The sequence below is a fragment of the Mechercharimyces sp. CAU 1602 genome (genome assembly GCF_024753565.1).
GTDB lineage: Bacteria > Bacillota > Bacilli > Thermoactinomycetales > JANTPT01 > Mechercharimyces.
In genome coordinates, this window is the sequence record NZ_JANTPT010000003.1 from 1 (window position 1) to 230,686 (window position 230,686).

Sequence of the window (230,686 nt, forward strand, 5' to 3'; positions counted from 1 at the left end):
CTGGTGGCTATAGCGGAGGGGAACCACTCGTTCCCATACCGAACACGATCGTTAAGCCCTCCCGCGCCGATGGTACTTGGGACGCAGGTCCCTGGAAGAGTAGGTCGTCGCCAGGCTACATAAACAAACAAAGCCCTCACTTTAATCGAAGTGAGGGCTTTGTTTGTTTGTCTGCTTCTGATTTACTAAATAAAATAAACATAGCAGAGCGCGGATGAGCGCTAAACTAGGGATGAAAAACCATAACAGGAACTGAATGAGTGAATCAGTGCTTTGCAAGAAAGTCACCACCATCTGAAAAAGATTGAGATAGAAAAGAAATATGAGGATCGTTTTTTGATCTGGGGAAAGCCGATGTAATTATTGCATATAAATTATTAACCACCCTTTATGAAAAAACACCGAATATGAACAATTTATTGGCTTCTGTGATATACTGGCGCATAGAGTGAGTGATAACGGTTTGACATATTGCTTGTTTTAAGGTATGCCCCCCTTGACTAGCGGAGATAATGATTATAAAAAGGTGAAAAGGGCGGATTTCGATTGAGCCATTTAGGAGAAACCTCATATTGCATTATCTGTGACCAACGGCGGGATGACGGCTTACTAGTATTGGATGAATTTATTTGTGAAGCGTGTGAACGAGAACTTGTGCAAACAGCAGTGACAGATCAGAAGTATTCGTATTATGTCCAACAGCTGAAAAAAATATGGTTAAAAGATGCATAAGGGATCAAATTGATCCCTTTTTCTTTGCCTTTTAAAAGAGAAGTGAAGATATGAAGGGGATGGGGATAGATGGAGCAGAAGAGAGCACCATTATTTACAGCGTTATGTACTCATGCAGAACGCGCTGAAAAGGGGAATTTTCACGTACCAGGTCATAAGGAGGGACAAGCATATGACCTGGAGGGGGAAAAGTACTTTGCCCCGCTCTTAGCTTTGGATATGACTGAACTTCCGCATTTGGATGACTTACACCATCCTGCGGGTGTGATTGCGGAATCACAGCAGTTAGCAGCATCTGCTTTTGGAGCGAAGCATACTTTCTTTTTGGTAGGAGGGAGTACGGCAGGGAACTTGGCAGCAATTTTGTGTACAATGCAGCGAGGGGATCAATTACTTGTTCCTCGTAATGCGCACCAATCCGTTTTTCATGCGTGTATACTGGCAGGGGTGCGTCCTATTTATATAGGGGCAGAAATTGATGAGGGAACAGGACTTTGTGCGCCAATAGAGGTAGAGCAGTTAGAGGTAGTGTACACAGAATATCCTGACGTCAAAGGATTACTCCTTACTTCTCCTCATTACAATGGAATGTATGAAAAGGTAGAGGAAGTGGCGATTTGGTGTCGACAGAAGCAGCTGTTGTTGCTGGTGGATGAGGCTCATGGTGCACACTTTCCTTTCCATAAAGAATTGCCTCTGTCTGCTGTACAGTGCGGAGCCGATGTAGTGGTACAGTCGACACACAAGATGCTACCCGCTATGACGATGAGCTCTATGTTACATCTGGGTTCAAATCGAGTTTCTCCACAGGAGATACAACGATGGCTACGCATTATACAATCAAGCAGTCCCTCATATCCTTTGATGGCGTCATTGGATTTGGCTCGTCGTTGGATGGTAGAAAGGGGGGAGACGGAGTTAGAGCGTGTGATAGGCTTATTGACGCAGCTGCGTACAAAGCTTAGTAAGCTCTCCTATTTGAGAGAGACGAGTAAGCCATATCCGCGTGATCCCTTTAAATTATTATTAGAAACAACTACAGGTGTAACAGGTTACGCCTTAGCACAGCTTTTGGAAGAAAGAGGTTGCTACTGTGAGCTGGCGGATCCTATGCGTGTTCTTATCGTTTGTTCAGCGGCTACATTGGCAGAAGAGTTGGATCTATTATGGAAATCGTTATTAGAGATAGATTCGATAGTGCAAAAAAATAGTATGAAACGGCAACAGAGGAAGTGCCCTACACTGAAGAATACAGCCGCTCTCCCATTAGATCAACTTACAAAAGCTCCTACAGAAAAAATAGCGTTAATAAAAGCCAGCGGTAGAGTTGCAGCTGAGACTGTGATTCCTTATCCTCCGGGGATTCCCGTGCTGTTGCCGGGAGAGGAGATATCAGTAGAAATGGTAGATTATCTGGTGGATATCTTGCAAGCAGGGGGGCAAGTGCGGGGACTTACCTCCGTTTCTACTCCTTTGATTGACGTGGTAAAATAAGAGCAGATGATCAGGAAAGTAAGTGGTGATTTTCAGGGGGACAGATTCGTGTCGGGATTATTTATAACATTAGAAGGTCCGGAAGGAGCAGGGAAATCAACACAGATTTCGCGCTTATATGAACGTATTTGCAAACAGGGATGGACCTGTACAGTGACGAGAGAGCCTGGAGGAACCGCATTGGGCGACCGCATTCGAAGGTTATTACTTGATCCGGAGTCAGGGGAAATGGCGGCTCGCACAGAAATATTGTTGTATGCGGCCTCACGTGCACAGTTGGTAGAACAGGTGATTCAACCTGCCTTAGAGCGCGGTGAAATCGTTTTATGTGATCGTTACCTCGATTCAAGCATCGCGTACCAGGGGTATGGATTACAATGTAATTTGAGTGAAGTGCGTACAGTAAACATGATGGCTACTGGGGGATTACTTCCTCAGCGTACCTATTTATTAGATGTGACAGCAGAAGAGAGTGAAGAACGTCTGGTGCAAAGAGGAAATGCGAGCGATCGAATCGAACAAAGAGAGAAGGCGTTTCATGAGCGTGTACGCCACGGGTTTTTATATATGGCACAACATGAACCCAAACGTTATCAAATTTTATCTGGGAAACTGCCAGTAGAAGACGTAACTAACTCGATTTGGACTGATTTAGTAAGGCTTCACCAGCAATTAGAAGCAGAGGAGGGTGACAGATGAAACTAATTATTGCAATCGTACAAGATAAAGATAGTCAGCGACTATTAAAAGAACTGATTAAAGAAAACATCCGTGTCACCAAGCTAGCTACTTCAGGTGGTTTCTTACGAGAAGGCAATACGACTTTTATGATCGGGATTGAAGAGGAGAAAGTGGGGTCGGTGCTGGCGCTGATTGAAAAAAACTGTCAGGCTCGTCAGCAGATGATGTCTCCCGTCTCTCCATTTAGTACAAATGCAGAAGGGTACGTCCCTTTTCCAGTTGAGGTGGAAGTGGGAGGAGCAACCGTTTTTGTCCTTCCTATTGAGCAGTTTAAGCAGTTTTAATGGTAAGTGAGGATTAGATGATGTCATTTGATAATATAAAGGGTCAAGATCAGGTAGTGAAACAATTGCAATATGGGTTAAAAAACAAGCGTATATCACATGCCTACTGTTTTTCAGGACCAGAAGGAGCAGAGAAGGAGTTAGTAGCATGGAATTTTGCTAAAGCTCTTAACTGCGAAGAAGAAGAGATAGATGCCTGTGACCAGTGTCGAACATGCCGTCAAATTGAGCATAGAAATCATCCAGATGTTCGGGAGCTAGAGCCAGATGGCACCACTATTAAAATAGGGCAGGTGCGGCAGTTAAAGCAGGAATTCTCACGAAGAGCGACGGAAGGATTTACTCGCATCTTGATCATTAGACACGCGGAAACGATGACTTTGCAGGCAGCAAATAGCTTATTAAAATTTTTAGAAGAACCGATCACGCCGATGGTGGCGATCCTTATCACTGATCATCTTCACGGAATGCTACCTACCATTTACTCACGGTGCCAACCGGTGCGCTTTGTTACGGTTCATCCGCTTCAGCGCAAGAAGCAGCTACTAAAATTAGGTGTTACAGAGCAAAAATGTTTGATTTTGGCGCAGATGGATGTACAAATAGAGACGGCTCTTCAACTTAGTCAGCTGGAATCGTTTGATCTTTTTTGTGAGCTGGTGATACAATGGAGTGAGAAAGTATTTGCTGGTAAGAATGAAGCACTCATAGAGATTACGACAAAGCTTCTCTCCGCAATGACCGATGAGAAAGAAACCTTGTGGATGCTCGATATCCTATTTTTGTGGTTTAGAGAAATTCTAAATCAACAGTTGGGACGCACGGAGCACCTTGTGTTTTTCTCATGGGAAGAAGAACGGAGGCGTCAAGCAAAATACTGGACACCGCATAAAGTGGCACAAGCTATGGAGAATATCCTGTTGGCCCGGCAGCAATTGATGGGACCCGTACCATCCCAGTCGATTTTGGAGTACATGGTGCTGGCTATGCAGGAGGGATCATTAGATGTTAGAAGTCGTAGGCGTCCGCTTTCGCGAAGCAGGAAAGATCTACTATTTTGATCCCGGAGAGCATCTTCTTTCTAAAGGCGATCATGTGATTGTAGAAACGGTGCGTGGGATCGAATACGGTGAAGTGGTTTTAGGTAAACAATATATGCACGAAGACGAAGTCGTTTTGCCTTTAAGAAAAATCATACGCAAAGCGAACACACATGATTATCAGCAAATGGAAAGCAATGAGGGTGCCGCTATTAAGGCACTATCCATTTGTAAAGAGAAAGTGGATGAGCATCACTTGGATATGAAGCTGGTTGATGCAGAATATACATTTGATCGCAATAAAGTTATTTTCTACTTTACTGCTGATGGGCGTGTTGATTTTCGTCAGCTCGTGCGAGACTTGGCTACTATCTTCCGAACGCGGATTGAATTAAGGCAGATTGGTGTGCGTGATGAAGCAAAGATGTTAGGTGGAATCGGTCCTTGTGGTCGTGTCCTCTGCTGTTCATCTTTTTTAGGTGATTTTGAGCCTGTATCGATTAAAATGGCAAAAGATCAAAATTTATCTCTCAACCCCACAAAGATATCAGGGTTATGCGGTCGCCTGATGTGTTGCCTCAAGTTTGAAAATGAGGCTTATGTGGAAGCGAAGAAAAAGCTCCCCGATATTGGTGAGAAAGTGTCTACACCGAACGGGGAGGGGAAAGTAGTCGTGCTCAATCTATTAGAACGAAGAGTTCAAGTGGAATTAGCGGAATCAGGGCAGACAGTCGAACACTCAGCAGATGAAGTGCAATTATAGTTCATCATGAGGTCGGCGTCTCCTTGACTTCATTGCTGCTGTAGGGGTTGCTCACAGGAGATTAATGAGTTTCCGTTATTATATATGTAGGTGATCGAGGTGGGGGCGTGGATAAGAAAGAGCTATTTACGCGAGTAACCCAAATTGAGGATCAGCTTGGGGGACTTTATAGTCAACTAGGCAGTTTGAAAGAACAGATTGTCCAATTGCTTGAAGAGAATACACGCTTGCAAATGGAGAATCAACATCTTCGTGATCAGCTGAAAGAGGAGCATCCGGGGATCGACTCCAGTGAGGTTTTATTAGAAGAAAAGACTGGAGAAGGATATGACAACTTAGCAAAGCTATACAATGAAGGCTTTCATATCTGTAATGTACATTATGGCAATATGAGAGCGGAAGAGGATTGTCTTTTTTGTCTAGCATTTTTAAACAAATAGCCGGGAAACCGGCTATTTCTCATGAGGTGACATATGAGTGATCATGAGGATTACGTAGTATACATGGTGCAATGTGGAGATGGCAGTTTATATACAGGTATTACGAAACAATTGGAAAAAAGGTTAGCAGAACATCGCGCGGGTAAAGGGGCAAAATATACTCGTGGTAGAAATCCACTGACTGTTCGTTATGTGGAGATGGGGCTAACTCATTCGAAAGCATTGAGGCGGGAGCAAGTGATTAAGCGGCTGCGGCGAACAGAGAAATTGAAGTTGATCGCAGCGTATGAAGGAACGGTGTTAGGAGAATGAAGCTTCAAAAGAATAGTGAGTATAACCGTGGTGTGCTTTACATAGTAGGAACACCGATTGGAAACCTTGACGATATGACGGAAAGGGCACGTAAGACCCTTGCAGAGGTAGACTGTATTGCAGCAGAAGATACGAGGCATACACGAAAACTGCTAACGCACTTTTCTTTTTCTACTCCATTGATCAGTTACCATGAGCATAGTAGGGTAGAGCGAGAGCTAGAGATTCTTGAACGACTCCACCGAGGGGAGTCGGTGGCGATTGTAAGCGATGCTGGGATGCCAGCCATCTCCGATCCAGGTGCGGAGTTAGTGAAAAGAGCAATAGCAGAAGGGATCGCTGTAGTGCCAATCCCAGGTGCGAATGCAGCTTTGGCGGCATTAGTTGGCTCGGGATTATCACCCCAACCTTTTCTGTTTCTGGGTTTTTTACCGCGTAAGTCTCAGGAACGAAAACGCGAGCTTCAGAAGTGGCGACAGGTGGAAGCGACGTTGGTAATGTATGAATCGCCACATCGGGTGAAAGCGATGTTACAAGATACTAAGAGCACATTGGGAGATCGTCAGATAGTGCTAGCACGTGAATTGACAAAAAAGCATGAGGAGTGGTTGCGTGGGTCAGTAAGTGAGTCGCTCACGTGGTTACAGGAACATGAGGCGCGCGGTGAATATACGATTGTTGTGGAAGGATTAAGGGAAGAAGCAAGGGGAGAAGAAGAGAGAGATAAGAAGTGGTGGAGACAATTAACAGTAGAAGAGCATGTGAATTGGTTCATTCGTCGTGGTAGGAATAGTAAGGAAGCGATTAAGGCGGTTGCTAAAGAAAGAGACCTGAGTAAACGTGAGGTATACCAGGTGTATCATGTGGAGGAAGAAGAGTAAAATAAAAGCGCACCTGGTTGAGGGGGTGCGCTTAAGAAGTAAATGAAGCTCCAATCAGAGCGGTTGGAGTGATATATGTTTTCGTAAAAGAAAGAGTATATAAAAAGTTATCCGTTCGTTACACTCTCGTCTTTGATCAGATTGTACATTTCTTCGACAGCTTGTTTGCTAACTACTTTGTTTTTGTAACGGATGGTTTCATCTACTTCGCCAGAGAAGATACAGGCTGGCTCATACTTTTTCAGTACGATACGCTCTCCGTCAACGTAAATTTCAAGGGCGTCTTTTTCACCAATTCCGAGAGTGCGGCGCAATTCGATTGGAATAACCACACGGCCGAGCTCGTCCACTTTTCTAACAATACCGGTTGATTTAAGCATAATGTCAATCTCCTCTCGATTGTGTATATCTCTATGTTTTGGTCTCGATTCGCTGTATTCTACCGTCAAAATTCGACAGGAACAGCGTTAAATTAATCATACCAGCGTTTACCATAATCGTCAATATGTTTAGAGGTAACTTTTCTAGTAATTTTTATCCTAGAGTCGTTAATGGAGGATTAGGCTTTATATACTAGCAGTAGAAAATAGTAGGAAAAGGAGGGGTTAGTACGATGTTTCCCGTTTCTGAGAACTTAAAACATCGATTACGTGAAGTTAACCTGGAGTTGAGGCATATATTCGATGAACCTGAGGCTGAGTCAAGTTTGATACGAGGAAAGCTAGCTGCTTTAGGCTCGTTTTTTACCGTGCGCAAGTGGAGTGATGCTGAGTTAACCGCATGGTTGGATGGGACAAGCATTATGGGTGTGGACGGATCAGTCAACTCGACTACAGGACCTCACCCACACAACCTCTCCTTGTTCCAAGCATTGGCAAAAGGAACAACGGGAGAAGAGGAATGGGGTGCAGATGTGTATACCCCGCTGTTGGCAGCGGAGGAGGAGCAAGAAGAAGGGGGGATGTTGGCGCGTGAGGCCAGGAAACGGGGAGCACAACTATCAGGATTAGAATTGGATGTAGCCAAAAAGGCGATGATTACTTATCGCCCTAAAGTGATGATGATGGATGGCTCGTTGCTTCACTTTCAAATGGATGACTGGCATAAGTGGCAAGAAGTGCGAAAGGTTGCTCTGGAACAGGGTGTTTTGCTAATCGGTGTTTCAGAAGAGATCGGAACGCGAGGAATAGCACAGAAGCTTTATCCCAAACATCCAGGACGGTCAGATCGAGAATTTTTATATGGTAGATTAATGATGGGAGAGGGTTTTGAAAGCAAACATTATACTTCTATGGGTGAAGGAATGTGGAAAGTGGCCTTCCGATCATCCTTGAGTCCTCAGCCGATTGGAGTGGATGGACTGATAGAGCAGCAGGCACAACAACAGGAGTTGATGGATTTACTCTACACATTAACCCCGGAACAGGGGAGAGGGATTCCGCTATGGCTAGATATTGTAGATAGTGAAGTAAGGGTGACCAATCAACTACTACACGCCATGATTGAGCAGTATATTGACCCTGCTCTGCGCCATCGTCTGTTTTTGTCTAAACGCGCTGATCGAGTGATCTAAACTGAAGCTTTCATATAGAAGTATAAGGTAGAGGGGGTAGCATCATGCAAGTAGTGGGCGTGACAACGCAACAAGAAGTATATATTGTTTCCCGAGATCGTAAGTTTCGTATTAATGAGATCCTTGTCCTCCAGGATGATGTACTAGGCAATCCACAGGGGGAAGTGGTTGAGACGATGTCTTATAATCGGTTCATTCCGATGGGGCTAGATCGTTCTATGGTTGATGCTCAAGTGATACAGTCACTCGAACAGATTGGATATGATATTGGATCAGATGAGATTAATATGGCAAAGATGCGTCTGTTTGTGGAGGCACCACATCCAGTACGTACTGGATGCCAAGTGCGTGCTCCCCACTTTGATGAGGTTCGTCACCTCCTGGTTAAAGTGGAACCGCAAGCAGGTGGGGTGCTAGGTGAGATTCAAAGCACGGGTACATTGGCTGCTACGCTGGACTCATCTTTGCGAGATCATGTGTATCTGTTAGAGGAAAGTGGGATGAGAAAACAAGCGGGGGTACCTTTTATCCTAGATATTAGGGCAATGCAGCAATATCCTCATATCGGTATCTTTGGAGGGTCGGGCTCTGGTAAATCATTTGGGCTCAGGGTGATGTTAGAAGAGATGATGAAGTTGACGATTCCCACTCTTGTCTTTGATCCTCATTTTGAAATGTCGTTTGCACAAGTGAGTGAAGCATTAAAAGAGAAAGCGCCATCTTTTGCTGGGAAGTGGACGGCCGTAGAGGTGGGAAAGCATGTGGGGATTGATTTCTCAGCCCTGACTACACGTGATGTGACGGATCTATTAGGAGCGGCAGGAGGCCATTTGACCGAGTCCATGGTTAACGTGGCCCAGACACTTCATCGTCGCCGTGACTCTTTTCATTCTTTCCACGATCGCCTCCAAAACGTAGCGCAAGCGTTGGAAGAAGGGAAGGGACTGGATAAAAGGTTGAAAGCGGATGATATTACGCCAGCTGGAGTGGAGCAAGTAAAGGAATTGAAGGAACTGTTTAATCGCTATAACAGCCTTCCCCCCTCGTCAGTAAAAGGGGTACTATGGCGCTTGAAGCGTCTGGATAAAGCGGGTCTCTTCCAACAGGATATTCGTGTGATTGAGCAAGCATTAACTCAAGGGAAGTTAGTCGTTGTGCAGGGAGCGACTTGGATTATTCAAGTTTTCTCCACTTATGTGATGGGAACACTATACCGTAAGCGTCGTGAATATCAAGATGCGCGTCTTAATGGGGATGAAGGTTCATTTTTCCCACCCTTTCTCACGGTAACCGATGAAGCACACAACTTTGCACCCAAGGGATTTGATTCACCTGCTAAATCGATTATGAAAGAGATCGCACAAGAGGGAAGGAAATACGGCGTTTTTCTTGTATTGGCAACACAGCGGCCCACGTTATTGGATGAGACGATTACAGCACAGCTTAATACGAAGTTTGTTTTTCGTACCGTGCGGGGCACTGATATCGCTACACTGAGAGAAGAAACAGACTTAACTCCCGAAGAGGGGAAGCGTCTTCCTTACTTACGTTCGGGTGATGCGTTTGTCTCTTCAGCGATCTTTGGGCGTACCCTATTTATTCGTATCCGGGCTGCTTTTTCTGATAGCCCTCATCAGAGCAATCCGTTTGATGAGTTGTTCGCTCTCAAAGAGAAGGAAGATGAGAGTGTCCTGGATGCGATAGCACAGAAGTTGCCTATTTTTGATACGGACTTACTGGCTGTATCACAACATGTTAATCGAGAGTGTGGCTTGTCTTGGGAAGTATCACGCTTAAAAGATGAGCTAGAAAAGATGGTGAACAATGGGCGGTTAACGAAGATTTCATCACCATTAGCGACTCGCTATGATCGCAAAGAGTAAGATGGGGGAACTTTCCCCTTTTTACTTGTGGTTTCTTGTACGAGTTGGGTATAATGATAGACAAACCGAAAAGTTTCTAAGGATAGTTTCCTGGGAAATAATCTATTTGATTGCTGACGGGGAAGAGTAGCGATATGTCTTGCTATGAGCAGAGAGCCGGGTTTGGGTGCGAACCGGTATAGGGACATATGGTGAATATGGCCCCTGAGATTTATCTTGAAGCCTTATGAGTTAGGGTGAGTAAAGATAAACGCTACCTAGCGTTATCAGGTCAGTGTGGACACTGGTGGAGGACACCTCTGTGAAGAGGGATGTCGAAATTGGGTGGTACCGCGAGTCAACCTCTCGCCCCATTGGCAAGGGGTTTTTTTGATTTTCGAAAGGAGAGAAACGAAAAATGAATGAAAAGAAAAGCTTCTATATTACAACTCCGATCTATTATCCGAGCGATAATTTGCATATCGGCCATGCCTATACAACGGTGGCGGGTGATGCGATGGCACGCTATAAAAGGTTGCGTGGATATGATGTGATGTATTTAACCGGGACGGATGAGCACGGACAAAAGATTGAGCGGCGGGCGAGGGAAAAGGGACTGGCCCCTCAACAGTTTGTTGATGAGATTGTAGCGGGGATCAGATCCCTATGGGAGAAACTTGATATCTCATACGATGATTTTATCCGTACAACGCAAGATCGACATCGGGTGGTTGTACAAAAAATATTTCAGAAACTATTAGATCAAGGAGATATCTACCTCAGCGAATATGAGGGACTGTATTGCACGCCGTGCGAATCATTTTGGACTGAACGACAGCTAGTAGACGGAAACTGTCCTGATTGTGGGCGTGAAGTTGAAAAAGTGCGGGAGCAAAGTTACTTTTTCCGCATGAACAAGTATGTGGATCGCTTACTGGCACACTATAAACAGCATCCTGATTTTATTCAGCCCGAATCACGCAAGAATGAAATGATCCGCAACTTTATTGAGCCTGGACTAGAGGATCTATGTATATCTCGCACGACGTTTGAGTGGGGGATTCCCGTGCCAAATGATCCAAAGCATGTGATGTATGTGTGGATTGATGCGTTGACTAACTATATTTCAGCGATTGGTTATTCAGCTGAGGATGTGGAGAAGAAGGAGAAATTTCAGAAGTATTGGCCTGCTAATGTTCATCTGGTAGGAAAAGAGATTGTCCGCTTCCATACGATCTATTGGCCCATCATGTTGATGGCACTTGATCTGCCACTACCGCAGAAGATCTTTGCCCATGGTTTTCTTCAACTAAAGGGTGGGAAAATGTCTAAATCGAAAGGGAATGTGGTCGATCCAGTACCATTGATTGATCATTTTGGCCTGGATGCGCTACGGTACTACTTACTGCGGGAGATTCCTTTTGGTTCGGATGGAACGTTTACCCCAGAAGCGTTTGTAGAACGGGTAAATGCTGATTTGGCTAATGATCTGGGCAACTTATTACATCGAACCCTGACAATGGTGCAAAAATATAATGATGGAGTGGTTCCTGCCTATTTACCACAAGCGACGGAGCATGACAAAGAACTTGAGGAGTTGGCGCAAGCGACGGTAGCCAAAGTGGAAACAGCTTTAGAGGAAATGAAGTTTTCTGTAGCTCTTACATCTATATGGGAAATGGTACGTGGTACAAACCGTTATATCGAGAAAACAATGCCGTGGGTGTTGGCAAAAGATGAAGACAAGAAAGAAGTGCTCGGCTCTGTTCTGTATCACTTATTAGAAAACTTACGTATTGCAAGTGTGCTAATTCAACCATTCCTTACCCGCACTCCAGCAAAAATATGGGAACAATTAGGACTAGCCAGCGGAACAACTGCGACGAGTTGGATAAGCTTAGGGTCATATGGTGGACTGCCTGCAGGGACGAAAACAAATAAAGGAGAGCCCATTTTTCCGCGATTGGATGTAGAAGACGAAGTGAAGTGGATTGCAGAACAGATGGGACAAAAAGAAGTGGATTCACCAGGAAACAAACAGGAACAACAGCAAAAGCAGCAGCAGGTATCAACAAATGAAGAAGGGGTAGGATATATTACCTTTGACCAGTTTAGCCAAGTGGAGATGCGTGTAGCAGAAGTAATGGAGGCTGAACCAGTTAAAGGGGCAGATCGCTTGTTAGTGCTGAAGTTGGATCTAGGAACAGATGAGAGACAAGTGGTTTCCGGAATAGCCGAGTATTATACACCGACTGAACTGATCGGGCAGAAGGTGTTATGTGTAACCAATTTGAAACCTGTCAAACTTCGCGGTGTTCGCTCCGAAGGAATGGTATTGGCGGCTAAGGCGGATGGCAAGTTGAAGTTGGCGACTGTCAGCGGAGAGATTCCGAGCGGTACCGTTGTAAAGTAATGTAGAGAGAGAAGTCAAAATGAAGGGAGGAAACGGGCGATGTTATTTGATAGTCATGCCCATCTGAATGATGAGAAGTTTGCTGAGGATCGTGAGGAAACGATCAGACGCGCTCATGAAGAGAAGGGGGTTGCGCGCATCGTCAATGTGGGTTTTAATCGTGAAACAATTCCGCCCACCCTCGAGTTGGCAGAAACATATGAGTTTATTTATGCAGCAGTTGGTTGGCATCCTGTGGATGCAGCCAACTGTACTGACGAAGATTTGCGCTGGATCGCTTCCTTGGCAGATCATCCTAAGGTGGTCGCCATAGGGGAGATGGGATTGGACTACTATTGGGATACTGTTCCACGGGCTGTACAAGAGGAACTATTTCGAAAACAGATCCGTTTAGCAAAGGAAGTAGATCTGCCGATTATTATTCATGATCGCGATGCGCATGAAGATGTGGTGCGCATCTTGCGTGAGGAAAAAGCAGATGAGGTAGGAGGGGTGATGCACTGTTTTGGTGGTGATCAAACGATCGCTAAACAATGCCTCGAACTTAACTTTTATATTGGGTTAGGGGGACCTGTTACTTTTAAAAACGCTACCCTCCCGAAAGAGATTGCAGCTATGGTTCCACTCGACCGCCTGGTGGTGGAGACGGATTGCCCTTACCTTGCTCCCCATCCTTTTCGCGGAAAGCGAAACGAATCTGCTTATGTTGGATTAGTCGCGGAAGCCATTGCCGAAATTCGTGGACTGAGTGTAGAACAACTTCAGCAAGCGACGTACGAGAATGCTTGCCGTCTATTTCGGCTCTCGTAAGAGAAGCTGATCGTAAACAAAGTGGGGACGATGATGGATCAAATGATGAAGGTTGAAGAAGTAATTGTGGTAGAAGGGATGAATGACCGCGTCGCTATCGAGCGAGCTGTTTGTGCGGATACCATTGAAACGAGGGGTTCGGCGCTAGGTGAGGAAGTGATTGCCCGAGTGAAGAAGGCACAGAAGACGCGAGGTGTGATTCTTTTTACCGATCCTGATGGGGCCGGGGAACGAATTCGCCGTATCCTGGCCGATAAAGTTCCTGGGTGTAAGCATGCATTTTTACCAAGGAATCAGGCGCGTGGAAAAGGAAAGATTGGGGTGGAGCACGCCAGCCCTACGGCGATACGTGCGGCGTTACAGGATGTGAGGTCAGAGCTGGATACCACTTTGCCCAATTCGGATATTACTTGGGCTGAGTTTATCGATGCTGGAATGGTGGGTGGAGCGGAAGCGCGGCAATTGAGAGAGAAGATGGGACAGTTATTAGGAATCGGATATGGCAATGCCAAACAGTTTTATCGGCGATTGCATTTATTTCGTATACAGAGGGATGAGTGGGCGCAAGCCCTACATCAAGTGAGGGAAGGTTGAATAGAATGGAAGAAAGAACGGTCACAAGGCGCACGCGCGAACTATTAAAAAAGCACAATCTCCGTTTAAAGAGAAGTTTAGGACAAAATTTCATCACAGAAGATTGGGTGCTCGATCGGATTGTGGAGGCGGCTTCTCTTGATCGTCAGACAGGTGTACTTGAAATAGGACCTGGTATCGGAGCTTTGACAGAACGCATTGCAGAAGAGGCGGGTTGGGTAACAGCGATTGAAACGGATTCCCGTCTAATTCCGGTATTAGAGGATCAATTCGCTACCACAGGGCATGTTCATATTGTCGAGGGGGATGCCTTGCAACTCGATTTGCAATCGATCGTAAAGGAACATATGGCTTCAGCAGAGCGCTATTGTGTAGTTGCCAATCTTCCCTACTACATTACCTCCCCTTTGATTATGCGCCTGCTGGAGGGAGGACTTCCACTAGAGCGGATTGTAATTATGATTCAAAAAGAGGTAGCAGAACGAATAATGGCAGATCCAGGTGGGAAGGATTATGGTATGTTATCCATTGCTGTCCAATATTATGCTATCCCGCATTGGGTGACCAAAGTACCGAATCACGTGTTTGTACCGCGGCCGGATGTGGATTCTGCTGTTATTCAGTTGGAAGTTAGAGGGAAACCAGCAGTGGACGTGATAGACGAATCTTTATTCTTCCAGGTGGTACGAGCTGCCTTTGCTAAACGTCGTAAGACATTGTTAAATAGCATTTCTACTTCTCTTCCGAAAAAAATGTCGAAAGAGGATGTAAGGTCTGCGCTTGAGCAGGCAGGAATAGAACCTAACCGTCGTGGAGAAACATGCTCATTAGCTGAGTTTGCGCGCTTGACGGACGCTCTTGCTGATTTTGGCATGTAGATATCTTTTTCTTTTTGTCGAAGGGATCGTTACATGTGATGTCGAATCTATGTAAAGTTAGATGAGGCTTCGTTGCTTCGCAGGTGTATGATTTGCATGAAAGGTAGGAACCATTCCATTGGAGGGAAGCAAATGGAATTTGTGCACCCCCGTAAGGGAAAATTCGCATTGGACGAGTTGGTAGAGGATATTGGCGCTTTTCTAGCAAGTGATCAAGCGGCAGAGTATAAAGTTGTTATCGGAACAGACTCGCAAACCAATCAACAAGGAACCACCTTTGTCACAGCCATTATCATTCACCGCGTGGGCAAGGGCGCCTCATTTTACTATAGACGTTTTCGCAACCAACCTGTGAGGGATTTGCGTTATCGGATATATCGTGAGACAGAGCTTAGCTTAGAGTGTTTAGAGCAATTAAAAGAAAAAGGGTTACTTCAGCTTTCGATGGATTGGCCTGTAGAAATTCATTTGGATGTGGGTCAGCGTGGTCCGACGAGAAAGTTGATCCAAGATGTCGTAGGATGGGTGACAGCGGTAGGGTATACAGCAAAAATTAAGCCAGAAGCATACGCTGCTAGCGCTGTTGCGGATAGATTTACCAAATAAGTAATAAACATAGGCAAGCATCAGGTTTGCTCGACAAATTTAGTAAAACCGTTGACAAGATCTTTGTCCCCTTGTTATAATCTTGGTTTGTTTGACAAATGACTACCTACATGGTACAATTGTTACGATATGAGTGAGGTGGTCGATCAATGGGCAAAAATGCGCTATCCGAGATCAAACATACCTTGGATCATTACATCGGCAAGAAGATCCACCTGAAAGCAAATAGTGGTCGCAGAAAGACCATTGAACGGACGGGAATCCTAGAGGAAACCTATCCTTCTGTTTTCATCGTTAAACTAGATGAGGCTCAGCATGCTTTTGAGCGCGTGTCTTATAGTTATGCAGACATTTTAACAGAGTCCGTTGAACTGACCGTTTTACAAGCGGAAGAGAGACTGCCTGTTAAATATATAAAGACGACCCAATAAGAACACTTTATAGTGTTCTTTTTTTTGTTCTAACACATACTAAGGGTAGTTCCGCAGATCAAGGAGGAGATGGTTCTTTGGCACGAAGTAGAGGAGTTATGTCCGAGGCTTTGAAGGTAGAATTAGCCAAAGAATTGGGGTTTTATGATGTCGTCCAACAAGAGGGTTGGGGCGGGATTAAAGCACGTGATGCCGGCAATATGGTAAAGCGAGCGATCCAGCTAGCTGAGGAACGGTTGCAGCATTCACAGCACTAACCATTAATCTGCGGAGCGAGGACTTAGAAGGGAACCCCTTCTAAGTCCTTCTTACTTAAGTTTTTATTTGTAGTAGAACATGATACAATAGAAGGGCTAGTTTTAATGAAATTATGACGGATGGGGGGGATCCTTGAGATGGAGATATCGGTTAAAGCTCCGGCTAAAATAAATCTAACGTTAGATGTGTTACATAAACGGGATGATGGTTACCATGAGTTGGAAATGGTTATGACATCAATCGACTTAGCTGATCGGATTGATTTAGTATCCACATCCCAGCCCTCTGTTCGCCTCCGTAGTACTTCAGGATTTGTGCCGCAAGATGAACGTAATTTAGCTTATCGTGCAGCAGCCCTCCTAAAAGAAAATTACGATGTGAAGCCAGGTGTATTTATTACTATTCATAAGCATATCCCCGTTGCTGCAGGTTTAGCGGGTGGGAGTAGCGATGCCGCAGCTACGTTGATCGGATTAAATAAGTTGTGGAATTTAGGACTTACTTTAGATGAATTGGTTGAATTAGGTGCTCAGATTGGGTCAGACGTCCCTTACTGTGTTCATGCTGGAACAGCGCTCGTGCGTGGTCGTGGAGAACGTTTAATGCCGATTTCCTCACCACCTGCTTGCTGGGTTGTTTTAGCAAAACCAGAACATGGAGTATCTACTGCAGAAGTATTCCAAAAGTTTGAGCAGGTTTCTCCCGATAATAGTCCTGATACAAAAGCGATGGTAGCGGCGTTGGAGCAGGGAGACTTTTCTGGAATCTGCGCTTCATTGGGTAATGTGTTAGAAGATGTCACGTTAAAGTCATACCCGACTGTAGGGCGCATCAAGGATAAGATGAAAGAATTTGGTGCAGAAGGAGTACTCATGTCTGGGAGCGGACCAACCGTTTTTGGGTTGGTACGACAAGAGGCGAGAGCTCGCAGGATCGTCAATGGATTGCGTGGATTTTGTCGTCATGTCTATATGGTGCGGATGCTGGGTCAGCTTGATCAAAACCGAACAAAGTGATATATTTTTGACATTACATTCGGATTTTGGAGGTCAAGTGAAAAATGAAGTGGAAGCGGAGCGCAAGGCTGGTCGATATGACCTATCAATTGATTCAGCGTCCGCATTCCCTCATTCCGTTAGGAGAGTTTGCGCAAACGTATCAAGCTGCTAAATCATCCATTAGTGAAGATTTAGCGATTATTCAAGAGACGTTTCGAACAGAAGGAATGGGAGAATTGCAGACAGTTGCTGGGGCGACAGGAGGAGTACGCTTTATTCCCCGTATGAAGCGGGAGCAAGCAGAAAAGTGGATACAGAGTATGTGTCAGCGTTTAGCCGATCCAGAGCGTCTCTTACCTGGAGGTTATTTGTATTTGTCTGATTTTTTGGGTGACCCGACTGCTTTATCTCAGTTAGGCTGGATTTGGGCGACTGTATTTGCAGATCGTCAAGCCGATGTTGTGGTAACAGTAGAGACGAAGGGAATTCCACTAGCGCATGCAGTCGCCTCCAATCTAGGGATACCAGTGGTTGTAGTGCGAAAGGGCCACCGTGTAACAGAAGGATCGGTTGTGACCATCAATACAATCTCAGGTTCACGCAAAGATATTCGTACTCTGTCCTTATCTCGCCGTAGCTTGGCGGAAGGTGCACGTGTCATCGTGATTGATGACTTTATGAAAGCAGGCGGGACCTTTCGGGGCTTGATCGACCTGATGAAAGAATTCCGTGCCGAAGTCGTAGGTACAGGTGTGATGGTAGAGTCCGAAGTAGAGGGGCGCTTAGTAAGTGGGATAGCTTCACTGATGAAAATAACGACGATTGACGAACAAGCAGGTGATGTTGAGGTGGCAACAGGCACCATTCTTGATGATGAAGGCGGGTGGATGGAGTGAAAGTGGTTAAAACGACCGCAGCCCCACAGGCGATTGGACCTTACTCACAGGCAGTCGTTAGTGGTGGTCACGTTTATACTTCGGGACAAATCCCTCTTACTGCAGATGGAGAGCTTATCCAAGGGGATGTAACAGCTCAAACGGAGCAAGTGCTAAGTAATGTGCGTGCAGTATTAGAAGCGGCAGGTACAGACATGAATCATGTGGTGAAGGTAACGATCTTCCTGTCCGATATGAACCATTTTCAGCAAGTGAATGAGGTGTATGCGGCACACTTTGATCGTCATCAGCCCGCACGTTCGTGTGTCGAAGTGAGCCGCTTACCAAAAGATGTGCAAATAGAAGTAGAAGCGATAGCTGTAATACCAACTTTATAGAGAAAAATCTTGGAATTAAATTGAAGGATTCTTACCCAACCTTGTGGAATAGATAGATGGAATGCACTAGGGAATGGGTGGTGAATGAGGTTGGATATAACGGAAGTTCGTCTACGCCGGGTGAATCAAGCAGGAAGGATGCGTGCGATCGCCTCCATTACAATCGACCAAGAATTTGTTATTCATGATATTCGTGTGATTTATGGTAACAATGGTCTGTTTGTGGCGATGCCGAGTAAGAAGACGCCTACAGGAGAATTTCGCGATATCGCCCATCCGATTTCCCCGAAGATGCGGGAGAAAATTGAAGACGCAGTTTTGGGCGCATTCCTTCAAGCGGATGAGAAAAATATGGGTAGGCAAGTGTTTGAAGGTCAATTACCGTTAGATGCCTAAATACATAGGAGAGAAGCTTCCTGCAAAAGTGGGGAGCTTTTTTTAAGGGGGATGATCGAAGAAGTGCTCGACAACTGCGTTAGAATCAGTTGAATTATAGGCTTTTTTAAGATATAGTTTGATTGGAGTTTGATTGGAGAAAACGGGGGTGCGTCCTTCCATGGACCAACTACAAGCAGTTGTTTTAGCGGCTGGTCAGGGAACGCGAATGAAGTCAAACAAACATAAGGTACTGCATAAAGTGTGTGGTAAACCGATGATTGATTACATTGTAGATTCCTTGCAAGAGTTAGGGATTAAACAGCCGATTATAGTAACAGGATACCAATCAGAAGCATTAGAGGAGCACCTAGGTGAGCGTGCTTTATTTGTGCGTCAAGAAGAACAGTTGGGGACTGCTCATGCTGTCATGCAAGCAAAAGAATTATTGGCAGAAAAACAAGGAACGACACTGGTGATGCATGGTGACCACCCGCTTTTTACCACAGAGACATTAGAGCGATTGATCCATCATCATCGTGAGCAAGAAGCGGCGGCAACTATCTTGACAGCAACTCTTCCTGATCCAACAGGATATGGCCGTGTGATTCGTGGAGAGGATCAGCTGGTAGATGGGGTTGTTGAACAGAAGGACGCGAGTGAAGAAGAGCGTGCGATCTGTGAAGTGAACACAGGAACATACTGTTTTGATAATGAGAAGTTATTAACATCGCTCTCACAGGTTTCGAATGATAATGCACAGGGTGAATATTACCTTCCTGATGTGATTACCATATTGAGAAGCGGAGAAGAGAGAGTAGAAGCTACCCTCATGGATGATGTAAATGAAGCGCATGGTGTAAATCACCGTGTACAATTAGCGGAGGCAGAAAAGATTATGCGTCGTCGCATCCTTCACCAACACATGGTTAACGGGGTAACCATTATTGACCCGGACAACACCTATGTTGAAGCGGGAGTGACGATTGGAAGTGACACGGTGATCCATCCCGGCACACATTTGCGGGGAGCAACTAAGATCGGTAGTGACTGCACGATCGGACCACAGGCAGATTTGACGAATGTGGTTATTGCGGACTCAGTAACCGTTCAGTATTCCGTGGTACTAGATAGTCAGCTCGGTGAGGGAGTAAACGTGGGTCCGTACGCACGTATTCGACCAGGCTCCAAGCTAGAAAAGCAGGCAAAAGTGGGCTGTTTTATCGATATGAAGAATGCGCATATTGGTGAAGGAACGAAAGTGCCTCATCACGCGTACATCGGAGATGCGAAACTAGGGAAAAAAGTAAACATCGGCTGTGGTACGATTACAGTAAATTACGATGGCAGAAAAAAGCAGCAGACAGTGATTGCAGATGGAGCATTCGTGGGTTGTAACGTAAACTTGATTGCACCTGTAAGTGTGGGTGAGGGTGCTTACGTCGCCGCGGGCTCATCAATCAATCAGGATGTGCCAGCAGATGGGTTTGCTATTGCAAGGCAACGGCAAACCGTTAAGCCACAGTATGTAAAACGTATGAAAGATAAACTTTAAAGAATAGTCGATGGAGGGCATAATAGCGATGACTAAATTGCGCCAATCGCGTTTGCAAATTTTTACTGGAAACGCTAATCCTCAGTTAGCGAAGGAGATTGCCGATCATATTGGAATCCCTTTGGGCAGAGCTCATGTAGGTCGCTTTAGTGATGGGGAGATTACAGTTCGGCTAGACGAAAGCGTTCGAGGTTCCGATGTATACGTGGTTCAACCCACTTGCTACCCTGTAAATGATAACCTGATGGAATTGTTGGTTATGGTAGACGCATTAAAGAGGGCATCTGCGCGTACGATCAATGTCGTTATTCCTTACTATGGTTATGCACGACAAGATCGTAAGACACGAGCACGAGATCCGATTACATCCAAACTGGTGGCCAACCTGATTGAAAAAGCAGGTGCTGACCGTGTGATTACGATGGATTTACACGCGACGCAGTTGCAAGGATTTTTTGATATTCCCGTTGATCATCTCCTCGGTGTACCCATCCTAGGGGACTATTTCTGTGGTAAAAACTTAGACGATGTGGTCGTCGTATCCCCAGATCATGGTGGTGTGATCCGAGCGCGTAAGTTAGCAGAACGCTTAGAATCTCCTATTGCTATCATTGATAAACGTCGTCCGGAACCCAACGTTGCTGAAGTGATGAATATTGTAGGGAAAGTAAAAGGAAAAACGGCGATTATTATAGATGACATCATTGATACTGCGGGTACTATTGCGCTTGCCGCTGCAGCACTAAAGGAGCAGGGAGCAAAAGCGGTATACGCGTGCTGTACTCACCCTGTCTTTTCTGGACCGGCATTAGAGCGTATTTATCATGCTGATATCGAGGAGATGATCGTCACCAACACGATTCCGCTATCAGAAGAGAAGAAGTTGAATAAGGTGAAGGTACTATCTGTTGCTTCGTTGATGGGTGAAGCTATCATCCGTGTGCATGAAGAAATGTCTGTCAGTAAATTGTTCGACTAAGGATAGCCCTCTCTCTTGTTTGAGTACCCTATCTTCGGGGTATATTGATAACAGACACGGTACTTAACCGAAGGAGAGGATGTATGATGACGACCAAGATCACTGCGGAAAAACGAGAGGGGAAGCCCCGTTCTATCATTACTCGTTTGCGTCGAAGTGGTAGAGTCCCAGGAATATTGTATGGGGTAGGTACGGATAATCAACTTCTTCATGTCGATGAGGGGGAGATGAAGCGTCTTTTGCATAACGAGGGACTTTCATCTGTTGTGAGCTTACAGTTAGGGCAGCAACCGTTTAACGTGATGATTCGCGAACTGCAACGCGATCATGTGAAAGGGCATTTTGTTCATGTAGACTTTGAAGCAATCTCCATGAACGAGGTGCTGGAGGTAGACGTCCCACTCGAATTGACGGGAACACCGATAGGGGAGAAAGAGAACGGAGTTTTGGAACAACCTCTTCGTACGATTTCTATCCGATGTCTACCAAGCGATATCCCCGATTCATTATCCGTCGATGTACAAGCACTTGATGTAGGCGATTCCCTGGCCGTAAAGGATATTGCGATCCAAAGCGGAATTGAAGTCTTGACGGATGAAAATGAAGTCGTTGCTACGGTGACCACACCACAGCATAACGTTGCAGCAGAAGAAAATGATGAAGACGAAGGAGTGGCAGCAGCCACTGAAGAAGAGAGTGAGGAGCAAGAGTAATTTTTGCTCTAAGATATAGTAAATAGTGTTGGCGCAACCACTTGTGGTTGCGCCACTTGAACGTTAGGGGAGAAAAGTATTGAAACTGATTGTAGGACTAGGTAATCCGGGGCCGCGCTACGACTTAACGCGGCATAATGTTGGGTTTTGGGTGATTGAAGAGTTAAGTCGGCGTTGGGCCATTCCAGTGACTCAATCTAAGTGGAAAGGGATGAAGGGAGAGGGGCGCATCGCGAATGAGAAAGTGGTGTTGCTTATGCCGATGACATATATGAATCTTTCGGGGGAATCCGTGAGAGAGGCTTTGGACTGGCTCAAAGCGGACATAGATGACTTACTGGTCATCTATGATGATCTGGACTTGTCTCCGGGATCACTTCGGTTGCGTATGAAAGGAAGTGCTGGAGGGCATAACGGAATGAAATCGATCATCCAGCATTTAGGAACAGACGAATTTAAGCGTATGAAGGTAGGAATTGGTCGTCCAGCAAAGCGGATTCCTGTTTCCGATTATGTGCTTTCACCTTTTTCTAAAGAAGAGAGTCCACTGATAGATGAGGCAGTGGGGGCAGCGGGGGATGCAGTTAAAACCTGGATGGAGGATTCATTTCTCGTAGCGATGAATCAATATAATAAGCGGATTGTGGCTGAGGGGAAGCAGGGCGAATAACACCATGTATAGCTATGCTACACTTGCGTCGATACTATAGGGGAATATTCTTGTGGTTGGGGGCGTATGCATGGCTATACATTATACTTGTCGTTATTGTCGGATCGAATTGGGTCAGATTGAAGAACACATGGACGATATACGACTGGGTTTCCATCAGTTGACCCCAGATCAGCTCAGAGATATAATTACCTATGATCTTTCCGGGCAGACTGAAGTTCGTGTGGTATGTGAAACATGCCAAGAAATGTTAGAACTTCATCCAGAGTTGTCTCTCCTACCCAACCCCCTGCAATAGGGAGTGTGTTGTTTGTAGGAGGGCTATTTTGCGCTATTGCGGATTGTTTTCCAAGCCATGGCTGAAGGTTTCGCTACGGCTTTTTACCCATTGTAAAAGTTTTCATATAGTTTTGTCGATGAGAGGGGGAAATAAAGAAATTGGAATCACTTATTCAAATGTTTAGCCAGGATGCCGACTTTCAGTCGACGCTGGCAGGTCATAAAGCGGGTATGCCAGAACAGCTTGTTGCTGGTTTGAGTGGCGCCAGCCGTAGTTTGTATATTGCGACACTCTTTCGGGAGCTAAAACAGCCCATGGTCGTGATAACCCACAATCTAAATCAAGCTCAAAAAGCGGCTGAGGATATAGGGGAGTGGCTCCCTGCTGAACAGGTACTTCTCTATCCAGCTAATGAAGTGGTGACAACGGAGATTGCTCTTTCCAACCATGAGACCTACGCGGAACGAGTAAATGTGTTGTCAAAACTAGCACAAGGATTTACAGGTGTGTTGATTGTTCCGTTTGCAGGGATGCGTAAATTGCTCCCCCCTAAAGAAACCGTGAGAAAAGGTCATATTTATTTGCGGGTGGCAGAAGAAAGTCCGATTGAGCCACTTATCCACCGATTAGTAGAAACAGGTTATGAACGAGTAGATATGGTAGAAAGAAGAGGAGAATTTAGTGTACGGGGTGGAATCATGGATTTGTATCCCGTTACCTCTGAGCATCCTATACGCATCGAATGGTTTGATGATGAAGTAGATTCAATCCGGTCATTCTCAGTGACCGATCAACGTTCGCAAAAGAAGCATCAAGCTGTAACCATCCCGCCTGCGAAAGAACTATTTGCTGCACCAGCCACCCTTAAACAAGCAGGGGCACAGGTGAGGAAGCTGTTAGCTGAGCGCCTAAACGAGACGAAAAATACGGAATTAAAGGCGAAGCTGGATGAAAAAGTGGGCTGGGAGATCGAGCAGTTCAGCTCTGCATCTACATTTACAGGGATGTATAAGTATATTTCTCTATTATATCCCCAGTATGAAACGCTAGTAGATTATATGCCGGCAGATGCGCTATGTATCATGGATGAGCCAGCAAGAATTATGGAAGCAGCAAAGCAGATGGAACGGGAAGAAGGAGAATGGCAGACTGCGTTATTGCAACAAGGGGAGTTTTTACCGCAGTTGAAAATTTCCCTCACCTATGAGGAATGCATGGGAATTTCTAATCCGCGACTTTATCTCTCGCTCTTTATGCGCCAGGTTCCAGGTACTCAGCCGCAAAACATAGTACAATTTATCAGCCGCAGCATGCAGCAGTTTCACAGTCAAATGCACGTGTTAAAGACAGAGTGGGAACGCTGGGAGAAATCTAATTACCGTGTTATATTTACGGCTAGCAGTCAAGAGCGTGCGGAACGCTTGGAACGCATTCTACTCGACTATGGAATGGAAGTAGCGCGTGATCCACATGAGCGGATTCCGCGTGTAGGAAAGCCGGTTATATTTGTTGGAGCCATTCAAAACGGATTTGAACTGTCAGGAACACGGTTAGTTGTGGTGACAGAGGGCGAGGTTTTTACGCAGCAGCAAAGACGAAGACGGATGCCGAGCAAAGTAGATCATGCTGAAAAGATAAAAGATTATCAAGATCTGAAACCGGGCGATTATGTGGTTCATGTTAACCATGGGATCGGGCGGTATATTGGCATTGAGACGCTAGAGGTAGGTGGATTGCACAAGGATTACCTCTTAGTGCAATATGCGGGTAATGATAAGTTATATGTACCTATCGATCAGATAGATCAAGTGCAAAAATATATTGGTGGCGAAGAGCGTAAGCCGAAAGTATATAGTTTAGGCGGTAGTGAATGGAGCAAGGTAAAAAATAAAGTGCGATCCTCTGTCGAGGATATTGCCGCTGACCTGATTCAGCTGTATGCGAAGCGAAAGCAGGCGAAAGGATACTCATTCAGTCCTGATACCCCTTACCAGCGTGAATTTGAAGCGATGTTCCCGTATGAAGAGACACCGGATCAGTTGCGCTCAATTGAAGAGATTAAGAAAAATATGGAGAGCGAGCAACCGATGGATCGCTTATTGTGTGGGGATGTAGGGTACGGAAAGACTGAGGTGGCCATTCGGGCTGCGTTTAAAGCGACGATGGAAGGTAAGCAAGTGGCTGTATTGGTGCCGACGACGATCTTGGCACAGCAGCATTACGAAACGTTTTGTGAACGCTTTTCCGATTACCCTGTGCAGATTCGTGTGTTGAGCCGCTTTCGTGGTCGCAAGGAACAGAAAGAGACGATTCAAGGCGTTGGGCAGGGTACGGTAGATATTGTGATAGGAACACATCGCATCTTATCCAAGGACGTAAGTTATAAGGATTTGGGTTTACTTATTATTGATGAAGAACAACGCTTTGGTGTAAAGCATAAAGAGAAGATTAAAGAGATGAAACATAATGTAGATGTGCTTACGCTTACAGCCACCCCGATCCCCCGTACGCTTCATATGAGCATGGTAGGGGTTAGAGACTTATCTGTTATTGAAACCCCACCAGAAAACCGTTTCCCTGTGCAAACTTATGTACTAGAATACTCAGGAGCATTGGTGCGGGAAGTGGTGGAACGAGAGATTGCTCGTGGTGGACAAGTGTACTTCCTTTATAATCAAGTACAAAATATTGATCTGATGGCAGAACAAATTCAAATGTTAGTTCCTGAAGCACGTGTATCTGTTGCCCATGGACAAATGAAAGAGACGGAATTAGAGCGAGTAATGCTCGACTTCCTAGATGGTGAAACGGATGTGCTGGTAAGCACCACTATTATTGAAACAGGGGTCGATATTCCTAATGTGAATACCCTTATTATTTATGATGCTGATAAAATGGGCTTGTCACAGCTGTATCAGCTAAGAGGGCGTGTGGGGCGTTCAAATCGAATTGCGTACGCTTACTTCACGTACCAACGGGATAAAGTGTTGTCTGAGGTGGCGGAAAAAAGATTGCAAGCAATCCGGGAATTTACAGAACTAGGTTCAGGGTTTAAAATAGCAATGAGGGACTTGTCCATTCGAGGGGCAGGGAATTTATTAGGGGCCGAACAGCATGGCCATATAGCTAGCGTTGGTTTTGAACTATATAGTCAAATGTTAAAAGAGGCGATTCAAGAAAAAGAAGGAAAAGAAGAAGTAGAAGAGACGATGGAGCCAGAGATTGAATTAAAGGCAGATGCTTATATTCCCTCTGAATATATTGAGGATGGAAAGCAGAAGATCGAGATCTATAAAAAGATTCGTGCTGTACAATCTCTAGCTGAAGCGAGTGATTTAGAAGAAGAGATTGAAGATCGCTTTGGTGATATACCTAATTCTGTACGAACCTTACTGTTGATTGCACGTCTGCGAGCGTATTGTATTGGATACAAAGTTGAAAGTATGATACAAAAGGAACATGAGATTGTGATGAAGCTACATCCAAGTCAGAATCAAACGATCGATGGACAAAAACTCTTTCAGCTAGCACAGGAGTTTCCGGGTCGGGTTCGCTTATCTTCTGGGGAACGAATCGGGATCATATTCCGTGTTCGTGGCCTCACTCACGAGAAGGCATTGGAAATAGTAGAGCAATTTCTGATAAAATATGAGTTCGTTCTAATGAAGGGAGCTTTTCAGAATGCAGCCAATTAAAAAATTTATGATGCTCATGCTTGTTTCCGTCCTCTCTCTATCACTCTTTCTAGCAGGGTGTTCTAAAGAGGATAAAGAAGCGGACAAAGGGGTTACCAGTGAAACAACTTGGCCGTTAAAGACGACTAGCGATAAAGTGATTGCTACGTATGACGGTGGAGAAGTGACACAAGGGGAATTTAATCTTTATCTTAATATGCAGAACTTCTTCCGTCCGGGACAGATTGAGATGATGATTAAGTCACAACCGCAACTGCAGGAAGAGTTATTGAAGCAGTATGCAGTAGAGAAAAAATTGACTAGTGATGCAGAAGAAAGCAAGGACTTAGATAAAACCGTAAAAGAACAGATGACTGAAATAGAGAAGCAAATAAAAGCAGCACCGCCAGCTGAGGGTGAAAAAGAAGGCGAAGTGACGCTGGAGAAGAAATTAGAAGATGCTGGTATAGAAAAGAAGCAACTAGAGTCGTTCTTAAAGCAAAGCAAGCAAGTGGTTAACCAGTTGGAGAAAGAGGCAAAAGGAGAAGAGCGGGAAATGATCAAGCTGCAACATATCTTGATCTCTACCCAGCAGCCGATCCCAGATGAGAAAGATAAAGAAAAAGAGCCGAAACCTCGTTCTGATAAAGAAGCGAAAGCAATCGCCGCTGACATTAAGAAACAATTAGATGAAGGGGCCGACTTTGCGAAATTGGCTAAAGAAAAATCAGACGATCCAGGGTCAGCAGCTCAAGGTGGCGAGCTTTCAGGAACAGCGGATAGCTGGGTTCCTCAGTTCTCAGAAGCAGCACAAAAACAAGAACTGAACAAAGTAGGAGAGTTGGTTAAGACCGACTATGGTTACCACATTATTAAAGTGTTGGAGCGGAATAAAAGGGCTTACTCTGAATTAGATCAAGCTGCGCAAGATTCCATTTTGCAGGAGACGTTCGGTAAACATATGGAAAAGATGAAGTTGAAAGATCTTAAGTTACCTGATTTTGAAAAAGAAGCAGAGAAGAATAAGTCAACTGAGGGTGAATCGAAAGAAGAGCAGCCAGAGAAAGAAAAAGAGGAGAAGTAGGATCGAAGAGCGGGGCAGATGCCTCGCTCTTTTTATGGTTGTTCTTTTTGTTATAAAATGGTAAATAGATGCCAACGCATAATATACTGGTAGTGGATGAATACTATGGTCGTATTTCAAAACGGCGTATAGCCTAGGTCTGATAAACGATATTCGATATAGAAAGTGAGGCATCATGATTGATGAAAGCGACTGGTATCGTGCGCCGGATCGATGATTTGGGACGAGTAGTAATCCCGAAAGAGATTCGGCGAACGCTTCGTATTCGGGAAGGTGACCCGCTGGAGATTTTTGTAGATCGCGATGGGGAAGTAATTTTGAAGAAGTATTCTCCGATCGGGGAGCTGGGAGATTTTGCGCAGGAGTATGCAGAATCGATTTATGAAAGCTTACAACATTTTGTTCTCATATGTGATCGTGATCATGTCATTGCCGTGGCGGGTATTTCGAAAAAAGAGTACCTGGATAAACCAGTAGGTGAACTGACGGAAGATTGTATGGAGCAAAGAAAGAAAGTGGTTGAAAATTCTCCTGCGGAAGGAAAAATCATTCGCGATCTTGAAGAATCTTATCAATCTTATGTGATCGTCCCTATTGTATCCGGGGGAGATCCGATCGGGGCAGTCGTCATCCTCTCAAAAGAAGGGGACAAACAGATGGGCGAGTTGGAAGAGAAGGTAGGAATGACGGCGGCTGCTTTTCTGGGGAAACAGATGGAGCAATAATATCACCTGTACATGGAAAGCAGGCTCAGCACAGCCTGCTTTTTTATTTTTGTCTACCCAGTATAGATGGATGTATCGCAGGAGCGTTTACTTTCTTCTCGTCGTCTGTGTATAATGGGATTTATTGCTGTAAGAAGAGGAGAAACGAAAGATGGGGAGAACAGAAACCTCCTTCGTTAAGGGGGCTTTTATTTTAGCGATTGCCGCCTTTATCAGTAAATTATTAGGTGCGTTATATCGAATTCCATATCAAAATTTAACAGGGGATACAGGTATGTTTGTCTATCAACAGGTGTATCCCTTGTATAGCATATTATTTATTTTTGCTACCGCCGGATTCCCGGTGGCAATTTCAAAAATGGTTTCAGAAAAGTTCGCATGGGGGCAAGAGGAAGAGGCATATGCTATTTATCGTCTTTCGCTTGTACTTCTTGCTATCTTCGGGGTAATCACCTTTCTGCTGCTCTACGCAGGCGCCCCGTATATTTCCACTTGGATGGGGAGCAAAGAGATGCTTACGCTGCCGATTCGCGCGGCTGCATGGGCATTATTAGTGTTACCCGTGTTAGCAGCAATGCGTGGCTACTCTCAAGGGCAAGAAAATATGACTCCAACCGCGGTTTCACAGGTGATAGAACAACTTGTGAGGGTGATGGTTATCTTACTGCTCTCGTGGTGGATGATGGACAATGGTTACGGAGTCGTGTATGCAGGGGCAGGAGCATTATTTGCTCCTTTCATCGGTGCATCTTGTGCTCTGTTGCTTTTGGGATGGATGCGAACCCGAACGGGAGAGCGTCTTCGTTTACAGGGATGGAAACATCAACTTCGTATCAATGGATCGTTTTCACGACGTCGTGTCGCTCGTGAATTGGTGCAGCTATCGCTCCCTATCTGTCTTGGATCGCTGGCACTTCCTTTGTATGGTGTCATTGATTCCTTTACTGTTGCCAATTTCTTAATATATAGTGGGTGGGAACCGGCGCAAGCGATAGCAGTAAAAGGGGTTTTTGATCGCGGGCAACCATTGATTCAATTTGGTTCATTTTTTGCGGGGGCACTGGCGCTATCAGTTGTTCCAGCCGTTGCAAAAGCACGTGCGGAAGGCGAAGGGAAACGAGCAGAGGGTGCAGGCAGAACAGCGATGCGTCTTACGATGATGCTAGGATTACCGGCGGCAGTAGGGTTGTCACTGGTGGCACAACCGGTGAATGTGATGTTGTATGAAAATAGAGAAGGATCTTTGGCATTGGGCATTCTTTCTTTCTCCATTATACTGGCCGCCTTAACGATGGTTTCGACGGCCATCCTTCAGGGTTACGGTGAGGTAAGGCGTCCCGCGTGGTATCTGTTAGTGGGAGTAGGGTCTAAAGTGATCCTAAACTTTTTCCTTGTACCGTTATGGGGAATTGAGGGAGCAGCGGTTGCAACCATATTAGGATATGGAGTGACAACAGTACTAAACCTACGATGGTTAGGGAGAGCGGTACAAGCCCCTGTATTTGATTGGGGAGAAAAGAAGAAAGGGATATTGCTTGCACTGTCAGCTATGATTGTTGTGGTGGGGGTAGTCGTTCTAGGAGGGGATATGCTGGTAGCAGATGCATCCAATCGACTGGGGATGTCATTAATTTCACTGGTGGCTGTGTTCTCTGGTGCTCTTATCTACCCATTCGTGTTGTTCCGTTGTAAGGCGATTACACGAGCTGATTTGCTACGGCTATCGGCTGGGAAACAAGAACGCCTCCTTCCACGTCTGGAAAAGTGGGGTCTTATAGAGAAAGAAAATGAAAAGAACAGTGATGGTTCATTATAGGATGAAGAGGGAGGGAATAGCATGATCGCTAAAGTTACGATAGTAGGTCTTGGCTCTGGAGATGAACATGATTTGAGTTTAGCCATGTTTCGGCGGTTGCAACAAGCAGATACCGTTTACGTACGAACGGCGGATCACCCTATTACAGCATGGTTACAAATGGAAGGTATCTCGATGCAAGCGCTGGATGAAGTTTATGAGAAGCATGATGATTTCGCTTCGGTTTATCAGGAGATTGCGGATCTCTTGATGAAGAAAGCGAATGATGAGAAGGCAGAGGTGATATACGCTGTGCCGGGTCATCCTATGGTAGCGGAGCAGAGTGTACAACTTTTGCTGCAACAAGGAGATCAGCATGGAGTTCAAGTAGAAGTGGTTGGGGGTCATAGCTTCCTTGATGCTGCCTTTGCTCGTCTACAGTTTGATCCGATCGAAGGATTTCAGATGTTGGATGCGTCCCACCTGGAGAGTGAACGGATTGATCCTGCTTTGCATCAAATCTTTTGTCAAGTGTACGATGGGCTGACAGCTTCGGAAGTGAAGCTATCGTTAATGGAACATATGCCAGATGATACAGTGGTTCAAGTGGCATCTAGTTTAGGGATAGAGGGTGAGGAAAGGATTTTAACGGTCCCCTTGTATGAATTAGATCGTATTGATTCATGGGATAATCGCACGATTATTTATGTAGCTCCGCAGCGAAATGAACAGGTATTATATCGTAGGTTTGACTTTTTAACGGCTGTGATTGCACACTTGCGAGGACCAGATGGGTGTCCATGGGATCAAGAGCAGACACACGAAAGTTTACGCCCGTACTTATTGGAGGAAGCATACGAATTCCTCGAAGCCATTGCAGAGGATGATCCAGAGCAGATGGCAGATGAGTTAGGGGATGTTTTGTTACAAGTGCTGCTACACGCTCAGATCGGTGCAGAGGAAGGCACGTTTGATATCGGTGATGTGATAGAATGCTTATCAGCCAAAATGATTCGTCGCCATCCCCATGTGTTTGCGGAAGGTGAAGCTAAAAATGCCGACGAGGTACTGTACAATTGGGAGCAGTTGAAGCAAGCGGAGAAAGAAGGGGTTGAAAAGAAAGAATCCTCACTTCTAGATGGGATTCCGAAAACATTCCCAGCGATTCAGCGTGCACTAAAACTACATAAACGAATGGCAAAAGTAGGGTTTGATTGGGATAGCGCGGATGAGATCCGACCGAAGCTGCTGGAGGAATTGGACGAGCTATATGAAGCTGAGGGGGAAGAGGAGCAGGAGAAAGAGATGGGCGATCTCTTGTTTGTCGTTCTAGCCATCGCACATCATTTAGGTGTAGATGCGGAACAAGCCTTATTATCCACTTGTCGTAAGGTAACTTATCGCTTTGCTCATATTGAACAGCAAGCAAAAGAGGAAGATATTGATTTGTCAGATGCTTCCATAGCACAGATGGATCAATGGTGGGATGAAGCGAAAGCACAGGAGTAACGGGTAGGGGCAGGGATTTCTCGTTCTATCTCGAAACTTATAGACAATCGCTCTACTAGACGTAGGTTTTGTATAAAGTTAGCTTAAACAGAAAAGAAAAGGTGAAGTGAAGATGCGGTTAGACAAGTATTTAAAGGTTTCTCGCCTCATTAAAAGGCGGACGCTAGCAAAAGAAGTGTGTGACAAAGGTCGAGTCGAAGTGAATGGAAAGCAGGCTAAGGCTGGTGTTGATGTGCGGATTGGCGATGAAATCCGCATCCGTTTTGGACACAAACGGATTACGATCCGCGTTGAATCCTTGCAGGAAAAGGTAAGGAAAGAGGAATCCCCTACCTTATATACGCTCTTACACGAAGAAAATATCGCTTCGTCATAGAATGTACGCTTGATCAGTTCTATCTCCATCCCCTTGTCCATATGATAAGAGCAAAAGGAGGGACAAGGGATGGAAGAAGAAATCTATGTGAGTAGTAGTAGCCGACACGAGATTGCGATGGTAAACAGAAACACCTTGGAAGTTACGGGTGTGACCAGTGTAGAGAGCTTTGATAGTGAGGAGTTTCTCCTAAATACAGAGTATGGCTATCTAGGGATTCGTGGCGACGAGCTGCATATTAAAAATCTAGATTTAGCCGAGGGAAGTGTATCGATTGAGGGGAACTTCTACGAAATGAGCTACCTTGATGATGGAATGGCACGCTCAGAGAAAGTGAAAGGTATGTTTGGAAGGTTATTCCGGTGACACTATCCACACAGTGGATCACGCTCTTATGCATGATCGGTTCGGGTTGGATGATGGGTGTGATCTGGGATGGATATCGGGTATTAATCCACCGCTTCTCGTTACGAGGATGGACGATCACGGTCGTGGATATTATGTATTGGCTCGTCTGTGTATCCCTTGTTTTTAGTCTCCTCTTTTATAGTAATTGGGGGCAGTTGCGCGTCTATGTGTTTGTGGCTGTGATCGGAGGGTATACAATCTATCAATACTGGTTTAGCGCGACTGCGTTTCATGTGATGAAGCGAACCTTTGCCATGATCGAGCTGATTTTTTATCAGTTTGTGCGTATGCTGGTCATGGTGATCGGTGGCCCGATATATTGGCTGTGGGTATTGGTTGTTTCTCTGTTGTCCTGGTTATGGCGCCTGGCTCGCTCCATTGCGACTATTGTGTGGCGCTTGTTGTCACCGTTACTCAGGTGGATGGCGAGTCCACTCGCTCCACTTATCCGCTGGTTGAATAGGATGGCGCGTCTAGCGTGGGGGAGGGTGAAGAGGATGAGAGACTGGTTATTTTCAAAAAGGTAAAGGGTGATGGTATTGAAACGTTCACAACATCCAGATGAACCCCATATCGTCTCGTTCGAGACACGTCGCTCTTCGGAAGAGCCTGCTGCGAAAAAGCCGCAGGCCAAGAAGCGTGTGCTAGCCCCGGGGGTTAAACGTCGCCGCCGTCTCTGGTTAGCTATCATGGTGGTTTTTATTCTGTGGAGCGGTGGAGAAATCATCTATCAATCGTTTAAAGTACAGGCAAAAGAGCAAGAGTATGCAAAGGTGGAAGAAGAGTTTGCCCAGTTGAAAGCGGAACGAAAAAAGTTAGAAAAAGAAGTGGAACGCTTACAGACGGATGAGTATATGATGTATCTCGCACGAAAGTTTGGTTACAAACTGCCAGGGGAAGAAACATATGCGGAACCAGAACGGTAAGGACGAGTAAACCGACTGTTTGGTTATAGGACAAGCAGCCGGTTTTATTTGTGTGTATGTGAGGATATAATGATAGAAAAAAACTCGCGTTTTTCCTTGACTTGTTCTCTACATTCTGTGTATAATAGTCCTTGTGACACAGACGGCGCGGGGTGGAGCAGTTGGTAGCTCGTTGGGCTCATAACCCAAAGGTCGCAGGTTCAAGTCCTGCCCCCGCAACCAAAACCGAGTAAGAGGATCACTTCTTACTATTCTTATGGCGGCGTAGCTCAACTGGTTAGAGCGTACGGTTCATACCCGTGAGGCTAGGGGTTCGAGTCCCTTCGCCGCTACCATAGGAAGCAAGGGGAAGGCGTGGGGCAACCTTCGTACTGCGAGGGTATTTGCTAGCGCCTTCTTTTTCATATTCATGACGAGGGGTAGGAGGTATTGTGGATGTTACGATTAAAAAGATTAAGTTTACAACTATTAATAAAACATACACAGAAGAAGTACGGGATTGGCGTGGCCGACACTGCTTCGCAACGCAATATCCTAATCCGGATGGTAAACGGATCTTCCTCACCTATTACTTTGTAAAAAAAGGATATACGATTTCAAAAGTGTTTGATCGCACTGGTAAATTTCTGTATTTTTATTGCGATGTCATGGATATGAGACAAACAAGTCGTTTACGCTATGTGATGGTGGATTTGTTATTAGACCTCATCATATATCCGGATGGGCGTTATCATGTGATCGATATCGATGAGTTTGCTGTTTCAATCGAGAAGGGGCAATTGAAAAAAAGGCAGCAGGTACACGCATTAAAGACATTACATAAGATGATTCAGTTACATATGAAGCGCGCACTTATACCAGTAGATTTACATAAAATCCAAATGCATCCACTAGGTCCGTCGCCATCAGAGTGATATACAGCATGGGATTCCTAATGTTACTGTCGACTCGTGCATAGGTGAAGAAGGGCCTATGCCGTGTATAACCCTAGTGTTCTTCTGAATATCGCCCCGTTCCGTAGGGAATCGGGTCTTTTTTTGTGTGTGGATAAAAAGAAATATGAGAGGAAAGTATGGGAGATCTTCGAAACTTTTGTCGTTTTCTTCCCCTTTCTATAGCGCCTCGACAAGGTCATACAGGGAAGCCGCTCATATGTGTACGAACTTAGGGGAGCGCATGTTTGTACTTGGGATAAAGACAAAGAAGCAAATACGCGTAACAACAAGGAGAAACGACGCTTTATAAATTGTCGGAAGATTTTTTTAATAACACAGGCATTACGACAAACTTATCTATATGCCCCCGTTATAATGAGTGGCACACCGAAAAAAAACGGGGGTGCCGAAAAATTATGATGAGTATGACTCAATGGCTAGAGAGAATCGGTTTTAGTTCTAACGGTGAAGTTGTGATGGCGAGTAAGTGGAGACGGGGAAGTGGACTTTGGATGCGGCAATGGATGTACTCATGGAATGTACCGATGTTGCTGATGGGCTTCTTGTTGGGAAGAGCGATGATTATGGATGTGGTTTCTCCTTTTGCCGTCGCTTTTGTGGCAGTACTCTTTCACGTAGGGACACGCTTTTGGCCGTTGGCTATGCTCGCCTGTATGGGAGGGGCGCTTACTTACTCAATAGAGCATGCGGGTTGGATGACAGGATTACTTCTTACTCTGGTAGGGGTACAAAAGGGGTTGATGCTGATAGGGCGGGGACGCATCAATGACTTGCCACTGGTGGTCATTGTTGCAACAAGTGCGGCTCATGTATTGATGCTTTCGCTAGAAGGTTGGACAAGCTATAGTGCGCTGCTGGCCATGGCGGATGTGCTTCTAAGTGTGATTCTCACCTTAATTTTTTTGCAATCATTACCCTTCTTTACAGCGCGTAGGAGACAGATGAAACTACGCAATGAAGAGATGATCAGCTTAGTGATTCTTGTTAGCTCTGTACTGACAGGGGCGATGGCATGGGAATGGCAAGGGATATCTGTGGCCCATATTTTAGCACAGTACATGATCTTGATATTGGCACTTGTGGGAGGTGCGATGGTTGGGGCGGCAGTAGGGGTGGTTGCGGGAACGATATTGTGTTTATCCCAACCACAAGCTGTATATCAGATTAGTCTCTTAGCGTTTGCGGGAATGCTAGCAGGTTTATTTAAAGAAGGGAAGAGGTGGGGGGTGGCCCTCGGATTTATATTAGGTAGTTCTATGCTTGCTCTGTACGGGACTGGAGCGACGGAGGTGTGGCTCTCTTTACTTGAGACCGGGGTGGCTGTCTCGCTCTTTTTGCTGACACCTACATCTGTACTACAGAGATTGCGGAAGATGGTTCCTGGTACAGAAGAGTATCAGCAGACTCAGCAAGATTATGCGCGGCGCTTGCGGGATGTCACCTCTGCCAAGATTGAACAGTTAACTGAGCTATTTCAAGAATTAGCAGATCGGTTTCGAGAGGATGGAGGGGAATTTCGAAAACAGGATGAGGCATACATGAATCGTTTTATCTCAGCTACAGTGGATCAAACATGTCGCACCTGTCACAAGTTTGAGCAGTGTTGGGAGAAACAATTTATGAAAAGTTATCAAGGGATGTCAGATCTGATGGCGATGGTGGAAGTGGGAGGGGATCAACGCATAAAGGTTCCATGGTTTTGGGCAGAGCACTGCGTTAAAGCGCAAAAGGTGGTGGATTCAGTGCAGGAGCGCTACAACCTGTATGAACGGGACATGCAGTGGTGGGAGCGATTGAAGGAATCCAACCGCTTGGTCTCCGATCAGTTGAGCGGGGTAGCGGAAGTGATGAAAGACTTCTCATGTGAAATCAAACAGGAGACACAAGTGCTGACCGCGCAAGAAGGTCATATACATCAAGCGTTAGAAGAGTTAGGTTTATCTATTCAACAAGTGGAAGTATTAAGCTTAGAGGAGGGGAAAGTGGAGATTGAGGTGATTTTGCCACATGGAGATGCTTTGGATGAGTGTCGTAAGTTGGTAGCACCGTTGTTGACTGAAATTGTGGGCGAGCCGATTGCTGTTCATCGCAAAGTGGTACAGGGGCGTTCTGCAGGGGCGGTTATTACATTGGGATCAGCACAACGCTATGAAGTGAAAACGGGGGTGGCAGGAGCAGCCAAAGGAGGGCAATTTCTTTCTGGGGACAGTTATTGCTACCTCAACTTAGGAACAGGGAAGTATGCGGTGGCGGTGAGTGATGGGATGGGAAACGGTCATCGGGCTCAACAAGAGAGTAACGCAGCTCTTCAGTTGTTACGCCGTCTTTTGACCGCAGGGATGAATGAACAAAAAGCAGTGAAGACAGTAAATTCCATGCTTAATTTACGCTCTCTCGATGAGGTGTATGCAACGGTTGATTTAGCAGTAGTCGATCTTAATACTGCAGATGCACGTTTTTTAAAGAGTGGGGGTACTCCTGGATTTATTAAACGCGGTCGTGAGGTCCATAAGGTGGAGGCGGAGAATTTGCCAGTAGGGATTATCCAGGATATCGAAGTAGATCCAGTGCAAGCGGAGCTGGAGCCGGGTGATTTAATCATTATGATGACGGATGGCATCTACGATGCACCGCATCATGCAGCTAATAAAGAAGCATTTATGAAAAGGTTGATTGCGGAAATTGAAACGAAGGATCCACAAGGGTTTGCTGACTGTTTGTTGGAAAAAGTGATTCGTTATCACAAAGGGGAGATTGAAGACGATATGACAGTGATCGTCGCTCGCGTCCAGCGCCATACCCCAGAGTGGACAACCATTCGTTTGCCGGGGGTGGGACCAGTTGAACGGCCACAAGCAGGTTGAACAAATAAGTGGGGGATGTAGTATCGAGAAAGGAGTGGAGCGAAAGAGAAAGCTGTTACATCTTTATGACCGATGTGTGCAAAGTTGATTTTTCAAAGAAAAGTAAGATACAATGTGGAAAATCTATCGGCTACCTGAGGGGTTCTCCCCTCAGGTTTCGTACTAGAGAGAAGGGAGTTGGGGGAAGATGGTAAGAGATGTGGTTGCACAGCAGATTGAAGTTCACGACTGGATTGATGAAGGCGAACTCATCTTGGTCGCTGTGTCGGGTGGGGCCGATTCGATGGCGTTGCTACACATCCTTCATACCCTTTCCCCACGTTTTTCCTGCAGGTTATTAGCGGTACATATTGATCACCAATTGCGTGGAAGTGAAAGTGATGAGGATGCAAACTATGTATTAGAACAGTGTAAGCGCTGGGGGATTGACTGCCACACGGAGAAAATTTCTGTAAGGGATGTGTTAGCGACAGAGAAAGGGAACCTGCAAGATACTGCACGTCAACTTCGCTATGAAGCATTCGTCAAGATTGCCAAACAGACTGGGGCAACGAAGCTGGCTGTTGCTCATCACGCCGATGATCAAGTAGAGACGATCATTATGCGGCTGTTGCGAGGGACGGGTGTAGCAGGGCTACAAGGTATTCCAGTGACTCGATCATTACCTCCGGTCACGGTGATACGGCCATTATTAGGGGTGGAGCGCTCACACATCGAGCAATATTGTGAGCAAGAGGGAATAATGCCCCGTCAGGATTCTAGCAATCAATCGCTAAAATATACACGCAACCGAATCCGGCAACAAGTGGTGCCATTGCTGCAACAGATGGAACCTCGTGTAAAAGAGCATCTGATCTCGTTAGCAGAAATGGTATCTAAGGAGGAGGAAGCGTGGAGATTATATGTGGAGCAAGCAAAAAAAGACGTTGTTGTAACGGAAGAAGCAGGACGGGTGGTTCTTGCGTGTGAACAACTGCTCTTGTTGCCACTCGCTTTACAACGAAGGTTGATTAAACTAATATTAAAATGTCTATCCTCTTCTACAGAGCAGGAAGAGACATTTACAGCAATTACACAAACCCTGTACCTAGCTCAACATGCAGAGCCATCTGTTTCAGTAGATCTCGCTGGTGGGGTGGTTGCTCGTCGTCAATATCAGCTTCTGGTGATTGAGATGAAAAAGCAAGCACCACAAAGAGAGTCAGTAGAAAGTGTAGTACGTATTCCTATTCCAGGTACGATCAAGCTCCCTACTTTTGCAGGCGAACTGACAGTGATTATTACAGAAAAGAAGATAGAATCACTACAAAACACTAGCTCTTACTATGCTGTTTTTGATCGCGCTTATTTGCGGGAGCCCGTCGTGGTAAGAAGCCGACGGACAGGTGATCGGATGCGTCCGTGGGGAGTAAACGGCACAAAGAAAGTAAAAGATATGTTGATTGATGCCAAGATCCCGGTAACGATACGTGATCGCGTACCTATCGTCTGCCATGGGGAAACAATTATCTGGATTCCAGGGGTACGTCGCTCCGATTGGGCGCCCGTTACGACGCTCAGCGATGAGTTAGTAATGCTCATATGGGAAGAAGAAGCACATGTTTAATTTTTGTGTGGAGAAGGAAAGAGATTACATACACTCAGGAGGTTCTTATGCACGACAACATTAAGGAAGTGTTATTTAGCGAGCAAGATATCGCCCGTGCGGTGCAACAGCTCGGTGAGCAGCTCACTGCTGATTATAAAGGTTTAAATCCACTGTGTATCTGCGTTTTGAAAGGTGCCGCTCCCTTCATGGCGGACTTGGTGCGCGCGATGGATATTGAACTGGAAATGGATTTCATGGATGTATCCAGCTACGGTGCATCTACCAAATCATCCGGTGTGGTCAAAATCATTAAAGATCTTGACGCGAGTGTAGAGGGGCGTCATGTTCTCGTAATGGAAGATATTATTGACACAGGACTTACTTTAAGTCACCTCATCGATCTTCTGCATCATCGCAACGCGGAAACGATTAAAGTGGTTACCTTGCTCGATAAACCGACACATCGTTCGGTCAATTTAAAACCAGATTATTACGGCTTTGATTGTCCGGATGAGTTTGTTGTGGGATATGGGCTAGACTATAGTGAACATTATCGTAATTTACCTTATATCGGTGTGTTAAAAGAGGAAGTATATCAAGCGTGATGCAAGTTGTGAGCTTGTAAGCCACTATGGTACAATTAATAATAGGGTAATCTGAGAGGAGGTCAAGGATGAAAGGCATCTTTCGGAACGTCGCTTTTTTTATAATAATCATCCTTGTCGCCGTTGCAGTCATCAGTATGGTGTCTGGAAATGGAACGGAGACAGAAAACATTGGGTATACGGAGTACCAGGATAAATTAAACGCTAATCAGGTGGAAAGTGTAACCGTTCGTCCTGAAAGCGGAACATACTACATCGAGGGAAAATATACGGGGAAAGAGGAGAAATCCTTTATTACAACAGCCCCTATGCTTGATGAAGTCATTCTTCAACTAAGTGATAAGAACGTTAAAATCAATATGGAAGAAGAACAAGGTGACTCCTTATGGTTCGCCTTTTTAACCTCGATACTGCCAATCGCTTTGATCGTTCTCTTCTTTTTCTTCATGATGAATCAGGCGCAGGGTGGCGGCAACCGAGTAATGAACTTCGGGAAAAGTAAAGCTAAACTGTATAACGATGAGAAGAAAAAAGTAACGTTTAGCGATGTCGCCGGAGCTGATGAAGAGAAGGCGGAACTCGTCGAAGTAGTTGATTTCCTTAAGGACCCACGTAAGTTTGCCACTGTGGGTGCACGAATTCCGAAAGGTGTATTGCTCTCTGGACCTCCCGGAACGGGGAAAACATTGCTTGCTCGTGCAGTAGCAGGTGAAGCAGGGGTACCTTTCTTCAGCATTTCTGGTTCGGATTTTGTGGAAATGTTTGTAGGTGTCGGAGCTTCTCGTGTGCGTGACTTGTTTGAGACCGCAAAGAAAAATGCACCCTGTATCATCTTTATTGATGAAATTGATGCAGTCGGTCGGCAACGTGGTGCAGGTCTGGGTGGCGGACATGATGAACGTGAACAAACTCTTAACCAATTACTCGTAGAGATGGATGGTTTTGGTGCCAACGAAGGAATTATTATGATGGCGGCAACGAACCGGCCAGATATCTTAGATCCTGCACTTCTACGTCCGGGTCGTTTTGATCGCCAAATTATCGTAAACCGTCCAGATGTAAAAGGACGTGAAGCGGTATTGCGCGTACATGCACGCAACAAACCGTTGGAAGAGGATATGAGACTAGATATTATCGCTCAGCGGACAACAGGCTTTACAGGTGCAGATTTGGAAAACTTGTTGAACGAAGCGGCACTATTAGCAGCAAGGCGCAATAAGAAGATGATTTCCATGGCTGAAGTGGATGAAGCGATTGATCGAGTGATTGCTGGTCCAGAAAAGAAAAGCCGCGTTATCAGTGAGAAGGAAAAGAAAACTGTCGCATATCACGAAGGTGGACATGCGGTGGTGGGGTACTTCTTAGAACATGCGGATACAGTACATAAGGTAACGGTCGTACCGCGCGGACAAGCGGGTGGATATGTCGTTATGCTTCCGAAAGAAGATCGCTTCCTCATGACGAAAAACGAATTGTTGGATCGTGTGACAGGGCTACTCGGTGGTCGAGTAGCGGAGGAGATTATTTTTGGGGAAATTAGTACCGGTGCGCACAATGATTTTGAGAAGGCAACCCAGATCATTCGTAGTATGATTACTGAGTATGGGATGAGTGAACGTTTAGGACCGATGCAGTTTGGTCGCTCACAAGGCGGGCAAGTATTCCTCGGTCGTGATATTGGGAACGAGCCTAATTACAGTGATGCGATTGCATACGAGATTGATCAAGAGATGCAAGATATGATGCGTCAATGCTATGATCGCGCGAAAAACTTGCTTATTGAAAAGCGGGAGCTCTTAGATCTACTAGGACAAACCTTGCTCGTAAAAGAAACCTTGGATGCAGAAGAGATCGAACAGTTGATGGAGAAGGGCAAATTAGGGGATCCAGAACTGGACGAAAAAATCCGCGTCAATATTCAAGGTAACAAGAATGACGAGCGTAATGAAGAGATTGATGTGACCAAGAAGTCTGATGACGAAGAAGTATAAGCGCACAGGCAAAGTTCACGAGTAACCTAGCAGAGCAAAAAGAAGGGGTTGTTCTCAAAAGCCTTGCACACAAAGGCGGAGAGCAACCCCCTTCTTATGTGATGATGGGAAGGGTGGTGAGTCTATGCTGTTATTGATGGATGTGGGCAATACCCATATTGTTATCGGTGTAGTGGAAGGCGAGGAAATGATTTACCAGTGGCGTATCCATACCGATCGTGATAAAACAGAAGATGAATATGGTATGTTAATTCATAATCTTTTCTATCAACAAGGATTGTCAGCAGCCCATTTTGGGGGCGTCGTACTTTCGTCTGTGGTTCCACCGTTGACACATGTTCTGACGATGATGGCTGAAAAGTATGTTGGAATGACTCCCCTAGTGGTTGGCCCCGGAGTGAAGACGGGACTAAATATCCAATATGAGAATCCACGTGAAGTAGGGGCGGATCGGATTGCGAACGCCGTAGCAGCCATTGAACTATACGGTGCTCCTGTTATTGTGGTTGACTTTGGTACAGCAACTACCTTTTGTTTTATTGACGAGCGTGGACATTACATTGGGGGAGCGATTACACCGGGGGTAAATATTTCGACCGAGGCCCTATATCGTTCAGCAGCACAGTTGACGCGTGTTCAAATTGTAAAACCGGAAAGCGTAGTGGGTCGGAATACGATTAAGGCGGTACAAGCGGGGATTTTTTATGGATATGTGGGTGTGGTAGATGGTGTGGTCTCACGTATGAAGAAAGAGCTAACTGTAAAACCTACAGTGGTTGCTACGGGTGGGTTAGCGGAACTGATTTGCGATGAGACCAAAACCATTGATGTGATCCATTCCAGCCTGACGTTAGTTGGATTGCGTTTAATTTATGAACGAAATAGAGAAGGAATGGTATATCATAAAGACAAGTAGAGCAAGGGTATTGAAGATGTATAGCGGGCTACAGAGGAAAGTGGGGGAAAAAAGTGTCGAGTAATCCTAATTTGTATCAACAACGAGGGGGAGAAGCGTTTGTTGGTCCACTCGTGAAGGAGTTTCACGAACGTTTGTTGCAAGATCCGAAAGTGAAATACTTATATCAAGGCATTGATATGGATATGTTAGCAAAAAGACAAGCTCTTTTTATCGGTTTTGTTTTAGGTGGACCGCCACCGCAGGGGGGCTTTAAAGAGGATTATGGCCCGCTCAATGCAGGTGATGAGCAGTTCGAAATTACAATCCGGCATCTGACCCGAGTATTACGTGATCACGATGTGGATCTCGATCATCGGGTGAAGGTGGAAGCATTTTTGCGTTCAGTAAAGCCATTTATCGTTCGCAACTAACAGTGAGAACTAGAGGAAACCCCCGTCTTGTGGGGGTTTTCATTTACGATGAGAGGTGTCTATATGGAGGATTACGGCATAAGAGTGACAGCAGCGGATGGGCAGATTCGTGGCTTTGCGGTGCAAGTGACCGGGATATTAAATGAATTACACCGTCGTCATCATACGTATCCAATTGCTAGTGCTGCGCTTGGTCGCACGCTATCAGTAGGGGCGATGATGGGAATGATGTTAAAAGATGAGCGGCATCAGCTTACGATACAGATTCAAGGAGACGGTCCATTAGGTCCTGTCGTGGTCGATGCAGATGCAAGTGGTCATGTACGTGGCTATGTACAAAATTCGGACGTGGAACTTCCCCCTAATGCAGCGGGGAAACTAAATGTAGGTGCAGGTATTGGTCAAGGAATGATTCATGTGATAAAGGATCTTGGATTAAAAGATCCTTATCGTGGTAGCAGCCCTATCCAGAGTGGAGAGATTGGGGACGATTTCTCTTACTACTTCACCATGTCAGAACAGATCCCCTCTGCAGTCGGAGTAGGTGTGTTGGTTGATACGGACGCAAGTATCCGTACGGCTGGTGGGTTTCTCATTCAAGTAATGCCAGGTGCAGATGAGCAAATGGTGGAACAAGTGGAGCAGCAAATTCATACGATGCCAGCAGTAACAAAAGCGATGGATGAAGGCGCGACTCCTGAAGATCTCCTGCAAATGTTATTGGGCGACTCGATGAAGGTGTTGGATAAAACTCCCCTTCATTTTCACTGCAAGTGTTCGTACGAGCGTATTCGAACGATGCTACAAAAACTTGGCGCAGAAGAGATTAGAGCAATTATTGAGGAACAGGGAAGTGCGGAAGTGATTTGTCATTTTTGTAATGAGCCGTATCAGCTAAGTAAGGAAGAGCTTGAATCGTTGTTACCTGAATAAGGAAAAAATTAATTGACATCGTCTAACTCAACTGGTATGATGATTGCAATTAAATGTCGAGTTAACAGCTAGGAATAGGAGGCTATAACTATGCGTGTGGGCCAAGATATTTTGCAACTCATCGGACATACCCCGATTGTTCGTCTGAATCGCATCGTGGGGAAAGCAGATGCTGATATCTATCTAAAACTGGAAGCGTTTAATCCAGGTGGATCAGTCAAAGATCGGATTGCTCTGTCTATGATAGAAGTAGCGGAGAAGGAAGGGAAAATTAATCCTGGAGACACCATCCTGGAGCCGACCAGTGGAAATACCGGTGTTGGGTTAGCGATGGTGGCGGCGGCGAAAGGATATCGCGCACTGTTGGTGATGCCAGATACGATGAGTGTGGAACGACGCAATCTCTTACGTGCGTATGGTGCAGAACTTGTTCTCACCCCAGGAGCGGAAGGGATGAAAGGAGCGATTGCGAAAGCGACTCAGATCGCAGACGCAAACCCCACATATTTTGTGCCGCAACAATTTGAAAATGCAGCCAATGTAAAAATTCATCGGGAGACAACGGCAGTGGAAATACTGCAGCAGATGGAAGGTTCTCTCGATGCATTTGTAGCAGGGATCGGAACAGGCGGTACGATCACTGGTGTAGGCGAAGTGCTAAAAGAGAAACTGCCTACAGTGCAACTGATCGCCGTCGAGCCGCAAGATTCCCCTGTCTTGTCTGGGGGAGAGCCAGGTCCCCATAAAATTCAAGGAATCGGAGCTGGCTTTGTACCTGGTATTCTTAAAACTGATTTATATGATGAAGTGATGACCGTCTCCAATGAAGAGGCGATTCAATATGGTCGCCGCCTGGCACGGGAAGAAGGCATTTTATGTGGGATTTCAACGGGAGCAGCCGTTGCGGTCGCCATGCGGATGGCTCGCCGCTTAGGCACGGGCAAGAAAGTGTTGGCAGTAGCTCCAAGCACAGGAGAACGGTATCTATCGACAGTGTTGTATCAATTTGAAGAAGAGTAAGTTACAACATAGGCTCAACCCTCTATCTCATGAATGTGGATAGAGGGTTTCGTTTATATAGTTAGACGAGAGCAGGAGTGCTCAGGTTAGATAGAGAATGATGGAGCATATACTAAAAATATAGGAGTGATCGCAATGGAAAAAGCAACGTTTGGCGCAGGCTGTTTTTGGGGCGTAGAAGAGCTGTTCCGACAGTTGCCTGGTGTTAAAGATACAGCTGTTGGCTATATGGGCGGAGAGAAAGATAACCCTACCTATGAAGAGGTGTGTAGTGATCGTACGGGTCATGCCGAAGTTGTGCAGATTAGTTTTGATCCGAATGAAGTAAAGTATAGTGAGTTGTTACATGTGTTTTGGGAAAACCATAACCCAACTACGAAGAATAGGCAGGGACCTGATATAGGAAGTCAGTATCGCTCCGCTGTTTTTACGCATAGCCCACACCAAGAAGAAGTGGCGCGGCAAGTAAAAGAGGAACTGCAGAAGTCGGGCAAGTATAAAAGTCCGATCGTAACAGAGATTACACCAGCAGCTCCTTTTTATCGTGCCGAAGAGTATCATCAGCGATACTTACACAAACGGGGGATGGGATCGTGCCATTTGTGAGGCACGCTTTATATTCTTGCCAGCAATCCTATCCTTTTCACCTCAACGGATATAGTGTACACTGATGGATAAATAAGAAGCAGGGCAAAGTAGGGTGAATATGATGATATTGATGATAGATAACTACGATTCTTTTACCTATAATCTAGTGCAATACTTGGGCGAAATGGGACAAGACTTACGTGTTGTGCGCAACGACGCTATCACAATCGCAGAAATTAAGGCGAACCCACCGGCGGCTATTGTTCTTTCCCCTGGCCCTGGTAATCCAGATGAAGCGGGAATCTGTTTGTCCGTGGTGAAAGAATTGGCAGGGGAGATTCCAATTTTAGGGGTGTGTCTAGGGCATCAAACCATTGCACAAGCATACGGTGGACATGTTGTGCGATCAGAAAGATTGATGCACGGCAAAACTTCACTTGTTCATCACGATAACAAAACGATGTATGAGGGAATTGCACAGCCCTTTGTCGCTACGCGCTACCATTCCCTCATAGTGGAGAAAGAGAGCCTCCCTGAGGAATTTGAGATTAGCGCTTTTACAGAGGAAGGCGAGATTATGGGGATTCGTCATCGAAATTTGCCCATCGAAGGGGTTCAATTTCATCCAGAATCCATATTAAGCGAAGCTGGTAAACAGTTACTGTCTCAATTCCTACGTTATTACGTGGTCCAGGATGGAACGCCTCTTTCTAGTGGAGTAACGGTTTAAAGTGGAGTGGATCTGGTTAAATGGTGAGATGGTTCCAGCGCAAGAAGCGACGGTTTCGGTGATGGACCATGGTTTCCTCTATGGAGTGGGTCTGTTCGAAACCCTACGGCTGTATGAGGGATATCCTTTTTTGTGGCGAGACCATCTTGAACGCCTGCAAGTAGGACTAAGACGCCTTCGGATCACCTCACCATATCAGGAAGAAGAATGGCGGCAGATTATAGCGAAAGTGTCGCAACAGAATAAACAAGCAGATGGTGTGATTCGTATTAGTGTGACAGGTGGAGCGGAGGGCGTTGGTCTCTCCGTCTCTTCTTATGCTACTCCGACGACAGTCGTCTTTATGCGCCCCTTACCTCAAACGGATGCGTCGTTGTATAAAGAGGGAAAGTGGTTACAGCCACTCTCTCTTCCCCGACAAGTACCGGCTGGCACAGAAAGTTTAAAGTCGCACAACTACCTTAATAGTGTTTTAGCACGGCAGGAGGTTCATGATTTTCCACAGGTGGAAGGGTTGATGTTAACCAAGGAAGGTTGGTTGGCAGAAGGAATTGTAAGCAATCTCTTTTTTGTAAAAGATGAAACGGTGTACACACCTACTACTGATCTGGGGATTCTTCCGGGTGTAACCCGCCACTTTGTGCTTACGCTAGCACAAAAGATTGGCTATAGCGTAGAAGAAGGCGCATATGGCTTGTCAAACCTGGCAGATGCAGATGAAATCTTCATTACCAATTCAGTTGTGGAGATCGTTCCGATTGCGGGAGTAGAGGGGATTGGGGAATTTCCAGTAGGTCCTGTCACCATGAAACTGCGCCAGCACTATCAACAGTGGACGATGCGATTACAAAGTACCCACTGCTTGTAAAAAAGGGTTAAGCATGGAGGAGGTTTTTACATGTCATTATCCGCTCAGGAAACGAGAAGATCAGGTAAGCGCCCACTTATGGCGGGCAGTTACTCACTTCCTATTCATGAGCGCACGGTCGTGATGGGCATACTAAATGTTACACCCGATTCCTTTTCCGATGGAGGGCGTTACGATCGCATGGAGCAAGCGTTGCGTCATGCACATCAGCTCGTGGCAGAAGGGGCAGATCTGCTCGACATCGGTGGGGAGTCGACTCGTCCGGATGCTACTCCCGTAGAGATGAATGAAGAGTTGGAACGGGTAATTCCAATTGTAGAACGATTAGCGCAGGAAGTAGATGTCCCACTTTCAGTGGATACGTATAAAGCGGAAGTGGCACGCCAAGCATTACAAGCAGGCGCACATCTGATTAACGATGTATGGGGATGTAAAAAGGATGAGCAGATGGCGGCGGTAATTGCGGAAGCAGGTGTGCCTGTGATCTTGATGCATAATCGTACGACGAGCAGGTATGAGGATTTGATCGCGGATCTATGTGCTGATCTACAGGAGAGTGTGCGAATCGCGGAAGCGGCAGGAATTGCGCAAGATAAGATCATACTCGATCCGGGTATTGGTTTTGCTAAAAGTGTAGAGGAAAATTTACATGTTATGCGAGATCTAGAGAAGATCGTCGCGCTGGGTTACCCCGTCTTGTTAGGAACATCCCGTAAGTCGATGATTGGACACACGCTACACCTTCCTGTGGAAGAACGAGTGGAGGGCACCGCCGCCACTGTTGCGTGGGGGATAAGCAAAGGCTGTTCACTAGTGCGTGTTCATGATGTGAAAGAGATGGTCCGGGTTACCAGGATGATTGATGCGATTCAAGCTGTAGCACAAGTATAGAAGGGATGGGATGTAATGGACACCATCTTTTTCGAGAAGATGGCTTTTTATGGCTACCACGGTGTATTTGCAGAAGAAAACAAATTGGGACAACGTTTTCTGGTTGATTTGGAGCTAGGGATTGACTTGAGAGCAGCGGCGGAAGCAGATGATTTGAAGCAGACAATTGACTATGCCAAAGTGTATTCAGTGGTAAAAGAAGAAGTGGAAGAAAATCCTGTCGACCTGGTAGAAACAGTAGCAGAACGGATTGCCAGTCAGTTATTTGCCGCTTTTCCGATTGAAGAAGTGAGTGTCCGTCTAACCAAACCAGATCCCCCCATCCCGGGTCACTATCAAGCGGTTGGTGTTCAGATCTACCGCCGACGGTCGGAAAGACCAGACCGGTGATGTAAGGGTAAAAAAGAGATGAGGTGGGCATGGATGAAGGAGAAGAAGAGGCTCGCCTATCTCGGATTAGGTTCCAACCTGGGAGAGCGAGAACATTATTTGCGAGAAGCGATTATACGTCTGATCCAGCCGCCACAAAATAGGTTGGAGGCGGTTTCGTCGCTTTATGAAACGGCCCCGGTCGGCTATGTGGATCAGCCTCATTTTTTAAACATGGTGATTGCCATGCGAACGTCACTATCCCCACAAGATCTACTGCGCGAGGCGTTAGCGATCGAGCAACAGCTGGAACGTGTGCGTGAAGTGCGGTGGGGACCGCGCACGATTGATATTGACTTGCTTTTGTACGGTGAGCAGAAGATCGTGACCGAGGAGTTGAGTATCCCTCACCCACGCATGCATGAACGCGCCTTCGTGTTGCTACCACTAGTAGAGATCGCCCCTCATGTTCCGATCGTTGGTAGCGGGAAGACGGCGAGTCAATGGATGGCGGACACGGTGGATGGAAAAGCAAATGAAGTTAAGAAAATAGCACGTACGCTTCCTCTGATTCCTGGGGGAAAGCAGAATGAAGATCATCATACACCTGTTTGATAACGTAAAAATATAGTACTTGAGAAGGGAGGAACAGGGGATGAAAATTGGACCGGTTACCTTAAAGAATAATGTCGTGCTCGCCCCGATGGCAGGGGTGTGTAACCCCGCCTTTCGTCTGATTGCCAAAGAGTTTGGTACAGGACTTGTCTGTGCGGAAATGGTAAGCGATAAAGCGATTTTAGCGGGTAATGAGCGTACGAAAAGCATGTTGTTTGTAGATGAACGGGAGAAACCGCTCAGCTTACAAATTTTTGGTGGCGATAAAGAAACCCTGGTAGAAGCAGCAAAAGTGGTAGATGAACAGACCAACGCAGATATTATTGATATTAATATGGGGTGCCCCGTTCCTAAGATTACGAAGTGTGATGCGGGTGCACGCTGGCTACTTGATCCTGGTAAGATTGAAGAGATGGTATCCGCTGTGGTTGAAGCGGTCGAAAAGCCAGTCACAGTAAAGATGCGCATCGGCTGGGATGATGAGAATATCTTAGCGGTCGAAAATGCACAGGCGATCGAGCGTGCTGGCGGACAAGCGGTAGCGGTGCATGGACGAACCCGCCAACAACTATATACGGGAAAAGCGGACTGGAACCATATTCGCGATGTGAAAGAAGCCGTTTCGATCCCCGTGATCGGTAATGGTGACGTCGCCACACCGGAAGATGCACGACGCATGTTGGAGCAAACGGGTTGTGACGGCGTTATGATTGGACGGGCAGCATTGGGTAATCCCTTTATGTTGTATCGTACGGTTCACTACTTGACGACGGGGGAGCTGCTACCAGAACCAACCCCGCAAGAAAAAATTGATGTTGCATTGGTGCATATGGATCGGTTGATTGCCCTGCGTGGCGAAGAAGTTGCGGTACGTGAGATGCGTAAGCATGCGACATGGTATCTAAAAGGGATGCGAGGGTCGGCTCGCATCAAGGATGTTGTTACATCTCAAGAGACGCGCGAGGGAATGGCACAAGTGATGATTCAGTTTGTTAAAGATCTAGAAGAGAAGCAACGGGAGCGCGAAGCGGCAAAAATGGTGTAATTGATCGGATAAATCTTGCGATCGGATTTGCCCATCCGCTATATTCTACTATACAATAAGAGGCAGGAGAGAAGACGGGATGGGAACTCCCGTCTTTTTTGTAAAGGAGTGAACCAAGTTGTCACAAGAGATGGAGAGCAATGGGTTGTTACGTATTCGACGTGAAAAATTGGAGAGTTTGACGGAACTGGGCGTGAAGCCCTTCGGGGAGAAGTTTGAACGAACGGCGACAGCAGCTGATGTCGTACAAGCTTATGATGGTTATAGCAAAGAAGAGCTAGAGGAAAAAGAAGCAACAGTGACGATCGCAGGACGTCTGATGGCAAAACGGGGACAGGGGAAAGCATCGTTTGCACATTTGCAAGATGTAAGTGGTCGCATGCAAATCTATGTGCGACGGGATCGTGTCGGGGAAACCCAATACGATGTATTTAAAACAGCCGATATTGGTGATTGGATCGGGGTTTCCGGCGTGATCTTTAAGACGAAGGTAGGAGAGATCAGCGTTAAGGCGGATGAAGTGGTGTTCCTCAGTAAATCGCTGCGTCCACTGCCAGAGAAATATCATGGACTTAAAGATGTGGAGATGCGTTATCGCCAACGCTACCTCGATCTTATGATGAATCCAGAAGTAAAAGATACGTTTGTCGCTCGTAGCCATATTATTCGGGCGCTGCGTCGTTACTTAGATGGTGCGGGATACTTAGAAGTAGAAACTCCTACTTTACACAATATTGCCGGCGGCGCATCGGCTCGTCCTTTTATTACGCACCATAACGCACTCGATATCGAACTATATATGCGCATTGCGATTGAGTTGCACTTGAAGCGCTTGATTGTAGGTGGAATGGAGAAGGTATATGAAGTGGGTCGTGTCTATCGTAACGAAGGGATCTCGACTCGACATAATCCTGAGTTTACCATGATGGAATTGTATGCTGCGTATGCCGACTTCCATGATATGATGGATTTGACTGAGGAAATGGTGCGCCATATTGCACACGAGGTATTGGGGACGACCACCCTCACTTACGGTGAATACAGCATCGACTTAGGCACACCGTGGGCACGTCGTTCGATGGTAGAGCTGATCAAAGAAGAGACGGGCGTTGACTTTAAACAAGAGATGAGCGACGAACAGGCACATCGCTTAGCGAAAGAACATGGCGTAGGTGTAAAGGAGACGATGACGTTTGGTCATATCGTCAATGAATTCTTTGAACAGAAGGTAGAGGAGAAACTGATTCAACCTACCTTTGTCTACGGTCATCCGCTGGAAATCTCACCTTTGGCACGTAAACACGAGGAAGATCCACGCTTTACCGATCGCTTTGAACTCTTCATCGTGGGCCGTGAGCATGCCAATGCCTTCACTGAACTAAATGATCCGATCGACCAGCGGCAACGTTTTGAAGCACAAATGGCAGAAAAAGCACAGGGTAACGATGAAGCTCATCCGATGGATGAAGATTTCCTCGAAGCGATGGAGTACGGCATGCCGCCAACTGGGGGTCTCGGAATCGGGATCGACCGTCTCGTCATGCTCCTTACCAACAGCGCTTCCATCCGTGATGTTCTTCTCTTCCCTACTATGCGACAAGAAACCGGGAATAATGAGGCGTAAACAGTAATAGAGTAAGATAAGGAATAGCGAAGAAGCATCCCCTGTAACAAACCCAGGGGATGCTTTTTTCTTGTTTATAGCTCATCTGTATTGATGCGCTTATTTCCGTTCTTGAATCACTTCATGTAAGCGGTTGGGATAGTTGGTAAACATCCCTGTTGCCCCCCAATCTAGCATTTTACGCATATCCTTCTTCTTATTGACGGTATAAGGATGAACCAGCAGGTCATGGTCACGTGCCGACTGGATATACTTTTGGTCGACGAGGTCGTGATTCATACCGATTCCGATCGCATATCTCTTAATCTCCTGCAGTTCCGCTGCTGTAATGGTAGCAGGTTCTGTATACCATAGGAGTTGTACTAAGGAAACATCAGGGTTTAAGCGATGCACTTTTTGGAGGCTCTCTTGACTAAATGACTGAATCAATACCTGATTTTCCCGTGCTTTTTTTCCGATCAGTCCATGCTGCTCTAGTGTTTCTAGCAGTTTTTCTTCCATACCGGGATATACTTCGGGGGACTTTGTTTCAATATAGTAGTTGGCGCGCTTCCCGAATCGGGTAAGCACTTCGTCCAAGGTAGGGACGGTTAAGCCTTTAAATAGAGGGAATGCTTTTTGGGGATATTCTTCGTTAAACCAAGAGCCAGCATCCAACTCTTTAATCTCAGCTAACGTATAATCTTTGACGAGGCCACTTCCATTAGTGGTGCGATCCAATGTTTCATCGTGAAAGGCGATCAACTCTCCATCTTTGGTCATCTGCAAGTCGATTTCGATATAATCCCCTTGCATCCATTGCCCCAAAGAATAAGAGAGCATCGTATGTTCAGGCGCAAAGCCGGATGCTCCGCGATGGGCGACATTCAAAATATTCTCCTGCTTCTTTGACAAGGACGAATCACTACCTGCCTGTGCTGCGACAGCATTGAAGGGGAAGAGTAGCGTGATGGCGAGGGTGGCAAGTAAAATTATTTTACTTAATCTCTTCATTTCTATCATTCCTATCACTCCTTCGATTATTCCGAGCCCAGTATAACAGACTGATATAAAGAATCAACTTTCTTATTGTTGAGATTGGGAGTACTTTTCTTACAAGGGAATCTTCGCTTTATAGCGAATAGAAGATATAATGTAGACAAAAATGGATGACGCCGTCGATAATTGAAGGAAAAGAAGTGGTTGTGTGCAGTTTCCTGTGATGATCGAGATGGGGTTTTTTACGCTTCATCCGCATATGTTATTTGAATTTCTCGCTTACTTTATCGGATTCCGCTTCTATATGTGGCAACGAAAAGGAAAGAAATCCTCCCTTTCTTATGTGCAAACCATGTGGGTGGTAGTAGGAGCCGCTGTGGGAGCTGCCGCTGGAGCAAAGGTGCTCTACTGGTTAGAAGACCCGATTAAAACCTGGCATTCGTGGAACGATCTATATTATTTGATGCAGGGAAAAACGATTGTCGGAGGGCTCTTAGGTGGATTGATCGGTGTGGAGTGGATGAAAAAACGTATGGGTGTCAGGCAATCAACGGGCGATGATATGGTATTTCCACTTATTGTGGGAATGGTGCTGGGGCGGATCGGTTGCTTTCTGACGGGATTGACCGACCATACCTCAGGCACAGCCACGGCGATGTGGTGGGGGATCGACTTTGGGGATGGTATGGCGCGGCATCCGACGCAACTGTATGAAATTCTCTTCTTGTGTACATTGGCAGGGGGATTGTTCTTCTTGCAGCAAAAGAGTACCCCTCATCTGCCATCAGGTGCCCTGTTTCAACTTTTTATGACAAGCTATTTGTTATTTCGCCTCGGAGTGGATCTGTTAAAACCCACCCCAGCCCTGCTATGGGGATGGAGCAGCATTCAAGTGGCATGTATGTTAGGACTACTCTACTATCTACGGTTATTGTGGCGCTGGCTCCCTATGGAAAAGAAGATAGGAATCTATTCTGAAAAGGACGGATGACATGTCTAAAACGACAAAGAATCGACCATATCTCTTTTATGAACTGACGACGAGTATTTGTTCTACCTGTCTACGGAAAGTAGAAGCGAAAATCGTTTTTCAAGATGAGAAAGTGTATATGCTAAAGCGTTGTCTGCAGCATGGACCTGAAAAAGTGCTACTGGCTAACGATGTGGAATACTTTAAACAATGCCGAGCATATATCAAACCAGGGGAGATGCCTGCACGTTGGAATACACCTATTCGCTATGGATGCCCGTATGATTGTGGATTGTGCCCTGACCATGAACAACATAGCTGCTTAACGTTACTGGAAATTACCGATTCATGCAACTTGGCTTGTCCTATCTGTTATGCCGATTCTTCGCCGCAACGACAAGATTTTCGCTCGTTAGAGCAGATCGAGTTGATGTTAGATGCAATCGTTGCGAACGAGATCGAGCCGGATATTGTGCAGATCAGTGGAGGGGAACCTACCATTCATCCGCATTTTTTTGATATTTTAGAAATGGTAAAATCTCGTCCGATTAAGCACATCATGATTAATACCAATGGCATCAAGATCGCTTCTGATCCCACCTTTGTCGAGCGGCTGGCCACCTATATGCCAGGCTTAGAAATCTACCTCCAATTTGATAGCTTTGAAGAGGATCCACTGCGGCAATTGCGAGGAGTAGATCTACGCAAAGTGCGTGAGAAAGCGATTGCTCGACTAAACGAACATAATATTTCCACAACGCTGGTGGTGACATTAAAGAAAGGTGTAAACGATCATGAAGTAGGGAGAATTATCGACTACGGCATCAAACAACGCGCCGTTCGCGGGGTAACCTTCCAACCTATTCAAGCGGCAGGACGCTTACAAGACTTCGACCCCGCGATCAATCGCCTTACCTTAAGCGAAGTGCGGCAGATGATCCTGGAGCAAGCGGATGTGTTCCGCCCAGAAGATATGATTCCAGTTCCTTGCCACCCCGATTGTCTCGCCATGGGCTATGCGCTCAAGACGGAAGAGGGAGCGATTCCACTGACAGGCATGATAGATCCGGAGGTGCTCTTACAGGGAAAACGGAGTACGATCAACTTTGAGCAGGAAGAAGAAGTGAAGGGAAAAGTATTTGATCTCTTTTCTACTCATCACTCGCCTACTTCCTCTGCCAACTCTCTGAAGGAATTACTCTGTTGCTTGCCCGCAGTTTCCACACCCGCAGAAATCACATATGATCACGTTTTTCGCGTTATCATTATGCAGTTCCTCGATGTCCATAATTTCGATGTACGCTCTGTCAAAAAGTCATGCGTCCATATCGCTCATCCAGATGGGCGCATTATTCCCTTCGATACGTATAATCTCTTTTATCGCGATGACCGAGAACAGATTTTAGAAGAGATTCGTGCTGAGATAGGAGGAGTAAAAAGTGGTAGATGAAAAGAAGCAAGAAGAGGGGAAAGGTACAAAGGCAGATGTCTGGATCGGAGTAGGTATCTGCATCGGGATTTCCCTCGTGCTAAGTATTATCCCAATATTGATCGTCTTCATAGGTGTGGCCCAACTGATTGGCGTTATCCCCGCCTTTATGATTGCCAGACATAAGGGCCGACCTGGCATCGCACAGGGAGTACTTATCACGGCAGTCGCCATATTTCTCTTAAATACCGCCTGCTGGGGAATGTTATTTGGTGGGGTCATGCTAAACTCACCTTAAGAGTGATCAGTATGAAGGGAACCGAGACGAGGTGATAGGGTCGTCGTAGTTGTAGCACATACTTCTACGATCCCATCATCTCGTCTCTTTAATTGTGGAATGATAGCACGAGATCTATCCTTATAATATGTAGATTAAAATGGTAGAAACGAGATTTTTACGCTACTTTGTTGTAATATTTAGTAGAGCATTCTGGTAGATATCTCTAGTTTACTGGGACAACTCATTAAAAGAGAGGAGATAGAGATGAATTCGTATCGCAACCCGAAGGATATCGTTCAGCCTGACTGGAATCCCTATGATCAAGAAAATAAGGAGTTGCGGAGTTGGCTTGTTACCATGGACGCTGCTTTGGAGAGGCTGTTTTCAACGGAGCTACATGAGTGGAAGGAGAAGCTGGATTTTTCAGCAGATACTATTTTGATCATCAAGGATTGGTTGGATCATAATTTTGTATCCTACGAACAACTTAGTAATGAATTATTGGATGGATTGGCACGTTATGTGGGGGAAGTGATGCGGAGGCCACACTTAGGACACTGGTATGTGGATATTGGGGAAAATAGCGTGTATTATGGATTGCCTTGTATTCAACCCGGATTGAATTGTCCTCATACTTGGGTTACAGCTAGCTTTATTAAAGATCGTGAAAGGTTATATAAGACAATGTTACGTCGACCTGCAAGACTGGGAAAACTAGAAACCTCTTTCTATCAGTTCGCTACTAACGAAGAAGAATTACAAGCATGGATGTCAGATATGGAGAAGGTGCTAGATAATTTCTTCTCTCAAGTTCCGTCTACACTCGTACAAAAGTTAGACTTTACCCCATCATCGTTGCCGGTATTAGAGGAATGGATGTTGGCACGCTATCCTGATGCGGAAGCGACACGGGCCGACTATGAGTTGATGGATGGCTTAGAGCGGTACCTGGGAGAGACATTTCGGCGTGAATTGGGAGGAGAGTGGCTCTATTGTGATGAAGCCGATCATCCATTCGCTGGCTTTGTCGTCCTAGATCACTTTTACCTGCAATCAGATCCGCTATTTGCTACGGATCTGATCATCAACCCCCTAACAAGGCGTACAGGAACGTATCTTAAAGACGTACTTACGATTCGTAAGAATCGGATGGGGTAGGAGATAACCGATGATGGGGCATCTTGAGAGGAGAACTGGTCGTTGCCTTATAAATAAGTATGATTCATATGTTTCTATGCAAATTGGTATCGATCTCTATAAGAAGCACAAAGGAGATTTGACGAAATTAACAGTGGAAGAGTTGGAAGCCGTAATTATTGAGAATCGTGATAAACTAGGATTTATAGATGGTATTAATGGAAAGCAAAGGATGATTTACTGTGAATAAACGACCCATCGGTGTTACGATCATTTCTCTATTTCTTATTACTGTAGGGGGATTCTTTACACTACTTCAGTTCCTTACCTCATTTCGGCGCTTAGGTAGCCAAGAAATAATATGTACACCCCTTACAGGATGTCACCAGTTAATAGAAATTAATATCCTTTATCTCACTTTTGTCATTGTGCTGACAGGAATACTACCTGTCGTTGCAGGAGTTGGTATGTTGATAGGTGAAAAGTGGGGATGGAAGCTAGCGACGGTGTATTTGGTGTACAACATATTCTATGAAATTTTCGATTTTCTTGTAATCGCTCTTATTCGTGGAGAAAGTTTGTTTGCAAGTACATTTCTGATGATTATTACGATATTGTACTTACTCTTTATGGTCGTTTTAACTAGGACAAGTGCGTACGATTACTTTCAAATCGAGAAGAGGAGGAAGATAGCGCTTTATTTTAAAAGAGTCGCAATTGCTGTAGCTATTATGCTAGCCTATGAGCTGGTCTTGTTTTTATCGTTTCATTCACCGGGTTGAGCGAAGGAAATAAGATGGATCTATAATTTTTTCGAGAATGATTAGGAGTGATCGTATGAAAAAGGTAATCATTAGCATTATATTGGGGTTCGTGATAATATCAGGCTGTTCACCAGAACAAGCCAAAAGTACCAATAGTGGTAAAGTAGAGGAGGATAAGAGTAATTTAATAGAAAAAGACCGCTCCGTAGAAAAAATGATAGAAGAAGGCCCAGGGACATTTGCAGGTAATAGCTATGACGAGGAAAAAATAAAAGCAGAATTAGACAAAATACAAAATGGTGATAACAAAGAAGAGATTTATACCAAGCTAATTCAATTGTTAGCTGAAGACTATAGCCCTTTGTTTAAAGAGTTAAAAGAATTTAATACTGATTTCGAGTTTCAAAATACAGAAGTACCAGATGGTGTAGAATCACCGGCATCAACAGAAAAAATAATGAATGCAGTGATTTTATTAGATGCAAGTGGGAGTATGGAAGGTAAGATAGATGGTGAGTCAAAGATGAGTTTAGCTAAAGAAGCTGTGAAAAACTTTGCACAATCATTACCTGAAGGATCTAATCTTGAATTGCGGGTATATGGACATAAAGGTAGTAACAGTAATAGTGATAAATCTATATCTTGCTCTAGCACTGAAGTCGTGTATCCTTTAGAAAAGTATGATCAAGCTGTATTTGGGAGAGCTCTTAATAGGTTTAAACCGACAGGATGGACACCGATTGCAGCAGCTATTGAAGGAGCTAAGGAGGATTTAAAGTCTCATACAGGGGAAAATGTAAAGAACATTGGACTTGAGTCAATAAGTGAGACAGTAAAAAGTTAAGTCTAAGCTGACAGAGATTGATTAAGTTGATCCTCAACAGTTTGAGGAGTGAGATAATCTAGTCCACTATGAACTCGGTTTCGGTTATACCAGCCCTCAATGAATTGAAAGATTGCCACTTTTGCCTCATCAAAGTCTCGATAGCACCTATGATGAACCTCTTCTTTTTTTAAGATAGCATGGAAAGATTCGATACAGGCATTGTCATAGGGACATCCATTTGCACTGAAGGATTGCTGGATGTCTTTTTGTTGAAGGAATTGGGTAAGTTCCTCACTCGTATATTGGGAACCTAAGTCCGAATGTAAGATAAGTCCCGGAGCAGTTGGTTGCGATAGACAAGCATTTTTGATGGCTTTCATGACCACCTCGGTGGTCATCCGACGAGAAAAAGAATAACCAACAATTTTCTTCGAATGGAGATCCATAACTGAGGCTAAATAGCACCAACCATCTTGAGAGGTGTGAACATAGGTCAGATCCGATACCCACTTCTGATTTAATCCCATTGTGGTGAAATCCCTCTTTAAGAGGTTCGTGCGTTCTTGGATGGATGTTTTCTTGGAATAGGGTCGGAATTTCTTATGGGTGATCGAGAAGATGCCCATTTTACGCATCAAGCGCTGCACCCTCTTTAGGCTCAACGACAGCCCTTGATTAAACAGCATCCGATGAATCTTAGGTGCTCCATAGCGTTGTTTGCTTTTTCGGTAAATCTCAAGGATCATTCGCTTCAATTTCTGGTTCTCTCGGTCACGAGAAGATGGTTTTTGATTCAACGATCGGTAGTACGTACTTCTTGGCACATCGAGAGTCTCACACACCATTTGCACGGGATGTTGCTTCTTGATCTCTTGAATCGCAGTTAAAACCTCTTTGTCGGCTACTTTTTTGCGAATATGGCCATAGCCTTTTTTAGGATTTCGTTTTCTTCCTTTAGCTTCAACATCTCTTTCTTCATCTGCTGATAGTCCGCAGGGGTCATTTTCTCCTCTCCGGTTCCTTCGATGGGAGTGAAGGCTTTGATCCATTTGTAAATTGTTACTTCCGATAGGCCATATTCGCTACTTAATTTTCGAACCGATTGGCCCGATTGATAGAGCTCGACCACCATTTCTTTGAACTCCCAATTGTATTTCCCATTCGTTTTTCGTTCCATCCGGACACATCCCCCTTATTTATCTTCATTGTAGGGACTTAACCTTTTTGTGTCCACAAAACTATACTAACTCCATAGGGATTGAACGGTACTGATGACTAAACCCTTGAGGTTGAAATCTTCGAAGACAAATGATTTATATTCTGTCTTCTATTCCTCTTTAATCACTTCCTAGAAAAGTGGAATGAAGCCAATAGGAAAAAGAAAAGGGACTCTCTTATCAAGCTTGTTCACGTCAACTAACACAATTGAAAAAAAGTTGGTGTGGATAAAGGAAGTCAATTCTACCTCCCTTCAACAATCCCTAAAACATAGCGGATGATTTTTCCCTATTTCAAAAAAACAGATATACTGTATTTTACAAAGTAGACGGAACAAGGTTCAATCTTACGCGAGTCAATGCGAACAAAACAAGGACGTACATCTTTTGAAGTCGCTTTACAGGATCAAACTGTCCAATCTAGGTTAGATGAAGTTTGCTAAGTCCTCTCTCTGAATATATCGAAAGAAGGATCAAGAGTTTTTGTCGTTAGGACGACGGTTTAGATCTTGTAAGTAGATGGGAGTTCCAAAGAATCTCCTCCTCTTAGCGTAGCGTAGGTGGAGGAGATTCAAACGGAATGAAACTTACCTATATGCAAAGTGCGATTCCGTGTAAAAATAGGTATGAAAATGCATTTTAGATTGCCCATATAATTGAAAATTCGTGTGTAAAAATAGGTGGATCAAAAATAGAGTTATTTTTACACGGAATCAGTATGTATTTTTACACAAAAGAAAAGAAAAAATTCTTTTGTATCAGTTGAATCACACAAAATTATTAGGTAGAAAAAATATGAAAGGTTTAGAAGTGACTACCTAGAGAGTAGCGGTAGGTAGCCACTTCTAAACAGCCAGTTCTCAACAATACTCGATTTTACCTGGGAGCTATTAAAAAGATGCTGTGTATATGTTTCTGATTTGGAGAAATATCTGGTCGAAACCATTTTTCATTACCCTCTTAATAAACAAAGTGGAAACGAAAAAGAAACTAAAATAGGTTCATCATTGTAGTTTGATCTTTAATATAGGGCCTTATTTGAATACGTAAAATAATTTCCATCTGATTGAAAAGTATGCTTATACTTGACAAAAACTCGTGCCCTGACAGAATTAGCGACAAAATGAAGGAGGAGAAACGCTCCACTAATTACCTAGTTTTTTGACTCCCTCTTAGTATGAGGTATCCTCTTTCTAAAAATAATTTCTATTTATATCCATTATTATTGACAATACTACCTGGAGCATATATTATCTGGAGGATGTAGTGTATTCGAAAATGTTTATGTATTACTAAATGTAGGATGGAGCCATAAACAAGCGTTTTGTTCCTGGTGAGAGGAGATGAGGCGTTTGTTTATTTTCATATTAAACTGGAAAATCTGTTGACAGTATAGGTTAATCAGAAGAAGGGGTGTTTTGAGTGACAAAACGGATTAAAGTAAGGCTGAAAAATGGTGAAAAAAAGTCTTATCTTGTGGGTGTAACTGCTTTAGAGATTGCACAGTCAATTTCCAGAAGCTTAGCAAAGGAAGCTGTTGTAGCGAAAGTTGATAATAAAATTATTGATCTGTCTCGTAAATTAAATCAGGATGTTGATCTTGAGATTTTAACACTACGTGATCCAGAAGGTTTGGATGTTATGAGACATTCTGCTGCACATGTGATGGCTCATGCTGTATTTAGGTTATATCCAAATGTGAAGTTAGCCATAGGTCCAACAACGGAGAATGGTTTTTACTATGACTTCGCTGATCAAACCCTTACCCCAGAAGACTTCCCCAAAATTGAATTAGAAATGAAAAAAATAATTAAGGAAAACCTTGCGATAGAAAGGGAAGTTATATCTCGTGATAGGGCAATAGAATTATTTCGCGAACGAGAAGATCGTTTTAAGGTTGAAATAATTAAAGATATCCCTAAAGACGAATATGTTACTATTTATCGTCAAGGAGAGTTTGTAGATTTGTGCCGAGGCCCTCATCTTACTTCAACTGGGAAAGTGAAAATTTTTAAATTGATGACCGTTTCAGGGGCCTATTGGAAAGGAGATTCCAATAGAGAATCATTGACTCGTATCTATGCAGCTGCTTTTAGGAAGAAAGAAGAGTTACATGACTATATCCACCAACTTGAAGAAGCAAAACAGCGAGACCATCGGAAGCTAGGAAAGGAATTAGAAATTTTTGCATTGTCTAGTGAAGTAGGACAAGGATTACCCATTTGGCTACCTAAAGGAGCAAAAATTCGTCGTATTATTGAGCGGTATATTGTTGATTTGGAAGAGAGCCTAGGTTATGAACATGTCTATACTCCACACTTGGCAAATGTTGAGTTATATAAGACATCTGGGCACTGGGATCACTATCAAGATGATATGTATCCATCGATGAAAGTTGATCAAGAGGAGCTAGTGCTACGTCCTATGAACTGTCCTCATCATATGCAAGTATATAAGTCCCGTATGCGAAGTTATCGAGACTTGCCACTTAGAATTGCAGAGTTAGGGATGATGCATCGCTATGAGATGTCAGGTGCTCTCGCAGGTCTTCAACGCGTTCGAGTTATGACTTTAAATGATGCTCATATTTTCTGTCGTCCCGAACAGATTAAAGAAGAATTCTCCCGAGTCGTACGATTAATCGAAAAGGTTTACACAGATTTTGGTATTAATGACTATTATCATCGACTATCCTATCGTGATCCGAAGGATAAAGACAAATACATTCAAAATGATGAAATGTGGGAATTAGCTCAAGGTATGCTAAAGGAAACAATGGATGAATTAGGTCTAACTTATGTAGAAGCACCGGGGGAAGCCGCCTTTTATGGTCCGAAACTAGATGTACAAGTTAGAACTGCGTTAGGAAAAGACGAGACTCTTTCTACAGTCCAACTTGACTTTCAGCTTCCTATACGTTTTGATCTAAATTATATTGGAGAGGATAGTAAAGGACATAGACCTGTAGTAATTCACCGTGGGGTTTTAAGCACTATGGAGCGTTTTGTTTCGTTCCTAATAGAGCAGTATAAAGGCGCATTTCCAGTTTGGTTGGCACCCATTCAGGTTCGAATATTAACTGTCAATAAGATTTTTGATGAATATGCGGAAGAAATTTCTGAGAATTTAAGTGAAGCTGGTATTCGAGTTGAAATGGATTCAAGTGATGAGAAATTAGGTTATAAAATAAGGAAGTCTCAGACCGAAAAAATTCCCTATACTATAGTTCTTGGTGAGAAAGAAAGGGAGAGTCGCACTTTAAGTGTTAGGAAGTATGGAGAAGATGAGATTAGTGAAATGTTACTGGAAACTTTCTTAATGAATTTACTTGAAGAAGATAAATTGAGGAAGATATGATAGGTGTAAAATCTGAGTGTTAGTCTAAAAAGTGGACACAAAGAATTGAGAATGCCACAATAAAAGCAAATCAATTCGAGGTGTTCGAAATGAAAAGATATGATCGGGAATTTAAAAAGCAGACGGTCGAGATGATTCAAGAAGAAGGGAAGTCGGTCGCACAAGTCGCTCGTGAGTTAGGTATTTCGAATATAACCTTGTATTATTGGGTCCGGCAATACAAGCAAGATCGGAAAGAAGCGTTCCCGGGAAGCGGGAATCTGAAGCCCTCTGATCGTGAATATCAGGAGTTACAGAAGCGCATTCGTGATCTGGAGGAGGAGAATGCCATCTTAAAAAAGGCTACGCACTTCTTCACAAAAGACCGGAAGTGATCTACTCCTTCATCGATCAAAACCGCTCTTACTTCCGGGTGGAGAAGATGTGTCAGGTGATGCAAGTATCTAAGAGCGGTTATTATGAGTGGAGGAATCGCCCCATGAGTCGGCAGAAACAGCGGAGAAAACAGATTGTAGAACGTGTAGGGCATCTCTTCCTCGCCTCCCGTCGTCTTTATGGGAGTCCGAAGATCACGAAGATGTTGGGAAAAGAAGGCCTTCGTGTCTCACAGAAAACCGTTGCTAGAGTCATGAAGGAAAAGGGCTATTTCTCACGAACCGTCAAGAAATACAAAGCCACGACGCAATCCAAACATGACTATCCTGTTCATAAGAACATTCTTAACCAATCCTTCATCGCCCAGCGTCCCGATGAAGTGTGGATGGCGGACATGACTTTTGTTCCGACACAAGAGGGATGGCTCTATCTCGCCAGTATTATGGATCTTTACACGCGAAAAATTGTGGGTTGGTATGCGGATCGTCGGATGACCAAAGAACTCGTCTTGAAAGCCTTAGATCGCGCTTATGACCAGCAAAGACCGAAGGAATCCGTTCTCCATCACTCTGATCGCGGAAGCCAGTACGCTTCTCATGAATACCAAGATCGACTCCAGCAATACGCAATGCAAGGAAGCATGAGCCGAAAGGGGAACTGCTACGACAACGCTTGCATTGATCCTTCCATAGCATCATCAAACGAGAGCTCGTTTATCTCTCTCGCTTCGAGACCCGAAAACAGGCTCAACAAAGCATCTTTGAATACATCGAATGTTTCTATAACAAGAAAAGAGTTCACTCATCGCTTGACTATTGTGGAGTTAGTATAGTTTTGTGGACACAAAAAGGTTAAGTCCCTAAAATGAAGATAAATAAGGGGGATGTGTCCGGATGGAACAAAAAACGAATGGGAAATACAATCGGGAGTTCAAAGAAATGGTGGTCGAGCTTTACCAATCGGGCCAATCGGTTCGAAAATGAAGTAGCGAATATGGCCTATTGGAAGTGACGACTTATAAATGGATCAAAGCCTTCACTCCCATCGCCGTACTACCGATCGTTGAATCAAAAACCATCTTCTCGTGACCGGGAGAACCAGAAATTGAAGTGAATGATCCTTGAGATTTACCTAAAAAGCAAACAGCGCTATGGGGCACCCAAAATCCATTGGATGCTGTATCATCAAGGGCTGTCGTTGAGCCTAAAGCGAGTGCAGCGCTTGATGCGTAAAATGGGCATCTTCACGATCACCCATAAGAAATTTCGACCCTATTCGAAGAAGACATCCATCCAAGAACGCAAGAACCTCTTAAAGAGGGGCTTCACCACAACGGGATTGAATCAGAAGTGGGTAACGGATCTGACCCAATTCCTTCAACAAAAGGGCACCCAGCAATCCTTCAGTGCAAAAGGATATCCCTATGACAATGCCTGTATCGAGTCTTTCCATGCCATTTTAAAAAAAGAAGAAGTTCATCATAGGTGCTATCAAGACTTTGGTGAGGCAAAAATGGCAATCTTTCAATTCATTGAGGGCTGGTATAACCGAAACCGAGTTCATAGTGGACTCGGTTTTCTCACCCCTCAACAGTTTGAGGATCAACTTTTATCAATCTCTGTCAGCTTAGACTTAACTTTTACTGTCTCACTTATTGACTCAAGTCGCCTTGCGGTTGGCGTACTTACTGAAACGAAAGTAATAATCATATCCTCGGAGTGTATCAAGATCGAATATTGGATCAGCTGAAATCAAAGTCTCCAGCCCCATTGGACAAGTTTGAACATTATGTTATCATGTAATGTGGAAAATTTGTTTGAGTCGTGGGGGTAACCGTCTTCACTAAGAAAGTGGTCGCCTGTTGGAGAGCAATGGGCAGGTCACTTTTCATTTTTGAGCGCAGTATGGATAATTCACAGTCAATTGTGGTATTATGTTTATAGAATGCAAAGTAGCAGGTGCGGTCAACACCTGCCACTCTACGGAGAAATTACATGGACACAGAACGGCGTTAAGCCGAACCCATCAGGGTAAGCCTTGAAAAAAGTAGTTCACCCCTTAGGTTTTGCGGACCAGTGGGCGAGCTACTTTTTTAGTATGTTGAAAACGAACTCTGCTACTTTTAATAGCAATGTAATCAACACTACCACAAAAGTCAGGATAGTCAGAACTTCGGTTCCTGTCATAGGCATCACCATCCCTCCGATGGGGGGATTTTCAGCCTACGCCGCCCGTGGTCAATATGTCCAATTCTCATAATCTATTATATCACAATTTTCCTTCATGATAGAGGACGAATATCAAGAGACGAGAGAGCGTATGCTAGTAGTAGACTCACGTTAGAAAAGAGCCGTGAGGGGTCCCATATCTCCCCTACGGCTCTTTTCTAGTTCAGCGAGTCTTTTAGCTGTTTCCCTGGTTTAAACGCAGGCACCTTGCTTGCCTTAATTTCGATCTCTTCCCCTGTTTGTGGGTTGCGCCCTTTTCTTGCCGAACGCTCCCGCACTTCAAAGTTTCCGAAGCCGATTAGTTGCACTATATCCCCTTCACGAAGCGCATCTGTGATAGAGTCAAGCACAGCATCAACCGCATCCGTGGCATCCTTCTTGGTTATGTCAGCTTTCTCCGCTACTTTTCCTATGAATTCCGCTTTGTTCATGGTATCACTCCTTTTTCATAGCATAGCAGAGCAAAACCGTGGTATCTAGGGTTTTTTCAAGGAATGGTACTGGATTTCACTTTCATCAATCTACGGCTTTGGAAGGGTTCTTTTTGGTGATTAGAGAAATCAGTTAGCAACTGTGGGGCTGGTGAGAGAGTTTACGGTAGGGGAGCGACGGATCAAACATGAGAAAAATAAATTTGGGAAGGATGAAAGCGGTAGTTATGTCATCGCTTATGATGGCATTACCTCTGTTCATCATCTACACGCTTTATAAGCATCCCACGACGGGCTACAACATTGCACGTTTTGAGGCGGAGAGTGAGGGTGTTTCACTCCAACTGGCTGGGTATTACTTAGGAGCGTTTGCATCGACATTCACTGTCGTAATGATTTTTTGGTTTTGTCGAAACAAACTCCGAGGGGTTCATCAAAATTGATTAGTGCATGAGGAACGTTGAGAAATCAGCGTTCTTTTTTGTTGGCTTATACAAGGGAAGATAGAAGGCATCCCACCTAAGACGAGAAAGGACGGGTGGCGGATCACGGATGAGGCTCTTCAAGCGTTCATATATGGTCATGCACCTGCCGTAAGGGACCTTATGGATAAGAATGAAAATGCAATCCAACTTGCAAATGAGCTTCGAGAGCGAGTGGAGCAGTTGGAGGTGGAGAGGTGGAGAATGAACGGCTTCGAGGCAACACAACGGAAGTAGTCAATGAAAGAGCAATCATCCAGCAGGCAAAGGAAGAGGCACGCAAGGAATATTGGCTAAAGAAGGTCTGGACGTGCCGTGATGGGCATGTAGATCTAGGGAAGGGACATATCCGTGAAGCCTGCAAGCATCGGCAACTGGAGAAGCACGTTGTTGATCGGCTGATATGGTTCATATTTGAGAAGTGGAAGCCTGTTACGCTCCAGCAGGGGAAGTTGCGGTTCTATTACATGGACGGCTACGTCTACTTCTACGACAATGATTACAGGCTACCCTTTGAGGGGATCGTTCCAGAGAAGGGCGAGGTGGCTTTGGGGCTGGTGGACTATATACTAGAGAGAAAGAAAATATGGGATGAGTGATGCAACATATGTTGTATATAACCTAAACAAAAACCAGACAAAGAAAGTCACCTCTCTTCGTCTGACTAAGCCCTGACCCGTGTTATTGTATGTGCGAGGTGGTTCAAAGCGGATTGTACGGTCGCCATATGGGTGCCAGTGAAGCAGTCACTTCGGTTCTCCCGTATTATTGTTCTTTTGTTTACTCGAATATGTTCCAGTCAAAGCGACGCCTATACCAATAGGTAAGCCTATTGCCCAATTATCCAAGCTGACACTCAATGAAATTGCCAAAGATATGCCTATTATCCACCACAAATAGTGAGTGTCTTTCTTTTTTTCATCCAAAAACAATACCCCCTTGTTCATTCGGCTAAAGTCTTGGGTTCCTTAAATTGTTGAGTGTTGTCTTTTTTCTTTTAACTCTTGCTTCTCCTCCCATTGCTTTACGCTCAAATTCTCTGCTCGATGCAGACGGTTGTCATTAATCATCATATTGAGGTGGAACCGTGTCAACTCTTCCAATCCTTTTTCCTTTCGCATCCTCTTCAGTATCAGTGTACGAGGCATCCCAGACTTGAACAGGGACCTCAACAGAAGGACTTGTTTTGCTTTCAACTTTGGTGTCGGGTCGTTCCAGCGAAGCATGTAAATCACTCCTTTCACCTAAGACAGCTTCAACACAGGTTGTGGGAGGTTACGAGTCTTCTCTTGTGGCTTTAGTTCCAGTCTGGGTGAAGGGTAAATTTTGTGCGCAGATCTAATCACTCTGGATTTTCCGTTTCGACTAACGTAAAAGCTCCCGACCCCCGGTAGCCAATACTTTCTGGTTACCTTCCCAGAACTCAAGATCACGCCATGCCTTCGTAATCCTTTGATGAACCACTCTTCAATGGTCTCTTCCCCCAGCCCCACAGGACTCTTCTCTTCCAGCTCTCGAAGCACCTTTGGACTAATCTCAATTGGGGCCGCTAAAAAGTCAGGTTGCCCACGAAAACAATCGATACAAACCAGATGATGAGCATTTGTTTCTGATGAAGGGTAGCCCTTTCTTTTGAATGTACGGTTATATTCCCGATGCATGGCACGCTTGCAAACCTCACACCGACCATCCTCCAACTCCCACACTTTGAGTTGAACTTTCTTCAATTCAGCTAGATACTCCTCCTTTGGCAGTCTCTTTTGAGGTGAATTGCTATTTTCTTTTGCTGTTGCTTCAGTTCTTTGGAAGTAGACTTGCTCTTCATCGATGGTTTCCTCTTAATGGGTGGTTTTCTTTTGTTGCGGGTGGGCACAGGCTTGGTTCCATATCGAACAGGGATGGACTCCTTCCCTAGCTCCTTAGACGCTAAGTAGCGTGTGTAGCTATCCACTAACATAAGAGTCTCAGGATGGACGACAACTGGAGAATCCTCGGTTCCGCTTTGTTGACGTTGGATGGCTAACTCTATCTTCTCTTTCCTCGGTGGACGCTGTTCAAACACTTCTGGAATTTTGATGTCGTAGATCTTCAGGATGGTTGCCACAGCCATGAATGGGTCACCCTTTCTACTAACCTCATATTTAGTATATATCCTAGTCCAATTGGAAAGAAACCTTCTTTTCCACTAACTGGAGAGGCAGCGCCGACTCCAATTTTTCTAGCTCAATTAGGAGAATCATGTAGAATTTCTCCCTCTCATATCCCCTTATAAGCAGTTTGATGGTAAAGTTAATCTCTTTCCTTTCAATATAGATTAGAATGGATTAGAGGGGCTATTACCTCCGTCATAGGGGCTATATCTATTCTCGTCATGCAGAATCTCTATCCTCTCTACAGTGAAAAAAATCCATATATTGAACCTAGTAGACAGGATTCATAGATATGCGATACCATGATAGAAAGAAATGAAAAATATAGAAACGGAAGGACGACAAAAAAGACCGTTACGAGTTTGGCGACAAGGAACGGTCTTTCGGCTCAATTATATTTAATTGAAACGGATAAACAATGTTAAACTCGCGCTCCTCTTTTGATAATATCCAAACACTTTCAAGGATAGCCATCTGCGAAATCTCTGATGTTTATAGTATAGATTCATATAAGAACCCCAATCCCAGATTGCTTTAAGTCAGCCTCCAACTCGTCAATTTGCCGACAAATGTCATGGTGCCAGTCAATATCGTTTGTTTGGTACGCTTGATAAGAAAGCTCATAGAGCGAATTGGCTTTGCGATACAATTCCTCTCTGTATTTCTTAGTTCACGTACCTCCTCTTGACTAAGAGGGCGATCCGAACCCGTTTCTAGTATCAATGCAATTTTTTGCGGAAGGGTCATGCCTTTTACCTCCCTCATTTTCCACCCGGTACCGAATTGATACCGGGTGTGGTAGAATTAAGACTCGATAAGTTTTTCTAAGTGCGGTGTAACGGGTTGCCTCCGGTGAACGGATATTTCTACGACTCAAAGAAAATGGTACTCCGATCACTCAAGTCCTAATAGCAGAAAAGTTAGAAGTGAGCAAGCAACAAGTCAGCCTGTGGGTAACCGGGAAATCCTATCCTCGATGTGAGAAATTGTTCGAACTAGCCCATCTTCTTCAATGTAAGGTAGACGATCTGTACGAATTTACCGAAGAAAAATAGCCTGTCACCACTCATACAGGCTAGAAGCGATTTTAACGCATTTAATGATTTTTCATAGGCAAATACATTAGGACCAGCAACAAAAGCCCTCTTGTCGGAAATTAGAAGGGCTTTTTTATATTGTGCCAGTTGTAAAACACACTTTCCTGAGCCGACTGGATCAGACGAAAATTACAGTGGAAAAACAGTAGTACGCATGCCCAAAAGCTTGCACAAACGCTTAGCTATAGTCTATATAAACTAATCAAATAGCCTGGCAGCAATGCCAGGCTATTCTTTCAAGGCAGTATCAAAAACCTTCCTTTGTGAGATTCCAACACTTGGGGAAAAGGGTTATTTTCTTTTTTTGATGCTTTATTATTCATCTCTTTTACTATCCCACGAATTTCATCCAATTTCTTGTCTTCATTTCTCGTTAAACTAATAGAGGTATTTTTATCAGTTTGATCGTTTAATTCGGTTTTCTTCATTCCAACGGTAGTGGAGACGATACGTACTTCCTTCATTTACTTCAACTTGAGTAAAGTATAGTTCGTAATCACCCGTTAGATATAGAAGGTCTGAACCAGGAGAAAAGGGATCGGATATCTCTTGATCGGGCTTACCGAGAATAGAGATAATCTCTTTCTTTGATTGGTTGAGAGCAACCTCGATCGTCGTTACTTCTTTGCTACCTACTTGGTGATAGAAACGGATTGCTTCATTTTGATAAGAAAAGTAGTCAGCTCCATTGCGGTTGGATTCCAAAGTAGGTTTCCCCCACTTGCTAATGATTTCTGCTTTTTGAGTTCCAAGAGCAAAGGGAATATAAGTAAGCTTTCCATTGGCTCCTATGGCGAGAGTCTCCTCATCCAAGACGAATTTTCCTTCTTGAAAAGGCTCTTTTTCAATTTCTTTTTTCTCCCCTTTTTCTTTTCCTGCCTGTGTTGATTCATCGCTTTGGTTAGTCGTTTTGTTTACTGATGTTTCCTGTGAAGTAGTGGTATCGGTACTACAGCCACTATTCATAAGAAGGATGGCAAGTCCAAAACATATCGAAGTTAGAGCATAGATCCTTTTTCTAAGCAACGGTATGGTAGCTCCTTTCTCTTTCTTTTTATATGGTTGATAGTTACAGTGAAATAGGGTAAGTTAAATTACAGCATAGCATAAGATGGTAATTAAAACCATGGAAAGTATTTTAATGAACCCTGAAATATTTAGTAGAATGCTATTTTAAATTAGTATAATCATTCAAGAGGTTCTATTAAGTATCTAGAATAGGGGACATAAAAAACTTAACAAATAGCGAAAACTTTTTTTTGCATTTTGCCAATTTCCCCTTGCCATTCCTTCTTGTTGGGAATATAATAGCTACTGAAAGTAAGTCTTTCCAACTTTCCCAGTGCGAGTGGTGATTCGAATAGTAGAACATACAATTTATCTTTTTCTTATCGCAATTTTGATCGCAGCAACTATTACAGATATAAGAGAGCGGATTATCTATGATCGTTTTATTCTCATAGGCTTGGCCTTTACCTTGCTCTTTCGTAGCTTTTATCGAAGTGAGCCGTGGTGGGAGTATATCGGTACAGGTGTAGGGGTGTTTCTCGTACTGTTTACGATTGCCGTAATCACAAACGAAAATTCGATTGGCGGCGGTGATGTCAAACTTTTCGCAGTAATTGGGCTGGGGTTGGGCTGGGAGCTATTTTTAGCGGTATTTTTTCTCTCTCATCTTCTTGCTGGGTTATGGTTACTTGGAGTGAAGATGATTCGCTGGCACGAGGTGAATAGGAAGACGACTCTTCCGTTTGCGCCTTTTATCTTGATCGGGATGATTGCTGTTTATCTGGTTTCAGTAAATTATGGATGATGCATTAAGAAATAGCATTAGCTCGCTTTATAAAAATTGGTTGTTGAAACGATGAAGAAATATTTGATACAAAAATCCTATTATATAAGCAGGTGTTAGATATCAATGCAAGATGCTAAGAGAAGAGCCATCATTTTTTTAGTTGTTGCACTATTACTAGCGGCGTTAGCTGGGTATCTATTCTTACAAAAAGTGAGTGCGGTGGATGCGCGTATAGGTAACATGGTTGAAGTATACATAGCTAACAAAGAGATTCCATCACGCCAACCACTGAAGAAAGAATATTTCGATACAGTATCCATTCCTGAGCAGTACTTGCAAGAAGGTGCGATTACAGCAGGGGAGATTGATGCCATCGCACTTGGTAACAATAGTGTTCCGTTAGAGTACCTCGTCTCTGTAGTACCGTTGTCAGAAGGTCAGCCGTTGACGAAAAATATCTTGAAAATGCAGTCCCTTCTTACCACCGATGACAAGCGGATGGTTACATTAGGGCAATCAGATCGGGTTCAATTTGATGGTCAGTTTGAGGCTAATGATCGAATTGACCTTATAGTATCTGATAAAGGTGGAAATGATACCGTTACCAAAGTTTTTATGAAAAATGTACCTATCGTGGGTGTCTCTAAAGATGAAAATGGGGTTGTAAATGCAATCGGATTGGAAATGACGCTAAAAGAAGCTGAGCTTTTTATTCATAAACAAAATTTTGCTATCAATATTCGGGTACTAAAAGCACCTAACGAGGAGAACAAGTCTAAAGGAAAGCAAGGAGCGGCGGAAGAAAAGAAGCCTACAGTAGAACAAAAGGTAGATCCCCCAGCACAGTCGGACCCTACTAAGCAAAATGGGACGGATGAAGGGATGGTTACGGGTGAGCAAGAGGAGAACGAGCATGAGTAGTTTCCTAGGTTTAGAAGGGGAAGACTGTAAACTCTCGCTATCGTATACCAAAGTATTTGCCTAAAAACTGGAGGTCATCGTGCAATGAATGTCCCTTATAAACTATTAATTGTTAGCGACGATTCTTTTCAAGCGGAGGATTTACAAGCAAAGGTGAATACCATAATTCCGCAAAATCAGGTGTTGGAATCGAAAGAGGTGCGGCGAGAAATTGCGCGCATCAAGCCAGATATTGTATTACTTCATGAATCGAAAGAATCAAGTCAGGTGCAAATGCTTCCTTATATAGCAAAAGAGGCGGCAGATGCATTGGTCATCTTTATTACTGAGCGTCGCGATCCTGTTCGTACACGGGACGTAAATCGGTCGGGTGCATTTGACATTCTGTTTATCCCTGAAGAGATCCATGCACTTGAAGATGTATTAAGTAGAGCGGTTAAAGCACTGCAAGTAAAGCGTGCAGAGAATGAATCAGCTGCCAGCTTTTCATGGGCAAAGGGTCAAGTGGTGGCCATGTATAGTGGCAAAGGTGGGAGTGGTCGTAGTTTAATAGCCTCGACGCTCGCGCAAACCATTGGCCTCGATACAAGTTCCAGCGTCCTACTCGTAGATCTAAACCTGCAATATGGTGGGGTAGAAACACTACTCAAGACTGATAATCAACGGACGCTATATGATCTTACCCCAGTACTTAATGAGCTTAACGATAACCATATTCGTAGTGTTACCATGGTGGAGAAGTTTTCGCAAATCGAAGTTCTTCCTAGTCCGGTGGATGCCGAATTAGCAGAACAAATTACAGAAGAGCATGTAGAGCGCCTGTTGCGTACAGCACGTCTTTACTATGACTATATCATTGTCGATCTACCAACAGAGATGAACCCACTTACGTATAGTGTGTTGGAGGAAGCGGATCATATTGGATATGTGATGGTGCCTGATGTGTTGGCGATGAGGGTGTTTGCCAGTGTGCTCGATCTATTTGCCAAGCTAGGCGTTGATCCATTGGGACGATTAGGTATTATCCTCAATCGTACGAATCGGGATACTGAGCTAACAGAAAAGGATTTGAGTCGTCATTTTCAATATCCTGTAATTGGTGAGCTTAGGGAGGATCACAAGAAAGTACAACAGCTAGTTAATCAGGGAAGTCCGATGCGTACCACTCGTCGTGAACGTGGACTCCCAGGGTTTGCTCGCGATATTCAGAAGCTTGCCAAGTGGCTGTTGACCAATCAATCGAGCGAATCGGCTTAAGGAGGAAACAAGCATGTCCTTATTCACACAAGGAAAAGAGAATAGTAGACTGCCGCATCGCAGTAAGCAAGATATGCGTGCTCCCTCCGTAAACGATAATCGCGTAGATGAATTGGCTCATCACTTTAAGGCGCGGTTACTGCGAGAGACAGATCTTGAAAAGCTGACCAGTATGGCTTCTTCGGAACTGCGAGTCACCCTCGACCGCTTGATTGGTCGCTATCTTGCAGATGAACAGGTGGTAATTACTCGTCAAGATCGGGACCGCCTCATTTCTCGCATCATCGATGAATCAGTAGGGTTTGGACCTCTAGAGCCCCTGCTGGAAGACGATACGATCACTGAGATCATGGTGAACGGACCAAGAGAGGTCTATTATGAGAAAGCAGGACGACTACATAAGACGGACATCGAATTTCGCGACGAGGAAGCCCTTCGCCATGTGATTGACCGGATTGTTGCCCCGATTGGTAGACGGATTGATGTGAGTTCACCGATGGTGGATGCCCGTCTCCCTGATGGAAGTCGTGTGAACGCAGTGATTCCACCCATCAGTCTAAAAGGCTCGCTTATGTCGATTCGTAAGTTTCGCAAAGAACCGATCAGCTTAGCTGACCTTGTCGGTTTTAATAGCTTAACGGACGGAATGGGAAAGTTTCTTACCAGTCTTGTACGTGCGAAGCTTAATATTATTATCTCAGGCGGGACAGGTAGTGGTAAAACAACTCTTCTCAACGCACTGGCGTGCTTCATTCCTGAGAATGAGCGGATTGTTACGATTGAGGATATGGCAGAGCTACGTATCCCTCACCCTCATGTGGCAGGGATGGAGGGGCGGCCTTCTAACGTAGAAGGAAAAGGTGAAGTAAGCATTCGTCAGCTGGTGAGAAACTCACTCCGGATGCGTCCAGATCGCATAATTGTAGGTGAGGTGCGTGGTTCTGAAGCCTTTGATATGTTGCAGGCGATGAATACGGGTCACGAAGGTTCACTTACCACCGTGCACGCCAATACTCCATCAGATGCGATGAGTCGTTTGGAAGGGATGGTCATGATGTCAGGCATGGATCTCCCGTCAGAGATCATTCGCCAATACATCGTCGGTGCCGTTGATTACATCGTGCAAATCACCCGTCTTCCCGATGGTCAGCGCAAAATGCTCAATATCTCAGAGATGCGCTCTAAACCGGATGGCTCTGTACAGATGGTGGACATCTACCGCTACGTACAAACAAATGTAAACGCAGATGGGCGTGTGCAAGGTTACTTTACCCCAACCGGAAACCTCCCTGAATGCTTGGGTCGAATGCAAGCATATGGTGTGCCGATGAAGCAAGCAGAATTCCGCCCAGTAGAAGGAGGGAGAGCTTAATGGACACAGGACTATTAGTCGCCCTCTTCGGTGGCGGTGCCGTCTTTTGCTGGCTCTTGGCGATGTATCATGTGTTGAAGATGCGGAGGGCGAAAGGAAGGACGAGTGAACGTGTGGAAAAATGGTTCACTTCCGACTCTACCGCCCGCTGGTCCGACTCCCTCGCCGATCGCCTCGACGAAATGAAATGGGCAAAGAAGCTAGAACCAAAACTAAAACGAGCAAGCATAAAGCTGAGGCCGTCGGAGTATGGGGCGATAATGATTGTTGGGTGGTTTGCGATCCTCTTATTTTTTTATTACTTAATGAGCTTTCCATTTTGGGTTAGCTTTTTGTTAGCAGATATTCTTCTCCCACTGGGATCAACTTTACTCTTGAGCTCTCGGAAACATATCTATGTTCACCAAATTAACAAACAGCTTTCGGAAGTATGTAGGTTGCTAAGTAGTGCAGCTAGAGCAGGTCTTTCGATTCCACAAGGACTTGAATTGGTTGTTAAAGAAATGCCTTCTCCGATTAAGGATGAACTTGGGATTGTAGTTCGAGAATTAAAGCTAGGAAAGGACACGGAAATGGCATTAAAGGATATGTTAGTCCGTGTGAAAAGTAAAGATGTACAGGTGTTTGTAAATGCACTCATCATTCAACGTAGAGCGGGTGGAGACCTGGCAAGCGTATTGGCGGAAATGGCAAACACAATGGAAGAACGGAAGATCATTCACAAGACGATTGACTCAACGATTGCACAAGCAAGATATTCAGCTTATTTATTGCCGATTATTTCGATCTTTATCGTTGTGATGATGAGCAAGATGATTGACAACTTCTATGATTTCTTTACATCCATGTTTGGAATTATTGTTGTAAGTATTTTTGTTGTGATGCAGGTTCTTGGTTTTATCATTGTGAAGAAGATTGCAGATATTAGAGTATAGGGGGGAGATCATGGCAATTTTCTTATCAGTTATTGGTGCATGGTTTTGCCTCTTATTCGGGGCTATATCTTATTTTTCGTTTCAAAAAGAACAGGTTTCGGTTAGATCCAACTTAGATGTCCTTATCCCCCCCTGGAAGTATCTTAAGCAAAAATCCAGTCAGGTTCATCCTGTACATCGATGGATGGACGGACTATCCGATACGGGGAAGAAAATTGAGATATTGAGTGATCCTATAGAATTAGAGGACATTTTGATTAAAGCGGGCTTTCCATATCAGATGACGATTGATCGCATTCAAGGGGCAAAGGTGCTCTTTATGTTAGGTGGTCTAGCTTGTGGTTTTGTTGCTTATGTCATAGGTCTTCCTTTCGCTACCTTATCTCTTATATTCTTGCCATTCATCGGTTATTTACTACCTATATACGGAATTAAATTACTGGCTAAGAGACGTCAAGATCAAATACGTTATGATCTACCAGATTTTCTAGATATGATGAGTATTACTTTGCAAGCAGGAATGGGTTTGGATGAAGCTCTTGCCTATTATTCTGAAACGAATAAAGGTCCACTAAGTGAGGAGTTTGCCCGTCTAAATCAAGAAATTTTGTTTGGGGTTCAAAGAGAAACCGCATATCGTGCTTTTTTACGCAGAACTACCTCTTCGGAACTAGAAGCATTAATTCAATCATTAATTCAAGCACATAATTTAGGTACCCCTATCGCAGCAACATTTGCTCAACAAGCACAAGAAATGAGGCGTATGCGTGCGGAACAAGCAAAAGAAGCAGCAGGCAAAGCATCTCCTAAGATTTCCTTGGTAAGTACTCTGCTTATAGCACCATCTATTATGCTCTTAATGGTCGGGGCTATTGTATATGGATACTTTATTGCAGGAGATATATTTGGATGAAGCCAAATTAGGGGGTGGTTAAAACAGCATAAATTGATAGATAGAACTTGTACTAAGGAATAGAATTTCAACTTACAACTAAAATTTAAGGAGGAAGTAAAGTGAACAAGTGGACGGAGATACAGCTAGGCTTGGCGATGGTACGTGAGTATTTGCCAACACTAAGAAAGACAGCATCGAGCAAGAAAGGATCACCTACGCTAGAGTATGTTGTAATCATCGCAGTGGGAGCAACATTTGCCGGAATTTTGTTAAATGTATTTAAAACTGATGAGGGAAACTCAATTGCTAATGAATTAACAACCAAAGTTAAAAATATGATTACAAATTCAGGTGATTTAGTAGGTGGTGGTTCCGATGCCGATGCAGAAGCTAAGAAGGAATGTGAGAAGCAAGGTGGTACTTGGAAAGATGGTGAGTGTCAAGGGTAAAGGAAATTAAAACAAATAATTAAAGGTGTAGCTTACTGCCGTGTGAGCTACACCTTGATAGGGAAGGTGATCTTATGTTGACGAGATATGGAATCAGGCTTTTTACGTTATTCCTGTCTGCTTGTCTGCTTGTGTCGTGCTCTAATTCTACCCCCACCCCTCCTGTTTCTGATAAAAAAGAAGAGGAGAAAGGACAAGTAGAAAAAGTGGAAGTAAAAGACTTTGAACCTGCCAAGGAAGTAGAGGGAATGCTAACTGAAGGACCAGGAAAGTACGCAGGAGAACGTTATGATAAGAAGAGAATAAAGGAAGAATTAATGCAGTTTTCAAAAGGCCTAACCGGTCAGGAAGCATACAAAAAATTATTGCAGTTATTAGCCGAAGACTATGCACCAATCGATAAGAAATATAAAAATTTTGATTATACATTCTATAATCCGAATGCGGACGATACACCTAATGGGACAGATGATAAAGGCTCCGATAATAAGAGTGACAAGTCTGCTCAAGTGAGTATTTTAATCGATGCAAGTGGAAGCATGGCGGGAAAAGTGAATGGACAAACCAAAATGAAGTTGGCGAAAGAGGCAGCAGAGCGATTTGCTTCTTCACTTCCGCAGAATGTGAAAGTTTCTGTCGTAACTTATGGGCATAAAGGGAGCAATCGTGAACAGGACAAGAAAGTATCATGTAATAGTACAGAAGAGATCTATCCTTTGTCCGAGTATAATGAAGCGAAATTTAATAAAGCATTGAACAATATTAACCCCACAGGTTGGACGCCTATTGCATCTGCAATCGAAAAAACCCATCAATCACTTCAACAAAATACAAGTGCAGATACTGAAAACGTCGTATTTATTATAAGCGATGGAATAGAGACATGTGATGGAAATCCTGTAGATGCGGCAAAGAGCCTTCATCAGTCCAATATTCAAGCTGTTGTCAATATCGTAGGATTTGATGTTAATAATGAGGCTCAGCAAGAATTGAAGAAGATAGCAGATATCGGCGGAGGGGAGTATGAAACTGTTAAGAGTGCGAAAGACCTTAACTCATACTTTAATAAGAAGAATATGGAGTTGATTTCAGCATGGTCTAAGTGGGGGGGGGATAGTAAAATAGAAATTTCAAGGATGTATAATGATAAATTTAATGAACTAGGTAAAATAAGTAAAGAATTCAATGGAACAATAGATTTAGAATATGCAAGGTTGCAAGATGCCTTTACACAATTACAAAAAGAAGAAATACTAAACAGTGGAGCAATAAATGATTTGAATCGCATTCTCTTAGATCGTAAAAATAAATTAGATAGATATTATTTAGATAAACACCGAGGTCTAAATATTATTATAAGTACGAATTATCATTCTATTAAAAGTAAGATAGAAAAAATAAGACAAGAAAATATAAAAAAAAATAAGTAGGCTTGTAGGTGGCGTTTTAGAGAGAAGAATACAAGCAATAGGGTAATAATTTTAATTGAATGGTTTCTATATGCATGTATTTATGGGCTTTTAATAATATGCATTTGATACCTAGGGGTGGAAGTAATTATGAATAAAATGAAGCAACGATTTTTTGCAAAAGTGATTTTACTATTTTACAGCTTCATGTACGTATTCTCGTTCATGAGTATAGCGTATGCTGGGAATAACGCAGTAACTGTTCCTGATATTGAAACAAATGTGGAAATCCAGTTCCCTAGTGTGGAGACCCGGGTTTATATACAAGATCCGGAAGTAAAAACGGAGTCAAACACAGATACGAAGAAAGTAGATAGTAGCGGGGGATTTACTTCATCCGGATGGTATAAAAGTGTTAAATATGTAGTGAGTGATTTTGCTGTTGCTAAAGTACAGATCATTATAGGAACTCTTACCGATAGTTTAAGCCCTAAAGATACACTAATGTACTCCAAGAGTTCTCTCCCTCGGACAACCATAGGATTATTTGCATCAGATAATAGTTGGTTAAAATTAGGTGTTGATTTCTGGTCTTCTGCGGAGCATGGAGTCCAGGGTTGGGGTATGGTTCAGGAGTATAAAGTTGCGAGGCAGTCTATTTTACAAGCAGGTGGATCTAGTCAAGGATCACAGTTTGCTCAAGCAGGTAGTAATTTATCAAGAGCAGGCACTTATGCGGCTAGGTTAGGGAAAGCGTGTGCATATACTGGCTTGGTCTTTTCCGGGATAGAGTTGATTGATAAAACCCATGGTGCAGTCACTACTACAGGTCAGGAAAGAAAAGATAATATTGCCGGAATGGTGGGAGCGGTGGGTTCAGGCTTGATGTCTGGAGCTGCTTTAGCTGGACCCACTCCATTGGGGATAGGTTTATTTGCAGCTGGAGCGCTCATGTGGGCAGGAAGTGCTGCCTATGCTAACAGGAAAAAAATTGTGGCAGCGGGACGTGCAATTTGGAACGGAGGGAAAAAAGCAGGAAAGGCTATTGGAAATGGAGCAAAAAAGGCAGGACAGGCAATTGGGAAAGCAACCGTTGCTACGGTGAATACAACTGCAAAAGTAGCAAAAAAAGGTTGGGGAAAGGTTAAGTCTTTATTTGGATAGGACTCTATCGAAATTTATGGTTCTAGGGTGTTATTGCTTTAACAATATAGTGCGTAATGGATGAAGTTAATTTTTGATTATAAGAGTGTGTATTTATAACCCCTAAAATATTTAATATGAGGTGAACTTATGAATAGAATCTTTCTAGAGTATAAATTGACATCCCCTTTTCCTGATCCACCAGAGCGAATTGAGAAGGCTCTGCTTCCATATCTTAAGTCAAACGAATCCTACAATATATTTCCTACTAGATCAGAGATAGATGGTAAAATATATTATTGCGTTGGGATAATGAAAGGAAAGAAGGATTTAAGAAAACCAGCTTCTGGATATGTGATTGTTCGAGATGATTCAGATCATGCAGTGGTTCCGATGAGAGAGGAAAGTATAAAACCTCTCTACATTCATAAGGACACGGACTCTATATTTCGTACTCTTTATTCCACAGGTTATCGCTGGTCAAAGCGCTCAATACGGATTTGTAAATGGTTGGTTTTCACATTAAACATTGCTGATCGTGCATTGGAAAAACCGCTTCCTCCTGGAGTAGAAGAATCTTATCAACGGTTTCTTAGTATCGCTTCAGTCATTCGTGATAGGCAGCAAACCATTGTAGAGAGTATAGATGAAGCACAATTACTATTTGCAGAGATGACAACACACCATGTTATTAATGAACATCTTTATGATAGGGTCTGGGGGTGCTTTTTACGAACAATGAATGCAGTGTATGACCAACATGATATACAGATACAAACTTTAGAAGATCGCAAAATGTTTTTGCGTCATTTATTTAAAGCAATTCGGCCATGGCGCTTTCGTTTGATTTATGCCTACATAAGTTTGTTGAAACATCACATTTCTCTATTGGCTTCAGATAGTAATAAGAGGGATCATAGAGAAGTAGGGGAGTTTTTATCACAAGATATTCCTAGACTTGAAAACTCAGATACCATGGAAGCTTTGCTTAGAAATCCAAGGATATAGTATGATGTGGGATTTTTTAAACTAGGTTGATTATAATGAGGTGAAAGTCGTGTCTATATTACAAAGCTCTCTTCATTTACTTAGGCAACAAGCTATGCGGATTATAATTCTTGCCATAACAATAGTATTGCCAGTACAGGTGATAACCTTTGGTTACGTAAACTATTTTTATGCATACTATGGACTTCTTGATTTAGTCTTTATTGCAGATGCATTATACGCTTTTTTAATTTTGTTAGGGTTATCAGTGGTGCAGATTCCATTTATAAAAATTGCGAAGCTTGATACGGGGGGAGATCAAGTAACATTAAGGGATGCTTATAAGGCTACCATAATTCATATGTTTCCCATATTTGTAATGGGGATTGTATATGCATTTTTTACGGTGTTGGGCGGGATATTTTTCATTATTCCTGGGATCGTGTTCTCCCTTCTCTTTTTTCTTTTTCCTTATGTGGCTGTAATGGAAGGAACGCATTGGTGGAAAGGTTTTAAGAGAGCTTTTATCGTAGCTAAAAAACATCTACTTAAATTATTTCTGCTTATATTTCTATTGGGTATTACAGAAGCGGCGATTGACTTAGCAATTCAGTATACACTTACGGTGATATCAGGAAAAGTAATCATACTTCTACTCATTCAATGGTTCATTAACTCTGTATTTATCGCGTATTTCTCATTTTTGATATCGAAGCTGTATATAGAATGGACAGGACTTCTCGAAACAGAAGAGCATGAAGATTGGCTGATGAAAATGGAGTTTTAAAATAACGAGAAATAAATGAAGGTGGACTGTTGTAATGAAGGTTACATTAAAAAAAACCAAAGGAAATATTACAACTTTATGGGTAGCAGGTTTACCTCTCTTTATGTTGGTGTTACTTTTCCTGAGTACATTAGTAAATATATGGATTTCCCATTCGGCGTCCCTAAATGCAGCGGATGCTGCCAGTCTTGCCGCGACCAAAAAATTAGATGAGTGGTATGACAGTCAATACAAAGCAGAATTAGCAGAGGTGAATCGGTGGAATTTTATACATGAACTTGGGCCAGGTGATCCAGGATATAGAAACCCGTACCACTATATCTTAGGAACCGATGATAAGAAGACGGCCTTTATGAAGCGAGTTGTGGCAAATCATAAAATAGCACTCCAACAAGAGGTTAAAAAATATCTAAAAAAGCATAGTGCTGATAAGGGATGGATCGTACTCTCTGTTAATGATCGAGTAGAAATCATAGCAGAGTCTGCATTTGAACCATTGATATTAGAAGAAGAATTTAGGGAGGAATATGTCAAAGGGACTGGAACAGGACCTAAGAGAATCTATTTAGAATGGCTACCTGAAAGGTCCATAAAAATCCCGATCAAATAAGATTTACTGAGGGAGAAGGGATTGAAATGGAACGAGACAAGTTAAGGAAATCTTTGCGCTTACGCAAAGGTGGACCCACATTAGAATTTATTACAATTCTTCCGCTTGTGTTCTTTATGTGTTTGTTCGTTTGGCAATTTTGTGTTGCTGGTATGGCAGTGATGGAACTACAAGCACATGTAAAAAAAGTAGCACGAGAGGTGACGACGATGGGTGAAAAGGAAGCGGAAAAGGTGGGTAAAAAGAGCTTTGCCGACACGGACAACTATTACTTATACGATCTAGAAGTAAAAAAAGATGCTGGTGAAGTGATTGTTAAAGCTGATCTACGCATCGATTATGTATTTCTCCCCTCACTCGGTTCTTTTTCTTATGAGACTGAAGCACGTGCACCACTGGTACAGTAATCAGATACTCATGATCCATATATCTAAGAAGAGGTGTAGAGAGGAGGAGAGTACATGAAGGAAAGTTGCGGAGAACGTATATACAGGCGTGGAGCTTCTATGATGGTAAAAGGGTGACTAAAGGGTAGAAAGTAACTCATATAGGATCTTAGTGAGACTCGACTGGACACCGCTTTCATTTAGAATGGTAGATCAACGGACTTCGCTACTAATTATGAAGAAATCAAACTAAGAAATATATAAGAATGAACCATATGCATATACTTTAGCGAAGGACGATAGATGGCTGAATGTAAGGGGGAAATGAGATTCTCACTACTTAATTACATTTGATTAATTGCGAGCTGATGTTGACATTCGTCTATTATATAGGACGCAACACGGTTATTATAGTTTCTTGTTATATCTGGAAGGTGGGTATATTTTCAAATGAATAGAAGATACCGAAGTATAACTGCAAAAGTAGTTTTATTTTTAGTTTGTTTTATGTACTCATGTTCTTTTGTTAGTATTGCCTTTGCAGGTAACAATGCTGTGGAAGTTCCCAATATCGAAACCAATATTGAGATCCAATTCCCTACGGTTAGGACAGATATCACTATTCAAGAACCTAGTGTAAAAGCGCCAGAAGATAGTAAGGCAGGAGAAATGGAAAAGAGTGAGGGTGCTGTAGATGGAACCGAGTTTGAATGGAGTCATTATAAATATGTATCTGATTTGACGAGTAAAGTAACAGCTTGGAGAGCAACTGCTAAGAGTGTTCAGCATTGGACTGAAATATATAGACAAGCTGTTGTAAATGGAACGAATGTAAGTGATCTACCTGAGGAACTGTTAACAAGGAGTTCAAGACAACAAAACATATATAATCCCCATATGGGATCAGGGTATGGTTTGTTTGGATCTGCGGTAAGGGGGATAGGTGACTTATTTTTACCAGATGATTCAATCGTAAGTGCTGGGCTAGACACATGGGATTCTATTGATAGAGGGATTGAAGTAGGTCAACACTATGGGGAGTTTAGTAGGTGGCTCAAGAGTGGCGAATCCTTTGTGGGGAATTCTACACAACTAGTGGGTAATTTATCAAAAGCAAGTAAAATATTAGGGCAAGTAAATGTGGGATTATCAGCTGTTGGGATGGCTGTGGATGGATACGATGCATACACTAAATTTGCTGATGGAGATAATGTTGGGGGATGGCAAAGCACAGGGAGTGCTCTTATGGCGGGTTCAGTTGCCATAGGTGCGGCAGCGGCATTGGTAGGCGTAGCAGCCGCACCCGTCACCCTTGTGGTCGCTGGTGTGGGTTTGGGGATTTGGGCTGGGGCGACAATATATAAACATAAAGAGAAGGTGTGGAAAGCAATAAAGAATCCTAAAAAAGCCTGGAATAATGCAAAAAATGATGTTAAAAAAGCGGCTAATAACGCTGCGGATACTGTGAAAGGTTGGTTTAGCTAAAAAGTATTATTTAGAGGAGAGTATAGAGTGAAAAAACTACCCAGAGAGATAGAGTTAATTGTTCAAAAATACCAAGGAAACAATGGTGCGTTTGGTTTTTTAGATTTACTTGTGGAATATAAGGGAACTAATTACTATCATATATTTTTCAAGGGGACAAACAAACATATGATAGTTGATGAAAATGGACGGTTACCTTGGTATGAAGATTGCGAACCTTTAGTTCGGCAGCATCGGTTTTTAGTCTATTGGAACGAAACTATTCTTCAGAGAGGCCTAGAGCAAGCAAAAAAGCATCACCAACGTATATTTAGTAATAAGGCTAAAATGTTGAAAAGGATGAAACGAAAAGTAGAAAGTAAAATGCCTGAAGATGTTTGTCTTTCTATGGATCGGTATATTACTATGGCAGAATCTATAGCGGAAGGAAGAACGATTTTAGCGAAAGCTGTAAAAGAGTCAAGGGAATTATTTTTAAGTTGTGTCGATACTAATGTATTAACAGAGGAAAAATTAGAGATACAAATGGAAAATCAACGCATCTATATGGAAAAAGGATATCGCGAAGTAATGGCTCAACTAGATACTTACGAGGATAGAAAAATAGTGCTTCGGTTTTTACCATGGAGAATTCCGATATGGCGTTTCGACTTATGGTTGATCCTTTATTATATCTGGGCTATGCATCATTTGATGCTTGCAAAGGAAGCTAGGGGGATGGAAAAGACAGTTAAAGAAGATATGGAAAGATTTTTATTCGGTGATGGTAAAATACGCCGGTTAGAAGTCGCAGTTAAAGATTATTGGAACAAATTACTTAATCCAAAAAGGGAGCAGCTATGAATAGTATTAAAAATGCGGCCGATATATATATATCCAATGTAAGTGTAATCTTGAAGATAATTATTATCTATTCGCTACCTATTCTACTTATTAATTATTACATCTCTAATTATTTTTATATATATTTCGATCTTCTAGGTTTAGGATTTATAGGGGCATTTGTGGTTTCTTGGATTCAAATAGTTGTTTTTGCGCTACTACAATTGCCCTATATTCAAGTTGTTATTGATGAAGAGGGAGGAATGTTAAAGGTATCTAGAATACTGGATCAAGTGTCTAGTAAGATGTTTGCAGTCTACCTGATAGGTCTGGTACAGGTGATCTTGGTGGCGATAGGAAATATATTTTTAGTCATACCAGGGATCATCATTTTACTTTTAACTTTGCTATTTCCTTATGCTATTTGTATAGATGACCGGAAAGGTTTAGGTAGTCTTAAGCGATCTGCCAAGGTAAGCAGTTCTCACCTTTTCAAGTTAATAGGTTTATTATTGATAATGGGTTTGTTGCAAGGGATAATTCAATTATTAATTTTATATGGAGGGATGGTGCTGACTAACTCTTTATTATTTTTAGCGCTCATGCAAATAGGGACTAGTGCTTTGTGCATACCTCTGTTTACTTTCATTTTAGCTCTTAATTATATGAACTGGACAAACTATGCGGATAAGGAGGTATGGGATTAGTTAGTAGGATAAGATAGGGGCGAAGAATTTGAAGATAAGGATTGATGAGATCTACCCACTAAATATCTTGATTAAAGACAAGAATATTACGGCATTAAGTTTTAATCCAATGGTTGGATCCGACTGTAAGTACTATAGGACAAGTTAAAAATGAATTATATAGTCTTAGACGAAAATGGACTGACACATTGAAGTGATTTATGATATATACCTCATTCTATAATATTTATTGATCAGGGATTTGATCTGCGGTATTCCGACTAGTTTGTGTTGCTGGTATGGCAGTATACAAGCACATGTAAAAAAAGTAGCACGAGAGGTGACGACGATGGGTGAAAAGGAAGCGGAAAAGGTGGGGAAAAAGAGCTTTGCCGACACGGACAACTATTACTTATACGATCTAGAAGTAAAAAAAGATGCTGGTGAAGTGATTGTCAAAGCTGATCTACGCATCGATTATGTATTTCTCCCCTCACTCGGTTCTTTTTCTTATGAGACTGAAGCACGTGCACCACTGGTACAGTAAGTAATCAGATACTCATGATCCATATATCTAAGAAGAGGTGTAGAGAGGAGGAGAGTACATGAAGGAAAGTTGCGGAGAACGTACATACAGGCGTGGAGCTTCTACGGTAGAATTTATCGTCATTCTCCCTTTGTTTATCTTACTAAGTTTAGTCGTTTGGCAGCTCATTATCACTGGTATGGCAGTAGTAGATGCTCAAGCGGCTGTTCGTGATGCGGTCAAAGTTGCTTCTTTGACGGGAAATGAGGAAAAGGCGAAAGAGCAGGGGGAATCTTCATTCGGGGGAGATTACAAAGACTACAAATTGAAGATGAAAGTCAAAGTTGAAAGTCTATCTGAGATGGCATACGCTACTGCCAAAATAGAAATTCCTGTAATTTTTATGGACAGTGTTCCCTTTACCTATGAAACGAAAGGAGAAGCCCCCCTTTTGCGAACGGGTACGGGATCAATAGGGGGTGGTGCACCTGAGTTTTTGGATACAGAGGGTGGGGTGCTTGGACCACCTTTAAAAGTGATGTATATCAATTCAGATTATGGTCCGAGATGGGGAGCGTTCCATGGGGGCTGGGATCTAAAAGGGGCCGAAGGAACTCCGATGTTTGCTGCTGAAGGGGGTAAAGTAATACGCGCAGGAGCATCTAATGGGTACGGTACCTTGATCATTATCCACCATGAAGAATTAAACTTGTACACGTGGTACGCACATAGCTGGCAGAGAGATATATTGGTTAAGGTTGGCGATAAGGTAGAAAGAGGGGAGCAAATCTCGTCTGTGGGAAATAACGGAAAATCTACCGGGCCTCATCTACATTGGGAGGTAAGGTATGGAGGCGTTCCTGGAACTCATACCAATCCTAGGCCCTATTTGGATAGTGATGTGGTAAATTAACAGTGGAGGTTGGTTCGAATATAGAGGGGGGTTATCATTGCTAAGAAATTATCAACCTATCAAGAAATGTTTATACATGCTGGTGATATGTGTAGTGCTATCGTCATGTGCAGGTTTACAAGAAGAGAATTCGTCTGTAGGGAAAGATGATAAATCTGGTAATGATCTATATGATGAAGGAAAATTCGTGTTAAATGAACATACCCTCTCTGAAGCTAGCAAAGGTCGCCTAACATACATCCCATTTGAGATCGGTACAGATATAAAAGAAGTAAAGGCGGCTTGGGGAGAACCAGACGAAAGTGGGAACATCGAGGGAAAGTATCTTTACTATAAGGATCGAAAAACATACATCTATATGCATCTAGACGATAAGGTATCGGCAGTTGGGGGTAAAACAGAGCTGAGTAGACAAGCAATGATTAATATTTTAGGTCGACCTTCTGATGAGTTTGAGAGTGATTTATCTTATGTTACGGGCGACTACTTTATCTATATAACCGGTGATACCGTCATGTTAAAGCCGTACAAGAAATGATCAAATTCGTTTCAGCTTATGCCGAAACATCAGGGAACCAGGTGGAGTCTTGACTCTACCTGGTTGGAAAACTCCACTTATAGGAATGAGGTTCTTTGCGCTGGAGAAAAGTGTATTCCTTCATCTAGAAAAGTGGTGAATGATCATAACTTACACATATCTGGATCGAAATCATATGGGTTATATAAATAATGGAATAGGTGGGAGCTTGACTTTAGCTTACGAATATCACGGACTTATATATGCAATAGATTGTAGGCGGGCATATGGGTTTGTCAAATGAAAAAGAAACTCGATACTATGTAAAGTAGGAAGGTGATTTTATGAGCCTGAAATATATTAGTCTATTTATAGTGTTTTCATTGTCTGTTTGTTTAATGGTGTCATGCTCAAACACGGTTTCCCCTATATCAGAAAAGTCAGATAAAAAATCCGACCAAATAGAAGAAGTAGAAGAGATTGAACAAATTCAAATGAAAGACTTTGAACCTGCCAAGGAAGTAGAGGGAATGCTAACTGAAGGACCAGGAAAGTACGCAGGAGAACGCTATGATAAGAAGAAACTAGAGGAAGAAATAAAACAATTTTCAAACAACTTAACTGCTCAGGAAGCATACAAAAAATTATTGCAGTTATTAGCCGAAGACTATGAACCAATCGATAAGAAATATAAAAATTTTGACTTAACATACTATAATCCGAATGCGGACAAGACACCTAATGGGACAGATGATAAAGGCTCCGATAATAAGAGTGACAAGTCTGCTCAAGTGAGTATTTTAATCGATGCAAGTGGAAGCATGGCGGGAAAGGTGAATGGACAAACCAAAATGAAGTTGGCGAAAGAGGCAGCAGAGCGATTTGCTTCTTCACTTCCACAGAATGTGAAGGTTTCTGTCGTAACTTATGGGCATAAAGGGAGTAATCGTGAACAGGACAAAAAAGTATCATGTAATAGTACAGAAGAGATCTATCCTTTGTCCGAGTACAATGAAGCGAAATTTAATAAAGCATTGAACAATGTTAACCCCACAGGTTGGACGCCTATTGCATCTGCAATCGAAAAAACCCATCAATCACTTCAACAAAATACAAGTGCAGATACTGAAAACGTCGTATTTATTATAAGCGATGGAATAGAGACATGTGATGGAAATCCTGTAGATGCGGCAAAGAGCCTTCATCAGTCCAATATTCAAGCTGTTGTCAATATCGTAGGATTTGATGTCGATAATGAGGCTCAGCAAGAATTGAAGAAGATAGCAGATATCGGCGGAGGGGAGTATGAAACTGCTAAGAGTGCGGAAGACCTTAATTCTTACTTTAATAAGAAGAATACGGAATTGATTTTAGCTTGGTCTAAGTGGTGGGCAAAAAGTTTTCAAGAAATTACGAAGATGCATGGGGAAAAGTGGAGCGCCCTAAAGAAGATTTCTCCAGAATTTCGCGAGCAAATTTTGATGGAAAAAACGAGGTTAGATATAGCTCTAAGCCAAATGAGAATAGATAAAAAAGTGAGCTTAGAGTCTGGTAATGAACTTCAGCGCTTAATTCAAACTCGTTATAGTAAACTACAAAAATACAATGTGGATCAATATGATTTTAATTTTTATTTCATCGTCTGGAACTACAATCAAATGAAACGAGAGATTAAAAAAATAGAGAATGAGAACATAGAAAAAATCAGCTAATTCGAAGTAATAGTTGCATTTATCTCATTACAACTGTAGGTATTCAAACCACTATAAGACACTCTTTCATTTACGGAGTGAGTAGTGGTAGTTATAAAAACCTGATGCAACTAGAGGTGGTGATAGGAAGACTAATGATACCTAGGGGTGGAAGTAATTATGAATAAAATGAAGCAACGATTTTTTGCAAAAGTGATTTTACTATTTTACAGCTTCATGTACGTATTCTCGTTCATGAGTATAGCGTATGCTGGGAATAACGCAGTAACTGTTCCTGATATTGAGACAAATGTGGAAATCCAGTTCCCTAGTATGGAGACTCGGGTTTATATACAAGAACCGGAAGTAAAAACGGAATGAAACACAGAAACGAAGGAAGTGGATAGAAATGGGGGATTCGCTTCTTCTAGGTGGTATAAAACTGTTAAATTATGAAAGAAGTGAAACACATGAAAAAGACTTACCTAGAGTTTAAGCCAACAACCCCTTTTCCTGATCCACCTTCTCGCATTGAACGGGTTCTTCAACAATATGTTCATGAAGGGGAATCATATAGTATCATGCCTACTAGGGTAGATATTAATGGGAGTATCTACTATTGTGTTGGAATAATTAGAGGGAAGTTAGAGGCGTACAGAGCAGCTTCCGGGTATTTGATGGTTCGTGACGATGGGAGGGATGTATTTGTTCCAACAAGAGAGGAAAGTGTAAAGCCGTTTTACATGCATAGAGAATCAGATTCTATTCTTGCTACTCTTTATTCCATTGGTTATCGGTGGTCGCAACGTTCTATGTGGGTATGTAAATCATTACTATTTATACTGGATCATGCAAAAAGGTTGTCAAAAGGGACTTTTCCTCCTGAAGTTGAGCTTGCGTATCAGCGATTTCGTAGTATAGCAACAGTCATATTAGAAAGACAGCAAAACATTATAAAGAGTGTAGATGAAGCGCAGGAGTTGTTTGCAAAATTTACGACTGAGCATGTTATTGATGAAGAACTTTATAAAATGATATGGGCGTGTTTTATGCGAACTATGAACTCAGTATATGATCAACACGAGATACAGATAAGCACACTGGACGATAGAAAGCAGTTTCTTCGATATCTATTTAGACAGTTGCGACCATGGCGTATACGCTTGATTGGGGTATATCTCATATTATGTTGGAATCATATTGATTTAATGCCTTCCGGAAGTAATATGAGTGATCATAAAGATGTAGAAGAATTTTTGTCTCAAGATGACCCTAAACTTAAAAATATGAAGTCATTAGACAAATTGCTTAGAAACCCTGTTATCTAGTAGTGTCGTTGGTTTTAAACATAATGATTCCTATGGACTTCTGATCTTTCTATTAGTCAATATGGAATCTGTAAAAATCGGGTTAGCTTAAGAGTAGTATTTTGAGGAGAGTACAAGATGAAGCAGCTTCCTAGAAAGATAGAGTTAATTGTTCAAAAATACCAAGGAAACAATGGATCATATGATTTTCTAGATTTGCTTGTGGAATATGAGAGCACTAAATATTATCACATATATTTTAAGAGGTCTAAAACCTACTTGATAGTCGATGAATATGGGAAGTTGCCTTGGCATGAGGATTGCGAACCTTTGGTTCGACAGCACAGGAATTTAGTCTATTGGAATGAAACTATCCTCCAGACAGGGTTAGAGAAAGCGAAGACGCACCACCAACGAATATTTTTCAATAAGGTTAAAATGTTGAAGAAGATGAAACGAAAAGTAGAAAGTAATATGCCTGCAGATGTTTGTCTTTCCATGGATCGGTATATTGCTATGGCAGAATCTATTGCGAAAGGAAGAGTAGTTTTAGCGAAGGCTGTAAAAGAGTCTAGAGAATTATTTTTAAGTTGTGGAGATACTTACGTTTTAACAGAGAAAAAACTAGAAAAACAAATGGAAAATCAACGTATCTATACGGAAGTGGGTTATCGTGAAGTAGTGGATCAACTAAACACCTATGAAGATAGAAGAAAAGTGTTACGGTTTTTACCATGGAGGATTCCGGTATGGCGTATCGATTTATGGCTGATCCTTTATTATATTTGGGCCATGCATCATTTGATGCTTGCAAAGGAAGCTAGAGGGATGGAAAAGACAGTTAAAGAAGATATGGAAAGATATTTATTCGTAGATGGTAAAGGAATCATGTAACAATTTACTCAATCCAAAAAGGGCAAACCATACTAACTCCACACATGCATCCCAATACGATTCTGTATTATAGAATACCATCACTATTTGCTATCTATGCTGCATTGCGTTGATACTATGCTTTCGCTGTTTCTATTAACTATGATCAGTCTCAATAGGGAAACCAGTAGCTATATACAGTTTTAAAGTATTTTCCCCGATCCGAAGTATGTGAAAGGAGAGATAGGTATGTATGCCCAATCAATAAGATCTTTCTTCTTAAAATAGAGAGAGAGGGTCCTCAAGAGGAGATTGAAGATAAGAAAGACAAAATGAAGGGAGGTTGATTCTATTAAATAAATGAAATACAGAAATATAGTTGTAAAAATAAAAGGGAGTTTTTAGAAATGATGCAAAAAGGTTTCGTTCTGAACTGGAGTTATGAAGATAGATAAGGGAGATGTGTCCGGATGGAACGAAAAACGCATGGGACATACAATCGGAGTTCAAAGAAATGTTGAAGCTAAAGGAAGAAAACGAATTCCTAAAAAGGCTATGGCCATATTCGCTAAAAAGTAGACCAGAACGATGTTTTAATGGCTTTTCAAGAGATCAAGGAGCAACATGCCATGCAAACGGTGTGTGAGACCCTCAACGTGCCAAGAAGTACGAACTACCGATCGTTGAATTAAAAGCCATCTTCTCATGGCCGGGAGAACCAGATATTAAATCAAATGATCCTTGATATTTACATAAAAAGCAAAGTGCAGCGCTCGATGTGTTTTCTCGATCACCCATAAGAAATTCCAACCTATTCTAAGAAGGCATCCATCCAAGAGCGCAAGAACCTCTTAAAGAGGAATTTCACCACAACGGGGTTGAACCAGAAGTGGGTAACGGATTTGACCTATGTCCGCCTCGGTGATGGATCTGCATTCGAAGGGGATTATCAGAGCAGGCACTTATGCGGCTAGATTAGGAAAAGCGTGTGCATATACTGGCTTGGTCTTTTCTGGGCTAGAGTTGATTGATAAAACACATGGTGCAGTTACTACAACGGGTCAGGAAAGTAAGATAATATTGCCGGAATGGTAGGAGCAGTGGGTTCAGGCTTGATGTCTGGAGCTGCTTTAGCTGGACCCACTCCATTGGGGATAGGTTAAGTCTTTATTTGAATAGGACTCTATCCAAATTTATAGTTCTGGGGTCTTTTTGCTATTACAATATAGTGCGTAATGGATGAAGTTAGTTTTTGATTATAAGAGTGTGTATTTATAATCCCTAAAATATTTAATATGAGGCGAACTTATGAATAGAATATTTTTAAAGTATAAGTTGACATCCCCTTTTCCTGATCCACCAGAGCGAATTGAGAAGGCTCTGCTTCCATATCTTAATTCAAACGAATCCTACAATATATTTCCTATTAGATCAGAGATAGATGGTAAAATATATTATTGCGTTGGGATAATGAAAGGAAAGAAGGATTTAAGAAAACCAGCTTCTGGATATGTGATTGTTCGAGATGATTCAGATCATGCAGTGGTTCCGAGAAGAGAGGAAAGTATAAAACCTCTCTACATTCATAAGGACACGGACTCTATATTTCGTACTCTTTATTCCACAGGTTATCGCTGGTCAAAGCGCTCAATACGGATTTGTAAATGGTTGGTTTTCACATTAAACATTGCTGATCGTGTATTGGAAAAACCGCTTCCTCCTGGAGTAGAAGAATCTTATCAACGGTTTCTTAGTATCGCTTCAGTCATTCGTGATAGGCAGCAAACCATTGTAGAGAGTATAGATGAAGCACAATTACTATTTGCAGAGATGACAACTCACCATATTATTAATGAACATCTTTATGATAAGGTCTGGGGGTGCTTTTTACGAACAATGAATGCAGTGTATGACCAACATGATATACAGATACAAACTTTAGAAGATCGCAAAATGTTTTTGCGTCATTTATTTAAAGCAATTCGGCCATGGCGCTTTCGTTTGATCTATGCCTACATAAGTTTGTTGAAACATCACATTTCTCTATTGGCTTCAGAGAGTAATAAGAGGGATCATAGAGAAGTAGGGGAGTTTTTAACCCAAGAGATTCCTAGACTTGAAAACTCAAATACCATGGAAGCTTTGCTTAGAAATCCAAGGGTATAGTATGATGTAGAATTTTTTAAACTCGGCTAATTATAATGAGGTGAAAGTCGTGTCTATATTCCAAAGCTCTCTTCATTTACTCAGGCAACAAGCTTAGTGGACTATAATTCTTGTTATAGGGGTTGAATAAAACATGGTACTAGCATTTTTGTTTATAGGTATCCTGTTTATTATTACAGTTATTTCCATTGTACTGATGATTTATTCAATAAAAGTATTATATATTGATAAGAGTTGGGGTGTACTCGCTACTTTAGCAATTGTGTTATTAGAGTTTGTGATGATGCTTATTGGATTGCTCATTCTAGTGAAAATTTATATTGCTTTGGGTGGAACCTAAAAATAGGAATAACGATGGGATGCTCTATAAAATCACAAACTTTTACATAGGGATTACTAGGAGAGTAAGTTGATGTAGTTATGTAGTTCACCCTCTTGTGTATGCTATCAATTAACATTTTTTGGAGGGTGCTGTGGATCGGTTAAATTAGATCGGATAAAAAATGAAGGTTAAGCAGATTACATTCAATCACTGAAAAGCGGCGAATTGATCGAGAAGGCAGAGTTGAACCAATCATATATAATCTAACTGTAAATGACTTTTTTGCATAGCATCTCTTTTCAATAACTGTTAGGGTACCCTTATATACCTTATCATGGTAGAATAAAAGGAAAATCAAACCTATATCCCAGGGAGATTATAGAGTTCTAGGTGAGTTTAAGATGATAGGGGAAAGTAGATGGAAGGAGATTTTCTCTCTGTACGGATGCGTAGCCACAGATATCGTAAAGGCGCAACCACCGGTAAATTTGTTATCAAATTCCAGGCATTTTTCTACTGGTTTAATTTGCTTGGTAGTTGATGATCGTTGAGATGGTACTTTGGATAACTTTATACGGCAATTCGCGGTGTATCCTGCTAACTTTGGTACGAGGACGGAGCAGGAGAGGCGGGTAAGTTTGTTTTTATAATAGTTGACCAGTAAAGGGGTTATAAGTAAATAGCTATATATTTTAAGTGGTGGTGGTTTTAATGGATCATGTAACCAAACGGTTTTTTTGTTCTCTGCTGGTGTTGTGTTTATTGACCTCTTGTGCACAGCAGGAAAGTACGGATACATTAGGTGGCGGGAAGAATGGTTCTAAGAGTAATATAGGTTTTGCTACTGATGTAAAGGGGATGCTAGAAGAGGGTCCAGGTAAGTACGCGGGCGAAAAATTTAATGAGGAAAAAGTAGAACAGGAACTAAATAATCTACCACAAGACGTTGGATCTAAAAAAGTATATACAGAACTTATTCGTTTGTTAGCAGAAGATTACCAGCCAGTGGTGAAAAGATTGGATAACTTCAACTTGGACTATACCAATCCTAATGAGGAGCCTGGAGACATCAAGAAACCAGTGGGAGAGGAACCTGGGAAATTGCATGTTACAGTCTTATTAGATGCGAGTGGAAGTATGGCTGGAAAAGTAGATGGAAAAGTGAAGATGGACTTAGCGAAAGGAGCAGCTTATTCCTTTGCCTCCTCCCTTCCTGAGCAAACGAAAGTATCACTATGGACATATGGGCATAAAGGGAGCAATGCAGAAGCAGATAAGAATGTCTCTTGTAAGGGCATTGAAGAGACCTATCCACTAACGACTTTCAATAAAGAAAAGTATATTACAGCATTAAAGAGTTTTAAGCCAACGGGTTGGACCCCGATTGCAGATGCGATAGAACAAGCTAGAAATGAATTAGTTAGTCAGTCCGATGAAAATACAACGAATATGGTCTACATCATCAGTGATGGGATAGAAACATGTGACGGAGATCCAGTGAAAGCAGCAAAATCCCTCTATGAATCTAATATTCAGGCGTCAGTTAATATTATAGGACTTGATGTAGATAATAATGCTCAGCAATCGTTAAAAGAAGTAGCTAGAGCTGGTGGAGGGAAATATTCAACGGTAGATAGTGTTAAGGATTTAAAAATGTACTTTAAACGAGAAAAGAGCAAAATTAAAGTTGGATGGATGCTTTGGGGTGATAGGAGTAGTTCATCCCTCTATCGCTGGTATTATGATAAATTGAATGAATTAGACGAGATTGAATATACGATGTTTGATAAGCTGAAAAATAGTGAAAAGAATCGAATGAGATATGCTGTAGAATACCTATACAAAAATAAGAAAATATCACAGGAAACAAATGATTCAATTGACAATGCACTAGATTATCGTTTTGAAGAATTGGATAATTATATACATGAGTATGTTAAGAGATTAGAAAAAGAAGTGAAGAAAAAAGAAAAGGCACTTAGGAGTGAATTTGAAGATAAAGAAAAAGAAATGAGACAGAAATATGATAACTAAATATGTTTAGTATGGAAAGGAGGTATGAGAATGCGTATTCAGTATGTACAAAAAAAAGTGGCGATGATTTTACTTACATTGTTTGTGCTTACGCAAGTATGTTCTCCTGTTATTAATATTGCATACGCAGGTCATCCAAAAGTAAACACCCCTAAACTTGAAATAGAAACAGAGGTTGAAACCCCTACCGAAGTAGAGATTCCAACTTATGAACATACTCCTGAAAATAATCAAGCTCCCCAAGTGCAGAATACCCCGAATGTAATAGGAGAAACAAAAGATAAAGGGATGTTCGATCTTCTTAGCACAAAGGGATACAAGGTAGCGAAGCTTGTTGCCTATGACCTGTTATCTAGCTCCTGGAGCTGGAAAACTGAATTTGGAGTTTATATAGATGATATTATTGGCTCAATCACAATGTCTGACTATGCAAGAGATAAACAAAACTCTTTAGGATCTGCTAGTTATGGATTGTTTGCTAATATTGTTCGAGGGACATTAGGTGTAAATGCTTCGGATCAAACACAGGCAGCATTGGATATTTGGGCTTCTGGTGACAAAGTGTATGAAGTAAGTGGATTTATTAACTGGTCAAATATAGATAATATTCGATTCTTAGTTGATGATATTGGGAATGCAACTATGTTTAGTGATGATGCAATCACATCTATACTGAGTTTAGTTAAGCAACCAACGGCACCATTGTCAGGGTTTTCTAAGTTTTTAGGGTGGTTTGGGGTTGTTATTTCAGGGTTTGAAGCAATTTATAATATAGTGATGGCGTTTGGTGCTGAAGATGGATCAGAGGAGCAGGCAACATATGTGTTAAACTATATCGCGGCAGTTGGCGGGTTGTTGGGCTCGGCAGCAGTGTTGTTATCAGTAGCTTTTCCACCAGTTGCATTAGCTCTTGCCATTATCGGTGGGGTACTATTTATATTTGGTACGCTAGGAAAATTATTTGTAAGCAATTCTACATTTAGAGCTTTTGTTACATACCCTGTGGTATTCACTAAGCGTATATTCAGGATGATTGGAAGAAATACAAGCTTGATGATAAGAAGAGTTGCGCAAGCGGGTGTTGCCATTGGTAGCAAGTTACGGAGCATATTTAATAGGGGATAACCCTCTTAGATTAAAAACAGGGAGTGATGAGTGTGAGTAACTTTACTCCGCCAGAGCATGTGCAGACGATAGTTGATAAGTACAAGCAGCAGTCAACTGAGAAAGTAGGCGTATTTCCTGCAAAAATAATATACAACGGAGGGGGGTATTATTTAGCCTCATATAATATCTCTACTAGTCTCTATTACTATTTAATTATCAGTGAGAGTGGTGAGGTTCCATTAAAGGAAGAGGTTGAGGATATTAGTCTAATAGTCTTAGATATGATTAGTTTTAAGGTGAATCTTAGGCGGTATGGGAAATCTTTGGTTGGAGAAAGACGCATAGGAGTAATGAAATTCTCTCTTAAAGTGCTGCAAAAAGTATATAAAGAGCTTAAGGAGGAGTTGCCTGCAAGCACGAATGAATCATTTCAGAGGTTTATAGAAGTGCCGGTTATAACACTGGATAAGTATCGATTAGCTAAAGAAAACCTAAAGGCTGCAAATGAAATAATTCAGCATGTACTTAGTAGACAGGTTGTTGATGTGGTAGAGAGAGATAAAATAGATCAATATATATTTAATCTTGGTAAGTACGCATATCAGCAAAATGAAATACAAATGAAAACATATAGAGATCGGAAGCGTGTTATTACTTATCTTTTAAAGAAGGGGAAGTGGTGGTGGGCATTTTGTCTATGGATATTTCATTTATGGCTACATCCTGAAAAAGTTAAACCAAAAGATAGGCGTTCTTATTTATCTGCACGGGCACAATATATTGATGAAATTGAGCCTGAACACAATGTAAAAGCACGGCAACGTGTTATTAGCCGTATTCGAAACCCCGTTTCAGAAGGAGATAGACTATGAATCATTATAAAGAGGCTTGGTATCTCTATGAATGTGAAAAGAGAAATCTGGACTTGAGTCAGTAAGTGAGACAGTAAAAAGTTAAGTTTAAGCTGACAGAGATTGAGTCAATCGATCCTCAAACTGTTGAGGATGAGATAATCGAATCCACTATGAACTCGGTTTCTGTTATACCAGCCCTCAATGAATTGAAAGATTGCCATTTTTGTTTCTCCGAAATCCCAATAACGCCTATGGTGAACTATTTCTTTCTTTAAGATGGCACGAAATGATTCGATTCAGGCATTATTATAAGGGAATCCCTTTACACTAAAGGATTGTTGGATGTTCTCTTGTTAAAGGAACGGGGTAAATTTCTCACTCGGGAACCTAAGTCCGCGGGAACTAAAAACAAAGGGGGATGGAAGGGGTTTAATAAACTTTAGGAAAAGAGTCTCATTTTACTATCAAGCGTAAGATTGGTTGTCTAAAGAGGAAGGTGCAGATAAATATGGCTGAGATAGTAAGAGAGATTGAACAATGTCTTTACTAAAAAGGTCAATATTAAAAATTAATAGAAGTCCGTATTAAAGTAGAAAAAGACTATTATTACATAGTGTTCTACTACTTTGAAAAGTTGTTTTCATGATATTTTAATCCTATATTCGGGAGATGTAATTAAATGATCCGTATAACTAGAAACATGTTTATAATCACTGTATGTGTGGCCATATTCATCGTCGGGTGTTCAAATAATAGCACAACGAAGGAAAAGGCTGAATCGACATCTAACAATAAAATTGAAAAGGAACAGAAGGAGTTTGTACCTGCCGAAGATGCGGAAGGAATGCTGAGGGAGGGGCCGGGAAAATATGCAGGCGATCGTTATGATCAGGCGAAGCTTGAGAAAGAATTGGATCAGTTTCCTGATAATCTAACTGCAGAAGAGGCGTATAAGAGGATTATTCCTTTATTAGCGGCAGATTACGGACCATTGGTAGAGAAAATAGAGAAGTTTGATACCTCGTTGGTGAACCCCAATGATATGCCAAGTGAGGCTAGCGAGAAAGGGATGAAGAAAAAGGCACCAAAAACCTATGTTACGATTCTATTGGATGCTAGTGGTAGTATGGCAGGTCAAGTAGAAGGTGGAAAGAAGATGGATTTAGCCAAAGCTGCTGTCCAGCGCTTTGTTGCCTCATTACCTGAAGAAGTGGAGATCTCATTAAGGGTATACGGTCATAAGGGAAGCAACAGTGAAGAAGATAAAAAGAAATCATGTGAAGCAATCGAGGAGGTATATGCTTCTTCCCCCTATGAAAAAGAGAGATTCGATCAGGCACTATTGCGCTTTAATCCTACAGGATGGACACCCCTAGCGGGGGCAATTAGCGAGACTCGAGAAGAATTACTTCGAGATGCAGAAGAGCGTACCCAATTGGTATACATCATGAGTGATGGAATAGAGACGTGTGATGGGGATCCTGTTAAAGAGGTTAGGAAATTGCATGATGAAAACATAAAATCAGTTATAAATATCATTGGATTTGATGTAGATGATCAAGCACAACAGCAACTTAAGGAAATGGCAGAGGTTGGTGAGGGAAGCTATGAAACGGTCGATAGTGCAGAGAGCTTAAGAGCGTATTTTGATGATCGCAATCAGGATCTTTGGTCTGAATGGTTTGATTGGGGAGTTCAAAGCTCACTGGATCTGTTTGACATGAAGGCTGATAAATTAGAATATATTAGCGATGAAGTCAATGGTACTTTCATAGATGAAATAAATAATGAATATGTTAAATTGCATGATGCAGGAGAGTATCTGCTATTAAAAGAGAAGATGAGATTAGCAGAAAATATAGAGTATAGTAAAATTTTAACAAAAAGGGAAAGCAAACTAGACGAGTATCGCGAGTCCCAAGAAGACTTATTAAGGCAAGCTGTCGAAAAAAACTACGATAATTTAAATCAAGAGATAGAGAGAAAGCAAGAGGAAATGACGAAAAGCAGATGAAAAGCATAGGCGCCTAGTGCAAAAAAGAGGGGCAAGGCTGTACAGATAAAATCTAAATTTAAAAGATTTGAGGATGATGAAAATGGAGATTAAGCAGAATAAGAAGCAGTGGCAAGATGATGATTCTAACATATTTGTGGAGTGGGGAAAGTTATTTACGCCGAAACGAGAAGAGGTTATAGAAGTGTTTGTAAAATCGATTCCCAAAAATAAGCATGATCAATTTCATGTTGTTGAGCTAGGGTGTGGCTTAGGATGGCTTAGTAAGTCCATATTACAAAACTTCCCTTATTCAAAAGTAACAGTGTTAGATGGTTCTCAGGTGATGCTACAGCACGCTAAGGAGAAACTAGCGGAATTTGAGGGCAGAGTAACATTCGACTTGTTTAGATTGGAAAACATAGATTGGATCTATCAGTATGAAAACAAAGTGGATTGCTTTGTTAGTAGTCTTGCTATACATCACATTGATGGTGAAGAAAAAAAGATACTTTTTCAACGTTTACATGATGTATTGTTACCTGGCGGAGCACTGATTGTAGCGGATGTTTTGAAAGCACAAAATATCTTAGTTGAAAACTATTGGGCTAACAAATGGGATCAAATTGTGAAAGAACAATCGAGAGCTCAATTTGGTGACGAGCGGGGGTTTACTATGTTTATTAAAGAAGAGTGGAATATGTATAGACACTCTGAAGATCCGATAGATAAACCTTCAAGTTTGATGGATCAATTAACGTGGTTAGAACAAGCGGGCTTTCAAGGGATTGACGTTTATTGGTTAAATGCAGGGCATGCAATATTTGGGGGTTATAAAGAAAAATCCTCTGATTAGAAAACGGGGATGATTACGGTAGTCAAGTAGCTAGATCGAGTTGGTTCTTTAGGGACTATACACGGAAAACCAGGGATGTATACTTGAAGCTGTAGTAGGTACATATTTTGCTCATATTTTTGTTAGCTTGGTGAATGGGAGAAAGGTGACTATCTGAAGATAATCACCTTTTTGATAGATCTTATCTACGAAATAATGTAGCGATACCGCTAATATTTACTTTGTGATCGGATAGCCGAAGTGAATAGGTTTGATCCGACTCAAAGTCAAATTCAATGATGGAATCACTACCGTCCATCGTGATGCAGGTGGTTTCGCCATCACTATTTGTAATACATGCTGATGTACCGGTTAAATCTTCTGCATTTTGATTAAAATCTAATTTAACTCCTTCGTAATTAGCACCGCTTAAGTCACTCCAAGTGAGGTAGCGTCCTTCATTACATTGAAAGCTGATCTTCGGGTCAAAGAAAGCTTCCGCAGTGGGCACATGAATAGATGTAACAAAAAGGACAGATAACATCAACAAGAAACACTTTGCAGCTATTGATTTGCTTTTCATTCTAAGCACTCCCTTAATATACAATTAGTTAGCTGACGACAGTCGTAGTTACTAAAGTGAAATATGTACATTATCTAGGGTGGCTATTGTAATTTAAAAATAATATTAAATATCTGCCATCGAAGGCCAATAACAATATCATACAATCGTGCAATTTATATGTCAATAAAAAAGTCGGAATTTTATCTGCCTATATTTTGTGATGTGAACCATGAGAGTGATTTTTCAATAACTAAAGAGAAGTGGTTTACCTTCTCTCGAATGATGTATATATGAGACAGAGAGGTAAAAAGAAGTTTATAGATGATTGTACAATTTTAAAGAAGAATACTATTAGTCTTCTGTTTTGAATTTATATATTAGGGGTGACTACTATTATTACAAGAAAAATAGAGGTTGGAGGACTGACGAAATCGCAGCTTATCCAAAAATTGAAGCGAAATCCTATCTTGGTGAATGAGTATGGAGAGAGGTTATTAACTGATGAAAAATTTACGACTTCAGATACAAAGTACAACCTTCAGACAGTAGAACTAACGGTGGGGAGTCTTGGCTTTTCTGATGGAGCTACTACGGCTCAGATTTTTAGAAAAGCGCGTGAACTAGGTTTGTCATTGTGTCCGCTCGAGTTGGGACCTTATTTAAGACTAGAATATCTGGATCAGCCTGAAGGGGACGCGGGGAATTCTGTAGAAAGGAAACAAGCCCCATCAGGCTCCATCACGATAGCGTCGGAGATATTATCGGAAGATGATGACTTTCCGAAAGGCTTTTATTTGAGACGAACGAACGGCGAGTTGTGGCTAAGAGGGTATTGTGCAGACCATCTTCACGTTTGGAATCCTGATGATCATATGATCTTTTGTCAAACAAAGATCTAAGATGGAATCGTTTTCTATCTCGATAATCTAGTAGTTTTCTGAAAAAACAAGAGCATGATATACTTATGATCACCCACAATATGGGTGCTGATTTTGGGTGAGCGTGGTAGAATAGAGGGTAGTGTTAGGTTACATATGGATCCAGCTTCTTGGTAGGATCCGGGGAGCATAAGAGAAGGAAGATAGATTTTTGTAAGGTTCGGGGGGATGATGGATGAACATACACAACAATGGTGAAAGAATCGCTTTTACCTATCAGGTAGAAGCTTCTTTTCCCTTTGTGAAAGGAATTTTGTATTATACTTCGCTATCTGTTGCGGAGGGGGAGGAAGCGGTATCTACCCGCTTTGTGCATGCGTTGCCGGCGAGTGAGGTTAAGGTTGAGGAAGGTGAGGATGCTACTCGTCAGAAAGAAGCGCTAATTCCGTTGGAGCAGGTGTTTAGGGAAGAAGGCGTCTTTTACCAAGTACTTGAGCCCTTTACTGGAACGTTACTATTAAAAAGAATGGCGGCAGGGAATACTTCTCTGGCTGAAGCGACCTATATTGCTTTTCAGTTGAGTAAACACTTGCTTCGTCTATCTGAAGAGAACCAATTTACTGTTGTTCATCCGCAAAATATTTTCCTCTTTCCAGAGGGAGAAATCCGCTTTTTATATGGTGGAACAATAGGGTGTATGCCAAGTGGATACGACGGGCTTTTACCTGAGCGACTTTTGACAGAGGCAGAACAACGGGCGGGATCTGTCGATATGAAGGCGTTGGCTACCCTGTATTACCGGATGATCACCAAAAAACAGCCAACTTCCGATGAAGATCTTATACTACAACTGCGCATGGCATGTTCTGAGATTCCATGGGATTTAGGGGAATGGGTAGAAAGATGCCTGGACCCGAAGCGAGTAGAAGATCGTCCTGGTCTAAAAGAGAGTGCGGCGCTATTGGAGCACATGTTTATAAATGAAGTGGGCCAGGGATGGGTGCCTCAATGGGACGTGTTATCGAGTGAGGAAGATCATCCAGAGTGTAACGATGAGGGTGAACAGGTTTCTGTGGAGGAACCTACCATGCAGAGTGAGTCGTCCGATCGAAGCGAAGGGGAACAGACCAGGAAAGAAAGTGTTAGTGAACGTCTTCCTCTACTATTACCTAAGATGAATAAGGATAAATCACGGCGCCTGTTGGTATGGGGCTTGACTCTTCCGGTGGTGGTCGTTGTTATGATAGGTATCTTCATGATGCTGTCGCCCCCAGATGCAGACGGCCCGCAGGAGATAGAACTAAATCCGACAGCAGCTAAACAAGCTTATGAATCAGCAGTGGAGGCTTATAAGAAGGGGAAAGTGGAGCAGGCTATTCAGTTTGGAGAAAGTGCGTTTAAGCATGATCCATCACAGGAAAAGATAGCACTTTATTTAGCTAATTTATATGGGGAAGAGCGTCGTTATCATGATGGAGTAGAAGTTTTAAGCAGGGTAAAGAGTGATTTTTCACTGGAGTCAGCTAAGGTTGACTACTTATTAGCGCACTTGATGTATTATGAAAATCGCCTTGAGGAAGGGAAAAAAAGTGTTGAACAAGCGATTAAGTTAGATGAAAAAAAGCCGGAATACTACCATTTGCTGAGCAAGATCTCCTATAGCATGGATGATCCGAAACAAGCGATTACAGCTATCGAGCAAGCGATCAAGCTACATGATAGCCGCCCGCTATATTATTATGAGTCTGCGGTTTATCACTTAGCGACGAAAGATATGAAAGTGGCGCGTCAACATATCGACAAAGCTTTGGAGCTGGATTCGTATAATAAGAAATATTGGCTTACTAAAGGTAATATCGATCTAAAAGATTTGGAGTTGGTGAAGGAAGATAAAGAGCTCTCTGAGCAAGCGAAGAAAGACCAATCTAAAAAACTAGCGAAGAAAGCATTGGCCAGTTTTAAAGAGGCAGTTAAACTAGATAGCTTAGATCCGAGTCCCCGCTTTCATCTATCTGTAGCGTATGCTCATCTGGGAGATTTAAAAAAAGCAGAAGCAGAAGCGAAAAATGCCATGCTCCGCGGAGCTGAGGTGTCAATTTATAGTTATCAGTATGCGGTTATTTTGGAGAAGCGAAAGAAGAAAAAGGATGCAGCTACGTTTTATGAACTCTCCGATTCGCTTAGTAAGGATTATGATGAACCACAGGTTGATCTATCACCCAGCTCTACTTGGGCAAAGCATACGGCTAGATAGGGAGATAGGAGCATTGGCATATGGCGGTGCTCCTTGTTTCGTTGCGTCAGGTAAGGATTTTTATGGGGAGGAAGTTAATGAATGAGTAGATGGAAACCTGTGATCGAGATATGGATTCGGCCGACACGAACGATCCAACAAGTATTACATAGTACGACAATCACGCAGTTAGCGATATTAATCCTTTTTTCAGGGTTATCTCATTCGTTGATAGGTGGTTATGTATTTGGAGAGCGTTTTCCAGATGCCAATATCTTACTATATGTGTTGCTAGCTAGTCCGGTGGTGGGTGTGGTCTCGTGGATACTGTGGAGTACAATTATCTTTTTGTGCGCAAAGTTATTAAAGGGAGAAGGAACATGGGAAGAGACAGGGGTGGCGATCGCTTGGGCTCAGATCCCCTACATTGCAGAAATAATCTTGGAAGTGCCGTATCTGATCGTGGATGGGAATCGGGTGTTTACGGAGGAGTCAGCTATTTATTTGGTTCCTCCTATGTATAATGATCTGTATGTTGTCTTATCTTGGGTCATTAGCATATGGGCTATATTTACTATATCTAAGAGTATCGCCGTGGCTCATCGTATTTCTGCTTGGGGAGGGTTTATTGTAGTATATTTGCTTCCTATATTTGCGCTGGTTTTACCTTTTGTACTCGTCGCTATGATATTCCTCTCTCTCGGTTTCTTACAATAGATCGATAAGCTTTACGCATCTACTATCTCGAAGGTGGGTACCCAGCCTTACCGTATCATGGTAGAATTATAGAGAAGGTAGAGTTTATTTGTTAACTGAAAAAGTGCGCTTGCGCTGAAATTATATAATTGGTTTCGCCTAAGGATTAGTTTGATCGTGGAGGGAAGCAGAGCAATGAGGATGAAACGGCGAGGTGAATGGATCCGGCATGCCTATCAGGTAGATAGTTTATTCCCGTTTGTGCAGGGAGTACTATATGATACCATCTATCATTCGACCGGTCATGAGCACGAAGTGGATGGACGAAGGTATATTATACAAGCGATGAAAGTGCAGGCGATCAATGGTCTTCAGGGTGTGGAAACGCTGATGAAACGCGATGAGTCTGCCTTTATTCAATTACATGAGGTCTTTGTGGAAGAAGACAGTTTGTATCAGGTGTACAAAAAGCTAGAAGGTCAGCTATTAGCTTATCGATTGATGGAAGGGAAGATGGATTGGCGTGAGAGTGTCCATGTTTTACGAAGCATCGTACAACAGTTGATGGTAATGAGAGAGAACGGGGAGATGACTGTTGTTCACCCTCAAAATACAATTCTCCCCCCAGGTGGAAGGGTTCAATTCCTGTATGGAGGCTCGAAAGAGATTTTAGTGAAAGAGGGGGATATGTCTCCTGCGACCAGCCGGTCGGATGAAGCGGCTAACGTGTATGCGATCGGGATGATCGCTTACATGATGATTACGGGAATATCACCTGTAGAAAACCCTTTCTACATTCAGTCGCTACGGTCTAGGTGTCCAGAAGTGCCGGAATATCTATCTTTTCAGGTGATGAGCTCGTTAGCTGTTCAACCGCAGCCACGACCTACATTAGATCAGTGGGGGGAAGTGCTCCACCAAATGGTACGGATGTTGGGAATGGAGAAAGAAACTTAAGCGATAACTTTTTAAGATGGGGGACTTGGACGATGAAAATGCGTAGTAAAGGCGATATTATTGCAAATACATACCGAGTCGAAGCATCCTTTCCCTTTGTGAAAGGAGTGCTGTATTACACCACGACCTTAGCGATGCATGCGGAAGGTAGTGGGGATGAGACTACCTCAACGCGCTTTGTACATGCACTCACAGCATCTGAAGTGGAGTGGAAAGAAAGCGGAGGAAAGCTGCCTGTACGAGAATCAAAAGCGCTGCTGCCACTTGAGAAAGTTTTCATTGAAGAGGGTGTGTACTACCAAGTACTTCAACCCTTTACCGGCACCTTGCTCAGTAAACGGATAGGAGAGGGACATATCCAGTTGGGAGAAGCGACTCATATTGCTCATCAAATTTGTGAGCGATTGGTTCGACTGGAGCAAAGCAAACAGTTTGCACTCGTTCATCCGCAAAATATCTTTCTTTTTCCACGGGGTGAACTACGCTTTCTTTACGGCGGGGAATATGGGAAAGTTCCTTCTACTTATAAAAAGATTTTGCCTTCCTACTTGCTGATAGCAGAGGAACAGACTCATGGATCAGAGGAAGTAAAAGCGTTGGCCCTCCTTTTGTACCGTATGATTACAGGCAAGAAACCGGAGGCCGGCGAAGATATTATTTTGCAATTACGGCTAGCCTACTCTGATACTCCCTGGGATTTAGGTGAGTGGGTGGAGCGCAGTCTGGATCAACGTCGTGTGGCTGAACGTCCTTCGCTAGCGGAGAGTGCGGAAATATTACGGCACTTGAATGCTTCATTATGGGGTCAAGGGAAGAAAGCGGATTGGGCATCATTTGAGAAAGCTAATCGTACTCCTGCTGAAGGCAGTCAGAGTCGACATGTGAAAAAAGCAACGTTGCCAGAGGAGAAAGCTGAAGCGCCTAAGAGAGTGGAAAATGCTGAAGAGCGAAATGAAGAGCAGAGCAAAGAAGAGGCCCAGCTTCCGCTTTCGGTGCCCTCATCACGGAAAAGGCTTTTTGGCAGAAGTGGGAAGATCGCTGCGTTGGTGGGGGTGGTGGTAACATTTTTGCTGGCGATCGGTCTTTTTCTCTTTCCTGTGGGAGCAGATGAGAATCTAGATCCCGCAAAGGCAAAGCAGGCATATGAATCCGCACGAAAAGAGTATCAAGATAAGAACGTGGAGCAGGCGATCCAATTTGGTGAAGAGGCTTATCGTTATGACCCCTCAGAAGAAAAGCATGCCATCTATTTGGCTCGCTTGTATGGCGAAGTGGGGCGAAATCACGATGGGATTGAAACCTTGATCGCTACGAAGGAGAAATACGCTGAGGAGTCACCCGCTCTACACCGTGAGATTGCCAAGTTGATGTATCAGGCGAATCGCTTAGAAGATGCGAAGCAGTATGTGAAAGAAGCGATCCGGTTAGATGAGAAAAGTGCAGATGCTTTCTACTCTTATAGTAAAATCTTATTTAATACGGGTGAGGTAAAAGAAGCGATTCAAGCGGTGAACAAGGCGATCCAACTAGATCCGAGCATACCGATCTATCACTATGAAGGGTCAGTCTACTATAATTCTCTGCGAGATACGACAAAAGCACGTCAGTATGCAGACAAAGCGTTAGAGTTGGACGGTTACAATAAGTTATATTGGTTAGCCAAAGGAAGCGCTGATTTGATGGAGATCGAAATTGTGAAGGCGGATAAAAGTATTTCCAACGGTGAAAAAGAAGAGCGAACCAAAGAGTTGGCAAAAAGTGCAGAAGAGAGCTTTGATAAAGCAGAGGATATTGATGGTCTCGATGCGAGTGTTCGCTACCATCTCTCTGTGGCTTATGCTTACATGGGTGATTTTAAAGATGCGGAAAAGGCCGCTCGCCGTGCGGTGTTGCGTGAAGGTGAAAATCCAGTTTATCACTTACAGTATGCCTATGTGTTAGAGAGACGGGGAGAGAAGAAAGAAGCAGAAGAAGAGTATGAGATTGCGAAAGCGTTAGAAGAAGGTCATGGTGAACCTATATTGGAGCTTTCGCCAAGTAAACCTGAACCACGACCTTATCGCTAAAAAGCGTTGGGTGAGTTAGTACAGAATCTCTATCTTGTTAGATTTAAGGAATAGAAGAGGAGCACAACGCTGTGCTCCTCTTCGTTACTTCATTTTAACGATTTATGATGATGCATGTGCAATGTTCGCTTCTTGCTGTCCTTTTTCTTCATTCACTTTGAAGAGCATCAAGATCCCTACGATGAAGAAGAGAGCGAGAGCTAAGATTCCAAAGCGGCTGGAGCCTGTAAGTTGAGCGATGATTCCCATGAGGAACGGGCCAAATACCGCTGCTAATTTACCAGAGAGGCTATAGAAGCCGAAGAATTCAGCAGAACGATTGACAGGGATTAAGCGACTGAAGATCGAGCGGGAGATGGCTTGACTACCGCCTTGTACAACGCCGACCAACATCGCCATCAGATAAAAATGGGCGGCCGTCTGCATAAAGTAACCCAGGATGACGATCATCAGGTAGAATGCGAGCGTTCCGATCAAGGTGCGCATCGAACCAAATTTTGTGGCGATTTTTCCGAATAGCAGAGTGAATGGGATGCCAATAAATTGGGTGATCAAGAGAGCTAAGATCAGATCATTGGTTCCAATTCCGATTTCACGACCATAGATGGTGGCCATTTTTACTATTGTGTTGATTCCATCGCTGAAGAACCAGAACGCGATGAGAAATTTGAGCAGCTCAGGGTACTTATTAAGTCCGATAAGAGTGCTTTTCACTTGGCGGAAGCCTTCTACCGCGTACGTACGTGCTTTCTTTTTAATTGTATTCTCCCGTTTCTTATCATGAACATGGCGAAATAGAGGAAGGGAGAATGCAACCCACCACACACCGACAGAGGCGAATGATAATTGGGTTGCTACCAAGGAATCCGGTAAGAAAAACCACGAAGGGTGTTGAATCATTAATAAGTTGATGGCGAGTAATATTCCCCCACCGAAGTAGCCAAAGGCGAAACCGCGTGTAGAGACTTCGTCTCGCTTTTTTTCTGGCACGAGATCAGGAAGAAATGCATCATAAAAGACATTGGCTCCGGAAAAGGAGAGTGTCCCTAGGATAACGAGTAGTGAGGCTAATATCCATTGACCCTCACCTACAAACGCCATCAAGATAGAAGCGATCGCACCCATGTAAATAAAAAAAGTAAGAAAAGTGCGTTTGGAGCTAGCAGCATCTGCGATTGCTCCTAAAATAGGAGAAAAGAGGACGACGAAAGCGAGAGCGATCGATTGTGTGTAACCCCAATAAGCCGTCGCTGTTGTTTTAGATAGATTGCCTGCTGCGATATCGGAATAAAAGATAGGCATAACGGCGGCCATCATCGTCGTGGCAAAAGCAGAGTTTGCCCAATCGTACATGACCCAAGCGCGTACCGCTTTTTTGTTCAAAACATCTCTTCCTTCCATATTATAATTATGCATAAGTACACATTGCTGATACTATCTTATCATAAAGAGATAGAGAAAACGCTTTCATCTCACTGTAACATCGGAAGTAAACCTTTCCATGAGCATGGCAGGACTTGTTAGCACATACTAAATAGCATAAGACCAAGCTGTAAACCATCTGTTCATCCTAATTCGCATTGTGTCAAAGGTTGATGTAAAGGGATTTTTGTGAAATTATTATAAAATAAGCTCTTAATTTCCTGCAGATAGCGAAATATTTGTTCCAAAGATGTTTCATTTCGGAAAAAGAAGGGTAATAGCAAGTATGTATGTTTACAGGAATCTGATTATTCCTGGTCTCATTACTATCCTAAGGAGGGTTTATCATCCGAAAAAAACGTTATTTTTCACTGTTCGTCGTGTTAGTGCTCAGTATGAGTGTGTTAGCGGCGTGTGGGGAAACAAATTCCGATTCGCAAACCGACACTGGTAAAGAGAAGAGTAACTTACAGCTGCAAGAGGAAGGGAAGCTTACTTATGCGATGAGCGGGCTGTACAAGCCTTATAACTTTAGCGAAAATGGTGAGTTAACTGGCTTTGATGTAGAGATTGGAAAAGCGATCGCAAAAGAGATGGGTTTAGAACCTAACCCAGTCACCAATCCTTGGGAATCCATTATCGCGGGTTTACAAGGACAAAAATTTGATGCCATTATCGGGAGCATGGGTATCACTGCTAAGCGTGATGAGGTGGTTGACTTTACAAACCCTTATTACCGCTCCGGTGCGCAGGTCTTTATCGCTGCAGATAATGATGAGATTAAAAGCGCAAAAGATTTGAAAGGGAAAAAGATTGGCGTAGTCAAAGCTTCTACATATAAGGATCAAGCTTTGGCATATTCCAAGGACATCGTGGAGTACACGAGTGATCCGGTTGCATTACAAGACCTACCCACAGGGCGTGTAGATGCTGTCATCACGGATGAAGGAGTAGGCAACTATGCCATTCAAGATGCAGGCTTAGAGGTGAAGCGTGTAGGCGAACCATTATCGCAAGATGAGATGGGGATTGCAGTGATAGAAGGAAATACAGAGCTGCAAAAAGAGATTAACAAAGCGTTGCAAGCCATTATTGACAACGGAACGTATGAGAAGATCAGTAAAAAATGGTTTGATAAAAATATGTTAGAAGAAAAGTAGTCGATCATGAGTGCTGTGATGAAGGGGTGCAGAGGAAAGGGGTGCACCCCTCTTTTTACTTCAAATGGGGGAGGTTACCTGCGTGGATATTGAGAATATATTGAAGCAATTTAATCAGATGGGAGAGATTGCAGTAAAAACAGTGGGGCAATTTTCTGAGGCTGCCCTCATCACTGTTGAGATCACTTTTTTCTCGCTTTTGTTCGCAACCATTCTTGGTTTAGGTGCTGCATTTTTAAAGCTATCCACATTTAAACCACTTAATTGGATTGCCAATGTGTATATTACCATTGTTCGTGGAACACCGTTGATTGTACAGGTCTTTATCTTTTATTTTGGGCTTGTCTCTTTTGGTATTACGCTCGAGCCATTCTGGGCAGGGGTGTTTGCGCTCGCCCTCCATAATGGTGCCTATATCGCGGAAATTTTTCGTGGTTCTATCCAGTCGATCGATCGGGGTCAAATGGAAGCAGCGCGTTCACTTGGAATGTCATACCCAAAAGCGATGCAGCGAATTGTGTTGCCACAAGCATTTAAGCGTTCTATTCCTCCGATCGCTAATCAGTTTATCATAGGATTAAAGGATTCATCTCTGGTTGCATATATCGGAGTGCAGGAATTGTGGGGTCAAGGATTATCAGAAGCGGCAAGCAACTTTATGCAGTTTCAAACGTATGCGGTGAACGGATTATATTATCTGGCGCTCGTCTTGATCTTTACATTGCTCGTAAACCGTTTGGAAAAACGATTGGATGTCGATGCAAAGGGGAGTCATACATGATTACAGTCAAAAATCTACACAAATCTTTTGGTCGTCTGCATGTATTAAAAGGCATCGATTTGGAAGTAGCGGAAAGTGATGTGGTATGCTTGATCGGTGCGAGCGGATCTGGGAAAAGTACACTTTTGCGCTGTCTTAACTTTTTAGAGATTGAAGATAGTGGAGAGATTACGATTGATGGTGAGTTAGTAGATCCGAAGAAAGATGATCTTAATCTCGTACGACAAAAGGTAGGAATGGTATTTCAACACTTTAATCTTTTTCCCCATAAGAGTGTAGTCGAAAATGTGATGGAAGCTCCGCTGCAGGTAAAGAAGATGAAAAAAGGAGAAGCGGAGAAGATTGCCCATAAATACTTAGATAAGGTGGGACTAAGTGATAAGGCGCAGGCGTACCCTTCTCATCTATCCGGTGGTCAAAAGCAACGTGTGGCAATTGCACGGGCATTGGCGATGCAACCGAAAGTGATGCTCTTTGACGAACCAACGTCCGCTCTTGATCCGGAGTTAGTAGGTGAGGTGCTGGCGACGATGAAAGAGTTAGCGGATGAGGGAATGACGATGGTGGTCGTTACACATGAGATGGGATTTGCGCGTGAAGTGGCAGATCGAGTTGTTTACTTAGATGGTGGAACGATTACGGAAGAGGGTTCACCACAAGAGATTTTTGAATCTCCGCGCGAGGAACGAACAAAAGAGTTTTTAAGTAAGGTATTGTAAGGAGCATGTTAGCGATCCGTTCACATAGGATGGGTAGAGGGATCGTATTTATAATAAGAGATGATAGATATCCACGGCGAGATGAGATCTTGCCGTGGATATGAAAATGAAAGCGTTAACAGTAATGGCTAAGATGAATGAGAGTAGGGAAAGAGGTTGCTCCTTTCCAAGGGATTAGATACAATATTTAGAGAAGAAACCAAAAGTTAAATACGATTGATAAAAAGAAAAGAGTGGGGGCTGTATAGTGGAGACTGAAACCATGCAGACAGAAAAGAAGCCGTCTATTTTAGGGATGATTATGAGCCCGGGAGAACAATTTGCGCGGATCAAAGAAAATCCGCGTTTTTGGGGTGCGTTGATCACAGTTACTTTATTAAATACTCTATTGATAACGTTAAGTATGTTTTTGATTGTTGGTACCCCGGAAGGGCAAGAAGAAATGATGAGTCAGGTGAATGGGCAGGAAGTAAGTGATGCCATGCTGGAGGGTATGAAGTGGATGATGGTAGGGGTTGGGGCGCTGGGAATGTTGTTTGTTTATCCTATCGTCATCCTGCTGACCACCTTACTTCATTGGTTTCTCATGCGTATGGTTAATAGCGATATTACTTACAGACAAACTTTATCCGTTAACAGTTATGCGATGGTGATTAGCTTATTAGGTTCTACTTTATTAGTGGTGACGATCGCTACCGGTATTTATCAGCCTCTGCTTGACGAGATTTCTACCTATCCTACTAGTTTAGCTAGTATGGTAGAAACAGAGAGTGCTGTTGTGGGTGCGTTACTCAGCACCATTGAGATTTTTACAATATGGCAGTTGATCTTAACAGCGATGGGTTTATCAATCGTAGGTAGTGTATCACGAGGGAAAGGTTGGACTGTAGCTCTGGTCGTATTTTCGCTGGGCGTACTATTAAATGTTGTTGGGGCAATGATCGGAATGGCGTAAGAGCTTAGCCTGAATCGTAACATAAGTCATCGGGGGAGCAGATAATGAAAAATAAGAAGATATGGATCGGGATAGGAGTCGTACTTCTCATCGGAGTGATGGTTACGTTAGCTGTGTTAAAGAATAAGGGTGATGTAATTACAGCAAAGACGACGAAGCTGTCTCCAGACACCATGAGTGAGACCATTATGGCTTCGGGTACATTAGCTTCGGATAAACAACAGACCGTCTATTTGGAGCCGGAGCGTGGCAGTGTGAAGAAGATTGAGGTTAAGGCGGGCGACAAGGTGAAGAAGGGCGACCCCCTTGTAAAGTATGAGAACCCAGCTCTTGCAGCCGAGCGCAAGCAGGCAGAACTGGGATTGGAACGGGTGAAGGTGCAGCGTTCCAATCTATATGCGGCTTTAGAGGAAGCGAAAAAGCAGACGGAAGAAGAGGCAGCGCTCAGTGGGGCGACGGGTCAGAGTACGGACCAGATCGAGCGAGAGCTAAAACTTGTTAATGTGGAAGTTAAACAGATGGAAGACTCATTGCAACAGGTGAAAAATCAGCAAGCCAAATTGGCTGTTACAAGTGAGCAGGCAGGTGTCGTTGTGTCTGTCCATTCGATAGCTTCAGCGGCTAATACGGCTTCTCCACTCGTGGTTGTCGCTGATTTAGAGAAGTTAAAAGTGGAGGCTCAGATATCAGAACTAGAAGCGATTAAGGTGAAAGAGAAGCAGCGTGCTACCATTCAGTCCGATGCACTACCAGGAGAGGAATGGGGAGGGACGGTGACTCTGGTAGGATTAACCCCAGAGAGTAAGAGTGCGGTGGGGGAAGGATCCAGTCAAGTGGAGTATCCAGTTGAGATTAAGTTAGATGAACCTGTTCCTGCAAAGCTAGGGTCACGCTTGATCGTGGAAATAGCGACGACAGAAAAAGAAGTGAATACACTTCCAGAAACAGCTGTCCTACAACGCGATGAAAAGCAGGTTGTGTTTGTGGTGAAGGGACAGAGTGCGATAGAGAAACAAATAGAGATCGGGCTTGCGCAAGAGGGTAAGATCGAAATCATAGATGGAGTAGGAACGGATGAGCAGGTTATCATAGAGCCTCCTGAGGATCTAAAGTCGGGAACGGAAGTGAAGTCTCCATGATCGTCTTATCCGATATTCACAAAGTATATCGCACGGGCAAGTTAGATGTGCCCGTGCTTTCTGCCATTAATCTCACGGTGACTGCAGGGGAATATGTAGCGATCATGGGACCTTCGGGATCGGGGAAGTCCACGATGATGAATATCATCGGTTGTCTTGATCGTCCGACAGAGGGAACGTACCATTTGGATGGGCGTGATGTTTCGCTCGCAACGGATCTTGAATTGGCGCAAACTCGTAACGAGGCGATTGGCTTTGTTTTTCAGCAGTTTCAATTGTTACCACGGATGAGTGCACTGCAAAATGTAGCGTTGCCACTGGTATATGCAGGGGTGAATAAAAAAGAGCGGAGTAAACGCGCAAAAGAGGCTCTTATTCGTGTGGGACTGGGAGATCGCATGGATCATCGTCCGATGGAGCTATCTGGAGGTCAACAGCAACGGGTTGCCATTGCACGCGCACTGGTGAACCAGCCGCTGCTCTTGTTAGCAGATGAACCGACAGGAGCGCTTGATACAGCCTCTGGGGCGATGGTGATGGATCTGTTTGATGAGTTGCATGCAGAAGGCAAAACCGTTGTCATTATTACGCATGAACGCGAAGTAGCTGAGCGTGCCCATCGCCAGATTCTCTTACGTGATGGACAAGTAGTAGAAGATACTGGGCGTGCGGACGAGGAACAGGTTGTGCCGCAGTGGAAAGGTGGAGAGGGCCAGTGAATTTTTGGGAAAGCATCAAGATGGCGTTTGATTCCATTCGTGCCCATAAGATGCGCTCCATCTTAACCATGTTGGGGATCGTCATCGGTGTCTCTTCCGTTATCGTGATTGTAGCAATTGGTCAGGGTGGGGAGGAACAGTTGACAGAGAGCTTTGCAGGTTATGGGAACTCGTTAACGATTCAACCCACCCAAGAAGTATATATAGAAAATAACGGAACAACACCGCTTGGCTTTTTTACGAAATCGGACTTGCGTCAACTGGGAGAAATCAAAGGGGTAGAGCGTGTTCTTACCTTTAGTTCTGCTGTAGTAGGAGTAAGTTACCAGAGTGAAAAAGTGCCAGGAACAAACGTGTATGGGATTAATAGCAACCAGTTTTTAAGTGCACAGGGAGTGGCAGTGGAGCACGGTCGTTCCTTTCGTTCGAGTGATTATCTGGGGGGGCAATCGGGCGCTTTAATTAGTGCAAAGGCTAAAAAAGAGCTGTTTGACGATGAAAACCCTGTAGGTAAGATTGTGCGTATAGGGAATGAGCCGGTCAAGGTGATTGGCGTATTAGAAGAACCGACTGGCCTTTATGCCTCATTCCAGTTTGAAGAGGTATATCTGACGCAGTCTACTTGGGAAAATGTTTTTGGTAAATCGGAGATCTCCCAGGTAACCTTGCAAGTGAAAGAAGCGGGTGAGATGGAGCGAGTGGGAGATGAAGCGGTTACCCTCCTGCACCGCAATCACCAATCAGAGGATGAGTACCAGGTATTAAATATAGAGCAGTTAACAAAAGGAATAAAGAAAGTGACTGGGATTATGACAGCTGTAATTGGAAGCATCGGTGGTATCTCTCTTTTCGTCGGTGGGATCGGGGTGATGAACATCATGTTGGTGTCGGTGACAGAGCGGACGCGCGAGATCGGTATCCGGATGTCGCTGGGGGCAACACGCGCTAATATCATGGTGCAATTTTTGATTGAATCGGTTAGTCTGTGCTTGCTCGGCGGTGTGATCGGATTATTGCTAGGAGCAGGTGTGGCAGAACTGATCCAGATGATGTCTCCACTATCGGCAGCTATTTCTATCCCGGTGGCGATTGGGAGTATCTTGTTTTCGATGTTGTTTGGTGTTATTTTTGGACTGCTTCCAGCCAATAAAGCCTCTCGATTAGATCCGATTGAGTGTTTACGCTATGATTAATCATAGAGAACAAAAAAGAGTAGTGTGAGGAGAAGGTGGATGTATTCCGCCTTCTCCTTTCCTTTGGTGTGCTCCTTGAGAGATGAGCTGATAACGGGTACCTTTCCCATGCTTGAAAATGGCAGAGCTCGGGAATAAGATGAAGAGAAGATATAAGTGCGAAGGAGGGGCAGGTGTGTCGGATTCATCCGAGGAGAAAGAAAGCAGAGGATGGCGCATGCTAAAGCCAGGTAATTATGGGGGAACCCTGCTTAGTATGGTGGTATCAGTATTGGCTTTTTCAATCTTGTTGCCATGGTCATTCGCTGTAGGGTTGGTGTTAATGATTTTTATACATGAGATGGGGCATGTTTATGCCGCTCGTCTGCGTGGAATCGCTGTGTCTGCTCCTGCCTTTATTCCTTTCCTCGGAGCATTAATCATGATGCGTGAAGAACCACGGGACGCGGAGGAAGAGGCATTTATCGCATTGGGAGGCCCTCTGCTGGGTACAGTGGGTGCGATTTGTTGCTTGTTGCTCGCATGGTTGACAGGGTGGACAGGGTTGTATACCGTCGCCGTCATCGGATTTTGGATCAATTTATTTAATCTTTTGCCTATCCATCCTTTAGACGGCGGAAGAATTGTGGTAGCGATATCCCGGTGGCTCTGGGTAATTGGAATGCTGGCTGGCTTTGCGCTGATCGTGTTTACGTGGAGTTGGATTTTACTGATCATCTGGTTGATCTTTGTTTATCAGTTTTACCGTGCGTATTTGAAGAAACCAGAGGAGGTACGCTCGTATCAGATGGAAATCGGTGTGGAAGCGGACCGTTTTCTCTCCGCCGGCATGCCGATTCCTGGGGAGCAACATGAGCGCGAGCTAGAGCTACATCAATATTGTACCGTAGAGGATAAAGAGGCTCATCTAAAATTTAAGTATCCTGGTATAGGCGAGATTTATCACGATCAGAAACAAAAGGGAGTTTTTTTGTGGGCGCGCTTAGTAGGGAGTAGTAAGCGGACAGATGAGAAAGGTGAGCCTTATATCATTATGAAGATAAAAGGGAAGTACCAGGTGGCTCCTGGTGAAGGTGGATTGAAGAAAGAAGCTACTTATTATCAGGTAGAGTTATGGGTGCGATTTCTCTATGGAGCGGTATATCTCGGTTTAGCATTTTTCCTTCTCTTTATGATTTATCACGTTAGTCAGTTTGCCCTCCTCAGCCCCTATGTGGTTAGTTAGCTGTATGCCCAACCTGGGGGGAGGCGGTACCCATCAACGGACATCCGCATAGGAATAGGATAAGGAAACATCATACTATTCATTTTTATAGTGGGGAATGTTGATCGTAATTTCTTTACACCGAAAGAAGGGGCGACCTAAGTGAAACTAAGTGTAATCGATCATAGACGATTGCCACGTGTGCGTGCAGCTTTATTACGTTTTATGAAGCGATATGGTGAAGGCCGCATTACGTATAAAGCTTTGCGGTGGTTTAGAGATCTTCCTGTACAACAATGGGATGAAGGCACGTGGGTAGCAGTGGCTACGGTTAATAAGAAGTTAGTTGGAGTTATTGTATTTGGTGGGTATGGATTGGATGAAGCATTGATTACGGTTCACCCTGATTATCGCAAACAGCGAGTGGCAGAGAAGTTACTAGATGAGGCGTTAGCAAATCTGGGGAAAGTATATACGAGGGTTGCCTGTGACAATACGGCTAGTTTGAAGTTGTGTTTTACTTGCGGTTTGCAAGCTTTTCAGTTATTTCGTGGTCCGACGGGAAAAGCGACACTGTGGTTGGGTGGAGGCGAATGGGATGTTGCTGAAGTAGAAGAGCGCACTTCCTTTGCGTGGGTGCGATGATCGCTGTATATAAAAAAGCTCCACTAGGCGCGCGGAGAGGTTCTCCCGGCGCTAGTAGAGCTTTTTTGGCTTGTGAAGTTGTTTTCTTTCCTATCCATTCCGCTTTAACTTGCCTGTGCGCATCGCATGTTTTTCGGCGATAGAGAAGATCCAAAGTCCTAATGGGATAAGCACGACCCCGATACCTACCATCTTTAAGAGAGCAGGCATAATATCGACGAGGGTGGCGCCCTCTAGCAAGGTAGCTCTTGCTCCTTCAAGGGCATAAGTACCGGGGGAGGCATAAGCGATCGGGTGGAGCCATACCGGTAATACTTCTACTGGGTAATATATCCCAGACACGAGCATAATGATCCCCTGGATGATATGTGTCCCTTGAGCTCCTTTTTCTGGCGAGAGTAAGGGGAGCACGGAAGCGATAATTCCTAGTCCCATAAAGGCAGGGCTACCTAGAAAAAGAACGACAAGGGAGCGTAGCAGTGACGCAGTATCGATCGTGAGATCGAAAAAGAGCGCCACTACCAAGAGCACGATAACTGTACGAAAAATTCCATATAAAATGGCAAACATGCACATTCCAAATAGATGCGTAATACGGTGCACGGGTGCCATAAATGTATATTCGATCGTTCCTTCCCACCGTTCCCATGTAATCGAGTTGGATACTTCTTCAAAGAGAACGGACATAAAGCCCCAGAACAGTGCACCGATGACGAGATACAGGACAAACTGTTGTTGGTCTGCGGCACTTACATTGCCGCTAAGCCCAATGAGTCCGATCGTTAACGTATTGATCACTGTATAGAAAAGAAAGACCATCTCCCACGCCCAATAACGTCGGATTAACCCGAAGCTACGCTCGACAAAGGCATACATGGGGGAAAAAGCTAATACAGCTCTAATTGCTTTCATATTGAATATCCTCCCAGTTCACTCCTGTAAGTTGAAAAAATACTTCTTCCAGCGAGTCTGTTCCTATCTGTTTTTTTAAGCCTGCGGGGGTATCTAAGGCAACAATGGCGCCGCGATCAATGACAGCGATGCGATCACATAGTCGTTCAGCTTCTTCCATGTCATGTGTGGTGAGAAGCATCGTGGCATCGTGAGTGGAGCGCACCTCTTGAACGAAGCGTTGTACTTCTCGCTTTGAGGTAGGATCCAATCCCGTCGTAGGCTCATCTAGAAGCACTAAAGTGGGGGCGGTCATCAGCGCACGCGCAATCGCCGCTTTTTGTTGCATTCCTCGCGAATGGGTTTCCAAGGGTGAGTAAATCTTGTTTTTTGGAATCCCGAGTCGTTCTAAGATGGCGAGTGCTTTCTCTTCTCCTTCTTTTACAGGGAGTCCATATAAGCGAGCAGCGTAACGCAGGTTTTCTACTGCCGATAACTTTTTAAAAAAGGAAGCTTCCACTGAGACGCGGTTGATGAATGGACGAATATCAGCGGCTTGCTTGATCACGTCTTTACCGAAGACAGTAATGCGACCCTCATCGGGATGAAGCAGAGTAGAGATGAGTCGAATCAAAGTCGATTTACCGGAGCCGTTTTGCCCGAGTAAGCCAAAAATTTCTCCTCGATGAATGGAGAAGGAGACATGGTCAACTGCATTAACCACTTTGCGCTCTCCTCGAAAAAAGTTTTGCCACGATCGAGTTCCTGTTTCATATTCGACAAATTGTTTACAAACGTTTTCACAATGAATGGCCGTCTGTTCCTCTAAGAATGGAGGATGAACAGGAAGTGACGCTGGTGGAGGTGTTTTTACACTTATTGCTTCTGACATATTATCACCCTTTCGTATGAGAGTAGTGAATTCTCCACCTGAGCAGGAAGCACGTTCCATACGGACAGGCGTGCGGATGGAACGCGAACACCGCCAGGGGAGATTCATTTACACGTCATTGTACATGGTTTGACTTTAGTTAGAATTACTGTTTTTTAACTAGGATAAAAGGTCCCCAAGACAATCCATATACTGTAGTGGATTGCTGATCCTGCTTAAGTACCCCTGATATTCGGTGAAAAAGAGAGGGGCGCCATTTTTTAGCAGATGAGAATTCAGCTTTTAGCTCCGCTTGTTTCATTTTTACCAGTTGTTCAAGTTCATAATGGGTATGTTGCATCTTGTATTCCTCCTTGGTTGTAAGCAAAAAGCCACAGGTCTGATGCGACCCATGGCTTTGTATACCTTGATTCAGGCATAAAAAGCCACAGGTCGCGTTAACGACCTGTGGCGAAAGTGAATGCGTTTATAATTTAACGCGATTCAAGCCCGTCGAAGTCGTCGACCACGAGATACACGAATCCCTCGTGCGAAGGTGATGATTGCAAGTGCAGACAGACGAATGCCTTGAGTGATTGCGTCATGGGCAACGGCAGCCACACGTGCTCTACGTGTTACGATCAATTGTGCATAGTTAGACACAGAAGTTCCTTGTGCGGAAACAGGGTGTGTAATTGCAGACTGACCGAACGGTTGTAAAGCATTACATGGTGCTACGGTAGACAGACGAATCCCTTGTAGGGTGACGTTGTGTGCAACAGCAATGTGTCCAGGGGTGAACGTGTGTATAGGTTTCATCATGGTCAACGACCTCCTTTCCTTTTTTGGAATGTTTATCAATCCTCCTCACTATACAACGAGGATTAAGAAGAGTCAACAACTTTTTTGAAAATTATTCAATTAAATTGAAAAGGATAGGGGTACGAGCGGAGCTGGGCGAGTGGGTGAGTGTTACATTTATCTCGATTTTCGTGATATGATACGTAAAAGAGAATAATATGAATTGTGGATGGATCATATGAAGATATTGATAGGATTGCGAGGGATTATGAATGAGCCAACACGACAGTCAAGAGCAGGATTGGAGTAAGAGTACAGTAAAAGGCGCTGAAGAGATTACCTTTAATACAGAAGAGCCCGAAGAGGAGCTTGTGGCAAGTGATCAGAGGGGAGTGGGCAGTTTAAACTTTACTCCACAGCCCGAAGGGGAGGATCGGTTGCATATTGAAGAAGTAGAGGAAGAGGTGCGATTGGAAGAGCCAGTAAAAGCAGCTGCAGTACCTGCGTTTCAATCTTTCTCTGATGGGGTAAAGACAAAGGAACATCAAAGTGTGCGTCCTGAGCCCGAGATAGAGAAGCCTAAACGAAATCCACGTCCTCATCTATCACAGCGTATCAAGGAGTTTGAAGCAGAGCGTCTCTGGCGGGATAAGCGGATGAAGCAGAATCGTCAGTTTGTTGTGGAGGAGCTTCCCCCTGAACTGAAAAAGAGAATTCAACGTGTGATGTCAGAGAAAAAGATTTCATTTAATAACTTTGTTCTCTCGGCGTTAGAAGAGGCATGTAAGCAGGACGAGTTAGATAAGGTGCGTCGTCGTGGATTAGCAGAGGGTGAGGATGCTCTTCTGATCGAAGATCCAGAGTTGGGTGTATTGCGTTGTTTCCCTGCCGACTTCTTCACTCCACAAGAATTAGAGGATCTGCCATTTATCGAGGGTAAATATTATGTGAAGCGTTGGACGAAGACAGAAGATGGTTGGCAGCAAGTGAATAAGGGTTACTTTGAAGCATTAGATGATCAAGATCCCCCTTATATTCAAGTAGTAGATAACCAAACCGTTGGCGAGTGGATGGTATATCCCTTTACTTTCTTTGAAGATGGCTGGCGGTGGGGAATCTACGACTATCATGTGGTGATTGAAGTAGTGGGACGCGATGGCGGCAAGGAGGGACTCCTTCTCGATGTGTACGTCAATAACGATCTGATCGAGTCGGTGAATAATCCGCAAGAAGTTCACGATATTATTGTGCAACACTCCTAAACAGAGGATCAATTAACAGGCATGTTATCATGCGTTTCCGTCGGGGGCAGGTCTCCGGCGGTTTTTATATAGTTGTCCACAAAATCTGTGGATAACTTCTGTGGATAACCATATACTCATAGGTGAAATTGAGCAGAATGGTCGGGTAGAGAAAAAGTTGAGCGAAAAGAAAATAGTTTTTTCTTATTGCTGCATAAACTTACCAATGAAGTGGGAGAGTGTAGATCAACATGAACATAGTGAAGCCAGCTATTATTTTTGATATGGATGGAACCTTATTTCAGACAGAAACCATAGCTATCCCTGCCTTTCGAAATATGTTCACACGTTTGCAGGAAGCGGGAATGTTGGGGGAAATAGAGATTTCAGATCGTCAAATTGAATCTGTTTTTGGGATGACGATCGATCAGATATGGGATGAACTGTTACCACATACGGATGAATTGCTACGAAAAGTGGCAGATCAGTGGCTGCTGGAAGAAGAATTAGCCTTACTGGAAGCGGGAGCGGGGGCTTTGTATCCAGGTGTGAAAGAGACACTTGCCACCTTGGTGGAAAAGAAGTGGCCGCTCTTTATTGCCAGCAATGGAATTAAGCCGTATGTGGAAGGGATCGTGCGTTATTATGAACTCTCTCCATTATTTCAAGGAATTTATACGGGTGGAGATAGTGATGTAGCTAATAAAGCGGAACTCGTTCATCGCTTGTGTGTAGCTAATGGTGTCAGTGGGGGATACATGGTGGGTGATCGCTATTCCGATGTGGAAGCAGGGAGGGCAAATCAGCAGACTGTGATTGGCTGTAACTATGAGGGCTTTCCTTACTTTGGCGACGAAGCGGAGTTGGCGGATGCTGACTATATTATTCCTTCATTTCATTCGATCCTGTCGCTCTTGCCGGAGTGAGAAGAGCAGATTGATCGTAAGTTTGGATAGACGAAACTAAAGAAAAGGAGGAGAGAATTTTGAGTGCAATTTGGACGATTACCACGATGGAGATGATATGGCGCTTGGTGTTAGCAGTGGTTCTTGGTGGAGCGATCGGATGGCAACGAGAACATAATAATCATCCAGCCGGTTTGCGAACGCATATACTCGTTAGTCTCGGGGCTGCTTTAATTATGCTTTTATCTATCTATGGCTTCAGTGATTTTGTAAATGAACCCGAAGTGCAGTTTGATCCTGCTCGTATTGCGGCCCAAGTAGTAAGCGGAATTGGTTTTCTGGGTGCGGGCACGATTATGCGCCATGGTGTTACGGTGACCGGACTTACGACAGCAGCCTCTCTGTGGGTTGTGGCGGGGATTGGATTAGCGATTGGTGCAGGGTTTTTGTGGGGCGCCATAATTACGACGACGCTCGCGCTGGTTAGTCTTGAGTTTTTAAATAAAGCGGAGGCATTATGGATACGCGAGCAGCGACTTCACATCTTGCGCATTCGAGTGACTAATCGTCCGGGAGTGCTTAAGGAGATGTCATCTTTTTTAGAAGAGATGAATGTAAACGTCCGGAAAGTAAAAGTAGCTGAAGAGACGCAGCGTGGGACGATTGATGTAACGTTTACGATGCGTCTGACTGAAGGAGAACATCATGTGATCGACTTGATGGAAGAGATTCGCATGGTAGAAGGTGTGGTGCGGGTATATTCAGAATGAGTGAATGAAATAGGGGGGAGTGCGGAAAAATGTAAAAAAAGTCCGTGCTCCTCTTGCTTTTTGGAGAAAGAGGAGTATAATAAGTTTAAAGGTCAAAGATAGTCAAAGTCAATTGGAGGGTGTGACATGTCGAGTATCTCAGACATCATTGAACGCCACCTCCTTGAAATAATGGGTGCGAGCAAGGAAGGAACCATCGAAATCAAACGAAGTGAGGTAGCTGAGTTGTTTCAATGCGTTCCCTCACAGATTAATTACGTGATTTCCACACGATTTACGGTAGAAAAGGGATACTTGGTAGAGAGCAAACGAGGTGGCGGTGGTTACATTCGCATTTGTAAAGCGAAAACTTCTTCTGATCAAGCCTTGTTTGATATTTTGATGCGCCACATCGGTCCCAGTTGTAATCAAGCAAAAGGGGTGGGTGTGATTGAGCGTATGGTGCAGGAGGGACTGATGAAGGAACGTGAAGCCCTCTTGATGAAGAATATGATATCCCGGCATGTGCTGGAGCTTCCGATTCCAGTACGAGACCAGATTCGTGCACGTATGCTGAGAGCGATGGTAGCTACCTTGTTTTCCGGGAAAGGAGAGTAAGATCATGCAGTGTAAACAGTGCGGAATGCGACCTGCTACCCTTCACTATACCAAGATTATCAATGGTGAAAAAACAGAGACACATCTGTGTGAAGTGTGTGCAGAAGAACGAGGGGAGCAGATTCCTGGGCTGGAATCAGGTTTTTCTATCCATAACTTAATGTCTGGTTTATTAAATTTAGATTTGGGTACGAGTGAGCAAGCAGGTGTCATCAAAAGTGAAACCACTCTACGTTGCCCAACGTGTGGCTTAACGTATCGCCAGTTTAGTAAGATTGGTCGTTTTGGTTGTAGCCATTGTTACGAAACGTTTGGTGAGATGTTGCCATCTGTGTTCCGTCGCATACACGGTCATACCACTCATCGCGGAAAAGTACCAGAGCGCGCAGGAGGAAAGTTGAAAGTAAGGCGGCAGATGGAACAGTTGAAGCGAGAAATGGAAGAGGCGGTACGCGGTGAAGCTTTTGAAAAAGCTGCACAGATCAGGGATCAGATACGGACATTACAACAGCAACTAGATGAGTAGAAGGAGGGAGTAGTATGTCTTTTCAACGGTTTGTCGATGAAGCAGTAAGCGAATGGATGCGTGGAAAAGGGCCAAAATCCGATATCGTGATCTCCAGTCGCGTTCGAATTGCCCGTAACTTGCAAGATTATCCATTCCCTCTACTCGCAACTGGAGAACAAGCAGAAGAGGTACTCTCTCATATAGAGCAGACGATTAAGGAAGCGGAAGAGGATGCTCCTTTTGATCATCCGGAAGTGATTCGCATGGAACAACTAAGCGAGTTGGAGAAGAGGGTACTGGTTGAGAAACACCTTATCAGTCCTCACCTTGCGGAGGAGTCCTCACATGGTGGCGTTGTGTTGAGCGGGGATGAGTCGGTAAGCATGATGGTGAATGAAGAAGATCACTTACGTATTCAGTGCTTATTCCCAGGTTTTCAATTGGATCAAGCGTGGGAAATAGCTGATCGAATTGATAACTGGTTCGAAAAACGGGTTACGTACGCTTTTCATGAGAAGAGTGGATATTTGACGAGTTGTCCGACGAATGTGGGCACAGGTGTCCGTATTTCGGTGATGCTGCACTTACCAGCTCTAGCGTTAACGCAACAACTTCCTCGGTTATTGCAAGCAGCAAATCAGGTGGGGCTAGCGGTAAGGGGAATATATGGAGAGGGTAGCGAGGCGTTAGGAAATTTATATCAAGTATCTAACCAGGTTACTCTAGGGCATACCGAAGCAGAGATTATCGAGAAGCTACAAGGGGTCGTCAATCAGATGATCGAGCAGGAGCAACGGGCGCGCAAACGTTTGTTAGAAGCTCGCGCAATCCAGCTAGAGGATCGTGTCTATCGTTCCTATGGTTTGTTGCAGCATGCTAGAGTGATGGATTCGAAAGAGGCGATGCAGCGCTTATCTGATATACGCCTTGGTATCGATCTCGGTTTAATCTCTCATTTGCAGGGAACAATAATGAATGAACTGATGGTAATGACGCAGCCAGGTTTTTTGCAACAACACGCTGGGGAAGCACTCGATCCAGAGGAACGAGATGTGCGTCGCGCGATGATTATACGTGAACGTTTATCTATTGCGCAGGCGTAGCGCGTGATCTTAAAGTGACAAAAGTAGTAGACAAATATAAATAGTGAGGTGTTACTCCATGATGTTTGGTCGGTTTACCGAACGTGCACAAAAAGTATTGGCACTTGCACAAGAAGAAGCGGCGCGTCTGGGACATAGTAATATTGGCACCGAGCATATTCTATTAGGTTTAGTTCGTGAGGGAGAAGGAATTGCTGCAAAAGCGATTGTTAACTTAGGACTAGGCTTGGAGAAGATCCAGAATGAAGTGGAATCGCTCATCGGTCGAGGACAAGGTGAAACAAGTAGTATTGCGTATACTCCACGTGCGAAAAAAGTGATTGAATTGTCGATGGATGAAGCGCGTAAGTTGGGGCATACGTATGTCGGTACCGAGCATCTTCTGTTGGGATTAATACGAGAAGGTGAAGGGGTAGCTGCACGCGTATTGAACAACTTGGGTGTAAGTTTAAATAAGGCACGTCAACAAGTATTGCAGCTCTTAGGCAACAGCGAAGCGATGACAAGCAATCATCAAGCGGGGGCAAGTGCGAATACGCCAACATTGGATAGCTTGGCTCGAGATTTGACAGTTGTAGCAAAAGAGGGCAACTTGGATCCTGTAATCGGTCGCAGTAAAGAGATTGAGCGCGTGGTTCAAGTTCTCTCACGGCGGACAAAAAACAATCCGGTTCTCATCGGTGAGCCTGGGGTAGGGAAGACGGCGATCGCTGAAGGATTGGCGCAACGGATTGTGGATGGAGAGATACCTGAGACACTGCGTGGAAAGCGTGTGATGACTCTTGATATGGGTACGGTTGTAGCAGGAACCAAGTACCGGGGTGAGTTTGAGGATCGTCTAAAAAAAGTGATGGATGAGATCCGGCAAGCTGGCAATATCATTCTCTTTATCGATGAATTGCATACGTTGATCGGAGCAGGTGGTGCAGAAGGGGCCATTGATGCCTCTAACATCTTAAAACCCGCACTGGCACGTGGAGAACTGCAGTGTGTGGGGGCAACAACATTAGATGAATATCGTAAGCATATTGAAAAAGATGCGGCATTGGAGCGTCGCTTCCAACCGATTACGGTGGATGAACCTACACCGGATGAAGCCATTCAGATATTAGAAGGGTTACGCGATCGCTATGAGGCGCATCATCGTGTAAAGATTACCGATGAAGCGATTAAGCAAGCAGTTAAGTTATCAGATCGCTATATTACGGATCGCTTTTTACCTGATAAGGCGATCGACCTTGTCGATGAAGCGGGGTCACGGGTGCGCTTGCGCTCGTTTACCGTACCTCCAGATCTGAAAGCACTGGAACAACGCTTAGAGGGCGTGAAGAAGGAAAAAGATGCGGCGGTTCAAAGTCAAGAATTTGAGAAAGCGGCGTCCTTGCGTGATAACGAGCAGAAGTTGCGTGAAGAGCTGGAAACGACGCATAATCAGTGGAAAGAAGATCAAGGGAAGACGGATTCCGAGGTAACAGCTGAAGACATTGGTGAAGTTGTAGCCAGTTGGACTGGAATTCCGGTCCGCAAGCTGGCAGAAGAAGAGTCGGAGCGTCTGCTCAAATTGGAGGAAGTATTGCATAATCGCGTGATCGGACAAGAGGAAGCGGTAAAAACCGTCTCCCGTGCTGTGCGCCGTGCACGTGCAGGTTTAAAAGATCCGAAGCGTCCGATAGGTTCCTTTATTTTCTTAGGTCCGACAGGTGTAGGGAAAACCGAGCTGGCTCGTGCGTTAGCTCATTCCCTCTTCGGTGATGATGATGCGATGATCCGTATCGACATGTCAGAGTACATGGAAAAGCATGCCACTAGTCGTCTAGTGGGAGCTCCTCCAGGATATGTAGGGTATGAAGAAGGTGGACAGTTAACAGAGAAAGTGCGGCGCAAACCGTATTCTGTGGTGCTGCTAGATGAAGTGGAAAAAGCGCATCCGGAAGTGTTTAATATCTTATTGCAAGTATTGGAAGATGGACGACTAACAGATGGTAAAGGGCGTATGGTGGATTTCCGCAATACGGTGATTATCATGACTTCCAACGTGGGTGCAAGCATGATTAAGAACAATAAAAAACTAGGCTTTACCACCAGTCAAAATAATGATTATGAGGATATGAAAACACGGGTGATGGAGGAGCTGAAGAAAAGCTTCCGTCCGGAATTCCTCAACCGTATTGACGATGTGATTGTATTCCATTCATTGAAGGAGTCTCATCTGCAGGAGATTGTTTCGCTCATGTCAGAAGAGTTGCGTAAGCGCCTGTTGGAGCAGGATATTGACTTCATATTAACCGACGAGGCGAAACGACACTTGGCTAAGGTTGGTTTTGATCCAACGTACGGAGCACGTCCGTTACGGCGAGCCATTCAGAAGAATATCGAAGACAATCTATCTGAAGAGCTTTTGCGCGGTAATATAAAACATGGTGATACCGTACGTATCACGCTCCAGGATAAAGAGTTAGTGGTAGAGCCGGTTAGCAAAGAAGAAAAAGAGAGTCAAACAACGAAGTAAAGAGAGGAAAAAGCCTCCCAGATGGGGGGCTTTTTTGACTTGACATACTTAATTTTTACATAGATTATTTATATATTAGTGGCAATGATTGCTGAAAGGGTTCCAAAATTAGTGATTTATTTATCGTAGTGAATGATTTCATCAATATATGAAAATACTCATAGATTAAAACTATATACATTTTTATAAGAGTAGCTATAATGAAAGGAGATCAACATATGGACAAGCAGGAGAGGGATCGTATAGGAAAGATTTTGCGATCCATACGTAATGAAAAAGGGGATAAGATTGATGCTTATGTAGATGAAGGGTTGTCGCGAGCAACCATTCATCGCATCGAAACAGGCGATGGTAATGTGGGTGGAAGCGCAGAAGGTTATATTGATAAAGTGAGGATATTGGCGCAAAAGATGGGAAAGACGATGGAGGATATCATGGAAAGAAAAGATACCTCTCAGTTGCTCTTTCGTATGTATGTGGTAGAACAGCTAATTGAGGGACGGCGTGTGGAGGAAGCATTTACGGCTCTACATGAGATGAAGGTGTCTCCCCAGACTGGATTAAAAGCATACTATCACTATCTCTTTGCCAAGGGGTACTATTACCTCCGTCAGTTTGATCATGCGCTACGCATCGGACAACAGGTGATCAGTGAATGTAGATCGGGATATTGTCCTGCATTTTATAATATGGAATCCTTAGTCCGCAGTATGATGGCTAAAATCCATATCGAGCATGGAAAATATCGTGAGGCTTTAGATGAGATTGAAGAGGCATTAGACTGCTTTTTACAAGATGGGGAACGGGCAAGTATTTTAGCGAGTTTAAAAGCAGATAAAGCGTATGTGTTAACACGTTTAGGAGAGTATGAGCGAGCCGACCGCATTATTGATACCCTTTTTCAAAAGATGCAGGAGATTGTGATCCCTGATGTGAAATTTGCTGTCTATGAATTAGCAGCGCGCTCTGCTTTACGCAAACAATTTTATCAACGTGCTAGTGAGATTGGTCAAGTTGGTGTCAATCTGATTCTATACCATAAACAGAAGCGTCCTTACCTTACATTGGGGCGGGTGTTGTTAGAAACGTATATGGACACGCCTGTGGAAGATTTACAGATGGCGAAGATCTTGTGTGAAACGCTCTTAGTTTTTGTGGAGGATTTAGAGGATGGTAGTGACAAAAATCAGTTAAAAGCAGAGTTTCAATCGGTGCTAGCTCGAGTCTGGTATAAGCAGGATCAGATCGAGGAAGCAAGAGTATTATATGAAAGCTCAGTCGCTCTCCATACAGAGCAAGTAGAGGCTTGGATTGGATTAGGGGATTGTTACAGACGCCTTCTTCATCCTGATGATGCAATTGAGGCTTATCAACAGGGATTGTCACTCTCACAATCGAGATATCCTGATCGGTTAAAAGAGATTTATGTGGGATTAGCTCACTGTTATAGTGCTCAAGGCGATTCTATGCAAGAGCTCATGTGGTTACGAAAAGCAGGGGGATTAACAGATGGTTAAATGGTTTTAGTAGAGATAAATTAAAAACAGGAGCTACCAGTAAAGAAGCAGCTCCTGTTTGGAAGACATGAAGATAGTGAAATAAAAATTAAGAGTGCGGGGTTGCTGTTTGCTGAGAAGATGCCGTGTTCATCATCAGATTTAACTCTTGCACTACCAGCTCCAATCCTTTGCGAGCCTGTTTGGAGCTACTGCTCATATGAACAAAGCTATGTACCATTTGGTCAAAGTTTAGGTAGCGTACAGGCACACCTGCCTGTTTCAACTTCTCTGCATAAGCAGCTCCTTCATCGCGCAGAGGGTCTAATTGCGCAGTGATAATGAGTGCTTGTGGTAAAGAGGAAGCATCCTCTACGAGCAAAGGGGATGCGCTCACTTCTAATCCCTGCTCTTCTCTTTCTAGATAGTGCTGCCAAAACCACTGCATCTTCTCCTTTGTTAAGTTATATGCGTATCCTGCATTGTAGGAGTCGGTCTCAAAGTTGCAGTGAAGGACGGGACAGATTAAAAGTTGTCCGTGTAAGAGATATTTTCCTTCAGCGCGTAGTTTAATACTGGCTGCAGTTGCTAGGTTGCCGCCAGAACTTTCTCCTGATATGATGACTCTTTGCGGATCACCACCATAGGAAGCGATGTGATCAAATACCCATGTGGTAGCGGTGAGTGCATCTTGTAGTGGAATCGGATATTTCGATTCCGGTGCGAGGCGATAATCAACAGAGACAACAATGGCCTGGCATGTTTTGGCGACGTAACGACAAAAGGCGTCGTCTTTGTCCAAGTCACCAAATAACCATCCTCCCCCATGGAAATAGATTAATACGGGTAGGGAAGATGAAGAAGATGTGGATTCAGGTGTATAGATGCGGATCGGTAAAGAGTATCCATCACTGTCGATCAAGCGATCCTCCACTCGTCCGATCTGTATTTTCTCGGCATGGAAGTAAGGTAGTCCTTTTTTATAATAATATCTGCACTGCTCAGGGGTTAACTCTGCCATAGTAGGGTGATTAAGCTTTTTCATTTCGATTCCTACAGTGTGTAAAAGTTGTCCAATCTCTTTATCAACCATTATTATTCCTCTTTTCATTGAGAATCATTATCAATAATAATAGCTCAATGAATGGCAAAAAGCTACCCTTAAGGTAGAAAGTTTTATCGTGTACTCATTGATAGAGTTTGTATGTCTTCTCGTAGTTATCCACTGCTTTAAAGCTTTGTTTAGCTTACGATGTAGGTGTAGAAGGCTTAAACATCGGGTAGAGTACATACCCTACATTGCGTTGGGAGATGATTGTTGGGTGTGGATACACTGTGATTAATTTCTTGCGCAAACGGCTGATATATACATATAACGTACTGTCACCGACGTGAGGAGAACCCCAAGCGAAGGTGATGAGCTCTTCGGCTGGAACAATCTTACCGAGATTAAGAGCGAGTAAGTAGAGGATTCGAAATTCCGTTCGGGAGAAAGTTAGTTGTGACTTACCTTGGGTAAGAACTTCCTGATGAGTGTCGAGTACATAGCCACTACCTAATTGAATGGGATCTTTAGAATGAATCATCATGGGATAGTCAACTCCTTTTCGATGGGTGATATGTTGTTATGAAGTGACGGTGTTTTCAGAAATAAATATTGTGTAAGGAACCACACCCCTGTCTGAATAAGGATAATAAAACTTTAATAGTAAAAAAAGTAAAATGACACTTATATCAGGAGACAGACGTACTCCCTATGTAATATATTATAGCTAGGGCGTGTAAAATCCTTTTTATTTTTTAAAAAGAGAAAAATAGGTAGGAAGGGAAGAAGGAAGGGTCTATTGGGAATGAAGGAATTATTGTCAGATATATATTTAATATTGGAAATAGAGCCCAGTTTGGAGCTGCGCTTGTTTTTTGTATTTACTGTTCATGTTTTATTATTATTATTGAAGTATTACAATCTGCCTCAGATAAATAGAACCATAATTTTGATATACATAAATAAAGTGTAAGTACGGCGATAGAGGAAGGAGTAGACGGAGGGGCGTATTAATTAAAAAGACGGTATATTCAAAATATTATACCGTATACAACGGAAGGAGGGATGATGATGGAAGTCAAAGCAACTCCTATCAGTGCTGAGGAATTACAAAGTTATATGGTGTCAGAAAGTAGTAAGACGGATGTACGGCACGCTGAAGAACGTGCGATCGACTTACGCGCTATTGATCTACGTGCCATTGATCTACGTGCGATAGATTTACGTGCGATCGACTTACGTGCGATCGACTTACGTGCGATCGACTTACGTGCGATCGACTTACGTGCCATCGACCTGAGGGCGATTGATATCCGGGCATAACAAGGGTGCGGAGGGGCTGTGGGGAGCATGCTCCTCCTATTCCTTTAACAATTCTAATGTGAGAGGGGGAGGGAAGTGGTTCACCTTGAACAGGTAGAGGCGTATGTACCAGAAGCGCGCGTCCCGATTGAACAATTAGGAGAGAGATTGGAGTTAAATCGCTATCAAATAAAACTCTTCCAGCGAATTCACGGATTACATGAGATATGTATGGATGAGGAGCAGTCACTCGTTTCGTTGTTAATTAAGCCATTGGCAAGAATTTTGATGTACGCTCCGAATGTGGTTGAGCACGTTCGCTATCTTGTTTATTGCCATACGATTAAGACAGTAACACCCTACCCGATTAATGTATTGGAAGAGGTGAAGGAGGAGTTTGGTTTACAACATGCGCTCTCTTTTTCGCTCACACAGCAAAACTGTTCTTCTGGACTGGTAGCCATGGAATTGGCAGATGATTTACTCCGTGGCGATGGCGATCCAGAGGCACGAGTACTTATTTTGTTGGGTGAAAAAGCTTCCCATCCGACGTTACAGCTGATTCCCAATACGACCATAATGGGCGAAGCGGCTGCAGCATTAGTGGTGCGAGCCGGGGTGGGAAAAGATGAAGTGGTGGCGATACACCGTACGATTAGTGGGCAGTACGCTGCAGGTATCAATATCTCAGCAGAGAGCCTACGCCAGTTTGAACAGTCCTATGTTCCTACATTAGTAAAAACTATTCAGCTTACGCTAGATAAAGCAAATCTGTCTTTACAAGAGATAGAGTGGATATTACCTCATAATGTAAATCTATCTTCATGGACACAAGTGGCACGAGCGCTCTCATTTCCAGTAGAGAAAATTTACTTGGATAACGTATCGAAGTTAGGCCACTGCTTTTGCGCTGATTCGTTTATCAATTATCAAGATGTGGTGAAGCAAGGAATGATGCGGCGGGGTTCATATTATTTGTTGGTGACGGTAGGGTTGGGAGCCGTGTTTACGGTGGCGGTCATGCGTCATTAGGGGGGATAAGTCATGCACGTACAAACATCAACGTTCTGGTCGAAATGGAAAGAAGGAGTCGTTGGAGACGAGCAGGCAACTCTGATTTTGCTCGGTAACTTTGAGGTAGAGGAGTATTGGGCACAAGATCGTCTGAAATTACCAAGTGTGAGTGGGAAAGGGGGGCGTCGGATTGTTCATCGGATGGAGGAACTGGGCGTTTTTCTCGCCTCTACGGAAGACGTTGTGGTAATGAAGGCAGGGATGGATGTTACTTATCAGCAATATATGCAAGAAATTAAACATCCACTACCTAACATGATCTCCTTATCCCGCAATATCCCTCACTTGTCGATTACAGAAAACTTATTGCAATGCGAGCAGACCATCGCCCAGTTAAAGATGTTGCGACAGGAGCATTCTGCGCTCTATCTTCTTCCTTTTGGTGTTTCCGGTCATGAGGAGGAGCTAGCACAGTTAACAGGAATTCCACTTGCAGTTCCCTCTCAAGCTATTTTCGAGCGAGTAAATAGTAAAATTTATTCGCGTAAGATTAATGAGGAGTTAGGGATCAGACAAGTTCCGGGGGTTTGTTGTGAAGGAATAGCCGAATTACAGTCTGGATTTGCTCGTATGAGAGCATCTTTGACGGCAGGAAAAAAGATAGTGCTCAAAGATGCCCACGGTGTTTCCGGTAAAGGGATCACCGTAATTGAGTCGGAGAAACGTTTTCAACAGCTGCTTAAGATGTTGACTCGAAGTTGTACAGGGAAGAAGGAACAGGTGGCATTTGTCTTAGAGGAATGGGTGGAGAAGAGATGCGATCTTAACGTACAAGCTGTAATTACTCGTACAGGAGAGGTGCTACTGCATGCCATAAAAGAAGCGGTAACTCGGGGAGGTGTGCATCAAGGACATTACTTTCCGGCTCGGTTGACGCCAACACAGCGAACGCAGCTATATGAGGTAGTACAGAAGCTAGGACATGCCTTGTACGCAGATGGCTACTTTGGGATGATGGGGGTTGATGCGATGGTGGGTGTAGATGATTCCTTGTGGCCCAATGTAGAAATCAATGCTCGTCTAAATTTATCTACTTATCAGTCTCTTTTGGAAGAGCGCTATGTGGCAGCGGGACAGGTTATGTGGGCAAAGCATTACCCTGTTCAGTTGGTAAGGCCCCTCCCTTTTCGTGATTTACGAGATCGTCTAGACGATCTGCTTTTGACGAAACGAGGCGAATGCGGTCTTTTTATTCATAATCATGCAACGATGAATGCTGCTTATCAAGAAGATGGGAAACCATTTCCCGGTCGCTTGTATGCTCTTCTGATCGCTGATGAAGATGAACAATTGTATGCATTAAACGATGAGGTGGAACAACGGTTGCAATCACTGATCTAGAAGGAGGAAAAGACGATGGATGGGCAATATCGAGTGCAGGGAAAGTCGCTTTCTGCGTTAGCAGACGAGTATGACACTCCTTTGTATGTATATGATGGCCATGTGATGGTAAATACATTTCGCTCGTTACAAGAATGTTTGAGTAATGAGTTTGAGTTTTTCTACTCACTTAAAGCTAACCCTAATCTATCAGTATATGCACTCCTACAGCAGTTGGGTGCACGAGCTGAAGTGTCGTCATTAACAGAGTTAGAGATAGCGATCCGTGCGGGTACACCTGCAGAAAATATCATTTTTTTAGGACCAGGTAAAAGTATGACTGAGCTGATAGCCTGTATCGACTATGGCATTTATGCCATTGTGTGTGAGTCATTTGGTGAACTGGAGCAGATTGAGAGGCTGGCACAACAGAGGGGGCGCATCGTTGATGTGGCTTTGCGTATCAACCCGGCCTTTACAGTTAAAGGCTCCCGGTTGACGATGGGGGGGAAACCGCGTCAATTTGGCATCGACGAAGAACAAGTACTGGAGCAACTGCCATTGGTGCGTTCGTATCGACATATCCGAATGCTAGGGGTACACGTCTATATGGGTACTCGGATTTTAGAAGCAGATGTCATTGCTCAAAACACTGAGAAGATCTTTGCTCTGACCCGCCGAGTTGAGCAGAGATTAGGATATACACTGGATATGGTCGATATTGGAGGAGGATTAGGTGTTCCTTATTTTGACCAGGAGCAGGAGCTGGATGTAGTAAGCTTAGCTAATAAGCTTAATCCACTGGTTGAATCGTTTCGGGGAGACCATCCGCATACGCGTATCATTATGGAATTGGGGCGTTATTTGGTAGGGATGAGCGGGATATTGGTGACTCGTGTTCGCTACAAAAAGGATTCCTTTGGGGAGACGTTTCTAATTGTGGATGGTGGAACGCATTGTCATATGGCGGCGGTGGGTATAGGGTCTTTCGTGAAACGCAATTTTCCAATCCGACATGTAGAGAAGTATCAATGTGACCCCACGCATTCGTATCACATCACAGGACCACTTTGTACACCAAACGATCAGATCGGCAAGGCAGTAATGTTACCAGAAGTAGAGGTGGGGGATTTACTGGGTCTTTTTCATTCGGGTGCATATGGACCGACCGCTTCTCCAGTCTTATTTTTAAGTCATGGATTTCCAGCAGAAGTGATGGTGTATAAAGGAGAAGCGTTTTTGATTCGAGAACGGGATACGACAGCTGACATGTTGCGCAAACAACGTTTACTAGACGGTATGAAAGTAGAAGCGAATACACGCCGATGAGGCAGAGAAAGGGTGGTTAATATGAAAAGAGAGCAAGTGGTTGTGGCGATTAAGCGCTCCTTAAAAGAAGTGCTAAATATGAAAGAAGTGGATCATATCACAGAGAAGACCTCTCTTTTTGATGATTTGGCGCTGGATTCCACGTCGGTGTTGGAATTATTGATGGTGTTAGAAGATGAAGTGGAAGGCTTGTATGTGGATCCAGAGACGTTAGAACCGCACCATTTTGAAACAGTGGGGTCGTTGGCGACGTATATTGAATCGCATCTTAAAGATGTGACAGAGCATGTTGGCTAATCTCTATGTGGAGCATCTGGATTATCATTGTTTTACTCAGCAGCGTCCCTATCTATTTGATGAGCTCGTGCATCGCTTTCAGCAGGAGTTGTTGCAGCCGCATGGTCTGCATGTAGATACGGCCTTGCTGGAACGGAGCTCACACCACTCTTTTTTAGAGATGAGTAAGTCTTTATTAGATCCATTGGCTGTACAAGGAAAGTTAGAGGGTGTAGATTTGGTGGTATTGGCATACTGCACTCCAGATGTGAATGTAACGGATTCTGTTGTTTGCCACTTGATTCATCAATATCAGTTGGAAGGGGCTAATGGCTTTGCTATCTCTGATATGGGGATGGCGGCTAGTTGGACGGCATTACAAGTGATTGCGGATCGCTTTTACACTGGTTCTAGTCAAAAGGCAATTTTGATCGCCTTAGACCAAACCACATTTCCTAATCGCATAGCTCATGTTCATGATCGGCAACTACGGGATGCAGGTTCGATTCTGCTTATGAGCCGAACAGCTAGTGAGGAAGAGAGTTGGAGCTTAGTAGACAGGATGTATCGATACTCTCCTCAGGGAATAGAGGGAAGGGTGAACGATACAGTTGCTAGTTGGAGTTTGGAATATTCACTCAAAGAAGAGCGGGCGGTTATCGTTGCCCATCGCTCGTTGGAACCGTGTCTGTATTGGGTAGATCAGCCTGTTGTTTATTATGATGCGGATACGCACCTGGTAACGGCTCCCTTTATCACATGGCACCAGCAATTAAAGGGAGCGCCCGAGTACGTGTGGTGGATGCATTACGATGATGTTCATCCTTTCTATTACAGTGCTCTCTTTCGTTCCCATCAGGTATAAAGGAGGGGAGGGCGATAGATGAACGGTACATTTGGTATTAAGGGAATAGGAACCTATATCCCTGCTACTTTTCAGACAGTAGAAGAGGTCTTGGCAGGAGTAGGAGCAGGAGTGGGCGAACGGCGTTTGTTGGAACGGATTCACCAACTGCGCCAAATTCCTATGGTGAAGTCAGGGCAGCGTTTGGAAGAAACTATCACCTATGCGCTCGAAGATCTAAAGACAAAAGTGGAAAGCTGTTCGATCGATGTGGCTCTCTATGCTCATTCTCAGTTTACACATGTACCCTTCCGCTACGATCTTCTGTATAAAGTACTTGAGGTGCAGGGATGGGAACATGTCCCCTGTTATGGTGTGGATCAGCTAAATTGTGCTTCTTTTTTTGCTGCATTGCAATTGGCGCATTCCATCTTTGCTCGGGATGAATTGGTAGAGAATGTGCTTTTAATATCCGCTGATCAGAGTAATTTTTTGTCTTATGGACGCTATATTTCTCGAGCTACGATTATGGGTGATTCGGCTACTGCTCTGCTGCTTACACGTACAGGTTTTCGCCATCGCTATCTTTTTACATCTGTGCATTCAGATCCACGTTTTCATCGTGGCTTCTATGATTCTGAGGAGAATCGGAAAGCATTTAACCACGACTATCTTTCCAATATTATGGAGGGAATGGAGCATACATTGCGGGAAGTTGGGATGGGGCTGGAAGAGGTGGATTTCATTTTGCCGCACAACGTAAATCACACCACATGGCGACGCTTTAGCGAGCGTAGCGGCATGAAAGCAGATAAAGTGATGACCGCATGGATTTCGCAGTTGGGTCACACTTATACTACGGATGCCCAGCTCATTTTAGCACAACTGTTAGCAAAGTCTGTGTTTCAAGCGGGAAATCGGTACATGATGGTGGGAGTTGGATTGGGTTGCTTTGTGGGTACCGCTATCTTTGAAGTGATAGAGGAAGGAGTAGGCTGATGGAAACAACATTAAGGCGCACAAATCAATCAGAAATCATGCGGATGTGGCGATATTTGCAAAAAGAACCTTGGGGTGGGATTTTGCGTGTGTGGGAAGAAGAAAGGATGGAGACAGTGTATGCTCCCCACGGTTTTACGTTGCTGAGTCGAGGGAGGGGGGAGAAAAAACGGGTGTTTTCTTACTTAGACAGGGTGCCTGATCAGTGGTTGGAAAGAGATCATGTCGAAGTGTATAGGGTACAAAGAGGTGTGTCGGAGTATACGCCGGAGGGGCAAGAGGAAGGTGCATGGCAACAGAGGTGGGAAGAGCGTGTTTTTCATCTGCGCTTTGCGCTGGCGCTGATGGTATTGGAGCAGTGTAAACAACACTTAGAAAAGCGGCGCGCTCAGGGGATACCTACGTTGCAACATCAGATGGTGAAAAGTTTGATTTCTGATTTTTTGATCTTGTTGGAATGTGTGTACAGTAGAGATTCTACTTCTTCCGATTTGGAACAAAGGCGTTTGCGTCACTTTGATCATACAAGATTGGATCAACAAGTATGCTCGTTATTAAAACTGATGGGTGGACATGGATATATAAGTTCCGGCTGTAGTCGCTGGGGCCATGCGCTCAGCGTGATTCATAACGTATGGGTAGTGAGGTGAAAGGGATGGTATCGACAGCTGCTTGGAAGGAATACGAGGAGCAATTAACCGTTATCTCTCAACGCTTCCGTCAAATCGGGATGGAGTTGGAAAGGGAGCCGGAGATGATCGCTACAGTGGTGGAAGAAGAGCCGCTTCGGATCTATCGCAAACAGATGCTTCCTCCTGACTACAACGATGAACCAGTAAAAACGGCAGATGGAACCTTGTTTTATGGACTTACCTGTCAGGAGCGGGTGCGCTCTTTTGAAAAATTGGCATATGGTGATTTTGGCGTTACTCTCGCTTGTCCAGGCCCGTCTTTGTCAGGGATGGTGATTCAGGACTTAGCAGATGAAGAGCAACAGGATCGTTACTATACACGCTTAGTGGAGAAGCCGACTTGGACTTTTTTCGCTTTGACTGAGCCAGGTTATGGTTCTGATCCGATGGGGATGGAAACTCGGTTGACGAAGGAACAAGTAGGAGACGGATATCGCCTACATGGGGAGAAAATGTTTATTGGTAATGGTGCGAGAGCAGATGTGGGCGTTGTGTTCGCCCGCAAAACATCAGGTCCTCTCGGGATCGAGGTGGTACTGGTAGAAACAAATCACCTAGAGGGATTTAAAGCAGATTCATTGGAGACATGGGGGGTGCGCGCAGCAGGTCTTAGCCGTTTAACTTTTACTCATTGTCACATCGCTGAGGAGCAAGTGGTCGGTCGTCATTTACGCCCGATGAAGCGAGGAATGATGGGGGCTGTTACCACCTTTAACAAGATGCGTCCTAGCATTGCAGCTGCAGCATTAGGGATTGCGCAAGCTGCGTATGACTATGTATATGAACAGCGCCGTCAGTGGTTGGAAGCGGAGAAAACTACACTACAAAACTTGGAGTTAGAGCTTATATCTGTACGGCAACTAATTCGGCGAGCGGCAGAGGAAGTGGATGCGAACCCTCGTAATGGCCATTATGCCTCGGTGGCGAAAGTACAGGCATCTTCATTGGCAGAAAGGATGACAGATTCAGCGCTTATGTTGATGGGAGCTGGTTCGATCTACGAGCACCCTTGTTTATACAAATGGTATCGTGATGCACGTGCATGTGAGTTTATGGAGGGGACGTCGCATATACAAAAACAGACTGTGTTTCAGGCCTTTATGAGTGGGAAGATGCAACATGTATAGGGAGCAGAAACAAAACCGCATAAGCATTGATGCATTAGCACTTACACGTGTGAAAGCAGACAGATATCAGCATGATACGGTTCCGCCTGATGATTTCTATGAAATGCAGTTGCACTACGATGCGGAGTGTTATTATCACCAGCGTTCATGGCATCAATTGCCGACGCAGTCGATCAGAGTGGAAGGAAGAAGGGTCTCACATGAAGAAGTTTCACTGTGTACACTCTCCTCTTTAGAGGGGATACTGCCACCGGGGAGAATGACGTCTGCACAAGTGTTGTTAGTAGCGCATTCGTTTTATACTCGCCTCTCTGCGAATCCCATGCTGGCACGGCTTTTAGAATACTGGAAAAAAAGACCGCGCATCGCACTCGGTTTGTCGCATTTAGGAGAGGTAGCCTCAACGGAAGGGGTACGTGTCGCGGATTGGACGCTAGCTGAAGGTGAAACAGGAGTTCTACTTCTCAGTGAGCAACAGTTTTTCCTCCCACACCGATTCGCGCCCCCTCCAGCGCTTCCGCTTGGAGATGCAACGGTCGCGCTCTCTCTATCAAAGGACGGGGAAACGATAATTTTAGAGCAGCATAAGCGTGGGGTGATGCAGAACAAACGAATTTTACCCGCATGGGAAGATTGGATACAGCAGGTGAAGCGGATCGTGGAGGCAGAGCGAGATGAGGTTGATTGGGTTGTTATTCAGCAGGCTTTTTCTACACAGGTAGTAGAAGATGAGAAGCTGTTTGTACGTCAGCATCAGATTGATCATAACTTACAATGCACGGATGTTTGGATCACGTTAGCAGAAGGGTTAACGCAGAATGTGATTAGGGTTGGTGATCGCGTGTTACTCCTTTCCTTTGATCGGCTTCATACCTATTCAATGATACAGCTGTTGGTGCAAGCGCGTCCACGGATGAGTGATGCGTGGATATAACGAGAGAGAGAAGAGAGGATGGAGTCGATGGGAAGACTGGATTATGTGCATGGCAATATAACAAAACTTTTATATCTTACATTTATTCCAATGTTGATTGCTTCCATCGTCAACGTAGTTATGGTAGTTTCACAAGCGGTTTTTATTGGACAAGTGGGGGGAGAGGCAGTAAATATACGCGGCTTCTATTTGCCGATCTCTTTCTTTATGACAGCATTGCTAGAAGCGATGCAGTTGTCGACACAAGTGGTGCTGGCAAAGCGAAAAGGGGCGGGTCAACAAAAACAGATCGCTCAAAGCTTTTACCGCTTCCTGTTTTTTGGCTTATTGCTTATGGGAATGTTTGGAGTGCTAATCATCGTAACACTGCCGTTACTAACAACCTTTTTCGGTGTTGATGCAGCATATGCAGGACTTTTTCAACGCTTCGTCAGTGGGATGGTTGTGGTGGAACTGATTGTAGTGATGAATATTGTGATCGCAGCTAGCCTACGTGCACTCGGAAAAGTGAACATCGCCTCGTTTATTGCAGTTATGGGTTCCGTACTCAATATTGCGCTGATGTATTATTTTATTCTTGTACGTGGCATGGGATTGCAAGGGATTGTGCTGGCGTTTCTCATTACTAGTAGTCTTCAGTTTATCGCTAGCTATAGCTATATAGTATGGCTAAAAGAGATTCCGATCGGATTTCCGCGAGGGATACGAGGAAAAGATGAGATGGTGACAGCGATTTTACGTGGGGTTGGCGTGCCTGTTTTCCTATCGTATTGCTCTATCACCTTGGGGTTATTGTTATTTAACCTGATCATGGAGTCGTTTGGTGATGTAGCCGTAGGTGGTTATGGTGCGGCGTATAGCATCCAAACCCTTGTGATTATACCAGGCATTTTATTGGGATCGGCAATGGGCATTGTGATGAATCAAAACTTAGGATCAGGGAAGTTGGAGCGAGTGTTTGCTGTTTATAAAAAAGGGATCTTGCAGGCATTCTATTTCTACCTCCCGCTGTCCCTCTTCGTCTTCCTACTGCGGGAACCACTTGCTTCTGTCTTCTTTCGCGCTGCTGATCGGGAGGTTTTTTTACCATATGCTGTGGGCTATTTGGCGATTGTGGCTCCTACTTATCTCTTTATGGGTCCAATGTTGACGACGTTGATCACATTGGAACAGATGGGGAAAGGAATGAAAGCACTCGGGATGAATCTTACTTATTTTCTTCTCATCGCGCTCCTCGGTTGGGCGGTAACAACCTGGACGAATGATGTGAGCTCATTCTATTGGACGGTCGCCTTTTGTAACCTAATCGGCATATCCGGCTTGTATTATGGATATCGTCTCATGCATGCGGAGTTTAGTGTTTCTCGTCAGGAAGGTGAAGAGAAAGAAATGGTGTCAGGGGCATGAGTGGCGGAGGAGGAACACGGATGAAACCCGTTTATGTTTGGCAAGAAGTAGAAGGTGGGTATGTGGGTGCCGATGAAGCGGTCACCCACTTTTATAAATTAGATGATGATCCGAGTTTACAAAGGCGCTCGCCGCCGAGGCTTTGTCATGTTAAAGCTCCTATGCATCCGTGCTTTCGGTTTGCACCGATGGTGGGGCATCCGCGAGCGCAGGTTGTGATTCTTGATATTCCGTATGCAAAAGGGTCATGTGCGGAGGGATCAACCGTAGCACAATTTGGCGAGCTGTTACGTGTACAGACTGGGCAGAAGCCCGTATGGGCACGACTTGATGAGAAGTTTGCTTCAGGGATAAGAGACTTAGATGATGGTGGATCTCTTTTTTCTGGCCTTCTGTTTGAGGATTGGGGTACGCTTCAACTGGGCCAACCAGAAGAGCCGATGTCTACACTGGCTGAAGTGGTGCAGAAGGTGCTGGAAGAGCAGCAGATCTTGTTTTCGTTAGGCGGAGATCATTCGCTCACGTATCATGTGATTCAACAAGAGTTGGCGTATATCGAAGAGCCGCTTATCGTGATTGATTTCGATGCCCATCATGACTGCGGCACAACGCCTCTGTTAGCAGACGAAGTGAATCATGCTAACTTTATCCGTCATTTGTTGGCAGATGAGCGAATCGCGGCGATTGTACAATTGGGCGTGCGTGGAGTTCGATCGTGGGGGCAGTGGTGTGAACATCCTAAACTGAGGCAAATCTCTGCTAAAAAGATGAAGCCGGAAACGATTGAATCGGTGTTGTATGAATTGATGGGGAAGCACCCTCGTGCGGTTCATTACGTTACCTTTGATATGGATTGTTTGGACCCGAGTCAGTTTCCCTTAGTGGATTATCCAGTTGCTAATGGCCCTACTTGGGAGCAAGTGCGACTATGTTTACAATCTGTCTTTCAGATGAGAGCCCCTTTGCTGGGGGTAGATATGGTAGAGGGACAAGGGGTTCTTATCGAAGGGAAAGTTCCGATAGCGTATGAGATGGCAGTGCAAGTGTTCGCTCATCTCTTGGACGGGATCAAGAGAAGATATTCTGTATTGAAGCAGTATGAAGGAAAAAGAGAGGAGCGGAGAGGGTGAAACTACAAAATCTATTTGAAGCAGAACAAGAGAAAGTTCACGCTGAGATTGCGCGACAGCTGCGGGAGAACGGGGGAATTACGCTCGGTTACTTCTTCGCTTTGATGAATATCACTAAGGAGTTATTACCGCTACAACAGCGCTTCTGTCCAGAGAAGGTATGGGTGGATTATCTGGCTTTTGCTCAAATGCTGGATCGTATTCGAGAACAACCAGCACTGTTTGGTGGATGGGATGAGGTTGTGGGTGCGGAACATCGCCAACAAATCTTGCAGGAGGGGGGAGCTTTTCTCACCTGGCATACGGGGTTCGTTCGACATCATCTTGAAGCGATTGCAATAGGACGTGCCATGTTGGCCGAGTGGGAGTTACCCTTTTATCAGGTGGTTGATCGTGAGCAGTTTAATCATGAACAGAAGTGGGAGATGTGGGAGCGCTTAAGAGATATTCGGAATATTCAGTTGATAAATGCAGAAGACCAATTAATCGGACTAAAGCTGTTTCAACATTTACGTCGAGGGGGAGCGTTTTGTTTGAAATTAGATGGGCAAAAGGGAGTAAATGCTGATCAGCATACGCTGCGAACGAAGTGGCTCACCTCCATAATTGAAACACGAAGTGGGGTGTTTCGCATTTTGGCACGGGCCCAGAAGAAAGTTTCGCTGGTGGTGATGTCGATGACAGAGGACTTCCATTCCCGAATCGTATTCCACCCACCTCAACAGCTGGCTGGACAAATTGAGAAGGCGTGTGATGATTCATTTGCAGTTGTACGAGAAGAACTACTCCGCTATCCGTGGCAGTGGCGATTTTGGGATCGCCATCATGAGCAAGTGGTGGCGTGGCAAGATGTAAGTGTTGGAAATGAAAACATGGACACCAAGCGAATCAAGTGGGTAACGCAACAAGTTGGAAAAGAGGGTCTTGGTTTAGATGTGGAGACGGGACAAGTATATCAGCTGTCACCAAAGTAAGGGCAGGGGGAGGAAAGATGAAGGTGAGGGAAGATGTTTCGTGTGAAGCTGCGGTTACTCATCTACAGACTATCCCTTTTTTAAAGGCGGATTATGTAACGTTGACGATTGCTAATGAGATAGGAATAGAGGAGACAAGGTTTGCTCTCTTATCATCTCTCTTAGTGTCTACCGAGGTGAAGGCAGAACTATATCAGATGTGTGGAGCGGAGCTGACGGGAAGGGTTTTGCGGAAAGGGAGAACACAACTGTTACAGCTACAGGTTACTTCTCCGAATGAAGCATACCTTTGGTTTGAGCGATCTCTATTGAAAAAAGCATTGCATCTCTTAACTGTACGGGTGTGGAAGGATGAAGCGTGGAAAAAGGATGAGTTTTTTCGACGGCAGGTACATATTCATGCCAGCCGCATTCAGATGGAGCAAAGTGACGAAGAACAAAGGAGAATAAGGCAGTGCATGGCTACAGTTGTGGGAGAAGAACATTCTTTAGCGCGCTGGGGAAAAATAGAAGAATTACTTTCCTTAACGATAGATGAGATGAATCAGGTATTAGATGAGGTGTATCGCTATGCTCCTTATCATTTACATGTATTAGGTGCGGAAGTAGAGAAGATAGAGCAGTGGTTACATGAGCATAAATTAGATCAGGAAGGCACAGTTAGAAAGAAGGGAAGGTCGTTTGCGCGCAGTCTCCCTTCTGGAGAAGCTGTTCCTATCTACCGTGGGAACTGTCAGGTGGATACGGTTCCGATTACGGCAGCAATATGGACGGGTATTCGCTTTGCAGACGCTGACTATTTCCCGTTGTTGGTGGTGATGAATCGATTACGCACTCAATTACGTATACGTTTGCGTGAACAGAAGGGATTTCTTTATGCACTCTCATGCGAAGCAGATCCTCTTCTAGAAATAGGTTGGATCCACATGCGAGTGAAAGCGGGAGAAGTGGAAGAAGCGATCGATGAGAGTAAGCAGGTGTTGATGGAGATGAAGAAGGGGAAGTGGTCTCGTTCTTTATGGTATGAGTCTATACAGTCGATTCAGCATTATATTCGTTATGGAATGGACGTTCCCCAGGTATGTGCTGAGGTTAGTTTACACGGGTGGTTGAGTGGAAGTATTCCGAGCGATGAGAGCGCAAGGAAGAGATTGGAGATAATGACGATAGGGGATTGTACACGTGTGGCCACACGTCTTCAGCTGGCGGCAATTCAGGTTGGAATGACAAAGGAGGGGAAAGGAGATGGTTAAACCCGCTTTTACTTCTCATCCTGCGATCGAAAGCTTCCGCACAGCGATGGGAATGGAAGTATTGGTTGTTCCGTTGACAGGGTGTATGCGCACGTATGCTACCTTAGCTATTGGGATGGGGGCGATGGAGCAGTATGTTTCTAGAAAAGGCGATGGTCGACTCCGTCTCCCCTTCGGTACAGCTCACTTTTTAGAGCATCTTGTTTATCATCAATTTTTATCTAATATTGGGATGGAGGGGGATACACATGCAGTGACATCGCACTGGCTAACTTGCTATCAGGTAGCGACAACGAGGGAATGGCAGCAAGCGATCGTCCCATTGTTGGCGATTGCGGAGGAAGAGCAGCTTACTGTAACGGAGTTTATTATGCGGCGAGAACGACGTGTCATCTCACATGAAATCGAGATGTATCAGGAGCAAGGTAACGTAGTAGTGGATCAATTGTTAAAGCGTGCCCTCTTTCCATCTGGACATCCGTTAACGGTAGATATTGCGGGTACGACCCGGAGTGTCGCTGATGTATCAGCTCCACTGTTGCAACAATGTTTTGACATTTTTTATCGAGCCGAGCGGATGAAGTTGGTTCTGGTTGGGAATGTGACATCAGATGAGGTACATGCTCGATTGGGTGACTTTGAAAGCATTCCCGCTGAGGATAGTAGGAGAGAGGAAGTTATTCCGACTGAGAAGAGATGGGAGTTTTATTCATCAGGTAAGGGCGGAGTGGTGGTTGAAAGCAGGCCCGTCCCACTGCCCTTCCTTAAGGTGGGGTTTATGGAGCAAGGTGTTCCGTTGGCAGGGGAGCTCTTATTACGCTACTTGTCGATAGCGGAAGTGGCGTTGGAAGCACTTTGGGGGAAAGAATCAGAATTTTATCAGTCTCTATTTGAACAGGGTGTGATTGGTGATCACTTTAATTGGGAGAGTAAAGCTATACGGGGATGTGCTTATTCTTCCTTAGGAGGGGTGACGGCTAACCCTCAGATGGTCGTTGACCAAATCAAGGAGAGACTGGTGGAAGTAAGTCATCTGGGGCTGGCGGAAGAGAGGATTGAGCGGGCGAAGGAGAGGCGTGCAGGCAAGCACCTTCTTGCCGCTGATGATTTACGTCACTATAGTATAACGCTGGCACACGGTATGATGCAACAGATGATGGAATGGAAGCGTCTTGCTATACTGAAGAGTGTGACTATATCAGATGTAGAAGCATGGATTCAATCTCACTGTAAAATAGAAGGACTGCGTGTAGCGGTCGTGGAAAAGGGGTAAGAGTATAGGGAGATGGTATGGCTCTCCCCAAGCGCATAAGGTCGATAAATGTATATGAGAGAATTAAGGTTGTGAGCGGGCGAGCGAACCCTTCTTTATTGGTAGATAGGGTGAGTTTGTTCGTTTTGTTTTCTTTTAAGCAGGCTGTGATGTTAGGGGCGCCTAGGGGTTTTTGTTCCAATCTGATATAATGGAAAGAAGAGTACAACCAGAAAAAGGAGCTACAGGTGTGGCGAAAACGAAGACCAAGTTTGCCTGCCAAGAATGTGGATATGAATCTGCCAAGTGGATGGGACGCTGTCCAGGATGTGATTCGTGGAACACGTTGGTAGAAGAGCAAGCGGTGATGGGGCGTGTGGGGAGAACACAGAGGAGTACGCCTTTTCAGGCAGCGCAAGCGATCCCGATCACCACAGTGGGTCGTTCTAAAGAGGAACGCTCCGATATGGGAATTGCTGAATTAAACCGAGTATTAGGCGGTGGACTGGTGCCGGGATCGCTCATATTGGTAGGGGGAGATCCAGGTATTGGGAAATCGACGCTGTTATTGCAAGCATCTCATCGCTTAGCAGAGAAGGGGACGTCCGTCTTATATGTATCAGGTGAAGAGTCGACAGAACAAACACGACTGCGGGCGGATCGGCTACAGGCGCTAGATGCGAATTTATGGGTGGCGGCGGAAACGGATCTCGATCGAATTGAAGGGATGGTAAATGAGCAAAAGCCCGGCTTGGTGGTGATCGACTCCATTCAGACGATTTATCAAGCGGATGTTACCTCTGCTCCTGGCAGTGTGGCCCAAGTGCGTGAGTGTACGGGACGACTGATGCGAATCGCCAAGGAGCGTGGCATCGCCATTATCATTGTTGGACATGTGACAAAAGCGGGAGCGATTGCAGGACCTCGTTTGTTGGAACACATGGTGGACTGTGTTCTTTATTTTGAAGGAGAGCGTCATCAGACGTACCGTGTGCTGCGAGCGGTAAAAAACCGCTTTGGTTCGACCAATGAGATCGGACTTTTTGAAATGCGAAACCAAGGCTTGGTGGAAGTAGCCAATCCTTCAGAGATGTTCCTGTCACAGCGACCACATGGAGTGGCAGGCTCAGCAGTTTCTGCAAGCATGGAAGGTACTCGGCCTGTTTTGGTTGAACTGCAAGCGTTGGTGGCACCTACCAGCTTTCCCTCACCCAAACGCATGGCCTCGGGGGTAGATCATCAGCGTTTGGCGATGATTCTAGCAGTTCTAGAGAAACGTCTGGAGATGTTTTTGCAAAATCAAGATACGTACGTCAATATCGTCGGTGGAATGAGGCTGGATGAACCTGCGATTGATCTAGCGGTAGCTATCAGCATTGCTTCTAGCTTTCGTAATCGTCCTACCGGTGCCAAAGATCTCTTTGTAGGTGAGGTTGGTTTAACGGGTGAAGTGCGTAGTGTATCTCGGATGGAACAGCGCATGGCGGAAGCGAAGCAGATGGGTTTTACGAGGGCGATTATACCAGCGAAAGACCAACGCGGCTGGGATCCCCCTAGCGGGATGAAGATTATTGGTGTGCATACAGTTGAAGAGGCATTGGATGTGGGATTAGGAGGGTGACAGGGTGAAAGAAGATGCGGCTGCAGAACGTCGAAATACGTTTGTTAGTGAGATTTTACGGCTAGTAGCACCAGGAACCCCGTTTCGTGAAGGATTGGATAATGTTCTGGGTGCAAAAACAGGAGCATTGATCGTGATGGGGTATGATGAGTGTGTAAGTGAGTTAGTTGATGGTGGCTTTCATATCGATTCTCCCTTTACACCTGCACACCTATATGAATTGGCGAAGATGGATGGTGCCATTATTTTGAGCAATGATGGTCGCCGAATTTTGTATGCTAATGCGCAGTTGGTTCCTAGCTCCACCATTCCTTCGACAGAGACAGGGATTCGTCATCGCACCGCTCAGCGAACAGCGAGGCAGACAGGTAAACTGGTCATATCCATTTCACAAAGGCGAAGCATCATTACATTGTACCAAGGTCATTTTCGATATGCCCTCAAAGATATTGGGGTTATTTTGACGAAGGCAAACCAAGCAATTCAAACCCTGGATAAATATAAATCTGTGTTGGATCAATCTACTACCAATTTGAGTGCCCTCGAATTTGAAGAGTTGGTTACCCTAAATGAAGTAGCGATGGTGATGCAACGAGTGGAGATGGTACTGCGCATTAAAGGGGAGATTGAAAGCTATATCCATGAATTGGGGACGGAAGGACGCCTAATCAAAATGCAGTTGGATGAATTGGTTGATAAGGTAGAAGAAGAGACTGTATCGCTGATCAAAGATTACTCTTTCCAATCTGCAACACCGGCACCTCGAGAAGTGTTACATCGACTTAAGCAGCTTTCGCAAGATGAATTGCTTGATCACGGACACATAGTAAAGGCATTAGGATTTCCCTTTGGTACTAATATTCCAGAAGAGACAGTATCACCGCGAGGGTATCGTATTCTGCATAAAATACCACGTCTACCTCAGTCGATTATTCAAAACTTGATCGGACGCTTTGAATCCCTGCCTCGCATTATGATGGCGACGATCGAAGAGCTGGATGAAGTGGAGGGAATTGGGGAAGTAAGAGCACGTACGATTAAAGAAGGTTTGAAGCGGATTCAGGAGCAAGTATTCATTGACAGACATATCTAAATAGCCTAGAATATAAACATTGATTAGATGGCTGTAATTATATGTGTAAGTGAATATTTAGGTACGGGAATTTATTAATCTTGTGCTGGATATAGAGTGAAATCATGGCAAGGGCAGATCCTGTTTGGATACGCCCTACTTTGTTTATATTAGGAGGCTTTCTTACATGATGGCGCGCGCATTGCCAAGCATCCTAACCGTTGGGAATCTTTTTTTAGGGATTATGGCGATGATTCTAGCCTTCCACGGAGAATGGCGTTATGGAGCCATAATGGTTATTATTGGGATGTTTTTGGATGGGTTAGATGGACGAGTAGCGAGGTTGTTAAATACGCAGAGTGAATTTGGAAAAGAGTTGGACTCATTATCGGATATTGTTTCTTTTGGAGTAGCTCCTGCGATTATTATGTATATTGCTGCCTTTCAGGATGTAGGTGTAATGGGATGGATATTGACAGCAGTGTTCCCTATTTGCGGAGCGCTTCGCTTGGCTCGTTTTAATGTTCACCCTGGGATCCCAGGTTATTTTATCGGGTTGCCGATTACCGCTGCAGGCGGAGTGTTGGCAACGATGGCACTGTATAAAGATACAGTGAGTCATCCTGCAGTATTAATAATGGGACTATTGTTTTTATCCTTTTTGATGATCAGTAATGTGAAATATCCTAACTTTAAACGATTAGGTATTCCTAAAAAAACATACTGGGTAGCTCCGTTAATCATCTTGTTTTTTGCTGCATTAGCAGCTCGGTATCCTGAAATATTACCGAAATTATTATTTATACCGCTGGCACTCTATGCGATTTATGGGATTCGTCACTCGATGAAACGGAGAAGACGGGCTAAAAAAAAGAGAATAGAAGAAGTAAAACCATAAAGTAAGGCTAGATGTAACGGAAAAAATCCTGGACGGGTGCTGTCCGGGATTTTTTTATGAGAACATTTTTTTATAAATATCGTTTATAAGGGTAGGCGGCATTCATTTTCACTCCATAAGTAGGGGATTGCAGTGTAGGTTAGCGAAAGTGGAACGACCCGAGTGTATTTAGACATTCTTGCTCGCTGGCGATGACTTCACTGAGTGGAATCTTAAACAGATTGCACATGGCTGCTAAATAAAATAAGTTCTTACCCATTTCTGATTTAACAATATCGCGGCAATTACTGCACAGTTGCCCTGATAGGTGAGAGGTAAATCCCTCTTTACACTCTTCGATCGTGGTCGCGTCATCAAAAGGCTGACGATCTGCATGGATTTTAATACATCCACAGTCAGTAACTGCTTTCATGATAGCTCGATTGGTGCGAGCGTTAGACTCTTGAAATTTGGAAACCACGTCGAGGAGACTGCGGTGGCGGAGTAACAGATCGGATACTTGAAGTTGGAATTGATCGATTGCCTGTTCCGTCTGGGTTTGTTTCTCTTCCATTCCGACCGTCCTTTCTTATGGACAGAAAATTCTCTTTAATTTTATTATAGCGGTCAGGCTGTTAGGTGTCAAATTTTCACATGTAACGAAAAAAAGTGTTGACGCTTCCTGGAATCATATGCTACGATTATTTGTTTGAAAGTTGACACCTCCTTTTGCTTGTGATAAACTGGAAATGAGTTAATGCCCCTAATGGAGGTGGGTTTCTTGTTTAATGTCGGTGATCGTGTCGTATATCCCATGCATGGTGCAGGTGTCATTGAGTCAATCGAGGAGAAAGAAATCTTAGGTGAACGAAAGAAGTATTATGTAATGCGTCTTCCTGTAGGTGAGATGAAAGTGATGATTCCGATGGCGAATGTGGAGAGTATTGGATTGCGAGAGGTCGTAGACGAAGAAACCGTTGGGGAAATTTTTGAACGGTTGAAACACCAGGAAAGTGATATTACCACTAATTGGAATCGCCGTTATCGTGCTAATTTAGATAAGATGAAAAGCGGGGATCTTTATGACTTGGCTGAAGTGGTTCGTGGTTTAATGCTGCGTGACCGTGAGAAAGGCCTCTCCACAGGAGAGAGGAAAATGCTGGAGAATGCCCGGCAAATTTTAATCAGTGAATTAGTTTTGGCCAAGCAGATTGAAGAAGACGAAGCTTTTCATTTATTGGATGAGTCGTTTTCAACCAAAGTGGAGCCAACGGGCAAGGAATAGGGAAAACAGTCAATTAGTAAAAAATATATAAATATGGTTTTTTCTATAGAGAGATTGTCTATAATGGTGGTAAGAGGAGGTGAGGCCCCCAATGTTAAAGCGGTTTGTTCAGCTCACGTTTTTGTTAGTCGGCGCTATGCTCGGCTATACATTGGGTCCATTAATGTTTCAGCTGCTACAAAATTCCCCACTTCACCTCGGCGATGTTCCTGCACCTGAATATGTTGGCGTTGTGATCGGGGCGATCCTCTTGTACCTGCTAACGTTACGATTGTCCGATTACGTGGTAAAGTGGATTCGCTGGAGTGAAGAGCGACTCGTAAAAATACCGGCTACAGATATATTATTTGGTGCTTTTGGATTAATTTTCGGTCTTATTGTAGCTTCGCTGCTAGAGTCGACACTAACGCGAATCCCGATCCCTGGTTTTGATGTGGTTCTTCCTCTGTTAATATCAGGAATTTTAGGTTACCTCGGTTTTCGCGTCGGTTATAGTAAACGCGATGAATTGCTATCGATCTTCACGATCGGAAGGCAAGGAAAAGATCGATCCAAAAAGGACAAAGAAGCACGTGGACGAGAGGTTGAGCCCAAGATTTTGGACACTAGTGTCATTATTGACGGGCGGATCGCTGATATATGTCGCACCGGATTTTTAGAAGGTACTCTGGTGATTCCAGCGTTTGTACTAGAGGAGTTACAACATATTGCCGATTCCTCTGATGTCTTGAAGCGGAATCGAGGTCGACGTGGGTTGGATATCTTGAATAAGATCCAGAAGGAATTAGATACAAAAGTATTGATTTATGAAGGAGATTTTGAAGAGATATCCGAAGTGGACAGCAAGTTGGTAAAACTGGCAAAAGTGTTGACGGGCAAAGTAGTTACCAATGATTTTAACCTGAACAAGGTGTGTGAACTACAGGGAGTGAAAGTGCTCAATATTAACGACCTTGCTAATGCGGTGAAGCCAGTCGTACTTCCAGGGGAAGAAATCCGTGTGCAGGTGATCAAAGATGGGAAAGAACATGGGCAAGGTGTGGCTTATTTGGATGATGGCACGATGATCGTGATTGAAGGCGGACGTGACTACATCGGAGAAGATATAGATGTATTGGTTACCAGTGTGCTACAGACGTCTGCTGGTCGAATGATTTTCGCTAAGCCCAAGTTGTTGGAGCGTGCACTCTAGCTGATTGAGTCAGATCAGTTATCGCTTCTTTTATGTAGAAATGGACAGGGCTTACTTGCGAGCCGACTCTGTTCAACAGTATAATACCGATAGGATTTAAAAATGTGAGTGCAAAGTACGTTTTGCTCTAGTACGCCCGTGTTGGGAGATCCTCCTGCCGGGCGTCATTCTTGTGTAGAAAGGGTTGGCGATCGTGAGTGTAGGGGTGATTATTCCTGCGGCGGGGATGGGTAAGCGCATGGGGACTGCTGAGAAAAAGCAATTTCTTCACTTTCAGAACAAGCCAGTCTTTATTCATACTTTGCAGGTATTTGAGGAGCAGCAGCAAGTAGAGGAGATTGTGGTCGTGGCGCATGAAGCGGATGTGGCGCGCAAGCAAGAGTATGTCTCTTGCTATGAAGTGAAAAAGGTAAAATGTGTCGTTGCTGGTGGTAAAGAGCGACAGGATAGTGTATATCTCGGTTTACAGCAGATAGCAGCAGAGTGGGTTTTGGTACATGATGCAGTGCGTCCATTTGTAAAGGCAAAGCAGATAGAGGCCTTGCTGGCAGAGGTTGTTCAATATGAAGCAGCCATCTTGGCAGTGCCGATGAAAGAGACGGTGAAACGGGTAGATAAGGCGGGGATGGTTGTGGAAACACCTGATCGACAATCGTTGTGGTCGGTACAAACTCCACAAGCCTTTCGGCGTGATTTACTTGTTAGCGCGCATGAGCGGGTTCGGGGTGAAGAGTTGCTCGTCACCGATGATGCGATGTTGGTTGAAGCTTTAGGAGTGGATGTAAGGGTTGTGCATGGGGATTATACAAATATAAAATTAACAACACCAGATGATCTCGCTGTTGCCACAGCGATCTGGGAGGGGCGAAAAAAATCATGATACGTATAGGACAAGGATTTGATGTGCATAAATTCGCTGAAAATCGTCCACTGATTATCGGAGGCATTACGATAGATTATCCGCTCGGTCTCTTGGGACACTCGGATGCGGATGTGTTGTTGCACGCAATTACGGATGCGATTCTGGGAGCATTGGGAGAAGGAGATATCGGGAAACATTTTCCTGATACAGATTCTCGCTTCAAAGATGCCGACAGTGCAGAGCTTTTAGCTCAGGTGTGGAAGATGGTGAGGGAGCGGGGCTATGCCTTGAGTAATATAGATGCGACCATTATCGCACAAGCCCCGAAGATGGCGCCCTACATCGAAAAAATGAATGAGCGGATCGCTCAGTTGTTACGGGTGGAAAAGAACGCTGTTAATGTTAAGGCAACCACGACAGAAAAGCTTGGGTTTACAGGTAGAGGAGAAGGAATTGCGGCGATGGCCGTTGTCTGTCTCATGTATAAAGGGCAAGAATGAGTGAAAACGAAAGGGGAGAACTCTAGTGGCAACAAGAGTACGAACACGGTATGCTCCAAGTCCGACAGGTCATTTACATATTGGAGGCGCTCGTACCGCATTGTTTAGTTATTTGTGGGCTCGTAAATTTGGCGGGGATTTTGTCGTACGGATTGAGGATACCGACTCTGAGCGAAATATGGAACAGGCGGCGGAAAAGCAGATGGCCGCTCTAGCGTGGTTAGGGATTGAATGGGACGAATCGGTAGATCGTGAAGGGGATTATGGGCCTTATCGCTCAATGGAGCGGGTAGATATCTACAAGAGGTATGTGAATCAGCTTGTAGAGCAAGGGGATGCGTATGCATGCTATTGTACGTCTGCCGAATTGGAACAAGATCGTGAACGGCAATTAGCAGCCGGAATCGCCCCCAAGTACAGCAAACGCTGCCGCCACTTGACAGTAGAAGAGACCAAGAAGCTTGAAGCCGAAGGGCGGACAGCGTCGATTCGCTTCCGTGTTCCCGAAGGGGAGTCAATTGTAGTAGATGATTTAGTGCGTGGTCAAGTGAGCTTCGAATCAGATGGAATTGGTGATTTTATTCTGGTGCGTCCAGATGGTCGACCCACTTATAACTTTGCGGTTACAGTAGATGATGCATTGATGAAGATTTCGCATGTGGTACGGGGGGAAGAACACCTTTCCAACACACCACGTCAAATAATGATTTATCGTGCGTTAGGGTGGGAAACGCCACGGTTCGCTCATGCTGCTCTCATTTTAAATCCCGACGGAAAGAAGATGAGTAAGCGTGATGAAGCTATTGTTCAGTTTATTGACCAGTACCGAGATCTAGGTTACTTACCAGAAGCGCTAATCAATTTCATCTCCCTGTTGGGTTGGTCTCCCGAAGGAGAGGATGAGCTCTTTAGTAAAGAAGAGTTGATCGAACGCTTTTCCCTCGAGCGGGTTTCCAAAGCACCCGCTGTGTTTGATACGGGAAAGCTTAACTATATGAACAACTATTATATTAAACAATCTCCACTCGAACGAATTGTTGCGCTGGCTCTTCCTTTCTTAGAAGAGAAGGGAAAGATTTCGTTACCCCTTCCTGCAGAACGACAAGAGTGGGTTACCCGCGTAGTGGCACTTTATCAAGAGCAACTGGATTATGTTGCACAAATTCCGGCATTAACAGAGATGTTTTTCCGCGCAAAGGCAATTTACTCCGCAGAAGCACAAGAAGTGTTAGCAGAGGAGCAAGTGCCTGAGGTTTTGCGTACGCTGAAGGAACAGATTGAAGGTTTACATGAAGCACTTACAGCAGATAACGTAAAAGTACTTTTGAAGCAGGTACAAAAGGAGACTGGACATAAAGGGAAAAAGTTGTTTATGCCTGTTCGTGCTGCTGTTACAGGTGAGGTTCATGGGCCAGACTTAAAAGAGACGATGTCCCTACTGGGGAAAGAGTGTGTGTTGGAACGATTGCAGCATTGCCTTGACAATTAGGCATAATCCATAGGAAAATCGTGTTATCAAGCGACGATCGGGAAAGTACGTAGCGAAGCGGATATACCAGAGAGAGGCACCGTCGGCTGGAAGTGCCTGTATTCCTACGCTTATCGGAAATGCCCCCGTGAGCCTGTTGCCCGAACGCGGAAATTCCCGTCAGTAGGCGTAACCAGTACCCACTGTTACCGGGGATAAAGAGGAGCCTATCTTTAGGTTCAAGCAGAGTGGAACCGCGGATCACCGTCTCTGCAGCACAGGTGTGCTGCGGAGACTTTTTGTTTTTCGCTTATATATTACTTTTTTGCCAGGGAAAGGAGGAGCCTATATGTTAAAGAGTATTCGACGTTCCATTACCCTTTTGCGCTCCGATATTGAAGCGGTCTTCGACCGTGATCCAGCAGCGCGCAATACGTTTGAAGTAATTTTAACCTCATCTGGTCTGCATGCGATCTGGGGGCATCGGATCGCTCACTTCTTCTATCGCAAGAAGTTGCGACTGTTGGCCCGAGTGCTGTCCCAGTTTATGCGCTTTTTGACGGGGATTGAGATCCACCCAGGAGCTAAGATTGGCAAAGGATTTTTTATCGATCACGGCATGGGCGTTGTCATTGGTGAAACGTGTGAAATCGGTGACTATGTCACTGTTTTTCAAGGTGTAACCCTTGGAGGAACGGGGAAAGAACGAGGAAAGCGCCATCCCACCGTGAAAGATCACGCAATGATTGCTTCGGGAGCAAAAGTATTGGGTTCGATGACGATTGGGGAGAATGCGAAGATTGGGGCAGGCTCAGTGGTGCTAAAAGAAGTACCACCTAACTCGACAGTGGTGGGTGTCCCAGGGAGGGTTGTGATTAAGGATGGGATACGTGTCCCTGATTTAGAACATGGAGATCTCTCTGATCCGATCGAGGACACCTGTAATACATTGCGTGAGGAGATTGAGCATTTAAAAAGCGATATGGTTCGTTTACGGCAAGAGCTGGAAAGAGAACGGAGGAATAGAAAATGACGATCAAGTTATACAATACGATGACAAGGAAAAAAGAGACTTTTCAACCCTTAGAACCGGGTCATGTCAAGATGTATGTATGCGGTCCGACGGTATATAACTATATTCATATCGGCAATGCGCGCGCGTTCACTTTCTTCGATCTGGTGCGACGTTATTTACAATACAAAGGTTATAAAGTTACGTATGTGCAAAACTTCACTGATGTAGATGATCGTCTCATCGAATCGGCTCAGACGGAGAACACAAGTGTGTTGGCGATCGCAGAGCGTTATATTGAGGCGTACTTTGCAGATATGGATGCATTGGGTGTGACACGTGCTGATATTCATCCTCGAGCGACAGAGGAGATTGAAGACATGATTGAGGCGATCAGTGTGTTGATAGATAAGGGTTATGCCTATGAGCGAGATGGAGACGTATATTATCGGGCTTTACGCAAGCCTGATTATGGTAAATTATCTCATCAATCGATGGATGATCTTCGCGCGGGCGCACGAATTGAAGTAAACGATCGGAAGGAGACCCCGCTAGATTTTGCTTTGTGGAAAAAGGCGAAGGCAGGCGAAATCTCGTGGGCAAGTCCATGGGGAGAAGGACGTCCTGGCTGGCATATTGAGTGCTCGGCGATGGCGCGTCGGTATCTTGGGGATTCAATTGATATCCATGCTGGCGGGTTAGATTTGTGCTTCCCCCACCATGAAAACGAGATCGCTCAAAGTGAAGCATGGACAGAGCAACCATTTGCTCAGTATTGGATGCACAACGGATATATCAACATGGGTAGTGAAAAGATGTCAAAGTCTCTGGGCAATGTGAGAACGGTTCACCATTTACGTCAACAGTATGATCCCAGAGTGTTACGTTATTTCTTACTCTCATCGCACTATCGCAATCCGATTTCGTATTCGGAAGAGGCGCTCGAGCAGATGAAGCAGAGTTTAGAGCGCATAGATACGGCTTTCATCAACGTACGTCATCGCAAACAGACTGCCATTGCTGGAGAAGCGAGTGCTACTGTACGCGATGCGATGCTCGCATTAAAAGAGCAATTTGAAGTAGCGATGGATGATGATTTTAACGCGACCAATGCGCTCACTGTATTGTTTGAGGCAGCGCGGTTGGCTAATGAGTTGGTAGCTCAAAAAGTGGTTACTCAAGGGACGTTAGTAGAGGTTGAACAATTTTTCACCGTGTACGGTGGAGATTTATTAGGCTTGATTAAGGTAGAAGAAGAGCAGTTGGATCAATGGGTAGAAACGAAGATTGCTCAGCGGCAGGAAGCACGTCAAAGCCGAGATTTTGCACGGGCTGATGCCTTGCGGGACGAATTGAAAGAGGCAGGTATTATATTGGAAGATACACCTCAGGGTGTACGCTGGAAACGGAGTTAAAAGAACTATGGAAATGAATCTAGGAAAAACCTCTCCTTTTCTTTCAAAAGCAACGAAGGAGCTTTCTCCTCTGTTGCTCGCTTATATGGGAGACGCAGTTTATGAAGTGTATGTGCGCTATCACTTGCTTGCACTGGGAATTGTGCGTCCGCAACTGATACAAAAAGAGGCAGTGCAATACGTGGCTGCGACGGCACAGGCGCGTGGTTTGCGTCTGTTAGAACCTATGTTGACGGAGAAAGAGTTGGATGTGGTAAGACGTGGCCGCAATGCGAAACCTGGTCATACGCCCAAAAATACCAAAGTATCGGAGTATCGGCTCAGCACAGGCTTGGAAGCGTTAATCGGATATTGGTATCTCAACGAGGAAAAAGAACGACTTGATGAGATGATGCACACGCTATTACAACTGATGAAAGAGGGAGAAACATCATGAGAGATAATCTGGTTATAGGTCGTAAACCTGTGCATGAAGCACTCCGGGCTGAGCGCAAGCTAGAACGTCTTTGGTTAGCGGAAGGGACGGCAAAAGGAAAGTTGGATGATATTCTCACCTTAGCCCGACAAAATGGTGTTATGTGGCAGATGGTGCCACGCAAACGACTAGATCAACTTGCAGAAGGGGAAAATCATCAAGGCATTATTGCTGAGGCGAGTCAGTTTGTTTATGCCGAGATGGAGGAAATATTTGCTCGTGCGGCCAAGCGCGATGAAGAACCATTTTTTTTAATCTTAGACGGAATTGAAGATCCTCATAACTTAGGTTCTATGATACGGACAGCAGATGCAGCTGGAGTTCATGGTGTGATTATCCCTAAACGGAGGGCGGCGCATGTGACCGCAGTGGTAGCCAAAACATCTGCAGGGGCTGTGGAGCACGTTCCGGTGGTACGGGTGACCAACTTAAATCGGACGGCGGACGAGCTTAAAGAGCGGGGAGTATGGCTGATTGCCAGTGACGCCCAGGCGCCACAGCGCCTCGAAGATATCGATTATCGGATGCCAGTTGCGATGGTAATTGGAAATGAAGGACGGGGTATTAGCCGTCTCTTGAAAGAGAAATGTGATCAAACGGTTCGCCTTACGATGAAAGGTAAGGTATCTTCACTCAACGCTTCGGTCGCTGGTGCGCTACTTATGTACGAGGTATTGCGTAGTCGTGAGCACGGGCGTGGGTGAATCTCATGGAAGAATGGCTGATTGTAGACGGCTATAATGTGATCGGTGCCGGCAGGCCGGGTTTCTCCCATCTAGCGATGGATGAGGCCCGCCAGCGTTTGATCGAGGATTTATCTGAATATCAAGCCGTATCCGGTCGACGTGTAATTGTTGTATTTGATGCCCATCAAGTGGAAGGGGCAGAAAATAAAAGTTATGAACACCAAGTAACGATTTATTATACTAAGCAACATGAGACAGCGGATGAGTGGATCGAAAGGTGGGTGCGCAAACAACGCGGGCAGGAAAAGGAAATATATGTCGCTACATCTGATTATCTGGAACAGCGAATGATTCTTGGGCATGGAGCTTATCGTATCTCAGCACGGGAATTGATGGGTATATTAGCAGATAGCAGGAAAAGAATAAGCGAACGGATCGTGAAAAAGAAGGAAAGAACAAACAAACGGGCCTTGAGTGATCACTTAAACGAAGATATTCTTCGAACTTTTGAGAATTGGCGCAGAAAAAAATAGGCGGAAATTTGACGGTTTTGTTGCAACTCGGATATAATGGGTTATAACTTGGGCTTCCAGTATACGTTTGTGGGGGGGATAAGGGTGAGCGTAAGCGTTCAAGTAAGCCGAGTAGTACACGAAGTCGAGGTTGAATATTCTGCCTATAAAGAGATGGCGGATGAAATGTTAGTTGCGGGCGTACGTTCAGGGGATAGCGGAGCACTGGAATTTTTAATCCATAAGTATCGTAATTTTGTACGTGCAAAAGCCCGCTCCTATTTTCTTATAGGGGCAGATCACGAAGATATCATTCAAGAAGGAATGATTGGGTTATATAAGGCTATTCGTGATTACCGTGACGAAAAATTAACATCATTCAAAGCTTTTGCTGAGTTGTGTATAACTAGGCAAATCATTACAGCGATTAAAACAGCTACACGACAAAAACATATCCCGCTTAATTCATATGTATCATTGGACAAGCCCATATATGATGAAGATTCTGATCGAACATTGATGGATGTCTTAACAGGGGGTCGTATATCTGATCCTGAAATTATCTATATCCATCAAGAAGAGTTTGCTGATATCGAAGATAAAATGACCCAAATTTTAAGTGAATTGGAAAGACAAGTTCTCATGTTGTACCTCGATGGCAGATCTTATCAAGAGATTGCAGTAGATTTGAAACGGCACGTGAAGTCGATCGACAACGCTTTGCAAAGGGTGAAACGAAAGGTAGAGCGCTTTTTGGAAGGTCGCGGCGTCACACCGTAAGCATCTACATGTTGGAAAAGATGTACGATGAGACGACTCTACAAAACATTTATTTTTGGCATAAAATACTTTTTCGACAAACTATTTTTGCAATCCTCCTTCCGACTAAGATATTTTAATATTTTTTATGGTATAACAAGGAAATCGTGGTGGATCCATTTGCTATGATGGTGGACAAGCGCTGGATCCCTCATGATTGCTTAAGATGATAGTAGGTATAGGCATGATAGTAGGTATAGGCACTCTACCTCGCCTGTTAGAGTTGGCACGATAGTCTAGAGGGTACCAAGATCCGATAGAAATAAGCGAGGTTTAGTTCGTTGTATCATTCGTCAATAATAGGATAACGCGTGGCAGAAGCAAAGCCTCTTTCATTGACACTACATCCTCATTATGATAAAGTGATTTGGGTATTTTGTATATAAGCGATGACCCAAAGGAGGTGTTCGCATGCGGGTGATTGTTACGATGGCTTGTACGGAATGTAAAGAGCGTAACTATACGACGGAAAAGAATAAGCGGAAGCATCCAGATCGGATGGAGTTTAAAAAGCACTGCTCCCGTTGCAATGGGCACACGGTACACCGTGAAACAAAATAATTTAAGCCGGTAGAGGCTTTTGGGGGTGACGCACATGGGCTTTCTCGGCCGTCTAGGAACGGGCATCCGGAAGAGTTTCTCCGGCACGGCCAGTTTTTTTAATGGTAGCGTAGCAGAACTAAAAAAGGTTCGTTGGCCTTCCCGTAAGGAGTTAACGAGTTATACCATTGTTGTGATCGTCACGGTCCTCTTTCTTACATTATTTTTTGCTGTCATCGACCTTGGAATTACGCAATTGACCAAGCTGGTGACAGGTTGATCAAATCTGTCATAAGGGGGGACAGGGCTAACGTCGCCCTGAGTTCATGGAGAAGAATTGGTATGTAGTTCACACATATTCGGGCTACGAGAACAAAGTGAAGACCAACCTGGAAAAACGGGTTTACTCAATGGAGATGGAAGATAAAATCTTTCGTGTCTTGGTGCCGATGGAAGAGGAAATAGAGCACAAGGATGGGAAGAAAAAGTCCGTGATGAAGAAAACGTTTCCAGGTTATGTTCTGGTAGAGATGGTCATGACGGACGACTCATGGTATGTCGTACGGAATACACCGGGTGTGACAGGTTTTGTTGGTTCTTCTGGAGCTGGCTCGAAACCGACTCCCCTTATGCCGTATGAAGCGGAAACCATCTTGCGTCAAATGGGACTAACAGAAGCGTTGACCAAGGTTGATTTTGCGGTAAACGAAAGTGTGAAGGTAAAAGAGGGGCCGTTTGCAAACTTTGTAGGCAAGGTTGAGGAAGTGGATTTAGATCGGCAGAAGTTAAAAGTGCTTGTCGATATGTTCGGGCGCGAAACACCTGTTGAGCTAGATTTTGAGCAAGCGGAAAAATTATGATGATCCCTATCCCTTTCTTTTATGAAAGGTTTATGATAGAGTAGGTCTTGTTTTTGTTTTTAAGTGGGAGGGTGTAACCCGAGAGAACCACATTTTTGAAGGAGGTTGGTCGGCGTGGCCAAGAAAGTAATGAAAGTCGTAAAATTGCAGATCCCTGCCGGTAAAGCCAACCCAGCACCGCCTGTAGGTCCGGCGCTTGGGCAAGCTGGGGTCAACATCATGGGCTTTTGTAAGGAGTTTAACGCCCGCACGTCTGATCAAGCCGGAATGATTATTCCGGTGGAAATCACGGTATATGAAGATCGTTCGTTTGACTTCATCACCAAGACTCCACCAGCAGCGACCCTGTTGTTGAAAGCGGCTGGTATTGAGTCTGGTTCTGGTGAACCAAACCGAAATAAAGTAGCAACCGTTAAGCGTGACAAAGTGCGTGAAATTGCAGAAACGAAAATGCCAGACCTCAATGCTGGTGATGTGGAAGCTGCGATGAGAATGATCGAAGGTACCGCGCGTAGCATGGGGATCGTTATCGAAGATTAATGGAACGTCGCTTTCTCATGCCGCCACGGGCAGAGATAAGCGCGTGGGAGGAAAAATCCGTTATGACCACGAAGGGAGTGTAGGAACGTGGCAAGAAAAGGGAAAAAGTATCAAGAAGTGATGAAGAAGATCGACCGGGAAAAAGCATATGAACCAGCTGAAGCATTGGCGTTGGTGAAAGAGGTTGCTCCCGCTAAGTTTGATGAAACCGTAGAGGCAGCTATTCGTCTAGGCATTGATGTAAAGCGTGCTGACCAACAAGTTCGCGGTGCGGTAGTCCTACCACACGGAACAGGGAAAACGAAGCGTGTCTTGGTATTTGCTAAAGGCGAAAAAGCGAAAGAAGCCGAAGCGGCTGGCGCTGATTTTGTTGGTGATGAAGATATGATCAACAAAGTAGCCCAAGGTTGGTTTGACTTTGATGTTGTTGTAGCTACCCCGGATATGATGGGTCAAGTAGGTAAATTGGGTCGTACCTTGGGGCCAAAAGGCTTAATGCCGAACCCAAAAACCGGCACTGTTACCTTCGAAGTAGAAAAAGCAGTAAGCGACATCAAAGCGGGTAAAATCGAGTACCGTGCGGATAAAGCAGGAAACATTCATTGTCCAATCGGGAGAGTCTCTTTTAGTAACGAACAGCTGGAAGAAAACTTGAAAACGTTGGTTGATGCGCTCTTGAAAGCGAAGCCAGCGGCTGCCAAGGGTAAGTATATGCGTAATCTCGCTGTTTCCTCGACCATGGGTCCTGGAGTAACAGTTAACTCGAGTAGTTACTCTGCTCGTTAATGCTTGACATCATCGGCTTAATGTGAGTATGATTAAAGCGCTGATTACAATCGGATATAAACTGCTACCGCAGACAGTAGGGGCGCTCGGCGCTTAATGACCTACCGAGGTGGAGGATAAAGTGAGAAATCTTTTCCCGGCCTTCGTCTGTCTGCGAAGGCTTTTTCTACGTCTGATTGAAGGTACTGTCGAGGAGGTGGAACCTGTGTCTGCAAAAATCGAAATGAAGAAAAAGGTAGTTGAAGAGATCGTTGCTCTGTTACAAGCTAGCCAAGCGACAATTCTTACTGATTATCGTGGCCTTAATGTATCGGAGTCGAACGAACTGCGTAAGCAGTTGCGTGAAGCGGGTGTCGAGTATAAAGTGTTGAAAAACACGATGACTCGTTTTGCTACGAAAGAGTTGGAGTATACCGACTTGGACGAGCACCTGAACGGTCCAACAGCGATCGCCTTTAGTAATGACGATGTGATTGCTCCTGCGAAGATCATTTATGAGTTTGCTAAGAAGCATGATGCGTTGAAAATTAAAGGTGGCGTTGTTGAAGGTCGCGTCGTTAGTGCGGAAGCGATCAACGAATTGGCAAAAATGCCATCACGCGAAGGCTTGTTGTCGATGCTGCTTAGCGTCTTGCAAGCTCCGATGCGTAATGCAGCCTTGGCTGTCAAAGCTGTGGCTGATAAGAACGAAGCGGAATCTGCTTAATTGGCAGTTTCTAACCTAAACTAATATGGAAAATCGATAAGGAGGTTTACTCATGTCCCATCAAGAGATCATTGAAGCGATCAAAGGCATGACCGTACTAGAATTAAACGACCTAGTAAAAGCAATCGAAGAAGAATTTGGTGTAACCGCAGCAGCTCCAGTAGCAGTAGCAGCAGGTGGCGCCGATGCAGGTGCAGCAGTAGAGCAAACTGAATTCGATGTTGTTCTTGCAGATGCTGGTTCCTCAAAAATTAAAGTAATTAAAGTGGTACGTGGTATCACCGGTCTTGGCTTGAAAGAAGCTAAAGCTATGGTAGACGGTGCTCCAAGCCCAGTTAAAGAAGCTGTTTCCAAAGAAGAAGCAGAAGATATCAAATCCCAGCTCGAAGAAGTTGGCGCAAAAGTGGAAGTGAAGTAGTCCGCTAGCTAGCTGCTCGGACCCGTCGCTTAAGTGCTGGCGGGTCCGTTTTCATTAAGGAGGTTCTGTCTGTGAGCGATCACTATTTTTCAGCCAATCCGGATTCAAAAGCGGAGCTACGCAGTATTGAAGTTAGTCTGAAAGGGCATTCCTTCTGTTTTTATACGAGTACGGGTGTCTTTTCAAAGCAAGGTCTGGACTATGGGAGTCGGCTTTTGATGGAATCAGTTTTACTGCCATTACAAGGAGCAGTACTAGATTTGGGATGTGGATATGGGCCGGTTGGGATTGCATGTGCTACGATGGCGCCGCAATGCTTTATCACCATGGTTGATATCAACGAGCGTGCAGTAGAATTGGCGAAGCAAAACGCTGAACGAAATGGTGTGGCAAAGCGTGTGCAGGTGATGCAAAGCGATGGTTGTTCCGCAGTGGAAGGGCAACAATTCGCCGCTATCTTGACTAATCCGCCGATCCGGACAGGCAAAGAAGTGATCTACAATTTGTTCCGGCAAGCGCGAGACCACCTAACGCCTGAGGGCATATTGTGGATTGTGATTCGCAAACAACAAGGAGCAGTATCTGCAATAGCGGAATTAGAACGATTAGGACTTGAAGTACAGGTGGAGACACGTAAAAAAGGATACTGGATTCTGAGCGCAAAAAAGTATTGACAGCGGAAAACTCTTATGCTAATCTTAGACAATGCCAAAGTGTCGGTACCCATCGGGACACGATCATTCGTGTGATCCCGATATTTTTCCATGGCAATTTAGGAAAAGTTGAATGAACAACCAAACTTTGGGTTATACTAGCTCAATAGGTTGTTTATTGTAGAAAAATGAGGGTATCCATCGCTCATTTTCTTTTTTTGCAGGGAACTGATTGCTCGGAATCGACTGGGTACGAGGGGGGAGCTTGTTTGGTAGGTAAACTGGTCCAGTATGGTCGGCGCCAGCGGAGAAGCTATTCAAGAATTGATGAAGTATTAGATTTGCCGAATTTAATTGAGATTCAGCAGAGATCTTATGAATGGTTCCTCGATAAGGGCTTAAGAGAAATGTTTCAGGACATTTCCCCGATCGAAGATTTTACCGGTAACTTGATTCTGGAGTTTATCGATTATAGTTTAGGTGAGCCTAAGTATTCGGTCGAAGAATCGAAAGAACGGGATGTCACATATTCTGCACCTCTACGCGTTAAGGTGCGCCTAATCAACAAAGAAACAGGCGAAGTGAAAGAACAGGAAGTATTTATGGGAGACTTCCCATTGATGACGGAGACAGGCACTTTTGTAATTAATGGGGCGGAACGAGTGATTGTAAGCCAATTGGTGCGCTCGCCTAGCGTCTATTACAATGCCAAAGTTGATAAAAACGGGAAAACTGCGTATACCGCAACGGTAATTCCGAACCGTGGAGCCTGGCTCGAGTATGAAACCGACGCTAAGGATATTATCTACGTGCGTATTGATCGTACACGGAAAATACCGGTGACGGTTCTTTTACGTGCCTTGGGTTTTAGCTCTGATGCAGAGATTCTCGATCTCTTGGGCGAAGACGAATACCTGCGCAATACCTTGGATAAGGACAACACAGGAAATACGGAAAAAGCCTTGATCGAGATTTACGAACGCTTGCGTCCGGGTGAACCGCCAACAGCGGATAATGCGCGTTCACTTTTATACTCACGTTTCTTTGATCCTAAGCGTTATGATCTAGCAAATGTGGGTCGTTATAAGATGAATAAGAAGTTACACATCAAAAATCGTTTGTTTAACCAAACGTTAGCGGAATCTATTATTGATCCGGCAACGGGCGAAATTATCGCTGAAGCGGGACAAGTGTTGGATCGTCGTCTACTAGATAAACTGTTACCACAGCTAGAAGAGGATAACGGTTATGGTTGGGAAGAGAAAACGATTCGTGGTGGAGTAACAGAGGACGAAGGTGTTCACCTTCAGTCCGTGAAGATTGTATCTCCACAACAAGAAGGGTTAGCGATCAAGGTGCTTTCCAATGGTGGCGTCAGCTCTTCTATCAAAAACATTACCGCTACGGATATTATTGCTTCCATCAATTATTTTATCAATTTGTTACATGGAGTAGGGAGCACAGATGATATCGATCACCTGGGTAACCGTCGCCTCCGGTCTGTAGGAGAGCTCCTACAAAATCAATTCCGGATCGGGTTGTCGCGTATGGAACGGGTGGTACGTGAGCGTATGTCGATTCAAGATGCCAATGCGATAACACCACAGGCCTTGATTAATATTCGCCCTGTCATTGCTTCTATCAAAGAGTTCTTTGGTAGCAGTCAGTTGTCGCAGTTTATGGATCAAACCAACCCGCTGGCTGAACTTACGCATAAGCGTCGTCTATCAGCGCTAGGTCCGGGTGGACTGACACGTGAACGAGCGGGCTTTGAAGTTCGAGACGTTCACCATTCCCACTATGGACGGATGTGTCCGATTGAAACACCTGAAGGTCCTAACATCGGTCTGATCAACTCCCTTTCCTCCTACGCACGTATCAATGAGTTTGGCTTCATTGAAACGCCGTATCGGAAAGTAGATCCGGATACGCATAAGGTAACGGAAGAGATCGTTTATCTGACTGCGGATGAGGAGGATAACTATTATATTGCTCAAGCAAATGAGCCGTTATCCGAGGATGGGGAATTTATTAATGATCAGGTAATCTCTCGTTATAAAGAGGAAAACTTACCTATCGTGCGTGAAGAAGTTGACTTCATGGACGTATCGCCAAAACAAGTTGTATCCGTTGCAACTGCATGTATTCCATTCTTGGAAAATGATGACTCCAACCGTGCGTTGATGGGTTCTAACATGCAGAGACAAGCGGTGCCGTTGCTTACACCTCGGTCACCATTTATCGGCACGGGGATGGAGCATGTATCCGCTAAGGACTCAGGTGTATGTGTGTTGGCCAAACGCCCTGGTTTAGTGGAGCGTGTGGTAGCAGATGAGATCTTGATCCGTCACGAAGAGGAAATTGATGGTCAACTGGTTCAAGGTGATCTCGATCGTTATCGCTTGCAGAAGTTTATTCGTTCCAATCAAGGAACGTGCGTCAACCAGCGACCGATGGTGCGTGCTGGTGAGCGTGTGCAAAAGGGCGAAATTATCGCAGACGGGCCTTCCACAGAATTAGGTGAGATGGCATTAGGACAAAACGTCCTCGTCGCCTTTATGACCTGGGAAGGATATAACTACGAGGATGCGATCCTGCTAAGCGAAAAGCTAGTAAAAGAAGATGTTTATACATCGATCCATATTGAAGAGTATGAGAGTGAGGCACGTGATACGAAACTAGGCCCAGAAGAGATTACGCGTGATATTCCTAATGTGGGTGAAGATGCGCTGAAAAACTTGGATGAGCGAGGCATTATTCGTGTCGGTGCTGAAATCAAGTCTGGGGATATCCTGGTAGGTAAAGTAACGCCGAAAGGCGTGACCGAATTGACAGCAGAAGAACGTCTTTTGCATGCCATCTTTGGTGAGAAGGCGCGTGAAGTACGGGATACTTCCCTGCGTGTACCTCATGGAACCGACGGGATTGTTGTTGATGTGAAGGTATTTACTAGAGAAAACGGTGATGAATTACCTCCGGGTGTCAACCAACTGGTTCGTTGTTACATTGCACAGAAACGTAAGATCTCTGAAGGGGATAAGATGGCAGGTCGTCACGGGAACAAAGGTGTTATTGCACGCGTGTTGCCGGAAGAAGATATGCCGTTTCTACCTGATGGCACACCTGTACAGGTTGTGCTTAACCCACTGGGTGTTCCTTCGCGGATGAACATCGGACAAGTGCTGGAAGTCCACTTGGGAATGGCAGCCAAACAGCTGGGCATTCATGTGGCAACACCAGTATTTGATGGAGCGACAGAAGAAGATGTGTTTGCGACATTAACGGAAGCAGGTCTTTCGGAAGACGGTAAAACCTATTTGTTCGATGGGCGTACCGGAGAGCAATTTGAGAACCGAGTAACTGTAGGTGTCATGTATATGATTAAGCTGGCACATATGGTAGATGACAAGATTCATGCTCGTTCTACAGGTCCATACTCATTGGTTACGCAACAACCGTTGGGTGGTAAGGCGCAGTTCGGTGGACAGCGCTTTGGTGAGATGGAGGTATGGGCGCTAAAAGCATATGGAGCGGCCTATACGCTGCAAGAGATCTTGACGGTTAAGTCGGATGACGTAATCGGTCGAGTGAAAACGTACGAAGCGATTGTAAAAGGTGAAAACGTACCTGAACCGGGTGTACCTGAGTCGTTCAAGGTATTGATCAAAGAACTGCAAAGCTTAGGCATGGATGTGAAGATCTTGTCTGAAGATGAGCAGGAGATCGAGATGAAAGAACTGGATGATGACGATGAGTCCGGAAACCAAAAGGGTGGTGCCGATTATGAGGAGAATCTCTAATTTGTGCGGAAGTCTCCGTCGGTCCTCTATTGGCAGGTTGATCCGTAAGGGAGGGGTGCCCTGTGCTGGACGTCAATAACTTTGAGTTTATGAAGATTGGGCTGGCTTCCCCGAACAAGATTCGCTCTTGGTCTCGGGGAGAAGTAAAGAAGCCAGAAACCATCAACTATCGAACGTTGAAGCCTGAGAAAGAGGGCTTATTCTGCGAGAAGATTTTCGGTCCAACGAAGGACTGGGAGTGTCATTGCGGAAAATATAAGCGTGTCCGCTATAAGGGCGTTGTCTGTGATCGTTGTGGCGTGGAAGTTACGCGTGCTAAGGTGCGGCGTGAACGGATGGGTCATATCGAACTGGCGGCTCCGGTATCTCATATCTGGTACTTTAAAGGGATTCCGAGCCGTATGGGATTAATGCTGGACATGTCTCCTCGATCATTGGAGGAAGTGATTTATTTTGCTTCCTATGTGGTGATTGACCCAGGTGAAACACCGTTGGAGAAGAAACAGTTGCTTTCAGAAAAAGAATATCGCAGCCATCGTGAAAAATATGGTTCTGCCTTTGTAGCTATGATGGGTGCGGAAGCGATAAAACGTTTACTAGCGGAAATCGACTTGGAGCGCGAAGTGGAAATGCTGCGTGAAGATTTGATGACTGCACAAGGACAACGTCGTAACCGTGCAATCAAACGGCTTGAAGTGGTAGAAGCATTCCGTAATTCCGGCAATGAGCCGGATTGGATGATTCTCGATGTGCTGCCGGTCATTCCTCCCGAATTGCGTCCGATGGTTCAGTTGGATGGTGGTCGTTTTGCTACCTCCGATTTGAACGATCTGTATCGGCGAGTGATTAACCGTAACAATCGTCTGAAGCGCTTGTTAGATTTAGGTGCTCCTGATATTATTGTGCAAAATGAGAAACGGATGTTGCAAGAAGCTGTGGATGCCTTGATTGATAACGGTCGTCGTGGTCGTCCCGTTACTGGACCAGGTAACCGTCCACTCAAATCCCTTTCTCATATGTTGAAAGGGAAACAAGGGCGTTTTCGGCAGAACTTGCTCGGTAAACGGGTGGATTACTCCGGTCGTTCTGTAATCGTGGTAGGTCCAAACTTAAAAATGTATCAGTGCGGACTGCCAAAAGAGATGGCGCTAGAACTATTTAAACCATTTGTGATGCGGGAGCTAGTGAAAAAAGACCTTGCACACAACATTAAGAGTGCGAAGCGCAAAGTAGAGCGTGTGCATCCTGAAGTGTGGGATGTGCTGGAAGAAGTGATTAAGGAGCATCCTGTATTGCTTAACCGTGCGCCTACGCTTCACAGATTAGGGATTCAAGCGTTTGAGCCTATCCTCGTTGAGGGTCGTGCGATTAAGCTGCATCCACTCGTCTGTACCGCTTACAACGCTGACTTTGATGGTGACCAGATGGCGGTTCACGTTCCACTTTCGGCTGAGGCACAAGCTGAAGCACGATTGCTGATGCTTGCAGCACAAAATATCTTGAATCCGAAAGACGGGAAGCCTGTTGTTACACCATCGCAAGATATGGTCTTGGGTTGTTACTACCTCACCTTTGAGAAAGAGAACGACAAGGGTGAAGGCTTTATCTTTGCGTCACCGAGCGAGGCGATCAGTGCGTATCAACAAGGATTAGTCACCTTACATGCACGCATTGCTATTCCTGTGAAGTCTCTTGATAAAACGTGCTTTACAGAAGAGCAACAAGAGTCTTTCTTGTTAACAACGACAGGGAAGCTGATCTTTAATGAAATCTTCCCGCGTGAGTTCCCATATATTAACGAACCGACGAAAGCCAACTTGACAGACGGTCCTTCGGCACCTTACTTTGTGAGTGAAAAGGGAGTTAATCTGCGTGAGAAAGTAGTGCAACGCCCACTCATCGAAGCAGTGAAGAAAAAGTACCTCGGTACTGTCGTCGCGGAATGTTTCCGTCGCTATGGCACAACCAAAACATCGGTTATTATGGATGCGATCAAGCAACTTGGTTTTACTTATTCGACCAAAGCGGGTCTTACGATGTCTGTTTCTGATGTTATCGTGCCAGAGGAGAAGCCAGGGCTGCTCCGCAAAGCGGAAGACGATGTGGAACGTGTCTTGAAGCAATACCGTCGTGGTTTGATTACGGATGACGAACGTTATGATCGCGTCATCTCCATCTGGAGTCAGGTGAAAGACGATATTACTGAGATCTTGATGGACAAAATGGGTCGTAATAACCCAATCTATATGATGGCCAATTCCGGAGCACGTGGTAATGTTTCGCAGATTACTCAGCTTGCAGGGATGCGGGGGCTGATGGCGAGTCCATCCGGCAAGATTATGGAACTGCCGATTAAGGCAAACTTCCGTGAAGGCTTATCTGTATTGGAATACTTCATCTCTACGCACGGAGCGCGGAAAGGGTTGGCGGATACGGCACTTCGTACGGCGGACTCTGGTTACCTCACCCGCCGCTTGGTCGACGTAGCACAAGATGTAGTTGTCCGTACAGATGATTGTGGAACGGATCGCGGAGAAATGGTGCGTCGTATTTCGGACGGTAATGAAGTGATCGAGGAATTATACGATCGCATCGTGGGACGTTATGCGTTTGCTACCACTCGCCATCCAGAAACGCAGGAAATCATTGTAGGGCCAAATGAGCTCATCGATGAAGATACGGCACAAGCCATCATCGATGCAGGCATTGAAGAAGTGGTAATTCGTTCTGTTCTCTCTTGCCGTACTCATCATGGAGTATGTATTAAGTGCTACGGTCGCAACTTGGCGCTCGGTACTCCGGTTGAAGTGGGTGAAGCGGTAGGTATTATTGCAGCCCAATCGATCGGGGAGCCAGGAACGCAGTTGACGATGCGTACTTTCCATACCGGTGGTGTGGCAGGAGACGATATTACACAAGGTTTGCCGCGTATTCAGGAATTGTTTGAAGCGCGTAATCCGAAAGGGCAAGCTCCTGTCAGTGAAATTCCGGGTGTCGTCGAAGAGATCCGCGAAGTAAAAGATCGTCGTGAGATTGAGGTAAAAGGCGAAGTGGAGACGCGTACCTATGTGGTACCATTTGGCTCTCGCCTACGGGTGAACGAAGGCGATCATGTAGAAGCTGGGGATGAGCTGACAGATGGTTCGATTGATCCAAAAGAGTTATTGCGTGTGAAAGGCGTTCATGGCGTGCAAGGGTATATCTTGCAAGAGGTACAGAAAGTGTACCGCTTACAAGGGGTGGAAATTAACGATAAGCACGTCGAAGTTATGATTCGTCAAATGATGCGCAAAGTCCGGATTACTGACGCAGGAGATACAGATCTCTTGCCAGGTCAAATTATGGATCTCTATGAATTTGAAATGGCAAACCGTGCAGTATTTGCTGTGGGTGGAGAGCCTGCTATTGCTCGTCCTGTACTTCTGGGTATTACGAAAGCATCGCTGGAAACAGAATCCTTCTTGTCGGCAGCATCGTTCCAGGAAACAACTCGGGTCTTGACTGATGCGGCGATTAAAGGTAAAGTAGATCCGTTGCTAGGGTTGAAAGAGAACGTGATTATCGGGAAGTTGATCCCAGCAGGAACAGGGATGCAGCGTTACCGGAGTGTCTCGCTCAATGTGGAAGGTGAGCTGGAGACGGAGGAAGTTTCAGAGTTAGAGACGGTTAGCGTAGAGTAGATCGTTTCAACCTTTGAGAAGAAGGGGAGAATGGGGCTCGATTCTTTCCCCCATTCTTCCTGCTCTTCCTATTGACAATCACCTATGCAAGGTGTTAATATGGCTTCGTGTGCTTGGGATGTGCCACTTTGGAGGGCGAGTGCGATGTCTTATGATAAAGTGAAACAAGCAAAGAGTTGTTTGATTGGAACCAAGCAGACGAAGAAAGCCATCGAACAAGGGAAAGCACTAGAGGTGATCGTAGCCCGGGATGCGGAACCTCATATAACGCAAGGTATCGTTCAGATGTGCGAAGATCATAAGGTTCAACTACAATTCGTAGATTCGATGAAAAAGTTAGGGAAAGCATGTGGAATCGAGGTGGGGGCGGCGACGGTTGCCATCCTTTCGATATCAGATAGCGTGTAAATGAAATGAACGGGTTTCGTTTCGCCTGCTTTTTTAAAAAACGCCTGGATCTGTGGACTTAAATTTCGTAAAAAGGGAGGTGCAACAAGATGCCTACAATTAACCAGTTGGTACGTAAAGGTCGTAAAAGCAAAACGAGTAAATCGGACGCACCTGCTTTGCAGTATGGCTATAACAGCTTCCGCAAAGAGTTTACCAATCAAAGTTCGCCACAAAAACGGGGGGTCTGCACCCGTGTAGGGACGATGACGCCGAAGAAGCCTAACTCCGCGTTGCGGAAATACGCTCGTGTGCGCTTGAGCAATGGGATCGAAGTGACTGCCTACATTCCAGGGATTGGTCACAACCTGCAAGAGCACTCCGTGGTATTGGTACGTGGCGGTCGTGTAAAAGACTTGCCTGGTGTACGCTATCACATCGTTCGTGGTGCATTGGATACATCCGGTGTGAAGGATCGTATGCAAGCTCGCTCCAAGTATGGTGCGAAACGCCCTAAAAAATAACATGATAATATAAATTACAATAGATTACAGTAAAGGGGGGGGAATCATGCCTCGTAAAGGTCCAGTAGATCGCCGGGAAGTATTGCCAGATCCGATGTATAACAGCAAGTTGGTTACCCGTTTGATCAACCGTCTGATGTTGGATGGGAGAAAAGGTAAGGCCCAGCGGATTTTATATGATGCATTTGATTTGATTCGTGCTCGTTCTGGGAAAGATCCTATGGAAGTATTTGAACAAGCATTGAAAAACATTATGCCAGTCTTGGAAGTAAAAGCACGCCGTGTAGGTGGTGCAAACTACCAAGTACCAGTAGAAGTAAAGCCGGAGCGTCGTACCAGTTTGGGACTGCGTTGGTTGGTAAGCTATGCACGTCTTCGTGGTGAAAAAACCATGCAAGAACGTCTAGCTGGAGAAATCCTAGATGCTGCCAACAGCGCGGGTTCAGCTGTGAAGAAAAAAGAAGACGTTCACCGTATGGCAGAAGCAAACCGAGCATTTGCACATTATCGTTGGTAGAAACGAACTCTTTGTGTAAATAGCGAAAGGAGTATGTTCGATGGCACGTGAGTTCTCCTTGAAAGATACACGCAATATCGGGATCATGGCGCACATCGACGCAGGAAAGACAACAACGACTGAGCGTGTGTTGTTCTATACTGGTCGCGTTCACAAAATTGGTGAGGTACATGAAGGTGCCGCAACGATGGACTGGATGGAGCAAGAACAAGAGCGGGGGATCACCATTACATCCGCCGCTACCACGGCTCAGTGGAAAGACCACCGGGTTAACATCATTGATACCCCAGGTCACGTTGACTTTACTGTTGAGGTGGAGCGTTCCCTTCGTGTATTGGATGGAGCGGTTGGGGTTTTCTGCGCTAAAGGTGGCGTAGAACCTCAGTCTGAAACTGTATGGCGTCAAGCTGACAAGTACGAAGTCCCACGTATCGCTTATGTAAATAAGATGGATATTATCGGTGCGGATTTCTTGGGTGCAGTGAGTCAGATGAAAGAGCAATTGGGTGCAAATGCAGTACCAATTCAATTGCCGATCGGTAAAGAAGATGAGTTTGAAGGTATTATTGATCTCATCGAAAACTGTGCTTATTTTTATGAAGATGATTTGGGAACCCGCGCTGAGAAGCGTGAAATTCCTGCAGAATATCAAGAACTAGCTGAAGAGTATCGTACCATCCTCATCGAAGCAGTGGCTGAATTGCAAGAAGAGTTGATGGAGAAATACTTAGAAGGCGAAGAGTTAACAGTAGAAGAAATGAAATCGGCTTTACGTAAGGGCGTATGTAACGTTGAAATCATTCCTGTACTCTGTGGTTCTTCTTATAAAAACAAGGGTGTACAGCTCCTATTGGATGCGGTTGTAGAATATATGCCGTCTCCGCTCGATGTTCGGGCAATCCAAGGGGAACTGCCAGATGGTACGGAAGAAAAACGGGAATCGGATGATAACCAACCGTTTGCTGCTTTGGCTTTCAAAATCATGACTGACCCTTATGTTGGGAAATTAACCTTCTTCCGTGTGTACTCAGGTACCTTGGATTCCGGTTCGTACGTATTAAACTCCACCAAAGATAAGCGTGAGCGTGTGGGTCGTATCCTACAGATGCACGCTAATTCGCGGGAGGAGATCAAAACCGTATACGCTGGGGATATCGCTGCCGCAGTAGGGTTGAAAGATACTGGAACTGGAGACACCTTGTGCGAAGAGAAAAGCCCAATTATCTTGGAGTCGATGATCTTCCCAGATCCGGTTATTGAAATCGCGATCGAGCCGAAGACAAAGAGTGACCAAGATAAAATGTCGATGGCGCTCGCTAAGTTGGCAGAAGAAGATCCAACCTTCAAAACGATGACGAACGAAGAGACCGGACAGACGATCATTAAAGGGATGGGTGAACTCCACCTTGATATCATTGTTGACCGGTTGAGACGTGAGTTTAAAGTTGATGCCAACGTTGGTAAACCTCAGGTTGCGTACAGAGAAACTTTCCGCTCCGCAGCTAAAGTGGAAGGAAAATTTGTTCGTCAGTCTGGTGGACGTGGACAATATGGTCACGTTTGGGTAGAATTTGAACCGAATACCGACGAAGGCGGCGGTTTTGAATTTGTCAACAAAATCGTGGGTGGTGTTGTTCCACGCGAATACATCCCAGCAGTACAAAATGGGATCGAAGAATCCATGCAAAACGGTGTTCTTGCCGGTTATCCATTGGTTGATATCCGTGCGAGATTGGTTGATGGTTCTTACCATGATGTTGACTCCTCGGAGATGGCGTTTAAGATTGCCGGTTCGATGGCGCTTAAAGCAGCTAAATCCAAGTGTAACCCGGTTCTTTTAGAGCCTGTGATGAAAGTTGAAGTTACAGTTCCAGAAGAATTCATGGGTGACATCATGGGTGATGTAAACTCCCGTCGTGGACGTGTTGAGGGAATGACCACTCGTGCTGGTGCACAAGTGATCAATGCGATGGTTCCGCTGGCTGAAATGTTCGGTTATGCGACCACTCTACGCTCACGTACGCAAGGACGTGGAAACTACTCCATGCAGTTTGATCACTATGAAGAAGTACCGAAGAGTATTGCTGAAGAGATCATTGCCAACGGCTCTTGATTTTGTTAGCTCTTACCCTTTACTATAAAGAGCATAATCTATTTTTATCTACTAAAGGAGGATTTTAATCATGGCAAGAGAAAAGTTTGAGCGTTCTAAGCCCCACGTAAACGTGGGAACCATCGGTCACGTTGACCACGGTAAAACCACTTTGACTGCAGCTATCACCACTGTATTGGCAGTACGTAGCGGTAGCGGTACTGCGCAAGCATTTGATCAAATCGATAACGCTCCTGAAGAAAGAGAGCGTGGGATTACGATCGCAACCTCGCACGTAGAATACGAAACTGAAAACCGTCACTATGCTCACGTTGACTGCCCAGGTCACGCTGACTACGTGAAAAACATGATCACCGGTGCGGCACAAATGGACGGTTCCATCTTGGTTGTATCCGCAGCTGATGGTCCAATGCCACAAACCCGTGAGCACATCTTGCTCTCTAACCAAGTAGGCGTTGAACATATCGTTGTCTTCTTGAACAAAGTAGATATGGTTGACGATGAAGAGTTGTTGGAACTCGTTGAAATGGAAGTTCGTGAACTTCTTTCCGAGTACAACTTCCCTGGTGACGATGTACCTGTAGTTGCAGGTTCCGCACTACGCGCTTTGGAAGATCCAGAAGGCGAGTATGGCGATAAAATTCTCGAATTGATGGCGGCTGTGGACGAGTTCGTTCCAACCCCAGAACGTGATAATGCAAAGCCTTTCTTGATGCCTGTTGAGGACGTATTCACCATTACGGGTCGTGGTACCGTTGCTACCGGTCGTGTAGAGCGTGGAACCATCACCGTAGGTGACGAAATCGAAATCGTAGGTATGGCTGAAGAAACCAAAAAAACCACCGTTACTGGTGTAGAGATGTTCCGTAAGCTTCTTGATTCCGCTGAAGCTGGCGATAACATTGGTGCGCTTCTGCGTGGTGTTGACCGTGAACAAATCCAGCGTGGTCAAGTATTGGCCAAGCCAGGTTCGGTAAACCCACACACCAAGTTTGAAGCACAAGTATACGTACTTGGCAAGGATGAAGGTGGACGTCACACCCCGTTCTTTAACGGTTACCGTCCACAGTTCTACTTCCGTACCACGGACGTAACAGGTGTTATCCACTTGCCAGAAGGTACCGAAATGGTAATGCCTGGTGACAACATCGAAATGACCGTTGAATTGATCGCGCCAATCGCGATTGAAGACGGTACTCGCTTCGCGATTCGCGAAGGTGGCCGCACCGTAGGTGCTGGTGCCGTAACCAAAATCACCGAGTAATTCTTATGTGATCAACCCCTCACAAGTTATCCAACTTGTGAGGGGTTGTTTTTTTGTTTATGAAAAGAAGTAGATAGAGTCAAAGCGGAGTTCGTTGTTGCAATAGAAAAAGGGAGCGAACCTTCGCTCCCTTGGTAGTACTTAAGCTGCGATATCACGTTTGTTAAAGACAATCCAAGAGACGGCAATAAAAATGATCCAATGGATAGCGAGGATAGCGAGTGAAAATGATAATGTTTGCCCGTCGAAGTAAGGTGGTGAATTGGATAGATATATACTTAAATCGGTATTGGCTAGGAAGTAATACTTTACAAAGTTTATATCTTGGATAGAGGCGATGACGATGACAGGTTGACTGGCAAACATTAGGAAGATAGATGTACCAATAGCGACAGCACTGCTACGGAAAATACTCGAAATGGCAAATGCGAACGTTACAATGATGAGTAGAGAAATCGTAGCTAATCCATATTCTCCAAGCACACTTGCGATCATACTCTTCTCAATCACTTTGCCATCTTGATATAACAGTTTTGCTGAATCTACTTGATCAAAGCCAAAGAGGAGGGCCCCAAAGAGAAAAGAGCTAATAAAAGTGAGTAAGAGAAGGCTAAGCGCAAACAGAAATGATGAGATGTATTTAGAGAGTAAAATCTTGCTACGAGAAGCTGAACGAATCAGAAGGAGCTTGATGGTGCCCCAAGAAAACTCTCCAGCGATACTGATGGAAGAGACGATAACCGTAAACAAGATGATAAGTGTAACGAGGCCGACAGACTGATTCATAAAGCCCCAGAATGTAGACTCTGTCGGTGGAAGATCATGGTCGAGTCGATATTGATTGAGAGCAATCTGTTCTTCCCATTGCTCCATAACATCGGCAGGTAGGTCTTCAGAGTTATTTAGGCTCTGTTGTAAATGGTTGTTCTCTTCTTTAAGTGACTCTTGCCATTCATTGTTTACCTTAATATCGCCAAAGACGGAACCGGTCGCTTGATGCTTGCTAAGCATAGCATGTGCGAGAGAAGCGAGAAGAATAAGGCCAATCATGACCAACGTTCCGATGCGACGGTATGTTTTCATGTTTTCATTTTGAATAAGCCGGATTAAATTAGCCAATGTTCGTCCCTCCTGTCACTTCTAAAAATTTATCTTCAAGTGTAAGTGTTGTTGGTTGGATGCTGTAGATCGCAATTTGATGGCTGACAAGGAGGTGAACAAGCTCAGGAATTTGCTCGCGTTGAAGAGCAAGCTGCAAGCCATCGTCTGTAAGAACGGGCTTTTGGTCTGGAAGATAAGTAGCGAGTAATCGCTTTGCCTCTGCGATCGGCTCTACTTCTAACATGATTTTTTGTTCTGTTTCAGCGGAGACAAATTCTCTAATCTCCTTAATATCAACCAACTTTCCTTCCTGAATGATACCGATACGGTCACACATCATCTCCATCTCGGAGAGGAGGTGACTAGAGACGATGATCGCAATATTTTCTTCCTTGGTTAGTTTGCGCAAGTATTGACGAATCTCGCGAATTCCAGCGGGATCTAAGCCGTTGGTAGGCTCGTCCAGAATCAGTACCGAAGGAGAATGTAAAAGTGCTTGTGCTAGACCTAGACGTTGTCTCATCCCTAACGAGTAGGTTTTTACTTTTTCGTGGATACGTTTTTCCAATCCAACGAGACGTATCACGTGATTGATTCGCCGTCGGTTGACCCCGCTACACATACGCCAATAATGAACGAGATTTTGATGCCCCGTTAGAAAGGGATACAGTTCTGGGTTTTCAACAATGGCTCCCACTTGGGAAATCGCTTTTGCAAAGTCTTGTTTCAAATTGATACCATTAATGATCACTTTCCCACTGGTCATCCCCATCAGACCAACAATCATGCGTATGGTTGTCGTTTTCCCCGCCCCATTGGGACCAAGAAAACCAAACACCTCACCCGGATATATATCCATACTAAGATCGTGAATAATGGTCTTTTTCCCGATTTTCTTGGTTAAATGTTGTAACTGTAAGACCGGTTGCTTCTGCATCGATGTAGCCTCCTTTGGTAAGATCATCACATCTGTATTTAGAAACTATAAATAATAGAAAAAATATAATGATTACGGTTCATGCTGCTTCCTAAAAAGATGGCGGGCTTTATTTATTAAGGACAGCTAGCAAAAAAATGTTTATCTATTTCTATTGATATAAGAATATCATAATCACAGCGATCGTAAAAATCAACAAATATTTACACAAGATCTTCCTTTTATATATAAATACCCTACTCCGTTGGGGATAGTAACGAAGTAGGGTATTTACTCTTTCTAGCAGTTGTTAGCTAGTAATGGGGATCTACTTATAGTAAATCCATGTTAAATAGGGATAGAGTGCGAACTTTAGATGGAATTAACGGTTAAGCCACTCGTAAAACCAGTCATACCAGCTCATATTGTCATCATCTTGCGTAGTTTCTTCTTCTTCACCATTGCCATTATCGCCACCGTTGTCAGAACCGATCGCTTTTGCTGCATTCACGCGACCATAGGTCCACTTATCACCGGTACCATCGATTTGATCCGCAGAACTTTGGATAGAATCGCGAATCTCATCAGCTGCCATTCCTTGTGAAGAGAGAAGTGCTGCTACACCAGCTACGTGTGGGGAAGCCATAGAGGTTCCACTGTATTTCACGTACTCTCCGTTTAATTCGGTCGAGATGATGTCTACTCCAGGAGCTGCTACATCTACCCAGTCACCATAGTTGGAGAAATCAGCGATGGTGTCATTAGCATCGACAGCTGCAACTGACAGTGCACCTTCATAATAGGCTGGGTAAGACGGAGAAGATGTGGATTCGTTACCGGCAGCGGCTACAACAAGCACACCTTTGCTGACTGCATATTCAACTGCATCTTCGATTACTTGGGAAGATTGAGGACCACCCAGACTTAGGTTAATCACTTGTGCACCATTATCGGCAGCGTAGGTAATTCCATTAGCAACGGATTCATTTGTACCCGAACCGTTTGCATCTAGTACGCGTACAGGCATGATTTGCACTTCAGGTGCTACGCCAGCTACTCCAATACCGTTATTGGTTGCAGCTCCAATTGTACCTGCAACGTGGGTGCCATGACCTTGCTCGTCGGAAGCATCGTTATCATCGTCTACGAAGTCATATCCTTCGATTACTTTTCCACTAAGGTCAGGATGATCACTTTGTACACCAGTATCGATGACAGCGACAACTGTATCGCTACTGCCCTTGGTTGTATCCCATACTTCTGGAACACTCATATTTTGCGGGCCGTATTGATCAGATTCGTACATAGGGTCATCTGGAGTCCAGGATGCTTTGTACTCGATAATTGGCTCTGCATACTCAACATTTTCCATGTCACTGTACTCAGCGATTGCTTCTTCAACGGACTGACCTTCTACTTCGACAACATCAAAGTCAAGGCTTTCATTCTGCTCCAACACGTTAGATTTCTCTGCACGGTGGATCGATTTTCTTACTTTTTCTGAAGTTTTATCGCTAAACTTGACTACAATCTCATCGGAGGACTTTGTTTCCGCCGAGGCAGTGTCCAATCCTACCGCGGGAAGATTGTTAGATAGTGGGAGTGTTACAGCTAGTCCCACAGCGGCAAATATTGAGAAAGCTTGCTTTGTACCTTTCATCGAAAAACTCCTTTTTTAAAATATTGCATCAAAGATGCGATTTTCCCTATGCTTTGCTACTTGATAAGTATAAAAGCAAGGCAAGAATGAGCGTGTGATGATAAGTATGAGATTCAATAGATTGATAGGAACCTATCCTGAAATGTCTTTTTTTCCTTGCAGCTCATCTTTTCACTATGATAAAGCATTCATTTTGATTTGTAAATATGAATCAATCAATTTTTTTAATTTAAGCGTAATAATTTTTGCTGGTGCAAGTATTTAGTATAATTTGGTTTATTTAATACCTTATATAGGGAAAATAGAAATATATAGCATAATAGAATGGGAGAATTCATCTCTTACCCTACTATGATGAGAAAAGGTGTAGTCACATCTTGTTATATCTGTATTATGAGGTCGGTGCTGTGTGAAATAATATGCAGTCCAGCTCACCACTGCTTTGTGAAGTGTACAAATTCAAGTCTTTAATATAACAAAAATAGCAACAAAAATATTAGTTGATAAGAGATGGGTGTGAGTGTTGGGATGAGTCTTGCATATTCTTTGCTATCACAGTAGGTGTTGCAAGTTTTCATCTGCATACACCTAGAGAGTTTTTATAACTCTTCTGGGATAATAAATCGAGATGTTTATATATATTAGTGAAATATGAAGTTAGTGTGTAATACCCGTTTAAACAAAGAATAAACACAAAATTCACCTTTCAATATGAGTGTAGACCCTCGATACTGCTCTCAACCTTAAATAGCCCGCCACGATCTCATGAGATCGTGGCGGGCTATTTATTTGTATGAAAGGACGAGAATACGATTGTTTACTCGTAGTAAGCCACTTTATCAATGGAATAACCGTATCCACTGACGGAGAAATCGGTGACGAGGTTGGCGGTAATCGTATCACCATCAACGTAAACCCAAAAATCTTCTTTTTTACCGTCAAAGGTGTGCTTTATCTCTCCGTCGGCATTTTTGATGTAGACGAAATCGTAGGTTGCTTCTGTATCAATCTTGGTGAAGTGCAACCCTACTTTGGATGCACCTGCCTTTGTATAGGTATCACTTTTGTTGTAGTTATTGCTGTAGGGGTGAGGGCTATCATAGGATTTATCCAGTTCTGTGCGCTTAGGATCTTCTTCTCCGTCATCTTCCCCTGTGTAGGATAGTTTTAGAGAATAGGTGTCGAAAGCATCCATCGCACCATTATAGCCAGAGACTTTAACATAGTAAGTTCCAGCACCACTAGCGCTGTATGAGAGTTCTTCACTCGTGGTTCTACCATTCTCAGATTTTGCAATGAGACTTCCCCGGGAGTTGTAGAGATAGAGGTCATAGTCAGCTGGAAGGCTTGTTAAGGAAGCGGAGATATTACCACCGCGATCACTTTTAAACGTGAACCAATCCGTATCAACGTTGCTACTGATTAGACTGGAATAGCTTTTACCCGAAGAGACCTGTTTTGCTTCCTGACGGGAGTCATTTGGTTCATAAGCATCTCCACCTAATGCTTTTAGGGCATTTACTTTACCGTGGATCCATAGATTACCTGTGTTTGGGATGTGGTCGGCGGTGCTTTCTAGTGCCGCTCGAATTTCTGTATGAGACATCCCCTGTGATGCGAGCAGTGCGGCAACTCCTGCTACATGGGGAGCAGCCATTGAAGTACCGCTTTTCTCCCCATACCCGCCTCCGATGGTGGTGGAGAGGATATCGACCCCAGGAGCGGCGACATCGACCCAATCTCCGTAATTGGAGAAATTAGCGATGCGATCATTTTCATCCAAAGCGGCAACGGCAATTGAGCGATCGTATGTTCCTGGATAGTTTGGTTTATTCGTTGATTTATTCCCGGCAGAGGCTACAATAACTACACCTTTACTCCAGGCATAGTTGACGGCGTCTTCGATTAGTTGAGACGGTTCGGGATCTCCGAGGCTCATATTGATCACATCTGCTCCGTTATTAACGGCATAAAGAATCCCGTTTGCTACTTGTTCATTGGTACCGTATCCTTCATCGTTCAAAACACGGACTGGCATAATTTTTACATTTGGAGCAACGCCGGCTACACCGATCCGGTTATTGGTACTTGCGGCAACCGTACCCGCAACGTGGGTACCATGACCGTGCACATCACTTGCATCGGGATCATTATCTATATAATCGTACCCTTGGATCACTTGTCCTTGTAGATCAGGGTGATTGGCTTCGACACCGCTGTCGATGACAGCTACAATAACACCGCTGTTTCCGCGGGTGATTTCCCACGCAGCTGGAAGTTGCATGTTTTGCGGCCCGTATTGTCCTGAGCGATAGTAAGGATCATCTGGTGTCCAGTCGGCAGAATACGTGATGATTGGTTCTGCATATTCTACTTGTGCCATTTTTTCATAGTCTTTAATCGCTTCTGCTACACTCTCCCCTTCCACTTCGACAACGTCAAAGTCGAGTGTGTTGTTTTGTGAGAGAATATTAGCTGTTTCGGACTTATGGAGGCTTTTCTTACTCATACTAGAAGTGTCATCTTTGAATTTTACAATAATTTCCGCACTGCTATTTTTCTCAGTGGCTTCTACTGCTGAGGGCTGTGAAAAGGGAAGTGTGAAGGCTAATCCCAATGTGGTGAGTAAAGCGATCGTCGATTTTGATTTGTTCATGTCTTTCTCCTTTTTATTTTAAATTTGCTGTGAGAAGAGTCGCTATATTCTATCTTCGGCGTGCAGTTATGTAACGTACCTCAGAGGAAGATGAGAATAAGTACAAAGTATAGTTGGATATGGAGGTTTGCAGGTGCCAACCTATCGGAATAGAATTTAGTATAGCGATACTCTAATCAAAAGACTTATTTACTATAATAAATTAAGAAAATTAATAAGTAAATATAAAATAGATAATTTTTTAGAAAAAAGTAGAAGTTTGTGGTTATCAGTGCAAAAACCAGGAAGGAAAATTCATCAAATAATATCAGCCGATGTAGAGTAATCATGCGAGATCCTTTACCTATATGTAGTTAAACTTAAAAATTTAATAACCTGGAACTTTATTCTCTATTTTGATACTTAATCCTTATATATTACTCATAAAAATGGAAATAATAAAATTTATTATATACAGTGGGTTGGTTTATATTCTGTGTCGGTGTTGACAACTGACGTAGTGTCATTTAATATTCTAATTAACGACGAGTCGTTTATAAAAGAAGATCGATGATGCTGAGGAGTAGTAAAGGTGGCTCACTCTCCAATGGACTAAAAGTTTTCGAATGCGCTGTCCGATTTTTATTATATTTACACTTACAAAAGGAGTAGGTTGATGATGAAGAGCAATAAAACAGCCCTCATTACAGGAGCATCAAGTGGTATTGGATATGAATTAGCTCGTATTCACGCTGCGCATGGTGGTGATTTGGTCATTGTGGCTAGGCGTGAAGATAAACTGAAGGCACTTAAGAAAGATTTAGAAAAGCAATATGGTGTTAACGTATTGCTAATCAAAAAAGATCTAACTTTACCTAACGCACCCACAGAAATATACGAAGAGGTGAAACAGGCAGGTGTCGAAGTAAATTATTTGATTAACAATGCAGGTTTTGGGGGTCACGGCAAATTTCATGAGCGCTCGTGGGAAGAAGATCTATCCATGATCAATCTGAATGTGGTGGCTTTAACAGCACTTACAAGGCTGTTTTTACCCGATTTTGTAAAGCGCAATGAAGGTAAAATCTTAAATATTTCATCCACAGCCAGTTTGATGGCAGGTCCAATGCAGGCTATTTACTTTGCAAGCAAGGCTTTTGTAACCTCGTTTAGCAATGCGATCGCAGAAGAACTGAATGATACTAAAATTACGGTTACAGCACTTTTACCTGGTGCAACGGAATCTGAGTTTGAAAACACCGCCGGTTTAAATAATACGGCATTGTTTAAGAAACCAATAAGTGCAAGCATAGTGGCGAAGGATGGATACGAAGGAATGATAGAAGGCAAGCTTAATGTAATCTCCGGTCTTAATTTGTTGCAGCGTATACAAATTGCCACTATGCCGTTCTTTCCAAAGAGGTTTCAACTAAGAGCAGTCCGTCGCATACAAGAAAAATAGATTTACGATAAGTCTGATTGAAACATGATTAGCTAAAGAATCTGAAAAGCCCGCGAGCTACTACTTGCGGGTCAAACTTATCTAATGATCCTGTGTTGGACCGTTGGATAGAAGACACATTTCCTGGAGGAAGGATATGTGTTATTTTTATTATGTAACAACACTTGAGTAAGTTTGCTTATATAGTTGATTGATAATAATAGGTATAGAAATTTAACCCACCTGATTGAAAACACCCATTTTAAAAAGAGGGTTTTAATCCCATTCTCTATGATAAATGTCATTGCATCACCTTAAGCGACAAGGAGTGATAGAAATGGGGTTTTCGCGAGCTCGAACAAGCGAGCAGAAACAAAAAAGAATAGAAGAAGTAATGGAAGCTACCGCCCGATTATATGATACAGTTCCATATGAAGAGATTACTTTCGCTGCTATTGCCAAAGAGACAGGGTTCTCTAGATCCAATCTGTATATTTATTTTACAAGTAAAGAAGAAATTCTGCTGGAAATCTTATTGAGTGATCTATACTCATGGTATGAGAATGTAGAGGCTTCCTTTCATGTGAGAAGGTCGTATGCTGTTGAGGAGATCATGGAGGTATGGACGGATGCGCTGGTCCGAAATCAACGCTTGTTAAGTTTGCTTTCGATTTTATTTACTGTATTAGAAAAAAACGTATCAATCGAAGCGCTTGCCAAGTTTAAAAGAGGTATGCTAGCCGTTCAACAACGGTGTTATCTATTGTTACAAGGGCTTTTTCCTGCTGCTACTGAGCAAGAACTTCAACAATTCTTGGTAAGTTCGTTTGCGCTGGCACAAGGATTATATCCCATGACATGTTTAACAGAGTATCAAATAAAAGCGCTTGCTAATTGTAATATGGAGTATGTTCCACCTAACTTCCGTGATTCATTCTTACAAGCCGGTATTCAATTGGCACACGGATTATTAAACAAATAACTATCTCTATACGATATATACAAATAAACTAATGATTACTTTTATGTAGATAAAGCCTCCCTTTCACTAAGAGGGGGGCTTTATCCTATCAACACCTCAGACGTGGGGAAAGAGCTCTTCGGTCTCCTTAAGTAAGGTGATATTTTAAGAAGGAGCCCATGAAGAGCTCCTTGGTGTAGTCTAATTGGTAACATCTCGCCTCTGGAAGACAGTCCAGGAAACGAGGAGGAAGAGGAGGAGGTGGATCGAAAGAATGGTGACAGAGAAAGGGAGGGTCATGTCTTCAAAGAAGGGACTATGGGTGGCATACATATCTAGTCGTAAATTGGTGAGAAAAGAGTACTTTACCCATTCGATATTCATTCCGAGAAGAATTCCTGTTATCGTAGAGCTTGATAAATATAGGGCGATAGAGACGCCTGTTGCCATAGAACTACTACGAAATAAGGTGGATATCATAAAAGCGAATGAGACCATCATCACCATTTCAACAATGGAGTATCCATAGTTGGTCAACGCTTTTAAGAACATGCTCTTTTCGATTACTTCTCCTTCTACGATGGTAAGAGCTATGGAGGGGGAGCTCCATCCGAAGAAAATGCCGCCGAAAATGAGGGAAGAAACAAAGAGCAAAGTGAGTAGAGTGAGCGCATAGTAAAGTGAGGAGAGATATTTAGCAAGCAGGATTTTCCTCCTCTTGATTGGACGCAGCAGAAGAAGTTTAATGGTGCCCCACGAAAATTCTCCCGCAACACTAGTAGAAACAGCGAATATTGCGAAGAGAGTGACGAGAACGATGATATTGCGCGATTCATCGAGGTATGACCACATATCTACACTGATAGGTAGGTTATGGGCAAGACGATATTCATTAGTAGCAATACGGTTCTCTAAATTTTGTTTATAACGATAGTTTTGATTGGGGTCAGCTATCACTTTTGCATATTCATTGTTTTGTGATTGTAGCTCTTCCTTCCACTGCGGATTTTGCGGAATCTCTCCAAATGCGCTGTCTGCATGGAGCTGTTTATTGGCAATCGTATACCCGAGGGAGGCGAGAAGAAGCAAAGCGATCATAATATAGGTTCCGATACGGTTAAAAGTCTTCATATTTTCATTTTGTATCAAGCGTAAGAGTTTAACCAATCTGTTTTCCTCCTGTTATCTCTAAGAATGTGTCTTCGAGTGTGCGTTGCCCCATCTGTATATCCAATATTTGAAATCCTTCTACTGTGAGGGTTTGCAGCAGAGAAGGAATGTGTTCGCGCTCGAGCAAAAGGGTGAGTTGGTCTCCACTGATGGCAGTCTTATACTCAGGGAACGTATGTGAGATATAGGCGTATACGTTTGAGGGTGCATCTACTTGAAGGATAAGAGTGGTAAGTTGTTGTTCCTTCCACTGTGCTACTTCCTTAATATCAATTAGTTTGCCTGCTTGCAAAATACCGATGCGGTCGCACATCATCTCCATCTCGCTTAGCAGATGACTAGAGACGAGGATCGCCATCTGTTCTTCGTGAGCAATCGAACGTAAGTATTGGCGAATTTCACGGATGCCGGCAGGGTCGAGTCCGTTTGTTGGCTCGTCTAAGATGAGAAGGGAGGGAGAGTGAAGTAAGGCTTGTGCTAATCCCAGCCGTTGTCGCATCCCGAGAGAGTAAGTTTTCACTTTATCATGGATGCGTTTTTCCAATCCGACAAGGCGGACGACTTCGTCGATGCGCTCCTTTTTTACTCCATTACACATACGCCAAAAATGAAGTAGGTTTTTGTATCCAGTTAGAAAGGGATACAGTTCAGGATTTTCTACAATTCCCCCCACATGGGAGAGTGCGCTCTCAAAATCTTGTTTGAGATCAGATCCTTGGATGATGACTTGGCCTGCACTCATCGAGATGAGACCGACGATCATTCGAATCGTTGTTGTTTTTCCTGCCCCATTGGGACCGAGGAAGCCAAACACTTCCCCGGGGTAAACGCTTAAGTTGAGATCATGAATAATCGGTTTTCTGCCAATCACTTTGCGCAGTTTTTTTACTTCAAGAACAGGTTGAGTCTTCATGATGTGACCTCCGTTGGGTGAGTAGTATAAGTGTGATGCATCCACTGGGTAATACTCATATTGGCTTGGGAGCGAATTTGGTCTGCTTCTTCCAACTTGAGAACTTCACCCGCACGAATTGCGAGTACCATATCTAAAATGGGCTCCACTTCTTGCACCTCATGTGTGGCTAATAAAACAGTCTGTTCTTCCAGATTGACGAAGGAGAGCAGTCCATGAATGATGGACTGTCGCACCATTGGGTCGAGTCCAGAAAGAGGCTCATCCATCAAGATATAGGGGGCATTGCGGGCAAGGGTGAGCATGAGCTTGACACGTCCTTGAGTTCCTTTAGAGAGGCTACTTACCTTCCGTGTCATAGGAATTTGAAGATGGGTAGCTACCTTAGATGCTTTTGTTGTGTCAAAGTCTGGGAATTGACTGGCATAATAATGAATCATCTCCTCTACTGTATACATGGGATAATGCATCTCTTTATCTGTCAAAAAAGCGATGCGGGCGGCGATTGTGCGTGTGACGAGTTGTTTATCAACGGTGATGGTTCCCTTTGTCGGTTTGGCAAGTCCAGCAATAAGTTTGAGAAGGGTCGACTTGCCACTCCCATTTTCACCGAGAACGCCAATAATCTTACCCGTGGGGATGGAGATATTAATGTTGTGAAGAGCTGTTTTGTTGAGATAACGTTTTTGTACGTGATTAAAGGTGATCATCTGGTGTTCTTCCCTTCTTCAGTCTGATTTTTTATGAATTGACTCAGCGTGTGCATAATCTCCTGTGGTTCAAACCCCATCTCTTTCATCTTGGCAAAGAAGAGCTCCATTTCGTGTGAGCACAATTGATGACGTAACTGCTCTAAGCGTTCTTGATCGTCGGTGATAAAAGTGCCTTGCCCGCGGCGCATCTCCACCACTCCTTCTCTTTGTAATTCTTTGTACGATTGTGAGACGGTATTGGGATTGAGATTTACTTGTAAGGCGAGTTCGCGTACGGAGGGAAGTTTTTCTCCTGGCTGTAACTCACCACTTATAACTTGTCGTTGAATTCGATGGGCGAGTTGTAGATAGATGGGCTGTGAGCCGTCAAATCCATTCATGTTTTATACCTCCACTTTCTTCTCCAAAATCCATGTGGAGAAGGCGAATAAGGCAAACGAGATGAGGAGACCCAGGAGCGTAATGGCGATGTCAATATAGATCGAATACTCATTTAGCAGTTCGGGAGTAAAGATAATCGTTGTCCCTAGTTGTGAGAGCATGCTAATTAATTGCATGGTTCCGATGAAGAGAAGAATGGCAACTACACTAATGATGTAGGAAGCTCCCTTGCCTGTGTAAGTTTTAAGCCACTGCGTGAGCGACCATAGTAACAAGAGGGCTCCGCAGAAAAAGAGGTTCCCCAACAAGAAAAAATTAGCTATATTTCCTGCTATATAGAGAGTGTCCACGTTTAAGACATCACGATAAGAAAGCCATTTTGTGAAAGGTTCCGCTACTTCAGGGTGGATCCATATGGTGATAGCGAAGTAAAGGGTTTGAATACATACTGTGATCAGAAGTGCGAAGCATGCATTGAGCAATTTGGAGAGAAGGAGCGTTCTAACAGGGTACGGGTTATGGAGCCAGCGATGAAGTTGAGCTCCTTCTCTTTGTAAGCTGATAAAGAAATAAGTAGGAATATAGAAATAGCTGAGAAAGGTGATGAAGCCAAAGCCAGCTAACTGACCTCCATTTTTAAAATTTAGATAGAGAATAAGTAATGTGACGAGTCCAATCCAGATGAGTGCCCCTGTGCGACCAATTCGATAATCTTTGTGTAACAATCCTTGCCATGAAGTCATGAAAATATATCCTTTCTGTAATGTATTAGTGTACTATCTATATAGTGCACTAATACATTATGGTTGTCAAGGGACTATGAAAAAATTTGGAGGGAGGGGGATTTTGGGAAGGGGTAGTCGACTGTAGGACATCCTCTCCCTTATTTACGGGGAATTTGATATAGTAATTGAAGGGAGGGTATCGGGATGAAGATGAGGCTATTCATGGTTTTTGTATTGATATCAACGGTTCCATTATTTCTTAGCGCCTGCCAAGAAAAAGAGAACACAGCGGCAGATAAGAAACAAACAGAAGATAAAAAAGTGGAACAGAAGTGGGTCGACCTAGGCGTAAGTCCAGAGAGTTTTGTCGAGGTATATAATTTGGGTTTACCCGATAAATATAAGTTGGATCCGAAAGATTTTATGGAGTTGACCTTTGCAGAGGGAAAGGCAAAGGTAGAAAAAGATCTGGGGAGCACGGTACGCTTTACCGCTATTGTTACAGAAAGTAGGGGTAAGGTGAGTGAAGTGAAGATAAGTGGCGTGACGGATGAACAACCGCTGCTTTTCACCTCTGTACTACGGGCGATTCATCAAGAAGCAACAACAGCACAGATTGAGCAACGAATGCAGGAAGTAAAGGCGAATCCATCAGCGGAAAAAGAAATAGAGCGGGATATGTCGTGGGAGCATGTGAATTATCGGTATCATCAGCTAGACAAAGGGTGGATGTTATTGATCCAACCTCGCGATCTAGAATCAACTTTACTTGATCCAACGATCTCGTATCCGAAAGCGGAAGTGAAGGATAAAGAAGGGGCGAAGAAAGAAGAAAAGAAAGAGAAGACAGCTGAGAACAAGACAGGGGAAGATGGCATCCAGACAGTTTCTAACCCGACGAGTGTATTGGTTCTCGTAAATAAAAGCCATCGCCTTCCTAGTGGTTATGTACCTGCATTAACGAAACCAAACGTAAGATTTCCTTTTTCGGAGGATTTGGCTAAGAAGAAATTGCGTCCGGAAGCGGCAACAGCATTAGAGGGATTGTTTACAGCAGCGAAACAAGCGGGACATATCTTATATGCACAATCTGGATACCGCTCTTATGAACGTCAAGAATCGATCTTTGCTTATAACGCTCAACAAATGGGAGAGAAAGAAGCGAATCGAGTGAGTGCGCGCCCTGGACAAAGTGAACATCAGACTGGATTGGCGATGGATATTACAAGTCAAGCAGTTAATTATTCGTTGGAGCCGATATTTGGGGAGACGGCAGAAGGCAAATGGGTCGCAGCTAATGCACATAAGTATGGTTTTATTATCCGTTATCCGCAAGGAAAAGAAGGTGTGACAGGGTATTCTTATGAGCCGTGGCATCTGCGATATGTGGGAATAGAAGCGGCGACGAAGATTAAAAGTACTAACTCTACACTGGAAGAGTATCTAAAGTAGTGTTGTACAGGGAATCTAAATATTACTATGTTCATAATAAGAAAAGAGCCGCATATTTGCGTAAATATTATTTTGATAAGCAAGAAACCAAGAAGCTGGAGATGTAAGCATTTTTCGATAAAATTATAATGGATAGCTGGTTAGAACCTCGGCACCTGAATGGAAGAAACAGGGGGTCGGGGTTTTTTAGTTTGTAGACCAGTGCGAGCAACAAACGGGTAATCATAGGAGTTTGAAGATGGAAGGGACTAATTGATGAGGATGAAAGGAGATGGAGATCAGAGTGAGTTTGTCCTAGTATAGAGCCAATCCGAATTTGTAATCAAAAATATTTAAAAAAATTTTCGATTTTGTATTTACAATCACCCCAAGGTGTTATATTATTCAGAAAAGATCATAATTTCAGAAACAAAAGAAAGGAGAGGGTAGAAAGATTTTCATAGTCATAACTTCTCTTTAAATGAAAAATGATTTTTGCCGTTTCGAAGAAAGGGAGTGCAGATCGTTTGTAATGCAAGTCTCTTGTAATAATTCCTTTATCGAGATGGAAAATTTTTTAATGAGAAGAGGAGTTAAGGGTGATGCGAACCTTTGTCACTTCATGAGTGGCTTGTTCGCCCATGACAAAGGTTAGCTATGTCCGGAATCTGAATAGTAGACAGGAAGATAATGAGCCACAGTGCTCCTATTTGCCATGGGCAAATGGAGGTTACAAAGGTGGAGTCAGAAGGGTCAACAATAACCTTTTGTGTCTTATTATTCAGAATGAAAAGGGGAGATTGTAATGAAGCGTATGAGAAAAGGTTTCGCCGTGGTGTTGGCGCTGGCGCTAACATGTACAATGTCTTTTGCGCTGGTATTGTCTGCTGAAGCGAAGGATCAATCATCGTTAATGGAAGAGGGTCGTAAGCATATCATTGTGAAGTTTAAAGATAATGTTTCGATCCAGGCAATGGGCAGTATGCACAAAAAAGAAGGATCGAAAATGCTCTCGCGCAATGATCGCTTGAGGTATGATGTCGTCGAAGTTCATGGTCAGTCAGTAGAAGATGCCATTGCGGATTATGAGAAGAGAGCAGACGTGGAGTATGCAGAGCCGCGAATTGTTTATCATACGATGTGGACCCCTGATGATCCATACTACGCCTCTGATCAGTATGGCCCACAAAACATGTCGGCAGAAGGGGCATGGGATATCACTCGCGGAAACAGTGATGTTGTTGTAGCGGTAGTCGACACAGGTGTGCAAGATGATCATCAAGACTTGTCCCAACAAGTGTCGCAAGGTTATGACTTTGTCGACGACGATAGAAATGCTTACGATGAACAAGGGCATGGCACGCATGTGGCAGGTACGATTGCTGCTACCACCAATAATGGGAAAGGCGTTGCGGGTGTAGCCCCCGATGTGAGCATCATGGCAGTACGAGTACTGGATTCTAATGGATCGGGGTATAACGACTGGGTGGCAAGTGGCATCGAATATGCCGCTTCCAATGGAGCCGATGTTATCAACTTAAGCCTCGGCGGTTCTAGATCGTCGCAAGTGGTAAAAGATGCAGTTGAGTTTGCATGGGCACAAGGGGCAGTGGTAATTGCGGCTGCAGGCAATTCCAACACTTCCTCTCCCTCTTACCCTGCTTATTATGAAGAATCCATCGCTGTAGCAGCAGTTGATTCAGGTGATCGTAAAGCATCGTTTTCCAACTACGGGGATTGGGTCGACATCGCTGCACCTGGAGTAGATATCATCTCGACTCAGCTAGGTGGGGGTTACGTTAAGTACAGCGGCACCTCGATGGCAGCTCCGCATACGGCAGGAGCGGCTGCTCTGCTCGCATCCAGTGGTATGAACCATACCGAGATTCGGGCGGCGTTGGAGAACAATGCTGATCACATTCCAGGTACGGGAACTTCCTGGCAGAACGGTCGCGTCAATATCTTGGCGGCGTTAGATGGAGATGGCGATGATGGTGGTGGGGAAGAAGATGATCCATATGAGCCAAACGATAGTTTGGCTGACGCGTATGGTCCGATCAATTCCGATCAGAAATATAAAAGCTACATCTATGATGGTAGCGATGAAGATTACTATAAGCTAAAAACCTCCAGGAGCGGGACGATTACCGTGAAATTGAGATCGCTCCCCGCTGACTATGACCTCTACCTCTACGATGCAGATGGCAATATGCTAGATCGTTCGTGGAATGGGGGTACGTCCAGAGAGACGATCTCGTACAATGGTGGTGCAGGTACCTACTATGTCAAAGTAGTAGGCTGGAATGGGGCATCCAGTAAAACGGATACGTATCGCCTCAAAGCTATCTTTAATCAATAGGTTTGGGTTGATTTATAGGTCACCCCGAGCTCGTTTGTTGGCAATGGAAAAGAGCTGAAAAGCTGCGGGACGATACTACGTATAGACAAAGGAGAGATTGTGATGAAACGTGCATGGATTGTTGTGTTAGCTGTTGTTCTCACTCTCACAATGTCGTTTGCCCCCCATCTGCCTGCACAAGCAGAGTCTAAGTCGGAACTAGCACAGGCGAGTAAAGATCACATCATCGTCAAATTTAAAGAAAACACTTCCCAGAGCGTTATGAGTAGCCTGCACGAGAAAGAAGAATCGGAAGTTCTTTCGCGCAATGAAAAGTTGGGTTATGATGTGATCAAAGTAGAAGGCCAGACAGTGGAAGAGGCAATCGCTTCCTACGAACGTATGGAAAATGTAGAGTATGCGGAACCACGGATCGTGTATGAAGCGTTTTGGACTCCTGACGATCCCTATTACGCTTCGGATCAGTATGGTCCGCAAAATATGGATGCAGAGGCTGCTTGGGATATAACCCGTGGTGATAGCAGTATCAAAGTAGCTGTGGTAGATACAGGAGTGCAGGATGACCATCCAGATTTGTCTAATCAAGTATCGCAAGGTTATGACTTCGTAGATAACGACGGTAACGCTTACGATGAACAAGGTCACGGTACGCACGTGGCAGGTACGATTGCTGCTACCACCAATAATGGGAAAGGCGTTGCGGGTGTAGCCCCCGATGTGAGCATCATGGCGGTACGAGTACTGGATTCTAATGGATCGGGATATAACGATTGGGTGGCAAGTGGAATTGAGTATGCGGCTACGAATGGTGCGCATGTGATCAATTTGAGCCTTGGTGGATCTAGTTCCTCCCAAGTGGTCAAAGACGCGGTGGAATACGCATGGGAGCAAGGTTCGGTAGTGATTGCTGCGGCTGGTAATTCCAATACTTCCTCCCCTTCTTATCCCGCCTATTACGAAGAGTCGATTGCTGTGGCAGCTGTGGATGCAAATGATAACCGTGCCTCCTTTTCCAACTATGGAAGCTGGGTAGATATTGCTGCTCCCGGGGTGAATATTATCTCGACTCAGCTGGGCGGAGGCTATGTCAAATACAGTGGAACCTCGATGGCAGCTCCGCATACAGCAGGAGCGGCGGCCTTACTGTCTTCACAAGGAATGAATAATGCTGAGGTGCGCGCGGCATTAGAAAATAATGCAGATGCCATTCCGGGTACAGACAACTACTGGCAGAATGGCCGGGTCAATATGTACCGTGCATTGACTGGAGATGACGATGGTGGTGGCGGTGATGATGAGGATACTTTCGAACCTAACGACAGTATCGCTACCGCTTATGGACCTATCAACTCGGGTGAAGAGTATGAAAGCTTCATCTTTGATGGCAGTGATGAGGATTACTACAAGTTGGAAGCAGCTGCAGGCACCATTAACATTAGCTTGAAGTCACTGCCGGGCGACTATGATCTCTATCTCTACAATGCATCAGGTTCTAGAGTGGCCCGATCGTGGAATGGCTCTACTTCAGACGAGTCGATTTCCTATGATGCAGCGGCAGGAACGTACTACATCCGTGTAGTGGGATGGAATGGGGCATCTAGTAAATCTGACTCCTATTTGTTGAAAGCGACGTTTACATCCGATGATGGTGGGGGAGAGGGAGACTGGTATTATGAAGATAAACGCTTCGATACCGATCATCCTTATTCTAACTACTACAATAAATCCCACACCTATACCAAGTCGGGAGCAAGTAAGGTAGCTCTCTACTTCAGTCGCTTTGAAACTGAGTCAAACTATGATTTTGTCTATATCAAAGATAAAAATGGGACTACAAAAGAGACTTTTGATGGAGACTTGGAACCGTTTTGGGTGATCGTTGATGGTGACAAGATTACCGCTAACTTGGTATCTGATTTCTCCATCACCGATTATGGTTATTCCATCACGGAAGTGGCTTACTTTATTGAAGGAGAGGCGCCAACAAAGGCGAGTAAGAAGTCGAAGCATCCGATAAAGTAGATAGAGGTAAGTAGGTGGAGTGCCCCCTGCCATATGGCAGGGGGCTATTTATATGGGGATAGCACTTTTAAAAGAACGGAATATAGGTTTGGGTACTATAAAATTTAGGTCTGCCACACCGTCTACTCTTTCGCTACCATGAAAGGGAATCATCCTTTTGAACCAAGTACCTTAAATAGAAAGGGGAATGAATATGAGACTTCTCATCAGCAAGGTTGTGACCGCAATTCCGTTATACGGGCTTATTATTTGGTTTTATCACTTTAGTTATCTCGCTTTTATCTTAGCGACGCTCACCTTTTTCTGCGCCTTGCCATTATCTCTATTATTAGATATGGGGACGGAAGAGACTTCACTTCCTGCAATTTACTCTTTCTTTTGGCACCTCATTATCTCGCTACCTTTTACGATTTTCCTCGGTGTATATGCCCCGATGTGGGTGCTTAGTTTTTGGTTATCGGAGCGGATGTTACGATTGCCGTTAATGATATGGTGGAGGGGGAGGGTTATGCTATGATTCACCTTCTGAGAAAATCGCTGCTAGTTTGATCTTGTTTTTCTGCAGTCGCCATGTATGTTCTCTACTTAGATGATGATTTCTTTGATACGCTCTCACGTTCAGTTGTTATCCTGTTCATTGTTTGCTTTATCTATGGTTGAGTCGTCTCTTTTGTGGCTGATGTTGAAAGCTGGAATTTCATTTTTAGTACATACTTTTGGTTCTATGTTCTTGGTCATCTTCATGGTACTTGCTTATAACTTCTTCGTAGTAGTTGTGTTAGGTAGTATCCTTTATACCTTTATTATTAGCATAGTGGTAAAATTTGGGCTTTTACCTATTCAAAAGGTGTGGATTTGGTTTTGGTTTATTCCTTTTACCGCAATATTTCTTCACTCTAATAAGATGTTACTTGCTAAGAAGAATCAACAGCATGTAGCTAAACTTACACACAAGGGGGAGTAATGGAATATGGTGATTACAGCTGAATCAAGATGACTTTGATGGAGGAGTTGAGCTCTCATTATGGATAGATCCTTGTTGTTTGTAGCCAAAGAGAAGAAGGAAGAGGATCAACATGTAGTTATTGCTGAACAAGACGCAGTTAACTTTACATTTCATCTAGATCGCATCCATATGCGATTTGATACGGATAAAGGAGAGAGAGTACTTACTTTTCGCCTCTTAGCTGAAAGTGCAGATACCGAGATGTATGTGGGGCCGCAGGGGGAAAGTGTGATTTATAAAGAGGTATGGCCTGGAATTGACTTGATCTTTACGGGTACGGAAGAGCACCTCAAATATGATGTGGCAGTGCAGCCAGGGGCATGTGTAGATCAGATTCGCTTTCGATACGAAGGGGGAACATCTTCTACCGTAGATGAGCATGGCGATCTGTATGTTCATACATCGAGCGGCGTACTTCGTGAAGGCAAGCCGATCAGTTTTCAGTGGAGCGAAGGGAAGAGGCAGACGATTCCAACAGCTTTTCGCTTGTTTGAAGATGGAAGTATGGGATTTGAGGTTAGCAAATATGATCCCGCACAGCTGCTTCTTATCGATCCAGTCGTGTTTTATTCTACCTTTCTCGGGGGGAGTAGCACTGACCAGGGAAGTGGAATCGCGGTAGATACAGAGGGGAATGCGTATGTGGCGGGTATAACTTCTTCCACAGATTTTCCGACGACGACAGGGGCATTTCAGACAACATTTGTGGGAGGCCCTTCAGATGTATTTGTTACTAAGATTAATGAAGCCGGAACGTCGCTAGTGTACTCCACCTTCTTGGGAGGAACAAGTGGAGAAACCACACTTCCTATAAATGGGATTTCAGTAGATGCGATGCGAACGGTGTTTGTAGCAGGACAAACGTTATCCTCTGACTTTCCGACGACGACAGGCGCATTTCAAACCATCTTCGGTGGGTTAGTGGATGGCTTTGTTACTCGACTTAATTCTACTGGTTCCTCTCTTATATATTCTACTTTCCTAGGAGGAAGTGGCTCTGATGTTGCAACAGATCTAGCATTAAACGGGTTAGGAAATGCGTATATAACAGGGATTACTAACTCTACAGATTTTCCAACCACATCTATGGCGTTCCAAACTGTTTTGGCGAGTGCGGCAGAGGATGCTTTTGTCACAAGATTAAACTCTGCTGGCAGTGCTCTGGTTTATTCCACTTACTTAGGAGGAAGCTTAGCCGACAGAGGCTTAGGCATCGCTGTGGATAGTGAGAATAATGCCTATGTAGTGGGTTTTACCGAGTCGACTAATTTCCCGATAACGACGGGTGCCTTTCAGACGGTTCTTACCGGAGGAACGGATTCAGATGGATTTGTTAGCAAACTGAATGCACTGGGAACTTCGCTTATCTATTCCACTTATCTAGGGGGGAGCGCCAGTGATGACGCTAGTGGAATTGACCTCGATGGTGCCAATAATGCTTATGTGACTGGAACAACCAGCTCAACCGATTTTCCGACGACACCAAACGCGTTTCAACCATCCATTGCAGGGTCGGATGATGCGTACGTGACGAAACTGAATGTAACGGGTAGTTCACTCGTGTATTCCACCTTCTTGGGGGGAAGCGAGAGTGACAATGGAATTAAGATCGCAGTCGATTCTTTTGGCGGAGCATGGGTTACAGGGGTTACCCGATCCACCAACTTTCCGCTCACATCAAACGCCTTTCAAGATAGTCTTAATGGAGAAGCAGACGCCTTTGTCACTCAAATAAGCTATTCTGGACAAGGGATTTCATTTTCTTCCTATCTGGGCGGAAGTGAGGGAGAGACTGGATTTGATGTTGCCATTGACCGCCAGGAGAATGCATATTTTACAGGGGTAACCGCGTCAACAGATTTTCCTGTTACCTTTCAAGCAGTCCAAACATTATTTGGCGGGCAGGCAGATGCATTTGTGACCAAAGTGGGTACGGTTACAACTGTCGGTCCAACCGGCCCCACTGGTGCAACTGGCCCCTCCGGCCCAACCGGTCCAACGGGAGCATCTGGAGCAGCTGGGGCAAGGGGACCGAGAGGACGTCGGGGCCCCAGAGGACCACGTGGCCCTCGTGGAACAGGTGCAGGCGAGTTGGGTTTGTAGGAGCATGGTAAGATGGAGGAAAAAGGGTCACTTGTAACTACAGAAAAGAGATGCGACTTATCTTTCCGCAATAATTCTTAGTTTTCCGTTCCTCTAATCGATGTATATTGTTGGGACAGTGGCTCATGCAATCGCCGCTATGGATATGTTCGGGAGGACATCTCCCATCCAGAAAAATGTAGCGATCAATAATGGAATGGCTGGAGGATAGCTTTGTTGAGGGCATTGCTGCATCCATCAACCTGATTATCACCGCCTCCAGCCTTATTGACCATGTTACTTAAACTTGCTCTTTACAACCATTTTGCCATTCATTTCTTTCCCGTACCCATAAGAACTATCGAAGCCAGATATAAGCCACTTTTTCTTTTCATCGAAATAGGTAAGGGTAACTTGTTTTTTGTTAATGTGTTCCACCAAAGGGTCGTCATCGTCATGGCTGTACTTACTATACTCCTCATATTTGGAGTGAAATTCTACTAACAACTTTACTTGATAACGATCACCTTCCTTGGTTAGTTCTACAGTCCCATAGTCGATGCGGGTTCCTATCGCTGACCCTTTAAAGGTTCGCTCAAATTCCTTCATATAATCAATATGCTTTATTTCATCGTTCAGTTCATCGTCTGCTAGGGTCGTGATTATATTGGCATTTCTCGTTTTACGGGCTTCGATCCACTGCTTTGTGTAATCGTTAATCAATTTTGTAATGGGTTTCTGTGATTTTTTATCACTGAATGGATGGGGAGTGATATCTATATCTTTGGTGTCCTCATCTATAGTCTTGGTTGGACTCTTGCATGTTCCCCATGGGCATTTCATTTCTCCGTAAATCTTGATCGACCCATCCTTTGTGACTGGACCAAATTCCTTATATTCACTGACCTTGCCCACTTTCTTTCCATTGACATAGAAGGTTTCGTCTGTAAACTGTGAGCTAATGGTAACCATTTCGCCATTGAGGTTTAGGTTTGATGTTTCTGGCTTATTGTAATCTCCAAACAAAATAACCTCGTTTTCGGTACTCAGTTGAGCATACTCAAACTTTTTATCTGCACTCACTTGGTAAATACCAGGCATCACGGGACCATATGTATAGCTTAACTTCCCTTCTTTAGTTTTGAATACCTCTTTTCCCGCGACTTTTAGGTTCACCTCAGGAGAATTGGTCTTTAGCTTAATGTGATATGATCGTACGCCAATACTATACGAGTCAGGCAAGATGGGAATTTCGTTCTTTTTTACGTAGTATGGCCCTGCCTTTAGTAACTCTTTGGACGTCATCCCATTCCGGAAGTGCATAATGTCTTCCGAATCAGCGTAGTATGCGGCTTGTGCGTTTAGTATCTGTGAAATTCCAGAGTAGAATTGATCATGTTCCTGAGTATAATCTACAAATTGCTGGATTTGCTCTCTGTTAATTTCTATTTTGTCATCGTCGGATACAACCATATCCATGACGGTCTCGACATCCCCTTTTGCCAAAGCCATTTCAAATTCTCTGACCATCCTTTGTGGATCGGAGTGTCCATCCGACCCAAATATCAATAAAATAACGATAATAGCAAGAAGTCCGCCCAGTGGGTACAGCACTTTCTTGTTTTTCGAGATGAAAGGTGTCGCTTTTTCTTTTGTTTGAAATAACAATGCTTTTGCTTTCTCTATGTTCATCCCAATCCTCCTAATAGTAGTTAAAGTTACCTCTATATAATAATTAGATGGTGAATGCACAATTTCCTTTTAATATAGTAACATGAATATTTGAAAATATTTATATAAGTATTCGTGATTTTCCTAGTTTTTCTTTTTGAACACTGTGTTATTATGTGACGGTGTGGAAGGAGTAGTAGGGTATATGTTTACATTAAGAGGTGATCACCTCTTTTGGATAATTTACAATCAATTGTGGTATTATGTCCATGGAGCGCAAAACGGCAGGTATGTCAGCACCTATCGTTTATACGGAGAAGCATGGACACAGAACGGCGTAATGTCGAAGACATCAGGATAACCCATGAGAAAAGTAGTTCACCCCTTAGGTTTTGCCGACCAGTGGGCGAGCTACTTTTTTTACCATCCCTCCGATGGGTGAACTTTCAGCCTACGCCGCCCGTGGTCATTATGTCCAATTCTCGCAGACAATTATATTATCATTTTCTTCATACTAGAGGACGAATATTAAGAGATAAGAGAGCGTATGCTAGAGTAAACTCACGTTTAGAAAGAGCCGACAGGGGTCTTATATTCCCTACGGCTCTTTCCTATTTCAACGAGTCCTTCAGCTGTTTTCTCGGCTCTAACGCAGGAACCTTCCTAACAGGGGATTCGCCATAGAAGGTGACGACCACTAGCGAGAAAACGTATGTTCCTATACAATATAGGCAACTTGGTGATGGTGAGGGAGGGAGAAGAGATGCGAAAGATTATTCATATTGATATGGATGCCTTCTTTGCGGCAGTAGAGCAACGGGAGAATCCAGACTTACAGGGGAAGCCAGTAGTGATAGGCGGAGATCCTTATGCGCGCGGTGTGGTTGCCACCTGTTCATATGAAGCAAGGAAGTATGGTATTCATTCGGCTATGCCTTCCAAACAGGCACAAATACGTTGTCCACACGCAATCTTCATTCGTCCGCGTATGTCTTTGTACAAGGAAGTGTCACAGGAAGTGATGGAGATCTTTCATTCTTTTACCTCCTTAGTCGAGCCGTTATCACTAGATGAAGCGTATTTGGATGTAAGTGAGAATAAGGTGGGTATGCAATCTGCGACGTTGGTGGCACGCCAGATCAAAGAACGGATATGGGAAGAGCTGAAATTAACAGCTTCAGCAGGGGTATCCTACAATAAATTTATAGCGAAGCTGGCGTCAGGTTATCGGAAACCAGATGGATTAACCGTGATTACACCAGAGCAGGCGCAAGCCTTTCTCGATGCTGAGCCGATCCATCACTTTTGGGGGGTGGGCAAGGTAACAGCACAACAGCTAAAAGGGTATGGGATAGAGACAGGAGCGGATCTACGTCAATGGTCCAAAGAGAAATGCATGGAGGTATTGGGGAGTCGAGGGGAGCTACTCTACCGCTTTGTCAGGGGGGAAGATGAACGCCCTGTCAACCCCAAGCGAATACGTAAGTCGATTGGGCGGGAGACAACTTTGCAGGTGGATCTGACAGAGTGGGATGAGATATTCCCTATTCTAGAAACGTTAGTTTCTTCGTTAGAAGCTTACTTACTACAGAAGGGAGAACAAGCACAAGTGCTCGTACTCAAAGTGAAATTCCATGATTTTAAACAGATCACACGCAGATTAACGCTCCCAGAACCGATCAGTACAGTGCAAGAGATGATGTCTTACCTTCAACAAATGAGTAAAAGGGCTCCCTTAGAGGGGAAGAGTGTCAGATTAGTAGGTGTTACCTTGGCCGGCTTTGTGTCACGAAAGCGAGCGTATGAGCAGTTACGTTTATTTTAAGTGGGAGTAGGGGAGTGTTAATTTGAGGTTCCATCTTGGTTACATGCATCTACATTGGAATTCAAAGGTTTAATTTGTTCAAATACTTTACGGTCAGACTCACCTGTAAAGGGAGTAGCGGCATATTCTGCTTCTGTGCCATAATAAAAAGCTTCATACTGTATTCCCCGTTCTAAGAAAGCATGGTTACCCGTAGGATGATGTTGAATAGATTTTTCATCTGGACTCTGCTCAAACTTAAATAAAAGCTCACGTTTATCTCCATTTTCTAAGAGAAGAGTATATTCTAACCTACCTCCGAGGGTTAATTGCTTATGAGAGGTGCAAGTAAGAAACCAGTGCTTATCCTGGAAGTTGATGAGCCCCCATCCATTCTTCTCTTCAAGTGGAGGTGCTCCAGGAACACTCCCTACGACGTAATACCACCCTGACTCGTCAGAGAAGGTATAGCGTAAATGTTGTTTTTTATCAAAAACCCCTATTTCAAAGAGGATATATGTCGTTAGCGTAACGACAATGAGTAAGATAGGTAGATTCACATACCCCCACACTGATTTACTTCCCTCGTAGAGGGGTGACATTTCCTTTCTATTAAACTTCCATTTTACTAAAGCGCAATCAAACGCCCATATCCCCAATGTGAAAATAGGAGCATAAATGGATATGAGAAAGATAAAGGGAATTGAAGCGATTAAATGCCAGCAAAATGAGTAAAAAATAGGACGACCCACCTTTTTCATCTTGCGGTCTATCAGGTAGGAGATGGGTACCCCATAGATAAAAATCACAGCAGTGGAGATAATCGTCGCAATTGAGGCATACTCCACCATCAAAAAGACCCATAAAACAAATAACAAAAGGCTACCTATTAGTGCTGCCCATAGCTTTCTTTCAAACATAATGAACACCTGCTCTCTTCAACTGTGCTGTTACATTCATCGTAGCAGGTGAGAAAGGGGGAGAGCAGTTCTAACTTTTATAGTACGGAACAAATGTTTGAAACACAGAATAAGAACCCGTTTAATTAAAACTTTCCTTGTGGAGCAAAAAGAAGCGGAGGGTATAGTGGAGATATGTACCCATGATGAATAATACCCTAGGTATGTTACAATATTAGCTATTCAAATACGTTTAAAATGGGATGTGGCTTTGTGCAAATAGAAGTATGGTCCGACTTTGTCTGTCCTTTTTGTTACATTGGTAAAAGGAAGTTAGAGAAAGCTCTTCGTAACTTTGAACACAGGGAGAAAGTTAACATTGTCTTTAGGAGTTTTGAGCTTAATCCGTATGCACCGAAAGAAGGAGACGAAACGTTTGCGGAAATAATTGCAGCAAAATATGGTGTAAGTTTAGAACAAGCCCAAGCAATGTGCGCTAACATGGCCGCACAGGCAAAACAGGAAGGGTTAGATTATCGTTTTGAGACGATGATCCCTCATAATACCTTTGACGCACACCGACTTCTTCACTATGCGGCGGATCATGGTAAGATGGATGAAATGTCTGAGCGATTGTATTGTGCGTTCTTCACTGAATCAAAAGATATCGCTGATCATAATACACTTATTGATATTGCAGTAGAGATGGATCTGGATGGATCTGATGTTTTAGATATGCTGACTTCTGATCAATATACCGTTAAAGTACGCGACGATGAGGCCTTAGGAAGTAAATTAGGTGTTAAAGGGGTTCCATACTTCATCTTTGCTCAAAAATATGCTGTCTCGGGAGCGCAATCAGTAACTGTATTTGAGGAAGTCTTGGATAAAGCATGGAGTGAAAATGTAAAAATAGAGGAATTTAATAGTGGCGGTGGCTCGTGCGCTGCTGACTCATGCAATATGCCTTCATAAAGTAAAATACATAGGGATGTAGTCGTTAGGATTAGTAAACACAGTAGGCATCCCTCGAGGGAGTGCTTGCCAAGCCTTAGTAATCAATTACTAGGGCTTGGCTTGTCTTCGTGTATGAAATGATCAACGGTGATACCGAGAAATTCTATACTAAGGGAAGAGATATTCCTAATTTGTTGCTAACAACAATTAGATTATACAATGATTGATAGATCCACGGTGTATTATCCTAAACAGGCTTTTGACCTATGTATAACCGTGCTAATCAATTTTAGGGATAGTCGAGTCCTACATCGTCCTCTATACCTAATCAAAAACCCTTTTCTTCTATATAAAAAGAGATGCCAGTCAGGATGTTAAATCAACCTCTACAAATTTTATTCCTGTCAGCGCAAATTTCCTCTTGCATCCGCCTTTTTGTTTATATATAATAGGGAATGTTGGTCATGGACGGCGATGATGCGGAAGGTTGCCGACACACCCGGCCCCATTGCCTAGGGGTGGTTGGGATATTTCCGCGGAGTAAGTTCATTTTCAAAAATGAACGTAGAAGGAGGGGCAAAAATGGCAAAACAAAAGATTCGTATCCGATTGAAAGCGTATGACCATCGCGCGTTGGACACATCGGCAGAGAAGATTGTCGATACCGCGAAGCGGACAGGTGCAGGGGTGTCAGGACCGATTCCACTACCTACTGAAAAATCCGTGTACACGATTTTGCGTGCGACTCATAAATACAAAGATTCGCGTGAGCAATTCGAGATGCGGACACATAAGCGTTTGATTGACATCGTCAATCCAACACCGCAAACGGTGGATGCGCTGATGCGACTCGACTTGCCTTCAGGCGTCGATATTGAAATCAAACTATAAGTAATGAAGTGACAGATGGCAGGAGGTGTATGACGTGAAAGGTATTCTGGGGAGAAAGTTAGGAATGACGCAAGTATTCCAAGAGGATGGTACTTTAGTTCCAGTAACCGTCGTGTCCGCTGGCCCTTGTGTTGTATTGCAACGCAAAGAAATGGCAACGGACGGCTACGACGCTGTACAACTTGGTTTTGAAGATGTGAAAGAACACCGTGCGAATAAACCGGAGCTCGGTCATGCGAAAAAAGCAGATACCGCAGCAAAGAAATTTATTCGTGAAATTCGTGGAATGAACCCAGCTGAGTTTGAATTGGGTCAGGAAGTGAAAGCAGATCTTTTCGCTGAAGGCGATATCGTCGATGTGACGGGTAAGTCAAAAGGTAAAGGGTTTGCCGGTGCGATTAAGCGCCACAACCAGCAACGTGGACCTATGTCTCACGGTTCTCGTTACCATCGTCGTCCGGGTTCCTTGGGCGCTGTCGATCCGATGCGCGTATTTAAAGGACATAACCTACCAGGACGCATGGGTGGCGAGCGTATTACTACGCAAAACTTGGAAGTGGTACGTGTCGATACCGAGCGTAACGCAATTCTCATCAAAGGGAATGTACCAGGACCAAAAAATGGCTTTGTTATGATCCGCTCAGCGGTCAAAGGCCAGAAATAAGTTAGGAAGGAGGAAGCGTCATGGCAAAAGTTGCAGTATTGGATATCAACGGGAATCAAGTAGGCGATGTTGAGCTACTGGATGCCGTGTTTGGGATTGAACCCAACGAAAGTGTTCTCCATGATGCCGTTGTGATGCAACAAGCATCGCTCCGTCGGGGAACGCACGCAGTAAAAAATCGTTCTGCCGTACGCGGTGGTGGTCGCAAACCTTGGCGGCAAAAAGGTACCGGACGTGCTCGTCACGGTAGCATCCGCTCCCCGATCTGGGTAGGCGGTGGTGTTACATTCGGACCTACTCCACGTAGCTACGGATATAAATTACCGAAGAAAGTGCGCCGTCTAGCACTTCGTTCTGCTCTCTCTTCTAAATTGAAAGCAGATGAGCTGGTAGTGCTCAATGAATTGAGCATGGAACAGCCGAAGACAAAAGAGATGGTTCGCATCCTGAGCAACCTTAAAGCTGAACAAAAAGCATTGGTTGTTGGACTTTCCGTGGATGAGAACGTAGCTCTATCTCTTCGCAACATCCCAGGTGTGAAGTACATCGCAGCCGAAGGCGTTAACGTCCTCGATCTGCTATATCACGACAAAGTGATCATCACCCAGGATGCGGCCGCACGCGTAGAGGAGGTGTTCGGCCAGTGAAGGACCCACGCGATATTATCCGTCGTCCCATCGTAACCGAGAAGTCGACTGACTTGACCGCTGACGGGAAATACGTATTTGAAGTTGACCTAAGAGCGAACAAGACTGAGATTAAGAAAGCTGTTGAAGCGATCTTTGGTGTGAAAGTATTGAAAGTAAACACGATCCGCCAAATCGGTAAGGTGAAACGGTACGGACGTTACTCTGGTCGTCGTCCAGAGAAGAAAAAAGCGATTGTACAGCTGACCGAAGACAGCAAGTCAATCGAAATTTTTGAAGTGTAACTCGTGAAGTAAAGGAGGGACAACAATATGGGTATCAAGCATTTTAAACCGACCTCACCAGGTCGCCGGCAGATGACGGTTTCTACTTTTGAAGAGATTACCACCACTACGCCGGAAAAATCTCTTTTAGCTCCATTGAACAAGAAGAGCGGTCGTAATAACCAAGGTCGTTTAACCATGCGCCATCAAGGCGGTGGACATAAGCGTAAATACCGCATCATCGACTTCAAGCGTAATAAAGATGGTATCGACGGGAAAGTGGCAACGATCGAGTACGATCCAAACCGCTCCGCAAACATCGCGCTCTTACACTATGTAGATGGTGAAAAGCGTTATATCTTAGCTGCTAATGGATTAAAAGTAGGCGATATCGTCGAATCCGGTCCAGAGGCAGATATTAAAGTAGGGAATGCACTTCCGCTGGCTAATATCCCAGTCGGTTCTGTCATTCATAATATCGAATTAAAGCCAGGTCGCGGTGGACAAATGGTACGTGCCGCTGGAACGAGTGCGCAATTGCTCGGTAAAGAAGGTAAATATGCCATCATCCGTCTGACTTCTGGAGAAACTCGTATGGTACTCTTGCAGTGCCGCGCAACCATCGGTCAAGTAGGGAACTTGGACCATGAGTTGATCAACATCGGTAAAGCGGGTCGTTCGCGCTGGCTCGGTAAGCGCCCAACGGTTCGTGGTTCCGTAATGAACCCATCGGATCACCCACATGGTGGTGGTGAAGGTCGCGCTCCGATCGGACGCAAATCACCTGTTACGCCTTGGGGTAAACCAACGCTTGGGTACAAAACACGTAAGAAGAATAAGCCCTCGGATAAGTATATTGTCCGTCGTCGTAAGAAAAAGAAATAAGCCTAACACTAAAGTGGCGTCTTACGAAGGGAGGTTGGACGTATGGGTCGCAGCCTGAAAAAAGGACCTTTTGTCGATGATCATCTGATGAAAAAGGTCGAAGAGTTAAATGCGAAAGATGAAAAACGCGTGATCAAAACTTGGTCTCGCCGGTCAACCGTCTTTCCAGAGTTTATTGGCCACACCATCGCTGTACACGATGGACGCAAACATGTGCCTGTCTTCGTAAACGAAGATATGGTTGGTCATAAGCTGGGTGAATTTGTGCCGACACGGACCTACCGTGGCCATGCCGGCGACGATAAGAAAACACGGAAAAAATAAGGTGCGTATAGTCCTTAAGGCAAGAGAGGAGGTCGCAAGATGGAAGCGAAAGCTGTCGCACGTTATGTGCGCATCGCTCCCCGGAAAGCGCGGCTGGTAATGGATCTGGTACGTGGGAAGTCCGTGGAGGAAGCACTAGCAATTTTGCGTTTTACTCCGCGCGCTGCATCACCTATCATTGAAAAAGTGATCCAATCCGCCGTAGCAAACGCAGAGCATAACTATGAAATGGATCCGAGTAGCTTGATAATCGCCAAAGCATACGTCGATGAAGGTCCGACCATGAAACGATTCCGTCCGCGTGCAATGGGCCGTGCGAGCAAGATCAACAAACGGACTAGCCATGTGACCGTGGTCGTATCTGAACAATAAGAAGGAGGGATAACGAGTGGGTCAAAAAGTAAACCCTGTGGGCTTACGGGTGGGTGTCATCCGTGACTGGGAGTCCAAGTGGTATGGCGGCAAAGATTATGCAGACCTATTGCATGAGGATATCGCCATTCGCGAGTACATCGAGGGTCGACTCAAAGATGCAGCTGTCTCTAATGTAGAGATCGAACGTGCTGCAAACCGTGTCAACTTAAACATCCGCACCGCAAAGCCAGGTATGGTTATCGGTAAGGGTGGTTCGGAAGTAGAAGCACTTCGTAAGCATTTGACCAAAATGACAACGAAGAAAGTTCACATCAACATCAGTGAAGTAAAAACACCGGAATTGGATGCGAATTTGGTTGCACAAAACATTGCGCAACAATTGGAGCGTCGTGTATCGTTCCGGCGTGCGATGAAGCAAACGATTCAACGTACGATGCGTGCGGGAGCACAAGGTATTCGTACTCAAGTAGGCGGCCGTCTTGGTGGAGCAGATATCGCTCGTAGCGAAGGTTATAGCGAGGGCACCGTACCACTTCACACCTTGCGTGCGGATATCGACTACGGTACAGCAGAAGCGCATACGACTTATGGACGTATTGGTGTTAAAGTATGGATCTACCGTGGCGAAGTTCTCCCCGTCAAGAAAAAGGAAGACGCGGAAGGAGGAAAATAACATGTTGATGCCAAAACGGACGAAGTATCGGAAAGAGCATCGCGGCCATATGCGCGGTCAAGCCAAAGGCGGCAAGGAAGTCAACTTTGGTGAATACGGTCTAAAGGCGTTGGAACCAGCATGGATCACCAACCGTCAGATCGAAGCCGCTCGTATCGCTATGACCCGTTACATGAAACGGGGCGGTAAAGTATGGATTCGTATTTTCCCCGACAAGCCTGTAACACAAAAACCGCTTGAAGTTCGCATGGGTTCCGGTAAAGGTTCGCCAGAGAAGTGGGTAGCTGTTGTTAAACCAGGGAAAATCATGTTTGAAGTTGCAGGAGTTTCAGAAGAGGTTGCACGCGAAGCGATGCGCCTAGCAGCAAACAAACTTCCAATCAAAACGAAGTTTGTAAAACGAGACGAAGCGGGTGGAGCAAATGAAAGCTAAAGAGCTACTTGAATTAACCACCGCCGAAATCGAACAGAAGTTGCGTACACTCAAAGAAGAATTATTCAACCTCCGGTTCCAAGCGGCTACAGGTCAATTGGATAATCCGGCCCGAATTGGTCAGGTGCGTAAAGACATCGCACGGGCAAAGACCGTTCTTAAAGAACGTGAACTCGGGATTGAAAGGAGGAAACAAGGGTGACCGAGACAGGACGTACGACTCGGAGAAAAGTACGCGTCGGCAGAGTGGTAAGTGACAAAATGGATAAAACAATCGTGGTTGCTGTTGAGACCTATAAGAAAGATCGTCTTTATGGCAAGCGTGTAAAGTATACGAAGAAATTTAAGGCACATGATGAAGAAAACACCGCTAAAAAAGGTGATGTAGTACGCATCATGGAAACCCGTCCGCTTTCAAAAGATAAGCGCTGGCGTTTGGTAGAAATCGTAGAAGAGGCTGTAATCATCTAATCGTGATTCGCCTTATGTACGGAAGGAGGGTGTTTGGCAATGATTCAACCTCAAACTCGCTTGCGGGTCGCAGATAACTCCGGTGCACGTGAATTGATGTGCATTAAAGTACTCGGCGGTTCGAAACGGAAGTTTGCCGGTATTGGTGATGTAATTGTGGCTTCGGTCAAACAAGCTACACCAGGTGGCGTTGTCAAGAAGGGTGAAGTTGTACGCGCAGTAATCGTACGGACCACTCGTCCAGCACGTCGCAATGATGGATCCTATATCCGCTTTGATGAAAACGCGGCTGTAGTGATTAAAGATGATAGAACTCCGCGTGGAACACGTATCTTTGGACCAGTTGCTCGCGAACTGCGCGAACGTGACTACATGAAGATCGTATCACTTGCACCGGAAGTACTGTAATCGTAGGAATCGATTGGCTGTAAAGAAGGAGGTGCCAGGACATGGAGAAGAAGCGTCCAAATAAGTTGCATATTAAACAAGGCGACACCGTGATTGTGACGCGGGGGAAAGATGCACCGACTCGCGATAAGAACGGAAACATGGTTTATACCAAAGGACGTGTCTTGAAAGTGCTCCCGAAAGAAAACCGCGCATTGGTTGAAGGGGTTAACATGGTGAAGAAGCATTCGAAGCCATCCCAAGCTAATCCGCAAGGGGGCATTATCGAGCAAGAAGCGCCGATTCATCTTTCCAACCTGATGGTGGAGGATCCGAAGTCGAAAGAACCATCACGCATTGGGTATAAAATGGTTGAGCGCAAAGGCAAAGAAGTAAAAGTTCGCTACGCGAAAAAATCCGGAGAAATCCTGGACAAGTAGGAAGCCGTTTTTAGAAGGGAGGTCCAACTCAAATGGCAGCACGTTTGAAAGAGAAGTTTAATCAAGAAATTACTCCAGCGTTGATCAAGAAGTTCGAATACGCCAGCCCGATGCAAGTGCCGAAGCTGGAAAAGATCGTGATCAACATGGGTGTAGGGGAAGCCGTACAAAACCCGAAAGTATTGGATAGCGCGGTTGCTGATCTAACCAAGATTTCTGGACAAAAGCCAGTGATTACAAAGGCGAAGAAATCAATCGCAGGTTTCAAACTTCGTGAGGGAATGCCAATCGGTTGTAAAGTGACCTTGCGCGGTGAGCGTATGTATCATTTTCTCGATAAGCTGATCAATGCAGCACTTCCACGGGTGCGTGACTTCCGCGGCGTTTCGGCGAAAGCATTCGACGGGCGTGGCAACTACACACTCGGTTTGAAAGAACAGCTCATGTTCCCTGAGATTGAGTACGATAAGGTGGACAAAGTACGTGGGATGGATATTATTATCGTTACCACTTCAAACACCGACGAGGAAGCTCGTGAATTGTTAAAAGAAATGGGAATGCCATTTCGCAAGTAGTAGATCATCTAGATTAGCCTGATGAAAAGGAGGGAATCCGTTGGCCAAGAAATCGATGATCGTCAAACAGAAGCGTAAGCAGAAGTTTCAAGTACGGGAATACACACGATGTGAGCGGTGCGGACGGCCACATTCGGTCTTGCGCAAATTCCGTCTTTGCAGAATTTGTTTCCGTGAGTTGGCCTATAAAGGGCAGATTCCCGGCGTGCGTAAAGCTAGCTGGTAATTGAGCGAGGAAGGAGGGAACCGATAAATGGTGATGACAGACCCGATTGCTGATATGCTGACGCGTATCCGTAACGCAAACGCTGTTCGTCATGAGAGCGTAGAGATTCCGGCTTCCAACTTAAAGCGGGAAGTAGCGGAGATTCTGAAGCGGGAAGGTTTTATCCGTGACGCAGAATATATTGAGGACAGCAAACAAGGAATCATTCGTGTGTTCTTGAAGTACGATGAGAGCAACGAGCGTGTGATTACTGGTTTAAAACGTATTAGTAAACCTGGTTTACGTGTATATACCAAAAGCGACGAAGTACCGCGCGTATTGCGTGGACTTGGGATTGCGATCTTGTCCACATCTAAAGGCGTATTGACCGATGCAGAAGCACGGCGTGCGAAAGTGGGCGGCGAAGTACTCGCATATGTTTGGTAATCCTGATGCAACTGGATGGAGGTGAATACAATGTCTCGTATTGGACGCTTACCAATTCAAATTCCGGCTGGGGTAGAAGTTACCTTAACGGATAACGAGATTACGGTGAAAGGTCCTAAAGGTACTCTTACCCGGACCATTCACGCGGACATCAAGGTAGAGATGGAAGAGAACCAGATGGTGGTTACTCGTCCGAGCGATCATCGCACGCACCGTTCGCTGCATGGCACCACCCGCAGCAACATCGCCAACATGGTAGAAGGTGTAACCAAAGGGTTCACCAAGGTACTTGAGTTGGTGGGTGTAGGGTATCGTGCACAAATGAAAGGTAGCAAATTGGTACTCAACGTAGGGTACTCCCTACCAGTTGAAATGGATCTCCCCGAGGGGATCGACTTGGAGGTTCCTAAGCAGACCGAAATTCATGTTAAAGGGATCAACAAGGAACTGGTTGGTGCTACAGCAGCAAATATTCGTTCCGTACGTGAGCCTGAGCCGTACAAAGGTAAAGGGATCAAGTATAGCGACGAGCGCATTCGTCGTAAAGAAGGTAAGACTGGTAAGTAAAGCTGATAGGAAAGGAGTGAATGCGGCGTGATTAAGAAAGTAGATCGCAACATAAAACGGAAACGTCGCCACCTTCGTGTGCGTAAAAAGGTCGTTGGCACAGCAGCACGCCCACGCCTAAATGTTTTCCGTTCGTCCAAAAACATCTATGCTCAACTCATCGATGATGTGAAAGGGCATACGTTGGTTTCTGCTTCCACCGTAGATCCTGAACTAGGTGAAGGAATCAAAGGTGGAAATATCGAGGCTGCGCGTCTGGTAGGATCACTCATCGCAAAGCGTGCGGTGGAAAAAGGTATTGAGCACGTTGTCTTTGACCGCGGTGGCTACATCTACCACGGACGCGTTCAAGCGCTCGCGGAAGCGGCGCGTGAAGGAGGTCTCAAGTTTTGAGCAGGGGAGGGAAAAACGTGAAGAAGGACCAAGGAAGCGAACTGCAAGAGAAAGTGGTTAATATTAACCGCGTCTCTAAAGTAGTTAAAGGTGGACGTCGCTTCAGCTTCAGTGCATTGGTCGTTGTCGGTGACGGCAAAGGTATGGTTGGCGCCGGTATCGGTAAAGCCACTGAAGTACCAGAAGCGATCCGTAAAGGCGTTGAAGATGCGAAGAAGAATATGATTCGTGTACCTCTTCAAGGAACCACCATTCCTCACGATGTGATTGGGAAGTTCGGTGCGGGTCGAGTACTCTTAAAGCCTGCTTCCACCGGTACGGGTGTAATCGCAGGTGGCCCTGTACGTGACGTTTTGACAGTTGCAGGTGTTGGCGACATCTTGACTAAGTCGACCGGTTCTAACAACCCAATCAACATGGTACGCGCAACATTAAACGGAATTCAAAACATGAAACGTCCAGAGGACGTTGCAAAAAGACGTGGTAAAACCGTAGAAGAATTGTTAGGTTAGGAGGGATGACCGTGGCAAAGAAATTAACGATTACGCTAAAGCGCAGTCTAATCGGTCGTCCCGAAGATCAACGGGTTACCGTGAAGACACTTGGCTTAAAAAAGCGTCATCAATCTGTGGTTCACAATGATAGTCCTGCCATTCGCGGTATGATCAACAAAGTGAAGCATTTGGTTGAAGTTACAGAAGAAAACGCATAACTGACTCAATTGTAGAAGGAGGTGGCAAGATGAAACTCCACGAATTAAAACCTAATGAAGGTTCTCGCAAAAAACGGAATCGCGTAGGGCGCGGAATGGCGAGTGGTAACGGGAAAACCTCTGGTCGTGGTCATAACGGTCAAAATTCACGTTCAGGTGGTGGTGTTCGCCCTGGCTTTGAAGGTGGGCAAAACCCAATCTACCGTCGTCTACCAAAGCGCGGATTTACCAATCCAAATCGTAAAGAGTACGCCGTAATCAACATGGATGTACTCAATCGTTTTGAAGAAGGTACAATCGTGACTCCTGAACTCCTTTTGGAAACAAAAGTAGTGAAAAACCTGCGTGATGGCCTCAAAGTTCTAGGAGACGGTGAACTCAAGGTAAAAGTGACCGTGAAGGCACACAAATTTTCTCGCACCGCTGCGGAGAAAATCGCGGCCGCTGGGGGCGCTACGGAGGTGCTTTAATGTTTCAAACACTGGGTAACATTTTCAAGGTGGAAGATCTACGCCGCCGAATTCTATTTACGCTGATAATGTTGGTGGTCTTCCGTATCGGAGCCCACATTCCTGTACCAGGAACCAACAAAGAAGCTTTGGCTAGTCTTCAAGAAGGCACCGGAGTATTTGGATTGCTGAATAACTTTTCCGGAGGCGCATTCCTCAATTTCTCCATCTTAGCGATGGGAATCATGCCCTATATTACGGCCTCAATTATTGTACAGTTGTTGCAGATGGACGTGATTCCTAAGTTCACCCAGTGGGCGAGAGAAGGGGAAGTGGGTCGGCGCAAGTTAGCACAAGTTACTCGTTATGGTACGATTGTGTTAGCATTGATCCAGTCTGTCGGTCTGTCGATCGGTTTTGACAGGATGCAGGGCGGAGTCTTTATTGAAAACGATAGTTTTTGGACATACGCACTCATCTCTATCACGATGACAGCAGGTACTGCGTTCTTGATGTGGGTTGGTGAACAAATTACAGAAAGCGGCATTGGTAATGGGATCTCGATTCTGATTTTCGCGGGGATCGTTGCTTCGATTCCTAATGCGACCGGTCAGTTGTATGAGTCCCAATTTGCAGGTGCTGGAGACCAGCTTTTCCTTAACATTGTTAAGATAGCTGTGATCGTACTCATCTTAGTCGCGATTGTAGCGGGGGTTATCTTCATACAACAAGGGATTCGTAAGATTCCGGTACAATACGCTAAGCGTGTGGTTGGTCGAAGAATGTATGGTGGTCAAACGACGCACATTCCGATGAAAGTGAATGCAGCGGGCGTGATTCCAGTCATCTTTGCAATCTCCCTGTTGATGTTCCCACCAACACTCGCTAGTTTCTGGTCCGATAGTGCAGTTGCACAGTGGATCATCAATAACTTTTCGTACGATGCACCCATGGGAATGGTATTATACGTAATCTTGATCATCGGGTTTACGTATTTCTATACGTTTGTACAGATTAACCCAATCCAGTTAGCCGATCAGCTTAAAAAGAACGGCGGGTACATCCCTGGGATTCGCCCAGGTAAGAATACGTCAGTATTCTTGACGAAAGTGATGAATCGACTCACCTTGTCGGGTGCGCTTTTCTTGGCGGCAATTTCGATACTACCAGTTTTCTTCAGCAAGTTGGCTGGGTTGCCACCAAGTGTTCAAATTGGTGGAACGTCGCTCTTGATTGTTGTCGGGGTTGGTCTAGAGACGATGAAGACGGTCGAAAGTCAGTTGATCAAGCGTCACTACAAAGGTTTTATTAACAAATAGAATCGGCGAACCCTTGTTTCACACTCACATCGGGAGGGGACGCGTTTGAATCTTGTATTAATGGGTCCGCCAGGTGCTGGTAAAGGCACTCAGGCAGAACGAATTGTGGAAGAACATCAGATTCCGCATATCTCCACAGGAGATATGTTTCGTCAAGCGGTGGAGGACGGTACCCCTTTGGGCTTAGAGGCAAAATCCTTTATGAACCAAGGGAAACTCGTTCCTGATCGGGTAACGATTGGTATTGTCCGTGATCGCTTAGGAAAAGATGATTGTGCTAGCGGTTTTTTACTAGACGGGTTTCCACGCACGCTGCCACAAGCAGAAGCATTGGATACTCTGCTTTCCGAGATGGGAAAAAAGATAGACCGCGTAGTTTATATAGATGTGGATGAAGAAACGTTGATCAGTCGGTTAACCGGACGCCGAATCTGCTCGCAATGTGGAACAACGTATCACTTGATCTTTAATCCACCTAAACAAGAAGGAACTTGCGATCGTTGTGGAGCTCATCTCTATCAACGAGATGATGATACAGAGGAAACAGTGGCTAATCGTTTAAAAGTGAATGCGGAGCAAACCCGCCACTTACTCGATTACTACGGTAACGTAGGGAACTTAGTGCAGGTGGACGGCGATCAGCCGATTGAGCAAGTGACAACGGCTATTTTGCAAGAGATTCGAGGTTCGGCAGAATGATTATCCTTAAATCGGCAAATGAGCTGGAGCGTATGCGAGCTTCGGGGCGTCTCGTATTTGAGGCACATCAGCGAGTCAAAGAGGCGATTCGACCTGGAGTGACAACGCGAGAGTTGGATCGTATCGTGGAGGAGTTTCTTCGGAAACATGGAGCAACTTCCTCTTTCAAAGGGTATAACGGATTTAAAGGCCATGTATGTGCCTCCGTCAATGAGGAGTTAGTGCACGGCATTCCGGGATCGCGCGTCCTTCAAGACGGTGATATCATTACGATTGATATTGGTGCGTTTTATCAAGGGTATCATGGTGATTCTGCTTGGACATATCCAGTAGGCTCCATTCCCGAAAAAACGCAGCATTTGTTGGATGTAACGAAAGAGTCTCTCTATCGTGGGATTCGTGAAGCGAAGCCAAATGCACGTTTAGGAGATATCTCGCACGCGGTTCAATCCTATGTTGAGGAAGAAGGTTACTCCATTGTTCGCGAGTATGCTGGGCATGGAATCGGTCAAACGTTACACGAGGATCCTTCCATACCCAACTATGGACCACCTGGACGGGGACCACGTCTGAAGCAGAGAATGACGCTTGCTATTGAGCCGATGGTGAATGCAGGCTTGCGTCATGTGAAAACACTTGCTGATGATTGGACGGTTGTCACCCGTGATGGGTCGCTTTGCGCTCATTTTGAACACACGATTGCCATTACGGATGATGGCTATGAAATTTTAACCGGTCATGATACCGTCTAGGAGCTGGACGTGATGGATTCCACGAGTACCCTTCGTTTAGGTCAAATTGTTCACGTGCTGAAGGGACGGGAAGCAGGTCAGTTTATGATTGTTATCGATGTGATTGATGATCATTTTATCTGGTTAGCGGATGGAGATAAGCGTAAGTTCGATCAAGCAAAAAAGAAGAACGTTAAGCATCTTCAGCCTACCCATACGGTCTCCACTGTGGTGGCCGAGTCACTTCAGACCACTGGAAAAGTGTCCAATGCGAAGCTCAGATATGCTTTAAATCAATACCAGCTCGCTCATAAAGAGTAGCGCCGAAAGGAGCGTTTAATTAGATGGCCAAGGAAGACACGATTGAAGTCGAGGGCACAGTCATCGAACCGCTGCCGAACGCCATGTTTCGGGTAGAATTGGAAAATGGTCATAAGGTTCTTGCTCATGTATCAGGTAAGATTCGCATGCATTTCATTCGTATTCTACCGGGTGATCGGGTAACGGTTGAGCTCTCCCCATATGATTTGACCCGAGGACGTATTACTTATCGTTATAAGTAATACAAAAGGGATCGACAGGAGGTAACTCGAAATGAAGGTTAGACCTTCGGTAAAACCGATTTGCGAGAAATGCAAAGTGATCAAACGTAAAGGCGTCGTCATGGTCATTTGCGAGAATCCGAAACACAAACAAAAACAAGGCTAAGATAGGAGGTGCACATCGATGGCACGTATATCAGGAGTGGATCTCCCGCGTGATAAGCGGGTCGAAATCGCGCTTACCTATATCTTTGGGATTGGTCGTTCCTTGTCGCAAGAAATTCTCAAGGAATCCGGCATCAACCCAGACACACGCGTTCGCGATCTGACGGAAGAAGAAGTAGCAGCGATCCGCAGCTACATCGATAAAAATTTCACCGTCGAAGGTGACCTACGCCGTGAAACACAACTCAACATCAAACGATTGATTGAGATTGGTTCGTATCGTGGCATGCGTCATCGTCGTGGTTTACCAGTACGGGGACAACGCAGTAAAACAAACGCACGTACCCGTAAAGGGCCACGTCGCACGATCGCTAATAAGAAAAAATAAAGATAGGAGGGAATCGACATGGCCAAACGCAAAACAACGCAACGTGTGAAGCGTCGGGCACGTCGCAATATCGAGTCGGGTGTGGTTCATATTCGTTCCACATTTAACAACACGATTGTGACGATTACGGATCGCCAAGGGAACTCTATCGCTTGGGCTAGTTCCGGAACGCTCGGCTTCAAAGGCTCGCGTAAAAGCACGCCATTTGCCGCACAAATGGCAGCTGAAGCAGCGGCTAAGGAAGCAATGGATCATGGTTTGAAAACGGTAGAAGTGGTTGTGAAAGGACCAGGTGCTGGTCGTGAAGCGGCAATTCGCTCGCTTCAAGCTGCAGGACTAGAAGTGAACCTGATCAGAGACGTCACGCCAATTCCACATAACGGTTGTCGCCCGCCGAAGCGTCGCCGCGTTTAATCTAGGACGAATGCCGGGCGAGGGCAGCTGGTTTAAGTTGGATGTTTTCGGTCAATAATGGACGGGATCATTTCGTTTTTATGAATAAGGGTAGTAAATCAGTTACAGATAGCCCGGATAGCGACGTGTGAAGGAGGGTTTCGAAGCCGTATGATCGAAATCGAAAAGCCGAAAGTGGAAACCGTTGAGCTTAGCGATGATAACAAGTATGGGAAATTTGTGGTGGAACCATTGGAGCGTGGCTATGGCACCACCTTGGGGAACTCCTTGCGTCGTATACTATTATCATCTTTGCCGGGAGCGGCTGTGACCTCGATCCAAATCGATGGCGTCTTGCATGAATTCTCCACCGTTCCTGGAGTGGTAGAGGATACGACTCAGATAATTCTCAATCTGAAGCAATTGGCTCTTCGTATCCATTCGGAAGAAGAGAAAGTGCTTGAGATTGATATCGAGGGAGGCGGACTCGTCACTGCTGGTGATATTCGTGCAGATAGTGATGTGGAGATTTTAAATCCTGATCTTCATATCGCGACGCTAGCAGAGGGCGGACGTTTTCATGTCCGTTTAACGGCAGACCGTGGGCGTGGGTATGTCCCTGCAGACGGTAATAAGAAAGAAGAACAATCGATTGGTGTCATCCCGATCGACTCTCTATACAGCCCGATCGAACGGGTCAATTACAAAGTAGAGAATACCCGCGTGGGACAGGTAACCAACTATGATAAGCTTACGATGGAAGTGTGGACAGATGGCAGCATTCGTCCAGATGAAGCCGTTAGCTTGGGCTCTAAGATCATGACAGAGCACTTGATGCTATTTGTCGGATTGACCGAGGAGGCTCAAGGAGCTGAGATCATGGTGGAGAAGGAAGAGGATAAGAAAGAGAAAGTGATGGAGATGACCATCGAAGAGCTGGATCTTTCTGTTCGTTCCTATAACTGCCTCAAACGGGCAGGGATTAATACGGTGCATGAGTTAACGCAGAAGTCGGAAGATGACATGATGAAGGTGCGGAACTTAGGCCGCAAATCCCTGGAAGAAGTGCAAGAGAAGCTGGAAGGCCTCGGCCTCGGCTTACGAGAAGAGGACTAGCTTAACTCACGACGGAAAGGGGGAGGAACACGTTATGGCATACGCAAAACTGGGACGCAATAGCTCTGCGCGTAAAGCTATGTTTCGTGATTTAGTATCCGATCTATTTATTTATGGGCGGATTGAAACCACGGTAAGCAAAGCGAAAGAAGTACAATCGATCGCTGATAAAATGGTTACCTTGGCAAAGAGAGGCGACTTGCATGCTCGTCGTCAAGCGGCATCTTTTGTTCGCACCAGCCGCTCCAAAACGGTGAAAGACGGAGAAGAAGTAACCCATAGCAAAGTAGACGCGGTTAAGATTTTGTTTGATGAAATCGGTCCGCGTTTTGAAGAGCGTAATGGTGGTTACACTCGTATCATCAAAATTGGCCCGCGCCGTGGTGACGGAGCAGAGATGGTTTATCTTGAACTAGTGAAGTAAGTGTTTGCTGGACAAAGGGGGAGGGCAGGATCTTGATCCTGAATTCTGCCCTTTTTTCTTTTTTAAGGGGAGAGAAGTTTGAACATGCGCAAGTTGAAGATGACAGTTGCATATGATGGAACCGATTTTATCGGCTTTCAGCGGCAGTCGAAGGGGAGAACGATTCAAGGGACACTAGAACGTGCCTTATCCCGAGTGACAGGTGAAAAGATTCATGTGTTGGGTGCAGGGCGGACCGATCGGGGTGTGCATGCGCGCGGACAAGTGGTTCACTTCGCGACAACGAGTACAATCCCAGCAGAGCGCTGGCGTTTTATCATTAACAACTGCTTACCACCTGATCTCGCGATATTAGAAGTGGAAGAAGTGGCAGACGATTTTCATGCCATGGTGAGCAAGTGGAAAACTTATCGCTATGAAATTGATACCGCACCGGTGCGGGATGTGTTTCAAGGAAGATTTCGCACTCACTTGCCACGGCGGACGTTAGAAATTGAGAAGATGCAACTTGCTGCTCACTTTCTTATGGGTACTCATGATTTCACCACCTTCTCGTCAGCAAAGGCGGATGTGGAAAATCGAGTGCGTACGATCTATGACTGTAAAGTAGAACAAGATGGATTGATTACGGCGATCGAGATTACAGGTAGTGGCTTTTTATATAACATGGTTCGCATTATTGCTAGTGTATTGGTTGACGTAGGGTTGGGAAAACGGGTGCCTGAAGCGATCCCAGTTCTGTTGGAAGCCAAAGATCGGCAACAAGTAGGGATTACATTGGCGCCTGAGGGGTTAACGATGTTGCGAGTAGGATATACAGCATGGGAATAGAGTAACGGATGATAAGCTCACCTTCAGCGTGAGCTGTTTTTATAAAGAAAAGCTCAACCAGCAAATAGGATTGGTCGAGCTGAGGATCATGTATTTGAAGTGGGGGTTATATCTGGCGGTCTCCTCCAAGCTGAGCGATCAATTCTACCCCAGGGGTACGTGGGTTTTGGATATAAGATGGGGTGGCATTAAAGGTACGTAAGACAAGGTTGAAGACTTGACCTTGTGGTGAGGGGAGCCAATTGGAACGTTGCTGTGGAGGAACATAGGGAGAGATGATAATATCGAGCGAGCCATCAGCGTTATACTGTAAGGTTTCTGTATTGCTACCAATTGAATAGCGCTCAATCGGGTTGGGTACGAACTTGCCATCGCTAGTATACATGTCGATTGTCCAGAAGTTGATGAAGGATTGGGGAATTTGTTCGGGTGAAAAATGAAGTTGATAGTGATTGCTCCCATATAACAAGCTACGCTGATTACTGTCGATGAAGAGAACTTGGTAAAACTCTTCTTGAGGGATATTGGCGAGAGCAACATTTTTAGCGATGGAAGCTCGTAGTAGGTATTGGTCTCCATAATGACCGAGTGGGAATATAGTGATCCATGGACGACTGGTTAGGCGTGTATAGTAAGCGGTTCCAGCTGACACGATGCTTTGGGCATTATCGTTTATCACAGCTTTTTCCAACCCTCTTTTTGTCGCAAGAGTAAGCTCAGATTCCCTAAACCCGGTAGCGCAATTTATCCCTATCAGTTTATATTGTTCTACAACGGGAGTATCACGACGTGGGGGTGGATTTTCACGCATGAGCTCACTCATAAGGAAATAAAATCGGGGGGACGAAAAAATTGTAGAGGGAATGAGCGGTTTTGGTGGTGGCGGTGGTACTGCTTTTACTGGAGTGATGCGAATATTCTTTTCAAACTGTATGGCAGTAAATAGGTCCTGCTTTCCTTCTACCTCTACTTTGATAACGACGAAGATTGAGTTGGTAGGTGCCATAATAATATTCATACCATTATGATAAGATTGCTGATGCTGGTCGGGTCCGACAATGATAAACGTACCTGCAGTACTCGCGGTGGTGCGGTTGGATATATTGTAGGCAACATTATTATATGCATCAAATAATTGTACGGAGTAATATCGTTTTCCACTAGGGTCTGCTGGTACGGTGAGGTAAACAGCAGTGAGTGATAAATCAAGATAACCGGTAGCATATAACGTGTCTGCATTGGGTCTAATATTTTCTCCAGAGGCGAAAGGGTTGTAGCTAGGTGAGACCAAACGGTCAGAATAAAACAAGGTGTTGATCGGACTTAAGTTGGCGATATGTAAGCGTTTTTTTTGCTCATGGAGGACGAGCGAATATCCATAAATATATGCTTGAATTCCTAAAGCATACGATAAAGTGAATTGGGCTGATTCAAAATCTTTAATGCCAAGTTGTGTAGGTAAGATATCGATGGGAGTAGTTTTTGTATGGGGAAAGGGAAGGTTACCTTTACATATGTCAGATCTTTCTAGCATGGTGTTATCCCTCCTCAGATTGCAGTTGTACAGCTATGTGGTTGTTATTACAGTATAGTCTAGTAAAGGGGAGATCATGCGATCTTGGAAAGGGGGTAGTAGGTAAAAAGTTAACATGATGATTCTTCACTTAATCTCTGTAGAGAACTGGTGAGGGCCCTTTACAAACCGACCGTCGGTTTGTATAATTGATCCAACGAGAAAAATGAGTGAGGACGATACTATGGAAAAATCACCAAAGGATACACGCCAGCAATTACTGCAAGCCACTAAGGAACTCGTAAGCCAGAAGGGGTGTGCGAAGATGACTCTACGTGATTTGATGGAAGTAACCGGACTATCAAAGGGAGCGATCTACCACTATGTAAGTAGTAAAGACGAGTTACTAGCACTTGTTTTGAGGGAAGCAGTCGTAGAAGTAGACACTCGTTTCCAACTCGAAATAAGCAAGGACAACGCTGGATTTTCTGCCCCATTCGCACAAATTATGAAAAACGCCGGAGCTTTAGAAGACCTGAGCGATGTTAGAAATCAGATTTTTATTTATTTGCTCAGCAAGCAAACACAGCCCATCGTAGCTGAGGTAATGCGTCTGTACCACGAACAAAGTGTGAAGATGGCACAATCATGGATCGAGGCGGGGCAACATCATGGAGTAATTGCGCCATCAATCGATGCGGAGAAAGCAGCAGAACTATTCAACTTAATTACATACGGTTTACGTTTGCGTAGTTTTATTCCAGAAGTGAAGACGTCATTTACCGTCGATGATTTTATCATCTTCATCTCACAATACCTACGGTCTGATGACACCCAAGGGAGTGAATTAGAATAACGATCTGGCTCTTTCTACACATATTAGGTGTCACCCTCTTTGTCGGCAACATCATAACAGCCGCCTTCTGGAAAATAAGTGCTGACCGTAAACGTGATCCCAAGCTGATCCATCATACTGTCCGTATGGTGACACTTGCTGACTGGATTTTTACTCTACCTGGCGTTGCTCTCATCATCATCTCTGGCTTCAAGATGGCGACTGATGCGGAAATTCCGCTATTCTCATGGGGGTGGTTCTCGCTCTCGCTCCTGCTGTTTGCGCTCACTTCCCTACTGTGGGGAGTCCTGCTTCTCCCTTTACAGTACCGTCTCATTCGCCTTAGCGCACAGCTTTCCATCCCTGCGGACTGGAAACGGTACCAGCAAGCTTCACGCAAATGGGCGATTGCTGGTGTCATCTGTACGTTACTTCCGCTCATCATTTTATATCTTATGATAAGTAAGACATTTTAAGGGGGACGTTCCTTGATGGCACCACTAATCGTACTTCTTTTATCCTTTATACTCCTTTATTTATTGGGTCTACTACTCGATTTACCTAGTAGCGATTGGCAAGTCGCATTACAATGGGCACTGGCGCTCATGTTCCTCCTTACCGCTAGCGCTCACTGGGGAAAACGCCGAGCCGATCTCGTGCGCATGGTTCCATCCGTCCTGCTCTATCCAGGGTTAATCGTTACTGTAACTGGAATATTAGAGATACTAGGAGCGATAGCACTTCTCTTGCCTATCAGCACAATCTACATCGCTCCCTCTCTAATGTTATTACTCATCCTCATGTTTCCAGCGAATATAAAAGCGACACGGGATCAGCTAACTATCGGGGGGAGAGCGGTTCCGTCCCTTTTGTCTCGCATCTTGATTCAACTCATTTTTATTGTTTCTCTCTATCTCACCATGTAAACGATTTTACCGATTTCGCGGGAACGAAGGTGCTACTAATGATGTGCGGTGAGATACCTATGTATCCTTATCTCTATATGGAGTCTGGATCCCACTCTTCCCTTGTGAGTGCATAGATCTCATGATCCTGCCAGCTTCCATTAATATGGAGATAGCGCTTTGACAAACCTTCGTGACGAAATCCTACTTTTTCTATCACGCGTAGGGAGGCAATATTATGTGGCATAATGGCAGCTTGCACGCGATGTAGATGTAGTTTTTGAAAAGCAAATTGTACGGTGGAACGGACAGCAGTTGTCATGTATCCGTTGCCTTGTGCCTCGTGATCAATATAGTAACCGATCGTACAGTTTTGCCATGCGCCTCGCACCACATTACTCAGATTGATGCGACCGATCAGTGTTCCAGGATGGGAGAGAAAGATACCAAAGCTATACCCTTGATCGGATTGCGTTCGTAGCATACCCTGTCGCAGTTCCTGCTCAATTCCAATTAACGTAAAAGACTCAGGGCGAATGGGCTCATAGGGAGCAAAGAAGACTTGATTCCGCAGTCTTAGATCGTATAGAGCAGGAGCATCACTTAATTTTAGTGGTCGCAGTATGAGAGGATGAGAGCTGATCATAAAAAGGCTCCTTTATGTTTTCTCTGTCTAGCATACCATGGAAGTGTTAGGAAATTGAATGACCTCCCCTTATTTAGCTTCATTTTAGGGACGCAACCTTTTTGTGCCTACGAACAAATGTGTTGACAATATAAGTAGCTTATGAAACTATTAACATAAATTACAGGAGGCTACTATGATTACACTAATTCGGTATGAGTTAATCAAAATATTTAGAAGGAAGAGTGTTTTCATATCAATTCTCTTATTACTAGGAATCAATTTCTTTTTCATTTACCCAATTGCAGAAGATAATTCAAATAAAAGCCTGTACCAGAAATGGGAAGGGCCTGTATCACATTCAACTATCACATCAGCAGAAAAGATTGTTTCAGAAGCTGAAAGTAATATGAGTGTGGATCAAAAACAAGTGGATATGGCTGAAGAACTATTGTTAATTAGAACTTTAGAGAAATGGAAGGAATCTGATGTACATAGTAAAGAGACTAGGATAGGCAAGCTCGAAGAGAAGGGTGAAGGTGATAGCTTTGTTTTAAGAAAGCTGATGTTGGAGAAAAAATTGCGAGAGAAACTTAGCTACACAGAATTTTACTATAAAAAGCCGGCTGAGAAGATGGTTGATTATGTAGGTAGGTATGGATATGGCTTTGTAAGCATTATGATTTTGATTGGAATATCCACTATTTACACGAAAGAATATAGAACGAATGTAGATCGGTACATGTTCAGCTCGAAGTTTGGAAGAAGTAAGGTTGTAAACGCAAAAATTTTAACGGCAATTTTATTTGTACTAATTATTCAGGCTATATCTGTTATTTTTAATTTTACGTTTTGGCTTGTTTTAGATGGTAACTATGGTTGGAATGCCAACATTCAAACTTATGATTACTACATGAGATCGCCATATCCATTTGATTTTCTTGGGTATTATCTAATTAAAATAACAGTGCAAACAGTAGCTGGCATAGCGTTTGCATTGTTGATGGTATGGATATCTTTATGGGCCAGAAAATCATATATCGCTATGGCTATTGGCGGATTCGTTATTGCTATTCCGATTATGATCGAAATGAACTTAGGTCGGTCAGATCTTTTGTTCTTTACTCACTCACAATTAATGATGGTAGCTCCTCTGTTTAGATATTTCTCTGTTATTAATTTATTCGGGTATCCTATCTTATATCCAGTCCTTGCAACTTTCATGTTGTTAATATATATATCTGTAACGCTACTATTTATTTATTTAGGAGTAAGGCGTAAGCAGATTCTAAAATAACATATTAGGAGGAAAGCTAGATGGAGTTAAATATTGAAAATGTATCAATGAAGTACGGTAAACATGTGGCCCTGCGTAGCATAGATTTATCACTAGTTCCGGGTGTATATGGAATCTTAGGTCCTAATGGTTCAGGCAAGACTACAATGATGAATATCCTCGCTACTTTGTTACGCCCTACCTCCGGTTACGTGAAGTGGAATGGTCAGGATATACTTAAGTTACAGGACGGTTATCGAAATGTTGTTGGATTTTTACCACAACAAATTGGACTTTATCCAGAGTTTACTGCTAATGATTTTTTATTATATCTGGCTGCGATTAAAGGGATTACTGGGGTTCAGGCAAAAAGACGAGTGGAGGAGTTGTTAGAGTGGGTGGGTTTAACAGATGTAGGAAGTGTTAAATTAGGAGGTTTTTCAGGAGGGATGAAACAGAGAATAGGGATTGCACAAGCGCTCCTTAATGATCCTGATATTCTGATTGTAGACGAACCAACTGCGGGCCTTGATCCAAAAGAACGTATTCGCTTTCGAAATCTATTATCAAGTGTTTCCTCAAAGAAAATCGTTTTACTCTCAACCCACATTGTTTCTGACATCGAATATATAGCAAACGAGATAGTTGTTATGAAGAAGGGTGAAGTAATCAATAAGGGGAACCCGCAAGTTTTACTTAAGGAATTGGAGGGGAAGGTTTGGAGTGCGATAATTTGTGAAAAGGATTTGCAAGAGCATCAACAAAATTATCGCACGATGAGTGTGGTGCAGAAAGAGAACGGGATAGAAGTTCGGTTTCTCTCAGATGACGAAGTAAAGTTTGCCGTTAAGAAAGAAGCTCCAAATCTTGAGGATTTATATTTGTACTATTTCGATTGATAAACCCAGATAAGTGGTTTTGGGAGGAGAGCAGATGAAGGAGCTTATAAGGTATGAGCTGTTGAAAATCACTTCTAAAAAAAGCGTCAGATATACGATGGTCATTCTTTTCGTAATTCTCTCAGTACTAATGTATCGAGATGTACAAGGTTTGTCGGATGAGCAATTAGAAGGATGGGAAGGTAAAGTAGATTCAGAGGTTGTGAGTCAGGCAAAAAAGGAGGAGCAGCAACTTTTATTTAAATTACAGGATAGAGTTGCTTCAAAGCAAGATGAAGTTATGTTAGATACATATCGACAGATATATGAAACATATGAGTTTAAAAAAACGAGAGAATCTAAGTTAACGAGTCTGAATGAACAGATAAGCCAACATAATAGGGAGGGAGAAGAGAATTTCACCATCCGAAACTTAATGTTGGAGCGAAGTTTGCTTAGTAAAGTATCCGCTAACACAATATATTTTGATGAGCCAGCTGAGCATATGGTTGATTATATGAGCACATATGGGTTTGCCCTGCTAGGAGTGATGATCTTAATGGGGTTGTCAACAATATTTACGCAGGAATATGAAACGGGTGTACACCGACTCTTATTAAGCTCTAAAGATGGTCGACAAAAAGTTGCACATGCTAAATTAATTTCATCCCTTATATACGTACTAGGCCTGTTGTTCAGCTCTATTAGTTTTGCCCTGCTATTTTATTATCTATTTCTCGGACATGAAGGGTGGAATGCAAGTCTTCAGTCTATACCAGGGTTTTGGGATTCGCCGTACCCTTTGGAACTATCAATCTATTTTTGGGTGAAGCTCCTTTATCACAGTGTGGCTAGTGTCGTTTTTTCATTAGTTGTCATTATGATCTCCAGTCTTTGTAGGAGTTCTGTTGTTTCCTTCTCACTAAGTGGATCTATTTTCTTATTTCCCCTTATTGCTACTAAATTTGCTCTGTTACAAACAGATAATAAATTTTTCACAAGCGTATTTGAGGTACTCACCTTTTCACCATCACAGATCATGAGGGTGGACCCCCTTTTTATTGAATATGCGGCTATAAATATAGGTGGATTCCCACTGTTGTACCCCATATTCGCTTTTTTCATCTTGCTGTTATCTGCTTCTGTACCAATATTTATCATAAATAAGAGGTCGAAATATCCCTCTTCGATTTAATTGAGATATCATGAAGGTAGGAAAGGTCATATATGCGAAAAAACATATTGGTATAGTAGCAATTACAGCTGTCTCCTCGTTCCAGGTATATTGGCAAAGTAGAGGATGGAAGCACCAGATAGTAGCAGTTTAGATGAGGGGAGTGGATATGGTCTCCACCCCCCTCTCCCTTGACATCTGACCTTTAATGCGATATTATAATCGTTGGTAATTTCCACTGTTAGCCCCGGTGGAACTACATTCGGCGCGAACGTAAAATGATTCATATATATGGATCCATATCAAAAAAACGGATAGTTCCCGTTATGACTTAAGGAGGGAAAATCATGCGCACCACCTATATGGCAAAGCCTGAAGATGTGCAGAAGAAATGGTATGTTGTAGACGCTGAAGGTAAAACTTTAGGTCGTCTCGCTACCGAAGTAGCAACGTTGTTGCGTGGAAAACATAAACCACAATTTACTCCTCATATTGATACCGGAGATTACGTGATTGTTGTAAACGCAGCAAGCATTCAATTAACAGGAAAGAAATTAGATCAAAAGAAATATTATCGTCACTCTGGATTCCCAGGTGGTTTGAAAGAGAGAACTGCTGGTGAAATGCGTGAAGATCGCCCAGAGCGTATGATCGAATTGGCTGTTCGTGGTATGTTGCCAAAAACGAAACTTGGACGCGCTCAACTGAAAAAGTTGAAAGTGTATGCAGGCCCAGAGCACAAGCAACAAGCACAGCAACCAGAAAAATGGGAACTAAGAGGATAACTTAAAGGAGGGAACCCACATGGCACAAGTCCAATTTTATGGTACCGGTCGTCGTAAAGAATCTGTAGCGCGTGTGCGCCTTGTTCCTGGCGATGGTCGCATCGTCATTAACGGTCGTGACATTGATGCATATTTTGGTTTGGAAACTCTGAAAGCGATTGTACGTCAGCCGCTCGTATTGACAGATACTCTTGGTCGTTACGATGTATTGGTTAACGTAGATGGCGGTGGCTTTACAGGACAGGCTGGAGCAATCCGTCACGGTGTTGCCCGTGCATTGCTAAAGGTGGACATTGAATTGCGTCCATCATTGAAGAAGGCTGGTTTCTTAACCCGTGACCCACGGATGAAAGAACGTAAAAAATACGGTCTCAAAAAAGCACGTCGTGCTCCTCAATTCTCGAAGCGTTAATTTTTCGCTGCGACAACCCCGTTCAACGAGCGGGGTTTTTTCTATTTCCATAAATCATGAAGTATGAAGAAAAGCGTTCTCCGGCAAAATGAAAACAACAACAGTCGTGTTGATGGAGGGGACGGGATGCCAAATAAGGTGATTTACCTAGATGAGGTGTGGGAAAAACGAGCGGAAACGATTCGGCAGAAGGCACTGTTGGGGTTTCCATGGAATGATTTGGAACGCTTTTATGAACAGGTGATGGATCCCATTTTAGATTATTGTCAATCAGATCGGCGGTGTTTGATTGATGAAGCGGCATATCGTTTAGCGTATCAGGTGTTTCAATTGGGAATGGAAGCGAGTCGAAAACTTGCGTATGAGCCTGATCCTCAAGATTATAAGCCATGCATGCATGCGTATGAAGGGGATACAGAACAGAGTGTACAAACTTGGATGGAGCAGTATGGTTTGGATGAAGCAGATGAAGAGGAGCAGGAGTTAGATCAGCAATCGATCGTATATGAGTTATTTACCCAATTAGCCACCAGTTGGTTTTGTCGTGGATTAACGTATGGTTTGCGCTTGCGCAAACAAAAGTTGTTATAAGTAGCTGAGGGTATCTTATACCGCTGTGAAAGCAGTGTGTAAGTACCCTCTCTTTAAATATGTAAATATGTGATCGGGTTGTCTACAAGTCGCATATCTGCATACCTCGTCCCATAAAGATAGGGGTATAAACAAGCTAGAAGGGACGGGGGAAGAGATGGTATCTATATTTTTGCAGAGGGTAGCGGCTGTTCCGAAGAAAGTGTGGCTTGTTATAGGATTTATTGGATTGTTTCTTCTGTCTTTGTCTATTTGGATGCCTTCTGATTTGTCGCAAACGGCTTGGAATATGCCTTTATCCGGAAAGGTGATTGTGATAGATCCTGGTCATGGTGGGGTGGATGGGGGGGCGGTTAGCCGTTCGGGAGTAGTGGAAAAAGAGGTGACACTACAGATTGCTACCTATGTGCGTGATTATATACAAGAGGCAGGAGGGCTTGTGATTATGACACGCGAAGGGGATTATGACTTAGCGGAGAAGGGAACGAAGGGGTATAGTCGACGTAAGAGTCAAGATTTGCTGCGTAGGGCACAGATGGTGAAAGAAAGCCGGGCAGATGCTTTGATTAGTATTCACCTTAATTCGATTCCATCCCGACGTTGGAGTGGGGCGCAAACGTTTTATCATCCTCAAAGAGAGGAGAATAAAAAGTTAGCAACGTATATTCAGGATGAGATCAAAGGAAATTTACAAAATACATCCCGACTTCCGAAACAGCGGGGCAATATATACATAATTAAACAAGTGCAGGTTCCTGCTGTGCTGGTGGAAGTGGGATTTTTATCGAATGAACAGGAGGCGAGATTGATGGCAGATGAAGCATACCAGAAACAGATGGCGACATCGATCTATCAAGGGCTGCTTCGGTATTATGTAGAAGGAGAAGGGGAGAATGCGGAGGAGAGGTAGAAGAGGTCGCGGATGAGTGTAGCAGAAGGGTATGTTATACTTGTAGAATGAAGTGAATGTGTAAACGTTGAGGTGAAAAATAGTGAATCAAGAGAACATACTCTCGGCACTGGGAAAAGTGAAAGACCCAGAAATTAAATTAGGATTAGTTGAACTTAACATGATTCAGAACGTAGTAGTCGAAGGCGAACAAGTGTCGATGAACATAAAAGTAGTTGAAGAAAATGAGAAGGAACAAAGAAAGATTAAAAAACGAATTAATGAAGAGTTAGCTCCGCTAGGCATTACTGATATAAAGATTCAATTTATAAAGATGAGTTCTGAAGAAGAAGCCGAAGTGGCCAAGTATGTGCGACAAAAGCATATGGAGAAAATGAAGGGCTTGCGCCAAGGTGAATCGAAAGCAGATCCGCTCACCGAAGAGAAAAAAGAAGAAAAGCCAAAGGCAGCAGGTGGCCATCAAGCGGACGCAGAACAGTTGTTAGGGCAAGGGAGCAAGACGGAATTTATCGCTGTTGCTAGCGGAAAAGGTGGCGTTGGGAAGTCTACTGCTACCGTAAACTTAGCAGTCTCCCTCGCGCGCGCAGGCAAAAAAGTGGGAATTATCGACGCTGATATTTACGGTTTTAGTGTACCTGATATGATGGGCATCATTAGCCGTCCAAAAGTGGTAGGGAAAACAATCTATCCTGTA

The 230,686-nt window shown here is 44.2% G+C and carries 250 protein-coding genes, 2 tRNA genes, 1 rRNA gene, 3 pseudogenes and 2 other annotated features (1 of these 258 cut by a window edge); of the genes and pseudogenes, 222 read left to right on the forward strand and 34 right to left on the reverse strand.

Going from position 1 to position 230,686, the window contains the following annotated elements:
• The 10 genes from rrf (at window position 1) to rsmI (ending at window position 6,687) form a co-directional block, all read left to right on the forward strand.
• A 5S ribosomal RNA gene (rrf, locus tag NXZ84_RS12450) occupies window positions 1-116 on the forward strand.
• A 430-nt stretch (window positions 117-546) separates the two neighbouring features.
• The gene (locus NXZ84_RS12455; protein WP_258840667.1) at window positions 547-732 is read left to right on the forward strand and encodes a sigma factor G inhibitor Gin; all 186 of its coding nucleotides are present in this window, start codon (window positions 547-549) and stop codon (window positions 730-732) included.
• A 69-nt stretch (window positions 733-801) separates the two neighbouring features.
• A complete protein-coding gene (locus NXZ84_RS12460; RefSeq protein ID WP_258840668.1) occupies window positions 802-2,226 on the forward strand; it encodes an aminotransferase class I/II-fold pyridoxal phosphate-dependent enzyme in 1,425 nt (474 codons plus the stop codon).
• 48 nt (window positions 2,227-2,274) lie between these two features.
• Window positions 2,275-2,925, forward strand: coding sequence for a dTMP kinase (gene tmk, locus NXZ84_RS12465; RefSeq protein ID WP_258840669.1), 651 nt, complete (start codon window positions 2,275-2,277; stop codon window positions 2,923-2,925).
• Window positions 2,922-3,251 (forward strand): cyclic-di-AMP receptor, encoded by a 330-nt coding sequence (locus NXZ84_RS12470; RefSeq protein WP_258840670.1) that lies wholly within the window; start codon window positions 2,922-2,924, stop codon window positions 3,249-3,251. Before tmk ends, NXZ84_RS12470 begins: the two co-directional genes overlap by 4 nt.
• 20 nt (window positions 3,252-3,271) lie before the next feature.
• Window positions 3,272-4,312 (forward strand): DNA polymerase III subunit delta', encoded by a 1,041-nt coding sequence (gene holB, locus NXZ84_RS12475; protein ID WP_258840671.1) that lies wholly within the window; start codon window positions 3,272-3,274, stop codon window positions 4,310-4,312.
• Complete coding sequence (locus tag NXZ84_RS12480) at window positions 4,257-5,054, forward strand: PSP1 domain-containing protein (protein ID WP_258840672.1); 798 nt, start codon at window positions 4,257-4,259, stop codon at window positions 5,052-5,054. Before holB ends, NXZ84_RS12480 begins: the two co-directional genes overlap by 56 nt.
• Window positions 5,055-5,161: 107 nt before the next feature.
• A complete protein-coding gene (yabA, locus tag NXZ84_RS12485; protein ID WP_258840673.1) occupies window positions 5,162-5,494 on the forward strand; it encodes a DNA replication initiation control protein YabA in 333 nt (110 codons plus the stop codon).
• A 33-nt stretch (window positions 5,495-5,527) separates the two neighbouring features.
• Window positions 5,528-5,806, forward strand: a complete 279-nt coding sequence (locus tag NXZ84_RS12490) for a GIY-YIG nuclease family protein (protein WP_258840674.1) — start codon at window positions 5,528-5,530, stop codon at window positions 5,804-5,806.
• Window positions 5,803-6,687 (forward strand): 16S rRNA (cytidine(1402)-2'-O)-methyltransferase, encoded by an 885-nt coding sequence (gene rsmI, locus NXZ84_RS12495; protein ID WP_258840675.1) that lies wholly within the window; start codon window positions 5,803-5,805, stop codon window positions 6,685-6,687. The genes NXZ84_RS12490 and rsmI overlap by 4 nt, the downstream gene beginning before the upstream one ends.
• A 107-nt stretch (window positions 6,688-6,794) precedes the next feature.
• Here rsmI and NXZ84_RS12500 read toward each other — a convergent pair whose 3' ends face one another.
• The gene (locus NXZ84_RS12500; RefSeq protein ID WP_258840676.1) at window positions 6,795-7,067 is read right to left on the reverse strand and encodes an AbrB/MazE/SpoVT family DNA-binding domain-containing protein; all 273 of its coding nucleotides are present in this window, start codon (window positions 7,065-7,067) and stop codon (window positions 6,795-6,797) included.
• A 233-nt stretch (window positions 7,068-7,300) separates the two neighbouring features.
• Between NXZ84_RS12500 and NXZ84_RS12505 the strand changes: the two genes are divergently transcribed.
• The 46 genes from NXZ84_RS12505 to lysS all read left to right on the forward strand — a co-directional run bounded on the left by NXZ84_RS12505 (window position 7,301) and on the right by lysS (window position 51,468).
• On the forward strand, window positions 7,301-8,260 hold the full coding sequence (locus tag NXZ84_RS12505) for a DNA double-strand break repair nuclease NurA (protein WP_258840677.1): 960 nt from the start codon (window positions 7,301-7,303) through the stop codon (window positions 8,258-8,260).
• Between the two features lie 44 nt (window positions 8,261-8,304).
• Window positions 8,305-10,143, forward strand: coding sequence for an ATP-binding protein (locus tag NXZ84_RS12510; protein WP_258840678.1), 1,839 nt, complete (start codon window positions 8,305-8,307; stop codon window positions 10,141-10,143).
• Between the two features lie 104 nt (window positions 10,144-10,247).
• Window positions 10,248-10,499, forward strand: a binding site (T-box leader).
• 41 nt (window positions 10,500-10,540) lie between these two features.
• The gene (metG, locus tag NXZ84_RS12515; RefSeq protein WP_258840679.1) at window positions 10,541-12,535 is read left to right on the forward strand and encodes a methionine--tRNA ligase; all 1,995 of its coding nucleotides are present in this window, start codon (window positions 10,541-10,543) and stop codon (window positions 12,533-12,535) included.
• Between the two features lie 39 nt (window positions 12,536-12,574).
• Entirely contained in the window at window positions 12,575-13,345 is a 771-nt protein-coding gene (locus NXZ84_RS12520) for a TatD family hydrolase (RefSeq protein ID WP_258840680.1), read from the forward strand.
• 45 nt (window positions 13,346-13,390) lie between these two features.
• Window positions 13,391-13,939: a ribonuclease M5 gene (gene rnmV / locus NXZ84_RS12525; RefSeq protein ID WP_258840910.1), complete on the forward strand. Its 549-nt coding sequence runs from the start codon at window positions 13,391-13,393 to the stop codon at window positions 13,937-13,939.
• Window positions 13,936-14,817 (forward strand): 16S rRNA (adenine(1518)-N(6)/adenine(1519)-N(6))-dimethyltransferase RsmA, encoded by an 882-nt coding sequence (gene rsmA / locus NXZ84_RS12530; RefSeq protein ID WP_396654043.1) that lies wholly within the window; start codon window positions 13,936-13,938, stop codon window positions 14,815-14,817. The genes rnmV and rsmA overlap by 4 nt, the downstream gene beginning before the upstream one ends.
• 132 nt (window positions 14,818-14,949) lie before the next feature.
• Window positions 14,950-15,423, forward strand: a complete 474-nt coding sequence (locus NXZ84_RS12535; protein WP_258840682.1) for a ribonuclease H-like YkuK family protein — start codon at window positions 14,950-14,952, stop codon at window positions 15,421-15,423.
• 149 nt (window positions 15,424-15,572) lie between these two features.
• Window positions 15,573-15,854 carry a biofilm formation stimulator Veg gene (veg, locus tag NXZ84_RS12540; RefSeq protein WP_258840683.1) on the forward strand — a complete coding sequence of 94 codons (282 nt, stop codon included), beginning with the start codon at window positions 15,573-15,575 and terminating at the stop codon, window positions 15,852-15,854.
• 77 nt (window positions 15,855-15,931) lie between these two features.
• On the forward strand, window positions 15,932-16,111 hold the full coding sequence (locus tag NXZ84_RS12545; RefSeq protein ID WP_258840684.1) for an alpha/beta-type small acid-soluble spore protein: 180 nt from the start codon (window positions 15,932-15,934) through the stop codon (window positions 16,109-16,111).
• 138 nt (window positions 16,112-16,249) lie between these two features.
• Window positions 16,250-17,128 (forward strand): 4-(cytidine 5'-diphospho)-2-C-methyl-D-erythritol kinase, encoded by an 879-nt coding sequence (gene ispE, locus NXZ84_RS12550; protein ID WP_258840685.1) that lies wholly within the window; start codon window positions 16,250-16,252, stop codon window positions 17,126-17,128.
• Window positions 17,129-17,172: 44 nt separating this feature from the next.
• Window positions 17,173-18,006 (forward strand): pur operon repressor, encoded by an 834-nt coding sequence (purR, locus tag NXZ84_RS12555; RefSeq protein ID WP_258840686.1) that lies wholly within the window; start codon window positions 17,173-17,175, stop codon window positions 18,004-18,006.
• Window positions 17,994-18,383: a RidA family protein gene (locus NXZ84_RS12560; RefSeq protein ID WP_309495908.1), complete on the forward strand. Its 390-nt coding sequence runs from the start codon at window positions 17,994-17,996 to the stop codon at window positions 18,381-18,383. The genes purR and NXZ84_RS12560 overlap by 13 nt, the downstream gene beginning before the upstream one ends.
• 90 nt (window positions 18,384-18,473) lie before the next feature.
• Window positions 18,474-18,779, forward strand: coding sequence for a septation regulator SpoVG (spoVG, locus tag NXZ84_RS12565; RefSeq protein WP_258840688.1), 306 nt, complete (start codon window positions 18,474-18,476; stop codon window positions 18,777-18,779).
• Between the two features lie 160 nt (window positions 18,780-18,939).
• Complete coding sequence (gene glmU / locus NXZ84_RS12570) at window positions 18,940-20,313, forward strand: bifunctional UDP-N-acetylglucosamine diphosphorylase/glucosamine-1-phosphate N-acetyltransferase GlmU (protein ID WP_258840689.1); 1,374 nt, start codon at window positions 18,940-18,942, stop codon at window positions 20,311-20,313.
• 28 nt (window positions 20,314-20,341) lie between these two features.
• Window positions 20,342-21,292, forward strand: a complete 951-nt coding sequence (locus tag NXZ84_RS12575) for a ribose-phosphate diphosphokinase (protein WP_258840911.1) — start codon at window positions 20,342-20,344, stop codon at window positions 21,290-21,292.
• A gap of 86 nt (window positions 21,293-21,378) precedes the next feature.
• Window positions 21,379-22,005, forward strand: coding sequence for a 50S ribosomal protein L25/general stress protein Ctc (locus NXZ84_RS12580; RefSeq protein ID WP_258840690.1), 627 nt, complete (start codon window positions 21,379-21,381; stop codon window positions 22,003-22,005).
• A gap of 79 nt (window positions 22,006-22,084) precedes the next feature.
• A complete protein-coding gene (gene pth / locus NXZ84_RS12585; RefSeq protein WP_258840691.1) occupies window positions 22,085-22,675 on the forward strand; it encodes an aminoacyl-tRNA hydrolase in 591 nt (196 codons plus the stop codon).
• Between the two features lie 70 nt (window positions 22,676-22,745).
• Window positions 22,746-22,973, forward strand: a complete 228-nt coding sequence (locus NXZ84_RS12590; protein WP_258840692.1) for an anti-sigma-F factor Fin — start codon at window positions 22,746-22,748, stop codon at window positions 22,971-22,973.
• A 140-nt stretch (window positions 22,974-23,113) separates the two neighbouring features.
• Entirely contained in the window at window positions 23,114-26,650 is a 3,537-nt protein-coding gene (gene mfd, locus NXZ84_RS12595) for a transcription-repair coupling factor (protein WP_396654044.1), read from the forward strand.
• Window positions 26,637-27,713 (forward strand): peptidylprolyl isomerase, encoded by a 1,077-nt coding sequence (locus NXZ84_RS12600; protein ID WP_258840694.1) that lies wholly within the window; start codon window positions 26,637-26,639, stop codon window positions 27,711-27,713. The genes mfd and NXZ84_RS12600 overlap by 14 nt, the downstream gene beginning before the upstream one ends.
• A 182-nt stretch (window positions 27,714-27,895) precedes the next feature.
• Entirely contained in the window at window positions 27,896-28,438 is a 543-nt protein-coding gene (spoVT, locus tag NXZ84_RS12605; protein ID WP_258840912.1) for a stage V sporulation protein T, read from the forward strand.
• 151 nt (window positions 28,439-28,589) lie between these two features.
• Window positions 28,590-30,254, forward strand: coding sequence for a putative polysaccharide biosynthesis protein (locus NXZ84_RS12610; protein ID WP_258840695.1), 1,665 nt, complete (start codon window positions 28,590-28,592; stop codon window positions 30,252-30,254).
• A gap of 21 nt (window positions 30,255-30,275) precedes the next feature.
• Window positions 30,276-31,742, forward strand: coding sequence for a bifunctional methyltransferase/pyrophosphohydrolase YabN (gene yabN, locus NXZ84_RS12615; RefSeq protein ID WP_258840696.1), 1,467 nt, complete (start codon window positions 30,276-30,278; stop codon window positions 31,740-31,742).
• Window positions 31,743-31,854: 112 nt separating this feature from the next.
• Window positions 31,855-32,118 (forward strand): RNA-binding S4 domain-containing protein, encoded by a 264-nt coding sequence (locus NXZ84_RS12620; RefSeq protein ID WP_258840697.1) that lies wholly within the window; start codon window positions 31,855-31,857, stop codon window positions 32,116-32,118.
• A 69-nt stretch (window positions 32,119-32,187) separates the two neighbouring features.
• Window positions 32,188-32,484 carry a sporulation protein YabP gene (yabP, locus tag NXZ84_RS12625; RefSeq protein ID WP_258840698.1) on the forward strand — a complete coding sequence of 99 codons (297 nt, stop codon included), beginning with the start codon at window positions 32,188-32,190 and terminating at the stop codon, window positions 32,482-32,484.
• Complete coding sequence (gene yabQ, locus NXZ84_RS12630; RefSeq protein WP_258840699.1) at window positions 32,481-33,053, forward strand: spore cortex biosynthesis protein YabQ; 573 nt, start codon at window positions 32,481-32,483, stop codon at window positions 33,051-33,053. The genes yabP and yabQ overlap by 4 nt, the downstream gene beginning before the upstream one ends.
• Before the next feature lie 6 nt (window positions 33,054-33,059).
• Window positions 33,060-33,452: an FtsB family cell division protein gene (locus tag NXZ84_RS12635; protein WP_258840913.1), complete on the forward strand. Its 393-nt coding sequence runs from the start codon at window positions 33,060-33,062 to the stop codon at window positions 33,450-33,452.
• 146 nt (window positions 33,453-33,598) lie between these two features.
• Window positions 33,599-33,674: transfer RNA gene (locus NXZ84_RS12640), tRNA-Met, on the forward strand.
• A 36-nt stretch (window positions 33,675-33,710) separates the two neighbouring features.
• Window positions 33,711-33,787, forward strand: a tRNA-Met gene (locus NXZ84_RS12645).
• 96 nt (window positions 33,788-33,883) lie between these two features.
• Window positions 33,884-34,366 carry a ribonuclease FAU-1 family protein gene (locus NXZ84_RS12650; protein ID WP_258840700.1) on the forward strand — a complete coding sequence of 161 codons (483 nt, stop codon included), beginning with the start codon at window positions 33,884-33,886 and terminating at the stop codon, window positions 34,364-34,366.
• Between the two features lie 437 nt (window positions 34,367-34,803).
• Window positions 34,804-37,272, forward strand: a complete 2,469-nt coding sequence (gene spoIIE, locus NXZ84_RS12655; RefSeq protein WP_258840701.1) for a stage II sporulation protein E — start codon at window positions 34,804-34,806, stop codon at window positions 37,270-37,272.
• Between the two features lie 187 nt (window positions 37,273-37,459).
• Window positions 37,460-38,878, forward strand: a complete 1,419-nt coding sequence (tilS, locus tag NXZ84_RS12660) for a tRNA lysidine(34) synthetase TilS (protein ID WP_258840702.1) — start codon at window positions 37,460-37,462, stop codon at window positions 38,876-38,878.
• A 47-nt stretch (window positions 38,879-38,925) separates the two neighbouring features.
• A complete protein-coding gene (hpt, locus tag NXZ84_RS12665; protein ID WP_258840703.1) occupies window positions 38,926-39,465 on the forward strand; it encodes a hypoxanthine phosphoribosyltransferase in 540 nt (179 codons plus the stop codon).
• A gap of 68 nt (window positions 39,466-39,533) precedes the next feature.
• Window positions 39,534-41,456, forward strand: coding sequence for an ATP-dependent zinc metalloprotease FtsH (ftsH, locus tag NXZ84_RS12670; RefSeq protein WP_258840704.1), 1,923 nt, complete (start codon window positions 39,534-39,536; stop codon window positions 41,454-41,456).
• Window positions 41,457-41,580: 124 nt separating this feature from the next.
• Window positions 41,581-42,372, forward strand: coding sequence for a type III pantothenate kinase (locus tag NXZ84_RS12675; protein WP_258840705.1), 792 nt, complete (start codon window positions 41,581-41,583; stop codon window positions 42,370-42,372).
• 53 nt (window positions 42,373-42,425) lie between these two features.
• The gene (locus NXZ84_RS12680) at window positions 42,426-42,785 is read left to right on the forward strand and encodes a globin domain-containing protein (protein WP_258840706.1); all 360 of its coding nucleotides are present in this window, start codon (window positions 42,426-42,428) and stop codon (window positions 42,783-42,785) included.
• Window positions 42,786-42,848: 63 nt separating this feature from the next.
• Window positions 42,849-43,718 (forward strand): Hsp33 family molecular chaperone HslO, encoded by an 870-nt coding sequence (gene hslO / locus NXZ84_RS12685; RefSeq protein ID WP_258840707.1) that lies wholly within the window; start codon window positions 42,849-42,851, stop codon window positions 43,716-43,718.
• Between the two features lie 90 nt (window positions 43,719-43,808).
• Window positions 43,809-44,738, forward strand: coding sequence for a cysteine synthase A (gene cysK / locus NXZ84_RS12690; RefSeq protein ID WP_258840708.1), 930 nt, complete (start codon window positions 43,809-43,811; stop codon window positions 44,736-44,738).
• 135 nt (window positions 44,739-44,873) lie between these two features.
• Window positions 44,874-45,344 (forward strand): peptide-methionine (S)-S-oxide reductase MsrA, encoded by a 471-nt coding sequence (gene msrA / locus NXZ84_RS12695; RefSeq protein ID WP_258840709.1) that lies wholly within the window; start codon window positions 44,874-44,876, stop codon window positions 45,342-45,344.
• Window positions 45,345-45,447: 103 nt separating this feature from the next.
• Window positions 45,448-46,056 (forward strand): anthranilate synthase component II, encoded by a 609-nt coding sequence (locus tag NXZ84_RS12700; protein ID WP_258840914.1) that lies wholly within the window; start codon window positions 45,448-45,450, stop codon window positions 46,054-46,056.
• A 1-nt stretch (window position 46,057) separates the two neighbouring features.
• Entirely contained in the window at window positions 46,058-46,924 is an 867-nt protein-coding gene (locus NXZ84_RS12705; protein WP_258840710.1) for an aminotransferase class IV, read from the forward strand.
• A gap of 30 nt (window positions 46,925-46,954) precedes the next feature.
• Window positions 46,955-47,815, forward strand: coding sequence for a dihydropteroate synthase (folP, locus tag NXZ84_RS12710; protein ID WP_258840711.1), 861 nt, complete (start codon window positions 46,955-46,957; stop codon window positions 47,813-47,815).
• Between the two features lie 15 nt (window positions 47,816-47,830).
• Window positions 47,831-48,205: a dihydroneopterin aldolase gene (gene folB, locus NXZ84_RS12715; protein WP_258840712.1), complete on the forward strand. Its 375-nt coding sequence runs from the start codon at window positions 47,831-47,833 to the stop codon at window positions 48,203-48,205.
• Between the two features lie 18 nt (window positions 48,206-48,223).
• Entirely contained in the window at window positions 48,224-48,799 is a 576-nt protein-coding gene (gene folK / locus NXZ84_RS12720; protein WP_258840713.1) for a 2-amino-4-hydroxy-6-hydroxymethyldihydropteridine diphosphokinase, read from the forward strand.
• A gap of 40 nt (window positions 48,800-48,839) precedes the next feature.
• Window positions 48,840-49,844 carry a tRNA dihydrouridine synthase DusB gene (gene dusB / locus NXZ84_RS12725; protein WP_258840714.1) on the forward strand — a complete coding sequence of 335 codons (1,005 nt, stop codon included), beginning with the start codon at window positions 48,840-48,842 and terminating at the stop codon, window positions 49,842-49,844.
• A 118-nt stretch (window positions 49,845-49,962) separates the two neighbouring features.
• The gene (lysS, locus tag NXZ84_RS12730) at window positions 49,963-51,468 is read left to right on the forward strand and encodes a lysine--tRNA ligase (protein WP_258840715.1); all 1,506 of its coding nucleotides are present in this window, start codon (window positions 49,963-49,965) and stop codon (window positions 51,466-51,468) included.
• A gap of 99 nt (window positions 51,469-51,567) precedes the next feature.
• Here lysS and NXZ84_RS12735 read toward each other — a convergent pair whose 3' ends face one another.
• A complete protein-coding gene (locus NXZ84_RS12735) occupies window positions 51,568-52,461 on the reverse strand; it encodes a glycerophosphodiester phosphodiesterase (RefSeq protein WP_258840915.1) in 894 nt (297 codons plus the stop codon).
• A 208-nt stretch (window positions 52,462-52,669) separates the two neighbouring features.
• On the opposite strand from NXZ84_RS12735, the gene NXZ84_RS12740 reads away from it, so the two are divergent.
• The 7 genes from NXZ84_RS12740 to NXZ84_RS12770 all read left to right on the forward strand — a co-directional run bounded on the left by NXZ84_RS12740 (window position 52,670) and on the right by NXZ84_RS12770 (window position 57,870).
• Window positions 52,670-53,437, forward strand: coding sequence for a prolipoprotein diacylglyceryl transferase family protein (locus tag NXZ84_RS12740; RefSeq protein WP_258840716.1), 768 nt, complete (start codon window positions 52,670-52,672; stop codon window positions 53,435-53,437).
• A 1-nt stretch (window position 53,438) separates the two neighbouring features.
• Complete coding sequence (locus NXZ84_RS12745) at window positions 53,439-54,866, forward strand: radical SAM protein (RefSeq protein WP_258840717.1); 1,428 nt, start codon at window positions 53,439-53,441, stop codon at window positions 54,864-54,866.
• Entirely contained in the window at window positions 54,856-55,143 is a 288-nt protein-coding gene (locus NXZ84_RS12750) for a hypothetical protein (RefSeq protein WP_258840719.1), read from the forward strand. The genes NXZ84_RS12745 and NXZ84_RS12750 overlap by 11 nt, the downstream gene beginning before the upstream one ends.
• Window positions 55,144-55,389: 246 nt before the next feature.
• The gene (locus tag NXZ84_RS12755; protein WP_258840720.1) at window positions 55,390-56,283 is read left to right on the forward strand and encodes a hypothetical protein; all 894 of its coding nucleotides are present in this window, start codon (window positions 55,390-55,392) and stop codon (window positions 56,281-56,283) included.
• Window positions 56,284-56,293: 10 nt separating this feature from the next.
• On the forward strand, window positions 56,294-56,512 hold the full coding sequence (locus NXZ84_RS12760; RefSeq protein WP_258840721.1) for a hypothetical protein: 219 nt from the start codon (window positions 56,294-56,296) through the stop codon (window positions 56,510-56,512).
• Window positions 56,505-57,044, forward strand: a complete 540-nt coding sequence (locus NXZ84_RS12765) for a hypothetical protein (RefSeq protein WP_258840722.1) — start codon at window positions 56,505-56,507, stop codon at window positions 57,042-57,044. Before NXZ84_RS12760 ends, NXZ84_RS12765 begins: the two co-directional genes overlap by 8 nt.
• Before the next feature lie 55 nt (window positions 57,045-57,099).
• Window positions 57,100-57,870 (forward strand): VWA domain-containing protein, encoded by a 771-nt coding sequence (locus NXZ84_RS12770; RefSeq protein ID WP_258840723.1) that lies wholly within the window; start codon window positions 57,100-57,102, stop codon window positions 57,868-57,870.
• 2 nt (window positions 57,871-57,872) lie between these two features.
• Here NXZ84_RS12770 and NXZ84_RS12775 read toward each other — a convergent pair.
• A protein-coding gene (locus tag NXZ84_RS12775; protein ID WP_258840724.1) for an IS3 family transposase occupies window positions 57,873-59,029 on the reverse strand; the annotation gives its coding sequence in 2 pieces (ribosomal slippage) (window positions 57,873-58,789 and window positions 58,789-59,029; 1,158 coding nt in all).
• Between the two features lie 1,462 nt (window positions 59,030-60,491).
• Here NXZ84_RS12775 and thrS point away from each other — a divergent pair.
• From thrS to NXZ84_RS12790, 3 genes and pseudogenes are all read left to right on the forward strand, one after another.
• Window positions 60,492-62,426, forward strand: coding sequence for a threonine--tRNA ligase (gene thrS / locus NXZ84_RS12780; protein ID WP_258840725.1), 1,935 nt, complete (start codon window positions 60,492-60,494; stop codon window positions 62,424-62,426).
• An 89-nt stretch (window positions 62,427-62,515) separates the two neighbouring features.
• Window positions 62,516-63,656, forward strand: a pseudogene (locus NXZ84_RS12785) (IS3 family transposase).
• 38 nt (window positions 63,657-63,694) lie between these two features.
• Window positions 63,695-64,421: pseudogene (locus NXZ84_RS12790) on the forward strand (IS3 family transposase); the annotation flags it as partial.
• A gap of 766 nt (window positions 64,422-65,187) precedes the next feature.
• Here the strand turns inward: NXZ84_RS12790 and NXZ84_RS12795 are convergent.
• Window positions 65,188-65,460 (reverse strand): HU family DNA-binding protein, encoded by a 273-nt coding sequence (locus NXZ84_RS12795; protein ID WP_258840726.1) that lies wholly within the window; start codon window positions 65,458-65,460, stop codon window positions 65,188-65,190.
• Between the two features lie 142 nt (window positions 65,461-65,602).
• Between NXZ84_RS12795 and NXZ84_RS12800 the strand changes: the two genes are divergently transcribed.
• Window positions 65,603-65,740 (forward strand): hypothetical protein, encoded by a 138-nt coding sequence (locus NXZ84_RS12800; RefSeq protein ID WP_258840727.1) that lies wholly within the window; start codon window positions 65,603-65,605, stop codon window positions 65,738-65,740.
• Between the two features lie 399 nt (window positions 65,741-66,139).
• On the forward strand, window positions 66,140-66,541 hold the full coding sequence (locus tag NXZ84_RS12805) for a hypothetical protein (RefSeq protein ID WP_258840728.1): 402 nt from the start codon (window positions 66,140-66,142) through the stop codon (window positions 66,539-66,541).
• Window positions 66,542-66,688: 147 nt separating this feature from the next.
• Here the strand turns inward: NXZ84_RS12805 and NXZ84_RS12810 are convergent, their stop codons facing one another.
• From NXZ84_RS12810 to NXZ84_RS15285, 5 genes are all read right to left on the reverse strand, one after another.
• Complete coding sequence (locus NXZ84_RS12810) at window positions 66,689-66,868, reverse strand: hypothetical protein (RefSeq protein WP_258840729.1); 180 nt, start codon at window positions 66,866-66,868, stop codon at window positions 66,689-66,691.
• Between the two features lie 42 nt (window positions 66,869-66,910).
• Window positions 66,911-67,063, reverse strand: coding sequence for a hypothetical protein (locus NXZ84_RS12815; protein WP_258840730.1), 153 nt, complete (start codon window positions 67,061-67,063; stop codon window positions 66,911-66,913).
• Between the two features lie 123 nt (window positions 67,064-67,186).
• The gene (locus NXZ84_RS12820) at window positions 67,187-67,669 is read right to left on the reverse strand and encodes a hypothetical protein (RefSeq protein ID WP_258840731.1); all 483 of its coding nucleotides are present in this window, start codon (window positions 67,667-67,669) and stop codon (window positions 67,187-67,189) included.
• Between the two features lie 5 nt (window positions 67,670-67,674).
• A complete protein-coding gene (locus NXZ84_RS12825) occupies window positions 67,675-68,052 on the reverse strand; it encodes a ParB/Srx family N-terminal domain-containing protein (RefSeq protein ID WP_258840732.1) in 378 nt (125 codons plus the stop codon).
• Window positions 68,053-68,597: 545 nt separating this feature from the next.
• Entirely contained in the window at window positions 68,598-68,741 is a 144-nt protein-coding gene (locus NXZ84_RS15285; protein WP_483869640.1) for a DUF7667 family protein, read from the reverse strand.
• Between the two features lie 244 nt (window positions 68,742-68,985).
• Here NXZ84_RS15285 and NXZ84_RS12835 point away from each other — a divergent pair, with 244 nt between their 5' ends.
• Together NXZ84_RS12835 and NXZ84_RS15240 are read left to right on the forward strand one after the other, a co-directional pair.
• Complete coding sequence (locus NXZ84_RS12835) at window positions 68,986-69,147, forward strand: helix-turn-helix transcriptional regulator (RefSeq protein ID WP_258840916.1); 162 nt, start codon at window positions 68,986-68,988, stop codon at window positions 69,145-69,147.
• Window positions 69,148-69,238: 91 nt separating this feature from the next.
• Entirely contained in the window at window positions 69,239-69,391 is a 153-nt protein-coding gene (locus NXZ84_RS15240; RefSeq protein WP_396654045.1) for a toxin-antitoxin system HicB family antitoxin, read from the forward strand.
• 194 nt (window positions 69,392-69,585) lie between these two features.
• On the opposite strand, the gene NXZ84_RS12840 is transcribed toward NXZ84_RS15240, so the two are convergent.
• Complete coding sequence (locus tag NXZ84_RS12840; protein ID WP_258840734.1) at window positions 69,586-70,215, reverse strand: YjgB family protein; 630 nt, start codon at window positions 70,213-70,215, stop codon at window positions 69,586-69,588.
• 316 nt (window positions 70,216-70,531) lie between these two features.
• Between NXZ84_RS12840 and NXZ84_RS12845 the strand changes: the two genes are divergently transcribed.
• The 24 genes from NXZ84_RS12845 (at window position 70,532) to NXZ84_RS12965 (ending at window position 91,534) form a co-directional block, all read left to right on the forward strand.
• Window positions 70,532-71,002, forward strand: coding sequence for a prepilin peptidase (locus NXZ84_RS12845; RefSeq protein ID WP_258840735.1), 471 nt, complete (start codon window positions 70,532-70,534; stop codon window positions 71,000-71,002).
• A 105-nt stretch (window positions 71,003-71,107) separates the two neighbouring features.
• Window positions 71,108-71,905, forward strand: coding sequence for a CpaB family protein (locus NXZ84_RS12850; RefSeq protein WP_258840736.1), 798 nt, complete (start codon window positions 71,108-71,110; stop codon window positions 71,903-71,905).
• Window positions 71,906-71,989: 84 nt separating this feature from the next.
• A complete protein-coding gene (locus NXZ84_RS12855) occupies window positions 71,990-73,162 on the forward strand; it encodes a CpaE/TadZ family protein (protein WP_258840737.1) in 1,173 nt (390 codons plus the stop codon).
• 13 nt (window positions 73,163-73,175) lie between these two features.
• Entirely contained in the window at window positions 73,176-74,534 is a 1,359-nt protein-coding gene (locus tag NXZ84_RS12860) for a TadA family conjugal transfer-associated ATPase (protein ID WP_258840738.1), read from the forward strand.
• Window positions 74,534-75,469: a type II secretion system F family protein gene (locus NXZ84_RS12865; RefSeq protein ID WP_258840739.1), complete on the forward strand. Its 936-nt coding sequence runs from the start codon at window positions 74,534-74,536 to the stop codon at window positions 75,467-75,469. The genes NXZ84_RS12860 and NXZ84_RS12865 overlap by 1 nt, the downstream gene beginning before the upstream one ends.
• A gap of 10 nt (window positions 75,470-75,479) precedes the next feature.
• Window positions 75,480-76,382 carry a type II secretion system F family protein gene (locus NXZ84_RS12870; RefSeq protein ID WP_258840740.1) on the forward strand — a complete coding sequence of 301 codons (903 nt, stop codon included), beginning with the start codon at window positions 75,480-75,482 and terminating at the stop codon, window positions 76,380-76,382.
• 101 nt (window positions 76,383-76,483) lie between these two features.
• Entirely contained in the window at window positions 76,484-76,813 is a 330-nt protein-coding gene (locus NXZ84_RS12875; protein WP_258840741.1) for a hypothetical protein, read from the forward strand.
• Between the two features lie 74 nt (window positions 76,814-76,887).
• Entirely contained in the window at window positions 76,888-78,243 is a 1,356-nt protein-coding gene (locus tag NXZ84_RS12880; RefSeq protein WP_258840742.1) for a vWA domain-containing protein, read from the forward strand.
• Between the two features lie 129 nt (window positions 78,244-78,372).
• On the forward strand, window positions 78,373-79,386 hold the full coding sequence (locus NXZ84_RS12885) for a hypothetical protein (protein WP_258840743.1): 1,014 nt from the start codon (window positions 78,373-78,375) through the stop codon (window positions 79,384-79,386).
• A gap of 129 nt (window positions 79,387-79,515) precedes the next feature.
• Window positions 79,516-80,373, forward strand: a complete 858-nt coding sequence (locus NXZ84_RS12890; RefSeq protein WP_258840744.1) for a hypothetical protein — start codon at window positions 79,516-79,518, stop codon at window positions 80,371-80,373.
• Between the two features lie 49 nt (window positions 80,374-80,422).
• On the forward strand, window positions 80,423-81,139 hold the full coding sequence (locus NXZ84_RS12895) for a hypothetical protein (protein WP_258840745.1): 717 nt from the start codon (window positions 80,423-80,425) through the stop codon (window positions 81,137-81,139).
• Window positions 81,140-81,173: 34 nt separating this feature from the next.
• Window positions 81,174-81,749: a pilus assembly protein TadG-related protein gene (locus NXZ84_RS12900; protein ID WP_258840746.1), complete on the forward strand. Its 576-nt coding sequence runs from the start codon at window positions 81,174-81,176 to the stop codon at window positions 81,747-81,749.
• Between the two features lie 26 nt (window positions 81,750-81,775).
• A complete protein-coding gene (locus NXZ84_RS12905; RefSeq protein ID WP_258840747.1) occupies window positions 81,776-82,156 on the forward strand; it encodes a TadE/TadG family type IV pilus assembly protein in 381 nt (126 codons plus the stop codon).
• 486 nt (window positions 82,157-82,642) lie between these two features.
• Complete coding sequence (locus tag NXZ84_RS12910; protein ID WP_258840748.1) at window positions 82,643-83,620, forward strand: hypothetical protein; 978 nt, start codon at window positions 82,643-82,645, stop codon at window positions 83,618-83,620.
• Between the two features lie 27 nt (window positions 83,621-83,647).
• Entirely contained in the window at window positions 83,648-84,463 is an 816-nt protein-coding gene (locus tag NXZ84_RS12915) for a hypothetical protein (protein ID WP_258840749.1), read from the forward strand.
• A complete protein-coding gene (locus NXZ84_RS12920) occupies window positions 84,460-85,149 on the forward strand; it encodes a DUF7847 domain-containing protein (RefSeq protein WP_258840750.1) in 690 nt (229 codons plus the stop codon). The genes NXZ84_RS12915 and NXZ84_RS12920 overlap by 4 nt, the downstream gene beginning before the upstream one ends.
• A 229-nt stretch (window positions 85,150-85,378) precedes the next feature.
• The gene (locus NXZ84_RS12925) at window positions 85,379-85,675 is read left to right on the forward strand and encodes a hypothetical protein (RefSeq protein WP_258840751.1); all 297 of its coding nucleotides are present in this window, start codon (window positions 85,379-85,381) and stop codon (window positions 85,673-85,675) included.
• A gap of 58 nt (window positions 85,676-85,733) precedes the next feature.
• Window positions 85,734-86,567 (forward strand): peptidoglycan DD-metalloendopeptidase family protein, encoded by an 834-nt coding sequence (locus NXZ84_RS15135; RefSeq protein ID WP_309495915.1) that lies wholly within the window; start codon window positions 85,734-85,736, stop codon window positions 86,565-86,567.
• Between the two features lie 37 nt (window positions 86,568-86,604).
• Complete coding sequence (locus NXZ84_RS12940) at window positions 86,605-87,105, forward strand: DUF4309 domain-containing protein (RefSeq protein WP_258840752.1); 501 nt, start codon at window positions 86,605-86,607, stop codon at window positions 87,103-87,105.
• 323 nt (window positions 87,106-87,428) lie between these two features.
• Window positions 87,429-88,796, forward strand: a complete 1,368-nt coding sequence (locus NXZ84_RS12945) for a vWA domain-containing protein (protein ID WP_258840753.1) — start codon at window positions 87,429-87,431, stop codon at window positions 88,794-88,796.
• Between the two features lie 159 nt (window positions 88,797-88,955).
• On the forward strand, window positions 88,956-89,156 hold the full coding sequence (locus NXZ84_RS12950) for a hypothetical protein (protein ID WP_258840754.1): 201 nt from the start codon (window positions 88,956-88,958) through the stop codon (window positions 89,154-89,156).
• Between the two features lie 71 nt (window positions 89,157-89,227).
• Entirely contained in the window at window positions 89,228-90,103 is an 876-nt protein-coding gene (locus tag NXZ84_RS12955; RefSeq protein WP_258840755.1) for a hypothetical protein, read from the forward strand.
• A 117-nt stretch (window positions 90,104-90,220) separates the two neighbouring features.
• Complete coding sequence (locus tag NXZ84_RS12960) at window positions 90,221-90,976, forward strand: hypothetical protein (protein ID WP_258840756.1); 756 nt, start codon at window positions 90,221-90,223, stop codon at window positions 90,974-90,976.
• Window positions 90,977-91,396: 420 nt separating this feature from the next.
• On the forward strand, window positions 91,397-91,534 hold the full coding sequence (locus NXZ84_RS12965) for a hypothetical protein (protein ID WP_258840757.1): 138 nt from the start codon (window positions 91,397-91,399) through the stop codon (window positions 91,532-91,534).
• Between the two features lie 72 nt (window positions 91,535-91,606).
• Here NXZ84_RS12965 and NXZ84_RS12970 read toward each other — a convergent pair whose 3' ends face one another.
• On the reverse strand, window positions 91,607-91,753 hold the full coding sequence (locus NXZ84_RS12970) for a hypothetical protein (RefSeq protein WP_258840758.1): 147 nt from the start codon (window positions 91,751-91,753) through the stop codon (window positions 91,607-91,609).
• A 126-nt stretch (window positions 91,754-91,879) separates the two neighbouring features.
• Between NXZ84_RS12970 and NXZ84_RS12975 the strand changes: the two genes are divergently transcribed.
• The 6 genes from NXZ84_RS12975 to NXZ84_RS13000 all read left to right on the forward strand — a co-directional run bounded on the left by NXZ84_RS12975 (window position 91,880) and on the right by NXZ84_RS13000 (window position 97,456).
• Entirely contained in the window at window positions 91,880-92,050 is a 171-nt protein-coding gene (locus NXZ84_RS12975; protein WP_258840759.1) for a hypothetical protein, read from the forward strand.
• Between the two features lie 213 nt (window positions 92,051-92,263).
• Entirely contained in the window at window positions 92,264-93,121 is an 858-nt protein-coding gene (locus NXZ84_RS12980) for a hypothetical protein (protein WP_258840760.1), read from the forward strand.
• 133 nt (window positions 93,122-93,254) lie between these two features.
• Window positions 93,255-93,461 carry a hypothetical protein gene (locus NXZ84_RS12985; RefSeq protein WP_258840761.1) on the forward strand — a complete coding sequence of 69 codons (207 nt, stop codon included), beginning with the start codon at window positions 93,255-93,257 and terminating at the stop codon, window positions 93,459-93,461.
• Between the two features lie 693 nt (window positions 93,462-94,154).
• Entirely contained in the window at window positions 94,155-95,477 is a 1,323-nt protein-coding gene (locus NXZ84_RS12990; RefSeq protein WP_258840762.1) for a vWA domain-containing protein, read from the forward strand.
• A 30-nt stretch (window positions 95,478-95,507) separates the two neighbouring features.
• Window positions 95,508-96,602, forward strand: a complete 1,095-nt coding sequence (locus tag NXZ84_RS12995; protein WP_258840763.1) for a hypothetical protein — start codon at window positions 95,508-95,510, stop codon at window positions 96,600-96,602.
• A gap of 26 nt (window positions 96,603-96,628) precedes the next feature.
• Entirely contained in the window at window positions 96,629-97,456 is an 828-nt protein-coding gene (locus NXZ84_RS13000; RefSeq protein ID WP_258840764.1) for a hypothetical protein, read from the forward strand.
• 107 nt (window positions 97,457-97,563) lie between these two features.
• Here the strand turns inward: NXZ84_RS13000 and NXZ84_RS13005 are convergent, their stop codons facing one another.
• Window positions 97,564-97,734: an IS3 family transposase gene (locus tag NXZ84_RS13005; RefSeq protein WP_396654046.1), complete on the reverse strand. Its 171-nt coding sequence runs from the start codon at window positions 97,732-97,734 to the stop codon at window positions 97,564-97,566.
• Window positions 97,735-98,138: 404 nt separating this feature from the next.
• On the opposite strand from NXZ84_RS13005, the gene NXZ84_RS13010 reads away from it, so the two are divergent.
• Together NXZ84_RS13010 and NXZ84_RS13015 are read left to right on the forward strand one after the other, a co-directional pair.
• The gene (locus tag NXZ84_RS13010) at window positions 98,139-99,452 is read left to right on the forward strand and encodes a VWA domain-containing protein (protein WP_258840765.1); all 1,314 of its coding nucleotides are present in this window, start codon (window positions 98,139-98,141) and stop codon (window positions 99,450-99,452) included.
• An 82-nt stretch (window positions 99,453-99,534) separates the two neighbouring features.
• A complete protein-coding gene (locus NXZ84_RS13015) occupies window positions 99,535-100,287 on the forward strand; it encodes a class I SAM-dependent methyltransferase (RefSeq protein WP_258840766.1) in 753 nt (250 codons plus the stop codon).
• A 181-nt stretch (window positions 100,288-100,468) separates the two neighbouring features.
• Here NXZ84_RS13015 and NXZ84_RS13020 read toward each other — a convergent pair whose 3' ends face one another.
• Entirely contained in the window at window positions 100,469-100,849 is a 381-nt protein-coding gene (locus tag NXZ84_RS13020) for a hypothetical protein (RefSeq protein WP_258840767.1), read from the reverse strand.
• A gap of 350 nt (window positions 100,850-101,199) precedes the next feature.
• Here NXZ84_RS13020 and NXZ84_RS13025 point away from each other — a divergent pair, with 350 nt between their 5' ends.
• From NXZ84_RS13025 to NXZ84_RS13045, 5 genes are all read left to right on the forward strand, one after another.
• Window positions 101,200-101,730 carry a helicase gene (locus NXZ84_RS13025; RefSeq protein WP_258840918.1) on the forward strand — a complete coding sequence of 177 codons (531 nt, stop codon included), beginning with the start codon at window positions 101,200-101,202 and terminating at the stop codon, window positions 101,728-101,730.
• Between the two features lie 214 nt (window positions 101,731-101,944).
• Window positions 101,945-103,963, forward strand: coding sequence for a tetratricopeptide repeat protein (locus NXZ84_RS13030; protein ID WP_258840768.1), 2,019 nt, complete (start codon window positions 101,945-101,947; stop codon window positions 103,961-103,963).
• Window positions 103,964-104,044: 81 nt separating this feature from the next.
• Complete coding sequence (locus NXZ84_RS13035) at window positions 104,045-104,659, forward strand: YIP1 family protein (protein ID WP_258840769.1); 615 nt, start codon at window positions 104,045-104,047, stop codon at window positions 104,657-104,659.
• Window positions 104,660-104,839: 180 nt separating this feature from the next.
• Window positions 104,840-105,595: a serine/threonine-protein kinase gene (locus NXZ84_RS13040; protein WP_258840770.1), complete on the forward strand. Its 756-nt coding sequence runs from the start codon at window positions 104,840-104,842 to the stop codon at window positions 105,593-105,595.
• A 32-nt stretch (window positions 105,596-105,627) separates the two neighbouring features.
• Window positions 105,628-107,661 (forward strand): tetratricopeptide repeat protein, encoded by a 2,034-nt coding sequence (locus NXZ84_RS13045; RefSeq protein WP_258840771.1) that lies wholly within the window; start codon window positions 105,628-105,630, stop codon window positions 107,659-107,661.
• 102 nt (window positions 107,662-107,763) lie between these two features.
• Here NXZ84_RS13045 and NXZ84_RS13050 read toward each other — a convergent pair whose 3' ends face one another.
• The gene (locus NXZ84_RS13050; protein ID WP_258840772.1) at window positions 107,764-109,044 is read right to left on the reverse strand and encodes an MFS transporter; all 1,281 of its coding nucleotides are present in this window, start codon (window positions 109,042-109,044) and stop codon (window positions 107,764-107,766) included.
• A 434-nt stretch (window positions 109,045-109,478) separates the two neighbouring features.
• On the opposite strand from NXZ84_RS13050, the gene NXZ84_RS13055 reads away from it, so the two are divergent.
• The 9 genes from NXZ84_RS13055 to NXZ84_RS13095 all read left to right on the forward strand — a co-directional run bounded on the left by NXZ84_RS13055 (window position 109,479) and on the right by NXZ84_RS13095 (window position 117,598).
• Window positions 109,479-110,243 (forward strand): ABC transporter substrate-binding protein, encoded by a 765-nt coding sequence (locus tag NXZ84_RS13055; protein ID WP_258840773.1) that lies wholly within the window; start codon window positions 109,479-109,481, stop codon window positions 110,241-110,243.
• A 118-nt stretch (window positions 110,244-110,361) separates the two neighbouring features.
• Window positions 110,362-111,024 carry an amino acid ABC transporter permease gene (locus tag NXZ84_RS13060; protein ID WP_258840919.1) on the forward strand — a complete coding sequence of 221 codons (663 nt, stop codon included), beginning with the start codon at window positions 110,362-110,364 and terminating at the stop codon, window positions 111,022-111,024.
• Window positions 111,021-111,743, forward strand: coding sequence for an amino acid ABC transporter ATP-binding protein (locus NXZ84_RS13065; RefSeq protein WP_258840774.1), 723 nt, complete (start codon window positions 111,021-111,023; stop codon window positions 111,741-111,743). Before NXZ84_RS13060 ends, NXZ84_RS13065 begins: the two co-directional genes overlap by 4 nt.
• A gap of 247 nt (window positions 111,744-111,990) precedes the next feature.
• Window positions 111,991-112,698, forward strand: a complete 708-nt coding sequence (gene yknW, locus NXZ84_RS13070) for a YknW family membrane protein (protein ID WP_258840775.1) — start codon at window positions 111,991-111,993, stop codon at window positions 112,696-112,698.
• Window positions 112,699-112,742: 44 nt separating this feature from the next.
• On the forward strand, window positions 112,743-113,837 hold the full coding sequence (locus NXZ84_RS13075) for an efflux RND transporter periplasmic adaptor subunit (RefSeq protein ID WP_258840776.1): 1,095 nt from the start codon (window positions 112,743-112,745) through the stop codon (window positions 113,835-113,837).
• Window positions 113,834-114,556 (forward strand): ABC transporter ATP-binding protein, encoded by a 723-nt coding sequence (locus tag NXZ84_RS13080; RefSeq protein ID WP_258840777.1) that lies wholly within the window; start codon window positions 113,834-113,836, stop codon window positions 114,554-114,556. Before NXZ84_RS13075 ends, NXZ84_RS13080 begins: the two co-directional genes overlap by 4 nt.
• Window positions 114,553-115,749 carry an ABC transporter permease gene (locus NXZ84_RS13085; protein ID WP_258840778.1) on the forward strand — a complete coding sequence of 399 codons (1,197 nt, stop codon included), beginning with the start codon at window positions 114,553-114,555 and terminating at the stop codon, window positions 115,747-115,749. The genes NXZ84_RS13080 and NXZ84_RS13085 overlap by 4 nt, the downstream gene beginning before the upstream one ends.
• 175 nt (window positions 115,750-115,924) lie before the next feature.
• Entirely contained in the window at window positions 115,925-116,974 is a 1,050-nt protein-coding gene (locus NXZ84_RS13090; RefSeq protein ID WP_258840779.1) for a site-2 protease family protein, read from the forward strand.
• 141 nt (window positions 116,975-117,115) lie between these two features.
• Window positions 117,116-117,598 carry a GNAT family N-acetyltransferase gene (locus NXZ84_RS13095; RefSeq protein WP_258840780.1) on the forward strand — a complete coding sequence of 161 codons (483 nt, stop codon included), beginning with the start codon at window positions 117,116-117,118 and terminating at the stop codon, window positions 117,596-117,598.
• A gap of 90 nt (window positions 117,599-117,688) precedes the next feature.
• Here the strand turns inward: NXZ84_RS13095 and NXZ84_RS13100 are convergent, their stop codons facing one another.
• The 4 genes from NXZ84_RS13100 to NXZ84_RS13115 form a co-directional block, all read right to left on the reverse strand.
• Window positions 117,689-118,510 (reverse strand): ABC transporter permease, encoded by an 822-nt coding sequence (locus NXZ84_RS13100; RefSeq protein WP_258840781.1) that lies wholly within the window; start codon window positions 118,508-118,510, stop codon window positions 117,689-117,691.
• On the reverse strand, window positions 118,497-119,381 hold the full coding sequence (locus NXZ84_RS13105) for an ABC transporter ATP-binding protein (RefSeq protein ID WP_258840782.1): 885 nt from the start codon (window positions 119,379-119,381) through the stop codon (window positions 118,497-118,499). The genes NXZ84_RS13100 and NXZ84_RS13105 overlap by 14 nt, the downstream gene beginning before the upstream one ends.
• A gap of 145 nt (window positions 119,382-119,526) precedes the next feature.
• On the reverse strand, window positions 119,527-119,721 hold the full coding sequence (locus NXZ84_RS13110; RefSeq protein ID WP_258840783.1) for a hypothetical protein: 195 nt from the start codon (window positions 119,719-119,721) through the stop codon (window positions 119,527-119,529).
• Window positions 119,722-119,864: 143 nt separating this feature from the next.
• The gene (locus NXZ84_RS13115; RefSeq protein WP_258840784.1) at window positions 119,865-120,182 is read right to left on the reverse strand and encodes a hypothetical protein; all 318 of its coding nucleotides are present in this window, start codon (window positions 120,180-120,182) and stop codon (window positions 119,865-119,867) included.
• Window positions 120,183-120,433: 251 nt separating this feature from the next.
• Between NXZ84_RS13115 and NXZ84_RS13120 the strand changes: the two genes are divergently transcribed.
• The 8 genes from NXZ84_RS13120 (at window position 120,434) to NXZ84_RS13155 (ending at window position 129,311) form a co-directional block, all read left to right on the forward strand.
• Window positions 120,434-121,423: a hypothetical protein gene (locus NXZ84_RS13120; protein ID WP_258840785.1), complete on the forward strand. Its 990-nt coding sequence runs from the start codon at window positions 120,434-120,436 to the stop codon at window positions 121,421-121,423.
• Window positions 121,424-121,653: 230 nt separating this feature from the next.
• Window positions 121,654-122,328: an HAD family hydrolase gene (locus NXZ84_RS13125; RefSeq protein ID WP_258840786.1), complete on the forward strand. Its 675-nt coding sequence runs from the start codon at window positions 121,654-121,656 to the stop codon at window positions 122,326-122,328.
• Window positions 122,329-122,387: 59 nt separating this feature from the next.
• Window positions 122,388-123,077, forward strand: a complete 690-nt coding sequence (locus tag NXZ84_RS13130) for an MgtC/SapB family protein (protein WP_258840787.1) — start codon at window positions 122,388-122,390, stop codon at window positions 123,075-123,077.
• Window positions 123,078-123,203: 126 nt separating this feature from the next.
• Entirely contained in the window at window positions 123,204-123,674 is a 471-nt protein-coding gene (locus tag NXZ84_RS13135; protein ID WP_258840788.1) for a CtsR family transcriptional regulator, read from the forward strand.
• Between the two features lie 4 nt (window positions 123,675-123,678).
• Window positions 123,679-124,200, forward strand: coding sequence for a protein-arginine kinase activator protein McsA (gene mcsA, locus NXZ84_RS13140; RefSeq protein ID WP_258840789.1), 522 nt, complete (start codon window positions 123,679-123,681; stop codon window positions 124,198-124,200).
• Window positions 124,201-124,214: 14 nt separating this feature from the next.
• Window positions 124,215-125,285 (forward strand): protein-arginine kinase McsB, encoded by a 1,071-nt coding sequence (gene mcsB, locus NXZ84_RS13145; RefSeq protein WP_258840790.1) that lies wholly within the window; start codon window positions 124,215-124,217, stop codon window positions 125,283-125,285.
• 58 nt (window positions 125,286-125,343) lie between these two features.
• Complete coding sequence (locus tag NXZ84_RS13150; RefSeq protein ID WP_258840791.1) at window positions 125,344-127,794, forward strand: ATP-dependent Clp protease ATP-binding subunit; 2,451 nt, start codon at window positions 125,344-125,346, stop codon at window positions 127,792-127,794.
• 218 nt (window positions 127,795-128,012) lie between these two features.
• Window positions 128,013-129,311 carry a tetratricopeptide repeat protein gene (locus tag NXZ84_RS13155; RefSeq protein WP_258840792.1) on the forward strand — a complete coding sequence of 433 codons (1,299 nt, stop codon included), beginning with the start codon at window positions 128,013-128,015 and terminating at the stop codon, window positions 129,309-129,311.
• Window positions 129,312-129,399: 88 nt separating this feature from the next.
• Here NXZ84_RS13155 and NXZ84_RS13160 read toward each other — a convergent pair whose 3' ends face one another.
• The gene (locus NXZ84_RS13160; protein ID WP_258840793.1) at window positions 129,400-130,383 is read right to left on the reverse strand and encodes an alpha/beta hydrolase; all 984 of its coding nucleotides are present in this window, start codon (window positions 130,381-130,383) and stop codon (window positions 129,400-129,402) included.
• A 154-nt stretch (window positions 130,384-130,537) separates the two neighbouring features.
• Window positions 130,538-130,879, reverse strand: a complete 342-nt coding sequence (locus tag NXZ84_RS13165) for a winged helix-turn-helix domain-containing protein (RefSeq protein ID WP_258840794.1) — start codon at window positions 130,877-130,879, stop codon at window positions 130,538-130,540.
• 527 nt (window positions 130,880-131,406) lie between these two features.
• On the opposite strand from NXZ84_RS13165, the gene NXZ84_RS13170 reads away from it, so the two are divergent.
• From NXZ84_RS13170 to pssA, 18 genes are all read left to right on the forward strand, one after another.
• The gene (locus tag NXZ84_RS13170; RefSeq protein ID WP_258840795.1) at window positions 131,407-131,658 is read left to right on the forward strand and encodes a pentapeptide repeat-containing protein; all 252 of its coding nucleotides are present in this window, start codon (window positions 131,407-131,409) and stop codon (window positions 131,656-131,658) included.
• A gap of 75 nt (window positions 131,659-131,733) precedes the next feature.
• Entirely contained in the window at window positions 131,734-132,669 is a 936-nt protein-coding gene (locus NXZ84_RS13175) for a ketoacyl-ACP synthase III family protein (protein WP_258840796.1), read from the forward strand.
• Window positions 132,670-132,681: 12 nt separating this feature from the next.
• Window positions 132,682-134,052 (forward strand): ATP-grasp domain-containing protein, encoded by a 1,371-nt coding sequence (locus tag NXZ84_RS13180; RefSeq protein WP_258840797.1) that lies wholly within the window; start codon window positions 132,682-132,684, stop codon window positions 134,050-134,052.
• Window positions 134,053-134,067: 15 nt separating this feature from the next.
• Window positions 134,068-135,360: a diaminopimelate decarboxylase gene (gene lysA / locus NXZ84_RS13185; RefSeq protein ID WP_258840798.1), complete on the forward strand. Its 1,293-nt coding sequence runs from the start codon at window positions 134,068-134,070 to the stop codon at window positions 135,358-135,360.
• A 21-nt stretch (window positions 135,361-135,381) separates the two neighbouring features.
• A complete protein-coding gene (locus NXZ84_RS13190) occupies window positions 135,382-135,657 on the forward strand; it encodes an acyl carrier protein (RefSeq protein WP_258840799.1) in 276 nt (91 codons plus the stop codon).
• Window positions 135,647-136,501 (forward strand): hypothetical protein, encoded by an 855-nt coding sequence (locus NXZ84_RS13195; RefSeq protein ID WP_258840800.1) that lies wholly within the window; start codon window positions 135,647-135,649, stop codon window positions 136,499-136,501. The genes NXZ84_RS13190 and NXZ84_RS13195 overlap by 11 nt, the downstream gene beginning before the upstream one ends.
• A gap of 18 nt (window positions 136,502-136,519) precedes the next feature.
• Window positions 136,520-137,479, forward strand: a complete 960-nt coding sequence (locus NXZ84_RS13200) for a 3-oxoacyl-[acyl-carrier-protein] synthase III C-terminal domain-containing protein (RefSeq protein WP_258840801.1) — start codon at window positions 136,520-136,522, stop codon at window positions 137,477-137,479.
• Window positions 137,479-138,129 carry a hypothetical protein gene (locus NXZ84_RS13205; RefSeq protein ID WP_258840802.1) on the forward strand — a complete coding sequence of 217 codons (651 nt, stop codon included), beginning with the start codon at window positions 137,479-137,481 and terminating at the stop codon, window positions 138,127-138,129. Before NXZ84_RS13200 ends, NXZ84_RS13205 begins: the two co-directional genes overlap by 1 nt.
• The gene (locus NXZ84_RS13210) at window positions 138,114-139,298 is read left to right on the forward strand and encodes an acyl-CoA dehydrogenase family protein (RefSeq protein WP_258840803.1); all 1,185 of its coding nucleotides are present in this window, start codon (window positions 138,114-138,116) and stop codon (window positions 139,296-139,298) included. The genes NXZ84_RS13205 and NXZ84_RS13210 overlap by 16 nt, the downstream gene beginning before the upstream one ends.
• Window positions 139,291-140,232: a hypothetical protein gene (locus NXZ84_RS13215; RefSeq protein ID WP_258840804.1), complete on the forward strand. Its 942-nt coding sequence runs from the start codon at window positions 139,291-139,293 to the stop codon at window positions 140,230-140,232. Before NXZ84_RS13210 ends, NXZ84_RS13215 begins: the two co-directional genes overlap by 8 nt.
• Before the next feature lie 27 nt (window positions 140,233-140,259).
• Complete coding sequence (locus NXZ84_RS13220) at window positions 140,260-141,639, forward strand: MATE family efflux transporter (protein ID WP_258840805.1); 1,380 nt, start codon at window positions 140,260-140,262, stop codon at window positions 141,637-141,639.
• A gap of 20 nt (window positions 141,640-141,659) precedes the next feature.
• A complete protein-coding gene (locus tag NXZ84_RS13225; RefSeq protein ID WP_258840806.1) occupies window positions 141,660-142,769 on the forward strand; it encodes an arginase family protein in 1,110 nt (369 codons plus the stop codon).
• Window positions 142,766-143,743: a hypothetical protein gene (locus NXZ84_RS13230; protein WP_258840807.1), complete on the forward strand. Its 978-nt coding sequence runs from the start codon at window positions 142,766-142,768 to the stop codon at window positions 143,741-143,743. The genes NXZ84_RS13225 and NXZ84_RS13230 overlap by 4 nt, the downstream gene beginning before the upstream one ends.
• A 17-nt stretch (window positions 143,744-143,760) precedes the next feature.
• Window positions 143,761-144,996 carry a peptidase M16 family protein gene (locus NXZ84_RS13235; RefSeq protein ID WP_258840808.1) on the forward strand — a complete coding sequence of 412 codons (1,236 nt, stop codon included), beginning with the start codon at window positions 143,761-143,763 and terminating at the stop codon, window positions 144,994-144,996.
• Window positions 144,989-146,269 carry a M16 family metallopeptidase gene (locus NXZ84_RS13240; RefSeq protein WP_258840809.1) on the forward strand — a complete coding sequence of 427 codons (1,281 nt, stop codon included), beginning with the start codon at window positions 144,989-144,991 and terminating at the stop codon, window positions 146,267-146,269. Before NXZ84_RS13235 ends, NXZ84_RS13240 begins: the two co-directional genes overlap by 8 nt.
• 229 nt (window positions 146,270-146,498) lie before the next feature.
• Complete coding sequence (gene radA, locus NXZ84_RS13245; protein WP_258840811.1) at window positions 146,499-147,869, forward strand: DNA repair protein RadA; 1,371 nt, start codon at window positions 146,499-146,501, stop codon at window positions 147,867-147,869.
• A 4-nt stretch (window positions 147,870-147,873) separates the two neighbouring features.
• Window positions 147,874-148,962: a DNA integrity scanning diadenylate cyclase DisA gene (gene disA, locus NXZ84_RS13250; RefSeq protein ID WP_258840812.1), complete on the forward strand. Its 1,089-nt coding sequence runs from the start codon at window positions 147,874-147,876 to the stop codon at window positions 148,960-148,962.
• 166 nt (window positions 148,963-149,128) lie between these two features.
• Window positions 149,129-149,839 (forward strand): CDP-diacylglycerol--serine O-phosphatidyltransferase, encoded by a 711-nt coding sequence (gene pssA / locus NXZ84_RS13255; protein WP_258840813.1) that lies wholly within the window; start codon window positions 149,129-149,131, stop codon window positions 149,837-149,839.
• Between the two features lie 139 nt (window positions 149,840-149,978).
• On the opposite strand, the gene NXZ84_RS13260 is transcribed toward pssA, so the two are convergent.
• Window positions 149,979-150,392 (reverse strand): DUF1573 domain-containing protein, encoded by a 414-nt coding sequence (locus tag NXZ84_RS13260; RefSeq protein ID WP_258840814.1) that lies wholly within the window; start codon window positions 150,390-150,392, stop codon window positions 149,979-149,981.
• A 198-nt stretch (window positions 150,393-150,590) separates the two neighbouring features.
• On the opposite strand from NXZ84_RS13260, the gene NXZ84_RS13265 reads away from it, so the two are divergent.
• The 26 genes from NXZ84_RS13265 (at window position 150,591) to tuf (ending at window position 176,832) form a co-directional block, all read left to right on the forward strand.
• Window positions 150,591-151,103, forward strand: a complete 513-nt coding sequence (locus tag NXZ84_RS13265; protein ID WP_258840920.1) for a CarD family transcriptional regulator — start codon at window positions 150,591-150,593, stop codon at window positions 151,101-151,103.
• 91 nt (window positions 151,104-151,194) lie between these two features.
• Entirely contained in the window at window positions 151,195-152,295 is a 1,101-nt protein-coding gene (locus NXZ84_RS13270) for a PIN/TRAM domain-containing protein (protein WP_258840815.1), read from the forward strand.
• A gap of 193 nt (window positions 152,296-152,488) precedes the next feature.
• A complete protein-coding gene (ispD, locus tag NXZ84_RS13275) occupies window positions 152,489-153,175 on the forward strand; it encodes a 2-C-methyl-D-erythritol 4-phosphate cytidylyltransferase (protein WP_309495940.1) in 687 nt (228 codons plus the stop codon).
• On the forward strand, window positions 153,172-153,657 hold the full coding sequence (gene ispF / locus NXZ84_RS13280; protein WP_258840817.1) for a 2-C-methyl-D-erythritol 2,4-cyclodiphosphate synthase: 486 nt from the start codon (window positions 153,172-153,174) through the stop codon (window positions 153,655-153,657). The genes ispD and ispF overlap by 4 nt, the downstream gene beginning before the upstream one ends.
• A gap of 25 nt (window positions 153,658-153,682) precedes the next feature.
• On the forward strand, window positions 153,683-155,146 hold the full coding sequence (gene gltX / locus NXZ84_RS13285) for a glutamate--tRNA ligase (RefSeq protein WP_258840818.1): 1,464 nt from the start codon (window positions 153,683-153,685) through the stop codon (window positions 155,144-155,146).
• A gap of 328 nt (window positions 155,147-155,474) precedes the next feature.
• On the forward strand, window positions 155,475-156,158 hold the full coding sequence (gene cysE, locus NXZ84_RS13290) for a serine O-acetyltransferase (RefSeq protein ID WP_258840819.1): 684 nt from the start codon (window positions 155,475-155,477) through the stop codon (window positions 156,156-156,158).
• Entirely contained in the window at window positions 156,155-157,552 is a 1,398-nt protein-coding gene (gene cysS / locus NXZ84_RS13295) for a cysteine--tRNA ligase (RefSeq protein WP_258840820.1), read from the forward strand. The genes cysE and cysS overlap by 4 nt, the downstream gene beginning before the upstream one ends.
• A 13-nt stretch (window positions 157,553-157,565) precedes the next feature.
• Entirely contained in the window at window positions 157,566-157,988 is a 423-nt protein-coding gene (locus NXZ84_RS13300) for a Mini-ribonuclease 3 (protein WP_258840821.1), read from the forward strand.
• Window positions 157,985-158,731 (forward strand): 23S rRNA (guanosine(2251)-2'-O)-methyltransferase RlmB, encoded by a 747-nt coding sequence (gene rlmB / locus NXZ84_RS13305; RefSeq protein WP_258840822.1) that lies wholly within the window; start codon window positions 157,985-157,987, stop codon window positions 158,729-158,731. Before NXZ84_RS13300 ends, rlmB begins: the two co-directional genes overlap by 4 nt.
• A 5-nt stretch (window positions 158,732-158,736) precedes the next feature.
• A complete protein-coding gene (locus NXZ84_RS13310; protein WP_258840823.1) occupies window positions 158,737-159,246 on the forward strand; it encodes an NYN domain-containing protein in 510 nt (169 codons plus the stop codon).
• 36 nt (window positions 159,247-159,282) lie between these two features.
• Complete coding sequence (sigH, locus tag NXZ84_RS13315) at window positions 159,283-160,005, forward strand: RNA polymerase sporulation sigma factor SigH (protein ID WP_258840824.1); 723 nt, start codon at window positions 159,283-159,285, stop codon at window positions 160,003-160,005.
• 450 nt (window positions 160,006-160,455) lie between these two features.
• Window positions 160,456-160,605, forward strand: a complete 150-nt coding sequence (gene rpmG, locus NXZ84_RS13320; protein WP_258840825.1) for a 50S ribosomal protein L33 — start codon at window positions 160,456-160,458, stop codon at window positions 160,603-160,605.
• Window positions 160,606-160,639: 34 nt separating this feature from the next.
• On the forward strand, window positions 160,640-160,864 hold the full coding sequence (gene secE / locus NXZ84_RS13325) for a preprotein translocase subunit SecE (protein WP_258840826.1): 225 nt from the start codon (window positions 160,640-160,642) through the stop codon (window positions 160,862-160,864).
• 46 nt (window positions 160,865-160,910) lie between these two features.
• The gene (nusG, locus tag NXZ84_RS13330; RefSeq protein WP_258840828.1) at window positions 160,911-161,444 is read left to right on the forward strand and encodes a transcription termination/antitermination protein NusG; all 534 of its coding nucleotides are present in this window, start codon (window positions 160,911-160,913) and stop codon (window positions 161,442-161,444) included.
• A gap of 114 nt (window positions 161,445-161,558) precedes the next feature.
• The gene (rplK, locus tag NXZ84_RS13335) at window positions 161,559-161,984 is read left to right on the forward strand and encodes a 50S ribosomal protein L11 (RefSeq protein WP_258840830.1); all 426 of its coding nucleotides are present in this window, start codon (window positions 161,559-161,561) and stop codon (window positions 161,982-161,984) included.
• Window positions 161,985-162,071: 87 nt separating this feature from the next.
• Entirely contained in the window at window positions 162,072-162,770 is a 699-nt protein-coding gene (rplA, locus tag NXZ84_RS13340; RefSeq protein ID WP_258840831.1) for a 50S ribosomal protein L1, read from the forward strand.
• Window positions 162,771-162,819: 49 nt separating this feature from the next.
• Window positions 162,820-162,946: a sequence feature (ribosomal protein L10 leader region), on the forward strand.
• Between the two features lie 29 nt (window positions 162,947-162,975).
• Window positions 162,976-163,476, forward strand: a complete 501-nt coding sequence (gene rplJ, locus NXZ84_RS13345; RefSeq protein WP_258840832.1) for a 50S ribosomal protein L10 — start codon at window positions 162,976-162,978, stop codon at window positions 163,474-163,476.
• 52 nt (window positions 163,477-163,528) lie between these two features.
• A complete protein-coding gene (rplL, locus tag NXZ84_RS13350) occupies window positions 163,529-163,894 on the forward strand; it encodes a 50S ribosomal protein L7/L12 (RefSeq protein ID WP_258840833.1) in 366 nt (121 codons plus the stop codon).
• A 71-nt stretch (window positions 163,895-163,965) separates the two neighbouring features.
• Window positions 163,966-164,568: a class I SAM-dependent methyltransferase gene (locus NXZ84_RS13355; RefSeq protein ID WP_258840834.1), complete on the forward strand. Its 603-nt coding sequence runs from the start codon at window positions 163,966-163,968 to the stop codon at window positions 164,566-164,568.
• 248 nt (window positions 164,569-164,816) lie between these two features.
• A complete protein-coding gene (gene rpoB / locus NXZ84_RS13360) occupies window positions 164,817-168,347 on the forward strand; it encodes a DNA-directed RNA polymerase subunit beta (protein WP_258840835.1) in 3,531 nt (1,176 codons plus the stop codon).
• 62 nt (window positions 168,348-168,409) lie between these two features.
• On the forward strand, window positions 168,410-172,027 hold the full coding sequence (gene rpoC, locus NXZ84_RS13365) for a DNA-directed RNA polymerase subunit beta' (protein ID WP_258840836.1): 3,618 nt from the start codon (window positions 168,410-168,412) through the stop codon (window positions 172,025-172,027).
• A 144-nt stretch (window positions 172,028-172,171) separates the two neighbouring features.
• Window positions 172,172-172,435, forward strand: coding sequence for a 50S ribosomal protein L7ae-like protein (locus NXZ84_RS13370; protein WP_258840837.1), 264 nt, complete (start codon window positions 172,172-172,174; stop codon window positions 172,433-172,435).
• An 89-nt stretch (window positions 172,436-172,524) separates the two neighbouring features.
• Window positions 172,525-172,938, forward strand: a complete 414-nt coding sequence (rpsL, locus tag NXZ84_RS13375) for a 30S ribosomal protein S12 (RefSeq protein WP_258840838.1) — start codon at window positions 172,525-172,527, stop codon at window positions 172,936-172,938.
• 46 nt (window positions 172,939-172,984) lie between these two features.
• A complete protein-coding gene (rpsG, locus tag NXZ84_RS13380; RefSeq protein ID WP_258840839.1) occupies window positions 172,985-173,455 on the forward strand; it encodes a 30S ribosomal protein S7 in 471 nt (156 codons plus the stop codon).
• A gap of 40 nt (window positions 173,456-173,495) precedes the next feature.
• Window positions 173,496-175,568 (forward strand): elongation factor G, encoded by a 2,073-nt coding sequence (gene fusA / locus NXZ84_RS13385; protein ID WP_258840840.1) that lies wholly within the window; start codon window positions 173,496-173,498, stop codon window positions 175,566-175,568.
• Between the two features lie 70 nt (window positions 175,569-175,638).
• The gene (gene tuf / locus NXZ84_RS13390; protein WP_258840841.1) at window positions 175,639-176,832 is read left to right on the forward strand and encodes an elongation factor Tu; all 1,194 of its coding nucleotides are present in this window, start codon (window positions 175,639-175,641) and stop codon (window positions 176,830-176,832) included.
• 141 nt (window positions 176,833-176,973) lie between these two features.
• Here the strand turns inward: tuf and NXZ84_RS13395 are convergent, their stop codons facing one another.
• From NXZ84_RS13395 to NXZ84_RS13410, 4 genes are all read right to left on the reverse strand, one after another.
• The gene (locus NXZ84_RS13395; protein WP_258840842.1) at window positions 176,974-177,951 is read right to left on the reverse strand and encodes an ABC transporter permease; all 978 of its coding nucleotides are present in this window, start codon (window positions 177,949-177,951) and stop codon (window positions 176,974-176,976) included.
• The gene (locus tag NXZ84_RS13400; RefSeq protein ID WP_258840843.1) at window positions 177,944-178,870 is read right to left on the reverse strand and encodes an ABC transporter ATP-binding protein; all 927 of its coding nucleotides are present in this window, start codon (window positions 178,868-178,870) and stop codon (window positions 177,944-177,946) included. The genes NXZ84_RS13395 and NXZ84_RS13400 overlap by 8 nt, the downstream gene beginning before the upstream one ends.
• A gap of 361 nt (window positions 178,871-179,231) precedes the next feature.
• Window positions 179,232-180,509 (reverse strand): S8 family peptidase, encoded by a 1,278-nt coding sequence (locus tag NXZ84_RS13405; RefSeq protein WP_258840844.1) that lies wholly within the window; start codon window positions 180,507-180,509, stop codon window positions 179,232-179,234.
• Window positions 180,510-181,326: 817 nt separating this feature from the next.
• Entirely contained in the window at window positions 181,327-183,165 is a 1,839-nt protein-coding gene (locus tag NXZ84_RS13410) for a S8 family serine peptidase (RefSeq protein WP_258840845.1), read from the reverse strand.
• A gap of 658 nt (window positions 183,166-183,823) precedes the next feature.
• Between NXZ84_RS13410 and NXZ84_RS13415 the strand changes: the two genes are divergently transcribed.
• Both NXZ84_RS13415 and NXZ84_RS13420 read left to right on the forward strand, forming a co-directional pair.
• Window positions 183,824-184,606, forward strand: a complete 783-nt coding sequence (locus NXZ84_RS13415) for an SDR family NAD(P)-dependent oxidoreductase (protein WP_258840846.1) — start codon at window positions 183,824-183,826, stop codon at window positions 184,604-184,606.
• Window positions 184,607-184,922: 316 nt separating this feature from the next.
• Entirely contained in the window at window positions 184,923-185,567 is a 645-nt protein-coding gene (locus NXZ84_RS13420) for a TetR/AcrR family transcriptional regulator (protein ID WP_258840847.1), read from the forward strand.
• 180 nt (window positions 185,568-185,747) lie between these two features.
• On the opposite strand, the gene NXZ84_RS13425 is transcribed toward NXZ84_RS13420, so the two are convergent.
• From NXZ84_RS13425 to NXZ84_RS13445, 5 genes are read right to left on the reverse strand one after another with little or no spacing between them, the layout of a single operon-like run.
• Window positions 185,748-186,713, reverse strand: coding sequence for an ABC transporter permease (locus NXZ84_RS13425; protein WP_258840848.1), 966 nt, complete (start codon window positions 186,711-186,713; stop codon window positions 185,748-185,750).
• The gene (locus tag NXZ84_RS13430; protein WP_258840849.1) at window positions 186,706-187,629 is read right to left on the reverse strand and encodes an ABC transporter ATP-binding protein; all 924 of its coding nucleotides are present in this window, start codon (window positions 187,627-187,629) and stop codon (window positions 186,706-186,708) included. Before NXZ84_RS13430 ends, NXZ84_RS13425 begins: the two co-directional genes overlap by 8 nt.
• Entirely contained in the window at window positions 187,626-188,339 is a 714-nt protein-coding gene (locus NXZ84_RS13435; protein WP_258840850.1) for an ATP-binding cassette domain-containing protein, read from the reverse strand. The genes NXZ84_RS13430 and NXZ84_RS13435 overlap by 4 nt, the downstream gene beginning before the upstream one ends.
• Window positions 188,336-188,722 (reverse strand): GntR family transcriptional regulator, encoded by a 387-nt coding sequence (locus tag NXZ84_RS13440; protein WP_258840851.1) that lies wholly within the window; start codon window positions 188,720-188,722, stop codon window positions 188,336-188,338. The genes NXZ84_RS13435 and NXZ84_RS13440 overlap by 4 nt, the downstream gene beginning before the upstream one ends.
• A 3-nt stretch (window positions 188,723-188,725) precedes the next feature.
• Window positions 188,726-189,466 carry a hypothetical protein gene (locus NXZ84_RS13445; RefSeq protein ID WP_258840852.1) on the reverse strand — a complete coding sequence of 247 codons (741 nt, stop codon included), beginning with the start codon at window positions 189,464-189,466 and terminating at the stop codon, window positions 188,726-188,728.
• A gap of 186 nt (window positions 189,467-189,652) precedes the next feature.
• Here NXZ84_RS13445 and NXZ84_RS13450 point away from each other — a divergent pair, with 186 nt between their 5' ends.
• The 6 genes and pseudogenes from NXZ84_RS13450 (at window position 189,653) to NXZ84_RS15140 (ending at window position 198,369) form a co-directional block, all read left to right on the forward strand.
• Window positions 189,653-190,900: a M15 family metallopeptidase gene (locus NXZ84_RS13450; RefSeq protein ID WP_258840853.1), complete on the forward strand. Its 1,248-nt coding sequence runs from the start codon at window positions 189,653-189,655 to the stop codon at window positions 190,898-190,900.
• 784 nt (window positions 190,901-191,684) lie between these two features.
• Entirely contained in the window at window positions 191,685-193,238 is a 1,554-nt protein-coding gene (locus NXZ84_RS13455) for a S8 family serine peptidase (protein ID WP_258840854.1), read from the forward strand.
• Between the two features lie 102 nt (window positions 193,239-193,340).
• Window positions 193,341-194,501, forward strand: a pseudogene (locus NXZ84_RS15245) (S8 family peptidase); the annotation flags it as partial.
• Window positions 194,487-195,260, forward strand: a complete 774-nt coding sequence (locus tag NXZ84_RS15250; protein ID WP_396654047.1) for a PPC domain-containing protein — start codon at window positions 194,487-194,489, stop codon at window positions 195,258-195,260. The pseudogene NXZ84_RS15245 and the gene NXZ84_RS15250, both read left to right, overlap by 15 nt.
• Before the next feature lie 187 nt (window positions 195,261-195,447).
• Window positions 195,448-195,777, forward strand: coding sequence for a hypothetical protein (locus tag NXZ84_RS13465; RefSeq protein WP_258840856.1), 330 nt, complete (start codon window positions 195,448-195,450; stop codon window positions 195,775-195,777).
• A 507-nt stretch (window positions 195,778-196,284) separates the two neighbouring features.
• Window positions 196,285-198,369 (forward strand): SBBP repeat-containing protein, encoded by a 2,085-nt coding sequence (locus NXZ84_RS15140; RefSeq protein WP_309495926.1) that lies wholly within the window; start codon window positions 196,285-196,287, stop codon window positions 198,367-198,369.
• A gap of 276 nt (window positions 198,370-198,645) precedes the next feature.
• Here the strand turns inward: NXZ84_RS15140 and NXZ84_RS13480 are convergent, their stop codons facing one another.
• Window positions 198,646-200,040: a TcaA 3rd/4th domain-containing protein gene (locus NXZ84_RS13480; RefSeq protein ID WP_258840857.1), complete on the reverse strand. Its 1,395-nt coding sequence runs from the start codon at window positions 200,038-200,040 to the stop codon at window positions 198,646-198,648.
• 184 nt (window positions 200,041-200,224) lie between these two features.
• On the opposite strand from NXZ84_RS13480, the gene NXZ84_RS13485 reads away from it, so the two are divergent.
• Both NXZ84_RS13485 and dinB read left to right on the forward strand, forming a co-directional pair.
• Window positions 200,225-200,380, forward strand: coding sequence for a hypothetical protein (locus NXZ84_RS13485; protein ID WP_258840858.1), 156 nt, complete (start codon window positions 200,225-200,227; stop codon window positions 200,378-200,380).
• 402 nt (window positions 200,381-200,782) lie between these two features.
• Window positions 200,783-201,844 carry a DNA polymerase IV gene (dinB, locus tag NXZ84_RS13490; RefSeq protein WP_258840859.1) on the forward strand — a complete coding sequence of 354 codons (1,062 nt, stop codon included), beginning with the start codon at window positions 200,783-200,785 and terminating at the stop codon, window positions 201,842-201,844.
• Window positions 201,845-201,861: 17 nt separating this feature from the next.
• Here dinB and NXZ84_RS13495 read toward each other — a convergent pair whose 3' ends face one another.
• A complete protein-coding gene (locus tag NXZ84_RS13495; RefSeq protein WP_258840860.1) occupies window positions 201,862-202,743 on the reverse strand; it encodes a hypothetical protein in 882 nt (293 codons plus the stop codon).
• A gap of 252 nt (window positions 202,744-202,995) precedes the next feature.
• Here NXZ84_RS13495 and NXZ84_RS13500 point away from each other — a divergent pair, with 252 nt between their 5' ends.
• The 33 genes from NXZ84_RS13500 to truA all read left to right on the forward strand — a co-directional run bounded on the left by NXZ84_RS13500 (window position 202,996) and on the right by truA (window position 220,088).
• Complete coding sequence (locus NXZ84_RS13500; RefSeq protein WP_258840861.1) at window positions 202,996-203,697, forward strand: DsbA family oxidoreductase; 702 nt, start codon at window positions 202,996-202,998, stop codon at window positions 203,695-203,697.
• Between the two features lie 564 nt (window positions 203,698-204,261).
• Window positions 204,262-204,570, forward strand: a complete 309-nt coding sequence (gene rpsJ / locus NXZ84_RS13505; protein ID WP_258840862.1) for a 30S ribosomal protein S10 — start codon at window positions 204,262-204,264, stop codon at window positions 204,568-204,570.
• A 34-nt stretch (window positions 204,571-204,604) separates the two neighbouring features.
• Entirely contained in the window at window positions 204,605-205,234 is a 630-nt protein-coding gene (gene rplC / locus NXZ84_RS13510; RefSeq protein WP_309495929.1) for a 50S ribosomal protein L3, read from the forward strand.
• A 20-nt stretch (window positions 205,235-205,254) separates the two neighbouring features.
• Complete coding sequence (gene rplD / locus NXZ84_RS13515; RefSeq protein WP_258840864.1) at window positions 205,255-205,881, forward strand: 50S ribosomal protein L4; 627 nt, start codon at window positions 205,255-205,257, stop codon at window positions 205,879-205,881.
• Window positions 205,878-206,165 carry a 50S ribosomal protein L23 gene (gene rplW / locus NXZ84_RS13520; protein ID WP_258840865.1) on the forward strand — a complete coding sequence of 96 codons (288 nt, stop codon included), beginning with the start codon at window positions 205,878-205,880 and terminating at the stop codon, window positions 206,163-206,165. The genes rplD and rplW overlap by 4 nt, the downstream gene beginning before the upstream one ends.
• Before the next feature lie 27 nt (window positions 206,166-206,192).
• Window positions 206,193-207,029 carry a 50S ribosomal protein L2 gene (gene rplB / locus NXZ84_RS13525; protein ID WP_258840866.1) on the forward strand — a complete coding sequence of 279 codons (837 nt, stop codon included), beginning with the start codon at window positions 206,193-206,195 and terminating at the stop codon, window positions 207,027-207,029.
• A gap of 42 nt (window positions 207,030-207,071) precedes the next feature.
• Window positions 207,072-207,353: a 30S ribosomal protein S19 gene (rpsS, locus tag NXZ84_RS13530; RefSeq protein WP_258840867.1), complete on the forward strand. Its 282-nt coding sequence runs from the start codon at window positions 207,072-207,074 to the stop codon at window positions 207,351-207,353.
• Between the two features lie 39 nt (window positions 207,354-207,392).
• The gene (rplV, locus tag NXZ84_RS13535) at window positions 207,393-207,725 is read left to right on the forward strand and encodes a 50S ribosomal protein L22 (RefSeq protein ID WP_258840868.1); all 333 of its coding nucleotides are present in this window, start codon (window positions 207,393-207,395) and stop codon (window positions 207,723-207,725) included.
• A gap of 16 nt (window positions 207,726-207,741) precedes the next feature.
• Window positions 207,742-208,401, forward strand: coding sequence for a 30S ribosomal protein S3 (rpsC, locus tag NXZ84_RS13540; RefSeq protein ID WP_258840869.1), 660 nt, complete (start codon window positions 207,742-207,744; stop codon window positions 208,399-208,401).
• Window position 208,402: 1 nt separating this feature from the next.
• Window positions 208,403-208,834: a 50S ribosomal protein L16 gene (rplP, locus tag NXZ84_RS13545; RefSeq protein ID WP_258840870.1), complete on the forward strand. Its 432-nt coding sequence runs from the start codon at window positions 208,403-208,405 to the stop codon at window positions 208,832-208,834.
• Window positions 208,824-209,036 carry a 50S ribosomal protein L29 gene (gene rpmC / locus NXZ84_RS13550; RefSeq protein WP_258840871.1) on the forward strand — a complete coding sequence of 71 codons (213 nt, stop codon included), beginning with the start codon at window positions 208,824-208,826 and terminating at the stop codon, window positions 209,034-209,036. The genes rplP and rpmC overlap by 11 nt, the downstream gene beginning before the upstream one ends.
• Window positions 209,033-209,305 (forward strand): 30S ribosomal protein S17, encoded by a 273-nt coding sequence (gene rpsQ, locus NXZ84_RS13555; RefSeq protein WP_258840872.1) that lies wholly within the window; start codon window positions 209,033-209,035, stop codon window positions 209,303-209,305. Before rpmC ends, rpsQ begins: the two co-directional genes overlap by 4 nt.
• 39 nt (window positions 209,306-209,344) lie before the next feature.
• Window positions 209,345-209,713, forward strand: coding sequence for a 50S ribosomal protein L14 (gene rplN, locus NXZ84_RS13560; protein ID WP_258840873.1), 369 nt, complete (start codon window positions 209,345-209,347; stop codon window positions 209,711-209,713).
• 65 nt (window positions 209,714-209,778) lie between these two features.
• Entirely contained in the window at window positions 209,779-210,132 is a 354-nt protein-coding gene (gene rplX / locus NXZ84_RS13565; protein ID WP_258840922.1) for a 50S ribosomal protein L24, read from the forward strand.
• A 32-nt stretch (window positions 210,133-210,164) separates the two neighbouring features.
• Window positions 210,165-210,707 (forward strand): 50S ribosomal protein L5, encoded by a 543-nt coding sequence (gene rplE, locus NXZ84_RS13570; RefSeq protein ID WP_258840874.1) that lies wholly within the window; start codon window positions 210,165-210,167, stop codon window positions 210,705-210,707.
• 40 nt (window positions 210,708-210,747) lie between these two features.
• On the forward strand, window positions 210,748-210,933 hold the full coding sequence (locus NXZ84_RS13575; protein WP_258840875.1) for a type Z 30S ribosomal protein S14: 186 nt from the start codon (window positions 210,748-210,750) through the stop codon (window positions 210,931-210,933).
• A gap of 27 nt (window positions 210,934-210,960) precedes the next feature.
• Window positions 210,961-211,359, forward strand: a complete 399-nt coding sequence (rpsH, locus tag NXZ84_RS13580; RefSeq protein WP_258840876.1) for a 30S ribosomal protein S8 — start codon at window positions 210,961-210,963, stop codon at window positions 211,357-211,359.
• Window positions 211,360-211,389: 30 nt separating this feature from the next.
• A complete protein-coding gene (rplF, locus tag NXZ84_RS13585) occupies window positions 211,390-211,926 on the forward strand; it encodes a 50S ribosomal protein L6 (protein ID WP_258840877.1) in 537 nt (178 codons plus the stop codon).
• Between the two features lie 27 nt (window positions 211,927-211,953).
• Window positions 211,954-212,319, forward strand: a complete 366-nt coding sequence (rplR, locus tag NXZ84_RS13590; RefSeq protein ID WP_258840878.1) for a 50S ribosomal protein L18 — start codon at window positions 211,954-211,956, stop codon at window positions 212,317-212,319.
• Between the two features lie 17 nt (window positions 212,320-212,336).
• Complete coding sequence (gene rpsE / locus NXZ84_RS13595) at window positions 212,337-212,831, forward strand: 30S ribosomal protein S5 (protein ID WP_258840879.1); 495 nt, start codon at window positions 212,337-212,339, stop codon at window positions 212,829-212,831.
• Window positions 212,832-212,842: 11 nt separating this feature from the next.
• Window positions 212,843-213,031, forward strand: a complete 189-nt coding sequence (gene rpmD, locus NXZ84_RS13600) for a 50S ribosomal protein L30 (protein WP_483869641.1) — start codon at window positions 212,843-212,845, stop codon at window positions 213,029-213,031.
• A 29-nt stretch (window positions 213,032-213,060) separates the two neighbouring features.
• A complete protein-coding gene (gene rplO, locus NXZ84_RS13605) occupies window positions 213,061-213,501 on the forward strand; it encodes a 50S ribosomal protein L15 (RefSeq protein ID WP_258840881.1) in 441 nt (146 codons plus the stop codon).
• Window positions 213,501-214,799, forward strand: a complete 1,299-nt coding sequence (gene secY / locus NXZ84_RS13610) for a preprotein translocase subunit SecY (protein ID WP_258840882.1) — start codon at window positions 213,501-213,503, stop codon at window positions 214,797-214,799. The genes rplO and secY overlap by 1 nt, the downstream gene beginning before the upstream one ends.
• A 45-nt stretch (window positions 214,800-214,844) precedes the next feature.
• Entirely contained in the window at window positions 214,845-215,498 is a 654-nt protein-coding gene (locus NXZ84_RS13615; protein ID WP_258840883.1) for an adenylate kinase, read from the forward strand.
• Window positions 215,495-216,250 (forward strand): type I methionyl aminopeptidase, encoded by a 756-nt coding sequence (gene map, locus NXZ84_RS13620; protein ID WP_258840884.1) that lies wholly within the window; start codon window positions 215,495-215,497, stop codon window positions 216,248-216,250. The genes NXZ84_RS13615 and map overlap by 4 nt, the downstream gene beginning before the upstream one ends.
• A 12-nt stretch (window positions 216,251-216,262) precedes the next feature.
• Entirely contained in the window at window positions 216,263-216,550 is a 288-nt protein-coding gene (locus NXZ84_RS13625; protein ID WP_258840885.1) for a KOW domain-containing RNA-binding protein, read from the forward strand.
• Window positions 216,551-216,573: 23 nt separating this feature from the next.
• Window positions 216,574-216,792, forward strand: coding sequence for a translation initiation factor IF-1 (gene infA, locus NXZ84_RS13630; protein ID WP_258840886.1), 219 nt, complete (start codon window positions 216,574-216,576; stop codon window positions 216,790-216,792).
• Window positions 216,793-216,823: 31 nt separating this feature from the next.
• A complete protein-coding gene (gene rpmJ / locus NXZ84_RS13635) occupies window positions 216,824-216,937 on the forward strand; it encodes a 50S ribosomal protein L36 (RefSeq protein ID WP_258840887.1) in 114 nt (37 codons plus the stop codon).
• 18 nt (window positions 216,938-216,955) lie between these two features.
• The gene (gene rpsM, locus NXZ84_RS13640) at window positions 216,956-217,324 is read left to right on the forward strand and encodes a 30S ribosomal protein S13 (protein WP_258840888.1); all 369 of its coding nucleotides are present in this window, start codon (window positions 216,956-216,958) and stop codon (window positions 217,322-217,324) included.
• An 18-nt stretch (window positions 217,325-217,342) separates the two neighbouring features.
• A complete protein-coding gene (gene rpsK, locus NXZ84_RS13645) occupies window positions 217,343-217,738 on the forward strand; it encodes a 30S ribosomal protein S11 (RefSeq protein WP_258840889.1) in 396 nt (131 codons plus the stop codon).
• Window positions 217,739-217,888: 150 nt separating this feature from the next.
• On the forward strand, window positions 217,889-218,833 hold the full coding sequence (locus NXZ84_RS13650; protein ID WP_258840890.1) for a DNA-directed RNA polymerase subunit alpha: 945 nt from the start codon (window positions 217,889-217,891) through the stop codon (window positions 218,831-218,833).
• Window positions 218,834-218,867: 34 nt separating this feature from the next.
• The gene (rplQ, locus tag NXZ84_RS13655) at window positions 218,868-219,257 is read left to right on the forward strand and encodes a 50S ribosomal protein L17 (protein ID WP_258840891.1); all 390 of its coding nucleotides are present in this window, start codon (window positions 218,868-218,870) and stop codon (window positions 219,255-219,257) included.
• A gap of 84 nt (window positions 219,258-219,341) precedes the next feature.
• Entirely contained in the window at window positions 219,342-220,088 is a 747-nt protein-coding gene (truA, locus tag NXZ84_RS13660) for a tRNA pseudouridine(38-40) synthase TruA (protein WP_258840923.1), read from the forward strand.
• A gap of 106 nt (window positions 220,089-220,194) precedes the next feature.
• Here truA and NXZ84_RS13665 read toward each other — a convergent pair whose 3' ends face one another.
• Window positions 220,195-221,622, reverse strand: a complete 1,428-nt coding sequence (locus NXZ84_RS13665) for a DUF1214 domain-containing protein (RefSeq protein WP_258840892.1) — start codon at window positions 221,620-221,622, stop codon at window positions 220,195-220,197.
• 223 nt (window positions 221,623-221,845) lie between these two features.
• On the opposite strand from NXZ84_RS13665, the gene NXZ84_RS13670 reads away from it, so the two are divergent.
• Genes NXZ84_RS13670 through NXZ84_RS13680 form a run of 3 tightly spaced genes read left to right on the forward strand, consistent with a single transcriptional unit; the run spans window position 221,846 to window position 223,362 of the window.
• On the forward strand, window positions 221,846-222,457 hold the full coding sequence (locus NXZ84_RS13670; protein WP_258840894.1) for a TetR/AcrR family transcriptional regulator: 612 nt from the start codon (window positions 221,846-221,848) through the stop codon (window positions 222,455-222,457).
• Between the two features lie 53 nt (window positions 222,458-222,510).
• Entirely contained in the window at window positions 222,511-222,912 is a 402-nt protein-coding gene (locus NXZ84_RS13675; protein WP_309495942.1) for a DUF2269 family protein, read from the forward strand.
• 15 nt (window positions 222,913-222,927) lie between these two features.
• Window positions 222,928-223,362, forward strand: a complete 435-nt coding sequence (locus tag NXZ84_RS13680) for a DoxX family protein (RefSeq protein WP_258840896.1) — start codon at window positions 222,928-222,930, stop codon at window positions 223,360-223,362.
• Between the two features lie 73 nt (window positions 223,363-223,435).
• Here NXZ84_RS13680 and NXZ84_RS13685 read toward each other — a convergent pair whose 3' ends face one another.
• Window positions 223,436-223,987, reverse strand: coding sequence for a GNAT family N-acetyltransferase (locus tag NXZ84_RS13685; RefSeq protein WP_258840897.1), 552 nt, complete (start codon window positions 223,985-223,987; stop codon window positions 223,436-223,438).
• Between the two features lie 175 nt (window positions 223,988-224,162).
• On the opposite strand from NXZ84_RS13685, the gene NXZ84_RS13690 reads away from it, so the two are divergent.
• The 8 genes from NXZ84_RS13690 to NXZ84_RS13730 form a co-directional block, all read left to right on the forward strand.
• Complete coding sequence (locus tag NXZ84_RS13690; protein ID WP_258840898.1) at window positions 224,163-225,263, forward strand: ABC transporter permease; 1,101 nt, start codon at window positions 224,163-224,165, stop codon at window positions 225,261-225,263.
• Window positions 225,264-225,283: 20 nt separating this feature from the next.
• Window positions 225,284-226,141, forward strand: coding sequence for an ABC transporter ATP-binding protein (locus NXZ84_RS13695; protein WP_258840899.1), 858 nt, complete (start codon window positions 225,284-225,286; stop codon window positions 226,139-226,141).
• Window positions 226,142-226,175: 34 nt separating this feature from the next.
• Complete coding sequence (locus tag NXZ84_RS13700; protein ID WP_258840900.1) at window positions 226,176-227,315, forward strand: ABC transporter permease subunit; 1,140 nt, start codon at window positions 226,176-226,178, stop codon at window positions 227,313-227,315.
• 326 nt (window positions 227,316-227,641) lie between these two features.
• Window positions 227,642-228,079, forward strand: coding sequence for a 50S ribosomal protein L13 (gene rplM / locus NXZ84_RS13705; RefSeq protein WP_258840901.1), 438 nt, complete (start codon window positions 227,642-227,644; stop codon window positions 228,077-228,079).
• Window positions 228,080-228,098: 19 nt separating this feature from the next.
• Window positions 228,099-228,491 (forward strand): 30S ribosomal protein S9, encoded by a 393-nt coding sequence (rpsI, locus tag NXZ84_RS13710; protein WP_258840902.1) that lies wholly within the window; start codon window positions 228,099-228,101, stop codon window positions 228,489-228,491.
• A 63-nt stretch (window positions 228,492-228,554) separates the two neighbouring features.
• Window positions 228,555-229,082 (forward strand): hypothetical protein, encoded by a 528-nt coding sequence (locus NXZ84_RS13715; RefSeq protein WP_258840903.1) that lies wholly within the window; start codon window positions 228,555-228,557, stop codon window positions 229,080-229,082.
• 157 nt (window positions 229,083-229,239) lie between these two features.
• Window positions 229,240-229,992 carry an N-acetylmuramoyl-L-alanine amidase CwlD gene (gene cwlD / locus NXZ84_RS13720; protein ID WP_258840904.1) on the forward strand — a complete coding sequence of 251 codons (753 nt, stop codon included), beginning with the start codon at window positions 229,240-229,242 and terminating at the stop codon, window positions 229,990-229,992.
• 79 nt (window positions 229,993-230,071) lie between these two features.
• Window positions 230,072-230,686, forward strand: the 5' portion of a protein-coding gene (locus tag NXZ84_RS13730; RefSeq protein WP_309495944.1) for an Mrp/NBP35 family ATP-binding protein. The gene runs 546 nt beyond the window's last position; only the first 615 of its 1,161 coding nucleotides appear in the window; it begins with the start codon at window positions 230,072-230,074; its stop codon lies beyond the right edge, outside the window.

What these genes read in the sequence shown, in the direction of transcription:
- ispE (WP_258840685.1), top strand. Translation starts at nt 16,250, where the DNA reads ATGGAGATATCGGTTAAAGCTCCGGCTAAAATAAATCTAACGTTAGAT.
- veg (WP_258840683.1), top strand. Translation starts at nt 15,573, where the DNA reads ATGGGCAAAAATGCGCTATCCGAGATCAAACATACCTTGGATCATTAC.
- NXZ84_RS13180 (WP_258840797.1), top strand. Translation starts at nt 132,682, where the DNA reads ATGCACGTACAAACATCAACGTTCTGGTCGAAATGGAAAGAAGGAGTC.
- NXZ84_RS13035 (WP_258840769.1), top strand. Translation starts at nt 104,045, where the DNA reads ATGAGTAGATGGAAACCTGTGATCGAGATATGGATTCGGCCGACACGA.
- NXZ84_RS13020 (WP_258840767.1), bottom strand. Translation starts at nt 100,849, where the DNA reads ATGAAAAGCAAATCAATAGCTGCAAAGTGTTTCTTGTTGATGTTATCT.
- rplQ (WP_258840891.1), top strand. Translation starts at nt 218,868, where the DNA reads ATGGCATACGCAAAACTGGGACGCAATAGCTCTGCGCGTAAAGCTATG.
- NXZ84_RS12950 (WP_258840754.1), top strand. Translation starts at nt 88,956, where the DNA reads ATGAATAAAATGAAGCAACGATTTTTTGCAAAAGTGATTTTACTATTT.
- NXZ84_RS12580 (WP_258840690.1), top strand. Translation starts at nt 21,379, where the DNA reads ATGACGACCAAGATCACTGCGGAAAAACGAGAGGGGAAGCCCCGTTCT.
- NXZ84_RS12815 (WP_258840730.1), bottom strand. Translation starts at nt 67,063, where the DNA reads ATGCGAAAGGAAAAAGGATTGGAAGAGTTGACACGGTTCCACCTCAAT.
- rpsG (WP_258840839.1), top strand. Translation starts at nt 172,985, where the DNA reads ATGCCTCGTAAAGGTCCAGTAGATCGCCGGGAAGTATTGCCAGATCCG.
- hslO (WP_258840707.1), top strand. Translation starts at nt 42,849, where the DNA reads ATGGAGGATTACGGCATAAGAGTGACAGCAGCGGATGGGCAGATTCGT.
- folK (WP_258840713.1), top strand. Translation starts at nt 48,224, where the DNA reads ATGAGGTGGGCATGGATGAAGGAGAAGAAGAGGCTCGCCTATCTCGGA.
- NXZ84_RS13680 (WP_258840896.1), top strand. Translation starts at nt 222,928, where the DNA reads ATGGCACCACTAATCGTACTTCTTTTATCCTTTATACTCCTTTATTTA.
- infA (WP_258840886.1), top strand. Translation starts at nt 216,574, where the DNA reads ATGGCCAAGGAAGACACGATTGAAGTCGAGGGCACAGTCATCGAACCG.
- NXZ84_RS12700 (WP_258840914.1), top strand. Translation starts at nt 45,448, where the DNA reads ATGATATTGATGATAGATAACTACGATTCTTTTACCTATAATCTAGTG.
- NXZ84_RS13105 (WP_258840782.1), bottom strand. Translation starts at nt 119,381, where the DNA reads ATGTCAGAAGCAATAAGTGTAAAAACACCTCCACCAGCGTCACTTCCT.
- NXZ84_RS13215 (WP_258840804.1), top strand. Translation starts at nt 139,291, where the DNA reads ATGTATAGGGAGCAGAAACAAAACCGCATAAGCATTGATGCATTAGCA.
- NXZ84_RS15135 (WP_309495915.1), top strand. Translation starts at nt 85,734, where the DNA reads ATGAAGGAAAGTTGCGGAGAACGTACATACAGGCGTGGAGCTTCTACG.
- NXZ84_RS13370 (WP_258840837.1), top strand. Translation starts at nt 172,172, where the DNA reads ATGTCTTATGATAAAGTGAAACAAGCAAAGAGTTGTTTGATTGGAACC.
- NXZ84_RS12880 (WP_258840742.1), top strand. Translation starts at nt 76,888, where the DNA reads ATGTTGACGAGATATGGAATCAGGCTTTTTACGTTATTCCTGTCTGCT.
- NXZ84_RS12500 (WP_258840676.1), bottom strand. Translation starts at nt 7,067, where the DNA reads ATGCTTAAATCAACCGGTATTGTTAGAAAAGTGGACGAGCTCGGCCGT.
- rplM (WP_258840901.1), top strand. Translation starts at nt 227,642, where the DNA reads ATGCGCACCACCTATATGGCAAAGCCTGAAGATGTGCAGAAGAAATGG.
- rplB (WP_258840866.1), top strand. Translation starts at nt 206,193, where the DNA reads ATGGGTATCAAGCATTTTAAACCGACCTCACCAGGTCGCCGGCAGATG.
- NXZ84_RS13010 (WP_258840765.1), top strand. Translation starts at nt 98,139, where the DNA reads ATGTTTATAATCACTGTATGTGTGGCCATATTCATCGTCGGGTGTTCA.
- rplE (WP_258840874.1), top strand. Translation starts at nt 210,165, where the DNA reads ATGGCAGCACGTTTGAAAGAGAAGTTTAATCAAGAAATTACTCCAGCG.
- NXZ84_RS12510 (WP_258840678.1), top strand. Translation starts at nt 8,305, where the DNA reads ATGCAAGTAGTGGGCGTGACAACGCAACAAGAAGTATATATTGTTTCC.
- rplL (WP_258840833.1), top strand. Translation starts at nt 163,529, where the DNA reads ATGTCCCATCAAGAGATCATTGAAGCGATCAAAGGCATGACCGTACTA.
- cysK (WP_258840708.1), top strand. Translation starts at nt 43,809, where the DNA reads ATGCGTGTGGGCCAAGATATTTTGCAACTCATCGGACATACCCCGATT.
- rpmJ (WP_258840887.1), top strand. Translation starts at nt 216,824, where the DNA reads ATGAAGGTTAGACCTTCGGTAAAACCGATTTGCGAGAAATGCAAAGTG.
- NXZ84_RS12575 (WP_258840911.1), top strand. Translation starts at nt 20,342, where the DNA reads ATGACTAAATTGCGCCAATCGCGTTTGCAAATTTTTACTGGAAACGCT.
- NXZ84_RS13075 (WP_258840776.1), top strand. Translation starts at nt 112,743, where the DNA reads ATGAAAAATAAGAAGATATGGATCGGGATAGGAGTCGTACTTCTCATC.
- NXZ84_RS12905 (WP_258840747.1), top strand. Translation starts at nt 81,776, where the DNA reads ATGGAACGAGACAAGTTAAGGAAATCTTTGCGCTTACGCAAAGGTGGA.
- rpsJ (WP_258840862.1), top strand. Translation starts at nt 204,262, where the DNA reads ATGGCAAAACAAAAGATTCGTATCCGATTGAAAGCGTATGACCATCGC.
- rplF (WP_258840877.1), top strand. Translation starts at nt 211,390, where the DNA reads ATGTCTCGTATTGGACGCTTACCAATTCAAATTCCGGCTGGGGTAGAA.
- NXZ84_RS15250 (WP_396654047.1), top strand. Translation starts at nt 194,487, where the DNA reads ATGTACCGTGCATTGACTGGAGATGACGATGGTGGTGGCGGTGATGAT.
- NXZ84_RS12675 (WP_258840705.1), top strand. Translation starts at nt 41,581, where the DNA reads ATGCTGTTATTGATGGATGTGGGCAATACCCATATTGTTATCGGTGTA.
- NXZ84_RS12480 (WP_258840672.1), top strand. Translation starts at nt 4,257, where the DNA reads ATGTTAGAAGTCGTAGGCGTCCGCTTTCGCGAAGCAGGAAAGATCTAC.
- secY (WP_258840882.1), top strand. Translation starts at nt 213,501, where the DNA reads ATGTTTCAAACACTGGGTAACATTTTCAAGGTGGAAGATCTACGCCGC.
- NXZ84_RS13065 (WP_258840774.1), top strand. Translation starts at nt 111,021, where the DNA reads ATGATTACAGTCAAAAATCTACACAAATCTTTTGGTCGTCTGCATGTA.
- NXZ84_RS12795 (WP_258840726.1), bottom strand. Translation starts at nt 65,460, where the DNA reads ATGAACAAAGCGGAATTCATAGGAAAAGTAGCGGAGAAAGCTGACATA.
- NXZ84_RS13170 (WP_258840795.1), top strand. Translation starts at nt 131,407, where the DNA reads ATGGAAGTCAAAGCAACTCCTATCAGTGCTGAGGAATTACAAAGTTAT.
- NXZ84_RS12945 (WP_258840753.1), top strand. Translation starts at nt 87,429, where the DNA reads ATGAGCCTGAAATATATTAGTCTATTTATAGTGTTTTCATTGTCTGTT.
- NXZ84_RS13100 (WP_258840781.1), bottom strand. Translation starts at nt 118,510, where the DNA reads ATGAAAGCAATTAGAGCTGTATTAGCTTTTTCCCCCATGTATGCCTTT.
- rplP (WP_258840870.1), top strand. Translation starts at nt 208,403, where the DNA reads ATGTTGATGCCAAAACGGACGAAGTATCGGAAAGAGCATCGCGGCCAT.
- folB (WP_258840712.1), top strand. Translation starts at nt 47,831, where the DNA reads ATGGACACCATCTTTTTCGAGAAGATGGCTTTTTATGGCTACCACGGT.
- truA (WP_258840923.1), top strand. Translation starts at nt 219,342, where the DNA reads ATGCGCAAGTTGAAGATGACAGTTGCATATGATGGAACCGATTTTATC.
- NXZ84_RS13210 (WP_258840803.1), top strand. Translation starts at nt 138,114, where the DNA reads ATGGGTAGTGAGGTGAAAGGGATGGTATCGACAGCTGCTTGGAAGGAA.
- dusB (WP_258840714.1), top strand. Translation starts at nt 48,840, where the DNA reads ATGAAAATTGGACCGGTTACCTTAAAGAATAATGTCGTGCTCGCCCCG.
- map (WP_258840884.1), top strand. Translation starts at nt 215,495, where the DNA reads ATGATTATCCTTAAATCGGCAAATGAGCTGGAGCGTATGCGAGCTTCG.
- NXZ84_RS13195 (WP_258840800.1), top strand. Translation starts at nt 135,647, where the DNA reads ATGTTGGCTAATCTCTATGTGGAGCATCTGGATTATCATTGTTTTACT.
- NXZ84_RS12600 (WP_258840694.1), top strand. Translation starts at nt 26,637, where the DNA reads ATGCAGCCAATTAAAAAATTTATGATGCTCATGCTTGTTTCCGTCCTC.
- NXZ84_RS12985 (WP_258840761.1), top strand. Translation starts at nt 93,255, where the DNA reads ATGGTACTAGCATTTTTGTTTATAGGTATCCTGTTTATTATTACAGTT.
- NXZ84_RS12740 (WP_258840716.1), top strand. Translation starts at nt 52,670, where the DNA reads ATGATCGAGATGGGGTTTTTTACGCTTCATCCGCATATGTTATTTGAA.
- NXZ84_RS13045 (WP_258840771.1), top strand. Translation starts at nt 105,628, where the DNA reads ATGAAAATGCGTAGTAAAGGCGATATTATTGCAAATACATACCGAGTC.
- cwlD (WP_258840904.1), top strand. Translation starts at nt 229,240, where the DNA reads ATGGTATCTATATTTTTGCAGAGGGTAGCGGCTGTTCCGAAGAAAGTG.
- spoVT (WP_258840912.1), top strand. Translation starts at nt 27,896, where the DNA reads ATGAAAGCGACTGGTATCGTGCGCCGGATCGATGATTTGGGACGAGTA.
- NXZ84_RS13465 (WP_258840856.1), top strand. Translation starts at nt 195,448, where the DNA reads ATGAATATGAGACTTCTCATCAGCAAGGTTGTGACCGCAATTCCGTTA.
- holB (WP_258840671.1), top strand. Translation starts at nt 3,272, where the DNA reads ATGTCATTTGATAATATAAAGGGTCAAGATCAGGTAGTGAAACAATTG.
- pssA (WP_258840813.1), top strand. Translation starts at nt 149,129, where the DNA reads ATGATGGCGCGCGCATTGCCAAGCATCCTAACCGTTGGGAATCTTTTT.
- NXZ84_RS12620 (WP_258840697.1), top strand. Translation starts at nt 31,855, where the DNA reads ATGCGGTTAGACAAGTATTTAAAGGTTTCTCGCCTCATTAAAAGGCGG.
- secE (WP_258840826.1), top strand. Translation starts at nt 160,640, where the DNA reads ATGGGCTTTCTCGGCCGTCTAGGAACGGGCATCCGGAAGAGTTTCTCC.
- rpsI (WP_258840902.1), top strand. Translation starts at nt 228,099, where the DNA reads ATGGCACAAGTCCAATTTTATGGTACCGGTCGTCGTAAAGAATCTGTA.
- NXZ84_RS13155 (WP_258840792.1), top strand. Translation starts at nt 128,013, where the DNA reads ATGGACAAGCAGGAGAGGGATCGTATAGGAAAGATTTTGCGATCCATA.
- spoIIE (WP_258840701.1), top strand. Translation starts at nt 34,804, where the DNA reads ATGATGAGTATGACTCAATGGCTAGAGAGAATCGGTTTTAGTTCTAAC.
- NXZ84_RS13060 (WP_258840919.1), top strand. Translation starts at nt 110,362, where the DNA reads ATGGGAGAGATTGCAGTAAAAACAGTGGGGCAATTTTCTGAGGCTGCC.
- msrA (WP_258840709.1), top strand. Translation starts at nt 44,874, where the DNA reads ATGGAAAAAGCAACGTTTGGCGCAGGCTGTTTTTGGGGCGTAGAAGAG.
- nusG (WP_258840828.1), top strand. Translation starts at nt 160,911, where the DNA reads ATGGAGAAGAATTGGTATGTAGTTCACACATATTCGGGCTACGAGAAC.
- NXZ84_RS13420 (WP_258840847.1), top strand. Translation starts at nt 184,923, where the DNA reads ATGGGGTTTTCGCGAGCTCGAACAAGCGAGCAGAAACAAAAAAGAATA.
- rpsH (WP_258840876.1), top strand. Translation starts at nt 210,961, where the DNA reads ATGGTGATGACAGACCCGATTGCTGATATGCTGACGCGTATCCGTAAC.
- NXZ84_RS13700 (WP_258840900.1), top strand. Translation starts at nt 226,176, where the DNA reads ATGAAGGAGCTTATAAGGTATGAGCTGTTGAAAATCACTTCTAAAAAA.
- NXZ84_RS12535 (WP_258840682.1), top strand. Translation starts at nt 14,950, where the DNA reads ATGGAATTTGTGCACCCCCGTAAGGGAAAATTCGCATTGGACGAGTTG.
- NXZ84_RS12900 (WP_258840746.1), top strand. Translation starts at nt 81,174, where the DNA reads ATGAAGGTTACATTAAAAAAAACCAAAGGAAATATTACAACTTTATGG.
- NXZ84_RS13450 (WP_258840853.1), top strand. Translation starts at nt 189,653, where the DNA reads ATGAAGATGAGGCTATTCATGGTTTTTGTATTGATATCAACGGTTCCA.
- NXZ84_RS13455 (WP_258840854.1), top strand. Translation starts at nt 191,685, where the DNA reads ATGAAGCGTATGAGAAAAGGTTTCGCCGTGGTGTTGGCGCTGGCGCTA.
- NXZ84_RS12470 (WP_258840670.1), top strand. Translation starts at nt 2,922, where the DNA reads ATGAAACTAATTATTGCAATCGTACAAGATAAAGATAGTCAGCGACTA.
- rplV (WP_258840868.1), top strand. Translation starts at nt 207,393, where the DNA reads ATGGAAGCGAAAGCTGTCGCACGTTATGTGCGCATCGCTCCCCGGAAA.
- tuf (WP_258840841.1), top strand. Translation starts at nt 175,639, where the DNA reads ATGGCAAGAGAAAAGTTTGAGCGTTCTAAGCCCCACGTAAACGTGGGA.
- rsmI (WP_258840675.1), top strand. Translation starts at nt 5,803, where the DNA reads ATGAAGCTTCAAAAGAATAGTGAGTATAACCGTGGTGTGCTTTACATA.
- NXZ84_RS13165 (WP_258840794.1), bottom strand. Translation starts at nt 130,879, where the DNA reads ATGATGATTCATTCTAAAGATCCCATTCAATTAGGTAGTGGCTATGTA.
- NXZ84_RS12490 (WP_258840674.1), top strand. Translation starts at nt 5,528, where the DNA reads ATGAGTGATCATGAGGATTACGTAGTATACATGGTGCAATGTGGAGAT.
- tilS (WP_258840702.1), top strand. Translation starts at nt 37,460, where the DNA reads ATGGTAAGAGATGTGGTTGCACAGCAGATTGAAGTTCACGACTGGATT.
- NXZ84_RS13040 (WP_258840770.1), top strand. Translation starts at nt 104,840, where the DNA reads ATGAAACGGCGAGGTGAATGGATCCGGCATGCCTATCAGGTAGATAGT.
- hpt (WP_258840703.1), top strand. Translation starts at nt 38,926, where the DNA reads ATGCACGACAACATTAAGGAAGTGTTATTTAGCGAGCAAGATATCGCC.
- NXZ84_RS12890 (WP_258840744.1), top strand. Translation starts at nt 79,516, where the DNA reads ATGAATAGAATCTTTCTAGAGTATAAATTGACATCCCCTTTTCCTGAT.
- metG (WP_258840679.1), top strand. Translation starts at nt 10,541, where the DNA reads ATGAATGAAAAGAAAAGCTTCTATATTACAACTCCGATCTATTATCCG.
- NXZ84_RS13205 (WP_258840802.1), top strand. Translation starts at nt 137,479, where the DNA reads ATGGAAACAACATTAAGGCGCACAAATCAATCAGAAATCATGCGGATG.
- NXZ84_RS12855 (WP_258840737.1), top strand. Translation starts at nt 71,990, where the DNA reads ATGAATGTCCCTTATAAACTATTAATTGTTAGCGACGATTCTTTTCAA.
- NXZ84_RS12920 (WP_258840750.1), top strand. Translation starts at nt 84,460, where the DNA reads ATGAATAGTATTAAAAATGCGGCCGATATATATATATCCAATGTAAGT.
- NXZ84_RS13270 (WP_258840815.1), top strand. Translation starts at nt 151,195, where the DNA reads ATGTTAAAGCGGTTTGTTCAGCTCACGTTTTTGTTAGTCGGCGCTATG.
- NXZ84_RS13125 (WP_258840786.1), top strand. Translation starts at nt 121,654, where the DNA reads ATGAACATAGTGAAGCCAGCTATTATTTTTGATATGGATGGAACCTTA.
- NXZ84_RS13055 (WP_258840773.1), top strand. Translation starts at nt 109,479, where the DNA reads ATGAGTGTGTTAGCGGCGTGTGGGGAAACAAATTCCGATTCGCAAACC.
- rpmG (WP_258840825.1), top strand. Translation starts at nt 160,456, where the DNA reads ATGCGGGTGATTGTTACGATGGCTTGTACGGAATGTAAAGAGCGTAAC.
- rplN (WP_258840873.1), top strand. Translation starts at nt 209,345, where the DNA reads ATGATTCAACCTCAAACTCGCTTGCGGGTCGCAGATAACTCCGGTGCA.
- NXZ84_RS13650 (WP_258840890.1), top strand. Translation starts at nt 217,889, where the DNA reads ATGATCGAAATCGAAAAGCCGAAAGTGGAAACCGTTGAGCTTAGCGAT.
- NXZ84_RS13440 (WP_258840851.1), bottom strand. Translation starts at nt 188,722, where the DNA reads ATGAATGGATTTGACGGCTCACAGCCCATCTATCTACAACTCGCCCAT.
- NXZ84_RS13415 (WP_258840846.1), top strand. Translation starts at nt 183,824, where the DNA reads ATGAAGAGCAATAAAACAGCCCTCATTACAGGAGCATCAAGTGGTATT.
- NXZ84_RS12965 (WP_258840757.1), top strand. Translation starts at nt 91,397, where the DNA reads ATGAAGATAGATAAGGGAGATGTGTCCGGATGGAACGAAAAACGCATG.
- NXZ84_RS13260 (WP_258840814.1), bottom strand. Translation starts at nt 150,392, where the DNA reads ATGGAAGAGAAACAAACCCAGACGGAACAGGCAATCGATCAATTCCAA.
- NXZ84_RS13240 (WP_258840809.1), top strand. Translation starts at nt 144,989, where the DNA reads ATGGTTAAACCCGCTTTTACTTCTCATCCTGCGATCGAAAGCTTCCGC.
- NXZ84_RS12735 (WP_258840915.1), bottom strand. Translation starts at nt 52,461, where the DNA reads ATGAAGAGATTAAGTAAAATAATTTTACTTGCCACCCTCGCCATCACG.
- NXZ84_RS13665 (WP_258840892.1), bottom strand. Translation starts at nt 221,622, where the DNA reads ATGCTAGAAAGATCTGACATATGTAAAGGTAACCTTCCCTTTCCCCAT.
- NXZ84_RS12995 (WP_258840763.1), top strand. Translation starts at nt 95,508, where the DNA reads ATGCGTATTCAGTATGTACAAAAAAAAGTGGCGATGATTTTACTTACA.
- NXZ84_RS13120 (WP_258840785.1), top strand. Translation starts at nt 120,434, where the DNA reads ATGAGCCAACACGACAGTCAAGAGCAGGATTGGAGTAAGAGTACAGTA.
- NXZ84_RS12825 (WP_258840732.1), bottom strand. Translation starts at nt 68,052, where the DNA reads ATGGCTGTGGCAACCATCCTGAAGATCTACGACATCAAAATTCCAGAA.
- NXZ84_RS12910 (WP_258840748.1), top strand. Translation starts at nt 82,643, where the DNA reads ATGTACTCATGTTCTTTTGTTAGTATTGCCTTTGCAGGTAACAATGCT.
- sigH (WP_258840824.1), top strand. Translation starts at nt 159,283, where the DNA reads ATGGGTTATAACTTGGGCTTCCAGTATACGTTTGTGGGGGGGATAAGG.
- NXZ84_RS12760 (WP_258840721.1), top strand. Translation starts at nt 56,294, where the DNA reads ATGATGGGGCATCTTGAGAGGAGAACTGGTCGTTGCCTTATAAATAAG.
- NXZ84_RS13300 (WP_258840821.1), top strand. Translation starts at nt 157,566, where the DNA reads ATGAATCTAGGAAAAACCTCTCCTTTTCTTTCAAAAGCAACGAAGGAG.
- NXZ84_RS13430 (WP_258840849.1), bottom strand. Translation starts at nt 187,629, where the DNA reads ATGAAGACTCAACCTGTTCTTGAAGTAAAAAAACTGCGCAAAGTGATT.
- mcsA (WP_258840789.1), top strand. Translation starts at nt 123,679, where the DNA reads ATGCAGTGTAAACAGTGCGGAATGCGACCTGCTACCCTTCACTATACC.
- purR (WP_258840686.1), top strand. Translation starts at nt 17,173, where the DNA reads ATGAAGTGGAAGCGGAGCGCAAGGCTGGTCGATATGACCTATCAATTG.
- ftsH (WP_258840704.1), top strand. Translation starts at nt 39,534, where the DNA reads ATGAAAGGCATCTTTCGGAACGTCGCTTTTTTTATAATAATCATCCTT.
- NXZ84_RS13030 (WP_258840768.1), top strand. Translation starts at nt 101,945, where the DNA reads ATGAACATACACAACAATGGTGAAAGAATCGCTTTTACCTATCAGGTA.
- cysS (WP_258840820.1), top strand. Translation starts at nt 156,155, where the DNA reads ATGACGATCAAGTTATACAATACGATGACAAGGAAAAAAGAGACTTTT.
- NXZ84_RS12520 (WP_258840680.1), top strand. Translation starts at nt 12,575, where the DNA reads ATGTTATTTGATAGTCATGCCCATCTGAATGATGAGAAGTTTGCTGAG.
- NXZ84_RS13115 (WP_258840784.1), bottom strand. Translation starts at nt 120,182, where the DNA reads ATGATGAAACCTATACACACGTTCACCCCTGGACACATTGCTGTTGCA.
- cysE (WP_258840819.1), top strand. Translation starts at nt 155,475, where the DNA reads ATGTTAAAGAGTATTCGACGTTCCATTACCCTTTTGCGCTCCGATATT.
- NXZ84_RS13485 (WP_258840858.1), top strand. Translation starts at nt 200,225, where the DNA reads ATGTTTACATTAAGAGGTGATCACCTCTTTTGGATAATTTACAATCAA.
- NXZ84_RS13150 (WP_258840791.1), top strand. Translation starts at nt 125,344, where the DNA reads ATGATGTTTGGTCGGTTTACCGAACGTGCACAAAAAGTATTGGCACTT.
- NXZ84_RS13200 (WP_258840801.1), top strand. Translation starts at nt 136,520, where the DNA reads ATGAACGGTACATTTGGTATTAAGGGAATAGGAACCTATATCCCTGCT.
- yabN (WP_258840696.1), top strand. Translation starts at nt 30,276, where the DNA reads ATGATCGCTAAAGTTACGATAGTAGGTCTTGGCTCTGGAGATGAACAT.
- yabP (WP_258840698.1), top strand. Translation starts at nt 32,188, where the DNA reads ATGGAAGAAGAAATCTATGTGAGTAGTAGTAGCCGACACGAGATTGCG.
- rpsS (WP_258840867.1), top strand. Translation starts at nt 207,072, where the DNA reads ATGGGTCGCAGCCTGAAAAAAGGACCTTTTGTCGATGATCATCTGATG.
- NXZ84_RS12635 (WP_258840913.1), top strand. Translation starts at nt 33,060, where the DNA reads ATGGTATTGAAACGTTCACAACATCCAGATGAACCCCATATCGTCTCG.
- NXZ84_RS13695 (WP_258840899.1), top strand. Translation starts at nt 225,284, where the DNA reads ATGGAGTTAAATATTGAAAATGTATCAATGAAGTACGGTAAACATGTG.
- NXZ84_RS13715 (WP_258840903.1), top strand. Translation starts at nt 228,555, where the DNA reads ATGAAGAAAAGCGTTCTCCGGCAAAATGAAAACAACAACAGTCGTGTT.
- rplO (WP_258840881.1), top strand. Translation starts at nt 213,061, where the DNA reads ATGAAACTCCACGAATTAAAACCTAATGAAGGTTCTCGCAAAAAACGG.
- rpsL (WP_258840838.1), top strand. Translation starts at nt 172,525, where the DNA reads ATGCCTACAATTAACCAGTTGGTACGTAAAGGTCGTAAAAGCAAAACG.
- NXZ84_RS13235 (WP_258840808.1), top strand. Translation starts at nt 143,761, where the DNA reads ATGAAGGTGAGGGAAGATGTTTCGTGTGAAGCTGCGGTTACTCATCTA.
- NXZ84_RS12505 (WP_258840677.1), top strand. Translation starts at nt 7,301, where the DNA reads ATGTTTCCCGTTTCTGAGAACTTAAAACATCGATTACGTGAAGTTAAC.
- NXZ84_RS12960 (WP_258840756.1), top strand. Translation starts at nt 90,221, where the DNA reads ATGAAGCAGCTTCCTAGAAAGATAGAGTTAATTGTTCAAAAATACCAA.
- NXZ84_RS12980 (WP_258840760.1), top strand. Translation starts at nt 92,264, where the DNA reads ATGAATAGAATATTTTTAAAGTATAAGTTGACATCCCCTTTTCCTGAT.
- NXZ84_RS13685 (WP_258840897.1), bottom strand. Translation starts at nt 223,987, where the DNA reads ATGATCAGCTCTCATCCTCTCATACTGCGACCACTAAAATTAAGTGAT.
- NXZ84_RS12755 (WP_258840720.1), top strand. Translation starts at nt 55,390, where the DNA reads ATGAATTCGTATCGCAACCCGAAGGATATCGTTCAGCCTGACTGGAAT.
- lysA (WP_258840798.1), top strand. Translation starts at nt 134,068, where the DNA reads ATGGATGGGCAATATCGAGTGCAGGGAAAGTCGCTTTCTGCGTTAGCA.
- NXZ84_RS13410 (WP_258840845.1), bottom strand. Translation starts at nt 183,165, where the DNA reads ATGAACAAATCAAAATCGACGATCGCTTTACTCACCACATTGGGATTA.
- NXZ84_RS12885 (WP_258840743.1), top strand. Translation starts at nt 78,373, where the DNA reads ATGAATAAAATGAAGCAACGATTTTTTGCAAAAGTGATTTTACTATTT.
- rlmB (WP_258840822.1), top strand. Translation starts at nt 157,985, where the DNA reads ATGAGAGATAATCTGGTTATAGGTCGTAAACCTGTGCATGAAGCACTC.
- NXZ84_RS13220 (WP_258840805.1), top strand. Translation starts at nt 140,260, where the DNA reads ATGGGAAGACTGGATTATGTGCATGGCAATATAACAAAACTTTTATAT.
- NXZ84_RS12610 (WP_258840695.1), top strand. Translation starts at nt 28,590, where the DNA reads ATGGGGAGAACAGAAACCTCCTTCGTTAAGGGGGCTTTTATTTTAGCG.
- NXZ84_RS12850 (WP_258840736.1), top strand. Translation starts at nt 71,108, where the DNA reads ATGCAAGATGCTAAGAGAAGAGCCATCATTTTTTTAGTTGTTGCACTA.
- NXZ84_RS13310 (WP_258840823.1), top strand. Translation starts at nt 158,737, where the DNA reads ATGGAAGAATGGCTGATTGTAGACGGCTATAATGTGATCGGTGCCGGC.
- NXZ84_RS13670 (WP_258840894.1), top strand. Translation starts at nt 221,846, where the DNA reads ATGGAAAAATCACCAAAGGATACACGCCAGCAATTACTGCAAGCCACT.
- ispF (WP_258840817.1), top strand. Translation starts at nt 153,172, where the DNA reads ATGATACGTATAGGACAAGGATTTGATGTGCATAAATTCGCTGAAAAT.
- NXZ84_RS12955 (WP_258840755.1), top strand. Translation starts at nt 89,228, where the DNA reads ATGAAAGAAGTGAAACACATGAAAAAGACTTACCTAGAGTTTAAGCCA.
- NXZ84_RS12870 (WP_258840740.1), top strand. Translation starts at nt 75,480, where the DNA reads ATGGCAATTTTCTTATCAGTTATTGGTGCATGGTTTTGCCTCTTATTC.
- NXZ84_RS13000 (WP_258840764.1), top strand. Translation starts at nt 96,629, where the DNA reads ATGAGTGTGAGTAACTTTACTCCGCCAGAGCATGTGCAGACGATAGTT.
- NXZ84_RS13190 (WP_258840799.1), top strand. Translation starts at nt 135,382, where the DNA reads ATGAAAAGAGAGCAAGTGGTTGTGGCGATTAAGCGCTCCTTAAAAGAA.
- NXZ84_RS13625 (WP_258840885.1), top strand. Translation starts at nt 216,263, where the DNA reads ATGGATTCCACGAGTACCCTTCGTTTAGGTCAAATTGTTCACGTGCTG.
- NXZ84_RS13480 (WP_258840857.1), bottom strand. Translation starts at nt 200,040, where the DNA reads ATGAACATAGAGAAAGCAAAAGCATTGTTATTTCAAACAAAAGAAAAA.
- NXZ84_RS13160 (WP_258840793.1), bottom strand. Translation starts at nt 130,383, where the DNA reads ATGGTTGATAAAGAGATTGGACAACTTTTACACACTGTAGGAATCGAA.
- NXZ84_RS13435 (WP_258840850.1), bottom strand. Translation starts at nt 188,339, where the DNA reads ATGATCACCTTTAATCACGTACAAAAACGTTATCTCAACAAAACAGCT.
- NXZ84_RS13445 (WP_258840852.1), bottom strand. Translation starts at nt 189,466, where the DNA reads ATGACTTCATGGCAAGGATTGTTACACAAAGATTATCGAATTGGTCGC.
- NXZ84_RS13400 (WP_258840843.1), bottom strand. Translation starts at nt 178,870, where the DNA reads ATGCAGAAGCAACCGGTCTTACAGTTACAACATTTAACCAAGAAAATC.
- NXZ84_RS12975 (WP_258840759.1), top strand. Translation starts at nt 91,880, where the DNA reads ATGGATCTGCATTCGAAGGGGATTATCAGAGCAGGCACTTATGCGGCT.
- rplD (WP_258840864.1), top strand. Translation starts at nt 205,255, where the DNA reads ATGGCAAAAGTTGCAGTATTGGATATCAACGGGAATCAAGTAGGCGAT.
- NXZ84_RS15140 (WP_309495926.1), top strand. Translation starts at nt 196,285, where the DNA reads ATGGATAGATCCTTGTTGTTTGTAGCCAAAGAGAAGAAGGAAGAGGAT.
- NXZ84_RS13015 (WP_258840766.1), top strand. Translation starts at nt 99,535, where the DNA reads ATGGAGATTAAGCAGAATAAGAAGCAGTGGCAAGATGATGATTCTAAC.
- rnmV (WP_258840910.1), top strand. Translation starts at nt 13,391, where the DNA reads ATGAAGGTTGAAGAAGTAATTGTGGTAGAAGGGATGAATGACCGCGTC.
- NXZ84_RS12590 (WP_258840692.1), top strand. Translation starts at nt 22,746, where the DNA reads ATGGCTATACATTATACTTGTCGTTATTGTCGGATCGAATTGGGTCAG.
- mcsB (WP_258840790.1), top strand. Translation starts at nt 124,215, where the DNA reads ATGTCTTTTCAACGGTTTGTCGATGAAGCAGTAAGCGAATGGATGCGT.
- NXZ84_RS13405 (WP_258840844.1), bottom strand. Translation starts at nt 180,509, where the DNA reads ATGAAAGGTACAAAGCAAGCTTTCTCAATATTTGCCGCTGTGGGACTA.
- NXZ84_RS13225 (WP_258840806.1), top strand. Translation starts at nt 141,660, where the DNA reads ATGAAACCCGTTTATGTTTGGCAAGAAGTAGAAGGTGGGTATGTGGGT.
- NXZ84_RS13080 (WP_258840777.1), top strand. Translation starts at nt 113,834, where the DNA reads ATGATCGTCTTATCCGATATTCACAAAGTATATCGCACGGGCAAGTTA.
- rpmC (WP_258840871.1), top strand. Translation starts at nt 208,824, where the DNA reads ATGAAAGCTAAAGAGCTACTTGAATTAACCACCGCCGAAATCGAACAG.
- NXZ84_RS12860 (WP_258840738.1), top strand. Translation starts at nt 73,176, where the DNA reads ATGTCCTTATTCACACAAGGAAAAGAGAATAGTAGACTGCCGCATCGC.
- NXZ84_RS12460 (WP_258840668.1), top strand. Translation starts at nt 802, where the DNA reads ATGGAGCAGAAGAGAGCACCATTATTTACAGCGTTATGTACTCATGCA.
- dinB (WP_258840859.1), top strand. Translation starts at nt 200,783, where the DNA reads ATGCGAAAGATTATTCATATTGATATGGATGCCTTCTTTGCGGCAGTA.
- NXZ84_RS12970 (WP_258840758.1), bottom strand. Translation starts at nt 91,753, where the DNA reads ATGGGTGATCGAGAAAACACATCGAGCGCTGCACTTTGCTTTTTATGT.
- rpsM (WP_258840888.1), top strand. Translation starts at nt 216,956, where the DNA reads ATGGCACGTATATCAGGAGTGGATCTCCCGCGTGATAAGCGGGTCGAA.
- NXZ84_RS13110 (WP_258840783.1), bottom strand. Translation starts at nt 119,721, where the DNA reads ATGCAACATACCCATTATGAACTTGAACAACTGGTAAAAATGAAACAA.
- NXZ84_RS13135 (WP_258840788.1), top strand. Translation starts at nt 123,204, where the DNA reads ATGTCGAGTATCTCAGACATCATTGAACGCCACCTCCTTGAAATAATG.
- NXZ84_RS12770 (WP_258840723.1), top strand. Translation starts at nt 57,100, where the DNA reads ATGAAAAAGGTAATCATTAGCATTATATTGGGGTTCGTGATAATATCA.
- glmU (WP_258840689.1), top strand. Translation starts at nt 18,940, where the DNA reads ATGGACCAACTACAAGCAGTTGTTTTAGCGGCTGGTCAGGGAACGCGA.
- fusA (WP_258840840.1), top strand. Translation starts at nt 173,496, where the DNA reads ATGGCACGTGAGTTCTCCTTGAAAGATACACGCAATATCGGGATCATG.
- NXZ84_RS12990 (WP_258840762.1), top strand. Translation starts at nt 94,155, where the DNA reads ATGGATCATGTAACCAAACGGTTTTTTTGTTCTCTGCTGGTGTTGTGT.
- NXZ84_RS12865 (WP_258840739.1), top strand. Translation starts at nt 74,534, where the DNA reads ATGGACACAGGACTATTAGTCGCCCTCTTCGGTGGCGGTGCCGTCTTT.
- NXZ84_RS13690 (WP_258840898.1), top strand. Translation starts at nt 224,163, where the DNA reads ATGATTACACTAATTCGGTATGAGTTAATCAAAATATTTAGAAGGAAG.
- NXZ84_RS12745 (WP_258840717.1), top strand. Translation starts at nt 53,439, where the DNA reads ATGTCTAAAACGACAAAGAATCGACCATATCTCTTTTATGAACTGACG.
- rpsK (WP_258840889.1), top strand. Translation starts at nt 217,343, where the DNA reads ATGGCCAAACGCAAAACAACGCAACGTGTGAAGCGTCGGGCACGTCGC.
- folP (WP_258840711.1), top strand. Translation starts at nt 46,955, where the DNA reads ATGTCATTATCCGCTCAGGAAACGAGAAGATCAGGTAAGCGCCCACTT.
- NXZ84_RS13495 (WP_258840860.1), bottom strand. Translation starts at nt 202,743, where the DNA reads ATGTTTGAAAGAAAGCTATGGGCAGCACTAATAGGTAGCCTTTTGTTA.